The sequence below is a fragment of the Bradyrhizobium paxllaeri genome (genome assembly GCF_001693515.2).
Lineage (GTDB): Bacteria > Pseudomonadota > Alphaproteobacteria > Rhizobiales > Xanthobacteraceae > Bradyrhizobium > Bradyrhizobium paxllaeri.
In genome coordinates this window covers 7,500,788-7,724,725 of sequence record NZ_CP042968.1, presented here as the reverse complement: position 1 = coordinate 7,724,725, position 223,938 = coordinate 7,500,788, and the positions used below count along the sequence as shown (strand labels likewise).

Genomic DNA, 223,938 nt, shown 5'->3' with positions numbered 1-223,938 from the left:
CGCGGCTGCTGTTTATCCTCGCCGGTGGCTGGTGGTTGCTGTCGCACGGCGCCACTGCGCAGAATTTCTTCGTGCTGGCGTCGTCGTCGATGGTGCTGCTCGGCGTGCTCTCATGCGTCAGCGTGATGCTGACCCGCTGGGGGCCGAAGCAGCGTGTGCCCGAGGCGAGGCCGGTGTTGTCGTGACCACTTGTCATTCCGGGTCTGGTCCTTCGGACCATCCCGGAATGACGGAATAATTACCGCCGTCGATGCCGCCGTCCGTGACGGCCGCCGCCGACATTGGTCATGCGCATCAACTGCGGAACCATGCTCATCAGCTCGCTGCCGCCGGCGCCGCCGAGCATGCCCATGAAATCGCCGCCGCCCATGCCGCCGAAATTCATGCCGCCGGTGCCGATGCCGTAACTGTCGGGCATGTAGCCGCCGGCCGGAATGCCGCCGCCCATCATGCCACCCAGGCCTCCGCCGCCGCCTTCCATCATGCGGCTCATCATCGGGCCCATGGTCTGCATCATCGCGGCGAAGCGGCGCTTGCCCATCTTTGCCTTCATCATTTCCAGCATCGGCGCCATCTGCGTCATCATGTCCTGGCCGCCGCCTCCACCGGCGAATTGCGCCTTCGCCGGCGTCGACGTCAGGACAAACAGCAACAGCAGCGTGGCCGCCTGGCAGACTACCTTGTCAGCTCCCGTCATGTTTTGACTCCTCATGCGCCGGCCACCGCGGACGCGGCGCCGTTCGGACGCATGGAGCAAAAGCTAGGAGCGGGCGGTGGGCCGATCTGTGCGGGAGATCACGCTTGCACGAACCTTCAGGCCGCGCTGCGCCCCAGCGCCTTCTGCATGGCGAGCAGGCCCAGATCCATCTGCTCGCCCATATAGGGCGCGAACTCGTTCGGCAGTACGTCGGCGATCCACACGAAGCGGGTGCGGCCGCCGCTTGCGGCAAAGACCTGTGCGGAGGCGCTGTGCTGCCTGATGCGCTCGCTGACGATGGCATAGACCAGCCGCCGCCGCGTCTCGTCGCAGTCGACCAGAATTTCGCGCGCCACCGTGCCGTTCGCGAAGGTGACAATGCGTGCGTCGCCATCGAGTTTGGTGTCGGTCACGAAGCCGGGCACCAGCCGCGTATGCAGCGCACCGAAATCGCGCAGTGCATCCCAGACGTCGTCAGGGTTGGCGTCGATGAGGATCTCTTTGTGGATGGAGGCCATGATGATGAGTCCGTCGTTTGTTAGGGAATCGTAGGGTGGGCAAAGGCGCACTTGCGCCGTGCCCACCATCTCTCCAAGAGCTCAAGTTGTTGTGGTGGGCACGCTTCGCTTTGCCCACCCTACGCACTAGTGGTGGGGCTACGTACAGACAGCCTCGACATTGTTGCCGTCGGGATCGATCAGGAACGCGGCGTAATAGGTCGGGCTGTAATCCGCGCGCGGCCCGGCACTGCCATTGTCGCGGCCGCCGGCCTTCAGCCCTTCGGCATGGAATTTCTCGATCGCGGCATGATCCTTGGCGCGGAACGCGACATGCGCGCCGGTTGCGGCCTTGCCCTTGTGCAGATGCAGCCAGAGCGCGGGTGCGTCCTTCGGGCCAAAGCCCGCGCCGGAATCGTCGCGCGAGCACAGCACGAAGCCGAGCGGCGCCAGCGCTGCGGTATAGAAGCGCACGCTGGCGTCGAGATCGCCGACGCGTAATCCGATGTGGTCGTACATGATATTCTCCAGTCGAAAGTGCCGCGAAAAGCGCGGCCTGGAGAAAGCCTAGCTAGTTGAGGGCCAGCCGTTCTTGGAAAATCTTGCGCTGGCCCCGCGAGGCCTGGCGGAACTTCAGCGGCGAAGCGCCGGCGGCGCGATGGAAGGTGCGCACGAAATTGGAGAGATCGGCAAAGCCGACGTCATAGGCGATGTCGGTGACCGCGCTGTCGTCGTCGGCGAGGCGCCGCGCGGCGTGGCGCAATCGCGAGCGAACCAGATATTGGTGCGGGGTGACGCCGAGCACTTCCGAGAACAGCCGCAGGAAATGAAACGGGCTGATCCCGGCCTGCGCGGCCGCGTCCTCCAGATTGATCTGACGGTGCGAATTGGCGTCGATCCACAGCGCGGTTTCCACTGCGCGGCGACGATCGCGCGCCGCATCGGGACCGGATTTGCGCGGCTTGCCGGACACCACCTCGACAAAGCGGCTCGCCAGCACCTGGCCGATTTCGTCGAGGCCGATGTCGCTGCTGCCATCTGCTGCCGATTGCGCCAGCTCGCCCAGCACCACGAGCTCCGGCAGCGGCGGCGCGGCGCCGATCTGCCACGGCGTCTGGCTGTCGCCGAGCGCGTCCACCAGTTCAGGGCTCAGGAAGAACGAAAGGCATTCGTCGCCGCAGACGTGCTCATGGGTGCAGGTATATTCGTCGCCGGGATGGCCGATCAGTACGGAGCCCGCCACCAGCTCATTGAACTTGCCGCGGCAGTGCAGGCCAAAGCTGCCCTTGCGCACATAGGAAATCGAGTGGCAGCGGTGCTGCTCCGCAAACGGCGTATCGCCGGGCCCCGCAGTGCAGCGAAAGTCCGACACCGAGATGGATTTGCGCTCGATGAGCGTGGTCGCGATCATCCCGCAGATTTAGGGATGCGTGCGGGGCGGCGCAACCGGCAGCAGTACGTCGAAGAGCGTCTTGCTGGCGGTCGGGCTGGCGCCCTCGATCGAAAGCAGCCGCCGCTTGGAAATCGCCCCGCCATGGGCCGAGATCTTGTCGGCGTAATTGCCCGCTTCGAGCACGCGATGGCAGGGCACGATGATCATGAAGGGGTTGCGGCCGATCGCCTGCAACACCGAATGGACCGCGCCGGAGGCGCGAAGGCTGCTAGCTACTTCCGCATAAGTCCGGGTCTCGCCGCGCGGGATCTGGCGTGCATAGGCGTAGACGCGCTGGCTGAAGGCAGGAATGCCGGTCATATCCAGTGTGATGTCGGCAAGATCGCACACCGCCCCGCGCAGCAGCGCGCCGATGCCCTCGATCGCGATCTGCACGTTCGCGGGCGGGGGGAGCTCGCGGGCATCGGGATAAAGCTGGTAGAGCCGCCGCCGCGTATCGATCTCGCGGACTTCGGGGAGCTGCACGCCGATAATGCCCGCCGGGCTCCACGAAATCCCGCAGCGGCCGATCGCCGTGTCAAATATGGTGTACCCACGCCCCGTCATACGCCACCCAGCCCTGACTTGGAATCATAGCATCGGCGCGATGAATCGCATCCGGAATTTTGGCGAAGTTAACAGTAAGGCCGGGCGAACAACGGAACAGCTTGGCGAATGCCGCGCGGTCGGCTAATCATGGGGTACGAGCCGCGGGCGTAGTTCAATGGTAGAACGGCAGCTTCCCAAGCTGCATACGAGGGTTCGATTCCCTTCGCCCGCTCCAATCTCCCGGCTCTCTCATCACGCCGGGTTCAGAAATCATAGATCATCTCGAATTTCGAACCGTTGTCAGCGATCAGGCGTAGCGTATCCTTCAACGCGTCGACGCGCGCCTCGAGGGTAATCCGGTGTCTGTACCCCTCCGGATGGTAAAACAGTTCTCGCCGGTCGATCACCCTGGCCGACGCCGAGATCGGCTCCTCGGCGTTCTTCGATAAATACGCGAGCGCGATCGTTTCGTGTCCCATGATCTCGATGAATGAGACGTTTCTTTCGATCAGCTTCACAAGCGCGGCTTTGAAACCTGCGTATCGTTCGGTCTCGATGAGAAAGCGATTGCCGCTCAATTCCTTCAGGACCTTGATGCCGTCATCGTTCAGAAGCGCGCGATTGGCTGATTGGACGACGCTGAACGTCTGATTGTCTTTTTGCTCCGCGCCGAGGAGCCACAGCTGTGCGTATGAGCCCTTGAGCAGGTACGAGACCGAGAACGCGATTTTCCGCTCGGCATTCCTGACGAACGCTCCGTTGAAGAGCGCAGTTTCGCGCCAGATGCCCGGGAGATCGGCGAAGTAGGGGTAGTGGTACCACGTCGTCTGGTACAGCGTCTTGGCGTAGCTGTTCCAGGATTTTGCAATGAAACCATCGGCCTCGGTGTCGCTCCCGGCGATCGCCTGGGTGATGCGGCCGACCGTGTTCTCGTAGGCGAATTTGACGCCGTACTCGACCGTCAGATTGATGCCGATGACCCAGGAAACAAAATTGTACTGCCAGTTGAATTCCTGACCCTTGCTTTTCTCGAGCGACAGGAAGTAGCAGCTCCAGAAATTCCCGATGGCCGTCGCAAACGGAAAGTCGGTCTGTCGTCCTCCGCTCGCAAGGAAATTGCCAAATTCATTGTAGCTGTAGACCTGGTACCACTCGGCCAGCGTCAGATATGTCTGCTCCTTGCCTCGGCTGAAATAGGCCGGATGCTCTGCCGCGATGCTTTTGCGTTCAGCGGCCGCAAGCCTCGGATGCGCATCGGAGCTTGTTGCAAGCGGGCTCGCGGACAGGGCCGGGTCGCGGTCGCTGTAGAACTTGATGGTCGCGACGATTGCCAGCGAGAGAAGCGCCAGGGCAAGCGCGGCCATGGCCGTGGCGAGGCCGAGAAACAGGCGACGGACTACTCTCATTTGCTGGTCAAACGCGATAAGGTGGGAGGGACGACATTCTGCAGGGGATGAGCAGGATAGCACCAGCAACCCATGGCTGTGGACGGTGCGGTGTCAACCCTTCAAAGGGGAGCCGGAATGGTGCCAGGTTTAGCGATAGGGCGGAGCTGAGCGTTGACCGAAGCGATCACTCCTGCTGACACCTCTCGCAACAATCTGCTGATGGTCGCCGCCGGCGGCATCGTGACCGGCATCCTCACGCCGCTGTCGCCGCTGCTGATCGACAGGATCACCGGACCCAACGGCCAGTTTCGCATTTCATTGGTCGCGGTGCCGTTCGCCGTGCTCGTGTTCGTCCTCGTGCGGCGTTTCAGCGCCAATCGATGGTGGGCGGCGCTGATCGCCGCCGTCGTCACCATCATCGCTTTCGTCTGTGCGGTGGATGCTGCGATCCTCGTCGAGGGGAATACCGGCGATGCCCCGCGGGCCATGCGCTATCTTCTCGCCGGCCTGACCGGTGGTCTGGTCGGCACGGCCATCATGGCGCTCGGCATGGCGCTGTTGCCGGCGGGGCCGCGGCAGCCCGCGGCGTGGTGGCCGATGTTGATCACAGGCGCGCTGGCCGGCACACTGCTCGCGCTCGATGACGCGCTCGGGCTCGGCGACAATGTCTCGCTCCTCTATCCGCTCTGGCAGGCGGCGGTGGCGGTGCGGCTGGCGATGATCTTGCGACGGTACTGACATGCCGGAGCGGCGTGCAGCCCCGTAGTTCTACCGTCCCGCATTAAAGCCTGCATTAAGGCTGCCTTAGCCGGGTTCCGCCTACGTTGACCGCTCCTTCACTCAGCGGAAACACAACATGCGGATCGGTCGGCTCTTTGCACTATCGATGCTTTCGGTGACGATCCTGGCGGTCGTTCTTGGCGCCGGCGTTCTCGTTCCGCAGTATCGTACCTTTGCCAGCAAGAGCGAGGCGATCAAGACTGTAGAGGCCTATGGTGCGGTGCTGGCGGTTGGCCAGCAGGTCGCCGGCTTCCGGGCGCCTTATGTCGGCCCGCTGTTCCAGGAAACCGCCGCGACGCCGGCGCAGATGGAGACGGCTGCGAAAGCAGTGCAGGCCGCGGATGCCGCGTTTGCCAAAGCGAAAACGGTGGTCGGCACGCTCAACGATGGCGCTGCGATCGTTCAGGGCCTGAACCAGGCGGCCGCCAAGCTCGCCGAGGTTCGCGCAGCAAGCGATCGCGCGCTGGCCTTGCCGATGAGCGGGCGCGATCCGGCGGCAATCAAGGGCTTTCTGCCGGGCATTGCCGCCGTTGTCGGGATTCTTGAACCGCTGCTGAACCGGCTGGAAAACCAGGTGGCGACGGCGGATGCATCGCTGACGGCGCTGCTCAATGTCGCCCGCACCGCGCAGGATCTGCGGATCTCGGCCGGCGGCCGCGCCGCCACCATGTCGCTTGCAATCAGCACGCGCCGGCCGCTGACGGCGGCTGAAATTTCCATCACCGACCGTGCCCAGGGCCGCGTCGATCTCGATCGCGAGCGGATCGAGGCCGGCGTCGATCAGATCGGCAGTCCGCCGCGGCTGACGAAGGCGATGAACGATGCCGTCGAAGGTTATTTCGGCAAGGCCGCGCCATGGCTCGAAAAGGAAATGGCGACCGGGCGCGCCGAGGGCAAATACGCGATCAACGCCGAGCAACTCGCCGGCGCGATCGTTCCAGCGGTGCAGGCCTTTTTCGCGGTGCGCGATGCGGCGCTAACGGAAGCCGCCGAACGCGCAGGCGCCGCGCGCGACGCTGCCTTGACGATGCTGGCGCTGGCGGGCGTTGCCGTCGTGGCGCTGCTCGCCGTGCTTGCCGGCGTCACCGTGATGCTGCGGCGGCGCGTGATTATGCCGCTGGCGAACCTGACCGGCGTGGTCGGCGATCTCGCCGCCGGCCGGCATGATGTCGCGATCCCGGCCATCGCGCGTGCCGACGAAATCGGCGCCATGGCCGGCTCGCTGCAGGTGTTCAAGGACGCGCTCATCGCCAAGAAGGCCGCCGACGAAGCGGCTGCCGTGGAAGCCGATGCAAAGATCCAGCGTGGCCAGCGCGTCGACCGGATCACCAGCGATTTCGAGGCGATGATCGGCGAGATCGTCGAGGTCGTGGCGTCGGCCTCGACTGAACTGGAAGCCTCCGCCGGTACGCTGACGGCAACCGCCGAGCGTTCCGAAGAACTGACCACCATGGTTGCTGCGGCGTCGGAGGAGGCCTCCACCAATGTGCAGTCGGTCGCTTCCGCTACCGAAGAGATGGCATCGTCCGTCAACGAGATCAGCCGGCAGGTCCAGGGCTCGGCGCGCATCGCCAACGAGGCGGTGGAGCAGGCACAGAAGACCAATGACCGCGTCGCCGAACTCGCCAAGGCCGCCGCCCGCATCGGCGATGTAGTGGAGCTGATCAACACCATTGCCGGCCAGACCAACCTGCTGGCGCTGAACGCCACCATCGAGGCGGCGCGCGCGGGCGAGGCCGGGCGCGGTTTTGCGGTGGTCGCCTCCGAAGTGAAGGCGCTGGCCGAACAGACGGCAAAGGCGACCGGCGAGATCAGCCAGCAGATTTCGGGCATCCAGGCCGCGACCCAGGAATCGGTCGGCGCCATCAAGGAGATCAGCGATATCATCGGACGGATGTCGGAAATTGCGTCCACCATCGCCGCCGCTGTCGAAGAGCAGGGCGCGGCGACGCAGGAAATTTCTCGCAACGTGCAGCAGGCCGCGCATGGCACGCAGCAGGTTTCCGCCAACATCACCGACGTGCAGCGCGGCGCCAGCGAGACCGGCTCCGCCTCCGCGCAGGTGCTCACCGCCGCCAAATCGCTGTCGGGCGAAAGCGACCGGCTGAAGCGCGAGGTCGGAAAATTTCTTTCCTCGGTGCGCGCGGCCTGAGCGTTACGGCGCAATCGTCAGCACCGCCTTCATGTTCGGATGATACCGGCAGTAGTACTCCACGCTGCCGGCCTTCGTCAGAACCGATGTCACCGTCTTCTTCGGCGGCGTGGCCACATCGAAATCGCCGTTGCGCGCGGTCGCGGTGTGCGCGAACACGTCCTTGTTGATCCACTCGATGGTGTCGCCGACCTTGGCCGAGACCTCGGCCGGCGCGAACACCAGATCGTCGATCGTGATCTGTATCGTCGCCGCATGCGCCGGGACGACCGTCGCGCCAAGGAGCAGGGCGGCGAAGAAAGGCAGACAGCGTCCCGAACGCATGGCTGACACGTTACTTCAGCTTGGCGGCGATTTGTTCGGCGTGCTGCTGGTGGCCCTGAAAGATCTTCAGGCCGGTCTGCAGCAGGCTCTTCAGCTCGGCATTGCTGGCTGACGGAATCAACTGCGTCTCCAGTGCGCCGTTGACGGCCTTGTGGTAGGCAACCTCGTTGGCGACGTAGGCCTTGTCGTATTCGGCACCTTTCAGTTTATCGAGCTCGGCCAGCTTCTCAGTCGCCTGCTTCGACAGCGCCTTGCTGGTGTCGTTGTCCTCCGGTGTCAGCTTCAGCTTCTTGACGAGGTCGAGCGCCTGCTTGTTCACGGCCTCATGGTCGCGCACCATATCTTGTGCGAACGCCTTGACGTCCTTGTTGCTGGCTTTCGTGATCGCCTGCTTGGCGGCGTTGATGTCGAGGACGCCGGCGGTGTAGGCGATATGCGCGATCTGCGGGTCGGTGGGCTTTGCGCCTTGCGCCAGCGCGGCGCCGGTCAGCAGGCCTAGTGCGGCGATTGCCGCGCTCAATCGAATGAACATGGTTTGACACTCCTGTGGCGCGGCGAGCCGCGCGTTGTTGCACAGGAGTTGGATGACGGAAGCGTGCGGACGTTCCCGAAATTTTCAGGCCAAACCGAGCCGCTTCAGTACGGCGTCCGTCAGGCGCTCGCAGCGCCGGCCGGCAAAGGGAAACGCTTCCATCACCACGGGCCCGATCTTCCGCTCCACATTGTCGCGCAGCAGGGTGCGGGCACGGTGCAGACGGGTCTTCACCGTCTCCGGTTTCAGTCCAAGAATTTCAGCAGTCTCCTCCACATTCATCCCCTCGATGACGCGGGTGATGAAGACGAGGCGGAACGCTTCCGGCAATTCATCGATGGCATGCTCGACGACATGCTGGATTTCACGCTGGGCCATGGATTTTTCCGGATCGTCGGGGGCGGCGAGGGGAAATTGAATGATCTGGGCTTCGAGCGTGCCCTGCGGCAATGAATCCATTTCGACGGCGGGCCGCTGGCGGCGCAGCCGGCCGAGCGCCTCGTTCATGGTGATCCGCGACAGCCAGGTCGACAGGCTGGAATCGCCGCGAAAGCTTTCCAGATGCGTGAAGGCGCGGACGTAAGCCTCCTGCACGACGTCTTCGGCCTCGCCGTCGTTGCGCAAGATACCGCGGGCGAGTCGGTAGAGCCGGCGGTTGTTCGCCTGCATGATCGCGCGCACCGCCGCCTCGTCGCGGGCCAGCGCCCGCCGCACCAGCTCGGTGTCGCCGGTGTCGAGGGGCGCGATCTTCGGTATCTGGACCTGACGCATGATGATCACCAATAACAGGCTATTGGGGTTGGATGCGGGGAGGACCAAAAGGTTCCTGGAATATTTCGGTCCGTAGGGTGGGCAGAGGCGCGTTTGCGCCGTGCCCACCATCTCTCCCATTTGCGGCGTCAATGGTGGGCACGCTTCGCTTTGCCCACCCTCATATGAGGCGTTTTGAGTCAAGCATCCCGGCGGGGCTTGGATGTGATTTTTACGTTCGGTGGAGCGGCGGCGCGCGGAGCCATGCGTAGCGCAGCGTGCCGCCGCGGTCGGTGCGCTCTGGGACTGGCTTCCGGCGATTTATGCAGTTGCTCACTGCATCACCTCATATCCGGTCGGACCGCTGTGATCCGCACCCACATTCCGCATGCATGCGGCGAGGAAGCCACGAGGATGAGACCCATCTACGAAACAGCCTGTTTGCTGGCCCAAGGGTGGCACGGTCACCATCCATCCCGCGCTGACCGCGGCAGATGCCGCGACGCTGACGCGTTCGTTGAAGTGGTTAGATCTTTACGGCCTTGAGCACCGCGCCTTCCGGCACGAGACCGGTCGTGAGGTAGCGCCACAGCGCCACCATCAGCTTGCGCGCCAGGGCGACGATGGCGACGCGCTTGATGCGCTTGCCGGCATCGAGCGTGCGCTTGCGGTACTCCAGGGTCAGCTTGCTGTCCGGCTGATGCCGCAGCCACAGCCAGGCCAGTTCGATCGCGGCACAGCGGGCGCGCGGATTGCCCGCCTTGCTGATGCCCTGGTCGCGGTCGATGCCGCCGCTCCGCCATGGACTGGGCGTCAGTCCGAAATAACTCCCGACCTCGCGGCGATTGCGGAAGTCCTTGTAGAACACCTCGCTGGTCAGCGTCGTCGCGAACGCCGGGCCGAGACATTTGAGCCGGCGCAGCAGTTCGCTGCGCCGGGTCATCTCGGCTTCCGCAGGCATTGGCTCCGCTGCGGCCGCCTCCTGCGCGAGCGCATCGAGCCGATCGCGCACCAGCATCAGCCGCGCGTGCTCGTGTCGGATCTCGCTCAGCATCCGCGGCGGCACCGCCTGGCCTTGCCAATCCCGCTGCGTTGCCAGCCAGCTCAGCCAGTCGCGCCGCCGCGGGTTCCCGACCGCCATGCCCCGCAGCCGCAGCAGTGCCTTGATCCGGTTGGTGTGAGCGGTTTGCTCCTTGATCAGCCGGTCGCGTTCGCGGCTGCCGCGGCGCGCGTCCTCCTGTTCGGCGGCAGGCACCCGGACGATCCGCACCACCCGCGGCTCGCCGCGCAGATACGCCATCAGCGTGCGCAGCATCCGCTCGCCATCGATCCGGTCGGTCTTCACCCGCCGCGCCCGCTGGTCCACCGCAATGCTGGCGGGATCAAACACGTAGTTCGTGATGCCGGCCGCCAGCAGCAGCCGGTGCAGCCAGAACCCGTCGTAGCCCGCCTCGTAGCAGCTCGCCACCGCCGGAACGCCTCCCAGCGCTCGAGCCGCCCGCTCCCGAACCCGACCCACCAACGCCAACAGCTCGGCATGATCGCCACCCTCCAGCTTGTGGTGCGATATCTTGTCCTTGTCCGGGCTGTGCAGCGCGACCCGCCAGCTCCGCTGGCTCAGTTCGATTGCAACGAAAATTGTGCCAATATGCCCGGCGGTGGGCGCGGCTACGGTGGATGCTTGCATCTGACTCTCCGAGGGGTTCGAGTGTGGAAACCCAAACCTTATCGGAAAGGCCACGCTCACCGCCTCATGGAATCTACGCATCCCTCAAGCCGCCGGCACCTGATCGAGGAACCCGGTGATGCTGCGGATGCGGCCGTCGCTGAGGACGGCGAAGTCGGTTCCCTTGATCGGGCTGTCGCCGCCATCGGGACCGAGCCCCCAGGAGAAGCGGACGTGGTCGCCGAAACCATTGGGCTCGCCGATCAGCCTGAACCTGAAATCCGGAAACCGCTGCTGCACGCCCGATATCAGCGCGTCCACGCCGTCATGGCCGTCGCCCGACATCAAGGGGTCGACATATTGGGCGTCGCTGGTCCAGTTCGCGGCCAGCATTTCGCGACGGCGGCCGGGCGTCCGCTCGTTCCACAGGTCGATGTAGTTGCGGGCGATCGTGTTGACGTCGGTCATGATGTTCTCCTTCATTGGTGCCGAGCGGATCGGTAAACCATAGAAAACCGGTGCGGGACGATCGATTACCTCGGAGGTCATGGATCGGACCCGGAGGTTTGTGATTTTGAATTCGCGGTGTGACGCAAGGCGGGAAGCGAGCGCGTATATGTCGGTAATTATTGCAGGAACGAAGATTTCCGGTCTTGGGCTCGCCACCACCACCGTCGCCAAGCAATACGAGCATCTCGTCAGGGAATTTCCTGATATCAGGGACGTGCACAGGTGGGGCACCCTGAATCTCCAGCTCGAATATCCGCTGCGCATCCTCAATCCCGATCATACGACCCTGCCGATCGAATGGGATCCGGGGTTCAAGGAGCAGTTCAGCCTGACGCGAATAGATATCGAGCTGTGCGATCGAGCCGCGAAGCCGCAACCGGCATGGATCTATGTCGCGCATCGCTCGCCTCATCGCGCCAACACGCTCTTTATCGAACTCCTTACGGCGACGCTTCAGGTCAAGAATGGAGACCGGTTGCTCGTTCGTCTTCCGAGCTACAGATATTCATCCTGCATATTGTTGTGAGGCGAAACCGCTTCTCGCCTGGTCGATTGGGCTGGGTTCCGCGCCGGATCTGGCGTAGGATCATGACCTCAACCTCGTCGGTTCCTGATCAAAGGCCAAAGCCCAGCCGTGACGGAAAAGACAACGCCGCAGCCGCATGTGGGCGCCGACTGGGCGCAGCAGGTATGGCTGTGGCCGCTGCAAGCCACCAAGCTGGCGCTCGACAGCTACGCACAATGGTTCGCCGATCCAAAGCCCGCGCCTCCCAATGTGCCCGAGCAGGCACCGCTCGCCTGGACCACGCCAAACACGGTGGCGCTGCAACTCCCATCGATGCGGCTGCGGCAATTCTTGCAAGGGAAAGCGGAGCAACAGCCGGTCCTCGTCTGCGCGCCCTATGCGCTGCATGGTGCTGAGATCGCGGACTTCGCGCCGGGCCATAGCCTGGTCGGAGCGCTGCACAAGGGCGGCATCAACCGCGTCTATGTCTCCGACTGGCGCTCGGCCACGCCGGAGATGCGCCACCTGTCGATCGACAGCTATCTTGCCGAACTCAATGTGGCGATCGACGAGATCGGCGCGCCGGTCAACCTTGTCGGCCTGTGTCAGGGCGGATGGCTGTCGCTGGTCTATGCCGCCCGTTTTCCCGACAAGGTACGGCGGCTGGTGCTCGCCGGCGCCCCGGTCGATGTTTCTACGCCGTCGGAGCTTTCGAAGATGGTGGCCGCGCTTCCGCAGCCGGCGTTCGAGCAGATGGTGCAGCAGGGCGACGGCGTCGTCAGCGGCGAGCACATGCTGCAGTTCTGGAATATTCCGTTCAGCCAGCACGACGTGGAAGCCGCGCTACAACAGGATCTCGGTGACGGATCGGACGAAGCGCGGATGCTGCTGGATCGTTTCGCGCGCTGGGATGGCGCGGCACTGGATCTGCCGGGGACGTATTATCTCGAGGTGACGGAGCGGGTGTTTCGCCAGAACCAGATCGCGCGCGGGCGCTTCGTTGCGCTCGGCCGCAGGATCGACCTCGCCGAGGTGCGCCTGCCGGTCTTCCTGCTGGCGGGAGAGAGCGACATCGTCGTTCCGCGCAATCAGGCGTTTGCCACCGCACGGCTGCTCGGCACGCAACCGGCATGGCTGGAACGCGCCTGCGAGCCGTGCGGCCACCTCGGCCTGTTCATGGGAAGCAAGGCGTTGAGCCATTCCTGGCGCCGGATCGCCCGCTGGCTTCAGGCCGACATCGGCGATGTCGCAGGAGCAAAGATCAGCGCGTGAGGCGCAAAATGAAAATGCTCCGGATCGCATCTGCAATCCGGGGCATTTGAAATAATCGTGGAGCGATGAGGCCTTACTTCGCCGCGATCACCATGATCTCCACATTGTACTGCGGCGCCGCCAGCTTGGCTTCGACGGTGGCGCGCGCCGGCGTGTTGCCGGCCGAGACCCAGCCGTCCCACACCGCGTTCATTTCACCGAACGTCTTCATGTCGGTGATGTAGATCGTGGCTGACAACAGCTTCGACTTGTCGGTGCCGGCCTTGGCAAGGTGGCCGTCGATGATCGACAGAATGTCCTGCGTCTGCTCGGTCACGCTCTTGCCGGCCGCCGTGCCGGCGACGACGCCGGCGAGATAGACGGTGTTGCCGTGGACGACGACCTGGCTCATGCGAGGTCCGGTTTCGAAGCGCTGGATGGTCATTTTGTTCTCCTGATAGGGGCGGCGGTTTCTTAGCGTGCTGAGGCCTCAAGGGCTACTGCGTTATTTGCATCGATACGTCGCCTAACCAGCAGCCTTGGCCGCCGCGCGTCCGGCATTCCTGCCCGAGAACAGGCAGCCGCCGAGGAAGGTGCCCTCCAGCGAGCGGTAGCCGTGCACGCCGCCGCCGCCGAAGCCGGCGGCTTCGCCCGCGGCATATAGTCCGGGGATGATCTGGCGGTCCGTGCCGAACACGCGCGAGTCGAGATCGGTCTCGAAGCCACCCAGCGTCTTGCGCGTCAGGATGTTCAGCTTCACCGCGATCAGCGGGCCGTGCTCGGGGTCGAGAATTTTGTGCGGCTTTGCGGTGCGGATCAATTTGTCGCCGATGTAGCGGCGTGCATTGTGCAGGTTCATCACCTGCGCATCCTTGACGTAAGGATTGGTGATTTCGCGGTCGCGCGCCTCGATCTGCGCCTTGATCTGATCGTGCTTGAGCAGGTCGTTGCCGGCGAGCGCGTTCATCGCGCTGACGAGGTCGGCGAGATTGTCGCGCACGATGAAGTCGGCGCCGTTCTGCTTGAACGCTTCGACCGGCGCCGGCGCGCCCTTGTTGGTGGCGCGCTTGATGGTCATGCGCCAGCTTTTCCCCGTGAGGTCGGGATTCTGTTCGGAGCCGGAGAGCGCGAACTCCTTCTTGATGATGCTCTGGGTCAGGATGAACCAGGAATAATCATGGCCGGTCGACATGATGTATTGCAACTGGCCGAGCGTGTCGGAGCCGGGGAAGAGCGGCGCGGGCAGGCGCTTGCCCGTGGCGTCGAACCACATCGAGGACGGGCCGGGCAGGATGCGGATGCCGTGGCGCGGCCAGATCGGGTTCCAGTTTCGGATGCCTTCAACGTAATGCCACATCCGGTCGCGATTGATCAGGCGGGCTCCGGCGGCCTCGGTAATCCCGATCATTCGTCCGTCGACATGTTCGGGGACCCCGGAGATCATGAATTTCGGCGGCTCGCCCAGGCGCTTCGGCCAGTTCTGCCGGACCAGTTCGTGATTGCCGCCGATGCCACCGGAGGCAACGACCACCGCCTGTGCGCGCAGCGTGAAATCACCGATCACTTTTCTCGACGAACTCTTGCCGCGTTCGACGCTGTCGGGTTCGAGCACCGAGCCGCTCACACCCTCGACCACGCCGTTCGTCATCATGAGTGTGTCGACGCGGTGGCGAAACTTGAACGTTAACCGGCCTTTTTGTTGCGCTTCGCGCGCACGGCGTTCGAACGGCTCGACGATGCCCGGACCGGTGCCCCAGGTGACGTGAAAGCGCGGCACCGAATTGCCGTGGCCCATCGCGTCATAGCCGCCGCGTTCGGCCCAGCCGACTACCGGAAAAATACGGTGACCCATCGCGCGCAGCCAAGCGCGCTTGTCGCCGGCGGCAAAGGCGACATAGGCTTCCGCCCATCGCTTCGGCCAGTGATCGTCGTCGCGGTCGAAGCCCGCGGTGCCCATCCAGTCTTGCAGTGCGAGATCATAGGAGTCCTTGATGCCGAGCCGTCGCTGTTCGGGACTATCGACCAGAAACAATCCGCCGAACGACCAAAAGGCTTGTCCGCCAAGGCTTTGTTCGCCTTCCTGGTCGACGACGATGACGCGCTTGCCGGCGTCTGCGATCTCGGTTGCCGCGACCAGACCCGCCAGTCCGGCGCCAACCACGATTACGTCTGTGACCTCAGTCATCGTTTCCTCCCCCGTGCCATTTATGATTCAAGCCCGCGTCGTCGCGTGTGGTCAACGGCAAACGCCTTCTTGCCTGTGACCGCGTCGTCACCCTCGCGCGAGTCGTTTGTTCCAGTTTGGGACCTTTTCGCGCGGAGGGTGCAGCGGCCCGGCAACACTTAATTTGAATTTGTTTTGAGAGACCTTCGTTGCCTAGACAAAATCACGATCTCCAACGACGCTGCATCATGTCTTGCATCACTAAGACGATCAGATTCGGTTTCGACATTTCTTCGACTGGGGCTGGGATATGAAGCTGGTGACGGGGTTGCTTGCCGCGGTGCTGCTGCTGGCGGGAGTTGGGGCGAGCCAGGCGGTGGTGCGGATCGCGGACGACCGCGGCGGCCGGATCGGTACCTATGTCGACAAGTACCAGGGTCTGCGTACCTCGGGCGAAACCGTCATCATCGATGGCCTGTGCGCCTCGGCCTGCACTATCGTGCTCGGCGCGGTTCCCCATGACCGGATCTGCGTCACCTCGCACGCCAATCTCGGCTTCCACGCCGCTTGGGATTTCGGGCCCCAAGGCCGCGCCGTCACCAACGCCGAAGCAACCCAGATGCTGTATTCGATGTATCCGGTACCGGTCCGGAAGTGGATTGCAGCGCGCGGCGGCCTGACCCAGCGCATGATCTTCCTGCGCGGCAAGCAACTGCAGGCGATGTACAAGCCCTGCTATCTCGACGCCCAGGCCTCCAGCAACAAGCCGGCGACGCGCTAAACGGCACGCGTTAGTCCGTCCCATTCAACGACTCTCGCCGTCATGGCCGGGCTTGTCCCGGCCATCCACGTCTTCGTTGCCGCATGACTGCCAAGACGTGGATGCCCGGGACAAGCCCGGGCATGACGAACTGAGGAGCGGCTCCCTCCGCATGACGTGATTTCCCCTGCGGCCATTCCGCTTGCCTGCCCGGGGAACTGGCCCTATCTCAAGTCAATGGTTCAGCCGATTTCCACCCAGCAGGGCATGATGGCGGCCCGGCCGCAGGGGCGGGTGGCATCCATGATCGTCTGGAGCGCTGCCGGCCTCGGCACGCTGGCCGTGCTCAGCGCGGTTGCATTGTGGTTCCATTACGGCACCGCGGTGTTTTTCGAAATGATCGCCGCCGGCATCTCGGCCTGCTTCTGACCGGGCAACAAGGAATTCCCCCATGGACCGGACCATCCGCCCGCTGGTGATCATCGCTGCCTTCGCGGCCAGCCTCGCGCTTGGTCTCATGATCATGCTGTGGGCGCTCGGCGGCCTGCGCACCGTCACGGCGCCGGCGGCGATCGGTGGGCCGTTTCAACTGACCGACCAGACCGGCCAGACCGTCACCGAGCAGAATTTGAAGGGCAAGCCGACGCTGATCTTCTTCGGCTTCACCCATTGCCCGGATGTCTGCCCGACCTCGCTGTTCGAGATTTCGGAAGTGCTGAAGGCGATGGGCAAGGACGCCGACAAGGTGAACGCCTGGTTCGTCTCCGTCGATCCCGAGCGCGACACGGCCGCCGCCATGAAGGACTATCTCTCCAGCTTCGATCCGCACCTGAAGGGACTGACCGGCGCGCCCGAGGCGGTGGCCAAGGTGATCTCGTCCTACCGGGTCTATGCAAGGAAAGTCCCGCTCAAGGATGGCGATTACACCATGGACCACACCGCGCTGATCTATCTGATGGACCGCGACGGCAAATTCGTAGCGCCCTTCAATCTGAAACGGACGCCGGAGGAGGCCGCCAAGGACCTGAAGCGCTATCTCTGAGCGGCATGCCTGGCCGAAAGGGCCAAAACGGCCCTCGCATCGACGGCCGGATGGTCTATAAGGCCGGAAATTCCGCGAAGCCATTGCCGAAGATGCTAAATCTTACTGTCCTGTTAACCAATGCAAGTCTGCATCGAACCGTCAGCGCCTGGCTGGTCGGGCTGTCGATGGCGGCTGCGCTGACGGCTGTCGGCGGCGGCGCGGCTCAGGCCCAAACCCAGCCCCGTCCGGCGGTAGAGGCGGCCCCGCAGGCGGTGCCCGGTTTCTGGGACCCGCGGCGGCGCCCGGACCGGCCGGACATGTCGCGCCTGACCGTGATCCGCTTCCTGACCGAGACCGATTACCCGCCGTTCAACTTCACCGGCCCGGACGGCAATCCTGCCGGCTTCAATGTCGATCTCGCCCGCGCGCTCTGCGACGAGATCAAGATCAGCTGCACCATCCAGATGCGGCGGTTCGAAACGCTGGTCGATGCCATCACCAGCAACCGTGGCGACGCCATTATCGCCTCGATGGCGGTGACGCCGGCCCTGCGCGCCCGGCTCGATTTCACCGATCCTTACTACCGCGCGCCGGCGCGCTTCGTGTCGCGGCGCGACGCCGTGATGCCGGAGATCCGCCCGGAATACCTCGAAGGCAAGAAGGTCGGCGTCATCGGCGGCACCTCGCACGAGGCCTATCTGAAGGCGATGTTCACCGATGCCGAGATCAAATCCTACCCCAACGACGATGCGCTGCGGCTGGCGCTTCGGCGCAGCGAGGTCGACTTCATCTTCGGCGACGCGATCTCGCTGGCGTTCTGGATCAACGGCACCGACTCGGCCGAATGCTGCGCGTTCTCGGGCGGGCCCTTTGTCGAGAGCCGCTATTTCGGCGAGGGTATCGGCATCGCCGTCCGCAAGGGCAACGATCTCCTACGGACGTCGCTGAACTGGGCGCTGTTCCGGATCTGGGAAAAAGGCCGCTTCACCGACCTGTGGCTGCGGTACTTTTCGATCAGTCCGTTCTGACGTAGCTGCGTAGGGTGGGCAAAGCGAAGCGTGCCCACCATCGGAGACGCAGGGCGGTGAGAGATGGTGGGCACGGCGCAAGTGCGCCTTTGCCCACCCTACGGCGTTTCGGCCGTCATTTTGCATTTTGCAGCGGAAGCGCTAGTTTCCGCGGCTTCCGGAGAGAGCTCATTTAAAATGTCCACCATCGACCTTGCCTTTAGCCCGAGCGATTTGCGCGCGCTCGCCGAACAATCCAACGCCTGGCCGTTCGAGCAGGCCAGGGCCATTGTCGCGCGGCTGAAGAAAAGTCCGAAGGACGAGGTGCTGTTCGAGACCGGCTATGGTCCGTCGGGCCTGCCGCATATCGGCACCTTCGGCGAGGTCGCGCGCACCACCATGGTCCGCCACGCCTTCCGCGTGCTGACCGAGGACAAGATCAAGACGCGGCTGCTCGCCTTCTCCGACGACATGGACGGCCTGCGCAAGGTGCCGGACAACGTGCCCAATCGCGACATGATGACGGCACATCTCGGCAAGCCGCTGACCCGCGTGCCGGACCCGTTCTCGAACGAGCATCCGTCGTTCGGTGCGGCCAACAACGCACGCCTGCGGGCGTTCCTCGATCACTTCGGCTTCGACTACGAGTTTGCGAGCGCGACCGAGTGCTACACGTCGGGCCGCTTCGATGCGACCTTGCTCAAGATGCTGGCCGCCTATGATCAGGTGATGGCGATCATCCTTCCGACCTTGGGGCCGGACCGGCGCGCGACCTATTCGCCGTTCCTGCCGATCAGCAAGACCACCGGCGTCGTGCTGCAGGTGCCGATGATCCGCCGCGACGTTGCTGCGGGTACGGTAACCTACGTCGACCCTGACACGGGCGACGAGGTGGAAACGCCGGTCACGGGCGGCAATGTGAAGTGTCAGTGGAAGGCCGACTGGGCCATGCGCTGGGTGGCGCTTGGCGTCGACTACGAAATGGCCGGCAAGGACCTGATCGACTCGGTGAAGCTCTCGGGCCCGATCGCCAAGGCGCTCGGCGGCACGCCGCCGGAAGGCTTCAACTACGAACTGTTCCTCGACGAGAAGGGCCAGAAGATCTCGAAGTCCAAGGGTAACGGTCTCACCATCGACGAATGGCTGCGCTACGCCTCGCCGGAATCGCTGTCGCTGTTCATGTACCGCGAGCCGAAGGCGGCGAAGCGGCTGTATTTCGACGTGATCCCGCGCAATGTCGACGATTACCAGCAATTCCTCGACGGGTTCACGCGGCAGGATGCCAAGCAGCAGCTCGCCAATCCGGTCTGGCACATCCATTCCGGCAAGCCGCCGAAGGCCGACATGCCGGTCACGTTCCAGCTTCTGTTGACGCTGGTGTCGTCGTCGAATGCGGAAAACGCCGAAACGCTGTGGGGCTTCATCGGCCGCTATCGTCCGGGCGTGACACCGCAGTCGCATCCGAAGCTCGACGCGATGGTCGGCTACGCCATCAACTACTACCGCGACTTCGTGGCGCCGACGAAGCAGTTCCGCGAGCCGACCGACAGCGAGCGCGCCGCGCTGCAGGATCTGCGCGATGCGCTGTCGCAATTGCCGGCGGGGTCGAGCGCCGAAGACATCCAGAACGTGGTCTACGAGATCGGTCGCCGCGAGCCGTTTTTGGATCAGGTGAAGAAGGGCAAGGATGGCCGGCCCGGCGTCTCGCTCGACTGGTTCAACATGCTCTACCAGGTGCTGCTCGGCCAGGAGAAGGGCCCGCGCTTCGGCTCGTTCGTCGCGGTGTATGGCGTGACGAACGCGGTCAACATGATCGACGGCGCGCTGGCGCGGAGCGCGTAGGCTTCTCTGTCGTCCCTGCGAAAGCAGGGACCCATAGCCACAGGTGGCGTTGTTGGCCTCGCTGTGGCTCCAACCTGATGCAAGCAACGAACGCCTGTGGTTATGGGTCCCGGCTCAAGGCCGGGACGACACCGGAGGGGTGCGCCCCGGTGCCGCAAACCGGGATGGCAGGCCCGCCGCAATTTCAGCCACGGCCTGCGCCGGATTGCGCTACAATGCCACCCATAACTGCCATCAAAGCCTCCGGTGAGAGGCGGGCATCACAAGCGGATCAGGGAGAAAGCTCATGCAGTTCAGGGTTTCGCCGAAGTCGCTCAGCGAATACAGCGCCGAGGAATGGCAGGCGCGGGTCGATCTCGCGGCCGCGCACCGGCTGGCCTTCATCCAGGGATTTTCCGAAGGCATCTTCAACCATCTGACCTTCGTGGTGCCTGATAAGAGCGACCGCTACTACCAGATCCCGTTCGGCACGCATTGGTCGGAGGTCACGGCGTCTTGCTTCATGGAAGTCGGCATCGACGACGGCGAGGTCAAGAGCGGCGAGGGCGAGGTCGAGCGCTCCTGCTATTGCATCCATGCGCCGATCCACAAGGCGCTGCCGCAGGCAAAGGCGGTGTTTCACACCCACATGCCGCATGCCAGCGCGCTGACGCGGCTGGAAGATCCCCGCATCAAGGAGATCGGCCAGACCGAGGTCGGGCTATCAGGCGCGATTGCCTATGACGACGAGTATACCGGCCCGGCCCTCGATCCTGCCGAAGGCGCGCGGCTGGCAAAGGTGATCGGCGACAAGACCGTGCTGTTCATGGCCAATCACGGCATCTCCACCGTCGGCGCCACCGTCGCGGAAGCCTATGACATGCTCTACTACGTCGAGCGCGCTGCCCAGGTGCAGATCTATGCGATGTGGACGGGACAGAGGCTGAAACAGCTTCCCGCGCCCGTGGTGGAGAAAACCAAGCGCGATTACAAGGACGAGCATCTCTACAAGGGCCCGACCCCGGCCCAGCGGCATTTCGATGCGTTGAAGCGGATGCTGGACAGGAAAGAGCCCGATTACGCGACGTAGTCTTGCTGCAGCCGTAGGGTGGGCAAAGGCGCGTAGCGCCGTGCCCACCATCTTCCATCCAGATTTGCGCTGCGGATGGTGGGCACGCTTCGATTTGCCCACCTACGGTTTCCTTCTTGTGGAAAGGCCTTCAACCCGCCGCCCTGACTTCATTCGCAAACCGATGCCAGATTTCCGGCTGCCAACTCCCGTTGGCCGCGCCCGAGGTCGACGGCAGGATCCACACCCGGGTGTCGCCGATCAGTTCGCGCTGCTCGCCATAGTCGCGCTTGCCGTCGAAGAATTTCTGTCCGGCCGTCTTGCTGGTGAATGCTAGAAATCGCGGGCGAAATGTCGTGATCGCATCGCTCAGCCGGCTGCGATCCGCCACCGTCAGCTTCGGCAGCGTGGCGCGGTCCATGCCCGCGCCCGCTTTCACGAGATCAGTCAGGCCGATCCCATGTTGCAGCAGGTCACGATATTGCTGCGGCTGCAGCCGCTCCGGCGTCAGCTTCGTCTCGTGCAGGATCGCCCAGAACTTGTTCTGCCGGTGCGCGTAGTAGGCCCGCTCGGCCGCGGAGGTCGTGCCGGCGGCGGTTCCGCACAGCACGATGCGAAGGGAGTGTTGCAGCAGGTCGCTCAGCACGTCCGTCACGGCAACGGCGACCCTACTGGCTCGCCCACACGATGCGCGCAATCCAGGCGACGTCATCGGCTTCTAGCGTGCGGTCAGCCTGTGCCGGGTTCAGCGACTGCAGCTCCAGCGTCTTTGTCGTCCGCCGCTTCAATTCCTTGACCATCACTTCGCCGTCCGAGGTCTTGAGCACCACGCGATCGCCGCGCCGGATCGGTGTACCCGGCGACACCACGATGATGTCGCCGTCGCGATAGGTCGGCCTCATCGAATCGCCGGAGATCTCCAGCGCGTAGGCGTGCTCGTCGCTGGCCGATGGCAGCGCCGCCTCGTCCCAGCCCTTTCCGGCGGGAAAGCCGCTGTCGTCGAAATGGCCGCCGCTGCCGGCTTGCGCGAGCGCGAGCAGCGGCACCGATTGCAGGCTGCGCGCACCGTCTCCGATCAGTTGCACGAAAGTGTCGATCGACGCATTGGTCGCGGCCAGCGCCTTGGAGACCGATTCGGTCGAAGGCCAGCGCTCGCGCCCGTCGGGGGTGATGCGCTTGGATTTGTTGAACGTGGTGGGGTCGAGGCCGGCGCGCCTGGCCAGCCCCGAGGGCGACATGCCGGCACGTTCCGCCAGCCGGTCGAGCGCGGTCCAGACCTGGCTATGGGTCAGAAGCCGTTGCGCCTTGGCGTGCCTCGCCATCGAAAATTCCTGGGAGCGGTCTAGGAATTATTACCTGATCCGGCCCCGTTGCGCAATCTTCGCGCCACGCCTGCGGCGGCAGCGCTTGAGTTGGCGGCCTGCCGCCTTTACGGTCGGCCGCCAGCCCGGCCATGTCCGGGAAATCCCAAGAGACTCAACGACAAGCAGGGGAAGCCCGGAAAGCCGTGCCCACGATCTATAAAATCACTCCCGCCTCGGCCTGGCGCGAGGCCGAACGGCAGGGCGTCTACCGGGGCAGCGCGGACGATCTGCGCGACGGATACATTCATTTCTCGACCGCCGCCCAGGTCGCCGAGACGGCGCGAAAGCATTATTTCGGCCAGACCGGCCTGTTCCTGGTCGCGGTCGATGCCGACGCGTTGGGCGATGCGTTGCGCTGGGAGCCTTCGCGCAACGACGAGCTGTTCCCGCATCTCTACGGCGAGCTCGATCTCGGCGCGGTGACCGCCATCCTCGATATGCGCGCGCGGTCCGACGGCAGTCACGACATTCCGGAGCTTACGCCGTGATCCGCGCCTTCGACGCCTTTTCGCTGCCGCTCCTGCGCTGGTTCGATCCGGAGGACGCCCATCGCATGGCGATCCATGGCCTGCGGCTGCTGCCGCCGGTCAAGCCGCGCGCGGACGATTCGAAACTGGCGGTGCGGGCCTTCGGCCTGAATTTTCCCAACCCGATCGGCATGGCGGCGGGCTTCGACAAGAGCGCGGAGGTGCCCGACGGGCTGTTGCGGCTCGGCTTCGGCTTTGTCGAGATCGGCACCGTGACGCCGAAGCCGCAGGGCGGCAACCCGCGGCCGCGGCTGTTCCGGCTGGAGCGGGATGAAGCCGTGATCAACCGCATGGGCTTCAACAATGACGGCGCTGAGGTTGCGCTGCGGCGCCTCGCGGCGCGCGCCCATCATGGCGGCATCGTCGGCGTCAATGTCGGGGCCAACAAGGATTCGCCCGACCGCGTCGCCGATTACGTCAAGCTGATCGAGACCTTTGCGCCGGTCGCGAGCTATTTCACCGTCAATGTTTCCTCGCCGAATACGCCGGGCCTGCGCAATCTGCAGCAATCGACCGCGCTCGACGAACTGCTGGCCAAGGTGATCGACGCGCGCGAGCGGGTGCGGAAGAACGCCGGCGATTCCCCGGTGCTGCTCAAGATCGCGCCGGATCTCAGCCTGACCGAACTCGACGACGTCGTGCACATCGCGCGCTCGCGCGGTATCGATGGCATGATCGTCGGCAACACCACGCTGGCGCGGCCCTCGACCTTGCGCGAACAGGCGAAGGCGAAAGAGCAGGGCGGCCTATCCGGCCGGCCGCTGTTCCGATTGTCGACCCGCATGGTGGCCGAGACGTATGTGCGCACCGAAGGCGCGTTTCCGCTGATCGGCGTCGGCGGCATCGATAGCGGCGGCGCTGCGCTGACGAAAATTCGCGCCGGCGCGAGCCTGATCCAGCTCTATTCGTCGCTGGTCTACAAGGGGCTGGGGCTGGTCGACGACATCAAGAACGACCTCGCGTCCACCTTGCTGCGCACGGGGCGCGACTCGCTGTCGGAAATCGTCGGCGCCGATGCCGCGACGATCACGGCAGAGGAATGGCCGGTGAGGTAGGCGCGGCTACGAGCCGAACGATTTCCTCAACAACGCCGGATAGCGCAGCGCCTCCAGCCCGCCACGCGCGGCGTAGTGCACCAGCAGCGCGCCCCAGAGCCCGGCATTGCCGAATGACCGCAGCGCGAACCAGGCGGTGAGGAAGATCACGAGCGAGGCCACCATCAAATTGCGCATGTCGCGCGCCCAGGTGGCGCCGATATAGACGCCGTCAAAGGCAAAGGCGAACACGCCAAGCAGCGGCGCGAAGATCACGAACGGCAAATAATCGCGCGCGATGCGCCGCACGTCCACGCTCGCCGTCATCATGTCGATAAACGCAGCTCCAAACAGCAGGAAACAGGTAGCCACCGCGAGCGCGAAGCCAAAGCCCCACATCACGACGAGCTTCACCGCCCCGGCAAAGGCCGCCTTGTCGCGGGCACCATAGGCGCGGCCGCAGAGCTGCTCGGCGGCGTTGGCGAGGCCGTCGAGGAAGAACGCGCCGAACAGCAGAAAATTGTTGAGCACCGCGTTGGCGGCGAGCGTCGTGTCGCCGGCACGCGCGCCCTGCGCAGTGAAGAACAAGAACGCTGCGATCAGCGATGCGGTGCGGATCATGATGTCGCGATTGACCGAAAGCATCCGCATCAGCTTGTTCCGATCGAACAGCAGCGCGCGGGAAGCCGAGAATTGCTCTTTCGAAAGGTGGCGCGCGATCAGCACGCCGAGCATCAGACCCGCGGCTTCCGCGATCAGCGCGGCGATTGCGGCGCCGGCAATTCCGAAGTCGAGCGCCAGCACCAGCACGACGGTCGCCGCCACGTTGACGAGATTGATGGTGATCTGCGTGCCGAGCGCCAGCTTTGCCCGCGCCTGCCCGACCAGCCACCCCAGCACGACATAATTGCCTAGCGCCAGCGGCGCCGACCAGATCCGGATGATGAAGTAGGTCTTGGCAGCGCCGGTGACGCCCTCGCTGCCACCCATCGCGTTGAGGAGAAGGTTGGCGAGCGGCATCTGCAGGGCAATGAGCACCGCGCCGACCAGCGCGGCAACGATCAGTCCGCGCAGCAGGATCGCGCGCAATTCCGACGTCTCGCCCGCGCCCAGCGATTGCGCCGTGAACGCTACCGTGCCCATGCGCAGGAAGCCGAACAGCCAGAACATGCAGTCGAACAGCACGGAGGCCATCGCCACGCCGCCGAGCAACGTGGCATCGCCGAGCCTGCCGATCGCGGTCGTCGAGACGATGCCGATCAGCGGCGTCGTCAGGTTCGCGACCATCGCGGGACCCGCGATGGCGAACACCTGTCTGGTCGTGACCCTGGAAGCAGGATTGAGCGAATGCATCCTAGAGCTCGATCACCATGCCATCTTCGGCAGCGGTGTAGGGCAATTCGCCAATGCGGGCGAGCATGTCATCGCTCATATGCGTCAGCACCAGCCGCTTGGTGTTGATCTCGCCAAGATGCGCTTCCAGCGTCTTCAGGCTGAGGTGGTTCTTGACGATCTTGTCGTAATAGTAGGCTTCCGCAATGAACAGGTCGGCGCCGCGCGCCGCCGGGACCAACGTTTCGGTCCATTCGGTGTCGGCGCTGTAGGTGATGACGCGGCCCTCGGCCTCGACGCGATAGGCCAGGAACGGTCCGCCGGATTCGCCGTGGACGACGGGATAGGGCGTCACCTTGACCTCGCCGAACGTGCGGCTCTGCTCCGGCTTGAGCGCGACAACCGAGAGATCGAAGCGCTGCTTTGTCTTGGATGAATGCTCGAACAACGCTTCCATCAGGTTGGACAGCTTGGTCTCGATCCCTCGCGGCCCGGCGATGACGAGCGGGCGGGTACGCCGCGTGAACTGCGCATCCAGCAGCAGGAACGGCAGGCCGCCAAAATGGTCGCCGTGGAAATGCGTGATCAGGATCAGGTCGATGGCGTCGCTGATGATGCCGAGGCGCTTGAGCGCCGGCAGCGAGGAGGCGCCGCAATCGATCAGGAAATTGACGCTGTTGCCCGTGACGTGGAAGCAGGTGTTGAATCTGCCTCCCGAGCCGAGCGCATCGCCGCAGCCGACAAATCGTAATTGCATCGGCCGCTCACCGCCTGTTGAAGGATTATCGCCCGCGCGAGCTGCCAAACAGCCGCGACAGCAGCCAGATCGGGATCACGAGCACGGCGCCGAGCAGGAAGTAGCGCCACAGCCAGTTGACGGCGTCGAAGCCGAGATCCCACAGCCGCCGGAACAGCGTCTGGATGCTGTGCAGGATATTCCAGGGATCGAAGCCGATGGCGGCGAGCACGACACCGACCAGGATCGACAGCAGGATCAACCGGAACGCCACCGACAGCGGCGAGCCGCCGAGGAAGCGGTACAGGCCGTCATTGCCGGCCGGCAGGTCTCTGATGTCGTTGGGCATTGGTCTCTCCTCGCGGGTCGCGCGCATTATAGGGCACGGCGGGGCACATGGGGAACCCGCTTGTGCCGGTCAATGGCCGCCATGCGCCTTTGAAATGTTAATTTGCCGTCACGTCCTTCAGCATCCGCTCCAGCGTCTCTAGCCGGTCGGCCTCGCGCGGCGGCTTGTCCCAGCGCAGGCGGCTGATGCGCGGAAACCGCATCGCGACACCGGATTTGTGTCGCGGCGAGCGGGCCAGCCCCTCGAAGGCGACTTCCAGCACCAGGCCCTGATCGGGCTCATGCACGACATGACGGACGGGGCCGAATTTTTCTGTCGTGTTGCGGCGGACGAAGCGGTCGATCTGCAGCAGCTCTTCGTCGGTGAAGCCGAAATAGGCTTTGCCGACCGGCACCAGTTGCTCGCCGTGGTCGCCGTTGGTCCAGACGCCGAACGTGTAATCCGAATAATAGGACGAGCGCTTGCCGTGCCCGCGCTGCGCATACATCAGCACGGCGTCGATGATGTGCGGGTCGCGCTTCCACTTCCACCATTGGCCTTTGGGGCGGCCCGGCAGATAGGGCGCGTCGCGCCGCTTCAGCATGACGCCCTCGACTGCCTCGGCGTCCTCCCCCGCGCCGGCGCTTGACGGATCGGCGCGCGCTGCCATCAGCGCCTCCCAACTATCGAAGGCAACCTTCGGCGACAGATCGATGCGCGGGTCGTCGAGCTTTCTGATGAAGGTCTCGAGATGCGCGCGGCGCTCGGCAAACGGCAATTCGCGCAAATCGTTTTCGTCGTCGCCGAGAAGGTCATAGGCGCGCAGGTGAATCGGAAAGTCCTTGATCAGTTTTGGCGAGACGACTTTTCGGTTCAGCCGTTGCTGCAACACATTAAAAGTCTGCACGCGGCCCTCGCGCAGTACCAACAGTTCGCCGTCGATCGCGCCGGGCAGGCGCAGCGACGGCACCAGGTCGGGAAAGCTTTTCGTGATGTCCTCGCCGGTGCGCGAATAGAGCCTCGCCTGCATCTGTCCGCGCTCGTCGCGACCGACGACCGCCTGCACGCGGATGCCGTCCCATTTCCATTCCGCGATGAAATCGGTGGGATCGAGACTGGCAAAATCCGCATCCTCGATCGCATGCGCCAGCATCACGGGCCGGAACGGTGCGGGATCGCGATTGACCGGCTTGTCGCCGCGGCCTTCCAGCCAGGCGAACAGGTCGAGATAGGGCGGGGCGAGGCCCGGCCAGATCAGTTCGATCTCATGCGGGTCCTTGTCGCCAAGTGCAGCCGCAGCGGTCTTGGCCAGCCGCGCCGAAATCCCGATCCGCATCGCGCCGGTGACGAGTTTTAAGAGCGCCCAGCGGCCGGTCTCGTCGAGTTCATCGAGCCAGCGCGCGAGCTGTTTTGGGAGATCGGTCTTGCCGAGCGTGCGGAGGGTGACGACGACCTCGGAAAGGGTGGGGGGAGGCGGGTTGTTGTGGCCGGCGAGTGCGGCCTTGGGCCACATCAGCGCAATCGTCTCGGATAGATCCCCGACATAATCATACGATAACCCAAACAGCACCGGATCGGCGCGATCCATGATCAGGTCGCGGATCAGTCCCGGCTTGGCGTGCTTGAACGATAGCGCGCCGGTCAATGCCGCCAGCGCGTAGCCGCGGTCGGGATCGGGCGTGTCGCGAAAGTAAGCCGTGATCAGCCGCAGCTTGTTGTTGCGGCCCGGCTCATAGGCGAGGCGGTCCAGGAGTTCGGCGAAGCGGTTCATACCTCGGCCTCGTCGGCCACGACCGTCTCGCTCTCCTCTTCATCGCCGTATCCAACGAGATCGAGCGGCCGCGCGGCAAGGCCACGCGACTTGCACCAATGCACCAGCGCATCTTCCTGGCCATGCGTGACCCAGACCTCGCCGGCGCCGGTGGCGGCGATGGTCGCGGTCAGGCCGTCCCAGTCGGCATGGTCTGAAATCACCAGCGGCAGTTCGACGCCGCGCTGGCGGGCGCGCGCCCGCACCCGCATCCAGCCCGAGGCAAACGCCGTAACCGGGTCGGGGAAACGTCTGGTCCAGATGTCGGAGGTAGCCTGTGGCGGCGCCAGCGCGATGGTGCCGGCGAGATCGGCCTTCTTCACGCCCTTCACAGGACGCAGTTCGCCGAGCGCAACGCCGCGGCTTTGATAGTAGTGTGTGATCTCCTCCATCGCGCCATGCAGATAGATCGGCGCATCGTAACCTTGCTCGCGCAATAGCGCGATCACGCGCTGCGCCTTGCCGAGCGAATAGGCGCCGACCAGATGCGCGCGCTCTGGAAACAGCGCCACCGACGCCAGCAATTTCTTCACCTCGTCCGCCGCATCGCCGTGGCGAAACACCGGCAGACCGAACGTCGCCTCGGTGATGAAGACGTCGCAAGGCACCACTTCGAAGGGCGTACAGGTCGGGTCGGTGGCGTCCTTGTAGTCGCCGGAGGCGACGATGCAGAGGCCGTTGCAACTCACCGCAATCTGCGCCGAGCCCAGCACATGGCCTGCGGGATGGAATTTGACCTTGACGTCGCCGAGCCGGATCTCCTCGCCGTAGCGAATGGCTTGCGTCGAACGCGCAAAATTGTCGCCGTAACGCAGCCGCATCATGTCGAGCGTTTCCTGCGTGGCGAGCACGGCGCCGTGGCCGGGCCGGGCGTGATCGGAGTGGCCGTGGGTAATCACGGCGCGTTCGACCGGCCGCACCGGATCGATGTGGAAGCCGCCCGGCTTGCAGCACAGGCCGGCAGCAACTGGCAGCAGGATGTCGTGCGGACGCATGCCGGACATATAGGTGCTTTGGCCGCGATGTTTAGCCGTCATGCGCGGGCTTGACCCGCGCATCCATCTTCTCAAGAATCCTTCTTTTGATGGATTGCCGGGTCATCCCCGATCAGGTCGAGGACAAGCGCCCGGCAATCACAGATTTCGGAACCCATGCCCGCCCGCCTTTTTCTCTCTTCCGGCGATCTGATGGCCGACCGCCGGTTCGAATTCGCGCGCGACCTGCAATTGAAGGGCGATCTGCCGGCCGCGGCTGATCTGCTGTTGCAGGCGATCGAGCTGGCGCCGCACTTCACCTCCGCCTGGTTCACGCTCGGCGGCATCCGCGAAGAACTCGGCGAGCATAAGGCGGCCGTCTCGGCGTTTCAAAAGGCGCGGGCCAGCGATCCCGGTGATCGCCACGGCGCCGCGCTTCGGTTGATGCGGCTCGGCGCAGCGCCATTGGCCGGGATGTCGCAGGCCTATGTGCAAACCCTGTTCGACCAATACGCGCCGCGCTTCGAATCCTCGCTGGTCGGCGACCTCGGCTATCGCGGTCCGGAACTGCTGTTTCGTGCGGTGCTGTCGGCGCGATCGGCCGCTGGAAAGCCGGCGTTCTTCAAGCGCGCAATCGATCTCGGATGCGGCACCGGGCTTGCAGCGTCGGCCTTCGCCAGTAACGCCGATCATTTCATCGGCGTCGATCTGTCGCCGCGCATGATCGAGCGGGCGCGCGGCACCGGCCACTACGCCGAGCTTGAAGTCGCCGACATGCTGCAGGGTTTGCGTTCGAGGCTGGATGCCAGCGCCGATCTCATTCTCGCCGCGGATGCCGTGGTATACGTCGCCGATCTCGCGCCGGTGCTGATAGAAGCCGCGCGCGTGCTTACGCCGGGTGGCCTGCTCGCCTTCACCGCCGAAACCCATGACGGCGAAGGCGTCATCATCGGCCGGGGCCTGCGCTACGCCCATGCTGCCGCTTACACGCGTGCCGCGGTGGAGAGCTCCGGTCTGAAATTATCGCTGCTGGAAGATCGCTCCGCCCGCAACGAGGACAACACTCCCGTACCGGGCCTGGTCGCCGTCGCCGCCAAAACTTGAGTCTAGACGCTACGCACACAGCGTATGGCGGCATTGCGTGCGACATGTCAGCTATTGCCACTGGCGCCGGAATGCCGGATCAAGCTCCCATAAGGGAGAAACAACAATGAAGAACAAACAAACCCGGCGCGAATTCGGCGCCACCGTGCTTGCCTCCGCCCTCGCTTCCGCCATGCCGGCGCCCTTCGTCTGGGCCGCGGAAAAGAAATACGATCCGGGCGCCAGCGACACCGAAATCAAGATCGGGCAGACCGTGCCGCATTCCGGTCCCGGCTCGCTCTATGGCGTGCTGGGACGCGTCGGCGAGGCTTATTTCCAGATGCTGAACGAGAAGGGCGGCATCAACGGACGCAAGGTGAAATTCTTTTCCATGGACGACGCCTACAGCGCGCCGAAATGCGTCGAGGCGACGCGGCGGCTGGTCGAGCAGGAGGAAGTGCTGGCGCTGTATGGCTCGCTCGGCACCGCGCCGCAGACCGCCGTGCACAAATATCTCAACTCGAAGGGCGTGCCGCAGCTCCTGCTCAATACCGGCGCGTCGAAATGGAACGACCCGAAGAACTTCAAATGGACCATGGCGGGCCTGCCGCTTTATCCGACGGAAGCGCGCATCCTTGCCAAGCATGTCGTGGGGGTGAAGCCGAACGCAAAGATCGGCATCCTCTATCAGAACGACGATTTCGGGCGCGACTTCCTCGCGCCCTTCAAGAAGGTGCTGGCGGATGCCGGCGGCGCCGCCAAGGTGATCATAGAGCAGAGCTACGATCTGACCGAGCCGACGATCGATTCGCAGATCATCAGTCTCTCGAAATCCGGCGCCGATGTTTTCTACAATATCTCGACCGGCAAGGCGTCGTCGCAGTCGATCCGCAGAGTCGCGGAACTCGGCTGGAAGCCGCTGCATCTGCTATCGGCGGGATCGACCGGCCGCTCGATTCTCAGCGCCGCCGGTTTCGAGAACGCCGCCGGCATCGTCGCGATCAGATACGCCAAGGAAGTCGGCGTGCCGCGCTTCGAGAAGGACGCGGACGTGATGGCATTCGAGGAGCTACGCAAAAAGTATCTGCCCAATGTCGACCCTGACAACACCATCGCCTTTGCCGGCTATGGCCAGGTCGCGTCGATGGCGGAAATCCTGCGCCGCTGCGGCGACGAACTCACCCGCGCCAACGTGCTGAAACATGCCACGACGCTGGCGGGTTTTCATTCGCCCTATTTCCTCGACGGCGTGAACTACAGCTATACGCCCGAGGACTACACGCCGATGAAGACGCTCTACATCTCGATCTTCAACGGCAAGGACTGGGATATCTCGGACAAGCCAGTGACGGAGTAGCCGGTCATTCCGGGGCGATGCGCAGCATCGAACCCGGAATCTCGAGGTTCCGGGTTCGCTGCGCGCCCCGGAACGACGGGTCTGCGGCTCCAGCCCTCGACGAGGCCGCCTGAACCGCTTACCTCTTGGGCGTGTCGACGCTCGATCTCTTCTCCGTCACGCCGTCGGAAACGGCCGACCTGCTGCCGCGCCAGTTTCGCGACTGGTTCGCCGCGCGCGGCTGGTCGCCCCGGGAGCACCAATTGGCGCTGCTTGCGAAAGCACGGGAGGACCGCTCGGCGCTGCTGATCGCGCCGACCGGCGCCGGCAAGACGCTGGCTGGCTTTCTCCCGACGCTGGTGGAGCTTTCCCATCCAGCCGTCCAACGGGGCGAAGGCACCAAGAACCTCATCTCGACCGGCCGCAGCGTGAAGCGCACCGGCGGTCTTCACACCCTCTACATCTCGCCGCTGAAAGCGCTCGCGGTCGATATCGCGCGCAACCTGGAGACGCCGATCGCGGAGATGGGGCTGCCGATCAAGGTCGAGACCCGCACCGGCGACACGCCGGTGTCGCGGCGGCAGCGGCAACGGCGCTATCCGCCGGATATTTTGCTCACCACGCCGGAACAACTGGCGCTGCTGTTGTCCTCCGACGACGCGCCGTTTCTGTTCTCCTCGCTCCGGCGCATCGTGCTCGACGAGTTGCATGCGCTCGTCACCTCCAAGCGCGGCGATTTGCTGTCGCTGGGGTTGGCGCGGCTGTGGCGGCTGGCGCCGGAGATGCGCGCGATCGGCCTGTCGGCGACGGTAGCCGAGCCGGAATCGCTGGCGCGGTTTCTGATGCCGCAGCGCGATGGCAGGGAAGTGTCCGCCGATATCGTTGTGGCCGGCGGCGCCGCGGTGCCCGTCGTCGAGATGCTCGACACAAAGGAGCGCCTGCCCTGGGCCGGCCACACCGCGCGCCATGCGCTTGGCGAAATGTACGAGCTGATCAAGCGCAACAAGACCACGCTGATCTTCGTCAACACTCGCAGCCAGGCCGAAATGCTGTTCCAGGATTTCTGGCGCATGAACGACGACGGCCTCGCCATCGCCCTGCATCACGGCTCGCTCGACGTCGCCCAGCGCCGCAAGGTCGAGGATGCGATGGCGGCGGGAAAACTGCGTGGCGTGGTCTGCACCTCCTCGCTCGACCTCGGCATCGACTGGGGCGACATCGATCTCGTCGTCAATGTCGGCGCGCCCAAGGGCGCCTCGCGCCTGATGCAGCGGATCGGCCGCGCCAACCACCGACTCGACGAGCCCTCGCGCGCGGTGCTGATCCCGGCCAACCGTTTCGAGGTGCTGGAATGCCGCGTCGCGATCGATGCCATCGCGGAGAATGCGCAGGACACGCCGCCATTGCGGACCGGCGCGCTCGACGTGCTGGCGCAGCACGTGCTCGGCTGCGCCTGCGGCGAGCCGTTTCTTTCCGATGAGCTCTATGAGGAAGTGCTGACCTCGGCACCCTATGCGTCGCTGACGCGCAACGATTTCGACGACGTGGTCGATTTCGTCGCCACCGGCGGCTATGCACTGAAAACTTATGAGCGTTTCGCCCGCATCAAGCAGGACAAGCAGGGCCGCTGGCGCGTCGCCAACCCAAAGGTGCGGCAGAGCTATCGTCTCAACGTCGGCACCATCGTCGAAGAGGCCATGCTCAAGGTGAGGCTGGTGCGCGGCCGCGGTAGCGGGGCCGGCTCCACCGGCATGATCGGCCGCGGCGGCAGGATGCTGGGCGAGATCGAGGAATATTTCATCGAAGGACTGGTCGCCGGCGACACCTTCGTTTTCGGCGGCGAGATCGTGCGTTACGAAGCGCTGGTCGAGGACCAGGTCTACGTCTCTCGCGCCAACGACAAGGACGCCAAAGTGCCGTCCTACATGGGCGGCAAGTTTCCATTATCCACCTATCTGGCCGAACGCGTCCGGAAACTGCTTGATGACCGGCGGCAGTGGAACGCGCTGCCGGAGCAGGTGCGCGACTGGCTGTCGCTGCAACGGCACTTTTCCCGCGTGCCCGCCGTGCGCGAGCTCTTGATCGAAACTTTCCCGCGCGGCGGCAAGCATTACATGGTGTGCTATCCCTTCGAGGGTCGGCTCGCGCATCAGACGCTCGGCATGCTGCTGACGCGCCGGCTGGAGCGCGCCCGCGCCCGGCCGCTCGGCTTCGTCGCCAATGAATATGCGCTCGCGATCTGGGGCCTTGGCGACATCTCCTTCATGGTACGTCACGGCAAGCTCGATTTCGCCGCGCTGTTCGCGCCCGACATGCTCGGCGACGACCTCGAGGCGTGGCTCGCCGAGTCCGCACTGATGAAACGCACCTTCCGCAATTGCGCGCTGATCTCGGGCCTGATTCCGCGGCGCTTCACCGGCGAAGAAAAGAGCCGCCGCCAGGTGCTGTTCTCGACCGACCTCGTCTACGACGTGCTGCGCAAGCACCAGGCCGACCACGTGCTGCTGCGTGCCGCGCGCGCTGATGCTGCCGCCGGCCTGCTCGATCTCAAGCGTCTGGGTGATATGCTCTCCCGCATCCAGGGACGAATCACCCATCGGGAACTCGAACATGTTTCGCCGCTGGCGGTGCCGGTGATGCTGGAAATCGGCCGCGAGTCAGTTTATGGCGAAGCGGGCGACGAGTTGCTGGCGGAAGCCGCCGACGAACTCGTCAAAGAGGCGATGGGATAGACGGGAAGGCACGTGACGGCGGGGGCGCAATCTTCGGGAGACGATCAAGAGATGCGCGCCTCGAAGGTCATGGTAGCCGACGTCAGGTTCGTTGCCGACCTCTCCGGCACGCTGTTCTGGCAGGAGCAGCGCCTCCTCGTCGTATCCGACCTGCATCTGGAAAAAGGCTCGAGCTTCGCCAGGCGCGGCGTGCTGCTGCCGCCTTACGACACCGTCGCGACACTGAGCCGGCTCGCCGCCGTGATCGCGCGGCACGACCCGCGCATGGTGATTGCGCTCGGCGACAGCTTTCACGATCGCGAGGCGCATGAACGGTTGTCTGAGTCTGACCGCGACGCGCTCTCGGCAATGCAGGCGCGGCGCGACTGGATCTGGATCTCGGGCAATCACGATCCGGCGCTGCCGTCCGATCTCGGCGGCACGGTGGCGAACGAGGTCGCGATCGGGCCGATTGCCTTCCGCCATGAGCCCACGGGAGCCGCCGGCGAAATCGCCGGCCATCTGCATCCCAAGGCCCGCGTCGCCACCCGCGGCCGCTCGATGGAGCGGCGTTGTTTTGCCAGCGACGGCGAGCGCGCGGTGATGCCGGCGTTCGGCGCCTATACCGGCGGCCTCAGCATCCGCGATCCGGCGTTCGCAAAAATTTTCGGGACGCCGGGTTTTATGGCGCATGTGCTCGGCGACAACCGGCTGCACGCGATCGCGGCGTCGCGGTGTTATTGAGAATCTAGATCGGTCTTGGACCGTAGGGTGGGCAAAGCGCAGCGTGCCCACCATTCAGGAGCGACGTTGTTGATGGATGGTGGGCACTGCGCTTCGCGCCTTTGCCCACCCTACGATTCCTCGTATCGCTACGCTGCCTTCGCCTGCACCGTCTCGCAAAACTCCGCCAGCCGGTCCGCCAGCCGCAGCGTCGCCGGGCTGGCGTTGGGCGCGGCCACCAGCGCGACTTCCGTCTTGTCGATCGGCGCAAAGCCGTCTCGCGCGGTCAGCACGCGATGGTCGGCCTGGATCGCGATCTCGGACAAAATGCTCAAGCCCATGCCGGCCGCGATCGCGGCCTGGATGCCGGAGAGGTTGGAAGAAGTATAGGTCATGTGCCAGGTCCGCCCTGCGCTCTCCAGCGCATGGATGGCGCCTGCGCGATAGAGGCAGCCCGTTGGAAACCCGATCAGCGGCACGGAGCCCTCGCGTGTATCGCGCGGGTGGCTCTTGCTGGTGACCCAATGCACGCGCTCCGGCCATGCCGCGATGCCGCCTTTCTCGCCGGCCGGACGCTTGAACAGCGCAAGGTCGAGTTCGCCGCGTTCAAGCTCGCGCTTCAGGTTGGCGCTCTGGTCGGCGCGCACGTCGAGCCGCAGCATGGGATGCGAGCGGGAGAAAGCCGCAAGCAGCTTGGTCAGGCGATAGGCGGCAAAATCCTCGGGAACCCCGAGCCGCACTGCGCCTTCATTGCCCGGACGCGCCACCACGTCGCGCGCTTCTTCCGCGAGCGACAACAGCCGCCGCGCATAGGACAGCAGGCGTTCACCGGCTTCGGTCGGCGTCACATCCTTGCCGTTGCGGTTGAGCAGCGGCTGGCCGACGTCGTCTTCCAGCCGCTTGATCTGCTGGCTCACGGTCGATTGCGTGCGGTGAACGCGCTCGCCGGCGCGGGTAAAGCCGCCGGCATCGACGACGGAAACGAAGCTGCGCAGGAGCTCCAGATCGAGCATGGCCATGCTCCATTTATAAATCCACTGGATGTCAGTTTATCATTTAATTTCCAAATATCAAGGTGCGGGCCTAGATCATGGGGACAAGGAGACTTCCCATGTCGCTCGCGCCCTCGGTCGCGGTTCCCCGCACGACCTTCAACACGCTCCCACTTTATATCGCGTTGTTCTGCCTGCTCTGGAGCTTCGCTTTCGTCGCCGGCAAGATCGGCGTCACGGACTGCCCGCCGCTGATCCTGCTTGCCGCGCGGTTCTCGCTGGCCGGCATCCTGATCCTCGGCATATCCGCCCTGCGCCGCGAGGAATGGAATCTGTCGTGGCGCGACGCCGCCGTATTCGCGGTGCTCGGCGTCGCCAACAACGCGCTCTATCTCGGCCTCGGCTATACCGGACTCAAGACGGTGTCGGCCGGTCTCGGCGGCCTGATCGTATCGGCCAATCCCGTCTTCATCGCGATGCTGGCTGCGCTGTTCCTCGGCGAAGCCCTGACCTGGCGCAAGGTGACGGGTCTCATGCTCGGCATGGCCGGCGTCGCCTTCATCGTCTGGCACCGCATGACCGTCGGCACGGATGACTGGCACGGCATCCTGTTCACGCTGGCCTCGCTCGCCTCGATCGTCGCCGGCACCATCCTGTTCAAGGTGCTGGCGCCGAAGGGCTCGTTGTGGATCGGCAACGGCATCCAGAACATCGCCGGCGGCCTTGCCGTGATGCCGTTCGCCTTCACGCTCTCCAGCGTCAGCGACATCGTGCCCAGCACACGCCTGCTCGGTGCGTTCGCCTTCCTGGTGCTCGGCGGCTCGATCCTCGCCTATCTGCTCTGGTTTCATCTCCTGAAAGTGTGTGGCGCGACGGCCGCGAGCGCCTACCATTTCCTGATGCCGCCGCTCGGCATGCTGTTCGCGTTCCTCGTGCTCGGCGAGCATGTCGAGTTTCGCGACCTGCTCGGCATCGTTCCCGTCGCGCTCGGCATTTATCTGGTGACGCGGCCTGCGGTCACCACATCGGACAACAAGAGGAGTGCGGCATGAGCCTATCCATCACCCTGATCGGCGGTCCCACCGCGCTGATCGAGATCGACGGCTTCCGTCTCCTCACCGATCCGACGTTCGACCAACCCGGCGAGGACTATCAACTGCCGCATGTGAGGCTGGAGAAACTCGTCGGACCCGCGATGAGCGCACGCGATGTCGGCGCGATCGACGCGGTGCTGCTGAGCCACGACCAGCACTCGGACAATCTCGATCATTCCGGCCGCGAGTTTCTCGATCAGGCGAAGCGTGTGCTGACGACGGAGGCGGGCGCCAAGCGGCTCGGCGGCAAGACGGAAGGTTTTGCGCCCTGGGCATCGACCGAGTTGAAGAAAGGTGGTCAATCCTTGACCATCACCGCGACGCCGGCCCGTCACGGGCCGGCCGGTATCGAGCCTCTGTCCGGCGACGTCATCGGCTTCGTGGTGGAATCGAGCAGGCCGGGCAGCCGCCCGATCTACATCAGCGGCGACACCACCTGGTTTGACGGCGTTGCGGAAGTGGCGAGGCGTTTCAAGGCGGGCGTGGTGTTGCCGTTCGCCGGCGCGGCGCAAACCCGCGGTCCGTTCCATCTCACCATGGACACCAACGACACCATCGAAACTGCACGCGCATTCCCGGATGCAGTGATCGTGCCCGTGCATACCGACGGTTGGAAACACTTCCGCCAGAATGCCGTCGATCTGCGCGCCACCTTCGACACGCTGGGCTTTGGATCGCGCTTGCGGATTCTGCAGCCGGGCGTTGCGACGATCATTGAGCCGTTACGCGCCGCCTGACTTCGCCGCATATCCGCCGAGCAGGGGACAAGTTTCTTCTCAGGAACTTGTCCCCGCCAGCTTTGTTGTCGCCGCGGTGGAAACGCGCGGCATGGCACATCGTACCGGATCGAATCTAGAGCATCGCAAACGTACGAACTCCGGCCATGTCGCGCCGGTTGCGAGCGCCACGCAAGCCCGTCCGTTTCATTTCCGCGACGCGCTGAAGGCGCTTGGCCCCGGCCTGATTACCGGCGCATCCGACGACGATCCGTCGGGGATCGGCACTTACAGCCAGGCCGGCGCCCAGCTCGGCTACGGCATCGGCTGGACCATGCTGCTGACCTTTCCGCTGATGGCGGCGATCCAGGAAATTTCCGCGCGGGTCGGCCGCGTCACCGGCCACGGCATTTCAGGCAATGCGTGCCGGCATTATTCGGCATGGCTGCTTCATGTGGTGGTGACGTTGCTGTTCATCGCCAACACCATCAACATCGCCGCCGATCTCGGTGCCATGGCGGATGCCACCAAGCTGCTGATCGGCGGCCACAGCATCTTCTACGTGCTGCTGTTCGGTGTGACCTCGGTCGCGGCGCAGATCTTCCTCGACTACAAACGCTACGTCGCGGTGCTGAAATGGCTGACGCTCAGCCTGTTTGCCTACGTCGCAGCGCTCGCCTTTGCCAAGGTTGAGTGGGGCGAGGCGCTCGCCGGCATCCTGATCCCGCGAATAAGCTGGAGTTTTGATTATTTCACCACCATCGTCGCGATCCTCGGCACCACGATCTCGCCCTATCTGTTCTTCTGGCAGGCCTCGCAGGAAGCCGAAGACCAGCGCGTCGACAAGACCAAGCGGCCCCTGATCGAAAAGCATTACGGCGCGCGGCGCGAATTCAGCCGCATCCGCGCCGACACCATCGTCGGCATGGCCTTCTCCAATCTGATCGCGCTGTCGATCATCGTCACTGCCGCGGCGACGCTGCATGCGGCCGGCAAGACCGACATCCAGAGCTCGGCGGAGGCGGCCGAAGCGCTGCGTCCGATCGCCGGTGCGTTTGCGGAAGCGATCTTTGCGCTCGGTATCATCGGCACCGGCTTGCTGGCAATCCCGGTGCTCGCAGGCGCCACCGCCTACGCCGTCGGCGAGGGGCGGCGGTGGCCGGTCGGGCTCGCGCGCAAGCCGAAGGAAGCCGCGGCTTTCTATGCCGTGCTGGCGTTGTCGGCCGGGATCGGCATTGTGCTGAACTTCACGCCGATCAATCCGATCTCGGCGTTGTACTGGAGCGCCGTCATCAACGGCGTGCTCGCCGTGCCCGTGATGGTGCTCTTGATGTTCATGGCGCGCCGCAGGGACGTGATGGGCAGGTTCGTCGTCGAGGGGCCGCTTTATTGGCTGGGCTGGTTGTCGACGGTGGCGATGCTGCTGAGTGTGGTGGCGATGGGCGTGGGGTTTTTTGTCGGCGGAAATTCGTAGGGTGGGCAAAGGTGCGACAGCGCCGTGCCCACCATCTCTCCAGGATCTCGCAAGGATGGTGGGCACGCTTCGCTTTGCCCACCCTACGCTCTGCGCACCTCAATCCTTCCGGAACACGATCGACGCCATCCATCCCGTCATCAGCGCCATGAACGCAGTGACGAGGCCGTAAGCAAACCCGTTCTGCCGCGCGGTGGTGGCGACGAATTGTTCGAAACCGACTTTCACGATTTCGAACGCGGTATCGGTCTTGGCCACCAGCGCACCGTCGGCGAACAGCTTGATCTCGACGTTATAGAGACCGATCGGCACTTCGGCCGGCAGGGGAATCCCGGTGCGGAACAGCGTCGGCGTCAGGAACGTCACCGCCGAGGTTTCCTCGCGATAGAGGCCGTGCTGCTTGCGCAGCCGCACGAAGGCGCTGCGGAACACATCATCGGGCACGACGTCGGCGTAGTCGCCGCCGACCCGCTGGGTCAGGAGCACGTTGTTGAGCCCGAGCTGCTGCCGCCGCTGCACTTCGGGCGAGGCGATGGCGTCGAACGGCCGGTTGGAGAACAGCGCCAGGTAGGTCGGCACGCGCAGGAATTGCCGGGAGTCGGTGTTGATCCAGATCCCGAAGCGGCGCTCCTTGCGGCGCGTCACCATGTCGGCGCGCGGGCCGGCCACCGTCACCACCAGATCGTAACTGCGATTGGCCGGCGTGTTGGCGTCCTTCTCCACCGAGCCGAACAGCACCAGTTCCTCGCCGGAATAGTTCGGCGTCACGGTAACGCGGTGGTTCGACACCGACACGATCAGCCGCTCGGCCTGCGCGGGGGAGGCTGCGAGCACGGCGCCCAGCGCAAGCCATCCGAGCATGAGGATGAGGCGCCTGGTCATCCCGTCACCCCCGTCTCGCGGATGGTGAAGAGCTCCTCGGGCCGGATCACCAGTTCGACGGCAAAACGGACGCCGACGGCCAGCACCAGCAGACCGAGCAGGAGCCGCAAATGCTCGCCGCGGATCTTCTGTCCCGCGCGGGCGCCGAACTGCGCGCCGGTGACGCCGCCGATCATCAGGATCAGCGCCAGCACCGCATCGACCAGATGGTTGGTGACCGCGTGCAGCATGGTGGCGAACACCATGGTGACGAGGGTGAGCACCATTGAGGTGCCGATCACGGTCGAGGTCGGCACCCGCAGCACGTAGATCAACAGCGGCACCAGAATGAAGCCGCCGCCGATGCCCATCACTGCGCCGATGAAGCCGATGAGCAGGCCGATCACGACGACGGGAATGACGGACAGATAGATCTTCGAGCGCTTGAAGCGCATCTTCAGCGGCAGGCCATGGATCCAGACATGGCTGCCCGGCCGGCGCGTGGTCACCGGGCCGCCGCGGCGGGCACGCAAGAGCGCCCGCAGGCCTTCCCAGAACATCAGGCCGCCGACGGTGGTCAGCAGGATCACGTAGGACATCGCGATCATCAGATCGAGCTGACCCAGCGAGCGCAGCAGCGTGAAGGTCCCGACGCCGAGCGCCGTGCCGATACTGCCGCCGGTCAATAGCACCGCCGCCAGCACTGGATCGATGGCGCGCCGTCGCCAATAGGAGAGCGCGCCGGAGAACGAGGAAGCCGCGATGTGGCTGGCGACGGAGGCGACCGCGACCGCGGGCGCGATGCCGACGAAGATCAGAAGCGGCGTCATCAGGAAACCGCCGCCGATCCCGAACATGCCGGAGACGAACCCGACCGCGGCGCCCATCGCCAGGATAAGGAAGACATTGACGGGAATATCGGCGATCGGGAGGTAGAGCTGCACGCGCGCCTGCTTTTAGTAGCTTTGCCGCAAAGGACGGCCGGGAGGCCGCTTCACGACATGGTTTGTCTTGTGTTTGCCGGCAGTGGGAGCCGGTTCGCGCATGCACCTTAGCGTGCGCAGGGCCGGTTCCCGCATCTTTGCATAACTGAATTCGGTTGCGTGAGGGATGAAAAATGCCCGGGAAGGCAAATTTTTGCCTGATGTGCCCGTGCGGGAACGCACGAGCTTATTCCGAGGCGGGTGACCGGCTCAGGGAATTGAGCGGCTCAGGGCTTTGCGAGCTGCTCGGTGACGAGGTTCATCGCCAGGGCCTGCTTGGGGCTGAGCCAGCGAATATCCCGTGTCTCGGACATCGCTTCCACGATGGAGGACGAGACCCCCATTTTGGTCATGTAGCCCAGAACGGCGCCCGATATCCGCTGGGCCTCCGCGACGGGGTCGTCCACGGGCCTGGTTGTGACAAAGCGATGAACACCCAATGCCGAGCCCAACACGCCGTAGCGGGTCTTGCCCCCGGCATAGGCGAGCACGCAGGCGCTGGCGCAATAACCGGGCTTGATGCGGCCGGAAGCATCCGTGCTGCCGACCGCGGTCGCCAGCGACCGCGACCGGATGATCTCGCCCATGATCACGGCCTGGCTCAGATCGCCTCCGGGAGAGGCCAGCAGCACGATGTCGCCAGGTGCGAGATTGGCCTGGTCCAGCCTGGTGCGAAACCAGCTCGCGGCAGCGGGGCCGATCGTGCCGCTGACGAACAGCGCGCGGCGTCCCCGGCTCGAGCCGTTGAGATAGAGCGTGTCGATCACCTGGGATGTCAGGCTTGGCGAGACGTACTGGTCCTTCCAGTAATGCCAGGCATCCGGTTGCGACAGGTCCCGGTAGGCGCGAATGCAGACGCCGGAAACCAGCAGGAGGAAGAGGGCGATCGACCAGAGGTGCCAATTGCGGCGCGGCGCCTGAACGGGTGGCGGCGGGAGCTGACGAGGCGGGATGCGCGGTGGCACGACCGCAGGGCCTGTCGGCGACCTGCGGAAACGGTTTTCTCCGTCCTGGCTATCCTCGGTTGACAATCGATCCTCTCTGCAAGCCGTCCCGTTTGGGATCGGGCCGGCCGCGGTCCATTGTACGAATTTATGGTCGAGGATGTGGCAGCGACAGCAGCGCGGCGTCGCGACCAGGAATTAAATTTAATTAACGGCGGCGGTGCGCTTGGCCGGCGCCGGCTTGGCGGCGGGCTTGCCCGTGCTGGCCGGTGCCGAATCCCAGCCGCCGGCGGGGGAGGCCACGTTGACGGCGTCTTCGGGCTGCGGCTCCACAGTGAAGGTCTGGATCGCGAGTTTGGCCGCTGCCAGCGACTGGGCATCGAGTCGCTTGGCGACATCGTCGCGCTTGCGGCCGGCATCCGCATCGCCCTGGGCGGCCGCGAGGCTGAACCATTTGAAGGATTCGGCGAGGTTCTGTTCGACGCCGATGCCGCGGGCATAGAGGATGCCGAGGTTGAACTGGCTGTCGGCGACGCCGCGATCGGCGGCCTTTCGGAACCAGATCGACGCGCTCTTGTAATTGGCGCCCTTGCCGCCGCCGTCGGCGTCGAGCACGGCCAGGTTATGCATCGCCTTGGCGCTGCCGCGTTCGGCCGCCTGCAGGTAATAACGCCGCGCGATATCGACGTCCTTTTTCACGCTCAGGCCCTTCTCGTAGAAGGTGCCGAGCCGGAAGAGGGCGGGTACCACGCCGGCCTGCGCCGCGCGGTCGTACCATTTGGCGGCCTCGTCGAGATTTGGAGCGACGCCCTTGCCCTCGGCAAAGCGCACGCCGATCTCGTAGGCCGCGGCCGGGTCGCCCTTCAGCGCGGCAGCGCGCAGCGCCGGGCCGCCGATCGCCTCGGGCAGCCGCTCGGTCGGCGGCACCACGGCCATCGCAAGCTTGCCGCCGGTTGCCGGCATCGCCTGGATCGCGCCGGTAACGTCGCTGGATGCCAACGGAGGCGTGATCGCCTGAGGCGGGGCCGAGATCCGTGCCGCATCCAGCGTGTTGGGTGCGGAAGAATTGTTCGACTGCTTCTCGACCGGCGTCGGCGAAATCATTGAGGGCGCGGGTGCCGCGGGCATGACGGGTGCGGGCCGGACGCTGGTTTCCGAAGGTGCCGGGGCCTGGGCTGGCGGCGCCGGCTCGCTGGACTGCTCCATCATCGGCAGTTGCAGCACACTGCCGGTATCGAGCAGCGTCATCGCCATCTTGAAGGTGCCGAGCACGATCACGACCACGCTCGCGCCGACCAGCAGCGAGCGGATCCTGGAGGAAATGTTCGAGGCGTTCTTGTCGTCGGCCTTGGCCTTCTCGCCGGTCTTGTCCTTCGCTGCGGCCTTCGCAGCCGCGCGTCCGGGTTTCTCCGGCGGGGGCGCGGCGGCGGCGGCCTGCGCGGCGCGGCGCGCGGCGGCAATGAAGCTCGACGAACTGACCGGCTCCTTCGGCCCGGATTGGATCTCGCTGATCGCATTTTCGGACGCGGCGATCCGTTCCGACGGCGAAGCCGCGCGCGGCGGCGGCCGCGTGCCGGGCTCGAGCGGATGATCCGGCGGCAATTCCGGTGCGATCGCCGTGCGCGGGGCGGCGGCGTGCGGCTCGAGGATTTCGCTGATCGCGCGCGGCGGCACCGGCGGAGCGGCCGGCGCGACGGGCTGCGCGGCGTGGAAGTCCCGCGGCGCGGCGTCAAAATGCTCTTGAGGATGTGCTTGCAGCGCAGCCGGATTCGGCAATTCCGGCTTTGTTTGCTGCGCATAGGTCATCAGCGGCGTGGTCGGGCGAGGCAGCGCCTCCTCGCGGATTTCGGCCGCTGCGGGCGGAGGGGCGGACGCAGCCGGTGTCGCGCGAGCCCCGCGAAGATCGCCTTCGATCATCGACAGGCGGTCGACCACATGGCCGAGCGTGTTGTGAACGGTCTCCAGCGAGTCCTGCGTGCGGCGGTCGGTTTCGGACTGGCTGAAACGAATGTCGGACAGTTCGCGCTTGACCAGATCGACGATGCCGGTGTCCGTCGGCTGCGATGCACCGCCGGAATTGCGGTTGGAGTCGGCAAGCGCGACCAGGCTGGCGTGCTGGCGTTCGAGCGAGCGCAGAATGTCGTGCAGCCCTTCCTCGACCCGTCCGAGATCGATGGCGGGCGCGGCGGAACGATCGTTGGAGGCTTCCAGACGCTCCAGGAGATACGAGACGCGCTGTTCGAGATGGGCGAATGCCGAGGCATTGTCGTTGCCGACGGGAATGCGGTCGAGGCGTTCGGACAGCGAACGCACGGCGTTTTCGAGAAATTCGGAATGCTCGCTCGCGGCCGGCGGCTGCCTGCCTTCCAGCGTCGAGGTCAGCGCAGTCAGGCGCTGCTCGAGAGCACCCCACGCATCGCTGTTGCTGTCAAAGCGGGAGAGCTGATCGACCTTGGCCGACAGCGTGTGCACGTCGTCCGCGAGGCGCGCCAGCGCGTCGTTGGAGGCGACGTTGGAGACGATGCCGCGCAGGGCCGCGATGGCGCTTTCGAGCTGCTGCACCGTCGACGGATCGTCGTTCGAGCGCAGGATCAGATCGAGCTTGGCGCCGAGATTATGGATCGCCTCGTCGTAGCCGGTGAGCTGCTCGGCCGGCGTCAGCGAGCGCAGCACTTCGCGGATTTCGCCGAGCGCGCGCTCGATGCCGGCCAGCGTTTGGCCGTCGGTGCCGTTCTGCCGGTTGTCGTCGATGCGGCGGGACAGCGAGCGGATTTCGTTCTCGAGCGATTCGATCTCCCGGCGCGGCACCGCCTCGGTGATGGCCTGGCGGATTTCGGCGAGTTCGCTGCGGAACGCCGCAATCGACTGTTCTATATGATCGGGACGCTGCAGCGCCTCGATCTGGCTGGTGATCTTCAGCAGGTGCCGTTCGAGCGAAGAAAAGTCCGGTCCCGCAGGCGCGGCCTGCATCGCCGGCTGCGCAACATGGGGCTGCGCGGAAGCGGCTGGGCCGTTACGCGGCGGCGCCGGGCGCTGGGGCGGGCCGTCGAGCTCGTTCTGGCGCGCGGCGATTTCGGCGATCGCAAAATCCATCGAGGCCGGGCTGAGCGGCGGCGCAGGGCGATAGACCTGGGCTGCCGCACGCTCGACCAGATCGGTCTGGCGCTGCTTTTCCTGCATCTGGACCTGGCGGGCGGGTGCGGGATTCGAAATCTGCGACAGCCGCGCGTCGAGGCGCGAAATGGCGTCGTTGAGCTGGCGGGCAACCGTCGGCTCGCCACGGGTGGCTTCGCCGCGTGGCGCGGGCCGCGAAATCTGCTCGATCTGCTTGGTGATGGAATCCAGCCGCTGGTGAATGTCGGCAACATCGGGGAGCGGCCGGCCGGGCATCGCCTGCCGCTGATCGGAAGCCGCGCCGAAACTGGGCGGAGCCAGATCGCCGACGGTCGAATTAAGCCAGTCGTTCAGTGTCATGCCGGCGCGGCGCGCTGCCGCTTCGGCCCTTTCGCGGACGGAAGGATCGATGCCGTCAACACTCCACGATACGCGCGAATTCATGCTTTGGTCCGGTTCCGCTACGACGCCCCCACCAGCGCCATCAGCCTCCCCGCGCGTCCCAATCGCATTTTCGCGCAGGTTGACTGTGTCGGAACTGACTTTTTCCCGTCACGGTAAATAACGGGTTAAGGAATGGGACGGACGGCCTCAAAAGTTACCGGCCGGCCGATCGGCCGGCCCTAGTCTTACTGCGTCATAGGGGTCCGCGACTTATCGATGCTGCGTGGCCGCCACAGCACGGACATCTCAGCAAGTTTTTTATAAGTGCGCGGGTCAATCGCACGCGCATAGTTGCGATCGAGTTCGGGACATGGCGTTCAGGCCGCGCGGGCGGAGCCTCTGGGTCGATAATTGTCGGGTAACGGAGGGACTTCGACTGGCGCGGTGGAACGAGGTCCTGAGGGGGGAATCATCGCCTGCTCGGCGAGAAGGAAGCCGTAGGCTGCGATGCACAGCGTTGCGTGATGGTGGAAGCCACGCCAGCCGCGCCCTTCGTAGTGGCCGAGCCCGACCTCCTGCTTGAGTTCCTGGTAGTCGCGCTCGATGCGCGCAGCTTGGCCAGATCGACGAGTTGCGTGAAGCTGACGTCCTCCGGCAGCGTGGAGAGCCAGTATTTGGTCGGCTCTGCCTCGCCCTCCGGCCATTCGATCAACAGCCACTCAGGTGATAGCGTCTCGGGGATCAGCTTGTTGTAGCTGACGCGGACAGGTACACGCGCGAAGCGCGAGGACAATTGCTCGGCCGAGCCTTCGCGCCACGTCACCGTGCGCCACGCCCGCTTCGGTAGACCGAGCGCCACTTTTTGGGCCGAGATCAGTGCGGGCTCGTCACGACGGCCGGTGTTGTTCATCGGCTTGTCCATCCGCCGTGGGGCGCTGCCAGGGGCCCACATCAGGATGGTCGGCACGATGCCGACCACGTAAGGCACGCCAAGTTCCGTCATGCCTGCGCGCAGCCGCGCGTCCCTGCCGTATGCTGCATCCATCAACGCAACGCCGCGTGGCAGGCCGCTTTCGCAGGCCCAGCCGATTTGCTCCAACGCGATCTGTAGCTTGGTCCTGAACTTGAGTTGCTTGGGAACGCCTGCCTTCTTCCGCCGTGCACGATCCTTTGACCAGGCTTCCGGCAAGTACAAGCGATAGGCCACCGGCAGGCTGGCGGCATGATTGGCGATCGACAGCGACACCGCCACCTGGCAGTTGGCCTGCTTGCCGAGCTGACCGCAATATTGGTGGTGCACGCCGACCGAATGCTTGCCCTGCTTAGGGAACGAGGTGTCGTCGATGATCCACGCCTCGATCGGTCCACTCTTCTCGATCGCCGGCAGCACCATCTCGCGTACCTTGGCCAGCACGGTCTCGTCCGACCAATCGGCGTTGGCGACAAAGTGCAGCAGCGACTGGTGCTGTGCCGCTGTCCTCGCCGGAGCCGTCCGCGCTGCCATCGGCTCAACGCTCTTGCGGTCACCGGGCAACATCAGTCCCGTACAATAGTCGCGCAGCGGCCGCGTCCGCTCCGCGTGACCGATCACGCTTCCAAGTCCCGCAATGTAAGACGCGAACCGTGCTTCGCTTTGATCAAGATCCATCCGGGCCCTCCCGCGTGCCAAAGATCGAATCCCATCAAATACTTGATTCACGGCCTCAAGGACTGCGACCGCTTGACTCAGTAGTGCTAGCCGCCTTTTTCGCGCTGGTTTTCCTCGATGGGCACGACGTTGGCCCGCTCCGCGCCGGAGGCGAGCGCCGACAGCGCGTCGATCGCCTCTTCGCACCATTCCGCCACGGCGCGCTCATGGGCGAGGCCGATGCGAAGGCCGAGCAATTTGCCCACATCGGCCGGCGGCGACGTGCCATCAGGGAATCGTTTGTTGAGCAGGCGTTCGTAGCGGGCGAACCGGTCGCGGTGATGCTCCAGCCGCGCCATCAGGTCGGTCCGCAACGGTTCGACGTCGACGCTGTCGAGCGCATAGAGCCGAACCAGCAGGTCGTCCTTGATCGAGGCCGGAACGCTTGGCCGCGCGGCCCAGTGCCGCAGTGCGGCCCGACCCTCCGCCGTCAGCGTATAGACCAGCTTGTTGGGCTTGCCTGATTGCACCACCTCGCGGCCTTGGATATGGCCGCGGTCGCGAAGCTTGGTGAGCTCCCGATAAATTTGCTGGTGATCGGCCTTCCAGAAGAATCCAATGGAGTTGTCGAATGTCTTGGCGAGCTCATAGCCCGTCATTGGACGTTCGGTTAGGCAGGCAAGGATCGCGTCACCCAGCGCCAAGACGCTAGCCTCCGGCTTTCAATCGTGATTTGACATTATGCATAAAGTTGCATATGCGTCAACGCGCATAAGCTCCGGAGAGGTTCATTCCCCGGTGCCAGCCCGTCATCGCCCGCAGCAGGAGACATGATGACCATGAGCGGCCTCGACAAGTGGTACGGCTACATGAAGTCCCACGACACGGCGGCGTTGTGGGATCTCTTGCATCCGGATGCTGTCTTCGAAAGCCCCGTCGTCCACACGCCGCAGCGCGGGCGCGACATCACCTTCAAATATCTGGCGAGCGCCGAAAAGGTGCTGGGCGGCCCCGGCTTCAAATACACAGGCGAATGGTGCAGCGCGAACGGCGCGGTGCTCGAATTCGAAAACGAGATCGAGGGCATCAAGATCAACGGCGTCGACATCATCACCTTCAGCGATGACGGTAAGATCACGCACTTCAAGGTGATGGTACGTCCGCTGAAGGGAATCAATCTGCTGCACCGCTTGATGGGGGAGCAACTCGCCAGGCAGTGACAAGAGGCGAGGGAGCAAGGCCGCGACCATGTGCGGCGCCGTTTATGTCGCAACGGTTGCCCGGAGAATTGCCGGCCTGCTCACTCCCTGGGACTACCGGAACGCGATAAGGTCGGGTTCCGGACCGCCACCGACGAATTTCATTTTCAAACGCCTTCGCCACTCTTTGCCGCTGCCGGGAGAACACCATGCCGAGCTACAAAGCCCCCGTGGAAGACGTCACCTTCCTGCTCAACGACGTGTTCCAGATCGATCGTTACGACAATCTGCCCGGATTCACCGACGCCTCCGCCGATGTGCGTGAGGCCATCATCGGCGAGGCCGCAAAACTTTCCGAAGAGGTGCTGCAGCCGCTCAACCGTGTCGGCGATCTCGAGGGCTGCAAGCGGCATGACGATGCCTCGGTGACGACGCCGAAGGGCTTCAAGGAAGCCTTCAAGCAGGTCGCCGAAGGCGGCTGGCTCGGCCTGTCGGCGCCGGCGGAATATGGCGGGCAGGGACTGCCGGTGACGCTGAGCCAGGTGGTCACCGAATTCCAGAGCGCCGCCAACATGGCGTTCTCGATGTATGGCGGTCTCACCATGGGCGCGACCGCGGCGCTCTTGGTGCACGGCGACGCCGAACAGAAGAAGACCTATGTGCCAAAGATGGTGGCGGGTCAGTGGACCGGCACCATGAACCTCACCGAGCCGCAATGCGGCACCGATCTCGGCCTGTTGCGCACCCGCGCGGTGAAGCAGCCCGACGGCAGCTACAAGATCACAGGTACCAAGATCTTCATCTCGGCCGGCGAGCACGACCTTGCCGAAAACATCATCCATCTGGTGCTGGCGCGTATCGAAGGCGCGCCCGCCGGCATCAAGGGCGTCTCGTTGTTCGTGGTGCCGAAGGTCCTCGTCAATGCCGACGGTTCGCTCGGCGCACGCAACGGCGTGTCCTGCGGCTCGATCGAGCACAAGATGGGCATTCACGGCAATTCCACCTGCGTGATGAACTACGACAATGCCACCGGCTGGCTGATCGGCGAAGAGAACAAGGGCATGCAGGGCATGTTCGTGATGATGAACGAGGCCCGCCTCGGCGTCGCCGTGCAGGGGCTGGCGCAGTCCGAAGTCGCCTATCAGAACGCCGTCAACTACGCCCGCGAGCGCCTGCAGGGCCGCGCGCTGACCGGCGCAAAGGAGGCGGACAAGCCGGCCGACCCGATCATCGTGCATCCGGACGTGCGCCGCGTGCTGCTCACCATCCGCGCCTTCAACGAGGCGGCGCGCGCCATGGTGGTGTGGACCGCGCTGAAGAGCGACGTTGCGCACCGCTCTTCCGATCCGAAGGACCGCGATGCCGCCGACGACCATATGGGCCTGATGACGCCGGTCATGAAGGGCATGATGACCGACGTCGGATTCGCCAACACCGTGCTGGCGCAGCAGATGTATGGCGGCCATGGCTATATCGCCGAGCACGGCATGGAGCAGTTCGTGCGCGATGCGCGCATCGCCATGCTCTATGAAGGCGCCAATGGCATCCAGGCGCTCGACCTCGTCGGTCGCAAATTGCCGCGCAATGGCGGTCGCGCCGCGATGGCGTTCTTTGCCGAAGTCGCAGGCTTCGCCAAGGAGCACGGCGCCGACGAGGCGATGAAGCCGTTCGTCACGCCGCTCTCGACCGCGCTCGGTCATTTGCAGCAGGCCACCGGCTGGCTGATGCAGAACGCGATGGCCAAGCCCGACAATGCGGGCGCCGCCGCCACCGACTACATGCAATTGTTCGGCCTCGTCGCCTTCGGCTACATGTGGGCACGGATGGCGAAGGTGGCGCAGGACAAGATTGCCGCCAGCGGCGCCACGCCCTATCTGAGCACCAAGCTGGTGACCGGCCGCTTCTTCATGGAGCGGATGTTGCCGGAAACCCATGTCCATCTCGCGCGCATCCAGACCGGCTGCGCCACCACCATGGAATTGGCGGCGGAAGCCTTCTGAGATTTTCCGCCGTTTCTCTGCTCCTTCGCCTATAATATTATGATCCTCATACCAGGAGGGCGTCATGCCTGAGGCATATATCTACGATCACGTTCGTACCCCGCGCGGCCGCGGCAAGGCCGATGGCGCGCTCCATGAAGTCACCGCGCTGGCGCTTGCCACCGTGCCGCTGCAGGCGCTGAAGGAGCGCAACAATCTCGGTGAGGACGTCGTCGACGACGTCGTGCTCGGCGTGGTCGATCCGGTCGGCGAAGCCGGATCCGACATGGCGCGCTTCGCCGCGCTCAAGGCGGGTCTCGGCGAGGCTGTTCCCGGCGTGCAGATCAGCCGATTCTGTGCCTCCGGCCTCGATGCCGTGAATTTTGCCGCCGCCCAGATCATGGCCGGCCAGCATGAACTCGTGATCGGCGGCGGCGCGGAATCGATGAGCCGCGTCGGCATCGGCGCCTCCGGTGGCGCCTGGCCGATGGACCCCTCGATGGCGGTGCCGGCCTATTTCATGCCGCAGGGCGTGTCGGCTGATCTGATCGCGACCAAGTATGGCTTCTCGCGCGATGACGTCGATGCCTATGCCGTGCAGAGCCAGCAGCGCGCGGCAAAGGCCTGGGACGAGGGCCGCTTCAACAAGTCGGTGGTGCCGGTCAAGGACGTCAACGGCCTCACCATCCTCGCCAAGGATGAGCACATGCGGCCCACAACGACGATGCAGTCGTTGGCGCAGCTGCAGCCGTCGTTCACCGTGGTCGGCCAGATGGGTGGTTTCGATGCGGTCGCGATCCAGTCGCACCCCGAAGTCGAGAAGATCAATTACGTGCACCATGCCGGCAATTCCTCCGGCATCGTCGATGGCGCCGGCGCGGTGCTGCTCGGCAGCAAGGAAGCGGGCGCCAAGCATGGCCTGAAGCCGCGCGCCAAAATCCGGGCCTTTGCCAATATCGGCTCGGAGCCCGCGATGATGCTGACCGGCCCGGTCGACGTCACCGAAAAGCTGTTCGAGCGTTCCGGCATGAAGAAATCGGACATCGACCTGTTCGAGCTCAACGAGGCCTTTGCTTCGGTCGTGCTGCGCTACATCCAGGCGTTCGACATCGACAATGCGAAGATCAACGTCAATGGCGGCGCGATCGCGCTCGGCCATCCGTTGGGGGCCACCGGCGCCATGATCCTCGGCACCGTGCTCGACGAGCTCGAGCGCACCAACAAGGCGACCGCGCTGGTGACGCTGTGCATCGGCGGCGGCATGGGCACCGCGACGATCATCGAACGGGTGTAACGCGACGCCATTCGTAGGGTGGGCAAAGCGAAGCGTGCCCACCATGGAATTCTCCGCAAGTGATGGTGGGCACGGCACTTCGCGCCTTTGCCCACCCTACGAGATCCAGTTCAACCGCCGCGCCTGACATCGGCTGCGGCATCGAGGGAGCACCACATGGCCTTCAAGAATTTCAAAGTTGAAACCGACGCTGACGGCATTGCGCTCGTCACCTGGGACATCCCCGGACGTTCGATGAACGTGCTGGACGAGACCTCGACCACCGAGCTCGAGGAGATCCTGAAGCAGACCACGGCCGATGCCGCGGTGAAGGGCGTCGTCATCACGTCAGCCAAGGAAGCGTTCTGCGCCGGCGCCGACCTCTCGATGCTCGAAGGCATGAACAAGGAATACGCCAAGGTCTTTAAAGAGAAGGGCGAGGTCGCGGCCAACCAGATGCTGTTCGACCAGAGCCGGCGCTTCTCGCTGGTGCTGCGCGGCATCGAAACCTGCGGCAAGCCGTGGGCCGCCGCGATCAACGGGCTGGCGCTCGGCGGCGGCTTTGAGGTGACGCTGTCCTGCCACTATCGCGTCGCCGCGGAGAATCCGAAGACGCGTCTCGGCCTGCCCGAAGTGAAGGTCGGCCTGTTCCCCGGCGCCGGCGGCACCCAGCGCGTGCCGCGCCTCGTGCCGCCGCAGGATGCGATGACCATCCTGCTCAAGGGCGACCCGGTCACCGTCGAGAAGGCCAAGGCACTCAACCTGATCCACGCCATCGTGCCGGCGGCCGACCTGATCAAGGCGGCCAAGGACTGGATCAAGGGCGGCGGCAAGGCCGTCGCGCCCTGGGACGAAAAGGGCTTCAAGCTGCCGGGCGGCCCGGTGTTCTCCAAGGCCGGCATGATGATGTTCCCGGCCGGCAACGCCATCTACCGTCGCGAGACCTACGACAATTATCCGGCGGCGCGCGCCATCATGAGCTGCGTCTATGAGGGGCTGCAGCTGCCGATCGACGCCGCGCTGCGCGTGGAGTCCCGCTATTTCACGCAGGTGCTGCGTTCGAAGGAAGCGGCGGCGATGATCCGCAGCCTGTTCCTGTCGATGCAGGAGCTGAACAAGGGCGCACGGCGTCCGCAGAATGTGCCGGCGAGCAAGATCAAGAAGATCGCCGTGATCGGCGCCGGCTTCATGGGCGCCAGCGTCGGCTACGTCTCGGCCCGCGCCGGCCTCGACGTCGTCCTGATCGACCGCGACCAGGAAAGCGCCGACAAGGGCAAGGCGCATGCGCAAAAGGTGATCGACGAGCAGATCGCCAAGGGCCGCGCCAAGGCCACCGATCGCGACGCGCTGCTGGCGCGCATCACGCCAACCGCTGATTACGCCACGTTGAAGGACTGCGATCTCGTCATCGAGGCCGTGTTCGAGGACCGCAAGGTCAAGGCTGAGACCTTCGCCAAGGCGCAGCAATATCTCAAGGCGGATGCGATCTTCGCCTCCAACACCTCGACGCTGCCGATCACCTCGCTCGCCGAAAACTTCAAGGAGCAGGGCAAGTTCGTCGGCATCCATTTCTTCTCGCCGGTCGAGAAGATGATGCTGGTCGAGATCATCCTCGGCAAGAACACCGGCGACGTCGCTCTGGCCGCCGCGCTCGACTATGTGCGCATCATCGGCAAGACGCCGATCGTTGTGAATGATTCCCGCGGCTTCTACGCCAACCGCTGCGTCGGCCGTTACATCGCCGAAGGCAACGAGATGTTCCTCGAAGGCGTGCCGCCGGCGATGATCGAGAACTGCGCCAAGATGGCCGGCATGCCGGTCGGCCCGCTGTCGCTGTCGGATGAAGTCGCCCTCGACCTCGGGCTGAAGGTCATCAAGGCGACGGAAGCCGATCTCGGTCCCAACTCGATCAACCCGGATCAGAAGAAGCTGATGGTGGAGCTGGTCGAAAAGCAGGGCCGCCTCGGCCGCAAGAACAGCAAGGGCTTTTACGACTATCCCGAGAAGGGCAAGGGCCAGAAGAGCCTGTGGCCCGGTCTCTCCGCGTTGCAGCCGAAACAGCTCGACCCTGACACCATCGACATCGAGGAGCTGAAGCAACGCTTCCTGGTGGTGCAGGCGGTGGAAGCCGCGCGCACCGTGGAGGATCACGTGATCACCGATCCCCGCGAGGCCGATGTCGGCTCGATCCTTGGCTTCGGCTTTGCGCCGTTCACCGGCGGCACGCTGTCCTATATCGACTTCATGGGCACGCGGAAGTTCGTCGAGCTCTGCCACAAGCTCGAGGCCAAATACGGCTCGCGCTTCACCCCGCCGAAACTGCTGGAAGACATGGCGGCGAGCGGAGAGACCTTCTACGGCCGCTTCCCGCCGAAGAAGCAGGCAGCGTAAGGCTCTCCTTCGTCATTCCGGGATGGTCCGAAGGACCAGACCCGGAATCTCGAGATTCTCAGGTGCGCAATTGCGCACCATAGTTCGATGCTTCGCATCGCCCCGGAATGACGGGCACAAACAATAAGGGCCGGATCGTCGATCCGGCCCTTTCGCATTTCCGTTGGTAAAACCTCACGCCGCCTTCAGCAGCCCTTCCTTGGTCAGCGCTTCCTGCACCTTCGGCCGCGCGGCGACGCGGGCCTTGTAGGCCATCAGGTTCGGCATGGCCGAAAGATCGAACTTCAAGCGGTCGGTCGCCCACATCAGCATGGTGAAGAGGTAGCCGTCGGCGACGGTGAACTGCTTGCCCATCAGGTAGTCGCGCCCCGTTAGCGCGGTTTCCAGGTACTTGAACTTGCTCATGGTGCGGTCCTTGAAGAAGGGCTTGGCCTCCTCGGCGAGCAGCGGCGAGAACATCGGTCCGAGGTTCTTGTGCAGCTCGGTGGTGATGTAGTTCAGCCATTCGAGCAGCTTGTAGCGCTCGTCAGAATCGCGAGGCGGCGCCAGGCCCTTGCCGGCCTTGTCGGCGATCATCTGGACGATGATCGGGCCCTCGGTGACCAGTTCGCCCGAATCGAGCGCCAGCGCCGGCACCTGGCCCTTCGGGTTGACCGTCAAAAAGTCGTCACCGTTCTCCAGCTTTTTGGCGCGCAGGTCGACCTTGACCAGATCATAGGGCAGACCGGCCTCCAGAAGCGCGATATGGGGGGATAGCGAGCAGGCGCCCGGGGAATAATACAATTTCATGGGGTTTTCCTTCCCTCGACATTATTGGCGGGCTGACTAAATGCATCTGCATGAAATAGTCAAGATTGATGCAGCTGCATTTAGTGCGGTACACTGATCTGTGACAGATACGGACCGGACCATGAAACGCAAACCATCGACCGAGGCGACCGCCGCCTGGATCCGCCTGATGCGGGTGCAGAGCCGGGTGCTGGATGCCGTGGAGCAGGATTTGAAGAAAGCCGGCTTTCCGCCGCTGGCCTGGTATGACGCGCTATTGGAACTGTCGCGGGCCCCGTCCGGCGAGATGCGCCCCGTGGAACTGGAAAAGCAGATGCTGATCCCGCAATATTCCACCTCGCGGCTGATCGACCGGCTGGTCGACGAGGGCCTGGCGGCGCGGCGCGAATGCAAGATCGACAAGCGCGGCCAGTTCGTGGAGATCACCGAAGCCGGGCGCGAACTGCAGAAGAAAATGTGGAGCGCCTATTCGACGGCGATCGAAAAGCACGTCGGCTCCAAATTGTCCGATGCCGACGCCCTGAAGCTGTGTGGCCTGCTCGACCGGCTGGGCTGCTCCTGCTCTGACGTCAAGGCAGCGGCCACCACCCGCGACGGCGTGCCGGCGCGATGACATCTTTGCTACGTTTCGTTGGTGCGGACGATGTCGTCCGCATCCCCTTGGTTACACGGCGCGTTCGGTCGAATCGCCAGATATCCGGATTTTTTCATGGCGCGTGACCAGATCGATATGACGCCGCTGCAATCCCGTGACGAACTCGTCACGTGGTTCGAGGCCGGCATCAAGCCGCCGTCCGAGTTCCGCATCGGCACCGAGCACGAGAAGACCCCGTTCACGCTGGAGGGTCGCCAGCCCGTGCCCTACGAAGGCGCGCGCGGCATCGGCGCGCTGCTCGAAGGCATGCAGCTCCTGCTCGGCTGGGAGCCGATCATGGAGCGCGGCAACATCATCGGCCTCTATGACGTCACCGGCGGCGGCGCGATTTCGCTGGAACCGGGCGGACAGTTCGAATTGTCGGGCGCGCCGGTCGAGACCGTGCACCAGACCCAGTCCGAGCTGATGGCGCATCTGGCGCAGGTGCGCGAGATCGCAACGCCGCTGGGGATCGGCTTTCTCGGGCTCGGCATGACGCCGTCCTGGTCGCGGTCGCAGATCCCGGTGATGCCCAAGGGCCGCTACAAGATCATGACCAATTACATGCCGAAGGTTGGTCAGTACGGCATCGACATGATGTACCGGACCTGCACGGTGCAGACCAATCTCGACTTCTCCTCCGAAGCCGACATGGTCAAGAAGCTGCGCGTCTCGCTCGCGCTGCAGCCGGTAGCGACCGCTCTGTTCGCCAATTCGCCGTTCACCGAAGGCAAGCCCAACGGGTACCTGTCGTTCCGCTCCGAAATCTGGCGCGACACGGATAACGCGCGCTCGGGCATGTTGCCGTGGGTGTTCGAGGACGGTATGGGGTTCGAGCGCTGGGTCGACTACGCCCTCGACGTGCCCATGTATTTCGTCAAGCGCGGCGATACCTATATTGACGTTGCCGGCTCGTCGTTCCGTGCCTTCTTCGAGGGCCGCAACAACTCGCTGCCCGGGGAGCGCCCGACGCTGTCGGATTGGGCCAACCATCTGTCGACGATTTTCCCGGAAGTCCGCCTCAAGCGTTATCTGGAAATGCGCGGCGCCGACGGCGTGCCGTGGGACCGGCTGCCGGCCTTGCCGGCGTTCTGGGTCGGCCTGCTGTACGACAATCAGAGCCTGGATGCGGCCTGGGACCTCGTCAGCCACTGGACCGCGCAGGAGCGTCAGGCGCTGCGCGACGACGTGCCGCGCTTCGGCTTCAAGGCCCGGATCAAGGATCGTTATCTGTTCGAGATCGCCCGCGAATGCCTGAAGCTGTCGCATGCGGGCCTGCGGCGGCGCAACCACGTCGATCATTCCGGCCGCGACGAGAGCCGTTACCTCGAACCCCTGGAGCGTATTCTCGATTCGGGCCGCACGCCGGCGGAAGAGATGCTGGATAAATTCAACGGCCCCTGGGGCGGTTCCGTCGAGCCGGTCTATCAGGAATACGCGTTCTGATTGAACGGGTTGCCTCGGTTTTGGGCCGTTCATCCACCGTACAGGTTGATGGCGCTCAAATGGCGCCCGGATCAAACAGACAGGGCGTGATGACGGTTTGAGACAAGTCATCCCGCTCCGAAAACGCGTATTCGAAAGCTACCGCAGATGGGGACTATTCGCTGGCTCAGGGCGTGTGTGGTGACGCTCGCCTTTTTGGCAGCGGCCCTGTCCGTGCGCCCGGCGCTGGCGCAGGCCAATTTCGACCGTCCCGGCGGCGACTACCTCAGCGCGCCCGTACTGTCCGGCGATCCAGCCGAATGCGCGCTGGTCTGCGAGCGCGATCGGCGCTGCCGCGCCTGGAGCTTCAACTATCCGACCGACCTCGCCAACCGCGCGGTGTGCTGGCTCAAGAGCAACGTGCCGGCGCGGGTGCAGAGCGAGTGCTGCGTCTCCGGCGTGCGCGGCGCCGGCGTGCTCGAGCGGCGCAACGAGGCCATGGAAACCTCGATTGACCGCTTCGGCGGCGACTACAAGAGCTTCGACCTCAAGAGCAGCGACGGCGGCGACGACGCCTGTAAGGCCGCCTGCACCGCCGACAACAAATGCCGCGCCTGGACCTATGCGCGGCCAGGCTATGCCGGCAAGGAAGCGCACTGCTTCCTGAAGAAGGACATCAAGCCGCCGCGACGGAAGGCGGGGTTTACCTCGGGCGTGGTGCGGTAGCTCTGTCCGCCGTCATTGCGAGGAGCTCGCGACAAAATTGCAAAGCAATTTTGCGCTGAAGCGACGAAGCAATCCATCTATCCGCTATGCCGCGCTATGGATTGCTTCGCTTCGCTCGCAATGACGGCTTCATTCGGCATCCGCCGGCAACACCGTGATCTCCGGCCACGCTGCCTTCCAGCGCGCCGCCTTGGCTACATAACTCGCTGCGGAAAAATTCGGCCCCGGATTCGGTCGTACGATCAGGGCGGCGACATCGTCAAATCCATTCGGTGCATAGACGTCGTAGCCATCTTGCACGCGCCGGACTCCGATCTGCGTGTTCTTGGTCAGAAATCGGTCGATGCCCTCAGTCGAAGAGCGCAATTCCGGATAGGGCAGGCCGTGTTTCCCGGAATACCAGAGGTGAACCCGGGCCTGGTTGCGCGCCTCGACGGCGATGCCGCGTCCCGCAAAACACTCCACCAGCGTGCGGATGACCTTGTCTTCCGCTTCCCACGACGTGTCGGAATCGAAATAGAACACGTCGTAATCGCTGATGCCGTAATCAACCGCGCGCTTGGTCAGCACGTTCCACGCGGTCTGTACCAGGCAGCCGGACACCAGCCACGCGTCGGGGAGCGCCAGCCGGAACAGTTTGGCGGTGATGATTTCGTTGATGGGATTTTGTAGGGCGGCTGAGAGGAATTGGTCTCGGTCCATGCGGGGCCGCCGTAGGGTGGGCAAAGCGAAGCGTGCCCACCATGTTCTGAGTTGCAGGCGAGATGGTGGCACGGCGCAAGTGCGCCTTTGCCACCCCTACGCTTGGGAGTCGAATTCCTTCACCACCTTCTTCGACGCCAGCGTGCGCCAGTGCCGGCGCAGGAACGGCTCGACGGTGGCGCGGCTGGCCTTCGACAGGCGGATCAGCACCATCGAATAATCGCGGTAGTGATCGGTGAAGTAAAATGCCTTGGGCTGGCTTTCCACCAGCATCTCGCGTTCGTCCCTGGGCACGCCCGGCATCACCAGGCTGTCGCCGTCCTCCTTCAGCCGCACCAGCATCTTCTTGCGTACTTTGAGGGCCGGCGTGCCGTAGGACGTGCCGTCCTCGACCTCGGGCCAGCGAAGCGCGATTTTTCTGACGTCGTCGAAGGTCATGGGCGGGCTTTCCTTTCGTCGTCATGCCCGGGCTTGTCCCGGGCATCCACGTCTAAGGCGCCAAAGTAAGACGTGGATGGCCGGGACAAGCCCGGCCATGACGGAGAGAGAGTGCGTCTCACTGCACGGAGGTAAAAAACCGCGCCAGCCGGAAACCCGACAGCCAGGTCCACACCGGCTGGCTGCGCATGCCGAGGTCCCAGGAACCGACCACCGCGTCGGCGCGGCCGATCAGATTGTCGATCGGCAACAATCCCACGCCGCCGTCGCGCACCGCGACGCGGCTGTCGGCGGAATTGTCCCTGTTATCGCCGAGCACGAACAGTTGGCCCGGCGGCACCGTCACCTCCGGCGTGTTGTCGAGCCTTCCATTGTCCCGCACCTTGAAGATCGCGTGGCTGACGCCGTTCGGCAGCGTCTCAATGTAGCGGTAGGCGCGTTCGCTGTTGCCGTTTTCGTCTTCGGCAGCGCCCACGCCATCAGCCTTCAGCGTTGCCGCGTGGTCGTTGATGAAGAGCTGGCCTTGGCGCATTTGGATGCGGTCGCCCGGCAATCCCACCACGCGCTTGACCCAGGCCTGCGAACGGTCGCCCGGCCAGCGGAATACGACGACGTCGCCGCGCTTGGGCGTCTCGCCGAACACGCGTCCGGTCTCAGGCAGCGTGACCTGGATCGGCAGCGACGCCGCGCCGTAGCCATAAGGAAATTTCGAGGCGAGCAGCGCGTCACCGATCAGAAGCGTCGGCTCCATCGAGCCTGACGGCACGTAGAACGGCTCGGCGATCGCGCCCTTGGCGACGAACACGATCCCGACAATCGCGGCGATCTGCACGGCCTGCGCGCGCCAGCTCACGGGTTTGGCTGTCGATGCCACTTTCTCCTCGCTCATTAACCCGTTCCTCCGACCGTGATCCGTTCCATCCGCAGCGTCGGCTGGCCGACGCCGACAGGCACGCCCTGGCCGTTCTTGCCGCAGGTGCCGATGCCGGTATCGAGCGCCAGATCGTTGCCGACCATGGTGATTCTGTGCAGGTCGGTCGGCCCGTTGCCGATCAGCATCGCACCCTTGAGCGGCGCGCCGAGCTTGCCGTTCTCGATCTTGTAGGCCTCGGTGCACTGGAACACGTATTTGCCGGAGGTGATGTCGACCTGGCCGCCGCCGAAATTCGCGGCATAGACGCCGTTCTTCACCGACGCCAGAATTTCCGCCGGATCGCGGCTGCCCGCCAGCATATAGGTGTTGGTCATGCGCGGCATCGGCACGTGCGCATAGCTCTGGCGGCGGCCGTTGCCGGTCGGCTTCATGTTCATGAGCCGCGCGTTCTGGCGGTCCTGCATGTAGCCGACCAGGATGCCGTCCTCGATCAGCACGGTGCGGTTGGTCGGCGTGCCCTCGTCGTCAATGGAGAGCGAGCCACGCCGTGACGCCATGGTGCCGTCGTCGACCACGGTGACGCCCTTGGCCGCGACCTGCTTGCCCATCAGCCCTGCAAAGGCCGAGGTCTGCTTGCGGTTGAAGTCGCCTTCCAGTCCATGACCGACAGCTTCATGCAGCATCACGCCGGGCCAGCCGGCGCCCAGCACCACGTCCATTTCACCGGCGGGGGCGGGGACCGATTCCAGATTGACCAGCGCCTCGCGGATCGCGCCGTCGGCGGCTTCGCGCCACGCCTTGGTTTCGATGAAGCGGGCATAGCCCTCGCGGCCGCCATAGCCCTTGCTGCCGCTTTCCTGCCGGTCGCCCTGGCCCGCGACCACGGAAATATTGACCCGCACCAGCGGGCGGATGTCGCGATAGCTCTCGCCGTCGGGCCGCAGGATTTCCACCACCTGCCAGGTGGCGCCCAGGCTGATGGAGGCTTGCCGCACCCGCGGATCCTTATCGCGCACGTAAGCGTCGATCTCGGCCAGCAGCTTTACCTTGGCCTCGAACCCCGGCGCATCCAGCGGATTCTCGTCGCCATAAAGGCGCACGTTGGTGTGCGCGGGGGCCGCGGCAAAATTGCCGCTGTAGCCGCCGCGCACGGCCGCCACAGCGTCCGCTGCGCGGATCAGCGCCGGCAGCGAGACGTCGGAGGAATGCGCGTAACCGACCGCGTCGTCCTTCACCGCGCGCAGGCCGAATCCCTGGCTGGTGTCATAGGTCGCCTGCTTCAAGCGCCCGTTGTCGAAACCGAGTGCTTCGGTCTGGCCGTATTCCAGAAACAGCTCGCCGTCGTCGGCTCCCTGGAGGCCCCGCGTGATCTCGCGCCTGACGGCATCGCGGTCGAGATTGGCGCGGTCGAGGAGGGAGGTTGTAGCGGGATTGGTCATCAAATCAGTCCGTTGTCGGAGGTGCACATCCAAGATAGTTGTTTCCCCGCCATTCCGCGAGGGGCGGGATCAACACGTTGCCGAGACGATGGCTGCAGTCGAAATTGTTCCGATAACGCAAGACCATATCGAAAGTTTTCACGGCGCCCTCGACTTCGTCGCGCGGGAGCGGCGCTATCTGGCGTTTCTGGAAGCCCCGCCGTTCGAGGCGACGCGGGCCTTCGTTCTTGACAATATCCAGCATGGTTACCCGCAACTGGTCGCGGTTTCGTCCGGCCGAGTCATCGGCTGGTGCGATATCGTGCCCAGCCCAAGGCCGATCTATGCCCATGTTGGCGTTCTCGGCGTCGCGCTGCTGCCGGAATTCCGGCGGCAGGGAATAGGCGGGCGCTTGATCCGGCAGACGCTCGGCGCGGCGCGGGAGTTTGGACTGCGGGTCGAGCTCACGGTTCGGGAGAGCAATACGGGCGCGATCGAGCTCTACAAGAAATTCGGTTTTGCAATCGAAGGGCTGCAGCGCAACCGCATTCTGGTCGATGGCGGTTACGAAAACCTGGTTCTGATGGGGCTGCTGTTTTAGCGGCCGACGTCCTCACGGCAGCCTGTCGTGCTCTTATTGCGTGGGGCGCTCGGATGAACCGACGCGCCGGCCGTCGGCATTGTCATCCGCGTCGGGCGAAGCGGGCTCCAGTCTGCCATGCGCATTGGCCCAGCGGGACAGTTCGTCGAACACCGGTTTCAGATCCCTCGCCGCTGGCGTCATCTCATATTCGACGCGCGGCGGCACTTCGGGAAACACCGTGCGCTTCACCAGGCCCTCGTTTTCGAGATCGCGCAACTGGGTGGTCAGCATGTGCTGCGTCACGTCGGGAATGGCGCGCCGCAATTCGCCGAACCGTCGCTTGCCGCCGACAAGCTGCCACAGGATTTCGCCCTTCCACTTGCCGGAGAGCACCCGAAGCGCGCGCTGAAGCTGCGGCGCGGCGGTGCATTCGGAAGGCCTGGGCCCATTAGTCTGCTTTTTCATACTACACCAGAAAATCCATCCTACTTGTCAATTTCATCTTAGTACCGAATTTTGGTTTTGAAAGGCGCCTTCAAAAGCCTTGGGCACCTTCAAATGCCGGGGCGCATTCGCGGCTGGGGGCCGTGTCTCAACTTCGGGAGTTTTCTATGTCGGACGTTGCTATGCCTGCCGGACGCCGTTGGACCCATGTTGCCGTGTGGATTGTCAGGGGATTGCTGGCGCTGGCCTTTCTGGGGGCCGGGAGTGCCAAGCTCTATGGCGTGCCGATGATGGTGGAAGAGTTTCATCACATCGGGCTCGGGCAAGGGTTTCGCTATTTGACCGGCGGCCTCGAGGTTTTCGGCGCGATCCTGCTGGTGCTTCCGCGAAAGGCGGCTTTCGGATCGCTGCTGCTCATCTGCATCATGATCGGCGCTGTCATCACCCACCTGTTCGTCATCGGCGGATCGCCTGTCCCGGCAATTGTCCTGTTGGCGCTGAACGCGCTCGTTGCCTATTCGCAGCGTGAGGAGATTGCCTCCTTCGCCAAGGCCTTTTGAGGCCGCGGCCATGCGCCCGTCTTTCCGCCAAATAGCAAAATGGGTCGGGCTGGCGCTGACCTTCATCGTGCCGCTGGTCGTGACCCTGCTGCTGACGGAGCCGGGCTCGGCCGTCTCGAAGCCGGTGGCGAAGCCCGCTCCGCCACCGGTGCATCGGCTGGTGCTGCCGATCAACACCGACGATCCCACGACCATGCGGGCCTTGATCTCTACCTCGCTGAACCTTCCGAAATACTATCAGGAAAGGAACGAAGCGTTCACGATCGAGGTCGTCGCCTATAATGCCGGCGTTCACATGTTGCGCGCCGATACCTCGCCGGTGAAAGACATGCTGCGCGTGTTGAGGACAGTCAATGCGAACATCAGATTCGTGGTCTGCGAGGCAACCAAGCTCGGCATGGAGCGCCAGGAGGGCCGTCCGATCACGCTGATCGACAATGTCGATATCGTGCCGAGCGGACCCGGGCGTATCATCGAATTGCAGGAAGCCGGCTGGTCCTACATCCGGTCATGACAAGCGGACATCAGCCATGACGCCACATCGTAGGCTAACGCGCCGTACCGTCGTTGCAGGGCTTCTTGGGGCCGGCGCCTCGGCCGTATCCAATCGCGCCCGGGCCGGCGGCCCGCCGCCATTCGCAACCGTCCGGCATCAGTTCATCCAGCTTCGCGGCGCAAGGCCGGTCCCATCCGTGCCAATTCCCCGTCTCGCCGGCAGCCCGATCGATTTGACGTCCCTGCGAGGAAAGGTGGTGCTCGTCAATTTCTGGGCGACCTGGTGCGCCGCCTGCCGGACCGAACTGCCGATGCTGGACCGGCTGGCGGCGAGCGACCGCAGGGACTTTGAAGTGATCGCCGTAGCGACGGATCGCGACCGATCGGTCGTCGCACCGTTTGTGAAAGGGCTGAAGCTTCGCCGCCTCGCTATCGGGCTCGATCCCGATGGCCTCGTGGCACGAGCCGGCGCAAGCGGGCAGGCCGACACGCCGTTCGCGTTGTACGCCATGCCGATCACCTTCCTGATCGGCGTCACCGGGCAAGTCGAAGGCTATATCAGCGGCGAAGCGGATTGGCTCTCCGCGGAGGCCCGCCGGCTGCTCGATTATTACGCCAGCGCCGGTTGAACAGAGCTGGCGGCTTGCCCCTACGGCAGCTTGTCATACCCCTCGCCGAGCCCGTTCAGGCTGAGCGGGAAGCCGATGCCCTCTTCGGGCGTCTCGAAAATAATAAAGGTCGCGGTCTTGGCGGTCCGGAACTGGCCGAGCAGCTTTTCGTCCATCACCACCTCGGCGACGCAGCCGTTGGGCAGGCATCGAACAAAACCGGCGCGGCCGACGTCCTGGTTGTCGAGCTTCAGCCCGAGGCCGGAGGGGAGCAGCACGCCGAGGGGGGCGACCACCCGCATCAGCTTGCTCTTCTGGTCGGCGGTCTTCAGCACGATCACGGTGAGGCCCGCGTTGGAGCGGTCCTCGGCGACCACGCTCTGGATCAGCGCGCATTGCTCGCCTTGGGCGCCCGGCGGGGTGTCGCAGCGGATCTGCCAGTCGCCATGGACCGACCGCACGGCGCCTTGCGCGCTCGCCGCCTGGGTCAGGCCGAACAGGAAGGCCACGGCGAGCAGGCCGCCAAGCCAGCGGGTCGGTTCCAGGCCAGATCCTGCCTGATGTTTCGAACGCCCCATCCGGGTCGATCCTCTTGGTTTCCGGCAGCGGCCGGTGACGTTTCCGGCCCTAGCTGGCAGCACACATTGTAACTGGGTTCATCCGGACTGATACGCAATGACGGCGCCTTGAAGGCAGCCGAGAGCCGATCCACGCCGTCGAGGACCTACCGTGCCGTCAAGGACTGGGCTGGGCCCAAGCGAATCAGGTCGTCCGGGATCGCCGTGACTGTGCCTACATCCGGCAATCCGGCTGTCAAGCGGCGCGGGGTTGCGAAACGGCGGGTTTTTGCTGATTTGGCTGGAAAATCCGGCATCCGGCGAATAGCAGGTGACGCATGGCTTTGCGCCCCACTACTGCATTGCGAGAGCCTTAGAATTATGGTTTGAGAGGCTGGATTTCGACGCGTTCTAACGATCTGGCCCGGGATACTGTATCTCCGGAAGGCCGTTTGTGAGGGCGGATCGTGCGGCATTCCCGGCCATCCGGCGGGAATGCTTTGGGGATTTTTTCTAAGGGAGCGCGAGCGGCATGAAGATGTCGAGTGGCCAGATGGGCCGGCGGTTGCTGGGGTTTGCGGTGGCGGGCATGACGCTCGCAGCCGGCGGGATGGCTTTGGCGGCGCAGCCACAGCCTTGGGAAATCACGCTGCAGCCAGCTGCCTCTCCGGTGATGGAAAACATCATCAGCTTCCATAATTTGCTGCTGGTGCTGATCACGCTGATCACCCTGTTCGTGCTGGCGCTGTTGGTCATCGTGGTGATCAAGTTCAACGCCAAGGCCAATCCGGTTCCCTCCAAGACCACCCACAACACGCTGATCGAGGTGGCCTGGACGCTGATCCCGGTGCTGATCCTGGTCGGTATCGCGGTGCCGTCGTTCCGTCTGCTGTTCCAGCAGCTCGACATTCCCAAGGCCGACCTCACGGTGAAGGTCACCGGCAAGCAGTGGTACTGGAGCTACGCCTACCCGGATAACGGCAAGTTCGAGTTCGATTCGCTGATGGCACAGGACAAGCAGCCGCGCCTGCTCGGCGTCGACAACGAGATGGTGGTGCCGGTCAACAAGGTGATCCGCGTCCAGACCACCGGCGCCGACGTGATCCACGCGTTCGCCGTGCCGTCGTTCGGCATCAAGATCGACTCGATCCCCGGCCGGCTCAACGAGACCTGGTTCAAGGCGACCAAGGTCGGCATGTATTACGGCCAGTGCTCCGAACTGTGCGGCAAGGATCACGCCTTCATGCCGATCGCGGTGAGGGTGGTGACCGACCAGGAATTCGCTTCCTGGGTTGAGGCGGCGAAGAAGAAATATGCGACCAACCCGGCGAACACATTCGCTTCGGCTGGTGGCCAGGCCGCGCAGTAAGGCGCGGCCAAGGGCCAAGCAAGGGACAAGGGCGACGGGACCTGAAAGAGGTCCGAAAAGGGACTGCAAGGCAGGATTTCAAAATGGCAACGACCGCTGCGACACATCACGATCACGCCCAAGGACACGGACACGACGACCATGCGCATGCCAATCCGACCGGATGGCGACGCTGGGTCTATTCGACGAACCATAAGGACATCGGCACGATGTACCTTATCTTCGCGATCTTCGCGGGCGTCATCGGGGCTGCGATGTCGATCGCGATCCGCATCGAGCTGATGTATCCCGGCGTCCAGCTCTTCCACGAATCCCACACCTACAATGTGTTCGTGACCTCGCACGGTCTGATCATGATCTTCTTCATGGTGATGCCGGCGATGATCGGCGGCTTCGGCAACTGGTTCGTGCCGCTGATGATCGGCGCGCCGGACATGGCGTTCCCGCGCATGAACAACATCTCGTTCTGGCTGCTGCCGGCTTCCTTCGCGCTGCTGCTGATGTCCACCTTCGTCGAGGGTGAGCCGGGCGCCAACGGCGTCGGCGCGGGCTGGACCATCTACGCGCCGCTGTCGACCTCGGGCCACCCGGGACCGGCGGTGGACTTCGCGATCCTGTCGCTGCATCTGGCCGGCGCCTCGTCGATTCTCGGCGCCATCAACTTCATCACCACGATCTTCAACATGCGCGCACCGGGCATGACCCTGCACAAGATGCCGCTGTTCGTATGGTCGATCCTGGTGACGGTGTTCCTGCTCTTGCTGTCGCTGCCGGTGCTCGCCGGCGCCATCACCATGCTGCTCACCGACCGTAATTTCGGCACCACCTTCTTCTCCGCCGACGGCGGCGGCGACCCGCTGCTGTTCCAGCATCTGTTCTGGTTCTTTGGTCATCCCGAAGTGTACATCCTGATCCTGCCCGGCTTCGGCATGATCAGCCAGATCGTCTCGACCTTCTCGCGCAAGCCCGTGTTCGGGTATCTCGGCATGGCCTACGCCATGGTCGCGATCGGCGGCATCGGCTTCGTGGTGTGGGCGCACCACATGTACACCGTCGGCATGTCGTCGGCGACGCAGGCCTATTTCGTCGCCGCCACCATGGTGATCGCGGTGCCGACCGGCGTGAAGATCTTCTCCTGGATCGCCACGATGTGGGGCGGCTCGATCGAGTTCAAGACGCCGATGCTGTGGGCGATCGGCTTCATCTTCCTGTTCACGCTCGGTGGCGTCACCGGCGTCGTGCTGGCCAATGCCGGCGTCGATCGCGTGCTGCAGGAAACCTATTACGTCGTCGCGCACTTCCACTACGTGCTGTCGCTCGGCGCCGTGTTCGCGATCTTCGCCGGCTGGTACTACTGGTTCCCGAAGATGTCGGGCTACATGTATTCGGAAGCTATCGGCAAGGCGCACTTCTGGGTCACCTTCATCGGCGTCAACCTGGTGTTCTTCCCGCAGCACTTCCTCGGCCTGTCGGGCATGCCGCGCCGCTACGTCGACTATCCGGACGCGTTCGCGGGCTGGAACCTGGTGTCGTCGGTCGGCTCCTACATTTCGGGCTTCGGCGTGCTGATCTTCATCTACGGCGTGGTCGATGCCTTCGCGAAGAAGCGGGTGGCCGAGGCCAACCCGTGGGGCGCAGGCGCCACCACGCTGGAATGGACGCTGACGTCGCCGCCGCCCTTCCACCAGTTCGAAGTGCTGCCGCGCGTCCAGTAAAACGGTTATTCGCGGCGCGCCACGCTTGCGCGCCGCGGCTTTGATGAAGCGAGATAGATCTTGTCGGTAGTCGACCATAACGCCATCGATGTTCGGCCTCGGATTTCCGAGGCCGAAGTCGGCGACTACATCGCGCTGTTGAAGCCGCGGGTGATGTCACTCGTGATCTTCACCGCGCTGGTCGGTCTCGTCATTGCACCGGGCCATGTCCATCCGATCATCGCGTTCACCTCGATCCTGTGCATCGCGGTCGGGGCCGGCGCCTCGGGCGCGCTGAACATGGCACTTGAGGGCGACATCGATGCGAAGATGTCGCGTACCGCCAACCGGCCGATCCCACGCGGCCGCATCACGGCGGGCGAAGCGATGGCGTTCGGCCTGACGCTTTCGTTCTTCTCGGTGATGACGCTCGGCGTCCTGGTCAACTGGCTGGCGGGCGGCCTATTGGCGTTCACGATCTTCTTCTATGTGGTGATCTACACCATGTGGCTGAAGCGCTGGACCGCGCAGAACATCGTGATCGGCGGCGCCGCTGGCGCGCTGCCGCCTGTGGTGGCGTGGGCCGCGGCCACCGGCTCGCTGTCGATGGAGCCGGTGCTCCTGTTCCTCATTATTTTCTTCTGGACCCCGCCGCATTTCTGGGCGCTGGCGCTGTTCCGTTCCGACGACTACGCCCGTGCCGGCGTGCCGATGCTGCCGGTCGTCGCTGGTCCCGACGCGACGCGCCTGCAGATCCTGCTTTACACCGTCGTGCTGGTTGCGACCGCTTTCGCGCCCTGGCCGCTCGGCTATTTCGATGCGGTCTACGGCGTCACCTCGCTGGTGCTCGGCGCCGGCATGATGTGGCTTGCCATTGAGGTCTATCGCCACCGCGAGGGCAAGCAAGCGGCGCGTGCGACGCGCCGGCTCTTTGCCTTCTCGATCCTTTATCTGTTCGCGCTGTTTGCGACCCTCCTGCTCGAGGTCGTCGTCCGCGCTGTCATGCCTTTCTTCGGGTAGGGGGCGCATGGCGAGCGCATGGACGACAAGCAGCAGCCAGATGGAATCGTGCTCACCGAGGCGCAGAAACGAAGCCGCCGTCATCGATCGATCGCCATTGCGCTCGCGCTCGGCGTCCTCGTCGTGCTGTTCTTCGCAGTCACCATGGTCAAGGGGCCGGCTGTTCTCGTCCGGCCGATGTGATTGAGATGCAGAACGAGCCGCAGATCAGCGAGGGCAGGGCGAAAGGCGAAAAGATCGCCTCGCGCCGGACGCTGACGCGCGACGCGATGGTGGCGTCGATCTGCGGATTTGTCGTGGTGTTCATGGTCGGCGCCTCCTACGCCGCCGTACCCTTCTACGACTGGTTCTGCCGCGCCACCGGCTTCAACGGCACCACCCAGGTTGCGACCTCGGCGCCGTCAGACGGGCCGCTTGCCCGCAAGATCTCTGTGCGGTTCGACGCCAATGTCGGTCCCGGCCTGCCCTGGAAGTTCGAGCCCGAGCAGAACGAGATCGAGGTCCGGATCGGCGAGGTTGTCACCGTATTCTACACCGTGACCAACCAGGCCGCGCGCGCGACCACCGGCGTTGCGGCCTACAACGTCGCGCCGCTGACGGTCGGCGCCTATTTCCAGAAGATCAACTGCTTCTGCTTCACCGAACAGACCATGGGTCCGGGCGAGAAGCGCGAAATGCCCGTGGTGTTCTATGTCGATCCGGCGCTGGCCAAGGACAGCGAGAACGACGGGCTGAATACCATCACGCTATCCTATACCTTCTATCCCGTGCGCGATCCGGCGCCGAAGCCGGTGGCGGCCGGCGAAGGCGACAAGCGCAAGGGAAGTTTGTGATGGGAAGTTTGTGACGAGAAACCTGTGATCGCCGGCTTCCGTATCTTGGGGATGTCGGCTTTGAAATTTGAGACGAATATGTGCCGAAGGGAACGGCGCATCTAACGGAGAGACCGCAATGGCTACGGCGCACGCGAAGCACCACGACTACCACCTCGTCGATCCGAGCCCGTGGCCGGTCGTCGGCTCGATCTCGGCCTTCATCATGGCGGTCGGTGCGATCACCTGGATGCATCACATGTTCGCCGGTGCTCCGATCATCTTCGGTGTCGGCACCATCGGCGTGCTCTACACCATGGCGAGCTGGTGGGGCGACGTGATCCGCGAAGCCCAGTACAAGGGCGACCACACCCGCGTCGTGCAGATCAGCCACCGCTACGGCATGATCCTGTTCATCGCCTCCGAGGTGATGTTCTTCGTCGCCTGGTTCTGGGCCTTCTTCAATTCCGCGCTGTTCCCCGCCGACGCGGTCCACGCCACCCGCGACGCCATTTTCGGCTGCGGTCCGGGCACCGCGATGGGCGCCTGCAGCGTGCCGGGCACCTGGCCGCCCAAGGGCATCGAGACCTTCGACCCCTGGCATCTGCCGCTCCTCAACACGCTGATTCTGCTGACCTCGGGCACGACCGTCACCTGGGCGCACCATGCGCTGCTCGAGAACGACCGTCAGGGCCTGAAGTACGGCCTGATCCTCACCGTGCTGCTCGGGGCCGCCTTTACCTGTGTGCAGGCCTATGAATATGCCCACGCCGCGTTCGGCTTCTCCGGCAACATCTACGGCGCGACCTTCTTCATGGCGACCGGCTTCCACGGCTTCCACGTGCTGGTCGGCACCGTGTTCCTGCTGGTCTGCCTGTTCCGCGCCTATGCCGGCCACTTCACGCCGAAGCAGCATCTCGGCTTCGAGTTCGCCGCCTGGTACTGGCACTTCGTCGACGTGGTGTGGCTGTTCCTGTTCATCTGCATCTACGTCTGGTTCCGCGGCGCAGGGCCCGTAGCCGGCCACTGATACGGATGTGACGTGCTACAAGGGGCGGTCGGAAGGCCGCCCCTTTCGCTTTTTCTTCTCCGACAAGGGAGAGGGGAGGAGATAGATGGATCAGACGCAACCCACGCTCACCCAGAGCGCACTCCGCGGTATCGCCTGCCGCTGCCCGCGCTGCGGCAAGGGTAAGCTCTATGCGGGCTTCCTCGACCTGCGCCCGAATTGCGAAGCGTGCGGGCTCGACTATGCCTTCATCGATGCCGGCGACGGACCCGCGATCTTCATCATCATGCTGGCGGGCGCCATCGTCGTCACCGCCGCCCTGATCGTGGAGGTCAAGTATCAACCGCCGTTCTGGCTGCATGCAGCGCTCTGGCTGCCGCTGATCGCGGCGACCACGCTGCTGCCGTTGCGCTCGATGAAGTCGCTTCTGATCGCGCTGCAATTCCATCACAAGGCCGCGCCCGGCCGGCTGATCGACCGCGAGCCGAAATGAGCGCGTTGTCGTCACGGCGGCCGGCGGTGGTCGGCTTTGCCACTTTCACGCTGCTGATGGTGACGGCCTTCAGCGGGCTTGGTATCTGGCAATTGCAGCGCCGCGTCGAGAAGCACGCGCTGATCGCACGGCTCAACGAGCGCCTGGCGGCCGCGCCCGAAGCCCTGCCGGCGGCGGCGCAATGGCCTTCGCTGACCCCGGCCAAGGACGAATTCCGCCGCGTCAGCTTCACCGCGACCTACGTGCCCGTGCCGGATGCGATGGTCTACAGCGCCGGCTCCGCGGTTCGCGACGACGTCTCGGGCCCCGGCACCTGGGCTTTCCTGCCGGTGCAACTGGCTGACGGCAACAGCATCGTGGTTAATGCCGGCTTCGTCCAAAACACGATGCAGGATCGCAATCAGCAGGATCGCGCTGTGCGCCGGTTGATCACCGGTGATCCTGCGCAGCTCACCGGCTACATCCGCTTTCCCGAAAACGCGGGCGCGCTGACGCCGGCGGAGAGCGTTGCAAAACGACTTTGGTTCACCCGCGATCATCTGGCGATGGCGCGCGCGCTGGGTTGGGGCGAGAGCGGCAAGGCCGTCGCGCCGTTTTACATCGATCTGGAATCGCCCGTGCCGGAAAACGGCATTCCCAAGCCTGGCGCGCTCTCCGTGCATCTCAAGGACGATCACCTGCAATACGCCATCACCTGGTTCACGCTGGCGTTGGCAGTCGTCATTGCCTTCAGCGTGTGGTGGCGTGGCCAGCGCCACGCCTGATAGCCATCCCCCGTATTGTCCCGGTCTAGCCTGTAGGAAGGTTTGATCCGCACAATCGTTGCGGTTCCACAGTGAGAGTACCGAACAATGGGCCGTTCAATGTCTATCCATGACGATCGTCATGGCAGCAGTCATAGCGATGTGGATGGGATTGCAAATTTGGCTGAGGGTTTCGATGAAATAGCCTTGGTGGTCGACTGGCTGGATGCATGCCGGAATCGCGATCTGGCGACATTGCTCGACCTCTATGCCGACGACGCAAAGCTCAAATGCCAGTGCGGTGAGGCCAAGGTCAGCGAAGGCCGCGCCGAGCTCGAATCCTATTGGCGTCCGCGCCTCGGTGCGCTCGCACCCACCGCATTCGGGCTTGAGGAAATCATGCCGACCGCCGACGGCGTCATCCTCGATTATCTCAGTCACGAAGGAGAGCCGGTGCGCATCGCCTTCAGTTTCACGCGCGATGGAAAAATTCAGGCGACTCATTGCCTGCCGGCGGTGGTGTTGGAGCAGCCCGCCCCTGGCATGCAGGACTACGCCGGCTAGTTCCCGTTCCTCTGTTTGCAGCACATCAACCGAAGCAAGCCTGACCGGAAAACTTCCGTCAGGCCTGCTTTGCATCGCGCGCATTGGAAGCGGCGTCGCCCGCCGGAAGCCGACAACGAACACAGGTGCGCCCCGCCTCGCGCAAGAGTTCGAGCGTCCCGCTCAGCGCCCGAACACGCTCCAGCATTCCGGTCAATCCGCGGCCGAACATCCGATCCGCCGGGAAGCCTACGCCGTCGTCGGAGATTTCCACGATCACTTCGCGATCGGCGATTCTCGCTGCGACGTGCATCGCGCTCGCCTTGGCGTGGCGAAGCACGTTCGTCACCGCTTCCTGGATCACGCGATAGACCGTCTGCAACAGCGGGCCGTCGACTTCGTTCAGTGTCGCATCGATCTCCGAGGTCACCTTGAGATCGGGCGCCTGCGCTTTCGCGTTCTGCAACAGCGTGTGGATGCTCCTCTCCAGCCCAAGCTCCTGAATGTAGAGCGGCCGCAGCCGATCGAGGATACGGCGGTTCGCCTGCTGCAATGTTTCGACGGACTGCAGGATTCCTTCGGCCGCGCTCCTCAACCCGGCCTCTCCGGAGGGAATCGATTCCAGCAGCACCACGGTGTTGGCGCGGATACCGAACAACAGAGGGCCGAGTTCGTCGTGAAGCTCGCGTGCCATGTCCTGTCGCTCGTCATCCTGCAGCGACACGATTCGGCGCAGCAGGCTGCGATTATCCTGGCTGAGGCGATGCAGGGTGCGGGCGAGTTCGTTGGCTTCCTGCGCGCTCCTGCGGATTTCGGGCGGGCCAGCCGGAGGAATGAGCTGATCGTAATCGCCCATTCGCATGCGGGTCAGGCCGTCACCGAGATTTTGCAGCGGCCTCTGGGCGGAGCGCGCGGTGAAGTGGGCAATGACCCCCGTCAGCAGCATCAGGCCAATTCCGGAGCAGGCGATCGCCAGAAATCCGATCCATTTTTCATGGATGTCGGCGGACATGTCGGGCACAAACACGATGTTGCCGACCTGCTTGCCCTCGATCGTCACCGGGAAGGTGGCTCTGAATTCGGGTATGACGAGGAGGCGGATGAACCAGCCGGGCACCCTTCCCTGGGGGTCCTGCACCTCCGGAGGAGGAGCATCGGGGCCGGTTCCGAGGCCGCGAAAGCGGATGGTTTCGGAGGTGCCCAGCGATTGCACGAAGGCATCGAGCGTTTCCTGCGGATTGGCCGAGGTGCGAAGTGCCCCGTTGAGTGCGGCCGCGACGGCTCTGGCCGAGCGAGCCGCTGGCTCGGTTTCCTCCATAAGTTGCGCTGTGGTGAAGATCTGGAGCGTAACCGCTCCGGCCAGCAGCGCGGCTACGAACGTCAAGCCGAGCGGCAGCAGCAACCGCGTTCGTAGAGAAAGTCTTTCCCACATTTTCGCTATTCTAAGTTCCCGCAACCCAAGATTTCTCTTTTCAAATACCGCCAACCGCCTATTTATTCCTCAAGGGGATGGATGATGCAAAATTCCACCAGATCGGCAACAAAGGTCCTGATCGTCGACGACCACCCGGTGGTCCTGTCGGGCTGCCGGTCGCTGTTTGCGTCGGACAATTCCGTGAAGATCGAGGAGGCCACCGACGCCAAATCCGGCCACCGTGCCTACGTTACCAGGAAGCCTGATGTCACGGTGATCGATATCAAGCTTCCCGATGTGTCCGGTTTCGAACTGATGCGGCGCATCCGCAAGGACGATCCGAATGCCCGGATCATCATGTTCAGCATGAATGACGATCCGGCGTTCGTGGTTCGCGCCATCGAGATGGGCGCGCAGGGCTATGTCGCGAAGGGCGACGATCCGAGGATGCTGGTGAAGGCGGTCCGCAAGGTGGCCGCGGGAGACAATTTCATCTCGCCGCAACTGGCCGAAGCGGTGACCTTTTCGGGCGCGTCGATCAAGGCCAATCCGGCGTCGCAAATGACGGCGCGCGAACTGGAAATCCTGCGATTATTGGGCCGCGGCGACAAGATCGTCGAAGTCGCCGATGCGCTGGAGATTTCCTACAAGACGGTGGCCAACACCACCTCGCTGCTCAAGCAGAAGCTCGGCGCCAAGAACCACTCGGACCTGATCCGGATCGCCGTCGAAATGGGATTGGGCTGAGCGCCGTCTGCACCGTTCGATGACCGCTGAACCGGCCGCGCCACGCGGGCGCGACCCGTTCGTGCCGCTCGAATTCGCTTTTCGTCAGGGCAATGGGATGACGATAGGCGAATTCAGCGAAGACCTACCAATGATGATGGCGACGATGATGGCGCCACTTGTGATGACCGCGACCTCTGTACCATCCGTAGTGATGACCGCGACCGCGGTGCTTGTGGCCGTGGTGGCCGCGCCCGTGCTTGACCTGGATCACGGCGCCGTCTTCGGCGGTCAAGGGCGCGATGCCCATTCTGGCGGACGCGGACAGGGTCATTGCCAGCGAAGCAATCAATGCCGCGCCAATCAGAACGATACGTCTCATGCAGGAGTCCTCCTAATCGCTTGATCGCGATGTCAGACACAAGTTCCTGAGGATCGACTTTGTTCCATGGCACGATCACGCGGCCTGCGATCGGCGGAAAGCCGGCGGCATGATGAGGATCGCCAAAATCGGCTTGGTCACCGACGGGAAAAATTGGCAATGTGGTCCCTGACGAATGCCAAGGAGAGCTGGATGGACAGCCCGGACATAGCAGCAACCGCCTTTGAGCGGGCATGGAGCGTCTACCGGCTGATCCACAGCGGTATCGACGACAACGACGCCCGTCGTGCGGGTCTCCAGCACTTCATACGGCAGCGATGCGAGGCGGGCGAAACCGACACCGAGCTGCTGGCGGTCGAGGGGCTCAAATATCTCAAGGGACTGGAAGGGGTCCCGGAGGACTAATCCGCCGCTGCCTCACCCTGGTCTCGTCCGAGCATCCGGGAAAAATAGGAACAAGCGGTTTCCTGGCGCGTTGCCGGTTGCATCACTGGAGGATCCCGAGGAAGACGCCCTGAAGAAATTTCTGATGATCGGAACGATAGCCCTTGCCGCATCGGCGGTCGCCGGAGGCGCGGTTGCCGTCGAGTTCTACGTGGTGCGCGACGCCGCCACCAGGAAATGCACGGTGGTCGATACCAAGCCGACCACCACCATCGTCGACAACGGCACGTTCAAGACCAGGACGGAGGCCGAAACCGGCATGAAAACGATGAAGGTCTGCACAAGCAACTAAGACAGACCCTTCCAGGAGAGAGGGCCGCAGGTTCGCCTGCGGCCCTCTTCGTTTGACGCGATCGGCTTCGGTCACGCGACGTCCGGACGTGTGCGTCCTGTCGTTCGCTTGCCCTGCAGCGCCGGTTGCGCTCGCTGCCGCTCCCGAAATGGCGGGAATATGGCGGTGGTCGAAGATCAATCTTTGAGGCGAGCGCTCGAATCGTCCTGAAAACGCGCTATGAATGGACCATGGAAAAGGTCCCGCGTCCCCTGCCGTTCTCGGCATTCGAATGGCTCGTGTCCGGGCGCTACCTGCGGGCGCGGCGCAAGGAAGGCTTCATTTCCGTCATCGCCGGTTTTTCCTTCCTCGGCATCATGCTCGGCGTTGCAACACTGATCATCGTGATGGCTGTCATGAACGGCTTTCGCAAGGAGCTGGTGGACAAGATCGTCGGCCTGAACGGCCATCTTCTGGTGCAACCGCTGGAGTCGCCGCTGACGGACTGGGAGGACGTCACCGAACGCATCAGTCGGGTTCCAGACATCAAGCTCGCCGCTCCCGTCGTGGACGGGCCGGCCCTGGCATCGTCGGCGCACAATGCTTCCGGAGTCCTCATTCGCGGCATTCGCTCCGAAGACCTCAACAAGCTGGCCGCAATCGCCGGCAACATCCAGCAGGGCTCGCTGGATGCATTCAATCAGGGGCAGGGGGTCGCCATCGGCCGCCGGCTTGCCGATCAATTGTCGCTGCGTGCCGGCGATAACATCACGCTGGTTGCGCCCGATGGAGCCATCAAGTCGAAGGGCACGGCGGCCCGTATCAAGCCGTACAAGGTTGCGGCGGTGTTCAGCATCGACATGTCGGAATACGATTCCGTCATGGTGTTTCTGCCGCTCGCCGAGGCGCAGGCCTATTTCAACCGTGGCAATGACGTGAGCGCCATCGAAGTTTTCATCGAAGGCAGCCCGGACAAGGTCGACAGCTTCCGCAGGCCGGTGACAGACGCTGCGGGACGACCGGTGTTCCTGGTCGACTGGCGGCGACGGACCTCGGCCTTCTTCGCCGCGCTTCAGGTCGAACGCAATGTCATGTTCCTGATCCTGACCTTGATCGTGCTGGTCGCCGCGCTGAATATCGTGTCGGGCCTGATCATGCTGGTGAAGGACAAGGGCAGCGACATCGCCATTCTGCGCACCGTTGGTGCATCGCGTGGCTCGATCATGCGGGTGTTCCTGATCGCAGGTGCCGCGATCGGCGTGCTCGGCACGATGACCGGATTGTTGGTCGGCATGCTGGTTTGCCTGAATATCGAAGCGATCCGGCAATTCCTGTCCTGGGTCACCAATACCGAGCTGTTTCCGCCAAAACTCTACTTCCTGTCGAAGCTGCCGGCGGAGATCGATTTTGGCGAGACCGCCGCCGTCGTGGCCATGGCGTTGATCCTGTCATTCCTCGCCACGCTCTATCCTTCCTGGCGCGCCGCGCGGCTCGATCCGGTCGAAGCGCTGAGGTATGGGTGACGGTGGCGCACACCCAGATGTCGTCACCCGCGAATGCGAAGGCGGGTGACCCAGTAGTCCAGAGACAGCCGTAATTGAGCCGATGGGCCGCAGCGTACTGCATCCCCCGCATTCGCGGGGGATGACGGAGTGTGTCTCACGGTGAGGAGCGCGGCCACGCCGCGCGTCTCAAACCATGAAGCCGCTGGTCCCAAAGCACCGCGGTCTTTTCGCCCAATGCCATTTCCCCTCGGCACAAAAACGCTTTATGGTGACTCCTCGCTTCGCTAGGCGAAATCTAATTCACGATCAATATCAAAGGCTTGGCATAGGGCTGGCGCCTTTGGAGGGTGGTTTGACGCGCTATATTTCGACGCGGGGGGAGGCCCCCGTTCTGGGTTTCTGCGATGTGATGCTGACCGGGCTCGCCCGCGACGGCGGCCTCTATGTGCCCGAGGTCTGGCCGCAACTGTCGCGCGAGACGATCGCCTCCTTCTTCGGCCGTCCCTATTGGGAAGTCGCCGTCGACGTGATCAAGCCGTTCGCCGCGGGCGAAATCTCCGACGCCGATCTCGGCCGCATGGCGAATGAGGCCTACGCCACGTTCCGCCATCCCGCGGTGGTGCCGCTGAACCAGGTCAGCCCCAATCAATTCGTGCTGGAGCTGTTCCACGGCCCGACGCTGGCGTTCAAGGACGTCGCGATGCAGTTGATCTCGCGGCTGATGGATCATGTGCTGGCCAAGCGCAACCAGCGCACCACCATCGTGGTGGCGACCTCGGGCGATACTGGCGGCGCCGCGGTCGATGCCTTTGCCGGCCTCGACAATGTCGATCTGGTGGTGCTGTTTCCGAACAGGCGCATCTCCGACGTGCAGCGGCGGATGATGACGACGACCGGCGCCGCCAACGTGCACGCGGTCGCGATCGAAGGGACGTTCGACGATTGCCAGGCGATTGTGAAGGCGATGTTCAATCATCACGGCTTTCGCGACGCGGTCTCGCTGTCCGGCGTCAACTCGATCAACTGGGCGCGGATCGTCGCCCAGGTGGTGTACTACTTCACTTCCGCCGTGGCGCTCGGCGCGCCCGCGCGCACGGTGGATTTCACCGTGCCGACCGGCAATTTCGGCGACATCTTTGCAGGCTACGTCGCCAAGAAAATGGGCCTGCCGGTGCGCTGGTTGCGCATCGCCTCCAACATCAACGACATCCTGCCGCGCACGCTCAAGACCGGCATCTACGAGGTCCGCGAGGTTCACGCCTCCGCTTCGCCCTCGATGGATATCCAGGTCTCCTCGAATTTCGAGCGGCTGCTGTTCGAGGCGAGCCGCCGCGATGCCGACAGCGTCCGCCGCCTGATGGGCTCGCTAAAACAGTCCGGCCGCTTCGTGCTGCCGGATGCCATGCTGGCCGCGATCCGCGAGGAGTTCGACGCCGGCCGTGCCGACGAGACCGAGACCTCGGCCGCGATCCGCACCGCCTGGCGCGAGGCCGGCGAGCTCGTCGATCCCCATACTGCGGTGGCGCTGGCGGTGGCCGATCGCGACACCTCGGATTCGAAGATCCCCAACATCGTGCTGTCGACCGCGCATCCGGCCAAGTTTCCCGATGCGGTGGAAGCCGCCTGCGGCGTGCGGCCGCAACTGCCGGCCTGGCTCGACGGCCTGATGACCAAATCCGAACACATCACGGTGATGAAGAACGATTCAGCCGAAGTGGAGCGATTCGTGCGCTCGGTGAGCCGTGCCGCGAAGCAGGGAGTAGCCGGATGAGTGTCGACGTGACCAAGTTGCCGTCCGGCCTGACCGTCGTCACCGACACCATGCCGCATCTGGAAACCGCAGCGCTCGGCGTCTGGGCCGGTGTCGGCGGCCGCGACGAAAAGCCGAACGAGCACGGCATATCGCATCTTCTCGAACATATGGCCTTCAAGGGCACGACCAAGCGCTCCTCACGTGAGATCGTCGAGGAGATCGAGGCGGTCGGCGGCGATCTCAACGCCGGCACCTCGACCGAGACCACCGCCTATTATGCGCGGGTGATGAAGGCCGACGTGCCGCTGGCGCTGGATGTGCTGTCCGACATTCTCACCAATCCCTCCTTCGTGCCGGACGAACTCGAGCGCGAGAAGAGCGTCATCGTGCAGGAAATCGGCGCGGCGCAGGATACGCCCGATGATGTCGTGTTCGAGCACCTCAACGAACTCTGCTTTCCGGACCAGCCGATGGGCCGCTCGCTGCTCGGCACCGCCAAGACGCTGAAGAAGTTCGATCGCGACATGCTGCGCGGCTATCTCTCCACGCATTACCGCGGGCCCGACATGGTGGTGGCCGCCGCCGGCGCGGTCGATCACACGCGCGTGGTGGAGGAAGCGGCGCAAAAGTTTGCCAGCTTCGACGCCACGCCCGCGCCGAAGCCGCAACCGGCGATGTTCGGCAAGGGCGGCTCGCGCGTGGTGCACCGCGACCTCGAACAGGCGCATCTGACGCTGGCGCTGGAAGGCGTGCCGCAGACCGACCTCTCGCTGTTCTCGCTGCAGGTCTTCACCAACACGCTCGGCGGCGGAATGTCGTCGCGGCTGTTCCAGGAAGTGCGCGAGAAGCGCGGCCTGTGCTACTCGATCTACACCTTCCATGCGCCCTATACCGACACCGGCTTTTTCGGCCTCTATACCGGCACCGATCCCGGCGACGCGCCGGAAATGATGGAAGTGATCGTCGACGTCATCAATGACGCGGTGGAAACCCTCACCGAAGCCGAAATCGCCCGCGCCAAGGCGCAGATGAAGGCGGGACTGCTGATGGCGCTGGAGAGCTGCTCGTCGCGGGCCGAACAATTGGCGCGGCATATATTGGCCTATGGCCGTCCCCTGACGGTGGAGGAGCTGGTGGCGCGGATCGACGCCGTCAGCGTCGAATCCACCCAAAGCGCCGCCCACGCACTTTTGTCGCGTAGCCGGCCGGCGGTTGTGGCACTCGGCAGTGGCAGGGGTCTGGACACGGCGGTATCTTTTGCGGAAGGATTGACGCGGTCGAAGGCGAAGACGCTGCTACATTGAGGTAGAGCGGGAGAGAGTGGGCATGGCCCTGTTTCGGTTGCCAACCAGCGGACCTGCCGCGCTTGTGCCGCGCGGCCGCGGCCTCCTGCTGCGCGCGCCGCAGATGTCGGACTTCCCGCAATGGGCGCAATTGCGCGAATCGAGCCGCGCCTATCTGACGCCGTGGGAACCGATCTGGCCGTCGGACGATCTGACCCGCGCCGGCTTTCGCCGCAGGCTCCGCCGCTACGCCGAGGATATCGCCGCCGACCGGTCCTATCCGTTCATCATCTTCCGCGAGGCCGATGGCGCCATGATCGGCGGCATCACGCTCGCCAATGTCCGCCGCGGCATCGTGCAGGCCGGCACCATCGGCTATTGGGTCGGCGAGCCCCATGCCCATCGCGGCTACATGACCACCGCGCTGCGGGTGCTGCTGCCGACGCTGTTTGGCGAGCTCAATTTGCACCGCATCGAGGCCGCCTGCATCCCCTCCAACTCGCCGTCGATCCGGGTGCTGGAGAAATGCGGCTTCACCCGCGAGGGGCTGGCGCGGCGCTATCTCTGCATCAACGGCGTCTGGCAGGACCATCTGCTGTTCGGCCTGCTGCACGAGGATTTCCGCGGCTGAACCGCTGATTCGCCGTTGGTTCCTAGGCCTTTTGGGTGCCTTGGGTTCGCCGCCATTGGGCTGCTATAAGGCCGCCGGGAATAATAACAATGGGATGTCAGGGACGTCGCATGGGTGACAATCGTTTGGCTGGGATCGCGGTGGTGGCCGCGGTCGCGGGTGGGTTGGCGTGCCTGACGGCCGTGCCGGCATCGGCGCAATCGCTGGGCGATCGCTTCAAGAGCCTGTTCGGCGGCAAGTCGGACGAGGAGCCGGCCGCCGCTGCGCCGGCGGCGGTTCCGCAGGATACGGGCGATCTGACCTGTCCGCCGGTTACGGTCAGGGCGGGGGCATCCACTTACGCGGTCGGAGCGCCTGGCAAGCAGCCGGTCGGCAACGACCTGCGCTTCCAGGCGACGATCAGCAAGATGGCCCGCGAATGCAGCCTCAATGGCGGCGTGATCACGGCGCGGATCGGCATTCAGGGCCGCGTCATCGCCGGTCCCGCCGGCGCCCCGGCCTCGGTCCAGGTCCCGATCCGCGTGGCGGTGGTGCACGGCGGCGTGGCCGAGAAGACCATCGCCACCAAGGCCTACCAGACCACGGTCAACATGACCGAAAGCGGCAGCGAGCCGTTCACGCTGGTCGCCGAAGACCTTACCTATCCGGTGCCTCCCGGCGCCGCCGGCGACAGCTACATCTTCTATATCGGCTTCGACCCGCAGGCCCTGAAGCCCGAACGCCCGGCACCGAAAAAGAAGAGACAATAAAAAAGCCGGCGCGATTGCCTCGCGCCGGCTTTTGATTGGTGGTGGGAAGCGTTCAGTTCAGCTTGGCGCGAACTTCCGCAATGCCCTTGGTGAGCAGGTCGTCGGCGACCGAGCCCTTGACCGACTGCGACAGGATGGTCGAGGCGGCTTCGACCGCGGCGTTGGCGGCAGCGGCCCGGACGTCAGCCAAAGCCTGGGCTTCGGCAAGTGCGATCTTGCCTTCGGCGGTCTTGGTGCGGCGGGCGACGAAGTCTTCCATCTTGGCCTTGGCTTCGGTCGCGATGCGCTCGGCTTCGGCCTTGGCGTTGGCGACGATCTCCTCGGCCTCGCGCTCGGCGCTGGCGCGGCGGGTCTGATACTCGCCGAGCAGCTTGGCGGCCTCCTCCTTGAGACGCTTGGCGTCGTCAAGTTCGGCCTTGATGCGCTCGCTGCGATGATCGAGCGCCGTCAGCACCGTCTTGTGGATGCCGAGATAGGCAAACAGCACCAGCAGGATCACGAAGGCGATTGCGACCCAGGTTTCCGGTTGGGTGAACATCGGTCTATCCCTTCAACGAAGCGTCGACGGCGCTGCTCACCGCCTTGCTGTCGGGCAGCACGCCGGTGAGACGCTGGACGATCGCGCCGGCCGCATCTGCGGCGATGCCGCGGACATTGCTCATCGCGGTTTCCCGCGTCGCCGCGATCTGCTTCTCGGCGGCGGCAAGCTTGGCGGTGAGCTGGTCTTCCAGCGTCTTGCGCTCGGCTTCTGCAGCCGCATTCAGCTTCTCGCGGGTCTCGTTGCCGATCGCCTGCGCGCGGGTGCGGGCGGAGGCGAGTTCGGTCTCGTACGCTTTCAGCGCCGCGTCCGACTCGTCCTTGAACTTCTGCGCCGCTGAAAGATCGCCCTCGATCGCGTTCTGACGCGCGTCGATCACGCTTTCGACGCGCGGCAGCGCGATGCGAGAGACGATGACGTAGAGTGCGACGAATGCGATCGCGAGCGACACCAGTTGCGAAGCAAACGTGCTCGACTCGAACGGAGGAAATCCTCCGCCGTGTCCGCCGTCGGCTTCGGTGTGGGCGCCAGTGCCCTTGGCCGGGGTACCATGACTTTTTTCAGCCACGGGGTTCTCCTGTTGCAGTCAGCCGCGCCGCCCGGAGGCGGCGCGATAGGGTGCAGCTCAGAGCGGAACGAACAGCAGCAGCAGCGCGATCAGCAGCGAGAAGATGCCGAGCGCTTCGGTCACGGCGAAGCCGAAGATCAGGTTGCCGAACTGGCCCTGGGCTGCGGAAGGATTGCGCACGGCAGCGGCAAGGTAGTTACCGAAGATGATGCCCACGCCGACGCCTGCGCCGCCCATGCCGATGCACGCGATGCCCGCGCCGATAAGTTTTGCTGCTGCCGGTTCCATTTTCTAGAGCTCCTTGAGGATAAGACAAAGTGTGGGTGGAAATTCCCCGGACCGCTTAGTGTCCCGGATGAATGGCGTCGTTGAGGTAGATGCAGGTGAGGATCGCGAACACGTAGGCCTGCAGGAATGCGACCAGCAGTTCGAGCGCGGTCAGTGCCACCGTGAGCGCCAGCGGCAGCACGCCGCCGATCCAGCCGATTGCGCCGAGCGAGACGCCGAGCATGGCGACAAAGCCCGCGAACACCTTCAGTGCGATATGGCCGGCCAGCATGTTGGCGAACAGACGAACGCTGTGCGAGACCGGCCGCAGGAAGAACGACAGGATTTCGATGAACATGACCAGCGGCAGGATGTAGATCGGCACGCCGTGGGGGACGAAAAGCTTGAAGAACTTCAGGCCGTTCTTGTAGAGGCCGTAGATCAGCACCGTGAAGAAAACCAGCAACGCCAGCGCCGCGGTGACGATGATGTGGCTCGAAACGGTGAAGGTGTAGGGGATGATGCCGATCAGGTTCGAGATGCAGATGAACATGAACAGCGAGAAGATCAGCGGGAAGAACTTCATGCCTTCCGCGCCGGCGGTAGAGCGGATCGTCGAGGCGACGAACTCGTAGGAGATTTCCGCGATCGACTGCAGCCGCCCGGGAACCAGTTGCCGTCCCGCCATGCCGCCGATCATCAGGATCGAGATCACCGCCACTGCCAGGAACATGTACAGCGACGAGTTGGTGAAGGCGATCGTGTGGTTGCCGATTTGGCCGATCGTGAAGATGGGTTCGATATTGAACTGGTGGATCGGGTCGATTTTCATCCGCGCGGCTCTTTATCCACCGGCCTGGCCGGCGATCGAATTTCAAATGTCGTGACTTCCCGTCGGTGCTCAGCGTCTGCGGGAAGCTACGCCTGCAGATCTCACCACGTTGACCACCCCGGCGACAAAGCCGAGCAGAAGAAACACGATGAAACCGAACGGCGATGTCGACAACAAACGGTCGAACCCCCAACCCAACGCCGCCCCGACGACAACGCCCGCGACCAACTCTGAGGAAAGCCGGAAACCCAGCGCCATCGCAGATGCTCTGGCAGCCGTATCTCCGCTTTCGGTACCGGGTTGATCAGTCCTTACTTTCCGGCTGTCACGAATTTCGGACAACCGTTGATCCAGACTTCCGAGCCTTGCGGAAAGCGCAGCTTCGTCGGAAGACGGCTGATCGCGATTCCCACTTGCGTTGTCGTTCTTGTCTTCGGCCATGCCCAAGACCCTAAACGATGCCAACGGTTGATGGAAATTACGCCCGTCACCCTTGAAAGCCGCGCGGACCATACTTACCGCGTCTAATCAAGTCAAGATTAGGCCGTAGCCAGTTAGTGCTTTGATTTGACTGGAATTATTCGAGATTTGCCTGCGACACTGTGGACTGTCATCGCAGTGCAGCAGCTATTCCTGCAAGGATCGATCTTGCGCCCGTCTAGGCGGTCTGTTGGGATGCCTCGCGCGAGACGAAAATCCTCGTTCCCGGAGGGCGCATGCCGCGTCAGGTCGACTACTATTTCTCGATCCAATCGCCCTGGGCCTATATCGGGCATCAAGCCTTTCGTGACCTTGTAAGTACTTACGATCTCAGGGTTAATCACAAGCCGGTGGTGCTGGTCGATCTGTTCTCGGAGACCGGCGGCCTGCCCCTGATGAAGCGCCACCCGGTGCGGCAGCGATACCGGATGGTCGAACTGCAGCGCTGGCGCGACAAGCGCGGGCTGAAATTCAATCTGCAGCCGGCCCACTGGCCCTTCAACGCGCGGCTCGCCGACGGCGTCGTGATCGCGGCGCTGGAAGCCGGCCTCGACCCCGACCGATATTTGCGGCGGGCCTTCGCCGGCGTCTGGCAAGATCAGCTCAATCTCGCCGATCCCGCAACGATTGCGAAACTGGCCGACGAATCGGGACTGCCCGGCGCGCAATTGGTGGAGCGCTCCGGCGCAGACGACATCACGGCGGCGTATGAGCAGAACCGGCAGGAGGCGCTTGCGGCCGACGTGTTCGGCTCGCCGGTCTATGTGCTGGATGGCGAAGTGTTCTGGGGCCAGGACCGCATCGAATTGCTGGAAGATGCGTTGAAGTCGGGACGGGCGGCCTATAGCTCAAAGGTGTAAGGTGTGAGGAGCGCCTTGAAAGCGCCCCGCCGGTCGAGGAAACCGGCAACTCCTGAGGCGGGAGCAAGCCCATGCGCACAGCAAAATCGTCCTCGAAATTTTTAAGCCCCGTCGCGCTCGCGCTCTGTCTCGCAGCCGGCGGCCACGCGTTCGCCGGGCCGCTGCCGGAGACCGAGAACGGGCGCTATTCGCTGTCGCCGGCCGGCGATGGCGTATTGCGGCTCGACACCAGAACCGGCGCGGTCTCGACCTGTACCAATTCGGGCGCCGGTTGGGCCTGCTACGCGGTGCCCGACGAGCGCACGGCGATGGATTCGGAAATCGGCCGCCTGCAGGTCGACATTGGCCGGCTGCAGGCCGAGAATGAAAAGCTGAAGTCGGAGCTCGCCTCGCGCGAACCGACTGTATCCGGCAAGATCGAGGAGCCGCTGCCGAAAGCGGACTCGCTCAAGCCGCCGAAGGTTACCGAGGGCGAGCGCAAGATCGAAATCCCGCTGCCGAGCGACCGCGACATGGATCGCATGATGTCGTTCCTGGAAAATGCCTGGCGGCGCCTGATCGAGATGGCCAACCGGGTGCAGCGGGACGTCAACGGCAAGATTTGACGGGGCTCCCGTCGTCCCTGCGAACGCAGAGACCCATACGCCGCGGCCTCTCGATTTTGCGCGATGAGAGTTGATACCATCCGCAACAATGAACGCCTGTGGTTATGGGTCCCTGCGTTCGCAGGGACGACGTGTGGAGAGAATCTTTATGAGCTCACCCAGATCCGTTTCCCGCACGGCCCCCTCCGTCGTCAGTGCCAACACCATCGTGTCCTCGCTGCTGACGGTGCAGACCTCGGGCAGGGGCTTCACCGATCTCACCGCCGAAGTCGCAAAATTCCTGCGTGAGGCGCGGGCACGCGAGGGCGCGCTGACGCTGTTCATCCGTCACACTTCGGCGTCGCTGACCATCCAGGAGAATGCCGATCCGACCGTGCTCGTCGATCTGACGACGGCGCTGAACCGGCTCGCGCCGGAAAACGCCGGCTGGCGTCATGACACCGAGGGACCGGACGACATGCCCGCGCACATCAAGACCATGCTGACCGCGACCTCGCTACACGTGCCGGTGCTGCAGGGCGCGCTCGCGCTGGGCACCTGGCAGGCGATCTATCTGGTTGAGCACCGCGCGCGGCCGCACCGCCGCGAGATCGTGCTGCAGTTCGCCGGCATGACCGATTGAGAACCGTGAAAAAAGCAAACCGGCCGCGGATCGCTCCGCGGCCGGTTCGTGATTGATGAGTGTGAACCCGGTTACTTCGTGATGTCGACGTCCTTGGTCTCCGGCAGGAAGAAGAAGCCGATGACCACGGTGATCGAGGCGAAGATGATCGGATACCAGAGACCGGCATAGATATCGCCGGTAGCGGCCACGATCGCGAACGAGGTCGCCGGCAGCAATCCGCCGAACCAGCCGTTGCCGATATGGTAGGGCAGCGACATCGAGGTGTAGCGGATCTTGGTCGGGAACAGCTCGACCAGCATCGCCGCGATCGGCCCGTACACCATGGTGACGTAGATCACCAGGATGAACAGCAGTCCGATGATGGCGGCGACCTGCGGTTTGAAGATGTCAAACGGGTGGTTCATCTTCACGAGCGTCGGGTTGGCGCCGCGCTTCGGATATCCGGCTTCCTGCAGGGCGGCCGTCGCGCCGGCGTTGGAGTCAGCCGGTTTGGTGTAGGGCACGTCCTTGCCGTTGATGCGGATCAGCACGGGTGAGCCGGCGGCACCAGCGACGGTGTCGTACTTCACCGAGGACTTCGCGAGGAAGTCGCGGGCCAGATCGCAAGGCGCGGTGAACACGCGGGTGCCGACCGGGTTGAACAGGTCGCCGCAGCCCTTCGGGTCGGCCACGACCTGCACCTTCACCGATTCGATGGCCTTTTCCAGCGTCGGGTTGGCGTTGGTCGAGATCATCTTGAAGATCGGGAAGAAGGTCAGCGCCGCAATCAGGCAGCCTCCCAGAATGATCGGCTTGCGGCCGATCTTGTCAGACAGCGCGCCGAACACGATGAAGAAGCCGGTGCCGAGCAGGAGCGACCAGGCGATCAGGAGGTTGGCGGTGTAGCCGTCGACCTGAAGGATCGATTGCAGGAAGAACAGCGCGTAGAACTGGCCCGTGTACCAGACCACGCCCTGGCCCATCACGCCGCCGAGCAGTGCGATCAGCACGAGCTTGCCGTTGCTCCAGTTGCCGAAGGCTTCGGTCAGCGGAGCCTTCGAGCCCTTGCCTTCCTCCTTCATCTTCTGGAAGACCGGCGACTCGTTCAGCCGCAGCCGGATCCAGACCGAGATGCCGAGCAGCACGACCGAGAGCAGGAACGGGATGCGCCAGCCCCATGCCGCGAACTCAGGCTCTCCTAGGATTGTTCTGGTGAACAGGATGATCAGCAGCGACAGGAACAGGCCGAGCGTCGCGGTAGTCTGAATGAACGAGGTGTAGTAACCGCGCTTGCCCATCGGCGCATGCTCGGCAACATACGTTGCCGCACCGCCGTACTCACCGCCGAGCGCGAGGCCCTGCAGCAGGCGCAATGCGATCAGGATGATCGGGGCTGCGATGCCGATGGTCGCAGCATTGGGCAGTAGGCCGACGATGAAGGTCGACAGGCCCATGATCAGAATGGTGACGAGGAAGGTGTATTTGCGGCCGACGATGTCGCCGACACGTCCGAACACGATGGCGCCGAACGGGCGGACCAGGAAGCCGGCGGCGAAGGCGAGCAGCGCGAAGATGTCGCGGGTTGCCGGCGGATAGGCCGAGAAGAACTGCGCGCCGATGATGCTGGCGAGCGATCCGTAGAGGTAGAAATCATACCATTCGAAGACAGTGCCCAGCGAGGAGGCGACAATGACGAAACGTTCGTCCTTTGTCATTCCCGCAGCCTTGCCGGATGTGGCAGTAATTGTCGACATTTCCGATTCGCTCCCCTTTTTTATGATCGCGCAGATAAGCGTTGCGTCAGATCGACGCGCAATTGTGAGCTTCACTACATGTTCGCGAAGCTTGGCCCAATAGTACTTTCGGTGGGATCGGCAGCGTTTTCTCGCCGTTTTTGGCTGCTGCAATAGTTTGATTCGCCGTTTGTCGGCGCAGCTTCGGACTAAAGTCCAATGACTGAAAAGATGAGCGCGATACTCCACATCACGATGGAAATCACTGCGGTCCAGCTCGCGAACAGCAAATAAGTCTCGCGCATGACCATCGAAACCGTCCGTTGCGCGGAGGCCTGGGGCGGACGGTTTTCCTTGGGAAGATAGAGCCACATCTCGGTGCGGCGGTGGTCCTTGGTCCGGGCTTCCCAGGCTTTCAACACCAGAATCAGTGTCATCAGGATGCTGAGAAAGCCGCCGGCCTGGAAGGCAGAGCGCGGCAGGAATGACAGTCCGATCATGACGCAGAAGATGGCGAGCGAGGCGAAGCCGCAGGCACGAAGCACTGTTTCGTAGGCGATACGGCGCATCTCTTCCATGATCCGCCACCCCGTCAATCAAGGATAGATGCCGGTTCAAAAGCCGGCCGCAGGGTAGCGGTAGCGCGACCCGTGCTCAACTCCGCTCATGGGCCGTTACAGGCCGATCTTGAGAAAGTTACCGGTGGCCGGTAGCGCCAGAAGGGCGGTTCCCGCAAGCCATATCCAGAGCGATGCGTCGGTTGATTCCGAGGCTCCGGTGACCCGCTCGTAGATCGCCGCCGGAATCCCGCCAAGGATGACGGTTGCGGTCGAAACCATCAGGGATGCGAACATCAGCGTCAGGGACAGGCTGCCAAACAGCAGCGGGCCGGCGAGTAACTGGACGTACAGCAGCGTGAAAATCAGCGCGAGCTGGTTGAAGATGCCGTTGATCATGCCGAAGAATGCGATTCCGATGAAATAGAAATTGCGGCTCATGATGCGGCTCCACCAATCCGGGGCGCCAGATTGAACAGCAGCAATGTGTAGTGAAGCGCGACGCGCAGCCAGAACAGCCAGACGAAGCTGAACAGCCAAATCAGGACGGGCGGGGTGACCTTGGGCGTCACGATTGCGACGGCGGCGACGACGGGATCGGTGATCCGGCAGAAGAACCGCCAGATGTAGTTCGGCGAGTCCGCATCCACCATCAGGCCGAGCAGGACGCGGCCAAGCAACGTGTACATCAACACCGCAAGAATAAAATTAGGCAGATGAAAGTACCAATATGCCGCGAGCGAGCTTGCGATATCCAAGGACGTTTCTCCTCGCAGCCTGATAGTGAGACAACCGGCCGAGCATCGCCGCCAGCCGCTCTCCGTCAACAATGGCAAGAGCGCGATATCAGGGCAAGACGGAGAAGGTGCCACCAACAAAAGACGGGGCCCATGAAGGGCCCCGTCCATCGATCTCCAGTCAAATAACCTAGGTAGTCTTCTCCTCCAGCACCGTCCTGCCGCGCGGCTTCCGGATTTCGTCGATGTAGGCCTGCATTTCGGCCGATGGCTCCCTGCCGAGCTTGCTGACGATGTAGATGACCGCGAAGCCCAATGGCGCTCCCAACAATCCGCACGAGATATTGTTGAGGTTGAACCACCCGACCTTGTTCGCCAGCGGGTGAGCCAATGTCGGGAAGCTTTCCATGGCATTGGGCAATGCCATGGCCTTCGCGACATCGACCACCGGAGCCCCTGTGACGGGGTTCAGCAGCGACGTCATGCCGAAATACTTTACACCTGCGCCTGGGAAGTACCGGCTTGTCACGAGATAGAACAGGCACAACCCGAAGCCTGCAATGATGCCGCAGATGGCGCCCGTTGCCGTCGTCCGCTTCCACCAGACGCCCATCACCAGCGCCGGGAAGTTGCCGGCCATCGCGAGCGAGAACGCCCAGCCGACCATGGCCAGGATGTCGCCTGGCTTGGTTGCGGCCGTCGCGGCTGCGATCACGGCGACGCCCACCAGGAGGGCGCGTGCCACCGTGAGGCGGCGAATGGTCGGAGCGTTCGGATCGATCATCTTGTAATAGATGTCGTGCGACAGCGCGTTGGCGATGGCGAGCAGCAGGCCGTCGGCGGTGGAGAGCGCGGCGGCGAGGCCGCCCGCTGCCACCAGACCCGAGATCACATAGGGAAGTCCCGCGATCTCCGGCGTGGAGAGCACGATCACGTCCGTATTGATCACGAAGTCCTGCAGCCGCACGACCCCGGGATGATCGGCGATCGCTTTACAGGCGGCAATCACCGCATCGATGCCGCTGGCATTCTTGCCGCAGATCTGGATCAGCCCGAGTTCACCCCAACTGAACAACCAGGGGCGAATGGCGGACAGGTCGCGCCCGATGATGTTGGTGTAGACCTCCAGCTTGGAGAACGCCGCATAGGCCGGCGCCGAGAAGTACAGCAGGAAGATGAACAGCAACGACCAGGCGACCGACTGGCGTGCCTCACGCACCGACGGGGTGGTGAAGTAACGCATCAGGATGTGCGGCAACGACGCCGTGCCGACCATCATGCACATGATGATCGCAAAGAAGTTGAGTGGGCTATAGTTGATGAAGGGTTGGATGTGCGGCTTTAGCGTTGCGGCGGTCGTCAGACCGTTCGCCAGCATTTGTTGCTCGCGCGCGGCAATATCCGCGATTGCCTGCCCGTAGGTGAGTTGAGGGATCGGAATCCCGTATTTCATCGTGGACAGGATAACGATCGGCGTCAGATAGGCGATGATCAGCACGATGTATTGTGCGATCTGCGTCCAGGTCACCGCCCGCATGCCACCCAGCATCGCACAGAGCAGAATGCCGACAAGGCCCGCAAAGACCGCAAGCTCGAACTGCATTCCGAGGAAGCGCGAGGCGATGATTCCGGTGCCGTAGATTTGCGCCGTTACATAGGTAAAGGAGCAGGCGACCAGCACGATCACGCCGAGGAAGCGGGCGAAGTTGCCGCCGTACCGGAACGACAGGAAGTCGGGTACGGTATAGGCGCCGAACTTGCGCAGGTACGGTCCGATCAGGATCGACACCAGCACAAATCCGCCGGTCCAACCCAGCACCCATGCGAGGCCGTCATAACCGAGCAGGAACAAGGTGCCGGCCATGCCGACAAAGGAAGCCGCTGACATCCAGTCGGCGCCCGTCGCCATGCCGTTATAGAAAGCCGGGACACGCCGTCCGGCGACATAATACTCGGAGACCTCAGCGGTTCGCGTCATCACCCCGATGATGGCGTACACCGCGAGCGTGAAGAACACGAACAGATATCCGAGTATCTTGTTCGGAACGCCTACCTGTTCGAGAATCGCGAGCAGGATGATGAACGACAGGAACCCTCCGGTATAGGTGCCGTACATTCTGCCCAGATTCTTGATGAAATCCGAGGTGCTGGTGGTGGCTTGTGTGGCCATGATCTCATCCCCTCAATCTTCCTCGGCAAAGCCGAATTCGCGATCGATCTTGTCCTGCTGTTTCGCGAACATGAACAGCATGACCACGAAGGCGATGAGCGACCCTTGCGCCGCCATGTAGAAGCCGAGCGGGAAGCCGAGAATCGGAATGACGATATTGTTGAGCGGCTTCACGAACATGTGGATGATGAAGCCGAAGAAGAACCAGATGGCGAGATGGGTAAACATCAGGCGCGACGTCTTGCGCCAGTGAGCTTCTTCTTTCTGTTTGATGCTTGTAGAGTCAGGCATAGCTTGCATTTCTCCTTCAAAGCATGGGCCGGCAAAAAAGCCGCCGGTATGAATGATCGAGGGGAATGCAAATCCCTTCAGTGCGGCGCCCCCCCTTTGCCGCTGCTCTATCGGTCTTGCGCCGATTTTGGAGACAACGCAGGGTAACACTACGAATCGTCGGGCCTTCATTAGACTTTCGGGGGTATTATTTGTTGCGTTTGCGAAGAGGGTGAAGCAATTCGGATAGGGAATTGCCGCAACTGCTAACGACGCGGTGCTGAGAACCTTGAACCTTGCGGGATCGGATAGGGTAAGCTGCTGACCAAGTTGCCTCGCGCCGATCAGGCAGGAGACCGCAATGAAGCTGTTCGGAAAACTGTTTCGACCGCGCCCGCCCATTCGGGACTGCGAGGCGCTTGCGGACTTCATCGATGCCCAATCCGCCTTCATTGTGCAGAAGGGAATCTTCGAATATTCGCGGGCGCGCGCGGGGCACTACGCGAAGGTGCTGTTTGCCGAGGAGGGGTTTGCCCGGTCGGTCGAACATGCGCGCTGGCAGGCGTTTCCGCTGGGTCTCGCGATGGTCGGCGAGACGGTAGACGTGGTCCTGCGTCCGCATGCCGGCGCCGATCGCCGGGCGGTGCTCGACCGGATCATCACGGTCGTCCTTTCGGTCTTCGATCGCTATCCGGTGCCGCCATCGATCGGTGAGGCGGGCTGGCAGGAGGCGCGGCGGGAGCTGGAGCACCGGCTCGATCTGGTCGGGGGGCACGCGCCGAAGCGGGTGATGGACATCCCTGATCCCCTGGCGGAGAGCTACTTTGCCATGATGCCGATCCACGAAAAGCTGCGCGGGCGAGACTTCGATACGACGCGCAATTACTTGCGCGTCAGCCTGTGCAACATCCATGACGAGTTGATCGACCGGATCGACGCGGCCGCCGTCACCGGAGCGTTATTGAAATAGGGCGGCGTCCGGACGCGGCCATCGCCGACCCGACACCGCGACCCGGCGACGCGAGGGAGCGATGATCAGGACGAACGGCGGCGCTTCGCTTTTGTCACTCGACGCCGTGGTCATCGATACCGAAACCACCGGTCTCGATCCACGCAAGGCGCGGATGGTCGAGCTTGCCGGGGTCCGCCTTTCGGCAGGGAAGCTGGCGGCCGACGTGTCGTTTCGTCAGTTGCTGCGGCCGGCAGGCGAGACGATCCCGGCCGAGGCGACACGCATCCATGGCATCGACGATGCAGCGGTAGCGGCGGCGCCCGTGTTTGCGGACGTTTGGCCGAGTTTTGACGCGTTTGTCGATGGATCCCTCGTGATCGGGCACACGGTGGGTTTCGACCTGGCGATGCTCAAGCGCGAATGCGATCTGGCCGATCTGCCGTGGTCGCGGCCGCGAACGCTCGATACCCGGTTGCTCGCCGAGATCGTCGCTCCCGAATTGGCCGGCTACACGCTGGAAAAGCTCACCGGCTGGCTCGGAATCGAAGCTTCCGAACGTCACACCGCGCTGGGTGACGCGATCACGACGGCGCGGCTATTTCTGGCGCTGGTGCCAAAGCTGCGTGAGCGCGGCATCCGCACCGTTGCCGAGGCCGAACGCGCCTGCCGCGCGCTTACTGCCGTGCTCGACGATCAGGTGCGGAGCGGGTGGATCGAGGCGGTCGAGGCCACGGCCTGCGTCGATACCGAGCAAACGCTGAAGCGCTTCGACAGCTATCCGTTTCGCCACCGCATCCGCGGCATCATGCGGACACCCGTGATCTTCGTCTCACCGGATACCAGGGTCGGCGAGGCGCTGGTGCGAATGACGGACGAGAAGATATCGGCGGTCTACGTCCACGGGCCGCAGGCGGAACCGGAGATCAAGGCGGCTGACGCGGGGATCGTCACGGAGCGCGACGTGCTGCGCGCCCTGGCCCGGGACGGCGCCCCGGCACTGCGACAGCCGGTCGCCGAGATCATGAGCCGGCCGCTTGCGGCGGTCCCGGCAGACGCGTTTGTCTACCGCGCGATCGGCCGGATGTATCGTCTCAAGACCCGCCATCTCGGCGTCGTCGACGAGGAGGGCTGCGTGATCGGCGCATTGTCGGCGCGCGATCTGCTGCGTCTGCGCGCAGGCGATGCCATATCGCTCGGCGACGAGATCGACGAGGCCACCGACGCGCATGCGCTGTCGGCGGCCTGGGCGCAGTTGCCTCGTGTCGCGCAAATGCTTCTGGCGGAGGGATTGTCCGGACGCGATATCGCCGAGGTGATTTCCCGGGAGCTGGGCGCTCTTTCCCGCCAGGCCGCGGTGATCGCCGAACGAATCATGCGGGAGAACGGCCGGGGCGAGCCGCCGTGCGACTATGCGCTGCTGGTGCTCGGCTCGGCCGGACGCGGCGAGAGCCTGTTGGCGATGGATCAGGACAACGCGTTGATCTTCGCGCAGGGCGAGCCCGATGGCGAGGAGGATCGCTGGTTTGCAGCGTTGGGGGCGCATGTCGCTGATATCCTGCACGAGGTCGGCGTGCCTTATTGCCGCGGAGGCGTCATGGCGAAGAATCCATCCTGGCGCGGCTCGGTGGCCACATGGCGCGACCGGATCGACAAGTGGATCACGCGTTCCCGTCCCGCCGATCTGTTGTCCGTCGATATCTTCTTCGACCTGCGGGCGGTTCATGGCAACGGCGGCCTTGCCGTCTCGGTGCGCCAGGCGGCCTTCGCGGCGGCCGAAGGCCAGGTCGCGTTCGCCAAGCTGTTAGTCGAGAACGTCAGCGCTCCTCCGAGCCTGAAGTTTTTCGGCGGAATCCGCACGGTCGCCGGCCGCATCGACCTCAAGGCGGCTGGACTGTTTGGGCTCATTTCATGGGTGCGCGCGATGGCGATCCGCTATCACGTCATGGAACGGTCGACGTCGGCGCGACTGGCAGGCGTGAAGGCCAAGGTTCGGGCCAGCGAGAGCGATCTCGACGCGCTCGGCGAAGCGCAGGGGGTCTTTCTCGATCTCATTCTGTCGCAGCAGCTCGAGGACATCGCCCACGGTATCCAGCCCTCCAACGCCGTCGCCGTGAAGCGATTGTCAGCCCGTGACCTCGATCGGCTGCGCGCGGCGCTCGCTGCGGTTTCCACCATCGACGAGCTGGGCCGCGACCTGCTGTTCAAGAATTGACGCGAGGTGTTCCGCGAAAGCGAAGGCATTTTTCCCGGAGTTCCTCGTTGGTGGGATGATGGCGCGACGCTCCCGAAGTTAGTAGTTTTTTGCGCTGCACCATTTGCAGGAAATCGGCGCGGATTAACTGCTTTTGCGCAACGCGGGCAAGGTTGCCTTGCAAGTCGCCCCCCGACGGTGGACAATCAAATTGCTGTCGATCAGCAACGAGTTGCACGTTTTCCGACCTCTTGTCGGGCGCCTGGATCAGATGACTGCTGCTACTGCCAATACCCATCTCGTCATCGCCGACGACCACCCGCTGTTCCGCGACGCGTTGCGGCAGGCGGTCGCGAGCGTCGTGGCATCGGCCGCCATCAGCGAGGCCGGGTCGTTCGACGATCTCACCGCGCTGCTGGAGCGGGACTCCGAGGTCGACCTGATCCTGCTCGACCTCACTATGCCGGGGATATCGGGGTTCTCCGGTTTGATCTATCTGCGCGCGCAATATCCGGCGATCCCGGTGGTGATCGTATCCGCCAGCGACGACGCCGGTACCATCCGCAGGTCGCTGGATTTCGGCGCCTCGGGCTTCATCCCAAAGCGCTTCGGCGTCGAGACGCTGCGCGTCGCCATCATGAAGGTGATGGAGGGCGACGTTTGGGTTCCGCCGGACACCGATCTGTCGTCGGCCGACGATCCCGACATGGCGCGGCTGCGCGACCGCCTGGTCACGCTGACCCCGCAGCAGGTGCGGGTGCTGATGATGCTGTCGGAGGGCCTGCTCAACAAGCAGATCGCCTACGAACTCGGCGTCTCCGAAGCGACCATCAAGGCGCATGTCTCGGCGATCCTGCAGAAACTCGGCGTCGAAAGCCGGACGCAGGCGGTGATCGCGGCGGCAAAGATCTCCGGCGGCCAGTGGCGCCAGGGCACGCCGCCGGGATAATCAAGGCGCCGCGGAACGACGGCGTGCACTACTCCGCCGCCGCCGCCACCATCTGCTGCGCACGCCACTGGCCGAGCAGGGCGCGGAGCGAGGCCGGCTTCACCGGCTTGTTGAGGATCGCGATATTCTCCTCGCGTGCGGCGGCGCGGACGTTCGGGCTGCGGTCGGCGGTGATCAGGATCGCCGGAATGTTCTCGCCGAAGCGGCGGCGGATCTCGCGGATCGCGGCGACGCCGTTGCCGCGGTCGAGATGATAATCGACCAGAAGGCCGGTCACGCTGTTGCCGGAAGCTTCGATCGCTGCGATCGCGGCCTCGGGATCGGCCACCGCGATCACCTCGGCGTCCCACGCGGTCAGCAACGTCTTCATGCCGTCGAGGATCGCCGGATCGTTCTCGATGCAGACGATCAGGGCGCCGCTCATCGGCGTCTTCGACAGCGGCGTCGCGCTGGTGACGGCGGCGGTATGGTTGATTCCCTTGGCGACCGGGACCGTCACCGAGAACACCGAGCCGCCGCTGGCGTTGGCGTCGATCGCGATGCCGTGCTTGAGCACCCGCGCCAGCCGCTCGACGATGGAAAGGCCGAGGCCGAGGCCGCGCGCGATCCGCGCGCCCTGTTCGAGGCGGTGAAACTCCTTGAAGATCTCGCCGCGTTTCGCGACCGGGATGCCGACACCGGTATCGTAGACGCCGATCTTCAGGGATTGTCCTTGGCGGCGGCAGCCGACCAGCACGCGACCGCGCGGGGTATATTTGATGGCGTTGGAAATGAAATTCTGCAGCAGCCGGCGTAGCAGCAGCCGGTCGGATTCCGCCGGCAGCGAGCAGGGCACGAAGGTCAACTCCAGCCCCTTGGCGCGCGCGATCGGTGCGAACTCGATCTCGAGCGAGCGCATCAGGTCGGCCATCTTGAAGCTGGTGATGGCTGTGGTCATCGCGCCGGCATCGAGCCGCGAGATGTCGAGCAGCGCGCCGAGGATTTCCTCGATCGCCTCCAGCGAGTCGTCGATGTTCTCGACCAGGCGCGAATCCTCGCCGCCGTTCTGCCGTTCGACGAGGCTCGTCACATACAGCCGCGCCGCATTGAGCGGCTGCAGGATGTCGTGGCTGGCCGCGGCCAGGAACCGGGTCTTCGAGATGTTGGCGTCCTCAGCGGTGCTCTTGGCCTGCGCCAGTTCGGAGTTCAGCCGCGTCAGTTCCTCGGTGCGGTCGCGCACGCGCTTTTCCAGCGTCGCATTGGCGCGCTCCAGCGCTTCAGCCGCCTCGAAGCTCGGGGTGACGTCGGAGAAGGTGATCACGACGCCGCCGCCCGGCATCCGGTTGGATCGCACCTCGATCACCATGTGACGGTCGGTCAGGCGTTCCAGATAGGACTCGCCCTCGGTGGTGTAGGCCTTTAGACGCCGATGCAGCAACACGCCGGGATCGCCGGCGCCGGATGCGCTGATCGCGCCTATGAATTCGAGAATTTCCTGCAAGGGAATGCCGAGTTGCATGAGGTGCGGCGGCAGCGCGAGGATCTCGCCGAACTGCGCGTTCGAGCAGATCAATTGCAGGTCGGCGTCGAATACCGCGATGCCCTGGCGCACATGGTTGAGCGCGGTCTGCAGGATCTCGCGGTTGAAATGCAGCGCAGCGTGGGAATCGTCGAGCAGCTTCAGCGCGGCCTTGGCGGAGACGGTGCGCTTGCGCAACAGCAGCGACATTACGAGGCGCGAGGAGGCTGCGCCGATCGAGGAGGCGATCAGGCGTTCGGCATATTGCAGCAATTCGAAATCGGCCGGTGCGGCCGGATCGAGACGGCCGGGATGATCGGCGGCAAAGGTCTGGAAGGCCTGGGCGGCGCGCTCGGGGCCGAGATACTGCGTCACCGTGCTCTGGATGTCCTGCACGGTAACGGTCGTCCGCCAGCGCCGGAACGTCGGCGTGATCGGCGTCAGCGTGTTCGGCACGAACAGGTCCGCCTGCAGCCGTTCGATCGACGACGGCCGTTGCGCGATCGACATCACGATGTAGGTCAGGATGTTGAGGGAGAGCGACCAGAGCACGCCATGCATCAGCGGCGGCAGATCGGCGCCCAACAGCGCCCGCGGACGCAGCGCCTCGATGCCGAATGGTCCGTGTTGCAGCAGAAGGAGACCGGTGGGATTGCCCTCCAGGAAGCTCGGCAGAAACAGCGTATAGGCCCACACGGCAAAGCCGACCAGCATGCCGGTCATGGCGCCGCGTGCGGTGCCGTGGCGCCAGAACAGCCCGCCGAAGAAGGCCGGCGCCAGCTGGGCGAGCGCTGCGAATGACAGCAGGCCGATCGCCGCCAGTTGCGCATTGCCGAGCGCGCGATAGTAGAAATACGCCATCACCATGATGGCGAAGATCGCGAAGCGCCGGATCCTGAGCAGGAAGTCGCCGAAATCCTTGCTGCCGTCGCGCGTTGCGGGTCCGCGCTGCAGCACCAGCGGCAGGATGATGTCGTTCGAGACCATGATGGAGAGCGCGACGCATTCCACGATCACCATCGCGGTCGCGGCCGACAGGCCGCCGACGAAGACGGCAATGCTGAGCAGCGGGACATTCTCCTCGATCGGCAGCGCCAATACGTACATGTCGCTGTCCACGGCGCCGAACGGGAAGGTAACGAGGCCGGCGATCGCGATCGGAATCACGAACAGGTTGATGGCGACCAGATAGAGCGGGAACAGCCAGCGGGCGCGGTTGACCTCCTCGGGGCTGGAGTTCTCCACCACGCTGACGTGAAACTGCCGCGGCAGCAGCATGATCGCGCAGAACGACAGCAGCGTCATGGTGAGGAAATTACCGAGCGAGGGCACGTAGTCGATCGCGCGCACCGCCTCGGGGGTCTTCATCGCGCGTTCGATCAGCTCGACCGGCGTGAACATCCAGAAGGTGACGAAGGCGCCGACAGCGAGAAAGGCCACCAGCTTGACGATGGATTCGGTGGCGATCGCCAGCATTAGGCCGTGCTGGTGCTCGGTGGCGTCGGTCTGGCGGGTGCCGAACAGCACGGCGAATGCCGCCATCGCCAGCGTCACCACCAGCGCAATGTCGCCGATGATCGGGATCGAGGAGAGCAGCTTGTCCTCGCTGAGGATCGTCTCCAGCGACGACGCCACTGCCTTGAGCTGCAGCGCGATGTAGGGCACGGAACCTACGATCGCGATCATCGCGACCGTGCCGGCAACCGCCTGGCTCTTGCCGTAGCGCGCGGCGATGAAGTCGGCGATCGAGGTGATGTTCTGCGACTTGGCGAGCTGGATCACGCGCCGCAGAAGCGGCGTGCAAAGCCCGATCATCAGGATCGGTCCGACATAGATCGCGAGGAAGTCGACGCTGGTGCGGGTGGCGAAGCCGACGGAACCGAAGAAGGTCCAGGAGGTGCAGTAGATCGCCAGCGAGAGCGGATAGATCAGCATGCCGGCGCGGCCGCGCTGGGCCGGCGACAGGCGGTCGCCATAGCTGGCGACGACGAACAGCAATCCGATATAGGCGAACGCGGCGGCGATTACGCCCCAGTCGTGCAGCATCGCTGCATATCTCCCTTCACGGCCAGCAGCCGTAGGGAGACTATAAACGCTTTGGGCCGGCAGCGCACCGCGCTACCAGCCCAATTCGCTGGGATTAGCAGGGGTAGGGTTACTCGGCCGCGAGCGATTTCTGCTTCAAGGGCAGGCCGAGGCGGTCCCAGACCTGCAGCAGCGCTTCGGCCAGCCCGTCGATCAGGCCGTCATCATGGTAGGGCGAGGGCGTGATCCTTAAGCGCTCGGTGCCCTTGGCGACCGTCGGATAGTTGATCGGCTGGATGTAGATGCCGTGCTCCTCCAGAAGGAGGTCGGATGCCTGCTTGCACTTCTCGGGATCGCCGACGAACAGCGGCACGATGTGGGTGTCGCTCGACATCACAGGGAGCCCTGCGGCATTGAGGATCGCCTTGACCCGGGCAGCGCGGTCCTGGTGGCGCTCGCGTTCCCAGTTCGAGGTTTTCAGGTGGCGGATCGCAGCCGTTGCGGCCGAGCAGATCGCCGGCGGCAGCGCGGTGGTGAAGATGAAGCCCGGCGCATAGGAGCGGACCGCGTCGATGATCTCGGCCTTGCCGGCGATATAGCCGCCGAGGCAGCCGAAGGCCTTGGCGAGCGTGCCTTCCAGCACGTCGATGCGATGCATGACGCCGTCGCGCTCGGCGATGCCGCCGCCGCGCGGGCCGTACATGCCGACCGCATGGACTTCGTCGACATAGGTCATGGCGCCATACTTCTCGGCGAGATCGCAGATTTTTGCGAGCGGCGCGACATCGCCGTCCATCGAATAAAGGCTCTCGCAGGCGATCAGCTTGGGCCTGTCGGGACCCGCCGCGATCAAAAGTTCTTCGAGATGGGCGAGGTCGTTGTGGCGGAAGATCTGCCGCTCGCAGCCGGCCTGGCGAACGCCCTCGATCATCGAATTGTGGTTGAGCGCGTCAGAGAGGATCAGGCAGTTAGGGATGAGCTTTGCGATGGTCGAGATGCCGGTCTGGTTCGAGACGTAGCCCGACGTGAACAGCAGCGAGGCTTCCTTGCCGTGCAGGTCGGCGAGTTCCTGTTCGAGCTGCACCAGTGGATGATGGGTGCCGGCGATGTTGCGGGTGCCGCCGGCGCCGGTGCCGACGCGCGTCGCGGTCTCGACCATGGCGCCGACCACCTTCGGATGCTGGCCCATGCCGAGATAGTCGTTGGAGCACCAGATCACGACGTCGCGCTTGCCCTTCGGCGAGTGCCAGACCGCATGCGGGAAACGGCCTGCGATCCGCTCGAGATCGGCGAAAACGCGGTAGCGCCGCTCGTCATGCAGACGGTTGAGAGCGGTTTGGAAAAATTTGCTGTAATCCATCACAAGACCTGGAACGGAACCGGCCGGATTGGCTTGGCGCCTTTTTAGAGCCTTTCCAGCTTTGATGTCTATGTGATTTCCCACATTTTGGCGTGGCTCCGGGATGCTACCTAGCCGGCGCAAATGTTGATCGGGATCAAGGCGCTAGGCAGGATTCGCACGCACGGTATTTCGTTTCCGGAAACGCAATGGGCCGTTGCGTTGTCAGGTGGTGCGGAACCGCAGCACGCCGTCCGTGACCTCGCAGGTCAACCTTCCCTCGACCAGCATGTAATTGACGTGCGCGACCAGTTCGCCGGCGGCAAAGCCCATCTGGTGCTCGTCCAGCACATGCTTGTGGAACACGACCGGCACCAGCTCCTTCGAGGTCTGCGGCACTTCCCGGCAGGCTTCCGCGATCAGGCGGCAGCGATCCTCGTGGTGGTCGGCGAGCTGCTTGATGCGGGTCTTCAGCCCGTAGAACGGCACGCCGTGGCCGGGCAGCACCATGACGTCGTAGGGCAGCGTGGTGGTGAGGCTGGCGAGCGACGCCAGATATTCGCCGAGCGAGTTCTGGTCGGGCTCGACCGCCCAGACGCTGACATTGGGCGAGATCTTGCTCAGCACCTGGTCGGCGGAGAGGAACAATTTATCGGCGGCGCAGTACAGCATCACCTGGTCGAGCGCGTGGCCGCCGCCGGTGATGACCTTGAAGCGCCGTGTGCCGATCACGACCTCGTCGCCATGCGAGATGCGGCGGTAGGACGGCGGCAGCACCGAAACCCGCTTCAAATAATCCTGGCCGCGGCTCATCAATTTGTCGGTCAGGCTCTCGTCCATGCCGTGACGGCGGAAGAACAGCCGTTGCGCGCCGACCCGCTCTGCGGTGCCGCGGTTCTGGTGATAGACCGATTGCAGGTATTCGACCTGCGACATCTGCAAGGGGCAGTCGAAGCGCTCGGTGATCCACCCGGCAAGGCCGACGTGGTCGGGATGCGAATGGGTGACGATCAGCCGCGTGATCTTCACATGCCGCAGCGGCCCCTCGAACAGGGTCGTCCAGGCCGTGATGGTTTCCTCATTGCCGAAGCCGGAATCGATCATCGCCCAGCCGTCGCCGTCGGCGAGCAGGTAGATGTTCACATGATTGAGCCGGAACGGCAGCTTGAGGCGGACCCAGAGCACGCCGGGCACCACCTCGACGACCTGATCGTGGCCGGGGTGGCTTTCGAAGGGGTATCGCAGTGCCTCGGCCGAGGACTGCACCGTATCGGATTTCGAATGCATGCTACCGGCTTAGCGGTAGAGGCGGCGCGGCGCTAGCTGAAAAGCGGATAGCTATCGAGCAAAACGGGGGGGAGGGGGTTGAGCCGTCATTCCGGGGCGCATCGAAGATGCGAACCCGGAATCTCGAGATTCCGGGTTCTATGCTTCGCACAGCCCCGGAATGACGATGTTCTAGCTACGCCGCCCGGATATTCGACAGGAACGCGTCGATTTCCTCGCGCAGCACGTCGGCCTCGCGGCGCAGCGCGTCGGAGGCGGTCAGAACCTCGTCGGCGGCGGTCTCGGCCTGCGCCGAGGCGCTGGAGACGCCGACGATGTTGTTGGAGACCTCGCTGGTGCCGCCGGCGGCGTGTTGGATGTTGCGCGCGATCTCGCGTGTTGCCGCACCCTGTTCCTCGACCGCAGCCGCGATCGCTGTCGTCACCTCGTTGATCTCGGCGATCGTGCTGCTGATGTTGCGGATCGCGGACACCGCGCTCTCCGTCACCGTCTGCATGCTGACGATCTGCTGGCGGATCTCGTCGGTCGCCTTCGCGGTCTGGTTGGCGAGGCTCTTCACTTCGGATGCGACCACCGCAAAGCCGCGGCCGGCATCGCCGGCGCGCGCCGCCTCGATGGTGGCGTTCAGCGCCAGAAGGTTGGTCTGCGAGGCAATGGTCTGGATCAGATCGACCACGACGCTGATCCGCGCTGCATTGTCCGCAAGTCCCTGCATCGTGGCGTCGGTGGCGCCGGCGTCTTGCACCGCCTTGCGGGCGATCTCCGACGAAGTGATGACCTGACGGCCGATCTCCTCGATCGAGGAGGACAGTTCCTCGGTGCCCGACGACACGGTCTGCACATTGGCCGAGGTCTGCTCGGCGGCGGTGGCCACCGCGGTCACCAGCGCGCTGGATTGATCGGCGGTCGCCGACATGCTTTGCGCGGTCGACTGCATCGAGCCCGCCGCGGTCTGCAGGCTGTCGAGCGCCGTGCGAACGGTGGTTTCGAACTCGACGATGCGGGCTTCCATGCGGTTGGCGCGCTCGGTCTTGGCGATGCGGTCCTTGTCCTGTTCGGCAGACAGCGCGCGGCTCTGGATCATGCTCTCGCGGAACACCTGCAGCGAGTCGGCCATGACGCCGATCTCGTCCTGATGGTGGGTCTGATAGACCTGCGTTTCGAGATCGCCGCTGGACAGCAATTGCATCGAGCGCTGCAGGTTGCTGATCCGCCGCAGGATGTTGCGGCCGACATAGAGCCAGACGAACAGCACCGAGCCGACCAGCGTTCCAATGCCGAGGGCGAGCATGACCATGGTCCCGAACGAGATCTCCTGGCGCGCCTGCCACGCGGCGGCGTCGGTTTCCTTCTGTACGGCGTCGACCAGCTGCTGCACGCTGATGCCGAGTCCGACATTGAGCTTGCGGGTTTCCTCCAGAATGGTCTGACCGTAATCGTCGGCATCCAGCTCCTGTTGGCGGACCTTGAAGACGCCGGTCTTGCCCTCGGCAAGCGCAATCAGCTCCAGGGTTGCCCGCCGGACCACATTCATCGCGGTGGTCTTCGGCAACCGCTCCGCATTCGCCTTCACACGCGCCTGCGCGGTGCGGAAATCCTTGCCGATGGTCTCCAGCGTATCGCCGTTGGTCGCCGACAGCGCGGCGATCATGTCGAACGCCATCATATTGCCGCTGGCGGCGATGTCGGCGAGCTGGTCGGCCGTCTTGTGGGCGTTGATGGCGTCGGCCTGGGAGAAGCGGGGCGCGGCGTAGATGCTGTAGAGTTCGGTCTGGGCATCGATCGCGGCGGGGCCGGCGGCAGAAATGAAGCGACGTTGCGCCTTGCGCACGGCCTCATACAATCTTTCATGCTGGGCGGCCAGTTCGAGCCGCTCCTTCGCGGCCGAGCCGAGGCTTTTGATCACCTCGTCGATGTTCTTCATGTTCTCGGTGAGTGCGGCAACCACCGCCTTGTCGGCGCCGAGTTCGACGATCTCGCCGAGCTTCTGCAGCGCGACCGTCTGGGTCTCCTTCATTTTCCGGGTGCGATCGTTCAGCGCCTCTTCGCTGCGCGCGGCGAGCACCGCCGGCCCCTGGCTGGCAAGGCTCGCGCTCTGCGCCGAAAGTTGCAGGCTGGCGGCGAGGCGGGGAATGTCGCGTCCGCTCAAGTCCACCATGGTCCCGCCGAGCCGCCCGAGCATCAGGCCGGCGCCGGCCGAGATGACGATCGCCATGCCGGCGATGACGGCGAATGCGGCAAACAGACTGCCCCTGACGCCGAAGCGAAAACCCTTGTCTCGCGATTTCGATTGTACCGCCATCTGCCCGCTGCCCCGTCTACGCTACCTTGGGATGTTTCCTCGCGCGGCAGTATCGCGATACCCGGTTAACAAGTTTGGAAAACCGGAACGTTTTTCGCCATAATTTTGGCTTGCACGGCATTTGCCGGGTTTTTCCGCGGACCGGAAAACGAACAAAACAAAAAGGCCGGCGTGAAAGCCGGCCTTCTGCAATTCGCGGTTGAAAGCGCTCAGTAGCGTGCGACCACCGGGCTTGCGAAGTTGAAGCGATAATTAACGCCAAGCTTCAGGGTGTGGTCCTCATTGTGGAAGCTTCCGAACGGCGCCAGCGCGACCGGGTTCACGAAGCGGCTGCTGCCGAAATCGTAATACATGTACTCGCCTTTGACCGACCAGTTCGGGGCGACCATGTATTCGAGGCCGGTGCCGACGGTCCAGCCGTTGCTGTGGTTGCCATCGAGCAGGAAGGGGATCGGCACGCCGGCCAGCGTCACCCGCTCGCTGTTGTCGGAATAGGCCCAACCGCCTTTGACGTAGATAAGGCCCGGACCCCAGGTGTAGCCGATGCGGGCCGTGATCGAGCCAAGGCCGCGCTGATCGTTGGTGTAGACGTAGCCGCCCGGGAAGGTGGCGGTGAGGTTGTTCTTGCCGAGCCAGGAATACTGGCCTTCGGTGCCGAGCACCCAGTTCGGCGCGAATTGCCAGTCGAGGCCGGCCTGAATGCCGCCGAGCAGGCGGGCGCGGGAATCGCTCAGCACCGTGCCGTTGAAATCGTTGCTGCCGCTGAAGGCGCCGCCGATATGGCCGCCGAGATAGAAGCCGGTCCAGTTATAGAGCGGTGCCGCATAGGCGGGCGGCGTCTTGTAGTAGGAGCGCGCACCGAGATCGGCGCCGAGGGCCGGTGCGGCGGCGGTGAGAGCGGCAAAGGCCACGAGGGCTGCGAGGATCTTCTTCATGGTGTTGGTCTCCGAAAACCGTTCGGCGACACCCTCGTGCGGGGCATCACATGGCCACGCACTTAGACTGCATTTATCTAAAATGCTGTCACTCCGAGGTGACAGCGGGCCTGAACCCAACCCATTGGCCGATAAACGTTTTTTGTACTTAATGAAGACCTAATCAAAGGTAAGCAAAGGCTTAATTTCGGTAAGTCTCTACCGCCTCGAAGAAAGCTTTGCTTAACCAATGCGGCGGCGCACGTCGCCGCGCATCTGCTCGCGGAAGGCCTGCCGGCGCGCCGGGCGCTCTTTCACCGGCACGTCGTGGCGGTCGAACACGTTGAACATTTCGAGGATCGGATAGTGGTCGCTGGCCATCGCCAGGATGCGCAGCAGTTCCGCGACCGGCCCGGTCGGACCGGTGACCTCCCATTTGCGGATGGTATCGGCGCCATCAGCGGCCGGCAGCCCGCACAGCTTGGCCATGTCGGCCACCGACAGCGGCCGGCCGATGGCCTCACCGAGATGCTGGCGAAGTTTCTTCAGTTCGGCTCCGGTCACGGGTTCTCCGCTTCAAATTGACATCTGTGAAGTACGTCACACCCCCCTTGTAACTTGAGGCGTATACGCAGCGCACTGGTTCTGCGAGGAGGCAAACCATGCGTCGAGTACTCGAAAGCCTGACACCTGACCACCGCCGGCTTTACTGGCAGTGGGTCGGCGGCATGTTCGTACTTTATGTCGTGCTGATGATCACGGCCGCCGGTGCATTTCTAGGTCACGAATCGTCGCGCAAGGTTGCGCAGCAACCCGTCACGACTGTGGCAACCGACCTCGAGCAGCGCTCCGCGTCTGAAATCCTCACACCGGTGCGGCAGGCCGCGCGATATGGACAGGACTGACGCCGCTCAGACGCCGATCGCATTCCGCGCCACCACGTCGCGATAGAAGGCGACGCTGAGTTTCGGCGTCCGCCGCTGCGTCTTGAAGTCGACGTGGTAGAGCCCGAAGCGCTTTTCGTAACCGTAGATCCATTCGAAATTGTCCATCAGGCTCCAGAGGAAATAGCCGCGCACCGGCACGCCCTCCGACGTGGCGCGCTGCAATTGCCGCAAATAGTTGCGCAAGTACATGATGCGATCCAGGTCGTAGACCTGGCCGTCGTCGCGAAGCTTGTCTTCCGACGAGGTGCCGTTCTCGCTGATGTATATCGTCTCGATGTTCCAGACCTTCGCGGCCAGCCGCGGCGCCCAGTAGATCGTTTCCGGGCCGACGCGAAGCCACTCCGAATTCATGTGCGGGAATGAGGCAGGGAAGGGCAGCACGCTCCAGCCTGGCGCCTTGTCGGAAGCGGCGATATAGAATTGCGGCGCGTAGATGTTGAGGCCGACGAAATCGTTCGGCTGCGAGATGATCCTCAATTCGGCGTCGGTGAATTTCGGCGCGTTCTTGCCGGCGAACTGCAGGAATCCGTCAGTGTATTTGCCTTCCAGGATGACGCCGAGGAAGCCCGAGTTCAGTTCGCGCGTCGCGATCTCGGCGGCGCGGACGTTCTCCGGCGTGTCGAAGGCCGGCACGCAGGCGGCGATGTTTTCCGCCGGCCCCACCTTGGTGCCCTTGCGTCCATGGGCGCGGATCGCCTGCACGGCGAGGCCATGCGCCAGCGCCACATGGTGGCGGACCTGATTGACGTCGGCGTCCGGCAGTTTGAGGCCGGGCGCGTCGACACCCCAGCCATAGCCGAAATTCACGAACCTTCCGGCTTCGTTGATCGTGAAGATCGAGTTGACGCGGTCGGACAGGCGCGCGGCCACATGGCCGGCGTAGTCGCCGAATGCCTTTGACGTTTCGCTGGACCGCCAGCCGCCGACCTTGTCCTCGAGCGCCTGCGGCAGATCCCAATGATAGAGTGTGGCGTAGGGATCGATGCCCTGCCGGAGCAGTTCATCGACGAGACGATCGTAGAAGTCGAGGCCCTTCGGATTAGGCTTTCCGGTTCCTTCCGGAAATATCCGCGGCCATGCGATCGAAAACCGGTAGGCTTTTGCGCCCACTTCCCGGATCAGGCCGATGTCTTCCTTGTAGCGGTAGTAGTGTTCGTTGGCGCGGTCGCCGGTGGTGCCGTCCTCGATCTTGCCGGGCGTGTGGGAAAACGTGTCCCAGATCGAGCGGCCGCGGCCGTCTTCATTGACGGCGCCCTCGATCTGATAGGACGAGGTGGCGGTGCCCCATACGAAGTCTTTCGGAAAACTCGCCAGGCCCGGCCGGTTGGCTGCTGCTTGGGCGGCGGCTTCAGTCGGACGCGCCGCCATGCCGAGGGCGGAGAGGCCCGCCAGCTTTGCAAAATGCCGGCGCGAGAATTTTCCGAACATCTTGGTCTCCGGTCAGCGTTCGTCGATTTGATAGGCGGATACCCGGTCGATCTCGAAGGCGACGGTCACAGGCGATTCGCCGTCGACGAAGCCCACGCCCTCGAGAGTCTTCGAGCCCATCGCAAGGTTCACGATCATGTACATGGGTTCGTGGAAGCCGACCGGGACCTTGATCTCGGAGACCGGCTGTCGGTCGATGAAATAGGTGATGCGATCCGGCTGCCAGAGCACGCCGTAGTCGTGGAACGCGGTCGCGGCGTCCGGCACGATGAAGTCGAACCCGCAGCGCTCCACGCGCTGCGTCTCCGGTATCCGCCAATGCGTCGTCATCACGATGTCGCCCGGCCGCTGCCCGCGGCCCTCCATGATGTCGACTTCGGGCGGCCAGCCGCCGTCATCGGCGAGCATCCAGAACGCCGGCCACACGCCGGTGCCGACCGGCACCTTGGCGCGGATTTCGAAGTATCCATACTTTTGCGAAAACCTGCTCTGCGTCGTGAGAATGCCTGACACATATTCATTGTTGAACAGCACGGCCTTCAGCGCCGGCGGGGTGCGGCTGGCCGTGATCGAGAGAATGCCGTCGCTGACCTTGAACGGATCGAGGCCGAGCGGCGTTGTTTCGCGCCCGCCATAACGCGGATCGACATAGATCTGCTGTTCGCCATTATAACTGGTCTTGCGCCTGAAATCGGAGCCCTCGCCACCCCAGTAACGCGCTTCCGGCCAGGCAGCGCCGCCCGCGTAGTAAGACGCCCATCTGCTGTCCAGCAACGGATGCGCGTCGAAATCGTCGTGAAAGGTCCGGTGCAGCGCTACCGCTGCGAAGGATACGGGGTTCGGCGCCTCGACGCGGCGGCATTTTTCGCCGAGGATGGCGGTTGCGACCTGCAGCGTCAGTTTGGTGGTCGCGCCGGCGAGATTGGCCTGGGCGGATGCCGGGCCGGCGGCGATCAGGCAGCCGACCGAGACACAGCCGACCGAGAGCAGGGCGTACAGCGTCGATCTTTCGGTTCCCGAATTTTTTCGAGACGACAGATCACTCACCGACGATGTCCTCGATCTGTCTTTTGAGGTCGAACCCCGCGCGTCCCTCATTTGAGGTACGTAATTATACGAGGTAGCCGCTTAACGGCAAGGTAGCCTCGATGTCCAACAATGAGGTACGTTGAAGGTACCCGATGCCGATGGGACCGAGTGTGTGGGCCCGGTGTTCCGCAACGCGGGCAGGATTGTTCAATTTTTCTTTTCTGTTCTTCAGCGTCGAGGGACGATTTCTTTAATATTCGTGCGTACGGACTTTCCCCGAAATGCTCGTCTATTTTGTCACAGACGAACCGACGAAGTTGCCTGCGATTCGGGCGATGCTCGAGCCGCAACATGCCGTGGTCCCCTGGCTGCTGGGCGGTGACGGCACTCGGATCAGGTCGCATGGCGTGCTGATGGTCGACGTCGACCTGCGGCAGATGCCGCGCGTCGATCAGCTCAGGTTCGTTCTGCAGGACCTCGCCAGCATTCCTGAGAAGCTGTTCGTCGTTCACAATCTTTCCCGCTCGATGGTGGCGCAGGCTCATGCGCTCGGCGCGACCTCGATCATTTCGCGCCCCAAGGAAGCCATTCTCAAGGTTGCGCAGATCGAAGCGGCGGAATCCGCCGCGGCGGACAACGCCGAATCTCCGGGATTGGACATGGACGAAGGCGTGGCAGCCTTCGCTTCGATGTTTTCGAATGTGCGCCTTGGCAAGCCGGTGAAGGTCGCCGATGCGAAGCGTGCGACGTCCAAGATCATTAACCGCGTCGGGCGGGACGGACTGTCGGCATGGCTCGACGAGGTGCGCCGCTATCACGAGGGCACGTTTCAGCATTGCCTGCTCGTCACCGGCATTGCGGTCGGCTTCGCCCTCGATATCGGCTTCTCCGGCGCCGACGTATCGCGACTCGGCTTGGCGGCGACCCTGCATGACATCGGCAAGGCCCGCATTCCGCTGGCGATCCTCGACAAGCCGGGCCGCCTCGATCCCGAGGAGGAGGAGATCATCCGGCGCCATCCCGTGATCGGATACGACCTCTTGAGGGGCGTAGCCGGCATCACTCCAGAGATTCTGGACGGCGTGCGGCACCATCACGAATATCTTGACGGTTCAGGTTATCCGGATGGGCTGAAAGCCTCCGAGATTTCCGATCTCGTCCGGCTGCTGACGATCTCCGATATCTTTGCAGCCCTCATCGAGTCGCGGCCCTACCGGCCGCCGATGCCGCGGCCCGACGCCTACCAGATCCTCTGCGGCATGGAAGGCAAGCTCGAGGGATCGCTGGTCAAGGCGTTCCGCAACGTCGCGCTCGGGCCGGAATAAGGCAGCGGGAGCACAAGCCGCGCCGATTTTCCTGATTGCGGCTGAACCACTGTCGACACCGGCCCGACCAACTCTTCGCCACCGATAAGCGCATGGCGCCTCCGCGCCGGACCGTCGAGTCCGTGTGGGGCAGGTTAGCGATGCTCGCGATCTTTCCCGAGGTGGAGAGCCGAAGCCATGAATGTCAGCGGCCAGGATATCCATCAAACACTGGAATACAGGTCGACAACGGCCATCGTCAGGCTGCTGCCGACCGGTCTCCTGCTGATCTTTCTGGGCCTCCTTATCTATGCGCTGGTCGATCTCGATCGCGAGCCATGGACGATCATCGGAATCGTGCTCTGCTGGGTGTTCGGCGCTGGCCTGGTCGCCCTTACGCTTTGGCGGCGCTCGAATCCAGGCAAGCCATTATTCACGCTTTCGCCCGCGGGCATTCATTACCGGATCCCCCTGATCAAGGAAGTGCTGATCCCCTGGCGCGAAATTCAGGGTATCGGCACGATCGATGTTGAAGCGACGTACTGGTCGTTCTTCCAGTTCGGTCAGTTCGCAACACGCAATCTGTTGCTCCTGCGCGACGTCACCGTGGTTCTGCTTTCGAAGTCATTTTACGACCAGCGGCTCTTCGTCGACTCAGCCCTGCTGCGCGGCCCCGGATGGAGCGCCAACTTCATTCCCAAGGGTTCGCAGGTCCAGATGGCGTTGCACCACGAGTTCGTATCGGTCGAGCCGCGCGCACTCCGCGCAGCGGTCGAAGCGCGCTGGCTTGCCTTTCGCGACACGCCGGCCGTCGAGCCGGCGAGGACGAGCGTGCCAACTGTTGGGCTGAACGTCGGATCAAGTGCGACGGCATCGCCGAGCAATGTTCCGAAGGCCGCTGCGGCTCCCGCGCCGAAGCCTGACGTCGTGGCAATGGGGGAAAATCCGAAGGTCATCTCGCGCTGGGACACCGTCAAGATCGTTGCCCTCTCGATCGGCATCGCCGTCATGCTGACCAATCTCATCGGGTTGTGGCAGATGCCGGGGCAGGCACAGGAGCGCCAGGAACGCGCAGAAAAAAGCGCAAAAGCGCGCGCGCAACAGAAACATTGGGAGGAGACGTCCAGACGGCTGAAGGAAGAAAGCAAGAAGCGGGAAGTCGAGGAAAGGGAGCGGCAGGAAAAATTCGAGCAGGATATGCGGCGAACTTTTGGTGGCCGATAGCGGCTTGCGGCTGCTGCGGAGAGAGCTGGGTGTCGGCCATTTCCGGAAAGAATGGTGCTGCCAGACAGGATTGAACTGATACTGCAATCCGTCTTGGTATTGATTTTATTGTTCTTTTCAGTCCAGCGATCTGTTTTTGTGTGGCACTCTTGCGGGGTGCCTCTTCTCTAAAGGCTATCACATCCGTACATGCGAATGCCACTGCGGTCAGCGCAGCTTCCTCTACATGGCCGGATGCTGATTTGCGGAAGCCCGGCCCTCGCCTTCGCCCATCAACGTGCCATCCCCGCGCGCTGTGGAACGCCATCTGAAAGCACGCAACCGGCGGTTGACCAAAGAGGCCTGTGTTTCTACGTTGCAGGAAAAGACAATATCGGGGGGAGGGAAATTGCCGATCGAGCACATTCATACTTTTTTGGTCCACCCGGGAAAGGGGGAGAATAGCCCGGCGCCCATCGGTGGAACCACCATAACGCCGAAAGGCAAACTGTCCGATCTCTTGAACGATATTTATGCCAACTCGGACGTCGAATGCGACATCGAGATTTCGTTCGACCATGCCCCAGACGGGTCGCAACAAAACGACTGCCGCGACCTGCTGATTGCGTATCTTCAGAATCCTACGTTGGCGAGAGCCAGACATATCGCAGAGCGGCTACAGAGTAGTTCCGATAGGCGTCCGGGACTCGGTCTGTTGTTTGTGTTGTCCGGCCGTGAGGGGCGCGACCACAAAGCCGTTATTTCGCGGTTCCCTACTGATAGCGCGATCCTGGCTGAAGAACAGGCGAAAAGCCTCACAATCGAGTTTCTTGAGCGTGTGTTTATGAAGAGTGCAACAGCGTACAAAGCAGCAGCGTATCAGCACTCATCATTTCAAACGGGCTTCTGGACGGGGCGGACTATCGACAGGCAGTCCAACACACGGTTTGCCCCCGCATCCGACTATTGGATTTTTGATTTCCTTGCTTCCAATTTCCTCCTTACACCGGCGGCAGGAACGCGCCGGCTAGGAAAAGCTCTGCGAGACGCGGCGAAGTATGCGGCGGACGTCAACACCAAATCGGAGATTGCAGCCGCAGTGACGCTAGCCAAGTCACTGAGAGGGCGACAGACGAGCATCAATGACTTCATGAATCAATTTGGCCTATCTCCCGAAGCGCAAAACGTCGTAATGGGGGTGCTACCTGACCCCGCTATAGCCGAAGAGAGATTTCGGTTTGATCCAGAGGAGTTCCGCAATCAAGTCGCTTTCCGTTCAGTCCAGTTGGACAACGGCGGTCTTCTAACGGCGGAATCTGCGGAGTTTGATGAGGTGTTCACGCGCGAAGTGATCAACGCCCGCACCAACGAGGTGCGCTATTCGACGTCAGGTCACATCGTTAGCGAGCGACTGAGGAAGTCGCAGTGACGAATCTAAGGGCAACATATCAGGAGCGATTTGGAGTTCTGGAGGAACTAGCAAAGCGCCTTGAGAAGCAACTCAATGAATATCTTCAGGGCGAGAAGCGAGTCGATCGCATCGCGGCGCGACCGAAATCGATAGATCGCTTCCTGCAAAAAGCTGAGGCGATGGTCGATGGACATCCGAAGTACGATGACCCGCTCAATCAGATTCAGGACCAACTCGGCGCGCGGGTCATTACATTCTACCTTTCGGACATAGATCGAATTGTTGAGGTCATTAAGAAATACTATCGGCCCATCGAAACTAAGGTTCTTGTTCCGGACCATGAGTGGAAGTTCGGTTACTTTGGTCGACACTTCATTTTGTTGCTTCCGTCAGACGTCATCGACAGAAGTTGGCCGCGGGAGCACGTTCCGGATTTCTTCGAGTTGCAAATCCGCACGCTCTTTCAACACGCTTGGTCAGAAGCAAACCACGACCTGGGTTACAAGCCGGGCGCAACGCCGCTGAAGCCCGAGTCGGAGCGGAAACTTGCCTACACGGCGGCCCAAGCGTGGGGCGCCGATCAGATGTTTGAGGAGCTTTTCCTATCTCAAGAGGCGCCGGCCGCCATAGACGGAGTAGGCTCCGACGTCGGCTTGGGTAACGGGGCTTAGGAAGTAGCCTGCGGATCATCGTCAAAGAGATCAGCCTGCCTAACGTCGCGTTGGCGAGTTTGCCCATCCGATGGTTTGGTCTTCGCCGTAGAGGACAATTCCGCGACCGCCATGCGATAGCCTTCAGCGAAGATTGTCAGCATTTCCAATTTTGTCTCGTCGCTGACTCGAGGAATATCACGAGCATCGACGATGCGAAGTTGCCGCGGTGGCTTTTGCTTGCCGGGCTTCGTCTTCACCTTTGGCACACTGAAGTCCAATATCTGGAAATCAGCCGCCGCGAGATCAGGGTCATCCGCGAGAAGTTCATCCACCAAGCTTGTGAACAGCGATAGCCGCACGTCCGCCAATGGATTGGATCGCCAGAAGCTGAACCACGGAAAGATCAGCTTGCCACCAACTCCGTACAACAGAGGTGGATCGAAGGGCACCCTCAAACCGCGCCCGATAGAGTAGTAGCGACGGTCAATAGTTTGCACAAAGTCAGGGGATACGCTGGCGAAGTGATCCCTGATCAGTGGAAGAACGCCTAACAAATTCTCCCGGACGTCCGATCGCTTAATGTGGCGGCGGATGCCTTCCACGATCTCATCATACGGCTGCTTGAAAACCAGCATGTCCCGTACGGCGCCAAACAACGGGTTGTAGTTAAAGCTTGGAGGACTTTCCGCCAGTGAAACAAGCTTCCGACAAATCCGCTCGGGCGTATTCCGCCAATTCCGAGCAAGGTGCTGTACCGATGGCACTTTAAGCTTTGACACGCCGTCCTCTTTTCATTGCAAAATGAATTTTGGCACGCGCTTGGAGTAGAAACCTACGATTTGTTCGTCGCTGATCTTCATGCCGGGGTTAATTGCCCCTGAGTGATTCCACACAGTGTACCACGGCCCGCCTACCGCATGTGTAAGCTCAACTAGGTCACTCGGCCGGAGTCGCGAATAGAACTCAACAACTTTTTTGAGTACATCTGTCGTGGCATTATCAAATTCATATTGCACAACTTCGCTTCGACCGGTCAGCGGATTGATTCGCCTTGCACGCTCGCGAATCGGCGATCGATCAAAGCTCTTAAATTCGCGGTACAGATAAGGAAGGACGGGGCCGTATTCCCAAGCTTCGAATCGGTGCGCAACTAGCGGGGATTTCAACTCAATCAGCGACCAGACGTGGCAGAAGTAGACGATTTTTTGCAAGGATAGGTTCGAAACTTCCGCTCCGCGTTCGGCGCATTTGTCGAGCACAAAGTTTGCGACTGCTCGTCCATCGTACGGCATTGCTACGCCCATTGTTCCCATTTCGTTCTATTTGATTTCTGTAAGCTCGACAAGGCGCGCGTAGGCGAAGCGGAGCTTATGAACAGCCGAATCACCCTGGATATGGCTATTCGCGGCCAGCGGAGGAGAAGTGACGTTGGACCGGGCCAGAGTTGGAGTTGCCTGCGCTTCACGGGCGAGCAGATCATCGCTATACGCATCGATGAACAGAAGTATTGGTGCAACTTCTACGACACTCCTGGGGGGTTAATTGACGCCCGATGAATTTATCCGAAAGTGGAAGAACGTCGAACTGAACGAGCGGGCGGCGGCTCAATCCCATTTTCTCAATCTCTGCCAGATGCTGGACGAGCCGGCGCCGACCGATGTCGATCCGAAAGGCGAGCGGTACGCCTTTGAGCGCGGCGCGACCAAGACGACTGGCGGCGAAGGTTGGGCTGATGTCTGGAAGCGGGACCACTTTGGCTGGGAGTACAAGGGCAAGCGGAAGGACCTTAGAGCGGCTTTCGCCCAACTGCAGCAATATGCCCTGGCTCTCGAAAATCCGCCGCTGCTGGTTGTCTGCGACATGGACCGGTTTGAAATTCATACCAACTGGACCAACAGCGTCTCTATCGTTCACGCCTTCACGCTTGACGATTTGCGTGATCCCGATATTCGTCAGAAGTTGAAATGGGTCTTTTCCGATCCGGAACGACTCAAGCCGGGTAAGACAAGACAGACACTGACCGAAGAAGCGGCCGCGGAATTTGCTGCGCTCGCCCAGAGGCTGCGTGACCGCGGCCACGATCCCACGGTCGTGGCGCACTTCGTGAACCGGCTCGTGTTCTGCATGTTCGCAGAGGACGCAGAACTGCTGCCGAACAAGATGTTCTTGCGGATGTTGCAGGCCGCCAGGAGCGAGCCCTCGAGATTCCGCCGCCATGCTTCCACGCTGTTCACCGCGATGAAGGACGGCGGATTGGTCGGATTTGAACAGATTGAATGGTTCAATGGCGGTCTGTTCGATGATGGCGAGAGCCTCGATCTGGAAGCCGACGACATTGCGATTTGCCTGCGTGCCGCCGAACTCGATTGGAGTGAGATTGATCCTTCGATTTTCGGGACATTGTTTGTGCGCGGGCTAGACCCGAACAAGCGCTCCGAAACTGGATCAGAATACACTGATCGCGAAAAGATAATCATGATCATCGAGCCGGTGATCACAAAGCCGCTCTTGAATGAATGGGAAAGAGTCCGATCAGGAATTAACAGCTATCTCGATCCCGCTCAGCGCAAGGTTGAGAGCGAACTTGAGAATGCCTCCTCCTTTCCAGAACTGGAGGAAGAAATTCGCGCCGTTAGATCGCATCTTTCCGCACGGCCGCAACTCGAACTGTTTGAAGCCCTCCCGAAGCAGCGCAGGGTTCGGAACCTCGATGCTGTTCGGGCAGGTTTGCGATCGGCGGACAAGGCACTGCTCGACGCTCAGGTTCAAGCGGAAGGCGAGTTGAAGGCTTTTCAGGCCAGACTGCGGACATTGCGCGTGCTGGACCCTGCGTGTGGATCGGGAAATTTTCTTTATCTCGCGCTTGTCGAACTCAAAAATATAGAGCGACGGGTCGCAGTCGAGGCGGAATTGCTGGGCTTTCCCCGTAGTTTTCCCTCGATCGGCCCCGAAGCCCTGCTTGGCATAGAGATCAATCCATATGCGGCCGAACTCGCGCGGGTTTCTGTCTGGATCGGGGAAATTCAGTGGATGCGGCGCAACGGCTTCAACGTCGGCCGCCAACCTATCTTGCGTCCGCTTACCAACATCGAATGCCGCGATGCGATCATCACAGACGAGAGACAGCACGCGCCCTGGCCCGATGCGGACGTTATCATTGGCAACCCTCCATACTTGGGCGCCAAACTCATGAAGCGCCGCTTGGGCGTAGCGCAAACGGAGGCAATCCGCGCGTTGTACGAGGGGCGGCTGCCGGGCTTTACCGACCTTGTTTGCTATTGGTTTGAACGGGCTCGCGAGCTTATCGAGAGAGGCGTGGTCCAGCGCGCGGGTCTCGTTGCTACCAACTCGATCAGAAAGAATACCAATCTGCCAGTGATGCAGCGCATCGCTGCGACCACCCGGATTTATGAGGCATGGAATGAAGAGCAATGGACGGTCGACGGCGCGGCGGTTGACGTTTCGCTGATCTGCTTTGGTAGCGCGGACGGCCTTGAGACCCAACTGAATGGCGTTCAAGTTAATTCGATTAATCCGGACCTGACCTCGGGGCTCAATCTAACGCTGGCAAGGCCGCTACGTGAAAACAAGAATGGGGCCTATCTTGGCATACAGAAGAGTGGTCCATTCGACGTGTCTGGGGAGATCGCGCGCGCTTGGATGCGAGAACCGACCAACCCAAACGGCCGAACAAATGCTGAGGTGCTGAAGCCATATTGGAATGGCGATGACCTAACTGGCCGGCCTCGTGACGTTTGGTTCATCGATTTTCCGTTGGGCCTCTCAAGGGCTGAAGTCTCTCTGTTCACCAAGCCGTTTCGTCATGTCGAAACTACTCTGGATGAAGACGGAAAGACCGTACAACAATTGAGAGAGGATCTTGGCGAGAGAGCCGGGCCGCGCTGGTGGGAGCCGCATTGGCCCCGTCCCGGGATGCGCAAAAAGATCGAAGCGCTGCCGCGATACATCGTCACGCCAGAAACGGCGCAATACCGACTCTTTGTGTGGCTATCCTATCCGGTGCTGCCCGACAAGAATCTCATCGTCATCCCGCGAGAAGACGACCTCATGTTCGGTCTCTTGCACAGTCGCTTTCACGAACTCTGGGCGCTCCGAAAGGGTTCCGATCTCGAAGATCGGCCGCGGTACACGCATACGACCACGTTTGCCACTTTTCCTTTTCCGGCCGGAATGACGCCTACCGTGCCCGTCGAGGAGGCAAGAGCGCACCTCGCTGCCGAGCCCATTGAGACCGCCGCACGTCGATTGAATGAACTTCGCAGTGCTTGGCTCTACCCTGAAAATCGCATCAATCGAACTCCCGAGGTCGTGCCCGGCTTTCCAGACCGGCTATTGCCCAACGGCCCAGAGGCGGAGCGCGAATTGTCCGCACGAACGTTGACCGCTCTCTACAATGAACGGCCGACATGGTTGGTAGAAGCGCATCTAGCGCTTGATGCTGCGGTGGCTGCCGCATACACATGGCCGGCCGACATCTCAGATGACGAAGCCCTTGCGCGGCTGTTCGTGTTGAATCAAGAGAGAGCCGCCGGTGTGGGCCCACTCGTGATGGCAGACGAAATGCAGGATTGAAATGGCGCCATTCTGATTGCTTCGCGCCGTCCTCCTCCATAGTCGCTGGTCGGTGTGCGGCAACCTCTAACGAGGGTTGGCGGCGCCTATGAGCGCTAGCACCAAGCATGCTAGACCTCCAGAGTGCTTGAATGCGACGTGACGGCGAATCGCAGTACCAAGACCGAAGTTCGATTGAGCCGCCGCGTAAGAGCTTACCCGTCTATGGTCCGAAACGGTCCGTGCAAGCCGCATATGGTGGACCAGCCTCGGAGACTCTGAATGTTAGATGCATATTTGAGGAAAGGGGCTCGGCTACCTACCGAGGCTAGTGAAGGGCGCAGGGTTATCGAAGACGTCATTACGTCTACTCTATTCGGCCCATTGAAATTCATGTCCCCTGGTCATTCTGGCCAGATCCTTTCTTGGCTTACCCGCCAACAATGTAATGTGGAAGCCGAGGTTTGGAGCATTCAGTTATGGCCCCGCCTCTCAGTAGATGAGGCCTCGGCGAATGAATACACGATTGAGCCAGACCTGATCATAGATGGTTGCCTTGGCAAAAAGCCGTTTCGCTGGATTATTGAAGTGAAGTGGGACGCGGTATTGCATCGCCAGCAGGTTCAGGACCAAGTCCGGATTTGCACGAAATATCAAGCAAATTGGATTCATGTCTCACTAGTGAAATCGGCCGATCTTGCCGCGTTTGAATTTCCGGGGACGACAATAATCCAATGGAACCAGGCGCTGAGGGTTCTTCAAGATGTTCTTCGCTCCGGTGCGGCGGAAGGCGCCAGCCTGATATGGTGCAAAGATGTGATCGCATTTCTCGAAAAGCTTGGAGTGGGTACGTTTGAAGGCTTTGGACAGTTGAATTTGGAGCCAGTGACAGTTGAAGCATTTGATCTATCGATTTGGCGCGGAATTTCTTTGCGTGATCTGATTGAGGTTGTGACTCCAGTCAGCTTCTCACTGCGGTCCGATGGAGCTTTTGATGTCTAATATCTACAATTCGTTTTTGAACGTCGTGAAGGTCACAAGCGAACTCTCGGCTCTTCAACAATCAGCACGAGACTTATTTCAACCGCCGGAGGGATTTGGTCTCTCGTCTTTTTCGTGGACGCCGCATGAGAAGTCGGCGGAGCACGAATGGGTGTGCGTCTGGGCGGCAATCGGCGCGACGGTTTTCGTTGAGGGGCCAAGGAAGAACAGACCCATCGGTCGCTTGCTTCTCTGTATGGACCTTTTCAGGCAAACGGCCCCAACTACCGTGAGAACTGTATTGCCCCATTCCACAGAAAGTTTTTTGACGTGCGTCTTTATCGCTGGGAGCAACGTCACCGACAAAACGTATGATCCTGTGTCTCTCCAATTCACGACCGACGGATGGCCAATGCTTGCAGAAATGTTCGTGGCCCATGAAAGCGGAAGGCTGCTTCAATATCTGGAGCCGGAGGAACAGGACTTGGCAGACTGGACACAGCGCGCTTGGCTGTTTGCGGTGCCTCTCTCGGCAATTTCCAACAGGGAGCAGTTCCGAACGGAACTCGTCGCCCCATACTGGAACGCTATCACGAACAAGAATCCAGGAACTATTTTCCCGGAGGGCAGCGCTGCTTGCCGATTTCCGCTAGCTCGCTCTTCCGTTGGCTGATCAAGCTTGATGGCGCAAGATGGTCCTGCCCAAACAACAATATCAGATTGCGGCGAACCACGGGGGCTGGCGTTTACCCTCGGCGTGGACTCGTGAAATTTAAGGCATCACTATTGTCAACTATGGGGCCGCCAATTCCCCGCTCGGGGAATTTCCGGACGCCGCTGTCAAACATTTGCCGGGTCACGGCCCCCTTCAGTTGAGGCCTTGGTTGCAGGTCCACCACTTGCGCCTCGGCAATCCCGCCAGGGCTTTTACCCTTGAGGAAGGAAATATGAGCCGTCTCTTCTACGACCCCAACACCAAACGTCCTTACGTCGGCCTCCGGCTGCCAGTCGAACAACTGGCCGCACTGGACGAGGCGCGGATCAAATTGCGTCAGAGCAGGTCGGAGTTCACGCGGCGGGCCATCGCCGAGCATCTGCAACGGATTCAGACCGTCGCGAACTAACCACCCCCACAAAGAGAAAGCCCCAAGGCGCGACCAACGCCTCGGGGCTCGATGACAATCACCTGAAGATAGAAACACATGGCACAAATCGCCCGAAAGAACAAGCACAGCAACGACAATAGCCGACCGGCCAAGGTCATCACGTCGCCGGAAGGCGTGAAGATTCAGATCACCGCGGGCCGAAAATTTCAAACGATCCGAGCCTTTGCCGGCGATCCTGAAATTACCGATGCTCAATTCAGGGCGCTGGTTTGCATCGTTGACCGGTTAGATGAAGGCTATTCTCTCGATGAAAGTCGGTGGGGAAGCGCCTATCCAGATTTCGAAACGCTGGCGAAAGATATCGCGAAGGATGAGCGCGCGGCAAAGCGAATTGTCAAAGAACTGGAGACCGGCCAGCGTGAGACCCGCTCCGGTGGGGTGACGAAGCTTGTCCCATCCAAGGCCGTTCTAAACGTGCAACGCTCCAAGGCCAAGAAGAAGCATAACGTCAATCTGTATCGGTTGAAGGACTGGGGAGCGTTCGCGGTCGATGCATCCGAGAAGGATGCGGTGGCTGCACCGTCACAGTTCGGAGAGGGGGCCGTCACCTGTAAGGAAGGGTGCGGTGACCTGTCAGATGGGGTGCAGTCACCTGTAACAGAGGGGGCGGTGACCGCACCCGACTCTACTCACTTGCCCACCTCATCAACCCATCTCATCAACTCACCTCATACCGCGCCCGCCCGTGGCGAGCGTATGCCGGCTGATTTGGCTGAGCCTCGATTCCATAGTGCTACCCGTGCCGCGCGCTGGCCGCACGACTGGATGGATCGGTTCTGGGAATCGTGTCTGAAGCAAGAGGGGAAGACCGCGACCCACAAACTGCTCGATGAGATCAGAAGGAAGGGCCAGGTCTCCTTTGACGACATCCTCCACGGAATGAAGGCATACGCTCTCTCGGTCAAAGGAGAGGATGAAAAATACATCAAGAAACCGGCAAACTTCATCAAGGAAGAAATGTGGAAGGACGCGGCGTCGTTCAAACCCAGGCCGGCGAACTCAAACCGCCCTGCCTACCGGCAGGTGGTTGCCATCTAGTGAAAATTGCGTCCGCCGGTCCAACCGTGATGTTGCCGGCTGGGTACTGGATTTGGATAGCGCGCCAGCCCGCCATATCGAGCCGCAAGGCGTTAGCTGGAGTGAGCCGCTACGTTTCAGCTCTCAATCACCTTGCGGCCTGAGCGGCCACGCCAGCGCGTTCTAGGCGCGTTGCTGTTTTCAACTCACCGGGAACCGCTGATCGTATGATAAGCGGCACGATGATCGTCATCGCTTCCCTAAGGGCACATCGATCACCGTTGAAGTCCGTCAACTCGGCGTTTACCTGCCAAGCATTCCCAAGCAGGAAACAGCACGTAATCTTGCAGCGTGTTAATTGCTGCCTCGATGGAGTCCGAGGTGCAGGGGAAAGCGGTCTAAAAGGAGCGGCGCGGATGTGCTGTTCGCTCGTCCGATGCGTTCTCCTTAAAAGGGAGCACTGGCATTTCGACTTGCATTTGCATTTACCGGCAGCTTCCGTTGACAAAAGCCGGGTACTCTGGTATGTATTCAGGCACAATCGGACAAGATATGAGATAGCAATAAGGCCACCCTCGGGTGGCCTTTGTTGTTTCTGCATTTGAACCCTAAGCCCGCTGCGCTCTTACCCAGCGCAGGCGGGCTTTTCTTTTGGAGAAAGAAGAATGACACCGAAGTTTGATGCCGCTGCGCTCGTCGCATCACCAATGCGGAACATCAGCGTTCTGTTGCCGGAGGCGCTTCTAAATGAGATCGACAAGGCCGCTGTCCGCGACGACCCGTCCGCACCCAACAGATCGTCCTGGATGCGCCGTGCGTTGATCGGCCAACTCAAGCGTGAGGCCGCGTAATGGAGGATCACCTTGAAGACCTGATACTGACCGAGGCGCGCAGGCAGGGCATTCAGCCGAACGCGGATGCCATGCGGAAAGCGGCCATCGATCTCGCCGGCAGCGTCATGACCAGCGATGGACTGATCGCACTGCCCGGTCGTGGCAGCATCACCACGGCAGATTTCGTCCGCTCGTTGCAAAAGCAGATGCCCGAGGCGTTCGGAACGCTCAATGAAGGCAAGCCGGCCATCAAACCGAGCGGCAATCTGACGGCCGACATGAAGGCGGAACTCGAATCCAGCCGCCGCAAGCAATCAATGCCAGCCGACTGGGGATCAGTTAGAGCCAGGTATTCCCCCGACAGCCTCACGGCTCGCTACATGGAAGAACTCGCGGCAAGCCGCCCCGGAAAGCAAGGAACAAGAAAATGAAAACAGGATATCGAGCACGCATGGCCGGGGCTTTTGAGCGGGCCGAGCGGTACAACGTTGGCGAAGATGTTCGGGCTGCTCGTGGCGTCACACTGGCGCTCTACGATCTGCGGAGGCGGCAATCCAACGCCGATCAGCGGGTCAATGAGGCCCGGACAAAGCTTGAGGCCGTTGACGTGAAAGCGCTGGAAGCCGAACTAAACGCCGCACTAGCGGAGCAAACCGCGATTGCGGAAGAGTTGAAAGCGGTGGAGCAGGCAACGTTGGCAGCGTGACCGGCAACCGGTTAGAGTTTGGACGGCGGTTTAGCGGCTTCACTCACAGAGGGGCCGCCGTCCTTTGGAGATGCAACAACGGTGGTTTTGAGACGATCCGGACTGCTTACAACGCTCGCGCTGGCTCTCACCGTTGCGCCTCCCGCTCTTATCCTTCCTACGCCGGCAATGGCCGAGACCCAGTATCCCACGCCGACTCGCGATGGCCGGGAACGCTTTCAGCGCACAGGCACATGTCCTACCGGGTTCGTCGGTAAAGGGCACAAATGCGAGGCTCTGCGCGCTGACACGCCGCACGCCTACCCGGTGATCCCGGGCAAGCCCTGTCCATCCGGCACGTTCCGGAGCGGCGACGCTTGCAAGGCGTTCCGGTGAGCTAGTGGGTTAAGCCGCTGGCTGGGCACTCTTCGTCCGTTTGGCGATCTTGGCGATTGTTGCCCGGCTACAATCGGTAGCGTTCGCGATTGAAGTCCACGACATGCCGGCCCTGAGCATGTTGGCGATCTCGCCATTGCGCTTGGTATCTTCCGGCCTTCCCTTGTATTTGCCTTCCACCTTTGCCTTGGCTTGCCCCTGGGCCTGCCTGCGTCGGCGATCGTCGTAATCCTTGCGGGCGACAGCGGCAAGCACGTCCAACAGCATGCCGTTGATGGCTTCGAACATGCGCCCGGTGAACTCATCGGCGGAGCTGGTGGCCATCATCCACGAGGTGGGAAGGTCCAAGGCCACGACGCGCACACGGCGGGCGGTTAGTTCAGCTTTCAGCCGTTCCCAATCGGAGGCAGTCAAGCGCGACAAGCGATCGACCTGCTCAACCAGGAGGATGTCACCAGGACACGCATCAGCGAGCAGCCGGAACAGTTCGGGTCGAGAGAGCTTCGCGCCGCTCTCGTTTTCGACGTACCAAGCCGCGATCGTCAGACCACGTTCTGCGGCGAACGTCCGCAACTGCTCCCGGGCGCGGGTTGCGTCCTGTTCGGATGTGGAAGCCCTGAGATAAGCACGAACGAACATCTATAAGTCCTCAGTTCAGTTTGGATGGTTCACTTATAAATGGTTCATTTTGAATGGTCAAGACGATTTATTGAACCACCCTTGCGATGGTCCGCGAGAGGCATACCCAAACTGAACCACCATTCGACGGGCTCGTCGGGCGCGCTCTCTGGGCCGGCGAGCGAACACTGCCGGGCTCAAGTCAGTCTGCGGAGCTTCCTGATGATCTCCCGCAGGTCATTCGCATAGTCCTCGATGGTCCGCAGAAGCTCCTCTATGCGCGAAGGCATAGGCTTTGGCTGCGCCTCTTTCCGTGCTGGCTCAGCAGGATGGTTCATCGTCTGACGATTGGGAAATCGCCGCAGGCATGCTTGAGCTAAATCAACGGTCGAAAGTGATGGCGCGTGGAGCACCTGCGCCCCTGCATCGGCACCGGCCCGGCGAAAGGTTTCGGGGCACTCAATTGAGGGCACCGGAGTAGTCGATTTCTTTTATGCGGCATGGGGTCCCGTGTTGCTGAGGCGTTCAGACTTCGAACCGCTAAAAGGCCCCTTTTCAAAAGACCCCCCGTTTTCGGGGCCCCATTTCCGCGTGCCGCGCTCGCTGAAGCGCCTCGCGATTCCACGCCATGCGGCGAGCGCCGCACCATCATCGCCAACACGCGGTAGCCGCGTGCGTGCCAATAACAGGAACACCATGTCTGAACACTTGAACGTCCGCACCACACTATCGGCCAGGGATCACGCATCGCCGGTCATTGCGAAGCTTCTCTCCAGCGTCAAGGAACTAGAAAAGGTTACCAAGCGCCTCAATGCTTCCTTCGGCGATGCCGGTCGCACCGGTATGGAAGCGATGGCCGGTTTCGACCGCACCGTCCGCGCTGCCAGCGCGCAACTGAAGGGTATGGAGAACATTACCCGGTCCGCTGCCCGCAACTACTCGACCGATTGGACCCGAGCCAATGCCAAGCGCTTGAGCGACGCGCGCCATATGTATCAGACCCTTGAACGATTGGAGGCTGGTTATCATCGCCAGATTGAGCGCCGTATGGCCGCAGAACGTCTGTCATCCGGTGCCGGCAGATCATCCGGAAGTATGGGCCGGCTGCCCGCGCCGCGTATCCGATCGATGGTTATTGGCGGTTCTATTGCGGGTGCCGGTATCGGGAGCGCCCTCAAAAAGAGGGCTGAGACTCAGGCCGCTGAAGTCCGCGCGTCCATGTTCGGTGATCTGACCAAGGGAGAGGTTGAATCACTTCGCAAAAACTTCGCTGACCGCGCTGGGATCAAGTATGGCGTCGGCACAACCAAGGTCATTGACACGGCGGTGGAAGGATTGAAGGCAGGTATCAGCAAACAATTCGCTGGCGAGTTCTCTGACCTTGCACTGAAGGCGCAGGCCGGTCTCGACGTTAACCCGCAAGAAGTCGGCAAATTGTTGGGCCGTCTTTCGACTCAGATGCCGTGGAGCAAAGACCGCTTCAGCAAAATCCTAAACTCGGTCGCCGTAGCAAACAACTCCACCGCAGCGGACGGAAATGAAATCATTGAAGCGATGCGGCGCAGTCTGTCGGCGCTCGTAACAACCAAGATGACGCCGGAGCAACTGGCGGCTCTCGATGCAATACAGATCAGTCTAGGAACGCAGCCCTTCAAATCGGGCACATTTATTTCGTTCCTGACCTCGCAGGTTGCCGGTGCAGATTCCGCCCATGGTCAGCAAGGTAGCGACCTCGCATCTGCCGCGAATGCCCTTGGCTTTGGTGGCCGTGGCGCCATGGCGAAAGCCATGAGAGATCGGCCGATGGAAGCCATTCAACAGATCCTCGATATGCTCGCCAAAATGCCGGAGAAGCTTCGGACGAAAGTCGCGAAACAGATCGGCGGACGCGAATGGATGGACGAATTGTTGACCATGGTTCTCGGCCGCGACAAATTGAAAGATGTTCTGAAGGACATCGAAAAGAAGCCGGGCTTTCTGGACAGCACCGCCCTGCAGAAAATTCGTTCGATGCAAGGCCGATGGGCCTCTATCGTCGCCGCATTAGGTCTCGTTTGGGAAAAGGTTGGTGCCGGTTTCGAAAACTGGTTCAATCAGATTTCCGATAGCATCATTCGCCTTGCGGACTCCTTCAACTTCGACACGATAAGACAGCACGTTGATGCGCTTGTCGATGGACTGCGTGAAGGATTTGGGCTCAAGGATTGGGGCGATACGGTCAAGTCCCTTGCCGACACCTTCGATGTAGGCACCGTCGCGAAGTGGCGGGATTTCGGGAAGGGATTCGCGGAAGGCATCCGGGAGTTCGCAAGTGGACTGAAAACAGCGTTTTCGGTGTTCGGCTTCCTTACGGGGAAAAATCCAGCGAACGCGCAGGAGATGGGTAACCTCGTTGCGCAGTTGAGCGGCCTTGCCGTCGCTCTCGCTGTATTGGCGCCAACCATCTCCGTTCTCGCGGCCCTCAGCCTGGGCCTGACCGGTCTCGGCACCGCGCTTGGCTTTATCGGGAGCATCCCCGCCGCTGTTGCGCTTCTCAGCATGTTCGCTGCCAGGAATCAGACTATCGGTGTTGCGGATGATAAAATCCGCGGGACGGACCCCAATACAGGCAGGCGCGAGTCATACAAGGATTGGCAAGATCGCATCGAAACAAGGAAGCGCCTCCGGAACTACAAGCCGTCCGGTGATCCACTGTTCCAGCCAACGAACTATACCGGATCAACTGATTTCTCCGGCCGTCGCCGCAACTCTGACCTTTCCGAGAACTTCAACAAGTTCGCCGGCAAAATTGAGCGCGTGGCGTTCATGTCAAGCGGTGGTGGCATCCAGCACGCTGCAATTGGTGGCGGATCGGGCCGGGACCTAGACGGCTCCGGTGGTGGTCTCGGTGCTCGCAGATTCATCGGCGACGTTCCGGGCCTCTTGAAGAGTGTGCCGGGTCAAAAGCTTCCGTCCTTTGGCATCGGATCGAATGGCATCATCCGCCGAGAGAACATTCCGTCCTTTTCGGGCGGCGGTGGAAGCGTCGCTTCTGGTGGTTCTGGTGTTGGCGGAGGTATCGTCCATCCTAAGAACATCCCGTCGTTCAACGGTGGTGGCGGTTCAGCGGCTGACAATGCCGGCGCGGGGCTGTCTGGAAACACCTTTCTTGCGGCCCGACGCGCTCGATTCAAAGAGGAACTGGATGCCAATCCGGAGCTAAAGAAACAGCTTGCTGCTGTTATCGACCTCGAAAATCCGGGTGCAGGTACGGCCGTGGCCGAAAGCTTGATGAACCGCATGGACATGAATGGGGGTTCGGTTCAGAGCGCTCTCCGTTTGCACAACCGGAGAAAGAGTTTCTACGGACCGGTCCGCAAAGGTCTCGATATCGCGAGGCTGCGTGAGCTGGAGCGCAATCCGGCGCGAATGGCGGCCCGTATGCAAAACATCGATGAGGCTCTCGCAGGGAGCAACCTGATCAAGGGTCACACCGATCAGGGTAGCGCGGGCGACCCGAACTACGTCGCTGGTGGAACGGGCGTCAACATCAACCGTGAACGGTTTAACGACTGGGGCGCGGGCAAGTGGGGAAAACTCCGGGGCCACGCCGCCTCCCGGGCTTACCGGGAATGGTCGCAAAGGAATGTGGAGTCGGCGGGCGGTGCGCCCGTTGTCAGCAACGTTCCGTCACCTGCGGACACCATTAAGAACGTGCCGCCGGCAGTCGCGCCGGGAATCGGTGCTGGCGATGCCCGTCTGACCCCAGGGGGCAACGTTGCCATCCACATCAATGGCAGCAGTCACGATCCGGAAGCACTGGCAACGCTGGTGCAGCGTCGGATCGATGAGTCGATGAACTGGCGCACCCACGATACCGCGTCCGAGTACACCTAACCAATGACGGAGTCACTCCACCTAAGGCCCTGCCATTCCTGGCGGGGCCTTTTTCTTTCTCTGACGAATGACTCGGATGCAAATGGCAAAGCAAACCAAGACCGGCAACAATAAGAAATCTACAAGGAAGGAACCCCTGAGAATGATCCGTCATCACCGTGAGTACAGCGTCGAACACCGCAACGGCAAATACGTCGCCAAGCCGCTGGATGGAGACAAGTTGAAGATTTGCTCCAACTATCTGCCTCGCGTCCTGGCCGCAATCGATACTCTCTGGGATGGCCTCTCACAGGTCCCGGCCGTCGCTCCCGATGAGATCATTGGACCGCGCTGGCTTAGAGAATGGTTGGCAAACCCCGCCAGCGTCATTGACGTTGACGATGCCTACCGGCGCGGCGCGTGCTGATGACATCAACATGATCCGGACTTGGCGATGTCTGAAATGTTTTCGGAAGCCGACATCCCGGACAGGCCTTCGGTACGGCCGTTTTGGGCCAACAGCGGATGTGAAGTAGTATAGTCAGCATCGCTGCCCAAAAGTTCACACCATAAAGGCGATAGTACCGGGAATATTGAGTAGTATTCTCCGTGGTGTGGACCTGATCGCGATCTAGACTGCTGTGACCTCATAGCGGAGATCAGCCGGAGCGGGAGCGACCTCCATGGCGAACGCTCTTGTAATCCACAAGGATCGTTTTCCCCAGTCACAGAGGAACCTTCGCGCGGCACAATACGTACGTATGTCCACAGAGTTTCAGCAATACTCAATCGAAAATCAGGCGGTGGTGATCGGTGCTTACGCGCAATTGCACAATCTCTCAATCGTCCGCACGTATCGAGACGAAGGCGAGAGCGGCCTCACAATCAAAAACAGAATGGGTCTCGCCCAACTGGTAAATGACGTCCAAGCTGGCAATGCCGAGTTTGGTACCATTCTCGTTTATGACGTCAGCCGCTGGGGGCGGTTTCAGGATGTTGATGAGAGCGCCTACTATGAGTTCATCTGCAAACAAGCCGGCACCAAAGTTGCGTATTGCGCGGAACAGTTCCAAAACGACGGTAGCCTAATTTCGCAGATCCTCAAAAACATAAAAAGAGTGATGGCTGCGGAATACAGTCGAGAACTTTCCGCGAAGGTTTATGCCGGACAGTCTCGCTTTGCGAAGCTTGGGTTCAAAATGGGCGGCAAGGTTGCCTATGGCTTAGAGCGAGTTGTAGTAGACGAGCATTCTCAGCCGAAAGGCATTCTGAAGGCCGGAGAGCGTAAGTATCTAAGCACGGAGCATGTGAGGCTCCGTCCTGGATCGCCCGCTGAAGTCGCTACTGTGAATTGGATTTTTCAGGAGTTTCTTCGGGGTACCACAGAGAAGAGAATTGCGCGGGAACTCAATCTCAGGCGTGTGCCGACAAATCATGGACGGCCGTGGAAACGAACCTTTGTCACCGACCTTCTGAGAAACGAGGTTTATATCGGAAATCTCATCTACAACCGGGTAGGTCAGAAGCTTGGAAGCAAAAAATACGCAAACCCAGAAAAGCTCTGGATCAGAACAGAGGGCTGCGTCGAACCTATCATCGACCGAGATGTTTTTCTGCGTGTGAGAACAATCATGCAGGAGCGTCGCGTCGACATCTCCGAGGACGAGATGTTGGCCCGTCTGCGTCGGGTTTTGATGAAGAGAGGGAAACTCTCCATGCCCATCATCGACAAGACAGTTGGTCTGCCTTGTTCGCGTACATACTTGAAGCACTTTGGCAGTCTTAAGAATGTTTACCGCTTGCTCGGATACACCGGTAGCCGTTGGTGGGATGCCATGGAAATTCACAGGCGTTGGACCGCCTTGAACGCCGGAAATGCTGAGCTTCTCCGCGAGAAATTTGAAAAGTTGGGATACACGGCAACTTTTGGCTATGGAATGCCTGCGAGTGAAAGGGGTTGGCAATATCTGCTTTAGGTTAGCCCGATGGCAGGCCTATTACGAAAATCATGCGTGGCGCTGGGCGGTTCGGCGTAGAATGAAGTCCCCCGTAGGATGGGTAGTCGTCACCCGCCTAGGCGAACACAACAAGGAAGTTCTGGACTACCTACTACTGCCTTCAACATCATTTAAAAGAGTATGGCTGACTTTTTCCGAGAGAACTCGCGAGGCTCACAAGATAGAAAGCTTCGCGAGTTTCGCAGACCTGTCTCGATCGATCGTTCGGCGCATGAGCAAACATAGATCGGCCGCTTGAGGTCCGCTATGGGTCTTGGCTGTGTGAAAACGCGTCTCAGCCAATGACGCTCAGAATTGTTTTCTCAATCGCCTTCTGCCGGAAGCACCTATCAGTGCGATTGGTTTCCGCAACGACGAAATCGAGATGAAAATTTCACGCGCAAGTTCAGCGTTTGAGTTTTCACACAGCCTGGGTCAAAAGGCGCCGTTCGGAAGATCGTTCGGCGGCTTCCGGTTTGCCCCGACAAGCCGACAATCGCAGAGCCGGACCGGACTTCGCTTTCGGGCCAACAGTCGACATCGCGCCGCTTTTATTCTCCGAGCGTGAGACAAACTGGTGGTGCCGCTCAAGCATGGCCGGATTTTTTGCAAGCCGATGACCTGCACACACAGTTCACCAGCTTCAAGTGCAGCCCTTAACGTCAGGATTTTCAACGAACTTATCGCGAGATCGGTGTGCACGAGGGATCGGTCGTGGGACCAAGATGTCCAGCTTGGCCTGCCGGCTCAAAACGCTTCCATTTGTATCCTTCAACGAAAACTTTAGATGATAGTGGGCTGATTTCTCGGCGAGGTAGATTATCTTCAACTTACCAGCCGAATTAGGCGCGATGCATTCCGATAAACTCAAGGTCAAAGGAAACTTTCCGGGATCATCAGGAAGATTCACATTGAAGTATCCGCTCCAAGGAATGTTACCTCCGCCCCCAAAGCACTGGTAAATTGTACTTCTAAATGTCTCATGCTGTCTGGTCCCGACGTCGTCAATGTAATCGAGCCTTCCGATTGCAGTAAGATAGCCATTGGCGGCGCATCCCATACCTTGCCCCGAGAATTGATCCCACTTTGCTTCGGCGGGCACTAAGTCAGCGATGTCCACAACAGCGACTTCATCAAGCTTGTCGATAGAATACGTCTTTGAAGCGATAATGGAGTAACCTCCCGTTGGATCTTTACTGCCAACCAACAATTTTAGCTTGGCGTCCTTTGCTGCTCCCCATCCTCTATTATGTATCACCATATTTTGCTTCTTTCCCGAAACGTATCCATCAATCTCGTCGATGTCTAAAATTACGCTTTTGATCGCATGCATCTCAACAACGTCTATTTGCAGCAAGCTATAAACAATGGGAGCTTTCGTAGGGTTCACTAAGTTAAAGGACATCCAAGGGTGGCCCCAATTAACTCCCTCGTGAAAATCGCCATCGGGGTATTGGTCCGATCTCGATCTCTGACTATAAGAAAAGGCGCTTGTCAGAGTCGCTATGCCGTCTCGTTCGGAGAAAGTGTATTGGACATCATCGGCATGTGTGATTTTCGGGAGGGAGATTGTTTTCCCGATTTCATCGCCAATATCTGAAACTTTTGAAAAGACGCCTGCCTTGTCAGCATCATCCGAGGAATCAGCTCTAGCTTGGTTGATAAAGAAACTGGGGCTTGGCCGGACGTGAATTACAAAAAGCGCAACAAGCGCGATGATGAATAACAGGAACGAGAGAAACGAGACTAGGAAAACTGTTGGACGCGAATCATCCTTGAACGACTTCAAGAAATGGAACAGTTGGCCAAAGACGATGAACCCGACGCCTACGCCGCCGACCAATATCAGTCCTAAATAATCACCCGGTCGGGCGAACGAAACTAATGCACCGACTACTACAATTATGATTAGACCAGAGAGTTGAATACGGCCTCGAAGCCTTGGCAGCACTTCACTCAGGGTTTTTCCAATAGCCACGAAATCCATCACGGCCCTCCAAAAAACCAATCTGTCTCCCAATCAGCCCAAGCTTACGATTTCGATTTTGTCATAGAAGTCGCCAAAGCTGCTCACGGTGCGCACCCCGAGCTAAGCGGCCTGCTCTGAGTAACTATCAGAGATTGCGTCTGGGTGCAAAGCCGAGAGGACTGGCCGAAGGCCGCCTTGGGTCCAAAAGGCGAAATTCCGGCGTGACCGGCGCACATCTCAATCAGGCCTGAAAGCGGACATGTGTCGTTTTATGAGCCCACCCGCTAACCAGCCCCGGTCCGAATCGCAATGTGGGGAATAGCGGCAACCACGCGGGCCATGGCCATAACCGACACGTCTCCATAATCCTCCCCGGATGTTCGCGCCGCATGGCCTTGGATGCAGTCAACGGTTCGGTGATCCATCCCGAGGTTGCGGCTGATCGTCTTGAAGCGGTGCCGCCATGCATGGTTGGGCTGGACACGTTCGTCTGTCACAACCGTTCGAACAAATTCAACCACGCGCTTGTAAGCGCCCTTCGCGAACAGCGGGCCGTCTTCGGAGGTCTCGACGAAACGCAACAGGCCCAAAGCGATCAGGTGTTGATGTACTGGCACCAGTCGGTACATCCCTGATTTGATACTGCCGGCCAGTGGATTGAGATCGAAAATGTGGTGCCTGGCCTCTTTGCGGACATCTTCCTTGCGAAGTTGCAACACCTCTGCAATCCGGCAGCCGGTGTACGCCGCTATGAGCGGAGCCCATCGCTTGGCTGCGGCGGTCTTGGCATCCTCTTTCGGTTTCCGAGCGTAGCTAAGGCACGCGGCGAATATTGCTGTGGCCTCCGCATCCGTGAAGCCTTTCGACCGAGTCTGCTTTTTCTTTTCCGCCTTGATCTTGATAGCGTCAGCCGGATTTTTGGTCAGCTTCCGATTGTCAACCGCCCAACCGAACACTGATCGTATCCCAGGCAAGTCACCATCCTTCAAGCTCTTGGCAGTCACCACCTTGAGCCGGGCGTCCTTGAACGCCAGCATGTCCTGCTCAGTCACGCGGCCGGCATCGTCATGCCCCAGATGCTTGACAAGCCGGTCTATAGCCCCGGTGTAGGTGTCATAAGTTTTTTGTGAGCGGCCGGTGGCCTTGGCTTCCTGCCACCAGAGATCAAGCAGACCAGTGATCGTATGCTTTGGTTTGACCGCTGCCACGGTTTCGATAGACGGGAAGCGAAGCGCCTTGATATCGGGGGTATAGTCCCCCTCCGCATTGCGGCGTAGCTGCCACCCAGCATCTAAGCTGGCCGTCCCAACGAGGCGCAGGAAGCGCCGCCGATCATTCGGGTTCAGGTGAATGCGCTGGCGGATCAGAATCCAATCCGCGAGAAGCCCGAATCGATCTTCCAGCGCGTCATGCTGATCGGCCGGCAAAGCGTTCACGGCCGCCGTGAGATCACCTTCGCCAAGCAATTCCCTCGCAGCATTCGCTTCGTTCGGCATCAGCGCGGCCGACGGTGGATTTTTGATGCGACCTTCGAGCGCCGCCCTATGCAAGGCCTTGTGATATGACCACGCGGACGGTTCGCCGGGATTGTCGCCGTGGATTTCCTGATAGAGCAGGTACGTCCCTCCGCTCAGGGCAACCATATCTTTGTGCGATAGGTTGATTGGATCAGCCCCGCTCAATTCGAACAGCCTTCTCAGGTGATCGAGCGCGTTTGCTTGTCTCGCCTCTGCGATGGTCCGGTCGTCAGTTTCGAGGCTGAATGCCACGTCGCTCCCGATCGTCACCGTCTTGATGCAGGGGCCATCATTCGGGTTGCCAAGGCTGAGCAGGACGCGTTTGCCGCGTAGCTGAGCTGCGACCTTGGCCGGAACGCGAACGCGGAATTGCGGGATGTTGGATCGGGCGCGTTTGGACATTGAGAAGTTCAAGGAAACCATGGTTCTGTGTGGCACTTTTGTGTGGCACTCAGGACCGAATTTCCAATAAAATCAATGCAGCCAACGGGATAAATGGTGCTGCCAGACAGGATTGAACTGTCGACCTCTCCATTACCAATGGAGTGCTCTACCACTGAGCTACGGCAGCATGCCCGGTATCTCTGGGAATCGGCCCCAACGGGCTCCCACTAGGCGGCCGGTTCTTGCCACAAGGGCCCCTCTGGCGCAAGCACGCGGGCGGGCCGGGAAGGGCCCAAAATCGTGAAAAATCGGCGTGGTCGGCGGCGAAGTCCCTCAAAATGGTCAACTTCCGGCCAATCCGGTTCCCCAAGGCGTCGAATCGTCACCGCGCCTTCAATTGGCTCGCCGTCGGTTCGACGGGGGCGTTGCGGCGAGGGACCGCGAAACGCACTATGGTTCGGCGGCAGCGGGCGGGGGTGTCCCGTTTCGAGCAAGGATATTCGGCGGACTGGCGATGACGGGCGATCAAGGCAAGGGCGCGGGCAAGACGGCCGTGGATGCGAAGGATTCACGGCGCGACCGGCTGAAGTTGGCGTTGCGCGAAAATCTCAAGCGGCGGAAATCGCAGGCGCGTGGGCGCAGCGACGCCGCATCTTCCGAAAACGCCGACGCCTCCCTAGATGACGCCAGCGGAGAAAAGCCACACCGGTAGCGTAGAGGGAGAATACCTTGATCGCTCGCCGGGCGGCGTGGCGGCTGTTCGCTCGGTTCTTGTTTCTTTGGGTGACGACAATGAGTGCAGACACCACGGCCGGTCCGGCGACCGGACCCAACGCCTATACGTTTCCCCGTCACGCGCAGACATTCCCGGCGCTCACGCCTCCCGAAATCGAGCGCATGCGCCGGTTCGCCGAGCCGCGCAGCTATGAGCATGGCGAAGCCCTGTTCGAGACGGGCAAGCAGGGTCCCGGCATGTTCGTGGTGCTGTCGGGCCATGTCGCGATCACCCAGCGCGATGGCCTCGGTCATGTCACCCCGATCATCGATCAGGGTCCGGGGCAATTCCTGGCCGAGATCGGCCAGCTCTCCGGCCGCCCCGCGCTGGTCGACGGCCACGCCGAGGGCGATGTCGAGACGCTATTGATTCCGCCGGATCAGTTGCGGGCCTTATTGGTCGCGGAAGCCGAACTCGGCGAGCGCATCATGCGGGCGCTGATCCTGCGCCGGGTCAGCCTGATCCAGGGCGGCGCCGGCGGTCCGGTGCTGATCGGCCCGCCTTCGCTCGGCGACATGACGCGGCTGCAGAATTTTCTCGGGCGTAACGGCCAGCCCTACCATTTGCTCGATCCCGCGACCGACAAGGACGCCGCCGACCTCGTCGCGCGCTATGCCGCCTCGCGCGCCGAGCTGCCACTGGTCGTGATTGCCGACGGCCGGGTGCTGCGCAATCCGTCGGAGCCGGCGATTGCGTACGCCATCGGCATGATCGGCCAGCACAACCACGAAAAGCTCTACGACGTCGCGGTGATCGGCAGCGGGCCGGCGGGCCTCGCCACCGCCGTCTATGCGGCTTCCGAAGGATTGTCGGTCGCGGTGTTCGACCAGCGGGCGTTCGGCGGCCAGGCCGGCGCCAGCGCCCGAATCGAAAACTATCTCGGCTTCCCGACCGGCATCACGGGACAGGCGCTGACCGGGCGCGCCTTCACCCAGGCGCAGAAATTCGGCGCCGACATGCTGATTCCGGTCTCGATCAACTCGCTCGATTGCAGCCGCCCCGACGGCTTCTTCGCGCTGGCGACCGATTGCGGGAAAACGATGCGCGCCAAATCCGTGGTGGTGGCGAGCGGCGCGCGCTACCGCCGGCCGGAGATCGAGAACCTCGCGAAGTTCGAAGGCCGTGGTGTCTGGTATTGGGCCTCGCCGATCGAGGCCAAGCTGTGCATGGACCAGGACGTCGTGCTGGTCGGCGGCGGCAATTCCGCAGGGCAAGCCGCGGTGTTCCTGTCCGGCCATGCGCGCAAGGTCTACATGATCATCCGCGGCGGCGGGCTCGGCGCCAGCATGTCGCGCTACCTGATCGAACGCATCGAGGCGACGCCCAATATCGAATTGATGTTCAACACCGAGGTGGTCGGCCTCGAAGGCGATGCCGAGGCGGCGCTGACGCGTCTGCGTTGGCGCAGCCGCCTCGCCCCGGAAGAGCACACGCTCGATATCCGTAACCTGTTTCTGTTCGTCGGTGCCGATCCGGCAACGACCTGGCTCGAGGGCTGCGGCGTCATGGTCGATCGCGGCGGCTTCGTGGTGACGGGCACGCAATGCACCCAGAAGGACGGGCGGTCCGCCTCGCCGCTGGAAACCTCGGTGCCCGGCGTGTTCGCGGTCGGCGACGTGCGCTCCGGCTCGGTCAAGCGCGTTGGCGGCGCGATCGGCGAGGGCGCGCAGGTGGTCGCGGCGCTGCACGGCTTTCTCGCCGACAGCATGAAGCCGGCACTCTAGGTTCTTCGAGACGCGAGAGGAGTGAATTCAATTCGCGCTATCATTCCGCGGCTAGTTGCCGATGGTTCGATCGGAGTCCCGAGCCTGGACGTCGTCGCCGCCTTCCGACGTCCTTGAGGCAGGCGGCGCGTCGGTTCGTTCCTCGTCCGCAGGTGGCGAAGGTGGTTGGGGTTGATCTTCGCCGCGATTGCCCAGGAATCGCCGGTGCAGTTTTTCGCCCTGGTCGAAAATAATGTTGAGCAGCCAGCCTGCGACGGGTCGCGCGATCGCACGAAACGGTTTGGCGATGATGAAGCCGCCTTTGACATTCTCGACTGGGAAGGCCAATGCGTTGATCAGCGTATCGGCGGAAACGTGCCGGTAATTTTTCGCCAAATGCTCGGTGTTCATCAGCATCTGGATGGCAGGTTTGTCGCTTTCGCCGTCGACCAGGATTTTCGAGGAGAACTTGTTGTCCGAGCCGGTTAGTGCATTGGCCTCTGCCGTTGCGATGGGATGCAAGCGCACCACGCTGGCTTCGGTTTGCTGGCGGTAATGCACGGTCAGCGTCAGCTCGCCCATCTGCACCGCAGCCAGCAACGTATTGAGATAATCGGCATCGGGCTCGGGTTTGTCGAAACTTACGCCCGGAACCATTTCTATGATATCGAGAATGCGGCCGAGATCAGCGGCCGCCGCGGCGCGGTTAGCAAGACTGGCGGCCAAGTCGGCAATTGCCCCGGAGGCGTTCGCGAACTGTCCGCTGACGCTTTTCATGGCGTCCGCGGCCAGATTTTTGAGTTTTGAAAGCACGCCTGCCCCCTTCCTGAATTTCCCGTACAGTTTAGAAATGGCGGATGAATGCGTCAATTTGCGCATAGAGCGGCGCCCGGGGTACACGCCCTGAACTCAAATTCTTCAACACTGGCGCTGCCCCGGTTTGTGACACCGGTGCAAAGATTTCGTGCATCATACTACTTTCGTTGATGCGTCTTCATTCGCGCACATGCCTGCCCTGACGACGTCGCACGCGATGCGTGTGGAAAATTTTGAAGATGCGTCGTATCATTTGGAACATTTCCAATGGCGGGGGCGCACATGATTTTAGGGATGAGCTTGGCGACATTCGTTCTCGTGCATGTGATCATCAGCCTGATCGCCATCGTCGCGGGCCTTGTCGTGATGTTCGGAATGCTCGGCTCGAAGCGGATGCCGGGCCTGACCGCGATCTTCCTGTTGTTCACGATCCTCACCAGTGTTTCGGGGTTTCTGATTCCGCCGTTCCCGTCCGAGAAACTGTTGCCGTCGCATATGTTCGGCTTTCTCTCGCTGGTGCTGCTGACGATCGCCTGCTTTGCGCTCTACATCATGAAGCTTAACGGCGCCTGGCGCTGGATCTACGCGCTGACTGCGCTGGTCTCGCTCTATCTCAACGTCTTCGTGCTGGTGGTACAATCGTTCCTGAAAGTGCCGGCGCTGCATGCGCTGGCGCCGAGCGTGCCGCCGGCCGAGCCGCCGTTCGCCGTCGCGCAGGGCATCGTGCTGGTGTTCTTCGTCGTCGTGATCATCGGCGTGCTCAGGCGATTCCGGCCGGCACCAGCGCAGCCTGCCTAACCCGATTTCGTCATTCCGGGGTGCGCGTCAGCGTGAACCCGGAATCTCCATCTCATCCGGATTTCGCATTCGCGAAAATGCATGTCCCGGAATGATGCTCAACAAGAGGAGAATTCGAAAATGCCTGCCATCACTACCAAGGACGGCGTCGAGATCTTCTACAAGGACTGGGGCAAGGGCCAGCCGATCGTGTTCAGCCATGGCTGGCCGCTGTCGGCGGACGACTGGGACGCGCAGATGCTGTTCTTCCTGAACAACGGCTTTCGCGTCATCGCCCACGACCGCCGCGGCCACGGCCGCTCCAGCCAGGTCGCCGACGGCCACGACATGGATCATTATGCCGACGACCTCGCGGCGCTGACGGCGCATCTCGATCTCAAGGGTGCCGTTCACGTCGGCCATTCCACCGGCGGCGGCGAGGTGGTGCATTACATCGCCCGCCATGGCGAGAGCCGGGTGGCGAAGGCTGTGATCATCGCCGCGGTGCCGCCCTTGATGGTGCAGACGCCGGCCAATCCCGGCGGCCTGCCCAAGGCGGTGTTTGACGATTTCCAGGCGCAGGTCGCGGCCAATCGTTCGCAATTCTATCGCGACGTCGCCGCCGGTCCCTTCTACGGCTACAACCGGCCGGGCGCCAAGCCGTCGGAGGCCGTGATCGAGAACTGGTGGCGTCAGGGCATGATGGGCGGTGCGAAAGCGCATTACGACGGTATCGTTGCCTTCTCGCAGACCGATTTCACGGAAGACCTCAAGAAGATCACCGTACCTGTTCTGGTGATGCATGGCGACGACGACCAGATCGTTCCTTACGCGGACTCCGCGCCATTGTCGGCAAAACTCCTGAAGAACGGCACGCTGAAGACCTACAAGGGGTTTGCGCATGGCATGCCGACCACCGAAGCGCCCACCATCAACGCCGACCTGCTGGCGTTCATCAGATCATGAAGGCGATCCTGTTCGGCGCCACCGGCATGGTCGGGCAGGGCGTCCTGCGCGAATGCCTTGTCGATTCCAGTGTTGAAAGCGTGCTGGCGGTCTCCCGCAGCCCGGCCGGGGTGCAGCACGCCAAGCTGCGCGAAGTCCTCCACGACGATTTCACGGATTTCTCGAAGATCGAATCTGAGCTTGCCGGATACGACGCCTGCTTCTTCTGCCTCGGCGTCTCCTCGATCGGCATGGATGCGGAGCGCTACCGGCATCTGACCTACGACGTCACCATGGCAGCGGCGACCACGCTGGCGCGGCTCAACCCCGGCATGGTGTTCACCTATGTCACCGGCAAGGGCAGTGATTCAACCGAGCAGGGCCCGCTCCGATGGGCGCGGGTCAAGGGCAAGACCGAGAACGATCTGCTCAAGCTGCCGTTCAAGGCGGCCTACATGTTTCGGCCATCAGGCATCCAGCCGCTGCACGGTGTCAGGTCCAAGACCGCGTGGGTGAACGCGGTCTACGCTGTCTCAGGGCCGCTGCTGTCCTGGATGGTGCGCGCCACGCCGAACCACATGACGACAAGCGAACAACTCGGCCGCGCCATGATCAAGGTGGCGCGCGATGGCTATCCAAAGCCGATCCTCGAGAGCGTGGATATCAACGCGATCTAGTCGTGTACTCGTAAAGCCGGTGGCGTGACGCAGCAAAGTTGCGTGATGAAAACACTTTCCTTAACGATTTTTTAGTCGGAATTTTCCGGCGCCGACACCACCTCAATAGTCAGAGCCGAAATCGGCCTGCTCTCCGACGCGTGATCGCGCCGGAGCCGCAGTGCGCATCCAGCGCGCGCCCAGGCTCCGCAATCGGGCGAACAGATCAGGAGCAATGTCATGAGAAGCATTTGCGTTCTTTGCGTCCTTAGTGCTGTTAGCCTCACGGGAACGGCGGCGTTCGCCCGCGGCGGCATGAGTTCTATGCACGGGTCCATAACTGGCGGCGCCTTCGGTACGAGCGCCGCCACGCCCGGTACCAATTCGCTGGGTACCGCGCTTTCTTCGACCGGCACCGGTCATGTGATGAAAGGACCGCCGCTTGGCACCAGCCCCGCCATCGACCGCGAGGAAGCGAAGGTCGGCAGGATGATCAGTTCGATCTGCCGGGGCTGCTGAAGGTAAGGCATGCCGACGTACGTCGGCTCGCCACGCTCATCGGCGAGGGTTGCACTCTCATCCTGGAATGAACGCCGTCCCCGTTGCATCGGTAATCATCTGCACCGGCGCGCCGTAAAGCGATTCCAGCCGTTCGCGCGTCAAGATCTGCTGCACCGGACCCTCGGCGAGGCGCTCACCGCCGCGCAAGAGATAGGCGCGGTCGGCGGCGCGCAGCGCATGATTGGGATCGTGGGTGGTGAAGAGGACGCCAAGACCGGAAACGGCCAGCGCGCGGATCTCGCGCATCACCTTGCCCTGATTGCCGAAGTCGAGATTGGCGGTCGGCTCGTCCAGAACGACGAACTGCGGCTCCTGCGCCAGCGCGCGCGCCAGCAGCACGAGCTGGCGCTCGCCGCCGGAAATCATGGTGTAGGGGCGCTCTGCCAATGGCGCGATCCCGAGCCGATCGAGCATGCTGACGACGATGGCGCGGTCCTTCGCGGTCGGCCGGCTGAATAAATCGCTGTGGGCGGTGCGGCCCATCAGGACAACCGCTTCCACGGTGAATGCAAATGTCGCGACGTGGGTCTGCGGCACATAGGCGATCAAGCGCGCGCGCTCGCGGATGGAGCGGGCCGACAGGACCGCGCCGTCAAGCCGCACTTCGCCGGCTTTCGGCATCAGAAGCCCAAGCAGTGTTTTGAGCAGCGTGGTCTTGCCGCCGCCGTTCGGTCCGAGCAGCGCCAGCACCTCGCCCTTTCCCAGTCTGACGTCGAGGCCGGTGCCGACCACGCGGTCCGGATAGCCGATCGTGAGCTGATGCCCTTCGAGGATCATGACCAGGTCTTTTGCACGCTGGTGAGCAGCCAGATGAAAAATGGCGTACCGATCACGGCGGTGAGAATGCCAAGCGGAATTTCGACCTGCGCCAGCGTCCGCGCCAGCGTATCGATCAGCAACAGATAGCCGCCGCCGAGGATGGCCGCCGCCGGCAATAGCCGCGCGAAATCCGGGCCGACCAGCGATCGCGCCAGATGCGGCACGACGAGGCCGACCCAGCCAATGATCCCGGCCGCGGCAACGCTGGCCGAAGTCACGAGCGTGGCAGCGGCAACGATGGCAATGCGCAGCGGCCCGGTCGCGACACCGAGCGTGCGCGCCTCTTCCTCGGGGAGCGACATCACGCTCATGCGCCAGCGCAGCGCAATCAACACGACGGTGCCGGCGGCGACCGGGCCGACCAGCGGCAACAGGTCATGAACCCCGGTCGCAGACAGGCTGCCGAGCAGCCAGAACGTCATCGCCGGCAGCTGGTTGTAGGGGTCGGCCAGATATTTCACCAGGCCAACGCCGGCGCCGAACAGCGATCCCACCACGACGCCCGTCAGCACCAGCACCAGGATCGGATCGCGCGAACGCACCGAGGCGCCGATCATGTAGACGATGCCGACGGCGATCAGCCCCCCGATAAAGGCCGTTGCCTGGATCGCGAACACGCCGAGAGAAAGATAGATGCCGAGGACGGCGCCAAGCGCTGCGCCCGACGATGCACCAAGAATGTCCGGAGAGACCAGCGGGTTGCGAAACAATCCCTGAAACGCCGTGCCGGCCACCGCGAGCGCCGCGCCGACCAGCATCGCCGCCATCACGCGCGGCCCACGCACTTGCCAGATGACGCTTTCAACCGCCGGCGACACATCGCCGCGAGGGCCGCCCAGTTTCGCGACGAGCGCTCCGATGAGATCACCAAGCGACACCGGATAACGGCCGACCGTCAGCGCAAGCACAAGGCCTGCGATCAGGACCGCAATCGCGATCGCAAATCCCGGCAGCGCGCTTCGGGCAGGTATCATCTGATACGGCTCATGCCGCGCAGGCTATCAATCCCGGCCGGCAAGTACATGGTCGATTTGCGCCGGCGACGGCGTCACGTGGTAGAAGCGCGCGTAAAAGTCCGTTGTCAGCGCCCGCAGATCTTCCGGAAAGCGCTCCGGATAGAGAATCTTGGCGAGCCATCAGAGCCCGATCAGGCGGTTCACGGACGGCGGAAAATCCACCCAGCCGAACGGCATCTTGGGCGACAGATGGATCCGGTTGTCGCGCACCGCCTTGACCGCTGCCCAGGACGGATCCTTTCGCACGGTTGCGGCAAACTCCTGATCGATGGTGACGATGACATCGGGATTCCACACCAGGACCTGTTCGATCGAAACATTGGCGAGGCCGCCCTGGGTTTCGCCGGCGACATTGCGGCCCAGCATTTCGATGGTCTCGACATTGATCGAGCCGCCAAGCCCGGTCGAAAGCCCGCGCGGCCCCCGGGCATAGTAGACCTTTGGCCGCTCGGCTCTCGCGATCGGCTCGATGCGGCCGAGGATCGTCTTGAGCGTATCCTCGGCGTAGCGCGCCAGCTTTTCCCCATCCTCACGCCGGCCAAGCAGCGCGCCCAAGGTGCGATAGGTCTCGGCAATCGCCGCAAAGCGGCCGTCCAGCAGCGCGTAGGGGATGCTGGTCTTCTCCTGCACGCGATCCGCCAGCGAGACAAAGGTGGCGCTGGTCGAGCCGACGTCGAGAATCAGATCGGGCTTCAGCGCCAGCACCGTTTCCAGATTGGCCGTGTTGCCGCGCCCGGTGATGCGCCCGACCTCCGGCCGTGTGCAAATGTCCGGCAGCATATAGGCGCATTCTTCAGCCCGGTTGGCGCGGGGCCAGCCGATCAGCAATTCAGGCGCCAGCGTATAGAGCAGGATTGCCGCCGGCGGTCCGGCGGGAAACACGCGCGATACTTTTGCAGGCACCGGCACATTGCGCCGCGCGGCATCCCTGATGGTTTGCGCGAACGCGCTGCGCGGCGCGATCAGCGCCGCCGACAGGCCCGCAATCAGAGCGCGGCGGTCGATCACTCCGTGCCCACCATCACGTCGCTGGCCTTGATCACGGCGATGGCCGCCTTGCCCTCGGCAAGCTTCAGCTCGTCGACCGCCTCATTGGTGATCGAGGAAGTAACGATGATCCCGCCGCCGATATCGATCCGGATATGGGACGTGGTTGCGCCCTTCACGACATCGACGATGGTTCCCTTGAGCTGATTGCGTGCGCTGATTTTCATTGAGAACTCCATCTCCTGTCCGGATCTGACAAGCGTCGGTTGAAAGTTCCACCACGGCTGTCAAACCACAATCGGCGCTGACAGCCAAGACGTTCGGCCGGCGCATGATGTCGGGCAAATACCGGCCGGTTGTCCAAACCGGGCGGGGCCCTCATCAAATAGCCGCAAACTTCCAAGCTCTTGAGGGTGAATCAATCTGTCCTAGCAAGGGGGGATGGCATGGATCGCATTCGCATCGTTGGCGGCAGCAAGCTCAATGGCACCATCGCGATTTCGGGCGCCAAGAACGCCGCCCTGCCGCTGATGATCGCCGCCTTGCTCACCGAGGAAACCCTGATCCTCGACAACGTGCCGCGGCTGGCAGACGTCGCGCAGTTGCAGCGCATCCTCGGGAACCACGGCGTCGACATCATGTCGGCCGGCAAGCGGCCGGGCGACCGGCAATATCAGGGCCAGACCCTGCACATCTCGGCGGCTGACATCATCGACACCACGGCGCCCTATGAGCTGGTGTCGCGGATGCGCGCCAGCTTCTGGGTAATCGCGCCGCTCGTGGCGCGGATGCATGAAGCGAAAGTTTCGCTGCCGGGCGGCTGCGCCATCGGCACGCGCCCCGTCGACCTCCTGATCATGGCGCTGGAGAAGCTCGGCGCCGAGCTTGCGATCGACGGCGGCTATGTGGTGGCAAGGGCGCCGGGCGGCCTGCGCGGTGCGGAGATCGACTTTCCCAAGGTGACGGTGAGCGGAACGCATGTGGCGCTGATGGCGGCGACGCTGGCCAAGGGCACGACCGTCATCACCAACGCCGCCTGCGAGCCTGAGATAACCGATGTCGCCGATTGCCTGAACAAGATGGGCGCGCGCATCATTGGCGCCGGCACGCCGCGGATCGTGGTCGAGGGCGCCGAAAAGCTGCATGGCGCGCGGCATACCGTGCTGCCCGATCGGATCGAGGCCGGCACCTATGCGATGGCGGTCGCCATGACCGGCGGCGACGTGCAGCTTTCCGGCGCGCGTCCCGAACTCCTGCAGTCGGCGCTCGATGTGCTGACGCAGGCCGGCGCCCTCATCACCGTCAACAATGACGGTATCCGGGTCGCGCGCAATGGCGCCGGCATCCGCCCGGTGACGGTCTCGACCGCGCCATTCCCGGGCTTTCCGACCGATCTGCAGGCGCAATTGATGGCGCTGATGGCCTGCGCCGGCGGTTCCTCGCAGATCACCGAGACCATCTTCGAGAATCGTTTCATGCATGTGCAGGAACTGGCGCGGTTCGGTGCGCGTATATCGCTTGATGGCGAGACTGCGACCATCGACGGCACCGCCAAACTGCGCGGCGCGCCGGTGATGGCGACCGATCTGCGGGCGTCGGTCTCGCTGGTCATCGCAGGCCTTGCCGCCGAAGGTGAAACCATGGTCAACCGGATCTATCATCTGGACCGCGGTTTCGAGCGGCTGGAGGAAAAACTCTCGTCCTGCGGCGCGTCGATCGAGCGCATCAGCGACTAGAGGACTATCGAAGGAATCTTTGGGAATGCCGGCGGACCTGCTCAAACTGATCGCGCTCGACGCCGACGATCTCGCGGTGATCTCCGCCCATGTGCAGGACGCCCGCGTGCTGGCCTCCGACATCGTCTGGCGGCAGGACGAAAAGCGGCTGGTGGTCGGCATGAACCGGCTGGACTGGGAGCAGACGCTGTCGGGCGGAACCGAGCCGCGCCGCTCGATCGCGGCGCTGCGCTTCGACCGCGTCCTGGCATGCAAGTCCCGCAATATTGACCTGGAGCAGCCCGAGGCTGTGCTGGAACTGGTCGGCATCGAATTCCACCCGGCCGAGCCGCCGGGCGGCAGCGCGCTTCTCTTGTTCAGCCATGGCGGGGCGCTGCGGCTGGACGTCGAATGCCTGGAGTGCGAGCTGACCGACCTCGGCACCGACGATATCGGCACCAGCGACCTCGCCATCGCGCCGCTCGGGCCGGAGGGGTAGGGGTAGGACGTCATTCCGGGGCGGGCGAAGCCCGAACTATGGGGCGCCCTTGCGCCCCTGAGAATCTCGAGATTCCGGGTCTGGTCCTTCGGACCATCCCGGAATGACGGTGTATCCAAATCGCCATCATTGCCTGATCTCGCGTCCCCATAGGGTTGACGGCCCTTGGCCGCCGCGCCATTGAGCAGGGGCCTCTCGACGTCTCTCAGAAAGCCGCCATGCCCGTTCGCCTGGATACCAGCCGCGCCGATTTCGAGCCCAAATTCAAGGAATTCCTCGCCGCCAAGCGCGAGGTTTCGGCCGATGTCGAGCGCGCCACAAGGGCCATCGTCGACGACGTGGCCGCCCGCGGCGACGCCGCCCTGATCGAGGCGACCAAAAAATTCGACCGGCTTGAGGTCGACGCCGCCGGCCTGCGCGTGACCGCCGCCGAGATCGACGCCGCGGTAAAGGCCTGCGATCCCGCGACCGTTGATGCGCTGAAATTCGCCCGCGACCGTATCGAGGCTTTCCACCAAAGGCAGTTGCCGAAGGACGAGCGTTTTACCGACGCGGCAGGCGTCGAGCTCGGCTGGCGCTGGAGCGCGGTCGATGCGGTCGGCCTCTACGTGCCCGGCGGCACCGCGGCCTATCCGTCCTCGGTGCTGATGAACGCGGTGCCGGCAAGCGTCGCCGGCGTGCCGCGGGTGGTGATGGTGGTGCCCTCGCCGGACGGCAAGCTCAATCCGCTGGTGCTGGCGGCCGCCCATCTTGGCAGCGTCTCCGAGATCTACCGCGTCGGCGGCGCGCAGGCGGTGGCCGCGCTGGCCTATGGCACGGCGACGATCGCGCCGGTCGCCAAAATCGTCGGGCCGGGCAATGCCTATGTCGCCGCCGCCAAGCGGCTGGTGTTCGGCAAGGTCGGCATCGACATGATCGCCGGCCCCTCGGAGGTGCTTGTTATCGCCGACGACACCGGCAATGCGTCCTGGATCGCCGCCGATCTCCTGGCGCAGGCGGAGCATGATGCCAGCGCGCAGTCGATCCTGATCACGGACAGTGCAGGCCTCGCTGCCGAGGTCGAACGCGCGGTGGAATCCCAGCTTGCCACGCTGCCGCGTGCGGATATCGCACGGGCCTCGTGGAACGATTTCGGCGCTATCATCATGGTGAAAAAGCTCGACGAGGCGGTCGAGCTCGCGAACGCGATCGCGGCCGAACACCTCGAAATCATGACGGCGGATGCGGAAGCGCTGTCGGCAAAGGTCCGTAACGCCGGCGCGATCTTCCTCGGGCCCCATACGCCGGAAGCGATCGGCGATTATGTCGGCGGCTCCAACCACGTCCTGCCCACCGCGCGGTCGGCGCGGTTTTCGTCCGGACTCGGCGTGCTAGACTTCATGAAGCGCACCTCGATTCTCAAATGCGGGCCGGACCAGTTGCGCGCGCTGGGGCCTGCCGCGATGGCCTTGGGCAAGGCCGAGGGTTTAGACGCCCATTCACGCTCTGTCGGATTGCGCCTCAATTTGCCATGAACAAGCCGCCACCAGACGATGACCAGCACAACCGCATCGTCGCGGTGACGCTCGACGAGGAATCGATCGGCCGTTCCGGTCCCGATATCGAGCACGAGCGCGCGATCGCGATCTACGATCTGATCGAGCAGAATTTGTTCGCGCCTGATGGCGCGGGGCCGGGGCCGTTCACGCTGCACATCGCGATTACCGGCAACCGGCTGATGTTCGACATCCGCCACGAGAACGGCACGCCCGTGGTGGCGCATTTATTGTCGCTGACGCCGTTCCGCAGAATCGTGAAGGACTATTTCATGATCTGCGACAGCTACTACCAGGCGATCCGGACAGCTACCCCCGACAAGATCGAGGCGATCGACATGGGCCGCCGCGGCATCCATGACGAAGGCTCCCGCACGCTGCAGGAGCGGCTGAAGGGCAAGGTAAGAATCGATTTCGAAACTTCCCGGCGCCTGTTCACGCTGATCTGCGTTTTGCACTGGAAGGGGCAGGACGCATGACGCCGAAAAGTGCGAAGCGGTTTTCGGATCACGTCATGCGTAAGAGAGAAAAACGCATGATGTCACTCAGCCGGATTTCGTAACGCATGGATGCGCCCGGCGCGCGCAACCCGCAGGCCGTGCTGTTCGCATGCGGGCTGAACAGCGTGCGTTCTCCGATGGCGGAAAGCCTGCTCAAGCAGATGTTCCCGCAGGCGCTCTATGTGAAATCCGCCGGCGCCAGGAAGGGCGAGCTGGATCCGTTCGCGGTCGCCGTGATGGCCGAGCTCGGCCAGGATATTTCCGGCCACAAGCCGATGACGTTCGAGGAGCTCGAGGATTGGGAGGGGCTCAATTTCGACCTCATCATCACGCTGTCGCCGGAAGCCCACCACAAGGCGCTGGAGCTGACGCGCACCATGGCCGCCGACGTCGAATACTGGCCGACGCCGGATCCCACCGGCACCGAAGGCAGCCGCGAGCAAAAGCTCGCCGCCTACCGCGAGGTCTGCGACGGCCTGTTGATGCGCATCCGCCGCCGGTTTGCGAAGGTCGGCGCGGCGAGCGGGTAATCGGGTGGCCGCCGGCGTTCCCCGGACGCAGCGCAGTATCTTCACCCTCCCCTGGAGGGGGCCCTCCAGGGGAGGGTGCAGGCCGCTTCCCCGGACACAACACCTTCATCTTCGTCAGCCAGAAACGAAAGTACCCTCAACCACTTGCCTCCCGGTTGTGGAATGGAGTGCCTTCCGATAGTTTCCGCGCGCGTTCCCACCCGAATCCCTTTTCCGACAAAACCCAGCATGCTTGGCCGTCCCAAACTCGTTCTTGCTTCCGGTTCGCCGCGGCGGCTCAGCCTGCTCAACCAGGCCGGCATCGAGCCCGACGCGCTGCGCCCGGCCGATGTCGACGAAACGCCGAAGCGGGGCGAGCTGCCGCGCGCCTGCGCCAACCGCCTGGCGCGAGCAAAAGCCGATGCGGCGCTGAAATCCGTCCAGCTCGACGACGAGCTGCGCGGCGCCTTCATCCTGGCCGCCGATACGGTGGTCGCGGTCGGCCGCCGCATCCTCCCCAAGGCCAATCTGGTGGATGAAGCCGCGCAGTGCCTGCGGCTGCTGTCGGGCCGCAATCACCGTGTCTACACCGCGATCTGCCTGGTGACGCCGAAGGAGGCGTTCCGCCAGCGCCTGATCGAGACCCGGGTGCGCTTCAAGCGCCTCAGCGAGGACGACATCCAGGCCTATATCGGCTCCGGCGAATGGCGCGGCAAAGCCGGCGGCTATGCCGTGCAGGGCATCGCCGGCTCGTTCGTGGTCAAGATGGTCGGTTCCTACACCAATGTGGTCGGCCTGCCGCTCTACGAATCGGTCACGCTGATGGGCGGCGAGGGCTTTCCGATCAGGTTCGGCTGGCTCAATGCCAGCTAAGCCGCCACAAGCCGCCGGCAGGCCTAAAGAGGCCGGCGGGGACAAGCCGCCGCCAAAACCCTGCCCGGTCTGCGGCAAGCCGGCCGACCCTGCCACGCTCCCCTTCTGTTCCAAACGCTGCCGCGACGTCGATTTGAACCGCTGGCTCTCCGGCACCTACATCATCCCCGGCCACCCCACCGACCCCGAAGACGCGGAATAGCTCTGATTCGCCAAATATTTGGGGATGGGGCACGAAGCGGGCCGCGCCCAGCGAAGCCAGCGGCGAAGCTGGGTGGACAGGCGCTTCCGACCTCTCTATAAACCGCCCGCTCGGTTCGGCCTTCTGTGGCCTTCGGGTATGCCCAGGTAGCTCAGTTGGTAGAGCATGCGACTGAAAATCGCAGTGTCGGTGGTTCGATCCCGCCCCTGGGCACCATTTGCCCCAACCTAGCCCGCATCCTGAAAGTGTCTGCCGAGCGAAGGCTCGTCCCGGCGTAGCTCGAAGGGCGAAGCCGCGAATGCGACATCGCGATCGTGGAACAAAGTTGCAGTTGGAACCGAACACAAGCACAGCGTCGGCAACCGGACATTGCATCGATCACAATGCGTCGATCGCAATAAACAAAACACAATAACGCCCGGTCGATGGCCTACAGCGGCGACCACAGGTTGGCGCGATCCAGCGATCCCTTGTTCTCGGCCGAATACCGCGAGACAGACAACGCGCCGATTCCGCGATAGTCGAAGCGGAGCGACGCGCCGCCTAATGCCGGCCCGAGCCGGGTACAACATTTGCCACACCTGCACGCCGGCATCGCTGGCCGCCAAGACCTGCTGAGCAAAGAGCAGAGGAGGCTCGCATGTCCACAGCGTTCCGCGTGGTTCTCGAAGGCACTCAGGAAGTCCCCCCGAACAACTCAACTGCAAGCGGTCTCGGCACTGTCATCTTCGACAGCACGGAAGTTGCCGCGAGTTATACGTTCAACATCGAAGGCGTAGACTACGGTCTGATTACGGGTGGTGCGGCCCAGACGCCGTCGACCGACGACGACGTCACCTCCACGCATTTTCACAATGGCGTGCGAGGCACAAACGGGCCCGTTGTCTTCGGGCAGATCAACCCGGCACAGGACGCTGATGACCTCAGTATAGCCCTGAATACGGATGGCTCCTGGACGGTGAGTGGTCGATGGGAGACCACGGACCCCGCCAACGTTTCAATCACCAACTTCGCTGGCGCACTCGGCTCAGCTCAGGTCGGATCGGAGGTCCCGATCTATTTCAACATCCATACGAACGAATTTATGGGGGGCGAGATCCGGGGTCAGTTGATCGCAATCGCAGACGACAACGACAACGTTGTCGTCGGAACGCCGGGCGACGATTTCCTTCCCGGGCTCGGCGGCAATGACATTATCCGTGGCCTTGCCGGAAACGACAGACTTGAAGGCGGCGACGGCGACGACATCATCAGGGGCGGCCGGGGAGATGACGATATCAATACGGGCGCCGGCAACGACCTGGTTTTCGGTGGCCGCGGCAACGACACCGTTGGCGGCATGGCCGGAAGGGATACCGTCTTCGGCGGTGCTGGCGATGACTTCATCGCCTGGAATGACCCTACGGGCGATGTCGTGTTTGGGGATGCCGGGAACGACACGCTGCGAGGCGGCGACGTTGCCGCCGACACGATCTTCGGTGGTGGGGGTGACGACCTCATCCGGGCTGTCGCCAACCAGCAATTGGCGAATCATGCGCCCGACCGCCTGTTCGGAGACCGCGGCAATGACACCATCTTCGGCGGCAATGCTGGTGATACGATCGAAGGCGGCGCCGGCGACGACAACGTTGCCGGTTTCGGCGGGGCCGATCAGTTTGTCTTTCGCGAGTCAGAACCAGGCAATGATCTGATCACCGACTTCGACGTAACGCAGGACCTCGTGGTGCTGGAAGGCTTTGGAGCCGACTTCGACCCGCTGGACAATCTGAGTGCGGGAGCTTCAGGTACCACCCTTGATCTCGGCGGGGGCAACGACGTGTTGTTCCTGGGTCTCCTTCCGACCGAGCTTAACGCCGCGAACTTCCTCGTAACCGCTTGAAGGTGGCGCGGGCGGGCCGGATCTTCGGCCCGCCCCCCAACAAGCGGCCTAATTGAACCGCAGCGCCCGTTCGACATCTCTACGAAAACTGGCGCGGTCGGTCCCATGGCGGTCGAGCGTATCAGAAAGTCCGATCAGGCCGCTGCCAGCCGCTGAAGGATCAAAGCCAAACGGCTTGATTGCAATACAAGCTGCCCTTTCACTCTCGGCGAACGCCAGCATTTGAGAGGCCAAAACACGTAAAGTGCGTTGCGCCTCGCGCGCATTCTTTAAGTCTGTATCGTACTGCCGTATCTGCTCGGACGTGACGCAGGTCTCGCGAGGCTGTGGCGCCGCGACATCAGCTAGAAAAAGCGTTTGATGGCGCACAGACCGTCGCAGATCGAAGAAATTTCGAATAGGCCGGCCAACGAGTTCGAGCGCAAACCACCCAAATGCGCCGGTCGTGGCGACCGAAACCAAGATCACGTACCACTGCATTCGCTGACCGCATCTGCTCCGTTGGCGACGATCTAAGCATACCGAAGATGGTTCCCGCCAAATAAAGCATGCTCATCGCTGGATTTTTCCTGCTCCAATTTGTCCTTGACCAGACGTCTCAACAGTTTGTTTTCCCGCGACGTTGGGATCAACATGGGCAAGTGTAGCCCGGATGAGCGAAGCGATATCCGGGTTTGTATAGTGCTGATCCCGCATTATCGCTTCGCTCATGCGGGCTACTTGTTAGCACGCCATCGCGTTCAGTAATAACGGTGCCGCCGCAGGTTCGCGTTGATCACGCATTTGATGAGCTGCCGGTCGCAGCGCAAACATCTGCTCGGACGGCCGTTCCAGTCGTCGCCCACAGCTCCTATCTTGTCGGGACAACTGCCGAAGCAATTCGCGGCCCTGTCCTCGCATCGCCATTCCTGCGCGGATGCCGGCGAGTTGAGGAGCACGCCTAGGCTTAAGAGGATGATCGCGAAAAGAAGCTGCCGTGTCATGTTCGAACCTCCCGGGAAGGGTGCATTTTTCGAAATGAAGCGGATACCAGCATGCGCCCGCCGCGCCATGGGCGCAAGGAACGCTATTGCAACTAATCCTATTTGATCGTGGCGTTCACGGTAATGACCGACGAGCCGGAGGCCGTCGGCCCCTGTCCCGTCGCCTTGATGGCAAACGTATCGCTTCCCTTGTACCTTTTCTTCGCCCTGTACTCGTAAGTCGTCGGGTTGAGCTTCTTCAGCTTGCCGTATTTCGGCTTCTGCAGAATGTCAGAACTGCTTACCATGCCGCGCATCGGGATCGGAAACTGGCAACTCTCCCCCGGTGCGACGGTGATGTCGCCGGTTGAATCCTCGCCCCAATCCACCAGTCCTATCAACTTCGGACAGTCAGGGGCGGCAAGCGCTGGAGATAGCGACATCGAGCTTGCTGCTCCAGCGATCAGCGCGAAAGCAGCGACTTTGGGCAACCGCATAACAGGCTTCCTTGTTCTCGTGCAAATTGTCAAAACCTTATCGTCGCCGACGCGGTCTGGGTTTTGGCGGGTCCATTCCCGTAATGGCCCGATACCACGCGTCGTCTGATTGCTGCAGCGCCTTGGCGGCGGCGAGATCCGATTGGGCCCGATAGTACTGAGCCAGGCCAAGGTAGCAATCGGTGCGCGCCGGTCCGCGCTGTATCGCCTCGCAGTTCACCTGCGCACTCGCGAGCCCAGGAAAGCTCGCCAGAAATAGTGCGACGACACTCGCGCTCCAACGCGTCATGCCCGACTCCAGGTGTCAAACAGTGGGACCTTAAAGCGAAGTGTTTAGATGCTCTGCGCGTGTTGATCGGCGGTATACAACTCCTAAAGCGCGGGTCTAGCAAGCAAGCGAATGCGAGATCCGGGTTGGTGCGTGCCCCGCATATCGCGTTGCTCATGCGGGCTATTTGCTGTCTCCGCTGCCGCTGATTTGCCCTTCAGCGCAAGCGCAGAGTGTCCCGCGCGAGGTGCGACCAATTGGCACGACGGGCAAATCAGTAAAATCTGTCCAGCCCCGCACTCAAAAATATTCCGCTTCACGTGCGACCCAAATCAGACGCATAACTCCGCGCGTCTCACCCACCCAAGGGGCGTTGGCCACGTCACGAACGCGCGGTGAGATGCGGTGGACGCAAACGGCGCTGGCTGACGTAGGTGCCTGAAGCGGACGGCGAAGTCGTGTGGTTCTGGCGCCGCGGTGCTGGCGTTAAATTCCTGAGAAGCGAAGCTTCTCAGGAATGACGGAGGCAATAAAGCCGTTCTCCGGGGAGCAACTGTGTTGATGTAGCCCTGTGATCGGCTGGCCTCAAGGCTGGCGCTACGCGCCACCGCCTCCGGCGGCTGACGGCCTTGACCCCATCCGCTCACCGGTCTTTAGGCTGGGCATGCGCTCGGCGGAAGCCGAGCGGGGTCGCTCACTTTGTAGCGGTTGGCGTCCCATTTTTGGCGTCGCGCGATCATGGTGTTGAGGATGACGATGAGCTTGCGCATACAGGCGGTGAGCGCAACCTTCGGCTCCTTTCCCTTGGCGATCAGGCGGTCATAGAACGCCTTGAGCACGGGGTTGTGCTGGGTCGCAGCTCCCATGCAAGGCATGTAGAAGAGGTTGCGGGCCTTTCGGCGTCCGCCCTTGATGTGGCGGTTGCCCCGCCGTTGGCCACTATCGTCATCGTAAGGTGCTACCCCCAACAAGGCCGCGACGATATTGTCGTTCACCTGGCCCAGTTCCGGCATCGTCGCGATCAGTCCGGCGGAAGTGATCTTGCCAAGTCCCGGCACGCTCTCGATGATCTCGGCGAGCTCGGCAAAATGCGGTGTCGCTTTGACCTGGGCTGCGATCGCAGTATCGAGCTTGGCGACTTCGACGGCAATCTTCTTCAAGAGCCGCGCCTGCATTTTCTGCACGACGTCCGGCACGGAATGCTCGCCACTGTTTTTCAAGCTAGTCTGTAGATCGAGCAGTCCTTGGCGTGCATTGACGATCTTGACCAACCTCTCGCGTGCCGCGTCGTAGGCTTGGCCCGGTGCTTCGGTGAAGGTCTCGGCGAACCAGGCGATCATCTCCGCATCGATCGGATCGTTCTTGGCGAGGCGTCCGGCCGAGCGGGCGAAGCTGCGCACCCGCTTCGGGTCGACGATCCGGACTTCGATGCGGGCCTCGCGCAGCGCCTTGGCCCAGTCCTGCTCATAACCGCCGGAAGCCTCCATGGCTGCCTTGCCGCCCCTGTGTTTGCGAAGCCAGCGGATCAGGGCGCGCTGCCCCTCCGCGGTACTTGGGAACGTCTGCCATTGAGACAGCGAGCGAATGCACGCATCCACCTTGTCCTTGGCCACATCAATACCGACGACAACGACCTCATCTTGTGCCATCATCCACTCCCTTCCTTGCTCGGTTCGGGCTCGAAGCCCGTGCAACTGTTCGGGTTGAGGAAGACCACCGGATCTGTCCCTCGCTCCCCGACAGGCTCTCGGCCTTTGAGCACGAACGGGATCAGATCCAGCGACGGGCGGTTGGTCAGAACCGCCCGTTCGCACATTCTGGCAGATTTTGCGGACACAAGAGCACGAAGTAAGCCGTAAACCATCGCGCAGGGAAAGCCGGGATGCCTCCGCTGCCCTGTATGCTCGTGTGCGTTTTCCTTATGCGCAAACAGCACGCGAGACCTCGGGTGCAGCGTGCACCCGGCTTTCCCTGCGCCCTTGGCTTCTTTGAGGGCGGAAGTTTCAAGCAAAGCTCGGGCGCTTACGCCGCGAGAATGCGGACGCATATCCGCTCGCTGTTTGACAGACCGAACCAGGAGACGGGCTCGCAGCCATCACCGTGAACTTACGGGGTTTTGACGAGAATATTGCCCCTTCGTGAAACCGGAATTTAAGCCTGCTTTGCCTAGGTTTGGGGATTGCAAGTTCCCGGCTGTTGTTCGCCGCCGCTGTTCGGGCCGTTCTGGCGGAGGTGTTAGTTTAATATTTGAAGGCATTGCCATGCTCGGCGAGCGTCATTCCGTGGTTCAGGCTCGCGGCCCGTCGCGGGCCGTGAGCCGTGCCCGCAGATGGGTCCGCAAGGCGGCGACAGCGATCTCGCGCAATGCTCCGCTGCAGATCGCGCTGTTCTTCCTGCCGCTGGTGTGGATCGGCTACTTCGCGATCACGTCCTCGGAACGGACGGAAGCGCTGCAGCAGGCGCGGGCGCATGGCAACAGCGTCGCCGAATTGTTCGAGGAAAATACCGAGCGGATCTTCGAAAGGGTGGATCAGTCAATGCGGGTCGCGCGCGCGCTCTACGCGCAGGATCCGGACACCTTCAGCCTGAAGTTCTGGGCCGAGAAAGCGCAGATGGCGACCGGCGACGTGGTGCAGTTCGCGCTGATCGGGCTGAATGGCTATTTGCTCGATACGACGACCGGTTACTCCGGCCCGCCGCTCTATCTCGGGGACCGCGAGCACTTCATCAAGACGATGGAGCAGGCTGAAGACCGGCTCTATGTTGCAAAGCCGGTGCTGGGGCGGGCGTCGAACAAATGGACCATCCAGCTCGCACGAAAGCTGTTCGATGGCAGGAAAAATCCGGCGGGCGTCGTCGTCGGCTCGATCAGTGTCGACGTGATCGGCAGGTTCTACGACACCGCTAAGCTCGGCATCGGCGGAACCCTTGTTCTCAGAAATGCCGACTACATCGTGCTTGCCGCGCGGGGAATAGACCAGGGCTCAGTGCTGGGACAGCGCAGTCCCGGCCACGTTGAAAGGGAGCTGCGGGACGGCTCCTATAGCCAATACTGGAATTGGAGCGGCAGCGAAGGTCGCGCGAACCGGAGCAACCGCCTGGTCACCGCGCGCAGATCGAACGCCTTTCCGCTGATCTTCACCGCCGGCATTTCGGAGCAGGAAATCTATTCGCGCGCCCAATCGAGGCAGAAAATCTATCTCGGTGGCGCGCTTCTGCTCACCTTCATCATCCTGATGGCGACCGCGCTCTACTGGCGTAGACAGCGCGAATTGCGCGACTCCGTGAGCAAGTTCGAGGACGCGCTGCGCAACCTGCCGCAAGGGTTGAGCATGTTCGATGGCCAGGATCGCCTGATCGCGTTCAATCGACAATGGCTCGACGCCTATGAGCTTTCGCCGGAGGATGTCCGGATCGGCATGGATTTCCGCGAGGTGTTTTCAAGGCAGAAAGCCGTGCCCGACCTCGACGCCTATCTGGCTGACCTGAAGGGCCGGCTTGCCAAATCGGAGCAGACCTCGAACACGGTGCAGTTTCCGGACGGGCGCGTCATCTATATTTCCTATGGCCGGCGCGAGAGCGGCGGCTGGGTTGCGACGCACGAAGACATCACCGAACGCAAGGCTTCCGAGGACCGGATCGAGCGGCTGGCTCACTATGACGGCCTGACCGGCCTTGCCAATCGTAACCTGTTCAAGGGGCGCCTGGACGACGCGCTGGACAAGTATCTTCTGCTCAGTACGCCGTTTGCCGTGCTGCTGCTGGATCTCGACAAGTTCAAGTCCGTCAACGACGCGCTCGGCCACCAATGCGGCGATGCGCTGCTCAAGCTGGTCGCTGGTCGGATCAAGGCGCAGGCGCAGGACCTTGGTGCGACGGCGGCCCGGATCGGCGGCGACGAGTTTGCGCTGGTCGTGGCGCCGGGGCCGGCCTCGCTGCAGGACAGCGCCACAACGCTCGCCGCGTGGCTGGTCCAGGCCATTGCCGAACCCTATGAAATAGACGGCCACCTCGTGGTGATCGGGTGCAGCATCGGCATCGCCATGGTGCCCGAGCATGGCACGCGCATCGATGAGCTTCTTCGCAATGCCGATCTTGCGCTCTACAAGTCGAAGAACGCCGGCCGGAACTGCTTCCATGTCTACTCGCCGGAGCTCAAGGCCGAAGCCGACCAGCGCAACATCCTCGAAATCGAACTGCGCGAGGCGATCTGGCGCGAGGAGATCGAGGTGTTCTATCAGCCCGTGGTCGAACTCGGCACCGGCCGCACGAAATCGGTCGAGGCGCTGGCGCGCTGGCGCCACAAGACCCGAGGCCTGATCCCTCCCGCTGAATTCATTCCGGTTGCGGAAGAATGCGGGCTGATCGCTGAGCTCGGCAATCTGGTGCTCGCCAAGGCGTGCCGCCATGCCATGATGATGCCTGACGATGTCAAGGTTGCGGTCAACCTGTCCGCCCTGCAATTCGCCAGCGGCAACCTGGTCGATGCCGTGATGTACGCGCTGGCGGACAGCGGATTGGCCGAGACGCGGCTCGAGCTCGAGATCACCGAGAGCGTATTTCTGGTCGACAGCCAGGAAAATCTCAAGACGCTCGACCGGTTGAGGCGGCTTGGCGTTTCGATTGCGCTCGACGATTTCGGCGTCGGTTATTCGTCGCTGTCCTATCTGACCGCGTTCCCGTTCAACAAGGTCAAGATCGACAAGTCTTTCATCGACCGCATCGGCCGCTCCGAGACCGTCGCCGTGCTCGGGTCGATCGTCCAGCTTGCCAAGACATTGAACCTCTCGATCGTCGCCGAAGGCGTTGAGACATACGAACAGGTCGAAAAGGTCCGCTTGCTCGGAATTGCCCTGGGGCAGGGCTATTTCTTCAGCAAGCCCATGCCGCTCGGCGAACTATTGCTGCAAGGCCTCGCCGAAAGCGAACGGCAGGCCGTGGCGTAGCGTAGCCCGCTGCCACGTAATCCCGATCGCGTGAATGGCGGCAAGCATGTGAGGCAGTTCATATCGGGGTGCGATCGGAAAGCGCCTAAATAGCGAATTCAGGAGATTGCCACAGGAGGTTGTCATGTATCTCCGCAGTCTGATATTCGCATCCGCTTTCATTATTACGTTTTCTGGAATCGCCGGCACCGCTCTGGCGCAAGGAGATGTTTCGCGCTCGAACACCGATCGGCCCGGCAATGATTTCCGCAATATCGCCCTCAGGGGCAATGCGGCCGATTGCCGGAATCTCTGCCTGCGGGCACCCGCATGCCGTGCATGGACGTTCGTCAAGCCCGGCTTCCAGGGGCCGTCTGCCCGTTGTTATCTGAAGAACCCGACACCTCCCGCGTTCGCCAATGCATGCTGCACGTCTGGCATAGCGCGAGTAGCGTTCGACTGACTTAGGCGAGCTTGCGAACTCTTAGCGGCTCTTGCCGAGCACGAGATCGACCGTGTGTTTCGCAATCTTGCGAAGCTGTGCCTCGTCGCCGAAGGCGCGTTCGAGCACGGCTAGTCCGCGCGTCACGGTGACGATGTGTAGCGCGGCGGCCGCGGGGTCGCCGTTGAACTCGCCCCGCTTGACGCCATCTGCCAACGCGCTCTGAACCAGACCGGTGATGCGCGCCACCAGATCCGCAAATGCCTGGCGCGCGTTCTCGTCCAGCCCTTCGCCTTCGGCCGACCCCAGCTCCATCAGCCCCCGCGTGGTCGGGCATCCGCGGGGCGGCGAGCCGGAGCGGAAGTTCTTGATGGCCGCATCGAAATACGCCGTGAGGCGCACGCGCAACGTCCCCGAGCCGAGCACCTTTTGCAGCGAACTCAGATATTCGCCCGCATAACGCTCGTAGGCGGCCAGAAACAGCGCTTCCTTGCTGCCAAACGCATTGTACAGACTGCCCCGCTGGACACCTGCGTCACGCGCGATGTCCGAGAGCGACGTTCCTCGCACTCCTTTGCGCCAGAACTGATCGAACGCGATGCGCAAGACGTCGTCGTGGTCAAACTCGCGCGGTCTCACATCGTCCTCCTCTGCCACTCCATCGGCCAACCACCAAAAAGTATTTGACGTGGTGTCAAGAATGTGGTTTTGAACAGTGTGTCAAAAACCAATTGGGGTTGATAGCTCATTTCGTCGATGAGTTGAACCACCCCACGCGTGGCGCGCGTGCGCTGCCCCAGGGAGGCCCGCGATGAGCTACCGTTTCGAGGCTGGCCGCATCTACCGGATGCCGACGCATTTCGGCCCGGCGCCGGGACCCCGCCAAATGCCGGATGGCATTACGCGCGACCCGAAGCGCAGTCCACGGCGTCTCTCCGTCGCGGCGAGTTTCCTGACCGATCCCGTGGTGCTGGAACAGCATCTGCCTGACGGGTTTACGTTAGCCGGCGAGCCGGTGGTGACGGTCGAATTTCATCACATGACCGACATCGACTGGCTTGCCGGGCGCGGCTACACGATGATCTGGGTCAGCTGGCCGGCGACATTCACCGGTCAGCGGGACCGGGCCACCGGCAAGTTTCTCGCCGTCGTATGGGAAAATCTCGCCGACCCGATCATCACCGGGCGTGACGAGATCGGGCATCCCAAGCTGTATGCCGAGATCGCGGAACCGCGCCGGTGGAACGGGGCCCAGATCTGCACGGCGGGCTGGATGGGATTCCGCTTCCTCGAACTCGAGGTCTCGCAATTGCAGGACACAGATCCGCACCGGCAAGCCGCTGCTTCGGACGGAACATTGATGCTGAAATACACGCCACGCACAGGCGCCTGGGGAGAGACGGATGTGTCCCAGGTCACGCTCACGCCGGCCGCCGACCCGGACAACCATATCGAGCAACGGCAAACGGGCGTGGGCACCGTGCGCTTTCACAAGGCAGACTGGTCGGACCTGCCGACCCTGCATCACGTGGTGAACGCGCTGGCCGCGTTGCCGGTCGTCGAAGCGCGCGGCGGCGCGGTCACGCTCTCGCGCGGCGGGAAAACCTATCGCGACCAGCGCGTGCTGCTGTAGCGCCGCGGCGCTGACCGATAACGCGGGATGGCCCGCGCCGGTCGCTGGTGCTGCGCACCTTTCGTCCGGCTACATCTGAATATCCGGCCTGGAGAGCGCCCGAACCGTCCATTTCATCTGCGGCTGGCTTTGCCGGATGCAAAACCGGCCGTCGACGACGGGCACCCTGATGATCGAGCTACGCTTGTTGCCGCAGCAGTGCTGGATGCTCTCAGGAAATCCCGGCTGATAGATGTAGAAGCGGGCATAGAAGGGCTCGATGGTGACCATCAGGTCGAGCGAGTTCACCCCGCGCGGAATTTTGTCGCGCAGGTCGACCAGGCGGTCGCCGGGATTGCAGGACAAGGCGGCCGTTACCAGGAGCCAGTTCATCGCGACAGAGTAGACGATTTCGCGCCGGCCAAAAGGCCGCGGCCGCTTATCCAGAAAGGATGGACGCGAGTGGCCAGCCTAAAACCCGAACATGCTGAAAATCGCGCCGACGATCGTCGCGATCACGGCCACGACGCCGAAGACGACCGAGGCCACCGCATCGAGGATCATTTCGACCACGTCCGACGCTGAGCCTGCCGCGACGATCACGACGCAGCAGCCGGCGCCGATCAGCAGCGAGATGACCACGTTGAACGCCATGATCCACAGCACGGTAAAGACCAGCCCGCTCAGGATCAGCGCCGCGGCGATGCGGCGGGCAGGGCTGTTCGATGCGGGCTGGGCGGCTGGCGCTGGCGAATTCATGATCGGCAATCCTCTCGGCAATCACCCGGATTGTCGCCGCCGGGCCGGAAAAGGTTCAAGCCCCGGATCGACCACGGCCGGCCGGCCTGTTTCGCGTGCGAGGTCTGCGATATCATTGCACCGACGCCACAATCTGGTTGCGGTCCAAAACCTGATCGAAGACCCCTGAGGTGCTGCGATGACGCAATGGTATTTTGTCTGGGTCGAAGGCCTGCGCGGGCCGGCGCCGCAGAAATGGTCGTCGGAGGGGCTGTGGGGGCAGGTCGGCCGTCAGGATGTCATCGTCCGTTTCGCGCTGAGCGACGAGGAGGCGCATCTCACGCTCGATGAGCTGGCAAGGCGGCATCCCATTCCCGACGGAAGATAGACTGGCGCGGTTGCAGCGTTCCACCTAGTTCCCTCGCGTTCCATCGGATGTGAAGAACTTCAAACCCGTCTTTCTGCGGAACATTACGAATTTAATTCCGTTGCCGGGTTGAACCGGCGCAAAGAGACACCACTGTCCCGAACTCAATTCGGCTTGCTTGCGGAATTGAAAGCGAACCTGCGGGACGGCGTGCGGCGCCGGTGGGGACGAGCGATCAGGTCCGCCTGACGTCATTCCTCCGCAGGACAGCCGCGTGTGGCCAATGCCATGACGCGGTGCTCACCAACCCAGAAGCCAGGTAAGGAGTCGTGCATGAAATTGAACTCGGCACAGGTGGAACGCGCGTTGTCGCAATTCGAAGCCCAGGCGCTTCCCGACGATCATCCGGTGGTCCCGCAACTGGCCAGCATGTTTGGCGATCACACGTTCTTCATCGACAGCGGCGGGCTCAACGTGCTGGAGCCGACCGAGGCTTCCGAGCCGGAATCGCCGGTCGGCATGATCGTGAACCTGGCCTATTGGAGCGATGAGACGCTGACGAAGCTATCGCCCCACGAGCCGGAGCCGACAGGCGTGATCGTCAGCCTCGAATCCAGGCATTGACCTTTGGTTGCCACGCGATTTGTCGTGCGCGGCTGCGTGCCGCGCGCGACGGCGGCTGTCCGGATCAGACTTCGAAATGAACCCCGATCCGCGTCTCCTTGCGCCAGACAACGCGGCACGGCATATGGATGTGATCGGGTTCGATCACCAGCGTGAAGCGTTCGGGAATGCCGACGGGGGAACTCACCTCGAGGGCGGCGCCGGTTTCGGAGAGATTGCGGACGGTGCAGTCGATGGTGGCGCCGCCGCCAAACGAGATCCTGCCCGCCTTCAGCAGGCGCCGCGGCGGTGCTGTTCTGTGCTCGTCCACCACAATGGACCTCCACCTGAACAGCGAAGTTTCCACGGCGAGGTTACTATCCCGTTACCGTGCATTTGAACTGTACTACAACGAAGGGTGGTAGGTGCCACCAAGCCGGTTTTCAGCTCACTGGGAATGGCCATCCGTCCGCGCCCGCCGCCCTTCGATCGGATAGGCCGGATCATTGAACCCCGGCGTCGACGGGTGGCCGCTGACGACCAGGCGGTCGATCAGCGCCTCGTCTTCCGCCGTGAAGCGATAGTCGAGCGCCTTCACGTAGTCGTCCCACTGCTGCTCCGTGCGGGGCCCCGCGATTACCCCGCTGACGAAGGCTGAATTCAGTACCCATGAAACCGCGAACTGTCCGGCGGTGATGCCGCGCGCCTCGGCGTGGCGCTTGATCTCCTGGGCCAGCTGCAGCGATTCCGGCCGCCATTCGGTCTGCATCATGCGCTTGTCGGCGCGGCCGGCGCGCGTCTCCCTGTCGGGCGCAGCATCCGGCCTGTACTTGCCGGTCAGCACGCCGCGCGCCAGCGGGCTATAGGGCACGATGCCGAGGCCGTAATAGCCGCAGGCCGGAAAGTGCTCGACCTCGGGCATGCGGTTCATGGCGTTGTAATAGGGCTGGCTGACGATCGGGCGGTCGATGCCGTTGTTGTCGCAGATGTTGCAGATTTCGGCGACGCGCCAGGCGCGGTAGTTCGAGACGCCGAAATAGCGGATCTTGCCCTGGCGCATCAAATCGCCGATGGCGCGCACCGTCTCCTCCAGCGGCGTCGCGTGATCCTCCTTGTGCAGATAGTAGATGTCGATGAAATCGGTGCCGAGCCGCTTCAGGCTCTCTTCCGCCGCCTGCATCACCCAGCGCCGCGACAGCCCGCCGCGATTGGGATCGTCGCCGATCTGGTTGGCGAGCTTGGTCGCCAGAATCCAGTTCGCGCGATTGTTTGAAATGGCGCGGCCGACCACCTGCTCGGACTGGCCGCCATTATAGGCGTCCGCGCTGTCGATGAAATTGATGCCGGCCTCGCGCGCTTTCGCGATGATGCGCGACGACGTGGCCTCGTCGGTCGGGCCGCCGAACATCATGGTGCCGAGGCAGATCGGAGAAATCTTCAGGCCGCTGCGGCCGAGTTGGCGGTATTGCATGGGATAGGTCCTCTGTCCTAGGTCGTCATTCCGGGTTCGATGCTGCGCATCGCCCCGGAATGACGGCAATTCTCAACTCTCGCTCTTCAATATCTTGAACACACCGCTCGCCATCGCGATACAGCGTTTGTCGACGGTGACTTCCGTGGTGATGAAAATCAGGCTGCGGGTCGAGCGCACCACATGCGGCCTCGACACCAGGATTTCGCCGATCTTGCCGGCCTCGACAAAGTGCGTATCGAGCTGCACGGTCGCCAGCGTCGGCTTGCCGGAAACGAAGCGGGCGGTCATGCCGCAGGTGCGGTCGGCAAAGGTCATGATGACGCCGCCCTGCACCAGGCCACGGCGGTTGTGGTGCTTGTCCTCGGTAGCAAGCGCGTATTCGTGGTTGCCGTCGACGACGCGCTGCCACAACGGGCCGATCAGGTGCAGGAAGCCGGTGGTTTCGACGATCTTCCAGCCGTCGGATTTGAGTTTGTCCGCGGCCTTGGTCGTCATGTCGTGCGTTCCGTTTCCTGCAGGTGGTCATGCGGTTTGGATCATTTCATCGGCTGCACTTGTGTTGTAGTCAAGCCGGATGGGCCGGTCATTTGACGATACCACACGGCGGAATATCGCAGAACTCTGCGCGGCCTTCACGCGGGCGCCCTCGGATGGCGCAGGGCCCGAGCTGAAGCGCGCGGCGGTGGCCATTGCGCTCACGGAAGGCGAGGGCGGCGGGGAAACGACGTTTCTCCTCACCCGCCGCGCCGCCACCTTGCGTTCGCATGCCGACCAATGGGCGCTGCCGGGCGGGCGCTGCGATCCCGGCGAGACGCAGGCGCAGGCCGCGCTGCGCGAACTGCACGAAGAACTCGGCGTTGGCCTCGGGGAGGGCGATGTGCTCGGCCTGCTCGACGACTACCCGACGCGGTCGGGCTATCTGATCACGCCTGTCGTGGTGTGGGTGAGCACCAGTGCCGATATCGTTCCCAATCCTGCGGAGGTCGCCTCGGTGCATCGCGTCGCGCTCGACGACATCGAGCGCGAGGACGTCTTCAGCTTCACCACGATCCCCGAAAGCACGCGGCGCGTGATCCGCTTCCGTCATGCCGGCCAGCACATCCACGCGCCGACGGCGGCACTGATCTACCAGTTTGCCGAAGTGCTGGCGGGAAGAAGCACTCGCGTCGCCGAACTGGAACAGCCGGTGTTTGCCTGGCGATAGGGAGGGCCAAGCCGTCATTGCGAGGAGCGAAGCGACGAAGCAATCCATCTATCCGTTATGCCGCGCGATGGATTGCTTCGCTGCGCTCGCAATGACGGAGCAAGCGTCGCATGCGCGTTCCGCTTGCGAACATGCAACGTTTCAGCGACGATACCGGACCAACAAGAAAAACAGTCCTGGGAGCACGCTCAACATGCCCACTTGGAAAATATTGGCTTGCGCGGTCACCGCGATCATCGCGCTGACGGCGGCATTCACCGGCGCGCATGCCCAAACCTATCCCGCGCGCGCCATCACGCTCGTCATTCCATTCGCGCCGGGCGGCAGCACCTCGATCGTTGGGCGCGCGATTGCCGACAAGATGAGTGAGCTGCTCGGCGAGAAGGTCGTGGTCGACAACCGCCCCGGCGCCGGCGGCACGGTCGGCACCAAGGCGGTCGCCAAAAGCGATCCGGACGGCTACACCCTGCTGCTCGGCTATACCGGCACGCTGGCGATCGGTCCCTCGCTCTACAAAGCTCCCGGCTACGATCCGCGCAAGGATTTCGCGCCGATCGGCATGATCGGCAACGCGCCGAACTCGCTGGTCGTGCATCCGTCATTCCCCGCGAAAAGCGTCGCCGAACTGATCGCTTATGCAAGGGCCAATCCCGACAAGGTCAATTTCGGCTCGGCCGGCGCCGGCACCGCCAGCCACATCACCGGCGAATATTTTGCCCGCGCGGCAGGGATCAAGCTGGTGCACATCCCCTACAAGGGCACCGGCCCGGCGTTGACGGACCTGTTGGGTGGCCACATCCCGATGGCGTTCGCGCCGATCCCGGCCTCGCATGCCAACGTTGCCGCCGGCAAACTGCGTGCGCTGGCGGTAACCAGCACGACGCGATCGAACCTGTTGCCCGATGTGCCGACCATGATGGAAGCGGGGCTCGCTGCTTTCGACGCCTCGCTCTATTACGGCCTCGTGGCTCCCGCCGGCACGCCGCGGCCGATCGTCGACAGGCTCAACAAGGCGCTACGCGACGCGCTGACCTCTGAAGAGGTGAAGAAGCAGCTCGGAAATGACGGAACCGAGATCACACCCGGCACGCCGGAAGATTACGCCGGGTTCATCGACAAGGACGAGAAGAAGTGGTCGCAGCTCGTCAAGGCCAGCGGCGTCGAGCAGGAGTGACTTTCTCCCTTCTCGCACAAGGGAGAAGGAAGGTACGGCAGCGCCACCTATTGTCGCGGCCTTTCGGGGCTGACTTCGCAGGGATGCTTGCTACAAGGGGGCCATGCGCCTGCCTTTGATTCGCCTGGGTTCCGGATGTGTCGCGCTCGCGCTGCTTGCGGGTGCGCCGCCTGCCGTGGCCATCGAGCCGCTCCCTGCCTCGACCGCCGATGCGATGGCGCAAGCCGCCTCGCCGCAGGCGATGGCCGAATACCGCCGCAAGCTGAAAGAGTATCAGGATGCGCGCGCCGCGTTCGACGAGGAGGCGGGCGCCTATTGGGCTTCGATCTCGGAGAAGCGGAAGGGCCGCAACGCCAAGCGCCGGGAACGCCAGACCATCACGCTCGACGACTACGTGCTGGCGCAGCCGCCGGTCTACAGCGGTCCGAAGCGGCCGGTCAGCCCGGAGCCGGAGGAAGAGAAACCGCCGCGCGAGCGCAAGCCGCTGCCGGTGGTCGCCGATTTCCTGAAAGCCGCCGCCGAGCAGTTTCATTTCACGCCGCAACGGCCGTCATCCGAGATCGAGTTCAAGCGTGCCTATGCCCGTTACGCACTGGCGGCAGGCCTGACGCGCGAACAGGCCATACGGGTCTACTCGTTCGAGACCGGCGGCAACGGTAATTATGACATGCAGTCGGGGCTGAATCCGTCGAAGCCGGGCTCGCGCGCGATCTCGACCGCGATCGGCTACAACCAGTTGCTCACGACCAACACCGTCGAACTGCTGGCCGAGCAGGGGCACGAACTCATCAAGGAATTGACGGCAAGGGCCGCGACGCTGTCAGGCGCGCCGCGCAAGGCGATGGACCACAAGCTTGCCGTGCTGAAGAGGATGGTGGCGTTCACGCGCACGGTGCCGGACACCTGGTCCGAGCATGAGAAGCTCGCCAATACGCCGCAAGGCTGGGCAGTGCACGCCATGGTGCTCGATGTCGACATCGGACCGATGCTGCAGACCCACAAGCTCCTGACCTCGGTCCATTTCGCCCGCGCCAAGGGCTATAATCGGCCGCTGACGGCCGCCGAACTCGAAATGATGAACCTGACCGGCGATGGCACCGGCCTCGACATGGTGACCATGCCGCAGGCGATGCGCGAGCGGGTGCCGACCTCGAATTTCTTCCAGCGCGGCGGCTACGAACGCAACCCGGTCGCGATCCGCCACAACACAGTGGCGAAGCTATTGGCGGTCACCGACGAGCGGATGGATTTCAACTCTGGCAAGCCCGGCGCGAAGGAACTGGCGGCGGCGTTTTAGGTGGTCTCTTCCCTTCTCCCACAAGGGGAGAAGGAAGAAAACTCAATCCGATCCGAACATGAACTTGCCGTCACTCTCGAGATAAGGGCCGCTGCGCATATAGAGCTGGCCGTTCTGGCCGATGAAGAACAGCGTGCCCTTTGGCACCTTCTTGGCGCCCTTGAGCAGAAGGCCGGCATTGTTGGTGCCCATCTTGTAGGACAGCGTCTTGCCGTCCTTGCCGTAGGCATAGCCCATGTCCGACTTCAGCTCCCAGGGCGCGGGCGCCGCCGCTTGCGCGAATGCCGATGTCGCCAGCCCCGTCACTACGGCCGCCACCAAAACTGTTTTTGTCGAAACGCTTGTCATCACATCCTCCCCGCAAGCCATTCGGCTTCCTGTCCCACGTTTTTGAACAAATCACGAACGATGTGATGCCGTCAATCTGCACCTTCGACGCATCACACCGCCCTTGAGACTTTGTGATTTCCCGGCTTCGACTTCGCGACTATGTTCGCGTTTCCGGCTACAAGCATGCATTGCGAAAAACGTCATAGGGATGGTCAGGATGAACGTCGTCATGAAGATCGGTCTTGGTGTTGCGCTGTCGTTCATGACGCTGGCCCAAGCGGCAGAGGCCAACGACTTCAAGCTTTCCAACAACCAGCGGATCGCCTGCAGTCGGGGATTGAGCGCAGGCAAGCTCAACACGTCGACCTGCAAATCCTATGCTTACGTGTTCAACACCAAGACGTCGGAATATTTCCGTTGCCAGGTCTCGCTGGCGCTGACGCGGGACAACAAGGAGGTCATCAACGTGCAGGCCGACGGCAGCTGCGCCAAGAGGCCCCGCATCTTCGATACCGATTCGAGTTATTCGTTCGATGCCACCGAAACCGAAGGGCCGAACACCAATTCGTTCTTCGGTCCCGGCGGCTATGCGATTTGGGCCAGCGACAACAATGCGCTGAAGGTGCGCGGCTGCATCATCATCTCGTCCGGCCTCGGCTCCGACATCTCGAAATGCATCGACATGAAGTTCGAGTGAGCCTGGTTCAGAGAACCTTCTCGGCACCGGCTGCAAGCTGAGAGCGCGAGCGCGCGAATTTCCGCACGCCCACCGGCTTGCCGAACAGATGGCCCTGGACCAGATCGAAGCCCATGTCATGCGCGGCGAGGTAATCGCCGCGGCTCTCGATGCCTTGCGCGGTGGCGCGGGCGCCGTTGTCGCGGGCCAGTTCGACGATCCGCCGGCATACCGTCTGCTTCAGCCGGTTGTCCGCGCAGCCATTGATATATTGCCGGTCGACCTTCAGTTCGGCGAACGGGAAGCTCCGAAGCTCCAGGAGCGAAGGCCATTCCGTGCCGACATTGTCGATGGCGATGGCGATATTGTGCAGGCGCAGGCGTCTGGCGGCGTCTACCGCGAGATCCGGCTGCTCGACCACCTCGCTGCTGTTGATTTCGATGAGGAGCCCGCCGAACGCGGGGTGGGCGGGCATGGCGCTGCAGAGATCGCGCACCGCCGCCGCGTTGCCGAAGAACGATACCGGCAGGTTAACCGAGAGGTCGACCGGACCCTGGCTCTCCAGCAAATAGCGCCAGTCCTCGATGGCGCGGCCGATCACGAATTCGGAGAGACTGCGAAAATGCGGATCATTGTCGTCAGGAATGAAGTAGGCAGGCGGGACCACGCCCCAAGCCGGATGCCGCATCCGGACCAACGCTTCCGCGCCGCTCGGCATCAGCGTGCGGGTGTTGATCTTCTGCTGATACCACAATTCTAGCCAGCCGGCCTTCAACGCCTCGGCGACGTCGACCGCGGGACTTGGCGCCGGCTCGGCCGGCAAAAGCTCCGAGACGGTGGCGCGTAGGCTCGCCGCGCCGAACGGCGTCGGCAGGGAAGGGAGCATGGCAATGCCGTATTCTTCGCCAATTTGCCGGACGGCCTTAACCATAATCGAGTCGGGTTGACCGATCACGAGAACCTTGCCGCCGAAATTTCTCCGAACGATGGCCTCGAGAATTTCGCCGACATTGATCCCGTCGACGCACACGCTGAGCACGATCAGATCCGGCTGCTCCGTCTGTAGTACGCCGGCCAGGTCCGCGGCCTGACCGCATTCGCAGGTCACGAACCCGAGATCCTCGAGAGCGTCGGAAAGGAACAGCCGGAGGTGTTTTTTGCTGTCGATGACGCAGGCTCTCGGCGTCAGCTTCCGGTGCCCGAAGTGAACTGCGCGCGAATGCTCGCTGAAGTTGATCTGCTCCATGCCGCCCTCCCGACAAAATACCCCGGCGCCATTGGTACATCCGCGTTGAGGTCGCAATAATGGAATTTTGCGGAAGGTCACATGATTACTTCAGTAGGGTTAAAGCCGCCGACAAGAATAAAATTTTAGAGGAATTGCCAGCCTCGACGGCGCCAACAGGCGCACGGGCGGTGCATTCCGCCGAATTCGCAGACTTCAATGCGTTGATGCCCCGCTTAAGCGGTATCCGATCTGCCTCGCGTGTTAACGCCTGTGGTCGCGCGCTGGCGCCGCGATGGTCGTCGGCTTGCGAACACCGCGAAAACGCTTTCCGCGGGGGCAGCCATGCCGCGACGCACACAAGCCTCTGCTTGGCAAAAAAATGACCGCGGTCTCTGGCAGACCGCGGTCACTGTATCTTCCGGCCGGAGATCGCTTCGGCTCCGTCGCCGGACGGCGAGTATCGAGGCCTAGCCGCCGACGCCCTTCTCCTTGAAGTATTTCAGCGCGCCGGGGTGGAACGGGATCGGCGAGCGGTCCTGCACCTGGTTGTCGAGCGTAAAACTCTCGGCTTCCTTGTGCACGGCGACGATGTCGGCCTTCTTCTCCACCAGCGTTTTGACGATGGTGTAGGCATCCTCGTTGCTCATCTTGTCGCCGGTGACGATCAGGTTCCAGACTTCGGTGATGGAATTGTCCTTGTCGTAGCCGGGATACGAGCCCGCCTTGATCTTGCTGGCCGAATAGAGCTTGCCGTATTTGGCGTTCATTTTCTCGGCCAGGTCGCCATGGTCGACCAGCTTCATCTTGATGCCGGGCGTCGCCGCGAGATCGGTGACCGCGGCGGTCGGAATGCCGCCGACCCAGAAGAACGCGTCGATCTTGCGGTCCTTCACCGCATTGACGGATTCGGCGACACCGAGCCGCTCGCGCTTCATGTCCTTGTCCTTGTCGAGGCCGGCGGCCTCGATGACGCGGAACGCCATCACTTCGGTGGCGCTGCCGGGCGATCCCGTCGAGACGCGCTTGCCCTTGAGGTCAGCCATGGTGTTGATGCCGGTGCCTTCCACCGTCACCACATGCATGCGGTTCGGATACACCACGAGCAGCGCCTGCAACGGCACCTTGCCGCTCTTGAACTTGTCCTCGCCCTTCAGCGCATCGAGCGCGGCATCGGCCATGGTGAACGCAAGCTCGCTCTTGCCGGCGCCGATCAGCTTGAGATTGTCGACCGAGCCGCCGGTGACTTCGGCGGTGGCCTGCACGTTGGGCAGATTCTTCGAGAGCACGTTGGCGACCGCGCCGCCGAGCGGATAGTAGACGCCGCCGGTGCCGCCGGTGCCGATTGACATGGTTTTCTGCTGCGCGTGAGCCGCGCCGGCAAAGGCGAGCCCCAGCGTCATTGCCAATATTGCTGTAGTCTTTTTCATTTTTGTCTCCTCAATCGCTTCTTCGCTATGTTGTGAGCGCAGGTCGCTCTGGCGACCGCGTTCTGGCCTGCCACAGCAATACGCCGAGACCGATGATCAGGCCCGGCACATAGGTGTAGCTGATATCGCGTCCGATGATCCATTCGACGATTGCCTCAATCAGGCTCGGGAACACCAGCAGCAATCCGGATAGCAGAAGCAGGCCGCGCTCGACCGCTGTATTTTGTCGCAGTGCCCAGTTCTGGGCAAACGCAGCCAGCGCCAGCAGCCCCAGGCTTGTCTTGATCGTGATTTCGATGATGTCGACCCACGATCCGCCCTTGGGGATCGACATCAGCAGGCCGCCGCCCTGCGGGTCGAGCACGAACACGAAGGGCACCAGAAACGCCGGCAGTGTGTATTTCCAGGATTGCAGCGTGGTCCTGTAGGGATCGCCACCGGTGATGGCGGCCGCCGCGAACGGAGAGAGTGCTGTCGGCGGCGAAACCTCGGATAGAACGGCATAGTAGAAGATGAACATATGCGCAGCGTAATCGGGTACGCCGAGCTTGATCAGCGCGGGCGCCGCGATGACCGCGCAGATGATGTAGGACGCGGTTACCGGCACCGCGAGGCCGATGATCCAGACGATCAGGGAGGTGTAGATCGCGGTCAGCAGCAGGCTGCCGCCGGCATAGGCGATGACGATCGACGAGAATTTGAGGCCGAGACCGGTCAGCGTCACGATGCCGACGACAATGCCGGCGCAGGCGCAGGTGGTCGCGGCGTTGAGCGCGCCGATCGAGCCGTCGGCCAGTGCCTTCACCAGCTTGCTCGGCACCAGCGCGGTCTCCCGGCGCAGGAAGCTCAGCGCAAAGGTGACGACAATGGCGTAGAACACCGATAGCGACGGCGAGTAGCCGATGACCATGAAGAAGACGACGGCCAGCAGCGAGATGAAGTGGAAGCCGTACCGCCTGGTCATCTGGCCGAGCGACATCTCCGGCGTGAACGTCACGTTCTTGGCGTGGAATTTCTTGGCGTCCAGTTCCACCATGAACAGCAACGACATATAGTAGAGACAGGTCGGGATGGTCGCCATCCAGATCACGTCGAGATAGCTGATCTTGAGAAATTCGGCGATCAGGAACGCGGCGGCGCCGAGCACCGGCGGCGACAGAATCGCGCCGAGACCGCCGGCTGCGAGCAATCCGCCGGCGGCGTTCTTCTCGAAGCCGGCCTTCGCCATCATCGGATAGGCCACGGTGCCGATCATGACGGTAGTGGCGACGCCCGATCCGGAGGGGCCGCCGAGCAGGAACGACGACAGCACCACAGTGCGGCCGGCGCTGTTCGGCTTGCCACCCATCAGCGCCAGCGAGAAGTCGATGAAGAACTTGCCGGCGCCGGAATGCTGCAGGAATGCGCCGTAGATGGTGAACAGGATGATCAGCGTCGCCGACACGTCGACCGCGACGCCGAAGATGCCCTCCAGCGTAATGAAGAGGTGACCGACCAGGCGGGCCAGATCATAGCCGCGATGGGTCCAGGGCGCCGGCAGATACGGACCCAACATCGCATAGGCGATGAAACACAGCGACACCACGGGCATGATCGCGCCGGTGGTGCGCCGCGTCGCCTCCAGCAGCAGCACGATGAAGACGATACCGACGATCACGTCCCAGCGGTCGGGCGTGGTGGCGCGGTCGGTAAAATCCTCGCCACCCCACAGCGCATAGACGATGGTGGCGACCGCGACGATCCCGGGGACGACGTCCCACCAGCGCACGCGGTTGCGGAAGCGCGTCGCCAGCGGAAACAGCAGGAAACTCAGCACCAGCGTGAAGGCGACGTGGGTGTAACGAAGTTCCTGGGTCGGAACGATGGCGTAGGCGGCGTAGAGGTGAAACAGGCTCATGACCACGGCAATCGTGGTCGAAATCCTTCCCGCCCACCCCATCAGGCGGTTGGCCGCGCCTTCCTCCGCCTCGATGTAGGCTTCTGCCTTGTGCAGCGCTTCGTCGGATACCGCGACGATCTCATCATTGGGCGGCGTTGTCTTGTCTGCTGCCATACTTTCCCCGGGGCCCGTTAACTCTGGAGACCCGGTGTCCTGCGGGCCTTTCGCGGGCGCATTCAGTCCAATTTGGGTAACCGTGGCAAGGGCCTTGTAGGCGTATTTCGGGGGCATCTGTTAGCTTATCGGACGACTTGACCCGGGGGGCGTCGTCATCCGTAGCCCGGATGCAGCGAAGCGAAATCCGGGGAAAGTGCCAAACAAGAATCCCGGGTTGCGCTTCGCTTCACCCGGGCTACAAGAAAATAGTTTGAAAGGGAGAAGAAAGTCGATGGAACGGCTCAAGGGCAAGACGGCGATGGTGGTGGGCGCGGGCTCGATCGGGCCCGGCTGGGGCAATGGCAAGGCGACCGCCGTGACCTTTGCGCGCGAGGGTGCGCAGGTATTTTGCGTCGACCGCAACGCGGCTGCGGCCGAGGAAACGGTGAAGATCATCACCGGCGAGGGCGGCAAGGCGATGGCGCATACGGCCGATGTCTCGAGGGCCGCCGAGGTCGAGGCGATGGTCACGGCCTGCCTGAAGGCCTATGGCCGCATCGACGTGCTCGACAACAATGTCGGCATCGCCGAAGTCGGCAGCGTGGTCGAGGTGGCGGAAGCCGAATGGGATCGCGTCTTCGCCGTCAACCTCAAGAGCGCCTATCTCTCCATGAAGCACGTCATTCCTGTGATGGTCAGGCAGGGCGGCGGCTCGATCATCAACATCTCCTCGATCGCCTCGATCCGCCACGTCGGCATTTCCTATGTCAGCTACAACGCCAGCAAGGCCGCGATGAACCAGATGACGCGCACCACGGCGGTCGAATTCGCTTCAAAGCATGTGCGCGTGAATACGATCCTGCCCGGGTTGATGAAGACGCCGATGGTCGAACATTCGGCCGGCCTTGCGCAAAGCTACGCCAAGGGGGACGTCGAGGCGATGTGGCGGGCACGCGACGCGCAGGTGCCGATGGCACATATGGGCGATGCCTGGGACGTCGCCAACGCGGCGCTGTTTCTCGCCTCGGATGAATCGAAATATGTTACCGGCATCGAGCTCGTGGTCGATGGCGGCATCACCTGCAAGTCGGGCGCCTGACGCGTCCCGTTACGCCTGTGCGCTCAATTCGGCGCGGTCGAGTTCTTCTTCCACCTGGTGGAAGGCGTCGTCGCTGATCTCCTCGAGATCGCGCATCCTCAACAGCGCCGCTCGTGCCGCACCGATGGCGCGGCGACGCAGCGGATCGGCCGGCAGCTCGCTGGTCGCGATGCCGGTTTCGGGTTCGGTTTCGGCACGCAGCAGCACGGCGCGGTATTCGAGCCGCAGGATCTCGGCCTCCTCGGACGGATCGGCTTCGATCGCCTCAAGCGCGGCGCGATAGGCGGCGCAGCGGGCTTGAGCCGCCTCGCGCGCGACCGGATCGTCCTCCTCGAATTTCAGCGCGAGGATCAACGGCCGCAGCGTCAGGCCCTGGAGCACGAGGGTCCCCAGCACCACGGCAAAGGCCGTCAGCAGGATGAGATCGCGATACGGGAAGTTCTCGGGCAACGCGAAGGCGGCCGCCAGCGTGACGATGCCGCGCATCCCGCACCAGGACACGATGATGCCGCGTTCCACACTCGGTACCGCGGGAGACACGTGCGCAGGAAGCAGGCCGTACGCGTTCAAGGCGCGCAGCAAGGCGCCATATGGCATCACCCAGGCGACGCGGGCGAGGATCACGACGGCGAGGATCACTGCGGCAAAGCTGCAATATTTCAACCGCACCTCGTCGTTGAGCCCGGACCAGATCGGATTGAGCTGCATGCCGATCAGGATGAACGCCAGCACGTTGAGCACGAACACGACGGTTTCCCACACCGCATAGGAGGCCACGCGCAGCCGCGCCGGGGTACGCTCGGGCGCGGTGCGCGCGATCGTGATCGCATAGGCGACGATGGTGAGGATGCCGGACAGCCCGATATGCTCGGCGACGATCCATACCATGAAGGTGCCGGCGAATTGCGTGATGATCGCGCTCGGCGCCTCGGTGATGCGGCGCGTGATCTGCGTCCAGACCCGCGCGAACAGGAAGCCGGCAATGAGGCTTCCGAACAGCGCCAGCGCAACTGAGGGCACGAACTCGTGCACCTTCATGTGCTCGGCGGCAACCAGGCCGACCGCGACGCGGTAGATCAGGAGCGCGCTGGCATCGTTGAGCAGGCTTTCGCCCTCGAGGATCTTCTGGATGCGGTACGGCAGGTTGACCTGGCGCAGGATTGCGGTGGCCGCCGCGGCATCGGGCGGCGCCACGATGGCGCCGAGCGCGATCGCGACCGCCCATGGCATATCCGGGCGAAGCCAGTGCGCGACCACAGCGACGGTGGCGGTCGTGACCCCGACCGCGACCAGCACCAGCGTCGAGACCGGCAGCCAGTTGTTCCTGAGGTCGCGCAGCGAGGTGTCGAAAGCGGCGTCCAGCAGCACCGGCGCCACGAACAGCGCCAGCGCCAGCTCAGGCTGCAGCGTCCACGACGGACTTGAGGGTACGAAGGCGAGCAGCATGCCGCCGATCGCAAGAAAGGTCGGATAGGGCACCTTGAGCCGCCGCGCCAGCGCGGACAGCAGGACCGCGCCAAGCAGCAGTCCAATAATCCATTCGAATGCTAGCAAATTTGGGATTCCCTGCCGGTCGAGATCGATGTCACCATCAATCTAGCACTAACCGGCAGGAAGGTATTCTTTCCGTTCGCTACTGCGCCATCGCCAGGATGCCGCCGGCGAAGGAATGCCAGAGCGGTGTGACGCTGATCGGCCAGTTCAGGAATTTCACGGCGATCAGGGCAAGGCTGCCATAGACATAGACCGGATGCGGCCGGCCGCGCGTGCGCCAGTCGAACACCATGGCGGCCACCAGCAACAGATAGGCGACGATGGCGGGCGGGATGGTCACCGGCACCGGGGGCGGACCTAGAGGGCCGGGAGGAGCCAGGAAAGTGAGAAACCAGCGGGCGACCGCGGCGTCGAGCAACGAAATGCTGGCCAGCAGCATCAGCCGCTTGTGCGTTTCAGGCTTGCGGATGGCGGCAATGGCGAGCGCAAAGACCACCGCAAAGAACAGAATTCCGCTGAGCGGGACAATCGCGAATGCGATTCCGTCATCGGTCATTCCGGCCGCCGCCGAGCGCTTCATCGCGTTGACCGCAACCAGGAAGCCGAAGATCGTCATCGCGGTCGCCAGCGAGACGCCGATCATGCCGACGCTGCGATGCCGAGCAACGTTGCCGGAAGCCGCAAGCCAGCTTTGGAATGCGAAGTAAAGCGACCAGGCGAAGAACAGCAGGCCGTGAAAATGCACGACCGGCGAGGCCGAAAACGACCGCTTCGCCAGCGGCAGCCAATAGGTCGGCGCAAAGCCGAGAAAGGCAACCGCCATGCAGGCCAGCGCCATGTAGAAGTAGAAATAACCGGACTGGGACTGCGCGATGGCGCGCGGCGGACTGAAGTCGGTAAATGTGGTCATGGTTGTTGAGTCCGTGACATCAGCTAAAGGTTCACGACAAATATTATGACGAAGAGCATCCATTCGCGTGTGAAGGAGGTCACTCCTCTCGCGCGCCATCGTTCGGCCAAAATCTGTCCAGAGGCGAACAGGGAAAAATCGACGCGGACCGTTGTCGGAAAAGCGCGGGCCTTGCTAGGATCGGATGCAATCGACAGCGTATTTCCGGGTCAATTCGATGCGAGGCCATTCCGATATCCGCAACATCGCAGCCGCATGCCTGCTGTGGATCGGGTTGGCGCATGGTGCATCGGCCACGGGCGTCGAGCCGGCCAAGGACCTGCGCGCCGATCCCGCGCCCTGTCTCGCCGCCGCCCGCGCGCAGGATGACGACAAGACCGTGAATGTCTGCGGCGCGCTGATCGACAACGACAGGACCGACAAGGCTGACCGGATCAAGGCTCTGATCGCGCGCGCCGAGGCGCATGAGCGGAAGGGCATGAGTTATCGCGCCATTCGCGACTATGACGACGTGCTGCGGCTCGATCCGACCAATGCCGACATTCACAACGCACGCGGCGAACTCTGGCGCAAGAAGGGCGATCTGCCGAAGGCGGTCGCCGATTTTGCCGCGGCGATGAAGCTGAACCCGGAGCACGCCGCCGCCAGGGCGAACCATCGGGCGATGGCGCAGGAGCTGGAGCGGCTCGGCGCGCTGAAGGCGATCGCCGGCAAGCCGAGCTTCAATTGCGCCACCGCGCGCCGCAAGGTGGAAAAGGCCATCTGCGCCAATCCCGAGCTCGCCGACCTCGAGCGGGACGTCCATGTGTCGTATGTCCGGGCGACCCGTGAAGACATGACCCCGGCCCAGGCCCGCAAGCTGCGCCGCGAGCAGGAAGAGTTCATCGCCCGCCGCAACGCCTCGTTCGGCCGGCCCGGCTACGACTTGCAGAAGGCGATGAAGCAGCGCCTGCAACAGCTCAACGGGGTCGACGGCTATTGACCAAAGCAGATGTTTCATCCCGAAACACCATCTTTCTGGTGCCGGCCGTGGCCGCCTTTCGAACCTCGGAAAGCGCTGTTGCGACAGACTGGCGGGAGCGGCGTTAGCCGCGATTTAGGCCAGCATTTCAAGAGCCGATCATGCGATCATTCATTTCGTCATTTGCCGCGAGCGCGGCGTTAATCCTTGCCATCCTGGCTGCCACGGGCGCCGGCGCGCAGACGACCGCCGAGCGGCCGATCGTCTGCGAGGCGCTTTCGGCTGCCGAACCCGCGACGCTGATCGACGTCTGCACCGCGCTGATCGACAATCCGGCGACGCCGGAGAGCGAGCGGCTCGACGCCATGATCACGCGTGCCGCCGCGCTGCATAATAGTGGCCAGAGCGACAAGGCATTGGCCGAAATCGCTTCCGTGATCGCCAAGGATCCCAACCGCGCACGTGCGTTCCGCGCCCGCGGTGAAATCCTGCGCCAGACCGGCAAGGTCGAGGCCGCGTTCGAGGCGCTGAACCAGGCGATCCGGCTGGAGCCGGACAATGCTACCGGCTATGCAAACCGCGCCAATGCTTTCAACAATGCGAGGAAGTACGACCGCGCCATCGAGGACTATAACGAGGCGCTGCGGCTGAAGCCGGATTTCGCGCAAGCTTTCTCGGACCGCGGCGCCGCCTGGTATTTCAAGGGCGAGTATCAGAAGGCGATCGCCGATTACGATGAAGCGCTTCGCCTCGAGCCGCACCGCGCCCGCACCTACAGCAACCGCTCCGCGGCCTACCGCAAGCTCGGCCGTACCGAGAAAGCGATCGAGGACGTCACCACGGCGATCCGGATCGATCCGACGCAGCCGGAATTCTTCGATAATCGCGGCCTCGACCTCGCCGGCAACAGTGACTATGCGCGCGCGATCGCCGACTATGACGAGGCGATCAAGCTGCGCCCCGAGGCAAAATTCCTGACCAACCGCGGTGATGCCTATCAGGCGCGGAAGGATTACGACCGTGCGATTGCAGACTATGACGCAGCGTTGAAACTGGATCCGAAATTCCAGCGCGCCTACAACAATCGCGGCGCGGCCTGGGTCAAGAAGGGCGATCGCAGCCGGGCGCTGAAGGATTATGCGGAAGCCGTCCGCCTCAATCCTTCCGACAGCACCGCCGCCGCCAATCACAAGGAGATTACGCAGGAAATCGAACGGCTGGGTTCGCTGAGCTACCAGAAGAACCTGCCGAGCTTCAACTGCGCCACCGCCAAACGCCAGGTGGAAAAGGCGATCTGCGCCGACGCGAGCCTCGCCCAGCTCGACCGCAACATCAGCGATGTGTTCCTGCGGGTGATTGCGAGCGCGGAAGCCGACAGCCATCGTGCCGCGCTGGCGCTAACCCGACAGCAGCGCGATTTCATCGACAAGCGCAACGCCTCGTTCGGCAAGCGCGGTTATGACCTCCGTCAGGCGATGGAGGATCGGCTGGAGAAGCTGAATACGATAGCTCGGCAGTAAGGTTTTGCCGAACGGCCAATGTATTACGGCTTGATCTGGCGCAACTTCGCGTGACAATGCCCCTGAAATAATGTCGCTCAGCCGTCATGGCCCGGCACAAGGCCGGGCATGACGACGATGGGCGAACACGCGGGGAGTGCGCCATGAATGTTAAGAACAACAGCAGGTATCACGAGGTCCACGCCCGCTCGCTGGCCGACCCCGAAGGGTTCTGGGCCGAGGCGGCGCGCGAGATCGACTGGATCGAGCCGGCCAAAAGGATCTTCGATCCCTCGATGGGCGTCTATGGCCAGTGGTTCGCCGGCGCCGTGGTCAACACCTGCTACAATGCGCTCGACCGCCATGTCGTGGGCGGACGCGCCGACCAGGTGGCGCTGATCCACGATTCGCCGCTCACCAACTCCATCTCGAAATTCACCTATGCCGAGATGCTGAAGGAGGTGCAGACGCTCGCCGCCATCATGGCCGACTTCGGCGTCGCCAAGGGCGACCGCGTCATCCTCTATATGCCGCTGGTGCCGGAGGCGGTGTTTGCGATGCTGGCCTGCGCGCGGATCGGCGCGGTGCATTCGGTGGTGTTCGGCGGCTTTGCCGCAAAGGAACTCGCAAGCCGGATCGACGACGCCAAACCGAAACTGATCTTCTCGGCGAGCTGCGGCATCGAGCCCGGCCGTATCGTGCAGTACAAGCCGCTGCTCGACCAGGCGATCAGGCTTTCAAGCGCAAAGCCGCAGGCCTGCGTGATCCTGCAGCGGCCGCAGCACCCTTGTGAACTCATGGCCGGCCGCGATCATGATTGGGCAACGCTGCGCCGCGCCGCGCTCGATGCCGGCAAGGCCGCGCCTTGCGTGCCGGTGCTGGCAACCGATCCGCTCTATATTCTCTACACGTCAGGCACCACGGGAATTCCCAAAGGCGTCGTGCGCGACAATGGCGGGCATCTGGTTGCGCTGAAATGGTCGATGTTCAATCTCTACGGCGTCAAGCCCGGCGAGGTCTGGTGGTGTGGCTCCGACATCGGCTGGGTGGTCGGCCACAGCTACATCGTCTATGGCCCGCTGATCCATGGCGCGACCTCGATCATGTATGAGGGCAAGCCGGTCGGCACGCCGGATGCCGGCGCGTTCTGGCGCGTGATTTCCGAGCACAAGGCGGTCGCGCTGTTTACCGCGCCGACCGCCTTCCGCGCCATCCGAAAGGAAGACCCGGAAGGCAACTTCATCCGCAAATACGACCTGTCGAAATTCCGCACGCTGTTTCTGGCCGGCGAGCGTGCCGATCCGCCGACGGTGGAATGGGCGGAAGCGCAGTTGAAGGTACCGGTCATCGATCACTGGTGGCAGACCGAGACCGGCTGGTGCATCGCCGGCAATCCGGTGGGGCTGGGCATGCTGCCGGTCAAGCACGGCTCGCCGACGGTGCCGATGCCGGGCTATCAGGTCGACGTGGTCGACGAGGCATCCAAGCCCGTGCCCGCCGGCACCATGGGCTCGATCGTGATCAAGCTGCCGATGCCGCCGGCCTGCCTGCCGACGCTGTGGGAGCAAGACGCGCGCTTCAAGGCAGCCTACCTCACGGAGTTCCCCGGCTACTACAAGACCTCGGACGCCGGCTACAAGGATGAGGACGGCTATGTCTGGGTGATGGGGCGCACCGACGATATCATCAACGTCGCCGGCCACAGGCTCTCCACCGGCGGCATGGAGGAAATCCTGGCTTCCCATCCCGACGTCGCCGAATGCGCGGTGCTGGGGATCAAGGATGCGATCAAGGGCGAAGTGCCGTGCGGCTTTCTGGTGCTGAAGGCCGGTGTCGCGCGCGCGCCTGTGGAAATCGAAAAGGAGATTGTGGCGCTGGTGCGCGACAAGCTCGGCCCCGTAGCGGCGTTCAAGCTCGCGATCACGGTCGGGCGGCTGCCGAAGACGCGCTCCGGAAAGATCCTGCGCGGCACCATCAAGAAGATCGCCGACGGCGAGAGCTGGACCATGCCGGCGACGATCGAGGACCCGAAGGTGCTGGATGAGATCGGCGATGCGCTGAAGGGCAGGGTGTAGGGATCACCGTCATTCCGGGGCGATGCGAAGCATCGAGCTATGGGGCGCCCTTGCGCCCCTGAGAATCTCGAGATTCCCCGATGCGCAATTGCGCATCTGAGGTCTGGTCCTTCGGACCATCCCGGAATGACGAGTTCCTTGTCATGCCCGGGCTTGACCCGGGCATCCATCATCGTCAAAGCAGGCTGCCATTATTTCGATGGATTGCCGGGTCAAGCCCGGCAATGACGAGATGGAAGAACGGGAGCCCCGCATGCAGTTTGGACTCGCAAGACACGTCATCGCACTCCTGCTCATCGCCCCCGTGCTCGCCGGCTGCCTGGAACGTGGCCAGCCGACCATGGTCGATACCAGCGCGGACGACGACGCATTCTGCCGCGCCAACAATGTCGCGGTCGGCTCGAACGAGTACGTCAACTGCCGCAAGAACCGCGACGTGCAGCGTGGCAATGCCAACGCCCGCGCCGACCGCGCCCAGCGCAATATGGCCGAGCAGATGCTGAACAACCCGGTCCGGCCGTAACAGGAGGTCCTCATGAACGAAGACGTCTTCAACGCCAGCCTGCGCAAGTTTCTGAAGCAAGTCGGCGTCACCTCGCAACGCGAGATCGAAAAGGCCGTGCGCGATGCGCTCGAGGCCGGCAAGCTCAAGGGCCACGAGAAGCTGCCGGCGAAGATGGTTCTGACGATCGGCAGCATCAGCCTCTCGCATGAGATCGACGACGAGATCGAGCTGGGCTAGGAGCGATTTCGCCTTTTGGATTGCGTGCGCGCAAGGTGCCGGCTCCGCGCGAAGCGTGACTGCCGGACCTGACGGGCGCCGTCTGCAGTGACGCGTTGACCCGGCGAGAACGCCCGATTCCGCTTGTCAGGCCGCCTCCGGCCTCAAATACTGATGGCACGCCTGGCCCGTTGCAAGAACTGACCGACAAAGGAGCGGACGACAGGGCCGATGCGCTGAAACCTAATGCTTCGCGGGCAAGGCAATGGCATTGGACGTCGCTACGACTGATGTATCCCGGGCACAGATGCGCCAAGCCTGGCAGCCGTGGGCCGTGTCGGTCGCAGTCGCAATCGTCTTCTTCCTCGCCGCGCGCCTCAGCCTCGCTCTGCTCGACAAGTCCGACGGCGTCGCCGTGTTCTGGCCGGCTGCGGGCGTGGCCACCGGAGTTTTGGTGGCGTTCGGTCCGGCGCTACGGTGGCCGGTCGTGGTCGGGGTGGCCGCTGCCACTGTCGCAGCCAATCTGCTCGGCGACCGCAATCTAGCCAGCACTGCTTTCTTCGCTGTAGCGAATGCCAGCGGTCCCCTCATCGTCTCAGGGCTCATCCAGCGATTTTGCGGCACCCCATTCGAACTCGATAAGTTGCGTTGCGTCCTTGGATTATTCGCCGCCACGATCGTTGCTGCCATGATCGATGGTTTGGTCGGCATGCTCGGGTTTGTGTTCTTCCATGCCCCGGCCGCATCGCCTGCGGCGGTATGGAGTCATTGGCTCGTTTCCGACACGGTGGGTACCATCACCGTTGCACCACTTGTGATCGGCCTCGCATCGTTCCTGCGTAATGCGCTGCCGAAGCGCGAAATTGCGGAGGGAGCTTTCGCGCTTGCGATCGTGGTCACCCTGTGTGTCCTCCTCGTCATTCTGCCCAACAGGCCGTGGATCTTCGAACTGGCGATAGCCTCGCTTGCTCCGCTGTTCGTGTGGATCGCTGCCCGCGTTCGCCCGGCCTTTACGGCGATCGCAACGTTCCTATGCGCAATCACGATCGTGTGGACGACCATATTCGCCGTCGGTCTTTTCGGCGACCCGCGGTCGCCGATCGAGGAACGTATTTTGTCCGCCCAAGCCACCATTCTGGCCACGTCGTTCGGCGCGCTGGTTCTCGCGGCGCTCTTTAGTGAGCGACGGCAACACGAGACTGCGATTCTCGAACGGGAGCGTCGGCTGGAGGAAGCGCTTCGGGCCGGCGGTGTGATCACCTTCGACTGGGATCTCCAGACTGATCTGATCGAGGTAAGCCGGAATGCGGCTGAAGTTCTCGGCCTAGCTCCACAGCAATTTATCAAGGGTGCGAACTGGATAAAACAGGTCCATCCCGATGACCGCCCGTCGATCACGGCTCGCCTGGGCGCGGTCCGTCCGGACGACCCCTCGCATTCGATGACGTTCCGGTTCATGCGACCGGACGGGCGCGGCGAAGTGTGGCTGGAGCAGGTTGCCATCACGCGCGTTGACTCGGCCGGGAAGCCGATACGCATCGGTGGCCTGATGACCGACATCACCGAGCGGAAGCGGTTCGAGGGAGAGATTTCCCGCGCCTGGAAATCGGCCGCATTGGCGGACCGGGCAAAATCCAGCTTCCTGTCGGCTGCCAGCCATGATTTGCGACAGCCGCTGCAAACGCTGAGATTTCTGCAAGGAGCGCTCGGGCTGCACCTCACGGGCGGCGAGGGCCGCGAGCTTGTCGACGGGATGGCCCGATCCCTCGACACCATGTCCAGCATTCTGTCGAGCCTGCTTGATGTGAATCGTCTCGAGGCGGGAAGTCTTCGTCCGTCGAAGAGCGACTTCGCGATTACTGAGATATTTGATTCGCTAGCGGCCGACTTCTCCGGTGCCATCACGGACAGAGGCTTGCGGTGGCGCATGGTGCGTTCGGGACTCCTGGTCCGCAGCGACAAGCGCATGCTGGAGACGATGATACGAAACTTGCTTTCGAACGCACTGCGATACACCGATCGGGGCAGGATACTGCTGGGTTGCCGGCGGGTGGGCGACAAGGTCCGGATCGAAGTCTGGGACAGCGGCATCGGCATTACGCAGGATCAGCTCCCGCATATCTTTCAGGAATACTATCAGGGCTCGCCCGAAGCGGAACGCGGCGGCCTCGGATTAGGCCTGGCGATCGTCAGGCGTCTGGGGAAGATGCTGGATCATCCGATCGGTGCGCATTCCACGCCCGGTAAGGGCACCGTCATTACGATTGAGGTCCCGCGCGGCGACGGGAACGGCGGCAGGCGCGAACGGGTGCAGAAGCCGCGATATGAGCAGGGTGACTTCCGCGGCACCATTCTTGTCGTCGAGGACGAGGCGAGCGTGCGCGCATCGATCAGCCGCCTGCTGAAAGCGCGCGGCATAGAGGGGATCGTGGTCGCAACGGCAAGCGACGCGCTGGCGCGCGTTCACCGTCAGGAAATCCGACCCGACTTGCTGCTATGTGACTACAATCTTCAGGGTTCGACAAACGGCGTGACGACAATCGGTGACTTGCGGTCGGCTCTCGGCCGAAACGTCCCGGCCATCATCATGACCGGAGACATCCGGTCGGAAGTGGTGGAGCCGATTGCCGCGCAGGGCATTTCGGTCCTGCTCAAGCCGTTCCTGGCAGACGAACTTCTGCAGCACATTGCGCGGCTCTCGCGTGAACAGGCTACCCCCAGTTAAGCCATCCCGATCGCGCGGTGATCGCGCCCTCAAAACAAAAAAACGCGGCAGGTTGCCCCGCCGCGTTCGAAATCAGCCGTAGCCGGCAACCTTTACTCCTCGTCGTCGTCCTGCTTCTTGCCGCCGATCGTCTTCAGCTTGGCGAACACGGCGTCGAGGTTGAGGTCGTCTTCCTTCTTTTCGCTCGGCTCGAATTCCGGCTCCTTCTTCGTGGTCTCGGAGGCCGGGAGCAGGGTGGCGCCGCCATAGGCCGCGGGCACCGGCTTTTCCTTGGCCGCGCGCTGCACCTCGAAATCGAGCTCGATCTGCGAGCACAGGCCGAGCGTTACCGGGTCCATCGGGGTCAGCGTCGAGGCATTCCAGTGGGTGCGGTCGCGGACCGAGGCAATGGTGGTCTTGGTGGTGCCGACCAGGCGCATGATCTGCGCGTCCTTCAGCTCAGGGTGGTTGCGGACCAGCCACAGGATCGCACTCGGGCGCTCGTGGCGGCGCGATACCGGGGTGTAGCGCGGGCCCTTCTTCTTGGCGGCCGGCGGCAGCACCACCTTGCTCTCGCCGAGCTTGAGGCGGTAATTCGGGTCTTTTTCGCCCCTTTCGATCTCGTCGCGGGTCAATTGGCCCGTCGAAATCGGATCCATGCCCTTGATGCCCTGGGCGGCGTCGCCGTCGGCGATGGCGCGGACCTCGAGCGGGTGCATCTTGGTGAAATCGGCCACCTGGTCGAAGGTCAGCGCCGTATTATCGACCAGCCACACGGCCGTCGCCTTGGGCATCAGCGGTGCATTGCTCATGGCAAATCTCCTTTGTGCCTCGCCCACCTCTTTTGGAGGCGAAGCCTATGGTCATCGGGGATGACGGGAATTAAGGCGCTATATACGCCTTCCAGCCCCTTTGGCGCAATGGTCTGCTAAAGTGCCTTGACAGAGGGCGAAAGCAGTCCCAAGTCCTTATACGAATTGGCCGTTCCCAGCCCGCCGGCTAGGGGTGATTCGGTCCCCGAGATAGCCCCAATGCCTTCTGTGTCAACGCCAGCGAAACCAGACCTCAGAATCGTGCTTTGTTCCCCCCGTGGCTTCTGCGCCGGGGTGGTGCGGGCCATCGACACCGTGGAGCGGGCCCTCGCCATCTACGGCGCTCCCGTCTATGTCCGTCACGAAATCGTGCATAACCGCTACGTGGTCGACAGCCTGAAGACCAAGGGTGCGATCTTCGTCGAGGAACTGGCCGAAATCCCCGACAATACCAACGCACCGGTGGTGTTCTCGGCCCACGGGGTTCCGAAATCGGTTCCGGCCGACGCCCGGGCCCGCAATTTCTTCTCGCTGGACGCGACCTGCCCGCTGGTCACCAAGGTGCACCGCGAGGCGGCGATCCATTTCAAGCGTGGCCGTGAAATCCTCTTGATCGGGCATTCGCACCACCCCGAGGTGGTCGGCACGCTCGGCCAGTTGCCGCCGGGCGCGGTGACGCTGATCGAGACCGCCGAAGACGCCAAGACCTTCACGCCGAAGGATCCGGACAACCTCGCCTTTGTGACGCAGACGACGCTGTCGATCGACGACACCGCCGAGATCGTAGCCCTGCTCAAGGAGCGTTTTCCGAACATCAACGGGCCGCACAAGGAAGACATCTGCTACGCCACCACCAACCGCCAGCTTGCGGTGAAGAAGGTGGCGCCGGTGGTCGATGCGCTGATCGTGGTCGGCGCGCCGAACTCCTCGAACTCGCAGCGCCTGCGCGAAGTCGCCGAGCGCGAGGGCTGCCCTGTCTCGGTGCTGGCGCAGCGCGCCTCGGATCTCGACTGGTCGCGCTTTGAGGGCATCAAGAGCCTCGGCATCACCGCAGGCGCCTCCGCGCCGGAAGTGATCGTCGAGGAGATCATGGGCGCTTTCGCCGAGCGTTATGAATTGCATGTGGAGACGGTTTCGGCCGCGGAAGAAAACGAGTTCTTCCCGCTGCCGCGCTCGCTGCGACCCGACGCCGCCTGAGGCTTCTCATGGCGGTTTACACCGACGTCGCCGCCGAAGACCTCGCGGAGTTCCTGAAGGGCTATGACATCGGCGAATTGCTCTCCTACAAGGGCATCGCCGAGGGCGTCGAGAATTCCAACTTCCTGATGCATACGAGCCAGGGCGCCTTCATCCTTACGCTCTATGAAAAGCGCGTGGCGGTGGACGACCTGCCGTATTTCCTGTCGCTGATGGCGCATCTGGCGGAGCGCGGCGTGCGTTGTCCGCAGCCGGCCCGAAACCGCAAGGGCGAGGTCTACAGCGAACTGGCCGGCCGTCCGGCGGCGATCATCAATTTCCTCGAAGGCATGTGGCCGCGACGGCCGACCGCCGCGCATTGTACCGGTGTCGGCGAGGCGCTGGCGAAAATGCATCTGGCCGGTCACGACTTTCCGATGTGTCGGAAGAACCCGTTGTCGGTCGAGGGCTGGCGGCCGCTGTTCGATCTCGCGGCACCGCGCGCCGACAGCGTCGCACCAGGCTTGCAGGACTTCATCGCGCGCGAGCTCGATCATCTCGAGGCGTGCTGGCCGAAAGACCTGCCGCTCGGCGTCATTCATGCCGACCTGTTTCCCGACAACGTTTTCTTCCTCGGCGACAGACTGTCGGGGCTGATCGACTTCCCGTTTTCCTGCAACGACATCCTGGCCTACGACGTCGCGATCTGCCTGAACGCGTGGTGCTTCGAGCCGGATCATTCCTTCAACGTCACCAAGGCCAGGGCGCTGCTCAATTCTTACGGCCGCGAGCGGCAATTGTCCGAGGCCGAACAGGAAGCGCTGCCGCTGCTGGCGCGCGGCGCGGCGCTGCGCTTTTTGCTGACGCGGCTTGTCGACTTCCTCAACGTGCCGCCGGGCGCATTGGTGAAGCCGAAGGACCCGCTCGAATATGTCCGCAAGCTGCGCTTCCACCAGAATGTCGCAAGCGTGCGCGACTACGGCCTGACCCAGCCGGGATACGTCGCTTGAGCGAATTGCCTCACGTCACCGTTTTTACCGACGGCGCCTGTTCGGGCAATCCCGGTCCGGGCGGCTGGGGCGCCATCCTGCGGTTCGGCGACAAGGAGAAAGAGCTGAAGGGCGGCGAGGCGCACACCACCAACAACCGCATGGAGCTGATGGCGGCGATCTCGGCGCTGGAAGCGCTGAAGAAGCCCTGCGTGGTCGATCTCACCACCGACAGCCAATATGTGCGCCAGGGCATCACCGGCTGGATCCATGGCTGGAAGAAGAACGGCTGGCGCACCGCGGACAAGAAGCCGGTCAAGAATGTCGAACTATGGCAGCGCCTCGACGCCGCGCTGAAGCCGCACCAGGTCCGCTGGCACTGGATCAAGGGTCACGCCGGCCACGCCGAAAACGAGCGCGCCGATCAGCTGGCGCGCGAGGGTGTCGCGATGGCGAGGTTGCAGGAGAGGGTGGGGAAGTAGGCGGCGGATGTTGCTGCGACAACCAACGACCGTCGTCACCCGCGAAGGCGGGTGACCCAGTATTCCAGAGGCGTTGAGAAATACGGAGGGCTGCGGCGTACTGGATCGCCCGGTCAAGCCGGGCGACGACAGCCTTTGTTGTGGCGACTTCGTTACGCGACGACGCGCCTCAGCCTTACAGCTGTCCCAGCAGCGTATCGCCGCCGGAGACTTCCACCTTGCCAGGCGCCGGCTCGAGGTTGAGCTTCTTCACCACGCCGTCATCCACCAGCATCGAATAGCGCTTGGAGCGGATGCCCAGCCCGTTGCCGGAGGCGTCGAGCTCCATGCCGATCGCCTTGGTGAAGTCGGCATTGCCGTCGGCGAGGAACACGGCTTCGTCGCGCTGGTCGGTATCGCGCTTCCAGGCGTTCATGACGAAAGCGTCGTTGACGGAGACGATGGCGATGGTGTTCACACCCTTGTCCTTGATGGCATAGGCGTTGAGGAAGATGCTCGGCAGGTGCATCTTGTGGCAGGTGCCGGTGTAGGCGCCGGGCACCGCGAACAGCGCCACCTTCTTGCCCTTGAAAATATCGTCGGTGGTTTTGACCTGCGGGCCTTCCGCCGTCATCACGCGAAACTTGGCTTCCGGCAGCTTGTCGCCAACTTGGATCGTCATCGTCAATTCTCCCTCAATGAGCGGATAGTTTCTTAGACCGGGCAGGCGGCCGGTACAATATTCGTCGGGCTCGAAACGGCAACGGGCGAGCCCATTCACGCTTGCGTCATCAGGGCGAAAAGCCGCCTTCGTCCAAAAAGGCCTGCTCCTCGGGCGTACTCGCGCGGCCCAAAATGTGGTTGCGATGGGGAAAGCGGCCGAAGCGGCGGATGATATCGGCGTGGTGTTCGGCCCATTTCAGGTTCTCGGCATGCCCGGCCGTGCGTGACAGCTCGATGCAGCGCAACTGGTCGGGCAGGTGCTCCGAATGCATCAGGGGCAGATAGAGGAATTCGCGCAAAGCGGAATCGATCCGCGCGTCGACACCGCGCGCGATGGCGCGATGTGCCACTTCGCGCGCCTGGGCGTCGCTGGCATAGGTTTTGACATCGCCGCGGAACATGTTGCGCGGAAACTGGTCGAGCACGATGACGAGCGCCAGCGCGCCGTCATCGCTCGCTTCCCATGACGATAATTCGCCGGCCGCCGCTCTCTGCCACAGGCCCAGATAACGCCGGCGCACATCGGCGTCGAACGCATCGTCGCCCGTGTACCAGCGGCTGGGGCCGGCGTCGCGCCAGAAGGCCAGAATGTCGGCCGGCGCGACGCTGATCTCGGTCATGTCGGAGGTCCGCGGGCCTCTTCAGGCCGCGGCCTTCTTCTCGTCGCGCAGTTCGCGGCGCAGGATCTTGCCGACATTGGTCTTCGGCAGGTCGGTCCTGAACTCGATCTGCTTGGGTACCTTGTAGGCGGTGAGCTGCGTGGTGCAGAACTTGATGACGTCGTCGGCCGAGAGGTTCTGGTCCTTCTTGACGATGAAGGCCTTCACCGCCTCGCCGGACTTCGCATCCGCAACACCGATCACGGCGCATTCCAGCACGCCCGGATGGCTCGCGATCACTTCCTCGATCTCGTTCGGATAGACGTTGAAGCCCGAGACCAGGATCATGTCCTTCTTGCGGTCGACGATCTTGGTGTAGCCGCGCTCGTCCATCACGCCGATGTCGCCGGTGCGGAAGAAGCCGTCCGCGGTCATCACATTCGCGGTTTCTTCCGGTCGGTTCCAGTAGCCGGCCATCACCTGCGGACCCTTGGCGCAGATCTCGCCGGCTTCGCCGAGCGGCACTTCCTTGCCGTCGTCGTCGCGGATCGAGAGATAGGTCGAGGGCACCGGGATGCCGATCGAGCCGGAGAACTGGTCGGTGTCGGCGGGATTGCAGGTCAGCGTCGGCGAGGTCTCGGACAGGCCATAGCCTTCCGACAGCGCGCAGCCGGTGACTTTCAGCCACTTCTCGGCGACCGGCTTCTGCGTCGCCATGCCGCCGCCGAACGAGGTCTTCAGCTTGGAGAAGTCGAGCTTGTCGAAGCCGGGCGTGTTCAACAGGCCGTTGTAGAGCGTGTTGACCGCCGGGAAGCTGTTGACCTGGTATTTCTGCAGCTCCTTGATGAAGCCCGGCATGTCGCGCGGGTTCGGGATCAGGAGGTTGACGCCGCCGGCGCGCATCGCCAGCAGGAAGCAGGCCGTCAGCGCGAAGATGTGATAGAGCGGCAGCGCGCAGACGATGAAGAGCTGCTCGACATGCGGCGGCTTCTTCAGCGCCGGCTGCAGCCAGGCGTCGTTCTGCAGCACGTTGGCGAGGATGTTCCTGTGCAGCAGCGTCGCGCCCTTGGAAACGCCGGTGGTGCCGCCGGTATATTGCAGGAAGGCGACGTCATCGCGCGTGAGCTGCGGCTTGCTGAGCTTCAGGCTGCGGCCGGCGCCGAGCGCCTCGTTGAACGAGACCGCGCCCGGGATCGACCAGGCCGGCACCATCTTCTTCACCTTGCGCACCACGAGGTTGACGATCACGCCCTTGAAGCCGAGCAGGTCGCCCATGCTGCCGACGATCACGTGCTTGACGGACGTCCTCGCGATCACCTGCTGCACCGTGGTGGCAAAGTTCTCCAGCACGATGATCGCCTCGGCGCCGGAATCCTTGAGCTGATGCTCGAGCTCACGCGGGGTGTAGAGCGGGTTGACGTTCACGACAGCATAGCCGGCGCGCAGCACGGCGGCGGTCGACACCGGGTATTGCAGCACGTTCGGCATCATCAGCGCGACGCGGGCGCCCTTCTGCAGGCCCTTGCTCTGCAGGTAGGCGCCAAGCGCGGCCGACATATCGTCGAGGTCGCGGTAGCTGATCGACTTGTCCATGCAGATGAACGCCTTGCGGTCGGCGAACTTCTTGAAGCTCTCTTCCAACAGCTCAACGAGCGACGAGTACTGGTTGACGTCGATATCGGCTGGTACGCCGGCCGGATATTGCTTGAGCCAGATCCGCTCCATGGTAGTTCCCCTCTGGTTCCGAGCCCGCTCTGATTGCATCAGATCCGCGCTCCAATTTTTGTTATGACGCGTTTTATTGATGCGAACTGATATTCAGCTTCGCTCGAAAACGCCATGGCTCCCTGTTTCTCGGCCGGGCGCGCCTTGTTTTGGGCAGTATTGTGAATGCAGCCGCCGATAGCAAGCGGCTGCGTGCTATCGGCGCATTGCGGCGAACTGGAATAGTTCAGCCGAACGGCAGCAAAACTGCCTAATTACGTGGCTCTGCGGCCCCGTTAACCAGCCGGCTTGTTTTCGCCCTTGGGTTTAGCGGCGGCATTGGGCTTGGCCGGCTTCGGCGCCGGCTTGTCCCCGACGGCCGCAGGCTTGGCGGCTACGGGCTTGGCGGCTACGGGCTTTGCGGCCGCGGGTTTGGCGGCCGGCTTTTTTTCGGCCGATGTGGCGGCAGGGGCCGGCTTGGCGGCGGCCTCCGGCTTGGCGTTTGCGTGCCTGACCGTAGCAGGCTTGGTGCCCGGCTTCGCGCTGGCTTCAGCCTTTGGCGCCGCGCCATCAGGCTTCTTTGCGATCTTCGATTTCTTGCCGCGCTTGGCCGACGACGCCTGCTTCTCGGCCTCCGCCGCAACGGCCGCGATCAGGGCGGCGCCGGTCTTGGTCGGGCCAGTGTATACCGGAACGGGTTCGGAGGGCTCCGCCGCGGCCGCCAGCAGATCCGCCGGCTTGATCGGGTGCTGTAGCCCCGCCGTGAAGAATGAGACCGCGGTCTCACCGGTCGAAGCGTTGCCGTTGCTGGCCACGACATCCGGGTCTTCGTCTGTCGCCGGACGCTTGCGCTTGCCGCCGCACATCTCCTCGCGCAGGTTCGGCGGCGTCGCATCGACAGGAACCAGACTGTCGACGGTGCCGAGCGCAGGCTTCAGCCAGCCCAGCCCGCCGCCAAAGCCGCGCTCCAGCAATTGCGCCGCGCGCACCGCGCGCGCATGACCCGACGATGAGCCGAGCACGACGGCGATCAGCCGCTTGCCGTTACGCGTCGCGGAGGCGACCAGATTGTAGCCGGAAGCGCAGATGAAGCCGGTCTTGAAACCGTCGGCGCCGGGATAGCGCCCGATCAGCTTGTTGAAGTTCTGCGTCACCCTGCGGCCGTAACGGATCGAGGGGATATGCATGAAGTATTCGTATTCCGGCAGGTCGCGGATGTAGGCGCGCGCCAGCATCGCGAGATCGCGCGCCGAGGTGACCTGTCCGTCCGCCGGCAGGCCGTTCGGATTGACGTAGCTCGTCTGCGTCATGCCGAGCTTCCGCGCGGTCTGGTTCATCATGCCGGAGAAACCGTCGACCGATCCGCCGACGCCTTCGGCGAGCACCACGGCCATGTCGTTGGCCGACTTCACCATCATCATCTTGAGCGCGTTATCGACGGTGACCTGGGTGCCCGGAGGAAAACCCATCTTGGACGGCGACTCCGCGGCGGCGACCGGCGACACCGTAAGCAGCGTGTCGAGCGAGAGGCGTCCTTCCTTCACCGCCTTCAGCGTGACATAGGCGGTCATGATCTTGGTCACGGAAGCCGGATACCAGGGCATCGTCGCGTTGTCGGCCTGCAGGACCTTGCCGGTGTCGGCTTCGACGACCAGCAGCGCTTCGGCGTGCGCGGCGCGCGGCGTCACGACGGCAAGCGCTGCCGCAACGAGAATCCAGGTGAGCGACGGGCTGCGAAGCAGCGGGCGAAGAAGATGCACTTTTCCGTTCCGGTCCTTTGAGACCCGCCTTCGAAAAGGAGGTCCTTGAGATCTAACGTTCGGGTTTCAAGCGTGTCCGGCGCCGTTGCTTTGCGGCGATGCAAACCTATACCGGCTTGGCTATTCAGAACAGGGGCCGGGTAATTAAATCGTGGACGAAATCGTGGCAAATGCGGCGGTATCTGACGGTGACGGCGCTCACCCAGGCTCTCGGTTCACCCAAATCCTGCCCTGCGCAAAAATCCTATTTCACCTCGATTCAGGCGCGTGCGCTCTCCTGCACCATGAACTGGGCCTTGGCGAGTTCCGCAAAACGTCCGCCCTTGGCTACCAGTTCGTCGAAAGTTCCGCTTTCGATCACCCGGCCATTGTCGAACATCAGGATCCTGGTGGCGTTGCGGATGGTCGAAAGCCGGTGCGCGATCACGAAGGTGGTGCGGCCCTTCATGACCTCGTCGAGGGCCGCGTTGACCTTGGCCTCGGTGACGGCATCGAGCGCGCTGGTGGCCTCATCCAGGATCAGGATCGGCGGGTCCTTCAACAGCGCGCGGGCGATCGACAGGCGCTGGCGCTCGCCGCCGGACAGCATGCGGCCGCGCTCGCCGGCATGGGTGTCGAACTTCTTTTCGCTGCGCTCGATGAAGTCGAGGGCCTGCGCGCGGGTTGCGGCGAGGCGCATTTCCTCCTCGGTCGCATCGGGTTTGCCGACGAGCAGATTGTCTGAAATCGAGCGATTGAACAGCAGCGCCTCCTGGAACACCACGCCGATGTTCCGCCGCAGTGCGGTCAGCTTCAGCGCGCGGATATCCATGCCGTCGATCTTGATGATGCCGGATTGCGGGTCGAAGGCGCGATGCAGGAGCGCGATTGCGGTTGACTTGCCGGCGCCGGTCGAGCCGACCAGCGCGATGGTCTGGCCAGGCAGGGCGGTGAACGAAACGTCTTCGACCGCGGGCCGCTTGCCGTCATAGGAAAACGAGACGTCGTGAAACTCGATGAGGCCGGAGAGCCGCCCGGTATCGACCGCGCCGGGCCGGTCGCGCACCGCCGGCACCGCGTCCAGCACGTCGAAGAATTCCTGCAGGCGCGGCGCCTCCATGAACACGCTGTTGATGAAGCTCACCACCTGTTCGAGCTTCTGGATCAGCATGGTCGCAAAACTCACGAACATCACGATCTCGCCGACCGTCGTCTGTCCCTGCGCGTGCAGGTAGATGCCGACGGTAAAGATCGCGAGCACGGTGATGGTGGTGGAAGCGCGGGTGATGACGGTGACCAGCGCCCACCAGCCCAGCACCGGCATCTGCGCGGCGAGCAGCTTGTCGGCGACGAAGCGCAGGCCCTGCACTTCCGCATCGATCCGCACGAAGCTCTGCACCAGTGCGACGTTGCCGAGCGCATCGGACGCGCGCGCGGAGAGATCGCTGTACTGCGCCTCGACCTCGCTCTGCATGCCGTAAGTCTTGCGCACCACCATCGTGGTCAGCACCGTGAAGACCACGCAGAGCGCGAACAGCAGGATCGCCAGCCGCCAGTTGATGTAGAGCGCGAGCGGCAGCAGCACCACCAGCGACAGGATCGCCGCAAAATGCTCGCGGAAGAATCCGAGCCAGAGCCGCCACAGCGCGTCGGTGCCGTTCAGCATCACCTTCATCAGCCGCCCGGAATGGGTGCCGGTGTGGAAGGTCAGCGGCAGTTGCATGATATGCTCGAAATAATCGGTCAGCACCGCCTGGCGCTGCCGGTGCGCCAGCTTGTCGGCATGGAGCGCGACCAGCGCGCTGCACGCGATGGTGAAGAGGCCGAAGCCTACCCACGCCGCCAGCAGCGGCCAGGCCGAATTCGTTGCCAGCGGCCCGGTCTGCGGCTTGCCCGACAGCACGTCGACGATCTTGCCGAACAGCACCGGCTCGGCGAATTGCGCGCCGGCCAGCAGAAGATTGGCGACCGCGAGAATCCAGCCCAGCCGCGCCTCCTTGCCGAGCAGCTCGAGGACACGGGTGTAAAGGCGCAGCATGGACATCAGGGAAACTCGCGAAGCAGATCAATCGCCTATTGTACACAGGGATCGCTCGGCACGACTAGTGAGGCAGGTGCATATGCCGGGCGGTTGAGCAAGCGGCATGAGCCCCGAACACCGGCGGACGATGGGAGCTCAGTTAACCTGCCGCCCGTTGGATGGGGGCAGGAACTGGTCGTCGAAAATGTCCGACGCCTGCGGTCGCTTCTGAAACTTGAAATCTTCCGCGACCTGATCGATCGAGCGCTCGAAGCGCGCCTGATCGATCGCGCCGATGCCGTTGCGTTTCACTTCGCTGGTCAGGATGTTGTCGCGCAGGATGGTTTGCAGGCGCTCGAGCTCGAGGTCCTTTGCGCCGCCGTCCATGCGGTTGGCGACCTCGGTCGCGGCGGCTGCGGGGTCCTTGACCGTAAGATTCAGGCCGCCGATCACGGCTCGTACGAAGCCCTTCACCGCCTCGGGCTTGGCGGCCGCCAGGGCCGGATTGACGATAATGGCGAAGCCATAGGCCTCGCAGCCATAGTCTGCGAATTTCAGCACCGCCAGATCGTCGGCCGGCACGCCGCGGTCCCGCAGATTGATCGCCGAGAGATAGGAGAAGCCGGTCACGGCATCGATCTGGCCCGCCGACAGCATCGGCTCGCGCACGGCGGCGCTGATGCTGCTCTGTTTCACGTGCTTGAGCTTGATGCCGTTCTGTTGCGCCACCGCCGGCCACAACCGGACCGACAGGTCGCCCTCGGCGACGCCGAGAGTCTTGCCCTCGATGTCCGACAGCATGCGGACGCCGCGGCTCTTGCGGGCGATGATCGCGTAGGGCGCCTTGTTGAACAGCACGAACACCGCCTTGATCCTGGGGCCGCCCTGCTTGTCCTTGTCGCGAAACCGCATCAAGGCGTTGATGTCGACCATCGCAAAATCGCTGGTGCCTGCCGCGACACGCGCGATCGCGTCCGACGATCCGCTGGCAATGTTGGTGGTGACCGCAAGTGCCTCGGCACTGAACAGGCCGCCATGGGCCGCCATCACGAACGGCGCCGCCGCGGCGTCGATCGGCCGGTCGAGCGAGAAGTGGATCTGGAGCGGAGGCCGGGGTTCGTCCGCGGCGCGGGCGCCGTTTGTCGTAAACCCCGCAACGGCGCAGAAGCCGGCAAGGTAAGCCAGGAGAACGCTCAGGAGAGAGCGGATGGCGTTGGTCCTGATCGCACGCATCGAGATTACATCAGCACGAGGTGGGACAAGTTGCCGCGTCGGCGATGTCTGTTTGATGACGTCGCTCACGGCATGAATCGCCCTTGGGCGAGCCATTGTGCAGCTTCTAACCTGAACGGTCGATGACTGCCATGATTTTGCCCGAGATCGTTCAGCTGCCGTTGGGATTGGGGAACCTAATGTGCACCCCAGTGGTTAGCTATCGAGGCCCTGTCAGGCCACAGCTCCCACGGAGGATGTTGAGATGTTTGCGCGAAAAGGTGTGTTTTCATCGATCGGCCGCGCCGGCGCGGTGGCGACGGTTGTAGCGGTGGCGTTGACGGCAGTTGCGCCGACCACGACGTTCGCAGGCTCGGCGCCATCGAGCAAGGGCGTCACGGCCTCGACCGGCACCAGCGACGCGACCGACATCAGCGCGCGCCGCAGGTATTATCGCGGTGGCGGTGGTGGCGCTGCAGCAGCGGCGGCCTTCGCCGGCATCGTCGGCACGGGCCTTGCGATCGCGGCCGCCCAGAACCGCCGCGACTACTACTATGACAACGGCTACGGCTACTATGGCGGTGGCCCGGTCTATTACGGGCGCCCCTATTATGCGCCTCGCCCGTACTATGGCAGCCCCTATTACGGCGGTTGGTAAACCGCGACTGCCGCCGACCGTTAAAGATGAATCCACCGGCCGGGCGGCCGGTGGATTTTTTTATGGTTGCAGGCCAAGCCGTTAACACGCCGGCCACGGTATTGCATTAGGTTCGAGGGATGAGTGATTCGCTGGAGCGGCTTTATCAGGCTGTCATCGCGGCCCGGGATCTCGATCCGGCAACGTCGCGCACGGCCCGGCTGTTTCAGCGCGGCCCCTCCAAGATGGCCAAGAAGCTCGCCGAGGAAGCCATCGAAGTCGTGATCGACGCCGTCAACGGCAAGACCGACGCGGTGATCCGGGAGAGCGCCGACCTGCTCTACAACCTCACCGTCCTCTGGGCATCGGCCGGCGTGAAGCCCGCCGACGTCTGGCGCGAGATGGAGCGACGCGAGGACCTGCTCGGTATTGCCGAAAAGCTGCCGAAGGCGGTCAAGGCGCCGAAATCGGCTCCAGCCAAGTCGCTGCCCAAGGCGACGGCAGTCCCGGCCAGGCGGCGAATTGTCGCGCTGGAAGGCCGTTCTTTGCGCAAGCGGCACTAAATCCTCTCAAATTCCGCGCGTTTCCGGCATGGACAAATCCGCTCCATGGTGGTTCATGCGCGCATGCTCAAACGGACCTACGACTGGTGCATCGACGCCGCCGACAAGCCCTATGCGCTCTGGATCATGGCGGCGGTCGCTTTCGCGGAAAGCTCGTTCTTTCCGATCCCGCCCGACATCATGCTGCTGCCGATGTCGCTGGCGCAGCCGAAGAAGGCGTGGTGGTTTGCGACCGTCTGCACGATCGCATCCGTTACTGGCGGCGTGCTAGGATACGCCATCGGCGCGCTGCTTTATGACTCCGTCGGGCACTGGCTGATCACCGTCTACGGCCTCAGCGACAAGGTCGAAACCTTCCGCGCGTCCTATGCCGAATGGGGCGCAGTGATCATCCTGCTGAAGGGGTTGACGCCGATCCCCTACAAGCTCGTGACCATCACCTCGGGATTCGCCGGCTACAACATCTGGCTGTTCATCCTGTGCTCGATCGTGGCGCGGGGCGGGCGGTTCTTCGTGGTCGCAGTCCTGCTCAACCGCTACGGCGACGTGATCCGGGCCGAGCTGGAAAAGCGCCTCGGCACGTGGGTGGCCATCGGCGCCGTCGTCCTGGTGTTCGGCTTCTACATCGCGTTCAAGCTGGTCTAGCGCTTTGCCGGCATCCCGGCTTCAGGCTAGGTTCGGTCCCATGCCCGGTTCAATCGGCCGTTTGATCAAGCTGCTCCGGACGCAATTTGCGACCGCGGGCCTCGTTGCACCGATGCTGGCGATCGCTCCCGAAGCCGGCTGGCCGCAGGGCACCCCGCAGCCCTCGCTCGGCTTGCAGTCGCCCGCCCAGCAATCGGTGCCGGCTCGGCCCGAGCCGCAGCAGATCGAGCCGCCTCCGTCCCCACGCGACGAAAACCCTGGCCTGATCAACGAAATCGGAAAACTGTTCGAGAAATCCAAATTGCTGCTGCCGCCGCTGAAGAGCCCAGGCGAAACCACGGACGACGCGGCTAACAAAGGTGGCGGCGACGCTCTGTCGAACCTCGCCAGGCCCTCGATCATGGTGAGCGGGCGGGCGGCGTGTCTGGTGGCAGCCAACGGCGCGCCGGACTGCAAGGCCGGCGCCGACCGGCTGTGCCAGAGCAAGGGCTACAAGGAAGGCAAGAGCCTCGACACCGATGCCGCCGAGAAATGCTCGCCGAAAGTGTACGTGCCGGGCTACAAGCGCCAGCCCGGCGACTGCAAGACCGAAAATTATGTGACGCGGGCGCTCTGCCAGTAGCGTATGATCACGAAAGTCCCGCCTGGCTCATGAAGCGGGGGAGAGAAGACCGTGAGCAAACAAGACGTTAGCGCAGGAAAACCGGGTTGCGGAAAACTCAACGCGCCAGCGCGAAAACGCAATACTTGACACTGGAAAGATTGCCTTGTTGGTATGATGCCCGGCATCTCTACGGCGATGCCTCACCCGCTCGAATGAACCTGAAGGATCGCTTCGTATGTCCATGCCCGCGCTGTTCAAGGGCCGCCTGTCGATACCCGTGATCGGGTCGCCGCTGTTCATCATCTCCGTGCCCGATCTCGTGATCGCCCAGTGCAAGGCCGGCGTGGTCGGATCGTTTCCGGCGCTGAATGCGCGCCCCGCCTCGCTGCTCGACGAGTGGCTGGCGCGGATCACCGAAGAACTCGCAGCCTATGACAAGGCACATCCGGAGCGGCCGTCGGCGCCGTTCGCGGTGAACCAGATCGTTCACAAGTCCAACAACCGCCTCGATCACGACCTTGCGATGTGCGAGAAGTACAAGGTGCCGATGCTGATCACCTCGCTCGGCGCGCGCGAGGATCTCAACCAGGCGGCGCACAATTGGGGCGGCATCGTCTTCCATGACGTGATCAACCAGAAATTCGCGCACAAGGCGGTCGAGAAGGGCGCCGACGGCCTGATCCTGGTGGCGGCCGGCGCCGGCGGCCATGCCGGCACGATCTCGCCGCTCGCCTTCGTCGAGGAGACGCGTTCCTGGTTCGACGGACCGATCGCGCTGTCGGGCGCGATCGCCAATGGCCGCGCCATCCGCGCGGCGCGCATTCTCGGGGCCGACTTTGCCTATATCGGCTCCGCCTTCATCGCGACCCAGGAAGCCAACGCGGTCGAGGCCTACAAGGAGATGATCACCTCCTCGTCGGCGGAAGACATCGTCTATTCGAACCTGTTCACCGGCGTGCACGGCAACTACCTCAAGCCGTCGATCGTCAAGGCCGGTCTCAATCCCGACGATCTGCCGACCTCCGATCCCTCCAAGATGAGCTTTGGTACCGACGCCTCCGGCGAGCGCACCAAGCCGAAGGCATGGAAGGAAATCTGGGGCTCGGGCCAGGGCATCGGCGGCATCGGCAAGGTGGTGCCGGCGGCCGAATTGATCGCGCGCTTCAAGAAGGAATATGACGAGGCGGTCGACCCCGCGCTCTGAAATAGTTTAGCGCCCTCTCCCTTGCGGGGAGAGGGCGGCCAAGGCCGGCCTTGGAGTTACAGGCTTTGGCGACAGCGTGTGGCGCTCACACGTTCAGATTCATCCATACCGCTTTCGGCTCGGTGAAGTTCTCCAGCGCCGCCGTGCCGTGTTCGCGGCCGAGGCCGGAATCGCGCACGCCGCCCCATGGCAAACGCACATCGGTATAGCCATAGGTGTTGATCCAGACTGTGCCGGCATTCGCTTTCTTCGCGAAGCGCTGCACGCGTCCGATGTCGCGGCTCCAGACGCCGGCCGCAAGGCTGTAGGCCGTGCCATTGGCGATGCGCAGCGCGTCCGCTTCATCCCTGAACTTGATCACGCTCACCACAGGCCCGAAAATTTCTTCCTGCGAGATGCGCATCTCGTGTTTGACGTTGGCGAACACGGCGGGGCTGATGAAATAGCCGCGGTCGCCGACGCGCTCGCCGCCGGTGGTCAGGAAAGCGCCTTCGTTACGGCCGATGTCGACGTAGTCGAGAATGCTCTTCATCTGTTTCTCGGAGATGACCGGTCCCATTGCCGTGGCGCGGTCGGCGGGATCGCCGATGCGGATCGCCCTGGCGCGCTGCGTCAGCCGCTCGACCACCTCGTCGTAGACCTTCTCATGGGCCAGCACGCGCGATCCCGCCGAGCACACCTGTCCGGCATTGAAGAAGATCCCTGATGCCGCCGCCTTGCTGGCCGCCTCGATATCCGCGTCGTCGAAGATCACGTTGGCGGACTTGCCGCCGAGCTCGAGCGACACGCGTTTGAAGTTGCCGGCCGCGCCGCGCAGGATGCCGCGGCCGACGCCCGGCGATCCCGTGAACGTGACCTTGTCCACATCAGGGTGATTGACCAGCGCGTCGCCGACCACCCGGCCGGGACCGGTGACGATGTTGAGCACACCCGGCGGCAGGCCGGCTTCGAGCGCCAACTCGCCGCCGCGCAGCGCGGAAAGTGAGGTCAGTTCGGCGGGCTTCATCACGATCGTGCAGCCGCAGGCGAGCGCAGGCGCCAGTTTCCACATCCCGATCATCAATGGGAAATTCCAGGGAACGATCGCCGCGACTACGCCGACCGGCTCGCGCACCGTGTAGGTTAGCGCATCATCCCGCGTCGAGACCACTTCGCCAGAGATCTTGTCGGCCCAGCCGGCATAGTAGGTCAGCGTATCGATAGCGGCGGGGAGGTCCTGCCGCAGCACGCCCGCGATCGGCTTGCCGGCGTCGAGACTTTCGAGCGCCGCGATTTCGTCCGCGTGCTGCTTCATCAGGTCGACGAGCCGGAGCAGGATCTGGCCGCGCTCGGAGGCGCGCATGCTGCGCCACGGCCCCTCGAAGGCACGGCGGGCGGCCGCGACTGCACGATCGACATCGACCTCGTTGCCTTCCGCGACCGTGGCGATGACCTGTTCGGTGGCGGGATTGAGCGTCTTGAACGTGCGTCCGGAAACGGACGGGACGTGCTGGCCGTCGATTAGCAGCAGCCGCGGCTTGGCCGAGGGAACGGCAGGGATCGGCTCACGGGAATAGTCATATGCAATCGACATCATATTCCCTCCGTTTGTTGTGCCCAACCTTAGGAGGTTAATTCCTGCAGTAAATATGATATGGTCTGCCTATGAGCCGCTGAGATATGCAGCCAATTTCATAGGTTGTCGCCGATGCACCACATTGAGATCGAGACCGTCTGGCGCTTTCACAAGGAAGGCAGTCCGCAGACCGCGGTGGTGATGCTCGGCGTTCTCAACGAGATCCGGAAGACCGGAAAACTCACCAATGCGGCGAAGCACGCCCAGCTTTCCTATCGGCATGTCTGGAATCTGGTCGAGCAGTGGTCCGATTTCTTTGGCGTGCCATTGGTCGAGACCCATCGCGGCAAGGGCACGGTGCTGACCGCCTTCGGCGAAAAACTGGTCTGGGCTGGCGAACGCATGCAGGCACGCCTTGGTCCGCAGCTTGAAAATCTCGCGCAGGAACTCGCAACCGAGATCAAACCGTTCCTGCATCAACGTCCGTCCGTGATCCGGGTCCACGCCAGCCACGGTTTCGCGGTTTCCAAATTGCGCGAACTGCTGGATCGCGAACCCGGCATCGGTGTCGATCTGCGCTATGTCAGCAATCAGAATTCGCTGGTGTCGCTGGCGCAGGGCGCCTGCGATCTTTCCGGCGTGCATCTACCGCGCGGCGAATTGCGCGCGCAGGGCATCCGCGCCTGCCGGGAATGGCTCGATCCGCGCGAGGACCGTGTGATCAGTTTCGTGACGCGCGAGATGGGGTTGATGGTCAAGCGCGGCAATCCGCTTGACATCAACACGCTCGAGGATGTCGTCGCGCGCAAGGCGCGCTTCGTCAACCGCGATCATGATTCCGGCACGCGCCTGCTGTTCGACCAGTTGCTGGCGCTGCACGGGATCGACGAGGCCAAAATCAACGGCGCGCAGCAGATGGAGTTCACCCACGCCGCCGTCGCCGCCTATGTGGCCAGCGGCATGGCGGATGTCAGCTTTGGCGTCGAGGCGGCGGCCCGACAGTTCGGGCTCGATTTCATCCGGCTGCTGACGGAGGATTACTTCTTCGTCTGCAAGCGCGCATTTCTGGAGACCGAGCCGATGCGGCGCGTTCTCGACATCATGAAGGGCCGCGACTTTCAGGAGGGGGTCGCGAGCCTGCCCGGCTATGTCGCAACCCGCACCGGAACGGTCGATACCGTAAAGGCGTTTCTGGAGAGCGTGGGGTCGAACGCCACCTGATTTTCTACCGGGCGCCATTCACGTGGTCGCGCTTCGACTCCGGCTCTTCCGCAATGGTATGGTTGTATCCGCTTTGATGTCAGAAGAGGCTCGCGATGACGAACGGACAGGATCTGAGCGCGCATGTCGCGCTGGTGACAGGCGCGTCCCGCGGCATTGGTGCGGCGGTCGCGCTCGCGCTGGCCGAGGCCGGCGCTGCCGTCGCGGTCAATTATCGCGAACGGGCAGGGGATGCCGAGGCCGTCGTCGCCAGGATCAAGGCGAACGGTGGCCGCGCCGTCGCGGTGGCGGCTGACGTGTCGCAGGCTGCGGCCGTGACACACATGGTCGAGCAGGTCGCCTCCGCGCTCGGTCCGATCGACATTCTCGTCAACAATGCGGGCTTGGCGATCGTGCGCGGCGTCGATGATCTTACTGAAGATGATTTCGATCACACCATCACGGTGAATCTGAAATCGGCTTTCCTGTGCACGCAGGCCGTGCTGCCGGCGATGCGGGCGCGCAAATGGGGCCGTATCGTCAACATCTCCTCGGGTGCGGCGCGCGGCGCCGGCGCCATCGGCGTGCACTACAACGCCTCCAAGGCCGGCATGGAGGGGCTGACGCGCGGCTATGCGGCTCGCCTCGTCAAGGAGGGCATCACCGTCAACGCGGTGGCGCCGTCGCTGATCGAGACCGACATGATGGGCGGCCGCACCGACCTCGCGCGCAACATCCCGCTCGGCCGCATGGGGCAGGCCGAGGAAGTCGCGCAAGCCGTCGCGATGGTGCTCGGCAACGGCTACATGACCGGGCAGACCATCGTCCTCAATGGCGGCATGGCGTTCATTTGACGCGCTGCCCTGCTCGTGGCTTCCTGCGAATGACGCACGGCGCTCTGCCTGCAACGGTCTCGACTCGTTGCACCGGAGCAGGCAAGAAGCTGTTCCCTTGATCGACAGGACTTCTCACGCAATGGATGCCATCTTTCGCGTCGACGGCTACGATGTCGTCACCAGCCCGTTCGCGGCGGGACCATGGGACCCGAGCATGCAGCACGGCTCGCCGCCGGCAGCGCTGGTGGTTTGGGCGGCGGAGCGGATAGCGACACAGGTGCCGATGCGTATCGCGCGCGTGACCGTCGATCTGATGCGCCCCGTGCCGGTGGCGGCGCTGACCATCGAGACCGAAGTGCTGCGCGAGGGACGCAAGATTCAGCTCTGCGCCGTCAGGCTGTTGGCTAACGGCGTCGTCGTGGTCAGCGCGACTGTGCTGAAGATCAAGGTGCAGGCCCACGCATTGCCGCCCGAGGCCGCGATCGAGCCAATCGAACCGCCGGGGCCGGACCAATCGCGCATCGAGCACGTTGATTTCTCCTCGAGCCCTTTCGTCACCGGCATGTCGCTGCGCGCCGCCCGCGGCCGCTTCGGCGTGCCGGGACCCGGCGCGATCTGGTATCGCGTCGACCGGCCGATCGTGGAAGGCGCAGCCGTTTCGCAGGCGATGCGGGCGATGGCGGCGGCGGATTTCTGCAACGGCACCTCGGCGGTGCTGGATTTCCACGAATGGACGTTTCTCAACGCCGACCTGACGGTGAATTTTTCGCGGGAGCCGGAGGGAGACTGGATTCTGCTCGATGCCGAGTCGTGGGTCGGCCCCGACGGCGCAGGCCTCGCGATGGCGAGGCTTGGCGATCAGCGCGGCTATTTTGGCCGTGCCATCCAGAGCCTCGTCATCGAAAAGCGCTGACTGCGCACCGTTATGAAAAAGCGCTAAGTAAAAACGCAATCCGACGCAGGCTTACTAAAATACTCACGACACAACTATCGCGGTCTAAATTTTCGCGATCGAAGCTTCCTGGAATTCCGGCGCGCCGCATCGAGGGCGCAGTAATTGCCCTGACGATGCGGCTGCACCGGTAGCGCTTTGATCATTCGAGCTCGAGCGGCTGGTAGCGTCCGCTCTCATCGAGCGCCGTGCCCCACACCTTGTTCGAGGCCTGGTGCTCGGAGCGGCCGAAGCTCAGCTGCGTCCCGAGACCGAGGTCGAGATTGCGCATCGTCTCCAACGTGTCGATCAGCTTCTCCGTATCGATCTGCGGGCCGGTCCGCTTGATGCCCGCGATCAGGACATTGGCGGCGACATAACCCTCGAACGAAACGTAGTCGGCCGCTTCGCCTGGGAAATATTTGGCGAGCGCGTTTTTGTATTCGAGCACGGCGGATGAATAGCCCGACACCGCCGGCACCACCTGGGTCACGATCACGCCGTTGGTGTAGCGGGGTCCCAACAGCTTCAGTTCTTCGGCAAGTGCGGTGGAGCCGACGAACGAGACGTTGGAGTAGATCAAGCCGGGATAGACGTCGCGCGTCTTTTCGATGAACCGCGCCGCGGCCCGATAGGTGGCGACCATGACGACCGCCTTGATCGGCGGCTTCGCAAGCTTCAACTGGTTGATCGCCTCGTCGACGTCGACGGTGTTTCGGGCATAGTTGAGCCGCAGGATGGCGCCGTCGTTTGCGCCCATGGCGCGGAACGCCTTCGCGACCCCTTGAAATCCGGAGTCGCCGTAGGAGTCCTGCTGCGCAAACACTGCGATCTGCCGGGGCTGCAGCCGGCGTATCTTGACGAGGTAACGAACGACCGCGTCGGTTTCCTGAACATAGCTGGCGCGATAGTTGAAGACATAGCGATCCGGCGGATCGTTGCGCAGGATGTTGGAGCCGGTGAAGGCCCCAAAGAACAGCATCCGGCGTTCAAGTGCGTAGGGAATCGCCACTGCCGCGGTCGGCGTGCCGACATTACCGACGATGCCGAACACCTGGTCCTTTTCATAGAGCTGCTTCATGGCTTCGGGGGTGCGCGAGGGCTCATAGCCGTCGTCGGCGGCGAACAATTTCAGCATCCGCCCGTCGACGCCGCCGGCATCGTTGACCCGGTTGAAGGCGGTTTCGATGCCGAGCTTCATCTGGCGTCCCAACTCGCGGGCCGAGCCGGAGAAGGGGGCTGCGATGCCGAAGCGGATTTCCTTTTCGCCGATGCCGCGCGGCAGCGGCCCGATCGGGACCGGAGCGGTCGGCGCGGTCGCCGCATTCGCGGCGGTTGCCGCCGCGGCAGGCGAGGGACCGATCACGCTGGAGAGGCTCGGTCCCGAGATCGAGCGTTCGAGATCGGCCAGCTGACGGTCGGCCCGGATGCAATCGATCTTGCCCGAGCTGACGGCAGTGCGGCCGTCGGCGACGCTGCGATCGAACACCTGGGTGAGATCGGAACGCTCGGCCTCGTTTGACGAGGCCTCCCGGATTACCTGTGAAAATTTGTCGACGATGGTCTGGATGCGGGGACGCGCGATGTCGCGGCAGGCCTGGGCCGACCCGATCACGGGGCCGACGCGGCCTGCAAGGTCACGCACGATCGCGATGTCACCGGCTGCCTGGGCGCTGCCCGCGATGCCGAGGAGCACGGCACCGACCAGTAAAGTGATCCGATGCGAGGTCATGGCAAACTCCTTGAGAACAAGATCACAGAAATCCGGGCATTATCGGCCCGTCGTCTGGATCATGGGGTGGTGCGTTGTGGTGTGGCCTGATCCGGCTTCTCGTGCCACTGCATGAACTGCTTGAGCAATTGCGACTGATCCGAAGATGCCGGAGCGCTTGGAGGCGTGGAGGCAAGAAGCGACTGGAATTCGTTGATCGCGGGCTTTGGCGAGGTCTCGCCGGATTGGAACAGGGCAGCCTTGATCGACTGCACGATGCCGGTGGACGTCGACGGCTCACCGTCGCTTTGCCGCGATCCCGGCACGGCGACGACGAAGAACAGCGCCACGAGCGCTGCGACGCCGATGGCGCCAGCGAAGCGCGCCGCGACGCTCCACAATGCCTTCTGCGACTCGGGTTCGTGCATGACCTGCGGATCGAGGGGGTGACGCAGCGCATCGGATACGGCGCTCTCGAGCTGGGTATCGAACGACGCCGGAGAGAACGGTGTATCGGGGCTTGCGCCGAGCGCTGCCGACCGCTCACGTAGCGAGCGCGGTGCGTAGTACAGGGGATCGCGGGGATTGATGTGGTCCTGCTCACTCACACTACTCATACGCTCACTCCTCATGACGCTTGGCGGGTGACCCGGCGGATTGTCTGGCGGCGAAACGGCGGTGGACGTGTCGGACAGGAGTTCCAGGTCATGGAAGAGGCGCGCGGGATCTTCCACGCCCGCTTCCTGTCCGCTCCCGAGCTCGGTTGGAAGATCGGAATCACGGTGCGAGACATCGTCCTTCTGTTCGACGCCGCTTGTCTGCGAGATCACTTCCCGCGGCCACACCTTCCCCACGGCTTCCACTGCCTCGTCCCCTGTCGGCAAATGTCCGTCTTGCCCGACGGATTGGACTGCCGGATCGTAAGGAATCCGCCAGCCATACATAAGTTTGTTGGAACCGCGCGAGGACTAATTTAGGTCGGAAACGTGACGAAAGTAAGTTGAGCTCTCGTTAACTACAACCCATAAGACGCCTTGTTTTCAAGGGCTTTGGCGCGCGCCCCACGCGGCCGGCAGCAAGAATCGGCCACAAATACGCCGGATTCGCCACTCGTTTCGCCGCTTTCTGCGCGCAGCGCGGGTTTTCGCATTAATTACTCGTTAACCAAGTTCGTCGATTCTTAACCATTCACTAAGAAAGGCGAGTCGAACATCATGGACGTCCGAGCGGATACCACGCGTCAACTGGTCCGGCTGCGCGGCCGTTCGTATGTCGCTTTCGTATTCAGCCCCGTCGTGCCGATCGTGGACTGGCTCGGCGAGATCGACGCCACGCTGGCGCGCTCGCCCGGCTACTTCGTCGGCAAGCCGATCGTGCTCGATCTCTCCGCCGTCGATCTCAGCAGCGCCGCCATCGCTCATCTGCTCGGCAGCCTCGGCGAGCGCAACATCCGTGTTCTCGGCATCGAGGGCGTCGAGGAGGAGCGCCTGGCGGCGAACATGCCGCCCTTGCTGACTGGCGGCCGCGCCTGCGTTATCACACGAAACGAGCCGGCGCAGAAGTCGGAGCCCGAGAAGCCGAAACCGACCTCGCTCCTGCTCGAAACCCCGGTGCGCTCGGGCCAGTCCATCGTCTTCATGGAAGGCGATGTGACGGTGTTGGGTTCGGTCGGGTCGGGCGCGGAGATCGTCGCCGGCGGATCGATCCACGTTTACGGAACGCTCCGCGGTCGCGCGATGGCGGGCGTCAACGGCAATTCCAACGCGCGAATCTACTGCCAGAGGATCGAGGCCGAGCTGCTGGCGATCGACGGCTACTACCAGACTGCAGAAGAAATCGACGACTCGCTTCGCAACCGTCCGGCGCAGGCCTGGCTGGAAGGCGACACCATGAAAATTACCCCGCTGAATTAACCGGCTCTAAGGAGATCAAGTATGGCCAAGGTCCTGGTCGTTACCTCAGGCAAGGGAGGCGTTGGAAAAACCACCTCGACCGCCGCACTCGGCGCGGCGCTTGCGCAAGGCGGACAAAGCGTCGTGGTGGTCGATTTCGACGTCGGCCTGCGCAACCTCGATCTGGTGATGGGCGCCGAACGCCGCGTGGTGTTCGACCTCATCAACGTGGTGCAGGGCGTCGCCAAGCTGCCGCAGGCCCTAATCCGCGACAAGCGGCTGGAAAATCTCTGGCTGCTGCCGGCTTCCCAGACCCGCGACAAGGACGCGCTGACCGACGAGGGCGTGGGTCGCGTCATCGGCGAGCTAAGGAGCCGGTTCGACTGGATCCTGTGCGACAGCCCGGCCGGCATCGAGCGCGGCGCGACTCTCGCCATGCGCTATGCCGACGAAGCCGTCATCGTCACCAATCCCGAGGTTTCCTCGGTGCGCGATTCCGATCGTATCATCGGCATGCTCGATTCGAAGACGGTGCGGGCGGAGCGCGGCGAGCGGGTGGAGAAGCACGTACTGATCACCCGCTACGACCCGGCGCGCGCCGCGCGCGGCGAGATGCTCAATATCGACGACATCCTGGAAATCCTTGCGACTCCGCTGCTCGGCATCATCCCAGAGAGCCAGGACGTGCTTAAAGCGTCCAACGTCGGCACGCCGGTGACCCTGAACGATGCCGACAGCGCGCCGGCCCGCGCCTATATCGACGCCTCGCGTCGCCTGATGGGCGAGCAAGTCGCCATGGTCGTGCCGGCCGAGCGCAGGGGCTTCATGAACCGGCTGCTGGGACGGAGGGCTGCATGAGCATGAGGCTGCTGCGGCTGTTTGGCGGCCGTAATGCGTCCGCCCCCGTTGCGCGGGAGCGGCTGCAGATTCTGCTGGCGCATGAGCGCGGGCTGCTCGGCCAGTCCGATCTGCTGGTTACGCTGCGGGAGGAGATTCTCGCCGTGATATCGAAACACGTGGCGCTCGATCCGGACAAGGTGATCGTCAAGCTGGATCGGGGCAAGACCGTCTCGACGCTGGAAGTCGACATCGAAGTGCCGAACAATTTCGACAAGTCGAAAGCGATCACCGAAAGGCGCATGGCCGGCTGAACACCAACGCGACGTGACGCCAGCGCGAACGATCCTTAACCTCTCCCCGAACGAGCGGGGAGGGAGCAGCCGCTACCCCACCATCCGCTCCCGGCCGGTCCAGAAGCCGGCCTTCAGCACCTTCTTGTCGACCTTGCCGACGCCGGTCATCGGCAGCTCGTTAACGAACTTGATGTGCTTGGGCGCATGCGCCGAACCTTTCTTTGCCTTGACGAGGTTGATCAGCTCGTCCGCGTTCGGCCGCGCGCCTTCGCGGGCGACGATCACGGCGGTGACGGCCTCGCCCCATTTGTCGTCGGGCACGCCGACAACGGCGACCATCGCGACGTCGGCGTGCTGCGACAGCACATCCTCGACCTCGCGCGGAAAGATGTTGAAGCCGCCGGAGACGATCATGTCCTTCTTGCGGTCGAGGATGAACATGTAGCCGCGCTCGTCGACGCGCGCGATGTCGCCGGTGTGCAGCCAGCCGTTCTTCAGCGTCTCGGCCGTGGTGTCCGGCCGTTTCCAGTATTCGGCCATCACATGCGTGCCGCGCACGCAGATCTCGCCGGCTTCGCCGGTGACGACTTCCTGGTCGTCATGGTCGAGGATCTTCACCTGGCAGGCCGCGATCGGGAATCCGCACGATAGAAACAGCTCCGGCGTCCTCGGATCGTGGTCTTTCTTGCGCAGCACCGACACCGGATAGCATTCGGTCTGGCCGTAGAGCTGCGAGAACACCGGCCCGATCCGCTCGATGCCCTCGACCAGTCGGCTCGGCGACATTGCGGAGGCGCCATACAGCAGCAGTTCGAGCGAGGAGAGGTCGGTCTTGTCGAGTGCGGGATGATCCAGCATCACGTAGATCATCGTCGGCACGAACAGGGTGAAGTTGATCTTCTCGCGCTCGATGGTCTTGAACACCGCCTCGGGATCAAAACCTTTCAGCATGTGCACGGTGCCACCGCGCATCAGCGTCGGCAGCACCTTGGTGCCCGCGACATGGCTGATCGGGGCGACGGTGAGATAATGCGGCGTCTCCGGGATTTCGAAGTCCGCAAGTATCGCATTGGCCCAACTGCCATACTCGCGATGATGGCGCAGCGCGCCCTTGGATTTACCGGTCGTACCGCCGGTGTAATTGAGGGTCGCGATATCGTCGGTCTGGGCGAAGCTCCGCGCCGTGGCGCTGCCGGCGGCCTCGATCGCCTGCAAGAGGTCGGCGCCGTAGCTGGCAGGGCCGAGCGTGAACACGGTCTTCAGGCCCGACGCCCTGGCGGCGAGTTCGCCACCGCGGTCGCGGAACGTCACGCCGTCCACCACCAGCATCTGCGCCTCGGAGTCTTCCAGTTGAAATAGCTGGTCATCCAGCGAGCCCAGCGGATGCAGCCAGGTGATCGCGAGCCGCGACAATTGCGCGGCGCAGCCGGCGCACCAGGTGTCGGCGCGGTTAGCGGTGAGAAAGGCGACGCGGGTGCCAGGCGCAAAGCCAAGCTGCATGAACACGGCCTGCATGCGCCCGATCATGTCGGTCGCGCCGCGATAGGTGATCGATCCACCCGGCCAACTGAACGCGGTGCGTTCGGGATAGCGCGCCAGCGCCCGCAAGGTCTGCTCGCATGCCGCCGGAAACGCATAGAGCGGATTGCCCATCTTCTTCCTCCCGCTGTTTTGTAATTGGCCTTCGGTCGTGCCAATGTTGGCACAACGCTAGCACAACGATCACGCTGCTCAAGCCGGGAAGAACGCCTTGCCATCCGCCGATCCGCTCTCGCGCTTTTGCGACCGCCTCAGCCTGCCGCTGATCGCGGCGCCGATGTTTCTCGTCTCCGGTGTCGAGCTGGTGGTAGCCGCCTGCCGCAACGGCGTGATCGGCGCGTTTCCGACGGTGAACTGCCGCAGTCCCGAACAGCTCGATGAATGGCTGACGGGCATCGACAGCCGGCTGAAGGCGTATTCGGATGCCAGCGGCAAACCTGCCGCGCCGGTCTGTGCGAATTTGATCGTGCACCGCTCCAATGCGCGGCTGGAGCAGGATCTGCAAGTGCTGCTGCGGCACCGGCCCGAAATGGCGATCACCTCGGTCGGCTCGCCGGCGCCGGTGATCGGGCAGCTGCATGAGGCCGGTGCGCTGGTGTTTGCCGATGTCGCCTCCATCCGCCATGCTGAGCGCGCGGTCGCCGCCGGCGCGGACGGGCTGGTGCTGCTGACGGCCGGCGCCGGCGGGCAGACCGGGTGGCTCAATCCCTTCGTGTTCGTGCGCGCGGTGCGCGCCTTCTTCGATGGGCCGCTGGTGCTGGCGGGTGGCATCGCCGACGGCCACGCCTTGCGCGCCGCTGAGGCGCTCGGTTGCGATCTCGCCTATATGGGCACAAAGTTCATCGCCACCCGCGAGAGCATGGCGGATGAGAGATACAAGCACATGCTCGTCACCAGCAGCGCCGACGACGTGCTGCTGACCACGGCGTTCACGGGACTGCAGACCAACATGCTGCGCCCGTCGATCGAGGCCGCCGGTCTCGATCCCGATAATCTGCCGCAGCGTGGCGCGATCGATATTGCTGAGGATATCGACATCGGCGCGCGCGAAAATCGCCCGAAGCGCTGGAAGGACATCTGGAGCGCGGGGCATGCCGTGTCCGGCGTCGGCGAATTGCTCGATGCCGACGAGATGATTGCGCGCACGGTCGCTGAGTATCGCGAAGCCTCGGCCCACATACGACTTGGCTAGGGCGAAGGCATCGCGCCTTCAATCAATTCGCAGCAGTTGCGGAACTCTGGCAAGTGCGCCGCCAGGGCGAAATGCCAAGAGAAAACCGCCGCAGTGGCAAACTTCCGACACAAGGTCGCGGCGAAAACGAGCGATCCGACATGACGCGCGCGCGAAGGCGAGGCCGGTTCCGGTTTCGCCGCCGGGCGCATTTTTTCCAAAGAGGTCTTCGTGTCGCACAAGCTCCTGCCGTCGATCCTCCTCGCCTGCGCGCTGTTTTCTCTCCCGGCCTTCGCCCAGACCGCCGCTCCGCCGGCTTCCGCCGCCGCCGACAAAGCCGGCGCCCTGACGCCCGATCAGGCGAAGCGCGCGCTCGAAACGCTTTCCGACGACAAGAAGCGCGCCGAGATGATCGAGACACTGCGTGCCGTCGCCAATGCTCCGCAGCAACCGCAAGGCGCGCCCGAAAACAAATCCGCCGTTCCGCTGGAAGCGGACAGTCTGGGCGCGCAGCTCCTGCTGATGGTGTCCGAACAGGTTCGCGCGATCTCGCGCGAGGTCGTCGACATCGCGCACATGCTGACGCACTATCGGGCTTTCTACTGGTGGTTCCTTCGCACCGCACAGGATCCGTCAGCCTATCATCAGTTGTTCGATATCGCGTGGAAGCTGGCGCTGGTGTTCCTCTGCGCTTTTGCCGCCGAATGGCTGGCTTTCCGCCTGATTAAGCGGCCGGTGGCGCTTCTGGAAGCGCGGCTGCCGCAAGCGGCGCGCGCGCCGGCGCAGACGCTGGCGATCGCTGATCCGCCTTCGTCGGTGGCCGATGTCACGCCTGCGCCCGAGTTGCAGCGGCGGCGCCTCGGCCTGGCGCGCGCCTGGCAGTCCGTGGTCAGGCTACCCTTCGTGCTGGGGCGTCTCATGCTCGAACTGCTGCCGGTGCTCGTCTTTCTCGGCATCGCCACGATGCTCCTGGGCACGGAGATCGGCGATCTCCCGACCCCTCGCCTGGTGATCCTTGCGGTGGTTAATGCCTATGCGCTGTCGCGTGTGCTGATTTGTGTGGTGCGGGCGTTGGCCGGACCGTTCGCCCTGTTTCGCGTTCGCGCCGAGACCGCCGCTTATGTCGAGATCTGGGCACGGCGCATCGTCGCCATCGGCGTCTCCGGCATTGCGTTCGCCAATGTAGCGCTGCTGCTGGGCCTGCACCGCGCCGGCTACGCCGCCCTGCTGCGCCTGGTGATGCTGGTGGTGCACCTCTTTATCGTCGTCATCATCCTGCAATGCCGGAAGCCGGTCGCCGACGCCATTCGCGCGCCGGCCGGTCGCGAGGGCGTTGCGGCGAGGGCGCGCAACCGCGTCGCCGGCCTGTGGCACTATCTTGCGATCGCCCTCGACCTCGCGCTGTGGGCGGTGTGGGCGCTTAACATCCGCAACGGCTATGCGCTGTTGTTGCAGTATTTCGTCGGTACCGTCGCGGTTGCGTTGATCGTGCGTCTCGCCACCATGCTGGTGCTGAGTCTGATCGATCGCGGCTTCCGCATCAGCCCGGATCTGTTGCAGCGCTTCCCGGGCCTGGAGGCCCGCGCCAACCGCTATCTGCCGCTGTTGCGTAACATCATCTCGGCGGCGATCGCCTTCATTGGCCTTGTCGCGCTGCTGGAAGTCTGGGGCGTCGACGCCATCGTCTGGTTCTACGGCGGGCAGATCGGCAGCCGGCTGTTGTCGGCGGTGGTGACGATCGGCATCGCCGCACTGGCTGCAGCCGCGATCTGGGAGATCAGCAACGCGCTGATGGATCACCAGATCAGTGCGCTCTCGCGCGACGGCCATTACGTGCGCGCTGCACGCTTACGCACCTTCCAGCCGATGCTGCGAACGGCGCTGCTCGGCCTGATCGTCACCGTCGTAGGCCTGACCGCGCTCAGCGAAATCGGCGTCAATGTCGCGCCGCTGCTTGCCGGCGCCGGCATCGTCGGTATCGCCATCGGCTTCGGCTCGCAGAAACTGGTGCAGGACCTCATCACCGGGCTGTTCCTGCTGCTCGAGAACACCGTGCAGGTCGGCGATAACGTCACGCTCTCGGGCCTGTCGGGCGTGGTGGAGAACGTATCGATCCGCACCTTGCGCCTGCGCGCCGGCGACGGCTCGGTGCATATCGTGCCGTTCAGTGCGGTGACGACGATCACCAATTCAAGCCGCGGCGCCGGCAATGCGGCCGTCAGCGTCAACGTTTCCTACAAGGAGGACACCGACCGCGCCGGCGAGATTCTCAAGGAAATCGTCGCCGAGATGCGCAGCGAGCCCGAATACCGGCATTTGATCCGCGGCGATCTCGAATTGTGGGGCGTCGACAAGGTCGACGGTTCGATGGCGTCGATCGTCGGCCAGATTCGCTGCACCGACGCCGGCCGCTGGCCGGTGCAGCGCGAATTCAACCGCCGCATGAAGCGACGCTTCCAGGAACGCGGCATTGAAATCGCGCCAGGCGGCCAGACGATTCTGATGCAGGTGCCTGCGCCGGCCGAAATCGCCTCGGATGCGATGCCCCGGCGGGCGGCGGGCTAGAGCGTGCGCGACTAGAGCGATCACCATATCCAGCGGGTAGATAACAGGAGAAATAGTGCCCGGTTACCCCTGTAGTTGGCCGCAGGTCGCGTGGTTTCAACCCCGCGCATAATCGTCGCCCCGTCGCGGTCACAAACCCGCCATTCCCACCTTGTCAGACTTCGTTTGGTAATCAACACTTCAAACACGGTTCTGCATCCCCAGTTGCGTACCATCAAGATAGCTATGGGCCTTAAGGTGTCGGTTCGCTTTTAGACTCTCAGACATCTTTGGATGACAGTGGCTGTGTTTGAAACTGTGTTTTAAACACAGCGTTCAGTAAGGCCTCGGTGGGAGGTTGTCAGCCATTACCGGTTGACCACAAATCTCAGCGCACGATCCGTCCCAGGATACGAGCGGCCTGATCGATCTCTTTCTCGTTCCAGGCCGCGAAGCCGAGAAACAGGCCCTGCTCGCCGGTCCGATGATACAGCATGCTCGACAGCGGCCGACTGACAACGCCTGCTTCGAGCAGCCGTCCCGATAATTGCCGGTCGCTGGTTTGCGGACGGCATCGTGCCAGCAATTGCATGCCGCCCGCCGGGGCCTCAACGGCGAGACGGTCGCCGGCTTCGGCGGCAAGCGCCTGCAGGATGCGGTCGCGGCGGCCCCTGTAGAGGCGCGTCATCCTTCTGATGTGGCCGAGATAGGCGCCCGCTGCGATGAATTCGGCCAGCGCATCCTGCATCGTGATCGATGTCAGCATGCCCATGTGGCGCTGCGCGCGCTCGAACGTTTCGATGTGCGTCTCGGTCACGATGACATAGCCAAAGCGGATGTCCGCATAGGTCGCTTTCGAGAAGGTGCCGAGATAGAACACGCGCGGCGATGGCGCGAGCCCCTGCAGCGCAGCCACCGGGCGCGCCTCGTAGTGAAACTCGCCGTCATAGTCGTCCTCGATGATGCAGGCGTCGGCAGTGTCGGCGTAGCGAAGCAGTTCGAGGCGGCGGCCGATCGGCATCAGCCGTCCGGTCGGGTACTGGTGCGACGGCGTGACGAAAATCAGCCGCGGCGCATCCTTGAGCGCTTCCTTGGGCGCGGCGATGGCCATGCCCTGCGCGTCGAGCGGTATCGCCGAGACGGTGGCGCCGGCTGCGGATAATGCGACGTGTGCGCCGCCATAGCCGGGGCTTTCGATCCAGGCATGATCGCCCGGTTCGAGCAGCGCGTTGGCCACCAGCGTCAGGCCGGCCTGCGCCGTCGGCACGATCAGGATCTGCGCGGGCTTTGCCTTGATCCCGCGATGAACCACGAGGTGCCCGAGCAGCGCCTCCTGCAGCGGCGGATGATTAATCGGGCGGTCGCGGCGCAACGGCGCATTTCGTGCCGCGCGCCGCAGGCAGCGGCTCCACTCATCGTGTGGAAACTCGCGCTCGTCAGCCAGTCCCGGCTGAAACGGCCGCGGCCGTCCGTCATGGACAGGCGGCCAGTTCGCCCTTTGCAGGCTGCGCGCCCAGGACGACAGCGCGATCCGCACGCCGCGCGCGCGATTGCTCCGCGGCAAAGCCTTGCGGCGATCGAGCGACAGGCCTTCGGCGACGATCGGACGGCGTCCGGCGGAGAGCGAGAGATAGCCTTCCGCGGCCAATTGCTCGATCGCGAACGAGACGGTGTTGCGCGAAAGCGCGAGCGATTGCGCCAGCTGCCGGCTCGACGGCAGGCGCTGGCCGGGCGCCAGCCGCCCGTCAGCGATGAGGCGTCGCAACTGGTCGGTGAGCTGGCGTGTCAGCGTCTCGCCGCCGTCGCGCGCCAGATGCAGCATTCCAGGCAGCAGGTCATCCATGACTGGATCTAGTAAATTGCCAAGACTGGCTCTTTTATTAGAGCCAGTTGAAAGGCTAAGCAAATGGAGATCGGCTGATGACGGGGCATGTGCGAGATGGCCAGTGGACTTTCAACCCGCAATGCGGCGGTGCTGCTCGGTGGCGTCGTGCTGGCGTGGGGGACCAACTGGCCGGTGACGAAGCTGATCGTGCACGACGTACCGCCGCTATGGGCGACGGCGGTCCGCTGCCTGATTGCGGCGGCCACGCTGGCGCCGATGTTGTGGGCGCAAGGGATGTTCATCGTGCCGAAGCGCGGCGACCTGCCGGTGGTGTTCTGCACCTCGATCCTGCATCTGGTGGCGTTTTCGGCGCTGGTCGCGGCCGGGCTGCAATTCGTGCCGGCGGGCAGGGCGATCGTGCTCGGCTATACGACGCCGATCTGGGTCGCGATCGGCGCTGCCATGCTTCTGTCCGAACCTATCACGCGTCAGCGCGCGCTCGGGATCGTCTTCGGCCTAGCGGGGCTTGCCGTCATCTTCAATCCGCAGACGCTGAACTGGAGCGACCGTCAGGCGCTGTTCGGCAGCGGTCTCATTCTGCTCGCGGCGTTCTGCTGGGCCGGTAACATCGTTTACGTCCGGGCGCACCAGTGGATCTCGACACCCTTTCAGCTCGTGTTCTGGCAGGTGCTGGTGGCAGCGGTGCTGCTCTCGCTCATCGCCTGGTTCGCGGAAGGACCGCCGCGTATCGCATGGACGGGGCGGCTTGCGGCGCTGATGCTTTATAGCGGAATCGTCTGCACGGCATTCGCCAACTGGGCGATGACCATGGTGAACCGCAGCCTGCCGGCCGTCACCACCTCGCTGTGCCTGTTGGCGACGCCGTTGCTCGGCATCGTCAGCACTGTCGCGATCCTGAACGAGCCGCTGGAGCCTTCGCTGTTTCTGGCGATGGCGCTGATCATCGGCGGCATCGCGCTCGGCACCGGCACCGTCGCCGGCGCAAGGCCGCAACTAGCAGCGCAAACGAATCAATAGTTCAGGCCGTGCCTTTCCGGACTGGAAGGTGCGAGTTGGAATTGCCTTGCTTTGACGTACCATAAATGGTACGTGGAATTTGGCCAATGAAGCGATTGCCTGCCTTTTTCTACGCCGCGCCTTCCGGCCGTGAGCCGGTTCGCGAATGGCTCAGGAGCTTGTCCGCCGATGATCGCAAGATTGTCGGCGAGGACATCAAGGATGTCGAGTTCGCATGGCTGTGAACATGAAGGCAGAATGATATTGCTGCATGCCTTCATCAAGAAAACACAGAAGACGCCTGCCGGTGATCTCGAATTGGCGGTCAAACGAAAGAAGGAGATCGCATGAAGAAAGCGCATCGTAAGAAGGGCAAGATTGGATCGTCTTTCGATGATTTCCTGAAGCAAGATGGAATTTACGAAGGCGTTACCGCGCGGGCAATCAAGCGTGTGCTGGTGCGGCAACTTGACGAACTGATGCGGCGAGAGGAAATCACCAAGACCCAGCTTGCCAGTCGGATGAAGACAAGCCGTGCTCAACTCGATCGGTTGCTGGATCCCGAAAACGAGTCCGTGACCCTCGGTACCCTGGCGCGGGCGGCGCAGGCCGTTGGACGGCATCTGCACATGGAACTGGTTTGAGTGCCACCTAATTCGCCACGAAATACCAGCGCTCGCCGTAGCGGACGAGCTGGGTCGGCGGCTTGTGCTTGAACTCGAAGAAGTTCTTGGGATCGCCGCCCGGCCGCACATGCAAGAAGCCGGTGAAATAGTGCTTCAGGCCGCGCGAGGTCAGAAACAGCACATAGGTGCCCTGATCCGTCTCGTCGACGACGATGTCGTTGCCGACGGACACATTGGGTCCGCGGTCGCCAAGCGCGATCAGGCTCTTGTTGTAGGAGACGTTGGGCTTCAGCTCGCCGGCTTCGACCCGTGCCACGATCCGCTCGCGGTTTTCGCGGTGCCAGTAGAAGTTCTGTTGCAGCGCGATCTGGTGCAGCGGTGCGTAGGCGAGAATGGCGAGCGTCAGCGCGCAGATCAGGAAGGGGAGGGCGAACTTCGTGCCGCCAACTCGGATCTTCACGAGCAGCGTCGCCGACCACACGATGCAGCCGAAGAATAATAGCGCCACCAGCGGCACGACCACGAGCAGGACGAAGCCGGACGGCCAGTCCGCCATCGACAGTTCGAAGATCGCGACCGCCAGCGTGAAGGCCGAAATCGCGATCGCCGCCACCAGCGCGGCGCGAACCGACGGTCCGGTCGCGGCCGCCGTCGTCTGGGATATCGCTTCAGCCATGCCGGGCTGTTCCGCTCCGCCGTCTGCTCAAGGGGTTCAGTCCCGCGCCATTACGAGGCTTAACGCGCCGTTAACCATATCGGCCGCAACAATAGCCCCAGAGGACGGTCGGCCGCCATGGCCGGCCGGTCGGCAAATCGAAGGGGCACGGAATGGATTTCGATCGTTATCTGGCTGCCAAGACCTTGGCCACCCTCGATGAGCTTCGGCTGCGGGTCACCTTTGCGCTCGACCGCCATCCGCTGTGCCGCGGCATCGAATTCGACATCGTCCGCATGCCCCGCAACCGCAAGGGCAACTGGACCGTCACCCTGCAGACGATCGCTCCCGACGCCCTGTGGGAAGCGTCCGATATCGTTGCCGACATCCAGGAAGCCTACGAATTGGCCGCCGCGGCCTGATTCGGGGCCGTTTCGGGACGATCTCCCCAGCTTTTCGATCACTTCGGCGTGCCCGCTGGCATCGTAAAGCCTCATTTGTCATCCAGTTTTCGGCAAAAGGGCCAAACGTCGGCGGGAATGGAGACCTTTTTGACAAAAACCATGACGATCGTCGCGCTGCTCTGTTTTCTCGTGGTCGGCGCCGCCGTCACTGCCATCGTTGGCCGCGACAGCGTACCTGCCCCCCGGTTCGAACTGGCATCGGCTTCCACCGTCCAGGCGCCGGTCTCGAACAAGGAAAGCAAGAAGGATCGCCTCGCGGTCGTCAGCTACGCCACCGCTGCGCTTGAACCTCAGCCGATGGATGCCGCGCTGAACGAATCGCTGCGCCGGGCCTATGCCTCGACGTCGCCCGCCGATCTCGGCATGCCCAAGGAGATCGCGGCTCCCTCCGCTCCGTCCACGACACAGGCTATCGCGCCGATCACCGTGCCTGCGCCCGCCGCCAAGCCCAAGACTCCCGAGCCCAAGGCGGCGGCCAAGCCGCAGCCGCAGAAAAGCTACGCGCTCCTGAGCGACGTCCAGATCGCCGGCATCAAGGACCGCCTGAAACTATCAGCGTCGCAGGAGTCCTATTGGCCGCCAGTGGAGACCGCGCTGCGCGCCGTCGCCCGCAAGATTCATGCGGGCCGGCAGGCCAATCCGAACGCGACGGGCGTGCCGATCGATCCCGACTCCGCGGAAGTCCAGCAATTGAAATCGGCGGCGATGCCGTTGCTGTTCCAGTTGCGTGAAGATCAGAAGAGCGAAGTCCGCTCGCTCGCCCGCATCATCGGCCTGGATAAAGTCGCCGCGATGATCTGAGCGGCGAGCACAAGCCGCCGCTGGTTCCAGACGCCTTACACGCCCAGACACCTTACACACGACGTCGCACAGGAACATCGTCTCTTCCCACGCGTTGCCCGCGGGGACGAGGGAGACTGACGATGCGTACAGCAACCGCCTATTTTGCCGGGGTAGGAACCGTTGTCGTGGCGGTCGCCGCCGGCCTCGGCGGTGGGTATTTCGCCGCGAATGTCGTGAGCCCGCCGACGCAGACGGTTTCCAAGCTGGAACGCAGGATGTCGGCGGAGCCGATTTCTGTCGCCAGCGCGCCGGCGGAGCCGGTGCCGAATTCCGCGGCGACGACGGCCGCCGCGAGTCCGGCTCCTGCTCCTTCGCCAGTACAGGAGCAAGCGCGACCGCAGACGCAGCAACCACAGCCGCAAACCACCGCGGCAGCACCACCTGTCAACGCATCACCGCCTGTCAACAATGCTCCTGCGGAAGAGAAGCCGGCCAACAACAATGTAGACAATGTAGCAAGCAACAACGCCGCGCCGGTGCAGCCGGTAGAATCCGCGCCGCGAGCTTCGAAGCCTGCCGAGCAAACGAGCGAGAGAAACGCTGCGCCGCAGACGCAGGAAAGCTTTGCCAAGGCGCGTGACGCCGACGTCAAGCGCGCTGCCGCCGAACAGCGGCGCGCCGAGCGTCGCCAGCGCTGGGCCGAGAAGCGCCGGCTGCGCCAGCAGGAATTGGATATGGTTGAGGAAAGGGTTCGGGAAGAGACTGAGCCACGACGGACAGAAACCGAACCGCGACGGATCAGGATCCGCGAAGAAGGCGAGCCAAGGGGCTTCTTTGGCGAGCCTGGCAGAAGGGACATGTTCGCCGAGCCGGCGCGCATCGAAGGCCCCCGGATCAGGCTATTCGATCAGGATTGATCCAGCCAGAGCAATCGCAACGGCATAGCTTTCGGTGTCTCGGACGCGATGCAGCGTGAGACGCTGCATCGCAGAGCCGGGACCCAATCATCGCGCGATATAGACCCCGCATCAGCGCATCAAATCAAACCAATAGTTACGTCCTAACCGCCGCGCGATTCCACCACCTTGCGGCAGGCTTCGGAGAGATTCGCCTTGTTCGCCTTCAGGCAGGCGTTCATCTGCGGCGGCTTGCCGATATGCTCGGCGCAGAATTTTCCGGCATCCGAACGGCAGGCCATCTGCTCCTGCGCGGTGGGTCCGGATTGTGCCTGCGCCAGCGAGCCGGCGGTGAGCGACAGGACCAGCGCCGCGGCTGCGACATGGATTGATTTCATCATGGATCACCTTTTGACGAGAATGGAGGGATTGGAAAGCGTGCGAAAACTCGTCGAGGTCGCGCCGCCGGTCCATGCCATGTTCATGGGCGTCGAAAATCGCGTGCAAGCCGCCCGCTCTAGCCCCACACCCTTTTCATGGGATGTTGCCGCGCGCTGCGATGGACCATGTACATCCCGCGTCGGCTGCGGTGAGCGATCGGCACACCGCGAAAGAGCTGCACGCCCTATTCGGGAGAGATGACACATGGTGAAGAAGACAGGTTGGCTGAGCGCTGGTCTGACGCTTGCGGCGTTCTCGGCGGTCGCTTCGTTCGCGCTGGGCGGCGTAACTTCGGCCCAGGCCGCGGTGGTCTATTGCAAGACGGTCGGCGTGCCGAAGGGCTGCGTGGCGCGGCCGACCCCGGTCGCGAGAGCGGTGGTTGCGACACCGGTCGTCGGCGTCGGCGCTGTCGGCGTCGGTGCTCCCGGCGTCGGCGTCCGCCCCGGTACGCCGATGAACCGCGGCGGTCCGGTCAACCGGGTCGGCCGCCGCTGAGGCAAAACATTTGAGCTAACCGGCAGCGCCGTCGCTGTCGGGAAAGCGGTGGGGCAGTGTCAATCGCACGCGCGTACCTCGATCAGCCCCTTGATCAGTCCCTTGGGCGCAGGAGCTCAGTTCCAGCTCCGCGCCACAGCGCGCCGCGCGGCTTCGCATGTTGCGCAGGCCGCGCGCCGCCTTTATCGCGCCTGCCGCTGCGCCATCCGACGTGATCTCAAAACCCTTGCCGTCATCCTCGACGGTGATGCAGCCGCGCTCGAGGCCGTCAGCGCCTGCCAGCGTCTCGATCCTCACCGTGATACGCTTCGCATTGGCATGCTTCACCGCATTGGTCAGGGCCTCATCGAGCAGCCGCACGATCTGGATCACATGCCACGGCCGCAATTCGGGGTGAACCGGCAGGCCCTGCGGGGCGACTGCGCGCCAGTCGAGCGCGATGTCGTGCGGACGCAGTTGCGCCATGGCGCGCTCGCGCCACGAGCCCAGCGCCAGCATCAGATCGCCGCCGATGTCGTCCATGGAGTCGATGACGAGGCGGAGATCCTTCAGCGCCGCGCGCGCCGCATCGCCTATACCCGCGCTGCCGTTGCCGCGTTCGCTCAAGGCCACGATGCTGACGAGCTGGCCGCCGAGGCCGTCATGCAGGTCGCGCATCAGCCGCGTACGCTCGTGCGCCAGGGCTGCTGCGCGGGCGCGCTCCTCCTCGCGGGCGAAACTCACCTTCAGCTTCTCCTCCGCCTCACGCACCTGGGTGACGAGGCGGCCGGCAAAGCCGTCGACCTGGTTCAGTGCCCGAGCAAATCGCCAGGTCAGGCCGGCGCCGATCGCGACCAGCATCGCCGAATAGGACAGCCGCGCCGTGAAGATTCGGTTCGGCGTCATCTGGAACACCGAGAGCAGGTCTGCGATCCAGCAGGTCAGCATGATCGTGACTGCGCAGCCGAGCAGGAGGCCCGCAACGTTCTGCCGTTTCAGCGCCGAACGCGCGGTGACGACGGCCATGATGACCAGCGAGATGCCGACCATCGGCACCGCGAGAATCAGGAACAACGCGCGCACCATCGCCGGATTGCCGAACAGGCCGGCCAGCGCCAGCAGCACGCCGGGAATGAAAAGGATCCAGCCATAGCGTTGCCATTTCCAACCCGAGAACAACAACGCGAAGGTCAGCACCAGCGCGCTTTCGATCGGCGCGGACGAGATCAGGATCACGTTGAGCCTGGAGAACGGCGTCTCGCCCATCGGCGTTTGCAGGAAGGCCTGCCCGACACCGACCGCCATCGCCGCCGCCAGCACGCCATAGGCCGGCTCATGGCGCCGCATCACCCACATGATGCCGAGGATGACCGCGAGGATCGCCTGCCAGGATGAGAACACCACCGGCAGGGTGACGAAGACCAAAGTTCGGAGATCATAGCTCGGACGCAGCAACTGGTCCGGGCCGACCCAGATGCGATCGAGGAAGCCCGTGATCGGGCCCCAGATGAACAGCCGGATCGAGATGACATTCTCGCCGTCGCGCAATACCGATGCCGGGATCACCGCAATCGCCGGCGTGTTGCGGTCGGGCCGGTTGGCGGCAGGATCGCGCCGGCTATCGAGGATCACGACATCGTTGACGGTGACCTCGACGCCGTTGGTGAAGCGCGGCAGAAACACCGACCAGGGCTGCGCGGCCTCGCCGGCCGGGCGGACGAATTGCCCGCTGAAGCGGGGCGGGTCGTTCATCGCATCCCGGCGCGGCGAGAAATAGGGCAGCGTCACCGCCCGCTCGATGCCGGCGTCGGTGAGCTGAAACGCCGTCATCCGATACTGCACGGGAGGTCCCGGCAGCGACTGCAGCAGCGCCACGACGCAAGCGCTGGCGATCACCGCCTGCAGCAGCAGATACTGAATGAGACGGGATGCTTGCAACCGCCGGCGTTCGCGGCCGGGCAGGTCCGGTTGCGCGTCGTCGGTGTGATCGTTCACAGCTTGATCAAGCCCTGCTGGACCGCCTCGAATACCGCCTCGCCGCGGGTGTGGACTTCGAGCTTGCGATAGATGTTCTTGATATGCCCGGGCACGGTCTGGCGCGACAGGCCGAGATGACTGGCGATCTCGGCGTAGCTGAAGCCCTTGGCGATGCCCCAGAGAATATCGATCTCGCGCGGCGTCAGCTTGGTGGTGTTGAGGGCGGGGCCGGGCGGCGGCTCGGGCGTGCTCTGGGTTCGGCGCACGATGAAGCGTGCGATCGAGGCCGAGATCGGCGAATGCCCGGCAACGAGGTCACGCACGGTGGCGGCGATATCAGTCGGGAACGCGTCCTTGAGCAGATAGCCTGTGGCGCCGACGGTGATCGCCGAGATCACGCTTTCCTCGTCGCCGAGGATCGAGATCACCATGATCTCGGTATCGGGAAAGCGCCGCCGGGTTTCCCGGATCAGGTCGACGCCATGGCCGTCGGGTAGTTGAAGGTCGGTCAGCAGCACCTTTGGCGCGCCTTGCGCGAGACAGGCGCGGGCTTCCGCCAGCGTGCCCGCGGCCTTCACCTGGTATCCGGCCTTGGTCAGGGCGTCCTGCAGCCGCCAAAGCGTCGGTGCGTCGTCCTCGAGCAGCACGACCGTGATGGCCTCGGCTTTCGGCGCCTCGCTCAATGAATTCATCTGAAAACTCCGGCCGCTGTCCCTGCAGCCCGGCCAAGTGTAACGCCGCCGCCGTTTTTTGCGACACCCATGTTCATGGGGCGGGGTTTTTACGAGATTCGGAGGGGGCGCATCAGGCGAAATAAGCTTATACGATTGCCTCGCAACGAGGTGACCAGATGTCGAATGCTCCCAATGACGCGCCGGCGAACCAGTCTGCTTCCAAGGCCGGCCGCCTTCCCGTCACATCAGATGATATCACGGCGGCGGCTGCTACCATTGCCGGTTCCGTTATCGTCACCGAATGCGACCAGAGCCGGACGCTGAGCGAGATCTGCGGCTGCAATGTCTGGCTCAAATTTGAGAATCTGCAGTTCACCTCCACTTTCAAGGAGCGCGGTGCGCTCAACCGGCTGCACGCGCTGTCGCCGGACGAGCGGCGGCGCGGCGTGATCGCGATGTCGGCCGGCAATCACGCGCAGGGCGTGGCCTATCATGCGAACCGGCTCGGCATTCCCGCAGCAATCGTGATGCCGGTCGGCACGCCGATGGTGAAGATCGAGAACACGCGGCGGCATGGCGCGAACACGATCATTTCCGGCAAGACGCTGGAGGAGGCCGGCGAGTTTGCGCGCAAGCATGGCGAGGCGAACAACCTCATCATGATCCACCCCTACGACGATCCGCTGATCATCGCAGGCCAGGGCACCATCGCGCTCGAAATGCTCAAGGCCGCGCCTGATCTCGATACGCTGGTGGTGCCGATCGGCGGCGGCGGGCTGATCTCCGGCATGGCGATCGCGGCAAAATCGTTGAAGCCGGACTTGCGCATCGTCGGTGTGCAGGCACAACTCTATCCGTCGATGTACAATGTCATCCGCGGCGAGCAACTGCCGATGCGCGGCGATACGCTCGCCGAAGGCATTGCGGTGAAGGTGCCGGGACGGATCACCACCGAAATCATCCGCAACCTCGTCGACGACATCGTTCTCGTCACCGAAGACCAGATCGAGCGCGCGGTGTCGATGCTGATCGCGATCGAAAAGACCGTGGTCGAGGGCGCCGGCGCAGCGGGCCTTGCCGCGATACTGGCGGCGCCGGAGCGTTTTGCCGGACGCAATGTCGGCCTGGTCCTCACCGGCGGCAACATCGATACCCGGCTGATCGCGTCGGTGCTGACGCGCGAACTGGCGCGCGAGGGAAGGCTGACGCAGATTGCCATCGACATCGTCGACCGGCCCGGCCAACTCGCCGCCGTCTCGGCGCTGCTGGCGGAGGCCGGCGCCAACATCATCGAGGTCTCGCATCAGCGCACGTTTTCCGATCTGCCTGCCAAGGGCACACTGCTCGAAGTCGTAATCGAGACGCGGGATCGCGCGCATCTGGACGAGGTGATGAAGCGGCTCGGCGAGGCCGGGTTTGTCGCGTGGCTGCCGGGGCGAAGGTGAGCGTCCACGGCGTTGCGGATGCGGCAAGACCGCCGCTTGAAAGCGAGGTGCCATCTTTTTACGATAGGGAATGGCGCTTGAGATTCCTATTCTAACTGGTGATCGTCTGATTCTTCGCAGGCCGTGCGCGGAAGACGTAGACGCTCGCTTTAGGCTAGGGACACACCGGGAACTCGTGGAGGCCATCGACGTTAAGGGCTTTATCGGCCACATCCGTTTTTTCGGGCTGGATCAGCACGACCAGCGGGCGTCGCTGGCGATTGGTATCGAAGATCCGGCATATCTCGGAAAAGGGTATGGGTCCGAAGCCATTCGTTTGGCTCTGAGCTATATCTTCTCAATTGGGCTTCATCGGATATCCGTGCGCGTGCTGGCGAGCAATGGTCGCGCGATCGCGAGCTATCGCAAGTGTGGTTTCGTGATCGAGGGTCGCGAACGAGAAGCGGCATTCATCGATGGACGATGGCAAGATGATATCCTCATGGGCGTGCTGGATCGAGAACTGCGCATTTGATGGCGCGCTGATGAGTCCGCGCCCTAATTCACCAGCCGCACCGTGCCTGCTTCGCTGACGTCATAACCGCCGAGTTCGGTGGCCCGATCGCGAAACGCCGCCTGTCGCATGAAGCCGAACAGCGCCTGCGGTCCCTTCATGAAATAGTCGCGCTGCCGCATCACGAGGTCGAAGCGTTCCCAGGCGAGCGGGAGGAAGTCGAGCCCCGCCGATTTCGCCACGCTTCGCGTCGCGATACCGCAATCGATCCGGCCGGCGCGCACGGCTTGCGCGATATCGGGGCCGGTCGGAAAGGCGGGCTTTGCCAGTTTCAGTTCGTCGAGCGTGATGCCGGCACGCGCGAGTAGCGCGAGCAGCAGCAGTTGCGCGCCAGCGCCCGCCGGACGTTGCGCCATCCGCGCGCGGGATGCGGCGATCGAGGCGATGTCGCTCAAATCAAGCGGATTGCCTGACG

General features: G+C 63.0%; 222 protein-coding genes, 3 tRNA genes and 1 pseudogene (2 of these 226 only partly in view). 129 read left to right on the top strand and 97 right to left on the bottom strand.

The features are described 5' to 3' along the window. Positions 1-185, top strand: partial view of an MATE family efflux transporter gene (locus LMTR21_RS37010; RefSeq protein ID WP_065756452.1) — the end only. It extends 1,255 nt beyond the left edge of the window; 185 of the gene's 1,440 nt are visible here — the last part of the coding sequence; the start codon falls outside the window, past its left edge; its stop codon occupies positions 183-185. Between the two features lie 53 nt (positions 186-238). Here the strand turns inward: LMTR21_RS37010 and LMTR21_RS37005 are convergent, their stop codons facing one another. From LMTR21_RS37005 to LMTR21_RS36985, 5 genes are all read right to left on the bottom strand, one after another. Further along, positions 239-697, bottom strand: a complete 459-nt coding sequence (locus LMTR21_RS37005; RefSeq protein WP_065756451.1) for a hypothetical protein — start codon at positions 695-697, stop codon at positions 239-241. A 116-nt stretch (positions 698-813) separates the two neighbouring features. Next, complete coding sequence (locus LMTR21_RS37000) at positions 814-1,215, bottom strand: SRPBCC family protein (protein ID WP_065756450.1); 402 nt, start codon at positions 1,213-1,215, stop codon at positions 814-816. A gap of 138 nt (positions 1,216-1,353) precedes the next feature. Beyond that, positions 1,354-1,713 carry a VOC family protein gene (locus tag LMTR21_RS36995; RefSeq protein WP_065756449.1) on the bottom strand — a complete coding sequence of 120 codons (360 nt, stop codon included), beginning with the start codon at positions 1,711-1,713 and terminating at the stop codon, positions 1,354-1,356. 52 nt (positions 1,714-1,765) lie between these two features. Further along, positions 1,766-2,605 (bottom strand): helix-turn-helix transcriptional regulator, encoded by an 840-nt coding sequence (locus LMTR21_RS36990; RefSeq protein ID WP_065756448.1) that lies wholly within the window; start codon positions 2,603-2,605, stop codon positions 1,766-1,768. Between the two features lie 9 nt (positions 2,606-2,614). Further along, positions 2,615-3,193 (bottom strand): methylated-DNA--[protein]-cysteine S-methyltransferase, encoded by a 579-nt coding sequence (locus LMTR21_RS36985; protein ID WP_065756447.1) that lies wholly within the window; start codon positions 3,191-3,193, stop codon positions 2,615-2,617. 143 nt (positions 3,194-3,336) lie between these two features. Here LMTR21_RS36985 and LMTR21_RS36980 point away from each other — a divergent pair. Then, positions 3,337-3,410 (top strand) — tRNA-Gly (locus tag LMTR21_RS36980). Positions 3,411-3,438: 28 nt separating this feature from the next. Here LMTR21_RS36980 and LMTR21_RS36975 read toward each other — a convergent pair. Further along, entirely contained in the window at positions 3,439-4,650 is a 1,212-nt protein-coding gene (locus tag LMTR21_RS36975) for a hypothetical protein (protein WP_148636044.1), read from the bottom strand. A gap of 84 nt (positions 4,651-4,734) precedes the next feature. On the opposite strand from LMTR21_RS36975, the gene LMTR21_RS36970 reads away from it, so the two are divergent. After that, positions 4,735-5,301 carry a hypothetical protein gene (locus tag LMTR21_RS36970; protein ID WP_065756445.1) on the top strand — a complete coding sequence of 189 codons (567 nt, stop codon included), beginning with the start codon at positions 4,735-4,737 and terminating at the stop codon, positions 5,299-5,301. 118 nt (positions 5,302-5,419) lie between these two features. Next, the gene (locus LMTR21_RS36965) at positions 5,420-7,495 is read left to right on the top strand and encodes a methyl-accepting chemotaxis protein (protein WP_065756444.1); all 2,076 of its coding nucleotides are present in this window, start codon (positions 5,420-5,422) and stop codon (positions 7,493-7,495) included. Between the two features lie 3 nt (positions 7,496-7,498). Here the strand turns inward: LMTR21_RS36965 and LMTR21_RS36960 are convergent, their stop codons facing one another. The 5 genes from LMTR21_RS36960 to LMTR21_RS36940 all read right to left on the bottom strand — a co-directional run bounded on the left by LMTR21_RS36960 (position 7,499) and on the right by LMTR21_RS36940 (position 11,235). Next, positions 7,499-7,819: a cupredoxin domain-containing protein gene (locus LMTR21_RS36960; protein ID WP_065756443.1), complete on the bottom strand. Its 321-nt coding sequence runs from the start codon at positions 7,817-7,819 to the stop codon at positions 7,499-7,501. Positions 7,820-7,829: 10 nt separating this feature from the next. Next, a complete protein-coding gene (locus tag LMTR21_RS36955; protein ID WP_065756442.1) occupies positions 7,830-8,351 on the bottom strand; it encodes a DUF4142 domain-containing protein in 522 nt (173 codons plus the stop codon). A gap of 84 nt (positions 8,352-8,435) precedes the next feature. Next, positions 8,436-9,122, bottom strand: a complete 687-nt coding sequence (locus tag LMTR21_RS36950; protein ID WP_065756459.1) for an RNA polymerase sigma factor — start codon at positions 9,120-9,122, stop codon at positions 8,436-8,438. 505 nt (positions 9,123-9,627) lie between these two features. Continuing rightward, positions 9,628-10,788, bottom strand: a complete 1,161-nt coding sequence (locus LMTR21_RS36945) for an IS110 family RNA-guided transposase (RefSeq protein ID WP_148636043.1) — start codon at positions 10,786-10,788, stop codon at positions 9,628-9,630. A gap of 84 nt (positions 10,789-10,872) precedes the next feature. After that, positions 10,873-11,235, bottom strand: a complete 363-nt coding sequence (locus LMTR21_RS36940) for a nuclear transport factor 2 family protein (protein WP_065755467.1) — start codon at positions 11,233-11,235, stop codon at positions 10,873-10,875. A gap of 148 nt (positions 11,236-11,383) precedes the next feature. Between LMTR21_RS36940 and LMTR21_RS36935 the strand changes: the two genes are divergently transcribed. Further along, a complete protein-coding gene (locus tag LMTR21_RS36935; RefSeq protein ID WP_065755460.1) occupies positions 11,384-11,803 on the top strand; it encodes a hypothetical protein in 420 nt (139 codons plus the stop codon). A 108-nt stretch (positions 11,804-11,911) separates the two neighbouring features. Then, the gene (locus LMTR21_RS36930; RefSeq protein WP_246174973.1) at positions 11,912-13,054 is read left to right on the top strand and encodes an alpha/beta fold hydrolase; all 1,143 of its coding nucleotides are present in this window, start codon (positions 11,912-11,914) and stop codon (positions 13,052-13,054) included. Positions 13,055-13,127: 73 nt separating this feature from the next. Here LMTR21_RS36930 and LMTR21_RS36925 read toward each other — a convergent pair whose 3' ends face one another. Both LMTR21_RS36925 and LMTR21_RS36920 read right to left on the bottom strand, forming a co-directional pair. Then, positions 13,128-13,478: a RidA family protein gene (locus LMTR21_RS36925; RefSeq protein ID WP_065755459.1), complete on the bottom strand. Its 351-nt coding sequence runs from the start codon at positions 13,476-13,478 to the stop codon at positions 13,128-13,130. A gap of 81 nt (positions 13,479-13,559) precedes the next feature. After that, on the bottom strand, positions 13,560-15,218 hold the full coding sequence (locus tag LMTR21_RS36920; protein ID WP_065755458.1) for an FAD-binding dehydrogenase: 1,659 nt from the start codon (positions 15,216-15,218) through the stop codon (positions 13,560-13,562). Positions 15,219-15,507: 289 nt separating this feature from the next. On the opposite strand from LMTR21_RS36920, the gene LMTR21_RS36915 reads away from it, so the two are divergent. The 6 genes from LMTR21_RS36915 (at position 15,508) to LMTR21_RS36890 (ending at position 20,899) form a co-directional block, all read left to right on the top strand. After that, positions 15,508-15,978 (top strand): hypothetical protein, encoded by a 471-nt coding sequence (locus LMTR21_RS36915; protein WP_065755457.1) that lies wholly within the window; start codon positions 15,508-15,510, stop codon positions 15,976-15,978. Positions 15,979-16,194: 216 nt separating this feature from the next. Then, positions 16,195-16,386, top strand: coding sequence for a hypothetical protein (locus tag LMTR21_RS36910; protein ID WP_065755456.1), 192 nt, complete (start codon positions 16,195-16,197; stop codon positions 16,384-16,386). 22 nt (positions 16,387-16,408) lie between these two features. Continuing rightward, a complete protein-coding gene (locus LMTR21_RS36905; RefSeq protein WP_065755455.1) occupies positions 16,409-16,999 on the top strand; it encodes an SCO family protein in 591 nt (196 codons plus the stop codon). A gap of 167 nt (positions 17,000-17,166) precedes the next feature. Further along, positions 17,167-18,009 (top strand): transporter substrate-binding domain-containing protein, encoded by an 843-nt coding sequence (locus tag LMTR21_RS36900; protein ID WP_246175976.1) that lies wholly within the window; start codon positions 17,167-17,169, stop codon positions 18,007-18,009. A gap of 177 nt (positions 18,010-18,186) precedes the next feature. Continuing rightward, on the top strand, positions 18,187-19,830 hold the full coding sequence (locus LMTR21_RS36895) for a lysine--tRNA ligase (protein WP_065755454.1): 1,644 nt from the start codon (positions 18,187-18,189) through the stop codon (positions 19,828-19,830). A 286-nt stretch (positions 19,831-20,116) separates the two neighbouring features. Beyond that, entirely contained in the window at positions 20,117-20,899 is a 783-nt protein-coding gene (locus LMTR21_RS36890; protein ID WP_065755453.1) for a class II aldolase/adducin family protein, read from the top strand. 130 nt (positions 20,900-21,029) lie between these two features. On the opposite strand, the gene LMTR21_RS36885 is transcribed toward LMTR21_RS36890, so the two are convergent. Both LMTR21_RS36885 and LMTR21_RS36880 read right to left on the bottom strand, forming a co-directional pair. Then, a complete protein-coding gene (locus LMTR21_RS36885) occupies positions 21,030-21,533 on the bottom strand; it encodes a mismatch-specific DNA-glycosylase (RefSeq protein WP_065755452.1) in 504 nt (167 codons plus the stop codon). 13 nt (positions 21,534-21,546) lie between these two features. Then, on the bottom strand, positions 21,547-22,200 hold the full coding sequence (locus LMTR21_RS36880) for a S24 family peptidase (RefSeq protein ID WP_065755451.1): 654 nt from the start codon (positions 22,198-22,200) through the stop codon (positions 21,547-21,549). Positions 22,201-22,385: 185 nt separating this feature from the next. Between LMTR21_RS36880 and LMTR21_RS36875 the strand changes: the two genes are divergently transcribed. Both LMTR21_RS36875 and LMTR21_RS36870 read left to right on the top strand, forming a co-directional pair. After that, complete coding sequence (locus LMTR21_RS36875) at positions 22,386-22,730, top strand: DUF952 domain-containing protein (protein ID WP_065755450.1); 345 nt, start codon at positions 22,386-22,388, stop codon at positions 22,728-22,730. Then, entirely contained in the window at positions 22,727-23,824 is a 1,098-nt protein-coding gene (locus LMTR21_RS36870; RefSeq protein WP_065755449.1) for a quinone-dependent dihydroorotate dehydrogenase, read from the top strand. Before LMTR21_RS36875 ends, LMTR21_RS36870 begins: the two co-directional genes overlap by 4 nt. Positions 23,825-23,830: 6 nt before the next feature. Here LMTR21_RS36870 and LMTR21_RS36865 read toward each other — a convergent pair whose 3' ends face one another. The 5 genes from LMTR21_RS36865 to LMTR21_RS36845 all read right to left on the bottom strand — a co-directional run bounded on the left by LMTR21_RS36865 (position 23,831) and on the right by LMTR21_RS36845 (position 29,004). After that, the gene (locus tag LMTR21_RS36865) at positions 23,831-25,156 is read right to left on the bottom strand and encodes an MATE family efflux transporter (protein ID WP_065755448.1); all 1,326 of its coding nucleotides are present in this window, start codon (positions 25,154-25,156) and stop codon (positions 23,831-23,833) included. 1 nt (position 25,157) lies between these two features. Beyond that, positions 25,158-25,892, bottom strand: coding sequence for an MBL fold metallo-hydrolase (locus LMTR21_RS36860; protein WP_065755447.1), 735 nt, complete (start codon positions 25,890-25,892; stop codon positions 25,158-25,160). A 25-nt stretch (positions 25,893-25,917) separates the two neighbouring features. Next, on the bottom strand, positions 25,918-26,220 hold the full coding sequence (locus LMTR21_RS36855; protein ID WP_065755464.1) for a DUF6460 domain-containing protein: 303 nt from the start codon (positions 26,218-26,220) through the stop codon (positions 25,918-25,920). Between the two features lie 97 nt (positions 26,221-26,317). After that, complete coding sequence (locus LMTR21_RS36850) at positions 26,318-27,970, bottom strand: cisplatin damage response ATP-dependent DNA ligase (protein WP_065755446.1); 1,653 nt, start codon at positions 27,968-27,970, stop codon at positions 26,318-26,320. After that, on the bottom strand, positions 27,967-29,004 hold the full coding sequence (locus LMTR21_RS36845; protein ID WP_065755463.1) for a ligase-associated DNA damage response exonuclease: 1,038 nt from the start codon (positions 29,002-29,004) through the stop codon (positions 27,967-27,969). Before LMTR21_RS36845 ends, LMTR21_RS36850 begins: the two co-directional genes overlap by 4 nt. Positions 29,005-29,160: 156 nt before the next feature. On the opposite strand from LMTR21_RS36845, the gene LMTR21_RS36840 reads away from it, so the two are divergent. The 4 genes from LMTR21_RS36840 (at position 29,161) to pdeM (ending at position 34,857) form a co-directional block, all read left to right on the top strand. After that, the gene (locus LMTR21_RS36840; protein WP_065755445.1) at positions 29,161-30,087 is read left to right on the top strand and encodes a class I SAM-dependent methyltransferase; all 927 of its coding nucleotides are present in this window, start codon (positions 29,161-29,163) and stop codon (positions 30,085-30,087) included. A 106-nt stretch (positions 30,088-30,193) separates the two neighbouring features. Continuing rightward, the gene (locus tag LMTR21_RS36835) at positions 30,194-31,423 is read left to right on the top strand and encodes an ABC transporter substrate-binding protein (RefSeq protein ID WP_065755444.1); all 1,230 of its coding nucleotides are present in this window, start codon (positions 30,194-30,196) and stop codon (positions 31,421-31,423) included. 131 nt (positions 31,424-31,554) lie between these two features. Beyond that, a complete protein-coding gene (locus LMTR21_RS36830) occupies positions 31,555-34,134 on the top strand; it encodes a ligase-associated DNA damage response DEXH box helicase (protein ID WP_065755462.1) in 2,580 nt (859 codons plus the stop codon). Between the two features lie 51 nt (positions 34,135-34,185). Further along, positions 34,186-34,857 (top strand): ligase-associated DNA damage response endonuclease PdeM, encoded by a 672-nt coding sequence (gene pdeM / locus LMTR21_RS36825; protein WP_065755443.1) that lies wholly within the window; start codon positions 34,186-34,188, stop codon positions 34,855-34,857. Positions 34,858-34,985: 128 nt separating this feature from the next. Here pdeM and LMTR21_RS36820 read toward each other — a convergent pair whose 3' ends face one another. Next, positions 34,986-35,849, bottom strand: a complete 864-nt coding sequence (locus LMTR21_RS36820) for a LysR family transcriptional regulator (RefSeq protein WP_065755461.1) — start codon at positions 35,847-35,849, stop codon at positions 34,986-34,988. A 98-nt stretch (positions 35,850-35,947) separates the two neighbouring features. Here LMTR21_RS36820 and LMTR21_RS36815 point away from each other — a divergent pair, with 98 nt between their 5' ends. The 3 genes from LMTR21_RS36815 (at position 35,948) to LMTR21_RS36805 (ending at position 39,112) form a co-directional block, all read left to right on the top strand. Then, positions 35,948-36,880 (top strand): DMT family transporter, encoded by a 933-nt coding sequence (locus LMTR21_RS36815; RefSeq protein ID WP_065755442.1) that lies wholly within the window; start codon positions 35,948-35,950, stop codon positions 36,878-36,880. Beyond that, positions 36,877-37,659: an MBL fold metallo-hydrolase gene (locus tag LMTR21_RS36810; RefSeq protein WP_065755441.1), complete on the top strand. Its 783-nt coding sequence runs from the start codon at positions 36,877-36,879 to the stop codon at positions 37,657-37,659. The genes LMTR21_RS36815 and LMTR21_RS36810 overlap by 4 nt, the downstream gene beginning before the upstream one ends. A gap of 91 nt (positions 37,660-37,750) precedes the next feature. Next, positions 37,751-39,112, top strand: coding sequence for an Nramp family divalent metal transporter (locus LMTR21_RS36805; RefSeq protein WP_065755440.1), 1,362 nt, complete (start codon positions 37,751-37,753; stop codon positions 39,110-39,112). A gap of 99 nt (positions 39,113-39,211) precedes the next feature. Here LMTR21_RS36805 and LMTR21_RS36795 read toward each other — a convergent pair whose 3' ends face one another. The 6 genes and pseudogenes from LMTR21_RS36795 to LMTR21_RS36770 form a co-directional block, all read right to left on the bottom strand. Then, positions 39,212-39,994 (bottom strand): TIGR02186 family protein, encoded by a 783-nt coding sequence (locus LMTR21_RS36795; protein WP_065755439.1) that lies wholly within the window; start codon positions 39,992-39,994, stop codon positions 39,212-39,214. Further along, the gene (locus LMTR21_RS36790) at positions 39,991-40,917 is read right to left on the bottom strand and encodes a sulfite exporter TauE/SafE family protein (RefSeq protein WP_065755438.1); all 927 of its coding nucleotides are present in this window, start codon (positions 40,915-40,917) and stop codon (positions 39,991-39,993) included. Before LMTR21_RS36790 ends, LMTR21_RS36795 begins: the two co-directional genes overlap by 4 nt. Before the next feature lie 266 nt (positions 40,918-41,183). Continuing rightward, a complete protein-coding gene (locus LMTR21_RS36785; protein WP_065755437.1) occupies positions 41,184-41,987 on the bottom strand; it encodes a COG3904 family protein in 804 nt (267 codons plus the stop codon). Between the two features lie 117 nt (positions 41,988-42,104). Continuing rightward, entirely contained in the window at positions 42,105-45,458 is a 3,354-nt protein-coding gene (locus tag LMTR21_RS36780) for a tetratricopeptide repeat protein (protein WP_148636042.1), read from the bottom strand. 317 nt (positions 45,459-45,775) lie between these two features. Continuing rightward, positions 45,776-47,046, bottom strand: a pseudogene (locus tag LMTR21_RS36775) (IS701 family transposase). Between the two features lie 86 nt (positions 47,047-47,132). Continuing rightward, the gene (locus LMTR21_RS36770) at positions 47,133-47,729 is read right to left on the bottom strand and encodes a PadR family transcriptional regulator (protein ID WP_065752936.1); all 597 of its coding nucleotides are present in this window, start codon (positions 47,727-47,729) and stop codon (positions 47,133-47,135) included. A gap of 129 nt (positions 47,730-47,858) precedes the next feature. Here LMTR21_RS36770 and LMTR21_RS36765 point away from each other — a divergent pair, with 129 nt between their 5' ends. The 4 genes from LMTR21_RS36765 to LMTR21_RS36750 all read left to right on the top strand — a co-directional run bounded on the left by LMTR21_RS36765 (position 47,859) and on the right by LMTR21_RS36750 (position 53,867). After that, positions 47,859-48,245 carry a nuclear transport factor 2 family protein gene (locus tag LMTR21_RS36765; protein ID WP_065752937.1) on the top strand — a complete coding sequence of 129 codons (387 nt, stop codon included), beginning with the start codon at positions 47,859-47,861 and terminating at the stop codon, positions 48,243-48,245. A gap of 188 nt (positions 48,246-48,433) precedes the next feature. Next, positions 48,434-50,224 (top strand): acyl-CoA dehydrogenase C-terminal domain-containing protein, encoded by a 1,791-nt coding sequence (locus LMTR21_RS36760; protein ID WP_065752938.1) that lies wholly within the window; start codon positions 48,434-48,436, stop codon positions 50,222-50,224. Positions 50,225-50,288: 64 nt separating this feature from the next. Then, the gene (locus tag LMTR21_RS36755; protein WP_065752939.1) at positions 50,289-51,497 is read left to right on the top strand and encodes an acetyl-CoA C-acetyltransferase; all 1,209 of its coding nucleotides are present in this window, start codon (positions 50,289-50,291) and stop codon (positions 51,495-51,497) included. A gap of 156 nt (positions 51,498-51,653) precedes the next feature. Continuing rightward, positions 51,654-53,867, top strand: a complete 2,214-nt coding sequence (locus LMTR21_RS36750; protein WP_065752940.1) for an FAD-dependent oxidoreductase — start codon at positions 51,654-51,656, stop codon at positions 53,865-53,867. Positions 53,868-54,041: 174 nt separating this feature from the next. On the opposite strand, the gene gstA is transcribed toward LMTR21_RS36750, so the two are convergent. Then, a complete protein-coding gene (gstA, locus tag LMTR21_RS36740) occupies positions 54,042-54,656 on the bottom strand; it encodes a glutathione transferase GstA (protein WP_065752941.1) in 615 nt (204 codons plus the stop codon). A gap of 121 nt (positions 54,657-54,777) precedes the next feature. On the opposite strand from gstA, the gene LMTR21_RS36735 reads away from it, so the two are divergent. The 3 genes from LMTR21_RS36735 (at position 54,778) to LMTR21_RS36725 (ending at position 57,441) form a co-directional block, all read left to right on the top strand. Continuing rightward, positions 54,778-55,269, top strand: coding sequence for a MarR family winged helix-turn-helix transcriptional regulator (locus LMTR21_RS36735; protein WP_065752942.1), 492 nt, complete (start codon positions 54,778-54,780; stop codon positions 55,267-55,269). 96 nt (positions 55,270-55,365) lie between these two features. Then, the gene (locus LMTR21_RS36730) at positions 55,366-56,736 is read left to right on the top strand and encodes a glutamate--cysteine ligase (protein WP_065752943.1); all 1,371 of its coding nucleotides are present in this window, start codon (positions 55,366-55,368) and stop codon (positions 56,734-56,736) included. Between the two features lie 147 nt (positions 56,737-56,883). Beyond that, on the top strand, positions 56,884-57,441 hold the full coding sequence (locus LMTR21_RS36725) for a PAN domain-containing protein (protein ID WP_084030604.1): 558 nt from the start codon (positions 56,884-56,886) through the stop codon (positions 57,439-57,441). Between the two features lie 129 nt (positions 57,442-57,570). On the opposite strand, the gene LMTR21_RS36720 is transcribed toward LMTR21_RS36725, so the two are convergent. From LMTR21_RS36720 to tldD, 4 genes are all read right to left on the bottom strand, one after another. After that, entirely contained in the window at positions 57,571-58,143 is a 573-nt protein-coding gene (locus LMTR21_RS36720; RefSeq protein ID WP_065752945.1) for a nucleotidyltransferase family protein, read from the bottom strand. Positions 58,144-58,239: 96 nt separating this feature from the next. Then, on the bottom strand, positions 58,240-58,581 hold the full coding sequence (locus LMTR21_RS36715; protein ID WP_065752946.1) for an MmcQ/YjbR family DNA-binding protein: 342 nt from the start codon (positions 58,579-58,581) through the stop codon (positions 58,240-58,242). 118 nt (positions 58,582-58,699) lie between these two features. Further along, positions 58,700-59,470 (bottom strand): signal peptidase I, encoded by a 771-nt coding sequence (lepB, locus tag LMTR21_RS36710; protein ID WP_065752947.1) that lies wholly within the window; start codon positions 59,468-59,470, stop codon positions 58,700-58,702. Further along, positions 59,470-60,894 (bottom strand): metalloprotease TldD, encoded by a 1,425-nt coding sequence (gene tldD / locus LMTR21_RS36705; RefSeq protein WP_057837187.1) that lies wholly within the window; start codon positions 60,892-60,894, stop codon positions 59,470-59,472. The genes lepB and tldD overlap by 1 nt, the downstream gene beginning before the upstream one ends. 88 nt (positions 60,895-60,982) lie before the next feature. On the opposite strand from tldD, the gene LMTR21_RS36700 reads away from it, so the two are divergent. Further along, positions 60,983-61,474 (top strand): GNAT family N-acetyltransferase, encoded by a 492-nt coding sequence (locus tag LMTR21_RS36700; protein WP_065752948.1) that lies wholly within the window; start codon positions 60,983-60,985, stop codon positions 61,472-61,474. Between the two features lie 33 nt (positions 61,475-61,507). Here the strand turns inward: LMTR21_RS36700 and LMTR21_RS36695 are convergent, their stop codons facing one another. After that, complete coding sequence (locus LMTR21_RS36695; protein WP_065752949.1) at positions 61,508-61,921, bottom strand: winged helix-turn-helix transcriptional regulator; 414 nt, start codon at positions 61,919-61,921, stop codon at positions 61,508-61,510. Positions 61,922-62,067: 146 nt separating this feature from the next. On the opposite strand from LMTR21_RS36695, the gene LMTR21_RS36690 reads away from it, so the two are divergent. From LMTR21_RS36690 to LMTR21_RS36680, 3 genes are read left to right on the top strand one after another with little or no spacing between them, the layout of a single operon-like run. After that, complete coding sequence (locus tag LMTR21_RS36690; RefSeq protein ID WP_065752950.1) at positions 62,068-62,460, top strand: DoxX family protein; 393 nt, start codon at positions 62,068-62,070, stop codon at positions 62,458-62,460. A 10-nt stretch (positions 62,461-62,470) separates the two neighbouring features. Then, a complete protein-coding gene (locus LMTR21_RS36685; protein ID WP_065752951.1) occupies positions 62,471-62,974 on the top strand; it encodes a DsrE family protein in 504 nt (167 codons plus the stop codon). After that, positions 62,898-63,584 (top strand): redoxin domain-containing protein, encoded by a 687-nt coding sequence (locus LMTR21_RS36680; protein WP_084030605.1) that lies wholly within the window; start codon positions 62,898-62,900, stop codon positions 63,582-63,584. Before LMTR21_RS36685 ends, LMTR21_RS36680 begins: the two co-directional genes overlap by 77 nt. Before the next feature lie 20 nt (positions 63,585-63,604). Here the strand turns inward: LMTR21_RS36680 and LMTR21_RS36675 are convergent, their stop codons facing one another. Further along, entirely contained in the window at positions 63,605-64,141 is a 537-nt protein-coding gene (locus LMTR21_RS36675) for an invasion associated locus B family protein (protein ID WP_065752953.1), read from the bottom strand. A 511-nt stretch (positions 64,142-64,652) separates the two neighbouring features. Between LMTR21_RS36675 and coxB the strand changes: the two genes are divergently transcribed. From coxB to LMTR21_RS36630, 9 genes are all read left to right on the top strand, one after another. Next, complete coding sequence (gene coxB, locus LMTR21_RS36670; protein WP_065752954.1) at positions 64,653-65,489, top strand: cytochrome c oxidase subunit II; 837 nt, start codon at positions 64,653-64,655, stop codon at positions 65,487-65,489. Positions 65,490-65,572: 83 nt separating this feature from the next. Beyond that, positions 65,573-67,204 (top strand): cytochrome c oxidase subunit I, encoded by a 1,632-nt coding sequence (gene ctaD, locus LMTR21_RS36665; protein WP_065752955.1) that lies wholly within the window; start codon positions 65,573-65,575, stop codon positions 67,202-67,204. 60 nt (positions 67,205-67,264) lie between these two features. Next, positions 67,265-68,203: a heme o synthase gene (locus tag LMTR21_RS36660; RefSeq protein WP_065752956.1), complete on the top strand. Its 939-nt coding sequence runs from the start codon at positions 67,265-67,267 to the stop codon at positions 68,201-68,203. A gap of 18 nt (positions 68,204-68,221) precedes the next feature. Then, entirely contained in the window at positions 68,222-68,386 is a 165-nt protein-coding gene (locus LMTR21_RS36655; protein WP_065752957.1) for a CoxF protein, read from the top strand. A gap of 5 nt (positions 68,387-68,391) precedes the next feature. Then, the gene (locus tag LMTR21_RS36650) at positions 68,392-69,036 is read left to right on the top strand and encodes a cytochrome c oxidase assembly protein (RefSeq protein ID WP_065753025.1); all 645 of its coding nucleotides are present in this window, start codon (positions 68,392-68,394) and stop codon (positions 69,034-69,036) included. Between the two features lie 118 nt (positions 69,037-69,154). Continuing rightward, positions 69,155-70,045 carry a cytochrome c oxidase subunit 3 gene (locus tag LMTR21_RS36645; protein WP_065752958.1) on the top strand — a complete coding sequence of 297 codons (891 nt, stop codon included), beginning with the start codon at positions 69,155-69,157 and terminating at the stop codon, positions 70,043-70,045. Between the two features lie 85 nt (positions 70,046-70,130). Continuing rightward, on the top strand, positions 70,131-70,517 hold the full coding sequence (locus tag LMTR21_RS36640) for a DUF983 domain-containing protein (protein WP_065752959.1): 387 nt from the start codon (positions 70,131-70,133) through the stop codon (positions 70,515-70,517). Continuing rightward, the gene (locus LMTR21_RS36635) at positions 70,514-71,281 is read left to right on the top strand and encodes an SURF1 family protein (RefSeq protein ID WP_065752960.1); all 768 of its coding nucleotides are present in this window, start codon (positions 70,514-70,516) and stop codon (positions 71,279-71,281) included. Before LMTR21_RS36640 ends, LMTR21_RS36635 begins: the two co-directional genes overlap by 4 nt. 99 nt (positions 71,282-71,380) lie before the next feature. Further along, on the top strand, positions 71,381-71,824 hold the full coding sequence (locus LMTR21_RS36630) for a nuclear transport factor 2 family protein (protein WP_141688293.1): 444 nt from the start codon (positions 71,381-71,383) through the stop codon (positions 71,822-71,824). A gap of 58 nt (positions 71,825-71,882) precedes the next feature. Here the strand turns inward: LMTR21_RS36630 and LMTR21_RS36625 are convergent, their stop codons facing one another. Continuing rightward, on the bottom strand, positions 71,883-73,235 hold the full coding sequence (locus tag LMTR21_RS36625; protein ID WP_065752961.1) for a histidine kinase: 1,353 nt from the start codon (positions 73,233-73,235) through the stop codon (positions 71,883-71,885). Between the two features lie 84 nt (positions 73,236-73,319). On the opposite strand from LMTR21_RS36625, the gene LMTR21_RS36620 reads away from it, so the two are divergent. From LMTR21_RS36620 to LMTR21_RS36580, 9 genes are all read left to right on the top strand, one after another. Continuing rightward, a complete protein-coding gene (locus LMTR21_RS36620; RefSeq protein WP_065753027.1) occupies positions 73,320-73,964 on the top strand; it encodes a response regulator transcription factor in 645 nt (214 codons plus the stop codon). Between the two features lie 19 nt (positions 73,965-73,983). Then, entirely contained in the window at positions 73,984-74,349 is a 366-nt protein-coding gene (locus LMTR21_RS40470) for a hypothetical protein (RefSeq protein ID WP_065752962.1), read from the top strand. Positions 74,350-74,517: 168 nt separating this feature from the next. Beyond that, positions 74,518-74,730 (top strand): hypothetical protein, encoded by a 213-nt coding sequence (locus LMTR21_RS36610; RefSeq protein ID WP_141688295.1) that lies wholly within the window; start codon positions 74,518-74,520, stop codon positions 74,728-74,730. A gap of 124 nt (positions 74,731-74,854) precedes the next feature. Beyond that, positions 74,855-75,061, top strand: a complete 207-nt coding sequence (locus LMTR21_RS36605) for a hypothetical protein (protein ID WP_065753028.1) — start codon at positions 74,855-74,857, stop codon at positions 75,059-75,061. A gap of 230 nt (positions 75,062-75,291) precedes the next feature. After that, entirely contained in the window at positions 75,292-76,563 is a 1,272-nt protein-coding gene (locus LMTR21_RS36600) for a lipoprotein-releasing ABC transporter permease subunit (RefSeq protein WP_065752964.1), read from the top strand. A gap of 334 nt (positions 76,564-76,897) precedes the next feature. Continuing rightward, positions 76,898-78,316: a threonine synthase gene (gene thrC / locus LMTR21_RS36595; RefSeq protein WP_065753029.1), complete on the top strand. Its 1,419-nt coding sequence runs from the start codon at positions 76,898-76,900 to the stop codon at positions 78,314-78,316. After that, positions 78,313-79,602 (top strand): M16 family metallopeptidase, encoded by a 1,290-nt coding sequence (locus LMTR21_RS36590; RefSeq protein ID WP_065752965.1) that lies wholly within the window; start codon positions 78,313-78,315, stop codon positions 79,600-79,602. Before thrC ends, LMTR21_RS36590 begins: the two co-directional genes overlap by 4 nt. Before the next feature lie 22 nt (positions 79,603-79,624). After that, positions 79,625-80,212 (top strand): GNAT family N-acetyltransferase, encoded by a 588-nt coding sequence (locus LMTR21_RS36585; RefSeq protein ID WP_065752966.1) that lies wholly within the window; start codon positions 79,625-79,627, stop codon positions 80,210-80,212. A 110-nt stretch (positions 80,213-80,322) separates the two neighbouring features. Beyond that, a complete protein-coding gene (locus LMTR21_RS36580; RefSeq protein WP_246174969.1) occupies positions 80,323-80,961 on the top strand; it encodes a hypothetical protein in 639 nt (212 codons plus the stop codon). 52 nt (positions 80,962-81,013) lie between these two features. Here the strand turns inward: LMTR21_RS36580 and LMTR21_RS36575 are convergent, their stop codons facing one another. The 5 genes from LMTR21_RS36575 to LMTR21_RS36555 form a co-directional block, all read right to left on the bottom strand. Beyond that, positions 81,014-81,499: a F0F1 ATP synthase subunit B family protein gene (locus LMTR21_RS36575; protein WP_065752967.1), complete on the bottom strand. Its 486-nt coding sequence runs from the start codon at positions 81,497-81,499 to the stop codon at positions 81,014-81,016. A 4-nt stretch (positions 81,500-81,503) separates the two neighbouring features. Next, positions 81,504-82,067, bottom strand: a complete 564-nt coding sequence (locus tag LMTR21_RS36570) for a F0F1 ATP synthase subunit B family protein (RefSeq protein ID WP_065752968.1) — start codon at positions 82,065-82,067, stop codon at positions 81,504-81,506. 57 nt (positions 82,068-82,124) lie between these two features. Further along, the gene (locus LMTR21_RS36565) at positions 82,125-82,355 is read right to left on the bottom strand and encodes a F0F1 ATP synthase subunit C (protein WP_016847054.1); all 231 of its coding nucleotides are present in this window, start codon (positions 82,353-82,355) and stop codon (positions 82,125-82,127) included. Positions 82,356-82,410: 55 nt separating this feature from the next. After that, positions 82,411-83,166, bottom strand: a complete 756-nt coding sequence (locus tag LMTR21_RS36560) for a F0F1 ATP synthase subunit A (RefSeq protein WP_065752969.1) — start codon at positions 83,164-83,166, stop codon at positions 82,411-82,413. A gap of 69 nt (positions 83,167-83,235) precedes the next feature. Then, complete coding sequence (locus LMTR21_RS36555) at positions 83,236-83,607, bottom strand: AtpZ/AtpI family protein (protein ID WP_065753031.1); 372 nt, start codon at positions 83,605-83,607, stop codon at positions 83,236-83,238. A 275-nt stretch (positions 83,608-83,882) separates the two neighbouring features. Here LMTR21_RS36555 and LMTR21_RS36550 point away from each other — a divergent pair, with 275 nt between their 5' ends. The 3 genes from LMTR21_RS36550 (at position 83,883) to LMTR21_RS36540 (ending at position 85,733) form a co-directional block, all read left to right on the top strand. Then, a complete protein-coding gene (locus LMTR21_RS36550) occupies positions 83,883-84,506 on the top strand; it encodes a 2-hydroxychromene-2-carboxylate isomerase (RefSeq protein ID WP_065752970.1) in 624 nt (207 codons plus the stop codon). A gap of 71 nt (positions 84,507-84,577) precedes the next feature. After that, the gene (locus tag LMTR21_RS36545) at positions 84,578-85,111 is read left to right on the top strand and encodes a hypothetical protein (RefSeq protein ID WP_065752971.1); all 534 of its coding nucleotides are present in this window, start codon (positions 84,578-84,580) and stop codon (positions 85,109-85,111) included. A 148-nt stretch (positions 85,112-85,259) separates the two neighbouring features. Then, a complete protein-coding gene (locus tag LMTR21_RS36540) occupies positions 85,260-85,733 on the top strand; it encodes a secondary thiamine-phosphate synthase enzyme YjbQ (protein ID WP_065752972.1) in 474 nt (157 codons plus the stop codon). A 71-nt stretch (positions 85,734-85,804) separates the two neighbouring features. On the opposite strand, the gene LMTR21_RS36535 is transcribed toward LMTR21_RS36540, so the two are convergent. The 6 genes from LMTR21_RS36535 to LMTR21_RS41385 all read right to left on the bottom strand — a co-directional run bounded on the left by LMTR21_RS36535 (position 85,805) and on the right by LMTR21_RS41385 (position 91,584). Continuing rightward, complete coding sequence (locus LMTR21_RS36535; RefSeq protein WP_065752973.1) at positions 85,805-87,469, bottom strand: MFS transporter; 1,665 nt, start codon at positions 87,467-87,469, stop codon at positions 85,805-85,807. Between the two features lie 188 nt (positions 87,470-87,657). Further along, positions 87,658-88,026, bottom strand: coding sequence for a hypothetical protein (locus LMTR21_RS36530; protein WP_065752974.1), 369 nt, complete (start codon positions 88,024-88,026; stop codon positions 87,658-87,660). Positions 88,027-88,122: 96 nt separating this feature from the next. Further along, positions 88,123-88,446 carry a hypothetical protein gene (locus tag LMTR21_RS36525; RefSeq protein WP_065752975.1) on the bottom strand — a complete coding sequence of 108 codons (324 nt, stop codon included), beginning with the start codon at positions 88,444-88,446 and terminating at the stop codon, positions 88,123-88,125. Further along, positions 88,443-88,763 carry a hypothetical protein gene (locus LMTR21_RS36520; RefSeq protein ID WP_065752976.1) on the bottom strand — a complete coding sequence of 107 codons (321 nt, stop codon included), beginning with the start codon at positions 88,761-88,763 and terminating at the stop codon, positions 88,443-88,445. Before LMTR21_RS36520 ends, LMTR21_RS36525 begins: the two co-directional genes overlap by 4 nt. Before the next feature lie 169 nt (positions 88,764-88,932). Next, positions 88,933-90,912: a sodium:solute symporter family protein gene (locus tag LMTR21_RS36515; protein ID WP_065752977.1), complete on the bottom strand. Its 1,980-nt coding sequence runs from the start codon at positions 90,910-90,912 to the stop codon at positions 88,933-88,935. 12 nt (positions 90,913-90,924) lie between these two features. After that, positions 90,925-91,584: a DUF4212 domain-containing protein gene (locus LMTR21_RS41385; RefSeq protein WP_246174968.1), complete on the bottom strand. Its 660-nt coding sequence runs from the start codon at positions 91,582-91,584 to the stop codon at positions 90,925-90,927. On the opposite strand from LMTR21_RS41385, the gene LMTR21_RS36505 reads away from it, so the two are divergent. From LMTR21_RS36505 to LMTR21_RS36490, 3 genes are all read left to right on the top strand, one after another. Next, positions 91,544-92,152, top strand: coding sequence for a hypothetical protein (locus tag LMTR21_RS36505; RefSeq protein ID WP_065752979.1), 609 nt, complete (start codon positions 91,544-91,546; stop codon positions 92,150-92,152). The genes LMTR21_RS41385 and LMTR21_RS36505 overlap by 41 nt on opposite strands. A gap of 61 nt (positions 92,153-92,213) precedes the next feature. Beyond that, positions 92,214-94,346: a DUF294 nucleotidyltransferase-like domain-containing protein gene (locus tag LMTR21_RS36500; protein WP_065752980.1), complete on the top strand. Its 2,133-nt coding sequence runs from the start codon at positions 92,214-92,216 to the stop codon at positions 94,344-94,346. 250 nt (positions 94,347-94,596) lie between these two features. Further along, complete coding sequence (locus tag LMTR21_RS36490) at positions 94,597-95,274, top strand: response regulator (protein ID WP_065753032.1); 678 nt, start codon at positions 94,597-94,599, stop codon at positions 95,272-95,274. Positions 95,275-95,302: 28 nt separating this feature from the next. Here the strand turns inward: LMTR21_RS36490 and LMTR21_RS36485 are convergent, their stop codons facing one another. The 6 genes from LMTR21_RS36485 to LMTR21_RS36460 all read right to left on the bottom strand — a co-directional run bounded on the left by LMTR21_RS36485 (position 95,303) and on the right by LMTR21_RS36460 (position 105,203). After that, positions 95,303-98,818, bottom strand: coding sequence for a PAS domain-containing hybrid sensor histidine kinase/response regulator (locus tag LMTR21_RS36485; protein WP_065752981.1), 3,516 nt, complete (start codon positions 98,816-98,818; stop codon positions 95,303-95,305). A gap of 109 nt (positions 98,819-98,927) precedes the next feature. Then, on the bottom strand, positions 98,928-100,157 hold the full coding sequence (gene hemA / locus LMTR21_RS36480; protein ID WP_065752982.1) for a 5-aminolevulinate synthase: 1,230 nt from the start codon (positions 100,155-100,157) through the stop codon (positions 98,928-98,930). 204 nt (positions 100,158-100,361) lie between these two features. After that, positions 100,362-101,423, bottom strand: coding sequence for an MBL fold metallo-hydrolase (locus tag LMTR21_RS36475; RefSeq protein WP_065752983.1), 1,062 nt, complete (start codon positions 101,421-101,423; stop codon positions 100,362-100,364). A gap of 175 nt (positions 101,424-101,598) precedes the next feature. Continuing rightward, entirely contained in the window at positions 101,599-103,725 is a 2,127-nt protein-coding gene (locus LMTR21_RS36470) for a methyl-accepting chemotaxis protein (RefSeq protein ID WP_065752984.1), read from the bottom strand. Positions 103,726-103,934: 209 nt separating this feature from the next. Continuing rightward, the gene (locus LMTR21_RS36465; RefSeq protein WP_065752985.1) at positions 103,935-104,660 is read right to left on the bottom strand and encodes an outer membrane protein; all 726 of its coding nucleotides are present in this window, start codon (positions 104,658-104,660) and stop codon (positions 103,935-103,937) included. Positions 104,661-104,882: 222 nt separating this feature from the next. Continuing rightward, entirely contained in the window at positions 104,883-105,203 is a 321-nt protein-coding gene (locus LMTR21_RS36460) for a helix-turn-helix domain-containing protein (protein WP_065752986.1), read from the bottom strand. A gap of 98 nt (positions 105,204-105,301) precedes the next feature. On the opposite strand from LMTR21_RS36460, the gene LMTR21_RS36455 reads away from it, so the two are divergent. Continuing rightward, a complete protein-coding gene (locus LMTR21_RS36455) occupies positions 105,302-105,544 on the top strand; it encodes a hypothetical protein (RefSeq protein ID WP_141688300.1) in 243 nt (80 codons plus the stop codon). Positions 105,545-105,550: 6 nt separating this feature from the next. On the opposite strand, the gene LMTR21_RS36450 is transcribed toward LMTR21_RS36455, so the two are convergent. Beyond that, positions 105,551-107,014: a GH1 family beta-glucosidase gene (locus tag LMTR21_RS36450; RefSeq protein ID WP_065752987.1), complete on the bottom strand. Its 1,464-nt coding sequence runs from the start codon at positions 107,012-107,014 to the stop codon at positions 105,551-105,553. A gap of 12 nt (positions 107,015-107,026) precedes the next feature. Beyond that, the gene (locus LMTR21_RS36445; RefSeq protein ID WP_430642609.1) at positions 107,027-108,013 is read right to left on the bottom strand and encodes a glycoside hydrolase family 16 protein; all 987 of its coding nucleotides are present in this window, start codon (positions 108,011-108,013) and stop codon (positions 107,027-107,029) included. A gap of 365 nt (positions 108,014-108,378) precedes the next feature. Between LMTR21_RS36445 and LMTR21_RS36440 the strand changes: the two genes are divergently transcribed. The 4 genes from LMTR21_RS36440 (at position 108,379) to LMTR21_RS36425 (ending at position 112,632) form a co-directional block, all read left to right on the top strand. Beyond that, complete coding sequence (locus LMTR21_RS36440) at positions 108,379-109,368, top strand: HD-GYP domain-containing protein (protein ID WP_187399273.1); 990 nt, start codon at positions 108,379-108,381, stop codon at positions 109,366-109,368. Between the two features lie 177 nt (positions 109,369-109,545). Then, positions 109,546-110,571, top strand: coding sequence for a hypothetical protein (locus tag LMTR21_RS36435; RefSeq protein ID WP_065752989.1), 1,026 nt, complete (start codon positions 109,546-109,548; stop codon positions 110,569-110,571). 328 nt (positions 110,572-110,899) lie between these two features. Continuing rightward, positions 110,900-111,979, top strand: coding sequence for a hypothetical protein (locus LMTR21_RS36430; RefSeq protein WP_065752990.1), 1,080 nt, complete (start codon positions 110,900-110,902; stop codon positions 111,977-111,979). Continuing rightward, positions 111,976-112,632, top strand: a complete 657-nt coding sequence (locus LMTR21_RS36425; RefSeq protein WP_141688301.1) for a GTP pyrophosphokinase — start codon at positions 111,976-111,978, stop codon at positions 112,630-112,632. The genes LMTR21_RS36430 and LMTR21_RS36425 overlap by 4 nt, the downstream gene beginning before the upstream one ends. Here LMTR21_RS36425 and LMTR21_RS36420 read toward each other — a convergent pair. Both LMTR21_RS36420 and LMTR21_RS36415 read right to left on the bottom strand, forming a co-directional pair. Then, a complete protein-coding gene (locus tag LMTR21_RS36420) occupies positions 112,629-113,393 on the bottom strand; it encodes a hypothetical protein (RefSeq protein ID WP_141688302.1) in 765 nt (254 codons plus the stop codon). The two genes, LMTR21_RS36425 and LMTR21_RS36420, sit on opposite strands and share 4 nt — an antisense overlap. 12 nt (positions 113,394-113,405) lie before the next feature. Then, positions 113,406-113,918: a Panacea domain-containing protein gene (locus tag LMTR21_RS36415; protein WP_187399272.1), complete on the bottom strand. Its 513-nt coding sequence runs from the start codon at positions 113,916-113,918 to the stop codon at positions 113,406-113,408. A 238-nt stretch (positions 113,919-114,156) separates the two neighbouring features. Between LMTR21_RS36415 and LMTR21_RS36410 the strand changes: the two genes are divergently transcribed. The 8 genes from LMTR21_RS36410 (at position 114,157) to LMTR21_RS36375 (ending at position 121,889) form a co-directional block, all read left to right on the top strand. Then, positions 114,157-117,207, top strand: coding sequence for a class I SAM-dependent DNA methyltransferase (locus LMTR21_RS36410; protein ID WP_065752995.1), 3,051 nt, complete (start codon positions 114,157-114,159; stop codon positions 117,205-117,207). 261 nt (positions 117,208-117,468) lie between these two features. Then, a complete protein-coding gene (locus LMTR21_RS36405; protein ID WP_141688303.1) occupies positions 117,469-118,188 on the top strand; it encodes a hypothetical protein in 720 nt (239 codons plus the stop codon). After that, positions 118,181-118,840, top strand: a complete 660-nt coding sequence (locus tag LMTR21_RS36400) for a hypothetical protein (RefSeq protein WP_141688304.1) — start codon at positions 118,181-118,183, stop codon at positions 118,838-118,840. The genes LMTR21_RS36405 and LMTR21_RS36400 overlap by 8 nt, the downstream gene beginning before the upstream one ends. Positions 118,841-119,114: 274 nt before the next feature. Further along, positions 119,115-119,291 carry a ribbon-helix-helix domain-containing protein gene (locus LMTR21_RS36395; protein WP_084030607.1) on the top strand — a complete coding sequence of 59 codons (177 nt, stop codon included), beginning with the start codon at positions 119,115-119,117 and terminating at the stop codon, positions 119,289-119,291. Between the two features lie 78 nt (positions 119,292-119,369). Next, entirely contained in the window at positions 119,370-120,371 is a 1,002-nt protein-coding gene (locus LMTR21_RS36390; RefSeq protein ID WP_065752998.1) for a helix-turn-helix domain-containing protein, read from the top strand. A gap of 644 nt (positions 120,372-121,015) precedes the next feature. Further along, on the top strand, positions 121,016-121,201 hold the full coding sequence (locus tag LMTR21_RS36385; RefSeq protein WP_065752999.1) for a hypothetical protein: 186 nt from the start codon (positions 121,016-121,018) through the stop codon (positions 121,199-121,201). Continuing rightward, positions 121,201-121,614 carry a hypothetical protein gene (locus LMTR21_RS36380; protein ID WP_065753000.1) on the top strand — a complete coding sequence of 138 codons (414 nt, stop codon included), beginning with the start codon at positions 121,201-121,203 and terminating at the stop codon, positions 121,612-121,614. Before LMTR21_RS36385 ends, LMTR21_RS36380 begins: the two co-directional genes overlap by 1 nt. After that, positions 121,611-121,889, top strand: coding sequence for a hypothetical protein (locus tag LMTR21_RS36375; protein ID WP_141688306.1), 279 nt, complete (start codon positions 121,611-121,613; stop codon positions 121,887-121,889). The genes LMTR21_RS36380 and LMTR21_RS36375 overlap by 4 nt, the downstream gene beginning before the upstream one ends. A 384-nt stretch (positions 121,890-122,273) precedes the next feature. On the opposite strand, the gene LMTR21_RS36370 is transcribed toward LMTR21_RS36375, so the two are convergent. Next, positions 122,274-122,903: a recombinase family protein gene (locus LMTR21_RS36370; protein ID WP_065753002.1), complete on the bottom strand. Its 630-nt coding sequence runs from the start codon at positions 122,901-122,903 to the stop codon at positions 122,274-122,276. 675 nt (positions 122,904-123,578) lie between these two features. Between LMTR21_RS36370 and LMTR21_RS36360 the strand changes: the two genes are divergently transcribed. The 3 genes from LMTR21_RS36360 (at position 123,579) to LMTR21_RS36350 (ending at position 128,713) form a co-directional block, all read left to right on the top strand. Then, a complete protein-coding gene (locus tag LMTR21_RS36360; protein ID WP_065753003.1) occupies positions 123,579-126,758 on the top strand; it encodes a phage tail tape measure protein in 3,180 nt (1,059 codons plus the stop codon). A gap of 82 nt (positions 126,759-126,840) precedes the next feature. Next, complete coding sequence (locus tag LMTR21_RS36355) at positions 126,841-127,164, top strand: hypothetical protein (protein WP_141688308.1); 324 nt, start codon at positions 126,841-126,843, stop codon at positions 127,162-127,164. A gap of 256 nt (positions 127,165-127,420) precedes the next feature. Continuing rightward, complete coding sequence (locus LMTR21_RS36350) at positions 127,421-128,713, top strand: recombinase family protein (protein ID WP_246174961.1); 1,293 nt, start codon at positions 127,421-127,423, stop codon at positions 128,711-128,713. A 664-nt stretch (positions 128,714-129,377) separates the two neighbouring features. Here LMTR21_RS36350 and LMTR21_RS36345 read toward each other — a convergent pair. From LMTR21_RS36345 to LMTR21_RS36335, 3 genes are all read right to left on the bottom strand, one after another. Then, positions 129,378-130,721, bottom strand: coding sequence for a hypothetical protein (locus LMTR21_RS36345; protein WP_141688309.1), 1,344 nt, complete (start codon positions 130,719-130,721; stop codon positions 129,378-129,380). 266 nt (positions 130,722-130,987) lie between these two features. Then, positions 130,988-132,622 carry a hypothetical protein gene (locus LMTR21_RS36340; RefSeq protein ID WP_187399270.1) on the bottom strand — a complete coding sequence of 545 codons (1,635 nt, stop codon included), beginning with the start codon at positions 132,620-132,622 and terminating at the stop codon, positions 130,988-130,990. A 94-nt stretch (positions 132,623-132,716) separates the two neighbouring features. Continuing rightward, positions 132,717-132,791, bottom strand: a tRNA-Thr gene (locus tag LMTR21_RS36335). A 126-nt stretch (positions 132,792-132,917) separates the two neighbouring features. Here LMTR21_RS36335 and LMTR21_RS41670 point away from each other — a divergent pair. Together LMTR21_RS41670 and LMTR21_RS36325 are read left to right on the top strand one after the other, a co-directional pair. Then, positions 132,918-133,316, top strand: coding sequence for a hypothetical protein (locus LMTR21_RS41670; protein WP_347339149.1), 399 nt, complete (start codon positions 132,918-132,920; stop codon positions 133,314-133,316). Positions 133,317-133,396: 80 nt separating this feature from the next. Continuing rightward, the gene (locus LMTR21_RS36325; RefSeq protein WP_065753008.1) at positions 133,397-135,103 is read left to right on the top strand and encodes an FAD-dependent oxidoreductase; all 1,707 of its coding nucleotides are present in this window, start codon (positions 133,397-133,399) and stop codon (positions 135,101-135,103) included. Positions 135,104-135,154: 51 nt separating this feature from the next. Here LMTR21_RS36325 and LMTR21_RS36320 read toward each other — a convergent pair whose 3' ends face one another. Continuing rightward, positions 135,155-135,961 carry a hypothetical protein gene (locus LMTR21_RS36320; protein ID WP_141688310.1) on the bottom strand — a complete coding sequence of 269 codons (807 nt, stop codon included), beginning with the start codon at positions 135,959-135,961 and terminating at the stop codon, positions 135,155-135,157. Positions 135,962-136,180: 219 nt separating this feature from the next. On the opposite strand from LMTR21_RS36320, the gene LMTR21_RS36315 reads away from it, so the two are divergent. The 4 genes from LMTR21_RS36315 (at position 136,181) to LMTR21_RS36300 (ending at position 138,795) form a co-directional block, all read left to right on the top strand. Then, positions 136,181-136,696, top strand: coding sequence for a hypothetical protein (locus LMTR21_RS36315; protein ID WP_065753034.1), 516 nt, complete (start codon positions 136,181-136,183; stop codon positions 136,694-136,696). Between the two features lie 120 nt (positions 136,697-136,816). Next, a complete protein-coding gene (locus LMTR21_RS36310; RefSeq protein WP_065753010.1) occupies positions 136,817-137,641 on the top strand; it encodes an alpha/beta fold hydrolase in 825 nt (274 codons plus the stop codon). Next, on the top strand, positions 137,638-138,297 hold the full coding sequence (locus tag LMTR21_RS36305) for an NAD(P)H-binding protein (RefSeq protein ID WP_065753011.1): 660 nt from the start codon (positions 137,638-137,640) through the stop codon (positions 138,295-138,297). The genes LMTR21_RS36310 and LMTR21_RS36305 overlap by 4 nt, the downstream gene beginning before the upstream one ends. Positions 138,298-138,600: 303 nt before the next feature. Next, entirely contained in the window at positions 138,601-138,795 is a 195-nt protein-coding gene (locus LMTR21_RS36300) for a hypothetical protein (protein WP_246174953.1), read from the top strand. 57 nt (positions 138,796-138,852) lie between these two features. Here LMTR21_RS36300 and LMTR21_RS36295 read toward each other — a convergent pair whose 3' ends face one another. From LMTR21_RS36295 to LMTR21_RS36280, 4 genes are all read right to left on the bottom strand, one after another. Then, the gene (locus LMTR21_RS36295; RefSeq protein WP_065753013.1) at positions 138,853-139,614 is read right to left on the bottom strand and encodes an ABC transporter ATP-binding protein; all 762 of its coding nucleotides are present in this window, start codon (positions 139,612-139,614) and stop codon (positions 138,853-138,855) included. Next, positions 139,611-140,630 (bottom strand): FecCD family ABC transporter permease, encoded by a 1,020-nt coding sequence (locus LMTR21_RS36290; RefSeq protein WP_065753014.1) that lies wholly within the window; start codon positions 140,628-140,630, stop codon positions 139,611-139,613. Before LMTR21_RS36290 ends, LMTR21_RS36295 begins: the two co-directional genes overlap by 4 nt. A 162-nt stretch (positions 140,631-140,792) precedes the next feature. Next, positions 140,793-141,680 (bottom strand): iron ABC transporter substrate-binding protein, encoded by an 888-nt coding sequence (locus LMTR21_RS36285; protein WP_246174946.1) that lies wholly within the window; start codon positions 141,678-141,680, stop codon positions 140,793-140,795. Further along, a complete protein-coding gene (locus LMTR21_RS36280; RefSeq protein ID WP_065753015.1) occupies positions 141,677-141,886 on the bottom strand; it encodes a TOBE domain-containing protein in 210 nt (69 codons plus the stop codon). Before LMTR21_RS36280 ends, LMTR21_RS36285 begins: the two co-directional genes overlap by 4 nt. 219 nt (positions 141,887-142,105) lie before the next feature. Between LMTR21_RS36280 and murA the strand changes: the two genes are divergently transcribed. The 9 genes from murA (at position 142,106) to LMTR21_RS36235 (ending at position 149,371) form a co-directional block, all read left to right on the top strand. Continuing rightward, positions 142,106-143,395: a UDP-N-acetylglucosamine 1-carboxyvinyltransferase gene (gene murA / locus LMTR21_RS36275; protein ID WP_065753016.1), complete on the top strand. Its 1,290-nt coding sequence runs from the start codon at positions 142,106-142,108 to the stop codon at positions 143,393-143,395. Positions 143,396-143,420: 25 nt separating this feature from the next. Continuing rightward, positions 143,421-143,873: a DUF2948 family protein gene (locus LMTR21_RS36270; protein WP_065753017.1), complete on the top strand. Its 453-nt coding sequence runs from the start codon at positions 143,421-143,423 to the stop codon at positions 143,871-143,873. 218 nt (positions 143,874-144,091) lie between these two features. Further along, complete coding sequence (gene hisD / locus LMTR21_RS36265; protein WP_065753018.1) at positions 144,092-145,387, top strand: histidinol dehydrogenase; 1,296 nt, start codon at positions 144,092-144,094, stop codon at positions 145,385-145,387. After that, entirely contained in the window at positions 145,384-145,887 is a 504-nt protein-coding gene (locus tag LMTR21_RS36260; protein WP_065753019.1) for a UPF0262 family protein, read from the top strand. Before hisD ends, LMTR21_RS36260 begins: the two co-directional genes overlap by 4 nt. Positions 145,888-145,973: 86 nt before the next feature. Continuing rightward, a complete protein-coding gene (locus LMTR21_RS36255) occupies positions 145,974-146,438 on the top strand; it encodes an arsenate-mycothiol transferase ArsC (protein WP_065753020.1) in 465 nt (154 codons plus the stop codon). 228 nt (positions 146,439-146,666) lie between these two features. Continuing rightward, the gene (locus LMTR21_RS36250) at positions 146,667-147,290 is read left to right on the top strand and encodes a Maf-like protein (RefSeq protein WP_025588490.1); all 624 of its coding nucleotides are present in this window, start codon (positions 146,667-146,669) and stop codon (positions 147,288-147,290) included. Further along, positions 147,280-147,492, top strand: coding sequence for a DNA gyrase inhibitor YacG (gene yacG, locus LMTR21_RS36245; RefSeq protein ID WP_084030608.1), 213 nt, complete (start codon positions 147,280-147,282; stop codon positions 147,490-147,492). Before LMTR21_RS36250 ends, yacG begins: the two co-directional genes overlap by 11 nt. A 140-nt stretch (positions 147,493-147,632) precedes the next feature. After that, positions 147,633-147,708 (top strand) — tRNA-Phe (locus LMTR21_RS36240). A gap of 424 nt (positions 147,709-148,132) precedes the next feature. Beyond that, a complete protein-coding gene (locus tag LMTR21_RS36235) occupies positions 148,133-149,371 on the top strand; it encodes a CHRD domain-containing protein (protein ID WP_065753021.1) in 1,239 nt (412 codons plus the stop codon). 48 nt (positions 149,372-149,419) lie between these two features. Here the strand turns inward: LMTR21_RS36235 and LMTR21_RS36230 are convergent, their stop codons facing one another. The 3 genes from LMTR21_RS36230 to LMTR21_RS36220 all read right to left on the bottom strand — a co-directional run bounded on the left by LMTR21_RS36230 (position 149,420) and on the right by LMTR21_RS36220 (position 152,750). Then, positions 149,420-149,851 (bottom strand): hypothetical protein, encoded by a 432-nt coding sequence (locus LMTR21_RS36230; RefSeq protein WP_065753022.1) that lies wholly within the window; start codon positions 149,849-149,851, stop codon positions 149,420-149,422. A gap of 601 nt (positions 149,852-150,452) precedes the next feature. Next, positions 150,453-150,830, bottom strand: coding sequence for a hypothetical protein (locus LMTR21_RS36225; protein ID WP_065753024.1), 378 nt, complete (start codon positions 150,828-150,830; stop codon positions 150,453-150,455). 921 nt (positions 150,831-151,751) lie between these two features. Continuing rightward, positions 151,752-152,750 carry an IS110 family RNA-guided transposase gene (locus LMTR21_RS36220; RefSeq protein ID WP_084030388.1) on the bottom strand — a complete coding sequence of 333 codons (999 nt, stop codon included), beginning with the start codon at positions 152,748-152,750 and terminating at the stop codon, positions 151,752-151,754. A 609-nt stretch (positions 152,751-153,359) separates the two neighbouring features. Between LMTR21_RS36220 and LMTR21_RS36215 the strand changes: the two genes are divergently transcribed. Beyond that, positions 153,360-156,044 (top strand): bifunctional diguanylate cyclase/phosphodiesterase, encoded by a 2,685-nt coding sequence (locus LMTR21_RS36215; RefSeq protein ID WP_065752229.1) that lies wholly within the window; start codon positions 153,360-153,362, stop codon positions 156,042-156,044. 124 nt (positions 156,045-156,168) lie between these two features. Beyond that, positions 156,169-156,486: a PAN domain-containing protein gene (locus LMTR21_RS36210; protein ID WP_084030537.1), complete on the top strand. Its 318-nt coding sequence runs from the start codon at positions 156,169-156,171 to the stop codon at positions 156,484-156,486. A gap of 21 nt (positions 156,487-156,507) precedes the next feature. Here the strand turns inward: LMTR21_RS36210 and LMTR21_RS36205 are convergent, their stop codons facing one another. Then, a complete protein-coding gene (locus tag LMTR21_RS36205; protein WP_246174945.1) occupies positions 156,508-157,071 on the bottom strand; it encodes a TetR/AcrR family transcriptional regulator in 564 nt (187 codons plus the stop codon). Positions 157,072-157,276: 205 nt separating this feature from the next. Here LMTR21_RS36205 and LMTR21_RS36200 point away from each other — a divergent pair, with 205 nt between their 5' ends. Continuing rightward, positions 157,277-158,098: an acetoacetate decarboxylase family protein gene (locus LMTR21_RS36200; protein ID WP_065752228.1), complete on the top strand. Its 822-nt coding sequence runs from the start codon at positions 157,277-157,279 to the stop codon at positions 158,096-158,098. A gap of 69 nt (positions 158,099-158,167) precedes the next feature. Here LMTR21_RS36200 and LMTR21_RS36195 read toward each other — a convergent pair whose 3' ends face one another. Together LMTR21_RS36195 and LMTR21_RS36190 are read right to left on the bottom strand one after the other, a co-directional pair. Further along, on the bottom strand, positions 158,168-158,470 hold the full coding sequence (locus LMTR21_RS36195) for a hypothetical protein (RefSeq protein WP_065752227.1): 303 nt from the start codon (positions 158,468-158,470) through the stop codon (positions 158,168-158,170). Between the two features lie 78 nt (positions 158,471-158,548). Continuing rightward, the gene (locus LMTR21_RS36190) at positions 158,549-158,836 is read right to left on the bottom strand and encodes a hypothetical protein (RefSeq protein ID WP_141688235.1); all 288 of its coding nucleotides are present in this window, start codon (positions 158,834-158,836) and stop codon (positions 158,549-158,551) included. A 178-nt stretch (positions 158,837-159,014) separates the two neighbouring features. Between LMTR21_RS36190 and LMTR21_RS36185 the strand changes: the two genes are divergently transcribed. Beyond that, the gene (locus tag LMTR21_RS36185) at positions 159,015-159,203 is read left to right on the top strand and encodes a hypothetical protein (RefSeq protein ID WP_065752225.1); all 189 of its coding nucleotides are present in this window, start codon (positions 159,015-159,017) and stop codon (positions 159,201-159,203) included. Between the two features lie 312 nt (positions 159,204-159,515). Next, complete coding sequence (locus LMTR21_RS36180; RefSeq protein ID WP_057836776.1) at positions 159,516-159,806, top strand: hypothetical protein; 291 nt, start codon at positions 159,516-159,518, stop codon at positions 159,804-159,806. A gap of 64 nt (positions 159,807-159,870) precedes the next feature. On the opposite strand, the gene LMTR21_RS36175 is transcribed toward LMTR21_RS36180, so the two are convergent. The 3 genes from LMTR21_RS36175 to LMTR21_RS36165 form a co-directional block, all read right to left on the bottom strand. Further along, a complete protein-coding gene (locus LMTR21_RS36175; protein ID WP_065752224.1) occupies positions 159,871-160,116 on the bottom strand; it encodes a PilZ domain-containing protein in 246 nt (81 codons plus the stop codon). 117 nt (positions 160,117-160,233) lie between these two features. Continuing rightward, the gene (locus LMTR21_RS36170) at positions 160,234-161,256 is read right to left on the bottom strand and encodes an aldo/keto reductase (RefSeq protein ID WP_065752223.1); all 1,023 of its coding nucleotides are present in this window, start codon (positions 161,254-161,256) and stop codon (positions 160,234-160,236) included. A gap of 72 nt (positions 161,257-161,328) precedes the next feature. After that, positions 161,329-161,754, bottom strand: coding sequence for a PaaI family thioesterase (locus tag LMTR21_RS36165; RefSeq protein WP_065752222.1), 426 nt, complete (start codon positions 161,752-161,754; stop codon positions 161,329-161,331). Positions 161,755-161,833: 79 nt separating this feature from the next. On the opposite strand from LMTR21_RS36165, the gene LMTR21_RS36160 reads away from it, so the two are divergent. The 3 genes from LMTR21_RS36160 to LMTR21_RS36150 all read left to right on the top strand — a co-directional run bounded on the left by LMTR21_RS36160 (position 161,834) and on the right by LMTR21_RS36150 (position 164,934). Continuing rightward, a complete protein-coding gene (locus LMTR21_RS36160; protein ID WP_065752221.1) occupies positions 161,834-162,463 on the top strand; it encodes an NUDIX hydrolase in 630 nt (209 codons plus the stop codon). A 193-nt stretch (positions 162,464-162,656) separates the two neighbouring features. Beyond that, entirely contained in the window at positions 162,657-163,637 is a 981-nt protein-coding gene (locus LMTR21_RS36155) for a Bug family tripartite tricarboxylate transporter substrate binding protein (protein ID WP_065752323.1), read from the top strand. 103 nt (positions 163,638-163,740) lie between these two features. Then, complete coding sequence (locus tag LMTR21_RS36150; protein ID WP_065752220.1) at positions 163,741-164,934, top strand: hypothetical protein; 1,194 nt, start codon at positions 163,741-163,743, stop codon at positions 164,932-164,934. 42 nt (positions 164,935-164,976) lie between these two features. Here the strand turns inward: LMTR21_RS36150 and LMTR21_RS36145 are convergent, their stop codons facing one another. Next, on the bottom strand, positions 164,977-165,282 hold the full coding sequence (locus tag LMTR21_RS36145) for a hypothetical protein (RefSeq protein WP_065752322.1): 306 nt from the start codon (positions 165,280-165,282) through the stop codon (positions 164,977-164,979). A 199-nt stretch (positions 165,283-165,481) separates the two neighbouring features. Here LMTR21_RS36145 and LMTR21_RS36140 point away from each other — a divergent pair, with 199 nt between their 5' ends. Then, positions 165,482-165,961, top strand: coding sequence for a hypothetical protein (locus LMTR21_RS36140; RefSeq protein WP_065752219.1), 480 nt, complete (start codon positions 165,482-165,484; stop codon positions 165,959-165,961). A gap of 7 nt (positions 165,962-165,968) precedes the next feature. On the opposite strand, the gene LMTR21_RS36135 is transcribed toward LMTR21_RS36140, so the two are convergent. The 3 genes from LMTR21_RS36135 to LMTR21_RS36125 all read right to left on the bottom strand — a co-directional run bounded on the left by LMTR21_RS36135 (position 165,969) and on the right by LMTR21_RS36125 (position 170,648). Beyond that, positions 165,969-167,186, bottom strand: coding sequence for an EAL domain-containing response regulator (locus tag LMTR21_RS36135; protein WP_065752218.1), 1,218 nt, complete (start codon positions 167,184-167,186; stop codon positions 165,969-165,971). 449 nt (positions 167,187-167,635) lie between these two features. Beyond that, a complete protein-coding gene (locus LMTR21_RS36130; protein ID WP_065752217.1) occupies positions 167,636-168,595 on the bottom strand; it encodes a TAXI family TRAP transporter solute-binding subunit in 960 nt (319 codons plus the stop codon). A 25-nt stretch (positions 168,596-168,620) separates the two neighbouring features. Continuing rightward, entirely contained in the window at positions 168,621-170,648 is a 2,028-nt protein-coding gene (locus LMTR21_RS36125; protein ID WP_065752216.1) for a TRAP transporter permease, read from the bottom strand. Positions 170,649-170,922: 274 nt separating this feature from the next. Here LMTR21_RS36125 and LMTR21_RS36120 point away from each other — a divergent pair, with 274 nt between their 5' ends. Further along, positions 170,923-171,729, top strand: coding sequence for an SDR family NAD(P)-dependent oxidoreductase (locus tag LMTR21_RS36120; protein ID WP_065752215.1), 807 nt, complete (start codon positions 170,923-170,925; stop codon positions 171,727-171,729). Between the two features lie 9 nt (positions 171,730-171,738). Here LMTR21_RS36120 and LMTR21_RS36115 read toward each other — a convergent pair whose 3' ends face one another. Both LMTR21_RS36115 and LMTR21_RS36110 read right to left on the bottom strand, forming a co-directional pair. Then, the gene (locus tag LMTR21_RS36115; protein WP_065752214.1) at positions 171,739-173,283 is read right to left on the bottom strand and encodes a cation:proton antiporter; all 1,545 of its coding nucleotides are present in this window, start codon (positions 173,281-173,283) and stop codon (positions 171,739-171,741) included. Positions 173,284-173,362: 79 nt separating this feature from the next. Beyond that, the gene (locus LMTR21_RS36110; protein WP_065752213.1) at positions 173,363-174,133 is read right to left on the bottom strand and encodes a hypothetical protein; all 771 of its coding nucleotides are present in this window, start codon (positions 174,131-174,133) and stop codon (positions 173,363-173,365) included. A gap of 217 nt (positions 174,134-174,350) precedes the next feature. On the opposite strand from LMTR21_RS36110, the gene LMTR21_RS36105 reads away from it, so the two are divergent. From LMTR21_RS36105 to LMTR21_RS36075, 6 genes are all read left to right on the top strand, one after another. After that, a complete protein-coding gene (locus LMTR21_RS36105) occupies positions 174,351-175,115 on the top strand; it encodes a tetratricopeptide repeat protein (protein WP_065752321.1) in 765 nt (254 codons plus the stop codon). 140 nt (positions 175,116-175,255) lie between these two features. Continuing rightward, entirely contained in the window at positions 175,256-176,614 is a 1,359-nt protein-coding gene (locus LMTR21_RS36100) for a tetratricopeptide repeat protein (protein WP_065752212.1), read from the top strand. A gap of 143 nt (positions 176,615-176,757) precedes the next feature. Next, positions 176,758-178,668, top strand: coding sequence for a propionyl-CoA synthetase (locus LMTR21_RS36095; RefSeq protein ID WP_065752211.1), 1,911 nt, complete (start codon positions 176,758-176,760; stop codon positions 178,666-178,668). Positions 178,669-178,921: 253 nt separating this feature from the next. Next, on the top strand, positions 178,922-179,191 hold the full coding sequence (locus LMTR21_RS36085; protein ID WP_065752320.1) for a hypothetical protein: 270 nt from the start codon (positions 178,922-178,924) through the stop codon (positions 179,189-179,191). A 12-nt stretch (positions 179,192-179,203) separates the two neighbouring features. Continuing rightward, complete coding sequence (locus LMTR21_RS36080; protein WP_057862481.1) at positions 179,204-179,410, top strand: DUF6494 family protein; 207 nt, start codon at positions 179,204-179,206, stop codon at positions 179,408-179,410. A 244-nt stretch (positions 179,411-179,654) separates the two neighbouring features. After that, a complete protein-coding gene (locus LMTR21_RS36075; RefSeq protein WP_084030535.1) occupies positions 179,655-182,114 on the top strand; it encodes an MASE1 domain-containing protein in 2,460 nt (819 codons plus the stop codon). A 92-nt stretch (positions 182,115-182,206) separates the two neighbouring features. Here LMTR21_RS36075 and LMTR21_RS36070 read toward each other — a convergent pair whose 3' ends face one another. After that, a complete protein-coding gene (locus LMTR21_RS36070) occupies positions 182,207-182,905 on the bottom strand; it encodes a DUF1013 domain-containing protein (RefSeq protein ID WP_065752209.1) in 699 nt (232 codons plus the stop codon). A gap of 219 nt (positions 182,906-183,124) precedes the next feature. Here LMTR21_RS36070 and ispH point away from each other — a divergent pair, with 219 nt between their 5' ends. Genes ispH through rnhA form a run of 3 tightly spaced genes read left to right on the top strand, consistent with a single transcriptional unit; the run spans position 183,125 to position 185,552 of the window. Then, complete coding sequence (gene ispH / locus LMTR21_RS36065; RefSeq protein WP_065752208.1) at positions 183,125-184,102, top strand: 4-hydroxy-3-methylbut-2-enyl diphosphate reductase; 978 nt, start codon at positions 183,125-183,127, stop codon at positions 184,100-184,102. Positions 184,103-184,110: 8 nt separating this feature from the next. Continuing rightward, a complete protein-coding gene (locus tag LMTR21_RS36060; protein ID WP_065752207.1) occupies positions 184,111-185,091 on the top strand; it encodes a homoserine kinase in 981 nt (326 codons plus the stop codon). Continuing rightward, positions 185,088-185,552, top strand: a complete 465-nt coding sequence (rnhA, locus tag LMTR21_RS36055; protein WP_065752206.1) for a ribonuclease HI — start codon at positions 185,088-185,090, stop codon at positions 185,550-185,552. The genes LMTR21_RS36060 and rnhA overlap by 4 nt, the downstream gene beginning before the upstream one ends. A gap of 175 nt (positions 185,553-185,727) precedes the next feature. On the opposite strand, the gene LMTR21_RS36050 is transcribed toward rnhA, so the two are convergent. The 6 genes from LMTR21_RS36050 to LMTR21_RS36025 all read right to left on the bottom strand — a co-directional run bounded on the left by LMTR21_RS36050 (position 185,728) and on the right by LMTR21_RS36025 (position 193,549). Further along, a complete protein-coding gene (locus LMTR21_RS36050; protein ID WP_057854710.1) occupies positions 185,728-186,213 on the bottom strand; it encodes a peroxiredoxin in 486 nt (161 codons plus the stop codon). Positions 186,214-186,322: 109 nt separating this feature from the next. Beyond that, positions 186,323-186,874: a DUF924 family protein gene (locus LMTR21_RS36045; protein WP_065752205.1), complete on the bottom strand. Its 552-nt coding sequence runs from the start codon at positions 186,872-186,874 to the stop codon at positions 186,323-186,325. 21 nt (positions 186,875-186,895) lie between these two features. Next, a complete protein-coding gene (locus LMTR21_RS36040; protein WP_065752204.1) occupies positions 186,896-188,578 on the bottom strand; it encodes a long-chain fatty acid--CoA ligase in 1,683 nt (560 codons plus the stop codon). A gap of 275 nt (positions 188,579-188,853) precedes the next feature. After that, positions 188,854-190,317, bottom strand: a complete 1,464-nt coding sequence (locus tag LMTR21_RS36035; protein WP_065752203.1) for a D-alanyl-D-alanine carboxypeptidase family protein — start codon at positions 190,315-190,317, stop codon at positions 188,854-188,856. Between the two features lie 259 nt (positions 190,318-190,576). After that, positions 190,577-192,340 (bottom strand): glucan ABC transporter ATP-binding protein/ permease, encoded by a 1,764-nt coding sequence (locus LMTR21_RS36030; RefSeq protein WP_065752202.1) that lies wholly within the window; start codon positions 192,338-192,340, stop codon positions 190,577-190,579. A 132-nt stretch (positions 192,341-192,472) separates the two neighbouring features. Beyond that, positions 192,473-193,549: an ABC transporter substrate-binding protein gene (locus LMTR21_RS36025; RefSeq protein WP_065752201.1), complete on the bottom strand. Its 1,077-nt coding sequence runs from the start codon at positions 193,547-193,549 to the stop codon at positions 192,473-192,475. Between the two features lie 244 nt (positions 193,550-193,793). On the opposite strand from LMTR21_RS36025, the gene LMTR21_RS36020 reads away from it, so the two are divergent. From LMTR21_RS36020 to LMTR21_RS36000, 5 genes are all read left to right on the top strand, one after another. Next, positions 193,794-194,186 carry a hypothetical protein gene (locus LMTR21_RS36020; protein ID WP_065752200.1) on the top strand — a complete coding sequence of 131 codons (393 nt, stop codon included), beginning with the start codon at positions 193,794-193,796 and terminating at the stop codon, positions 194,184-194,186. Positions 194,187-194,305: 119 nt separating this feature from the next. Further along, positions 194,306-194,728 carry a phosphoribosyl-ATP diphosphatase gene (gene hisE, locus LMTR21_RS36015; RefSeq protein ID WP_065752199.1) on the top strand — a complete coding sequence of 141 codons (423 nt, stop codon included), beginning with the start codon at positions 194,306-194,308 and terminating at the stop codon, positions 194,726-194,728. Positions 194,729-194,773: 45 nt separating this feature from the next. Continuing rightward, the gene (locus LMTR21_RS36010; RefSeq protein WP_187399269.1) at positions 194,774-195,373 is read left to right on the top strand and encodes a YqaA family protein; all 600 of its coding nucleotides are present in this window, start codon (positions 194,774-194,776) and stop codon (positions 195,371-195,373) included. A 112-nt stretch (positions 195,374-195,485) separates the two neighbouring features. Continuing rightward, complete coding sequence (locus LMTR21_RS36005) at positions 195,486-195,995, top strand: hypothetical protein (protein ID WP_246175970.1); 510 nt, start codon at positions 195,486-195,488, stop codon at positions 195,993-195,995. A 217-nt stretch (positions 195,996-196,212) separates the two neighbouring features. Continuing rightward, the gene (locus tag LMTR21_RS36000; RefSeq protein WP_065752197.1) at positions 196,213-197,181 is read left to right on the top strand and encodes an NAD(P)H-dependent flavin oxidoreductase; all 969 of its coding nucleotides are present in this window, start codon (positions 196,213-196,215) and stop codon (positions 197,179-197,181) included. Between the two features lie 85 nt (positions 197,182-197,266). On the opposite strand, the gene LMTR21_RS35995 is transcribed toward LMTR21_RS36000, so the two are convergent. Continuing rightward, positions 197,267-198,754 (bottom strand): aldehyde dehydrogenase family protein, encoded by a 1,488-nt coding sequence (locus LMTR21_RS35995; protein WP_065752318.1) that lies wholly within the window; start codon positions 198,752-198,754, stop codon positions 197,267-197,269. A gap of 114 nt (positions 198,755-198,868) precedes the next feature. Here LMTR21_RS35995 and LMTR21_RS35990 point away from each other — a divergent pair, with 114 nt between their 5' ends. From LMTR21_RS35990 to LMTR21_RS35980, 3 genes are all read left to right on the top strand, one after another. Beyond that, on the top strand, positions 198,869-199,957 hold the full coding sequence (locus LMTR21_RS35990) for a substrate-binding domain-containing protein (protein ID WP_065752196.1): 1,089 nt from the start codon (positions 198,869-198,871) through the stop codon (positions 199,955-199,957). Between the two features lie 95 nt (positions 199,958-200,052). Then, positions 200,053-200,790, top strand: coding sequence for an SDR family NAD(P)-dependent oxidoreductase (locus LMTR21_RS35985; RefSeq protein ID WP_065752195.1), 738 nt, complete (start codon positions 200,053-200,055; stop codon positions 200,788-200,790). A gap of 121 nt (positions 200,791-200,911) precedes the next feature. Further along, positions 200,912-201,685, top strand: coding sequence for a thioesterase family protein (locus LMTR21_RS35980; protein WP_065752194.1), 774 nt, complete (start codon positions 200,912-200,914; stop codon positions 201,683-201,685). A gap of 181 nt (positions 201,686-201,866) precedes the next feature. On the opposite strand, the gene LMTR21_RS35975 is transcribed toward LMTR21_RS35980, so the two are convergent. Together LMTR21_RS35975 and LMTR21_RS35970 are read right to left on the bottom strand one after the other, a co-directional pair. Next, positions 201,867-203,435 carry an ABC transporter substrate-binding protein gene (locus tag LMTR21_RS35975; RefSeq protein ID WP_246174944.1) on the bottom strand — a complete coding sequence of 523 codons (1,569 nt, stop codon included), beginning with the start codon at positions 203,433-203,435 and terminating at the stop codon, positions 201,867-201,869. 59 nt (positions 203,436-203,494) lie between these two features. Continuing rightward, positions 203,495-204,031, bottom strand: a complete 537-nt coding sequence (locus LMTR21_RS35970) for a hypothetical protein (protein ID WP_065752316.1) — start codon at positions 204,029-204,031, stop codon at positions 203,495-203,497. A gap of 597 nt (positions 204,032-204,628) precedes the next feature. Between LMTR21_RS35970 and minC the strand changes: the two genes are divergently transcribed. The 3 genes from minC to minE are packed head-to-tail and all read left to right on the top strand — an operon-like array spanning position 204,629 to position 206,457. After that, a complete protein-coding gene (gene minC / locus LMTR21_RS35965) occupies positions 204,629-205,327 on the top strand; it encodes a septum site-determining protein MinC (protein WP_057835039.1) in 699 nt (232 codons plus the stop codon). A gap of 21 nt (positions 205,328-205,348) precedes the next feature. Continuing rightward, positions 205,349-206,164 (top strand): septum site-determining protein MinD, encoded by an 816-nt coding sequence (gene minD, locus LMTR21_RS35960; RefSeq protein WP_065752193.1) that lies wholly within the window; start codon positions 205,349-205,351, stop codon positions 206,162-206,164. Beyond that, positions 206,161-206,457 carry a cell division topological specificity factor MinE gene (minE, locus tag LMTR21_RS35955; protein WP_187399268.1) on the top strand — a complete coding sequence of 99 codons (297 nt, stop codon included), beginning with the start codon at positions 206,161-206,163 and terminating at the stop codon, positions 206,455-206,457. Before minD ends, minE begins: the two co-directional genes overlap by 4 nt. Before the next feature lie 72 nt (positions 206,458-206,529). Here minE and LMTR21_RS35950 read toward each other — a convergent pair whose 3' ends face one another. Then, a complete protein-coding gene (locus LMTR21_RS35950) occupies positions 206,530-208,092 on the bottom strand; it encodes an AMP-binding protein (protein ID WP_065752192.1) in 1,563 nt (520 codons plus the stop codon). A gap of 97 nt (positions 208,093-208,189) precedes the next feature. Here LMTR21_RS35950 and LMTR21_RS35945 point away from each other — a divergent pair, with 97 nt between their 5' ends. Both LMTR21_RS35945 and LMTR21_RS35940 read left to right on the top strand, forming a co-directional pair. Continuing rightward, positions 208,190-209,170 (top strand): NAD(P)H-dependent flavin oxidoreductase, encoded by a 981-nt coding sequence (locus LMTR21_RS35945; protein ID WP_148636041.1) that lies wholly within the window; start codon positions 208,190-208,192, stop codon positions 209,168-209,170. Between the two features lie 210 nt (positions 209,171-209,380). Further along, positions 209,381-211,714 (top strand): mechanosensitive ion channel domain-containing protein, encoded by a 2,334-nt coding sequence (locus tag LMTR21_RS35940; protein ID WP_065752189.1) that lies wholly within the window; start codon positions 209,381-209,383, stop codon positions 211,712-211,714. A gap of 367 nt (positions 211,715-212,081) precedes the next feature. Here LMTR21_RS35940 and pdxR read toward each other — a convergent pair whose 3' ends face one another. Beyond that, positions 212,082-213,536 (bottom strand): MocR-like pyridoxine biosynthesis transcription factor PdxR, encoded by a 1,455-nt coding sequence (gene pdxR / locus LMTR21_RS35935; RefSeq protein ID WP_065752188.1) that lies wholly within the window; start codon positions 213,534-213,536, stop codon positions 212,082-212,084. Between the two features lie 87 nt (positions 213,537-213,623). On the opposite strand from pdxR, the gene LMTR21_RS35930 reads away from it, so the two are divergent. The 4 genes from LMTR21_RS35930 to LMTR21_RS35920 all read left to right on the top strand — a co-directional run bounded on the left by LMTR21_RS35930 (position 213,624) and on the right by LMTR21_RS35920 (position 215,179). Next, on the top strand, positions 213,624-214,556 hold the full coding sequence (locus LMTR21_RS35930; protein WP_141688233.1) for a DMT family transporter: 933 nt from the start codon (positions 213,624-213,626) through the stop codon (positions 214,554-214,556). Positions 214,557-214,642: 86 nt separating this feature from the next. Next, complete coding sequence (locus tag LMTR21_RS41665; protein ID WP_347339188.1) at positions 214,643-214,780, top strand: hypothetical protein; 138 nt, start codon at positions 214,643-214,645, stop codon at positions 214,778-214,780. Beyond that, on the top strand, positions 214,725-214,886 hold the full coding sequence (locus tag LMTR21_RS35925; protein WP_347339147.1) for a type II toxin-antitoxin system RelE/ParE family toxin: 162 nt from the start codon (positions 214,725-214,727) through the stop codon (positions 214,884-214,886). Before LMTR21_RS41665 ends, LMTR21_RS35925 begins: the two co-directional genes overlap by 56 nt. Beyond that, on the top strand, positions 214,883-215,179 hold the full coding sequence (locus LMTR21_RS35920; RefSeq protein WP_065752187.1) for a helix-turn-helix domain-containing protein: 297 nt from the start codon (positions 214,883-214,885) through the stop codon (positions 215,177-215,179). The genes LMTR21_RS35925 and LMTR21_RS35920 overlap by 4 nt, the downstream gene beginning before the upstream one ends. A gap of 7 nt (positions 215,180-215,186) precedes the next feature. Here LMTR21_RS35920 and LMTR21_RS35915 read toward each other — a convergent pair whose 3' ends face one another. Then, positions 215,187-215,837, bottom strand: a complete 651-nt coding sequence (locus LMTR21_RS35915; protein WP_065752186.1) for a hypothetical protein — start codon at positions 215,835-215,837, stop codon at positions 215,187-215,189. 152 nt (positions 215,838-215,989) lie between these two features. Here LMTR21_RS35915 and LMTR21_RS35910 point away from each other — a divergent pair, with 152 nt between their 5' ends. From LMTR21_RS35910 to LMTR21_RS35900, 3 genes are all read left to right on the top strand, one after another. Then, positions 215,990-216,238, top strand: coding sequence for a hypothetical protein (locus tag LMTR21_RS35910; protein WP_065752185.1), 249 nt, complete (start codon positions 215,990-215,992; stop codon positions 216,236-216,238). 129 nt (positions 216,239-216,367) lie between these two features. Continuing rightward, positions 216,368-217,081, top strand: coding sequence for a hypothetical protein (locus tag LMTR21_RS35905; protein ID WP_065752314.1), 714 nt, complete (start codon positions 216,368-216,370; stop codon positions 217,079-217,081). 122 nt (positions 217,082-217,203) lie between these two features. After that, entirely contained in the window at positions 217,204-217,980 is a 777-nt protein-coding gene (locus LMTR21_RS35900) for a hypothetical protein (protein WP_065752184.1), read from the top strand. 143 nt (positions 217,981-218,123) lie between these two features. Here LMTR21_RS35900 and LMTR21_RS35895 read toward each other — a convergent pair whose 3' ends face one another. Then, on the bottom strand, positions 218,124-218,360 hold the full coding sequence (locus tag LMTR21_RS35895) for a cysteine rich repeat-containing protein (protein WP_246174931.1): 237 nt from the start codon (positions 218,358-218,360) through the stop codon (positions 218,124-218,126). Positions 218,361-218,604: 244 nt separating this feature from the next. On the opposite strand from LMTR21_RS35895, the gene LMTR21_RS35890 reads away from it, so the two are divergent. After that, entirely contained in the window at positions 218,605-218,895 is a 291-nt protein-coding gene (locus LMTR21_RS35890) for a hypothetical protein (protein ID WP_065752183.1), read from the top strand. A 15-nt stretch (positions 218,896-218,910) separates the two neighbouring features. Here LMTR21_RS35890 and LMTR21_RS35885 read toward each other — a convergent pair whose 3' ends face one another. Beyond that, positions 218,911-220,869 carry a sensor histidine kinase gene (locus LMTR21_RS35885; RefSeq protein ID WP_246174929.1) on the bottom strand — a complete coding sequence of 653 codons (1,959 nt, stop codon included), beginning with the start codon at positions 220,867-220,869 and terminating at the stop codon, positions 218,911-218,913. Beyond that, on the bottom strand, positions 220,866-221,543 hold the full coding sequence (locus tag LMTR21_RS35880) for a response regulator (RefSeq protein ID WP_065752182.1): 678 nt from the start codon (positions 221,541-221,543) through the stop codon (positions 220,866-220,868). Before LMTR21_RS35880 ends, LMTR21_RS35885 begins: the two co-directional genes overlap by 4 nt. 158 nt (positions 221,544-221,701) lie before the next feature. On the opposite strand from LMTR21_RS35880, the gene LMTR21_RS35875 reads away from it, so the two are divergent. Continuing rightward, on the top strand, positions 221,702-222,970 hold the full coding sequence (locus tag LMTR21_RS35875; RefSeq protein WP_065752181.1) for a threonine ammonia-lyase: 1,269 nt from the start codon (positions 221,702-221,704) through the stop codon (positions 222,968-222,970). A 175-nt stretch (positions 222,971-223,145) separates the two neighbouring features. Further along, positions 223,146-223,484, top strand: coding sequence for a GNAT family N-acetyltransferase (locus LMTR21_RS35870; protein ID WP_347339145.1), 339 nt, complete (start codon positions 223,146-223,148; stop codon positions 223,482-223,484). 23 nt (positions 223,485-223,507) lie between these two features. Here the strand turns inward: LMTR21_RS35870 and LMTR21_RS35865 are convergent, their stop codons facing one another. Next, on the bottom strand, positions 223,508-223,938 hold the end of the coding sequence (locus LMTR21_RS35865) for a substrate-binding domain-containing protein (protein ID WP_246174921.1). It continues 463 nt past the right edge of the window; the window shows 431 of its 894 coding nt (coding positions 464-894); its start codon lies off the right edge, out of view; the stop codon is at positions 223,508-223,510.

What these genes read in the sequence shown, in the direction of transcription:
- LMTR21_RS37005 (WP_065756451.1), bottom strand. Translation starts at nt 697, where the DNA reads ATGACGGGAGCTGACAAGGTAGTCTGCCAGGCGGCCACGCTGCTGTTG.
- LMTR21_RS37000 (WP_065756450.1), bottom strand. Translation starts at nt 1,215, where the DNA reads ATGGCCTCCATCCACAAAGAGATCCTCATCGACGCCAACCCTGACGAC.
- LMTR21_RS36995 (WP_065756449.1), bottom strand. Translation starts at nt 1,713, where the DNA reads ATGTACGACCACATCGGATTACGCGTCGGCGATCTCGACGCCAGCGTG.
- LMTR21_RS36990 (WP_065756448.1), bottom strand. Translation starts at nt 2,605, where the DNA reads ATGATCGCGACCACGCTCATCGAGCGCAAATCCATCTCGGTGTCGGAC.
- LMTR21_RS36985 (WP_065756447.1), bottom strand. Translation starts at nt 3,193, where the DNA reads ATGACGGGGCGTGGGTACACCATATTTGACACGGCGATCGGCCGCTGC.
- LMTR21_RS36965 (WP_065756444.1), top strand. Translation starts at nt 5,420, where the DNA reads ATGCGGATCGGTCGGCTCTTTGCACTATCGATGCTTTCGGTGACGATC.
- LMTR21_RS36960 (WP_065756443.1), bottom strand. Translation starts at nt 7,819, where the DNA reads ATGCGTTCGGGACGCTGTCTGCCTTTCTTCGCCGCCCTGCTCCTTGGC.
- LMTR21_RS36955 (WP_065756442.1), bottom strand. Translation starts at nt 8,351, where the DNA reads ATGTTCATTCGATTGAGCGCGGCAATCGCCGCACTAGGCCTGCTGACC.
- LMTR21_RS36950 (WP_065756459.1), bottom strand. Translation starts at nt 9,122, where the DNA reads ATGCGTCAGGTCCAGATACCGAAGATCGCGCCCCTCGACACCGGCGAC.
- LMTR21_RS36945 (WP_148636043.1), bottom strand. Translation starts at nt 10,788, where the DNA reads ATGCAAGCATCCACCGTAGCCGCGCCCACCGCCGGGCATATTGGCACA.
- LMTR21_RS36940 (WP_065755467.1), bottom strand. Translation starts at nt 11,235, where the DNA reads ATGACCGACGTCAACACGATCGCCCGCAACTACATCGACCTGTGGAAC.
- LMTR21_RS36935 (WP_065755460.1), top strand. Translation starts at nt 11,384, where the DNA reads ATGTCGGTAATTATTGCAGGAACGAAGATTTCCGGTCTTGGGCTCGCC.
- LMTR21_RS36925 (WP_065755459.1), bottom strand. Translation starts at nt 13,478, where the DNA reads ATGACCATCCAGCGCTTCGAAACCGGACCTCGCATGAGCCAGGTCGTC.
- LMTR21_RS36920 (WP_065755458.1), bottom strand. Translation starts at nt 15,218, where the DNA reads ATGACTGAGGTCACAGACGTAATCGTGGTTGGCGCCGGACTGGCGGGT.
- LMTR21_RS36915 (WP_065755457.1), top strand. Translation starts at nt 15,508, where the DNA reads ATGAAGCTGGTGACGGGGTTGCTTGCCGCGGTGCTGCTGCTGGCGGGA.
- LMTR21_RS36910 (WP_065755456.1), top strand. Translation starts at nt 16,195, where the DNA reads ATGGTTCAGCCGATTTCCACCCAGCAGGGCATGATGGCGGCCCGGCCG.
- LMTR21_RS36905 (WP_065755455.1), top strand. Translation starts at nt 16,409, where the DNA reads ATGGACCGGACCATCCGCCCGCTGGTGATCATCGCTGCCTTCGCGGCC.
- LMTR21_RS36900 (WP_246175976.1), top strand. Translation starts at nt 17,167, where the DNA reads ATGGCGGCTGCGCTGACGGCTGTCGGCGGCGGCGCGGCTCAGGCCCAA.
- LMTR21_RS36895 (WP_065755454.1), top strand. Translation starts at nt 18,187, where the DNA reads ATGTCCACCATCGACCTTGCCTTTAGCCCGAGCGATTTGCGCGCGCTC.
- LMTR21_RS36890 (WP_065755453.1), top strand. Translation starts at nt 20,117, where the DNA reads ATGCAGTTCAGGGTTTCGCCGAAGTCGCTCAGCGAATACAGCGCCGAG.
- LMTR21_RS36880 (WP_065755451.1), bottom strand. Translation starts at nt 22,200, where the DNA reads ATGGCGAGGCACGCCAAGGCGCAACGGCTTCTGACCCATAGCCAGGTC.
- LMTR21_RS36865 (WP_065755448.1), bottom strand. Translation starts at nt 25,156, where the DNA reads ATGCATTCGCTCAATCCTGCTTCCAGGGTCACGACCAGACAGGTGTTC.
- LMTR21_RS36860 (WP_065755447.1), bottom strand. Translation starts at nt 25,892, where the DNA reads ATGCAATTACGATTTGTCGGCTGCGGCGATGCGCTCGGCTCGGGAGGC.
- LMTR21_RS36855 (WP_065755464.1), bottom strand. Translation starts at nt 26,220, where the DNA reads ATGCCCAACGACATCAGAGACCTGCCGGCCGGCAATGACGGCCTGTAC.
- LMTR21_RS36850 (WP_065755446.1), bottom strand. Translation starts at nt 27,970, where the DNA reads ATGAACCGCTTCGCCGAACTCCTGGACCGCCTCGCCTATGAGCCGGGC.
- LMTR21_RS36845 (WP_065755463.1), bottom strand. Translation starts at nt 29,004, where the DNA reads ATGCGTCCGCACGACATCCTGCTGCCAGTTGCTGCCGGCCTGTGCTGC.
- LMTR21_RS36840 (WP_065755445.1), top strand. Translation starts at nt 29,161, where the DNA reads ATGCCCGCCCGCCTTTTTCTCTCTTCCGGCGATCTGATGGCCGACCGC.
- LMTR21_RS36835 (WP_065755444.1), top strand. Translation starts at nt 30,194, where the DNA reads ATGAAGAACAAACAAACCCGGCGCGAATTCGGCGCCACCGTGCTTGCC.
- pdeM (WP_065755443.1), top strand. Translation starts at nt 34,186, where the DNA reads ATGCGCGCCTCGAAGGTCATGGTAGCCGACGTCAGGTTCGTTGCCGAC.
- LMTR21_RS36820 (WP_065755461.1), bottom strand. Translation starts at nt 35,849, where the DNA reads ATGCTCGATCTGGAGCTCCTGCGCAGCTTCGTTTCCGTCGTCGATGCC.
- LMTR21_RS36815 (WP_065755442.1), top strand. Translation starts at nt 35,948, where the DNA reads ATGTCGCTCGCGCCCTCGGTCGCGGTTCCCCGCACGACCTTCAACACG.
- LMTR21_RS36810 (WP_065755441.1), top strand. Translation starts at nt 36,877, where the DNA reads ATGAGCCTATCCATCACCCTGATCGGCGGTCCCACCGCGCTGATCGAG.
- LMTR21_RS36805 (WP_065755440.1), top strand. Translation starts at nt 37,751, where the DNA reads ATGGCACATCGTACCGGATCGAATCTAGAGCATCGCAAACGTACGAAC.
- LMTR21_RS36795 (WP_065755439.1), bottom strand. Translation starts at nt 39,994, where the DNA reads ATGACCAGGCGCCTCATCCTCATGCTCGGATGGCTTGCGCTGGGCGCC.
- LMTR21_RS36780 (WP_148636042.1), bottom strand. Translation starts at nt 45,458, where the DNA reads ATGAATTCGCGCGTATCGTGGAGTGTTGACGGCATCGATCCTTCCGTC.
- LMTR21_RS36765 (WP_065752937.1), top strand. Translation starts at nt 47,859, where the DNA reads ATGACCATGAGCGGCCTCGACAAGTGGTACGGCTACATGAAGTCCCAC.
- LMTR21_RS36760 (WP_065752938.1), top strand. Translation starts at nt 48,434, where the DNA reads ATGCCGAGCTACAAAGCCCCCGTGGAAGACGTCACCTTCCTGCTCAAC.
- LMTR21_RS36755 (WP_065752939.1), top strand. Translation starts at nt 50,289, where the DNA reads ATGCCTGAGGCATATATCTACGATCACGTTCGTACCCCGCGCGGCCGC.
- LMTR21_RS36750 (WP_065752940.1), top strand. Translation starts at nt 51,654, where the DNA reads ATGGCCTTCAAGAATTTCAAAGTTGAAACCGACGCTGACGGCATTGCG.
- gstA (WP_065752941.1), bottom strand. Translation starts at nt 54,656, where the DNA reads ATGAAATTGTATTATTCCCCGGGCGCCTGCTCGCTATCCCCCCATATC.
- LMTR21_RS36735 (WP_065752942.1), top strand. Translation starts at nt 54,778, where the DNA reads ATGAAACGCAAACCATCGACCGAGGCGACCGCCGCCTGGATCCGCCTG.
- LMTR21_RS36730 (WP_065752943.1), top strand. Translation starts at nt 55,366, where the DNA reads ATGGCGCGTGACCAGATCGATATGACGCCGCTGCAATCCCGTGACGAA.
- LMTR21_RS36725 (WP_084030604.1), top strand. Translation starts at nt 56,884, where the DNA reads ATGGGGACTATTCGCTGGCTCAGGGCGTGTGTGGTGACGCTCGCCTTT.
- LMTR21_RS36720 (WP_065752945.1), bottom strand. Translation starts at nt 58,143, where the DNA reads ATGGACCGAGACCAATTCCTCTCAGCCGCCCTACAAAATCCCATCAAC.
- LMTR21_RS36715 (WP_065752946.1), bottom strand. Translation starts at nt 58,581, where the DNA reads ATGACCTTCGACGACGTCAGAAAAATCGCGCTTCGCTGGCCCGAGGTC.
- lepB (WP_065752947.1), bottom strand. Translation starts at nt 59,470, where the DNA reads ATGAGCGAGGAGAAAGTGGCATCGACAGCCAAACCCGTGAGCTGGCGC.
- tldD (WP_057837187.1), bottom strand. Translation starts at nt 60,894, where the DNA reads ATGACCAATCCCGCTACAACCTCCCTCCTCGACCGCGCCAATCTCGAC.
- LMTR21_RS36700 (WP_065752948.1), top strand. Translation starts at nt 60,983, where the DNA reads ATGGCTGCAGTCGAAATTGTTCCGATAACGCAAGACCATATCGAAAGT.
- LMTR21_RS36695 (WP_065752949.1), bottom strand. Translation starts at nt 61,921, where the DNA reads ATGAAAAAGCAGACTAATGGGCCCAGGCCTTCCGAATGCACCGCCGCG.
- LMTR21_RS36690 (WP_065752950.1), top strand. Translation starts at nt 62,068, where the DNA reads ATGTCGGACGTTGCTATGCCTGCCGGACGCCGTTGGACCCATGTTGCC.
- LMTR21_RS36685 (WP_065752951.1), top strand. Translation starts at nt 62,471, where the DNA reads ATGCGCCCGTCTTTCCGCCAAATAGCAAAATGGGTCGGGCTGGCGCTG.
- LMTR21_RS36680 (WP_084030605.1), top strand. Translation starts at nt 62,898, where the DNA reads ATGTCGATATCGTGCCGAGCGGACCCGGGCGTATCATCGAATTGCAGG.
- LMTR21_RS36675 (WP_065752953.1), bottom strand. Translation starts at nt 64,141, where the DNA reads ATGGGGCGTTCGAAACATCAGGCAGGATCTGGCCTGGAACCGACCCGC.
- coxB (WP_065752954.1), top strand. Translation starts at nt 64,653, where the DNA reads ATGAAGATGTCGAGTGGCCAGATGGGCCGGCGGTTGCTGGGGTTTGCG.
- ctaD (WP_065752955.1), top strand. Translation starts at nt 65,573, where the DNA reads ATGGCAACGACCGCTGCGACACATCACGATCACGCCCAAGGACACGGA.
- LMTR21_RS36655 (WP_065752957.1), top strand. Translation starts at nt 68,222, where the DNA reads ATGGACGACAAGCAGCAGCCAGATGGAATCGTGCTCACCGAGGCGCAG.
- LMTR21_RS36650 (WP_065753025.1), top strand. Translation starts at nt 68,392, where the DNA reads ATGCAGAACGAGCCGCAGATCAGCGAGGGCAGGGCGAAAGGCGAAAAG.
- LMTR21_RS36645 (WP_065752958.1), top strand. Translation starts at nt 69,155, where the DNA reads ATGGCTACGGCGCACGCGAAGCACCACGACTACCACCTCGTCGATCCG.
- LMTR21_RS36640 (WP_065752959.1), top strand. Translation starts at nt 70,131, where the DNA reads ATGGATCAGACGCAACCCACGCTCACCCAGAGCGCACTCCGCGGTATC.
- LMTR21_RS36635 (WP_065752960.1), top strand. Translation starts at nt 70,514, where the DNA reads ATGAGCGCGTTGTCGTCACGGCGGCCGGCGGTGGTCGGCTTTGCCACT.
- LMTR21_RS36630 (WP_141688293.1), top strand. Translation starts at nt 71,381, where the DNA reads ATGTCTATCCATGACGATCGTCATGGCAGCAGTCATAGCGATGTGGAT.
- LMTR21_RS36625 (WP_065752961.1), bottom strand. Translation starts at nt 73,235, where the DNA reads ATGTGGGAAAGACTTTCTCTACGAACGCGGTTGCTGCTGCCGCTCGGC.
- LMTR21_RS36620 (WP_065753027.1), top strand. Translation starts at nt 73,320, where the DNA reads ATGCAAAATTCCACCAGATCGGCAACAAAGGTCCTGATCGTCGACGAC.
- LMTR21_RS40470 (WP_065752962.1), top strand. Translation starts at nt 73,984, where the DNA reads ATGACCGCTGAACCGGCCGCGCCACGCGGGCGCGACCCGTTCGTGCCG.
- LMTR21_RS36610 (WP_141688295.1), top strand. Translation starts at nt 74,518, where the DNA reads ATGGACAGCCCGGACATAGCAGCAACCGCCTTTGAGCGGGCATGGAGC.
- LMTR21_RS36605 (WP_065753028.1), top strand. Translation starts at nt 74,855, where the DNA reads ATGATCGGAACGATAGCCCTTGCCGCATCGGCGGTCGCCGGAGGCGCG.
- LMTR21_RS36600 (WP_065752964.1), top strand. Translation starts at nt 75,292, where the DNA reads ATGGAAAAGGTCCCGCGTCCCCTGCCGTTCTCGGCATTCGAATGGCTC.
- LMTR21_RS36590 (WP_065752965.1), top strand. Translation starts at nt 78,313, where the DNA reads ATGAGTGTCGACGTGACCAAGTTGCCGTCCGGCCTGACCGTCGTCACC.
- LMTR21_RS36585 (WP_065752966.1), top strand. Translation starts at nt 79,625, where the DNA reads ATGGCCCTGTTTCGGTTGCCAACCAGCGGACCTGCCGCGCTTGTGCCG.
- LMTR21_RS36580 (WP_246174969.1), top strand. Translation starts at nt 80,323, where the DNA reads ATGGGTGACAATCGTTTGGCTGGGATCGCGGTGGTGGCCGCGGTCGCG.
- LMTR21_RS36575 (WP_065752967.1), bottom strand. Translation starts at nt 81,499, where the DNA reads ATGTTCACCCAACCGGAAACCTGGGTCGCAATCGCCTTCGTGATCCTG.
- LMTR21_RS36565 (WP_016847054.1), bottom strand. Translation starts at nt 82,355, where the DNA reads ATGGAACCGGCAGCAGCAAAACTTATCGGCGCGGGCATCGCGTGCATC.
- LMTR21_RS36560 (WP_065752969.1), bottom strand. Translation starts at nt 83,166, where the DNA reads ATGAAAATCGACCCGATCCACCAGTTCAATATCGAACCCATCTTCACG.
- LMTR21_RS36555 (WP_065753031.1), bottom strand. Translation starts at nt 83,607, where the DNA reads ATGGCCGAAGACAAGAACGACAACGCAAGTGGGAATCGCGATCAGCCG.
- LMTR21_RS36550 (WP_065752970.1), top strand. Translation starts at nt 83,883, where the DNA reads ATGCCGCGTCAGGTCGACTACTATTTCTCGATCCAATCGCCCTGGGCC.
- LMTR21_RS36545 (WP_065752971.1), top strand. Translation starts at nt 84,578, where the DNA reads ATGCGCACAGCAAAATCGTCCTCGAAATTTTTAAGCCCCGTCGCGCTC.
- LMTR21_RS36540 (WP_065752972.1), top strand. Translation starts at nt 85,260, where the DNA reads ATGAGCTCACCCAGATCCGTTTCCCGCACGGCCCCCTCCGTCGTCAGT.
- LMTR21_RS36535 (WP_065752973.1), bottom strand. Translation starts at nt 87,469, where the DNA reads ATGTCGACAATTACTGCCACATCCGGCAAGGCTGCGGGAATGACAAAG.
- LMTR21_RS36530 (WP_065752974.1), bottom strand. Translation starts at nt 88,026, where the DNA reads ATGGAAGAGATGCGCCGTATCGCCTACGAAACAGTGCTTCGTGCCTGC.
- LMTR21_RS36525 (WP_065752975.1), bottom strand. Translation starts at nt 88,446, where the DNA reads ATGAGCCGCAATTTCTATTTCATCGGAATCGCATTCTTCGGCATGATC.
- LMTR21_RS36515 (WP_065752977.1), bottom strand. Translation starts at nt 90,912, where the DNA reads ATGGCCACACAAGCCACCACCAGCACCTCGGATTTCATCAAGAATCTG.
- LMTR21_RS36505 (WP_065752979.1), top strand. Translation starts at nt 91,544, where the DNA reads ATGAAGCTGTTCGGAAAACTGTTTCGACCGCGCCCGCCCATTCGGGAC.
- LMTR21_RS41385 (WP_246174968.1), bottom strand. Translation starts at nt 91,584, where the DNA reads ATGGGCGGGCGCGGTCGAAACAGTTTTCCGAACAGCTTCATTGCGGTC.
- LMTR21_RS36500 (WP_065752980.1), top strand. Translation starts at nt 92,214, where the DNA reads ATGATCAGGACGAACGGCGGCGCTTCGCTTTTGTCACTCGACGCCGTG.
- LMTR21_RS36490 (WP_065753032.1), top strand. Translation starts at nt 94,597, where the DNA reads ATGACTGCTGCTACTGCCAATACCCATCTCGTCATCGCCGACGACCAC.
- LMTR21_RS36485 (WP_065752981.1), bottom strand. Translation starts at nt 98,818, where the DNA reads ATGCTGCACGACTGGGGCGTAATCGCCGCCGCGTTCGCCTATATCGGA.
- hemA (WP_065752982.1), bottom strand. Translation starts at nt 100,157, where the DNA reads ATGGATTACAGCAAATTTTTCCAAACCGCTCTCAACCGTCTGCATGAC.
- LMTR21_RS36475 (WP_065752983.1), bottom strand. Translation starts at nt 101,423, where the DNA reads ATGCATTCGAAATCCGATACGGTGCAGTCCTCGGCCGAGGCACTGCGA.
- LMTR21_RS36470 (WP_065752984.1), bottom strand. Translation starts at nt 103,725, where the DNA reads ATGGCGGTACAATCGAAATCGCGAGACAAGGGTTTTCGCTTCGGCGTC.
- LMTR21_RS36465 (WP_065752985.1), bottom strand. Translation starts at nt 104,660, where the DNA reads ATGAAGAAGATCCTCGCAGCCCTCGTGGCCTTTGCCGCTCTCACCGCC.
- LMTR21_RS36455 (WP_141688300.1), top strand. Translation starts at nt 105,302, where the DNA reads ATGCGTCGAGTACTCGAAAGCCTGACACCTGACCACCGCCGGCTTTAC.
- LMTR21_RS36450 (WP_065752987.1), bottom strand. Translation starts at nt 107,014, where the DNA reads ATGTTCGGAAAATTCTCGCGCCGGCATTTTGCAAAGCTGGCGGGCCTC.
- LMTR21_RS36440 (WP_187399273.1), top strand. Translation starts at nt 108,379, where the DNA reads ATGCTCGAGCCGCAACATGCCGTGGTCCCCTGGCTGCTGGGCGGTGAC.
- LMTR21_RS36435 (WP_065752989.1), top strand. Translation starts at nt 109,546, where the DNA reads ATGAATGTCAGCGGCCAGGATATCCATCAAACACTGGAATACAGGTCG.
- LMTR21_RS36415 (WP_187399272.1), bottom strand. Translation starts at nt 113,918, where the DNA reads ATGGGCGTAGCAATGCCGTACGATGGACGAGCAGTCGCAAACTTTGTG.
- LMTR21_RS36405 (WP_141688303.1), top strand. Translation starts at nt 117,469, where the DNA reads ATGTTAGATGCATATTTGAGGAAAGGGGCTCGGCTACCTACCGAGGCT.
- LMTR21_RS36400 (WP_141688304.1), top strand. Translation starts at nt 118,181, where the DNA reads ATGTCTAATATCTACAATTCGTTTTTGAACGTCGTGAAGGTCACAAGC.
- LMTR21_RS36395 (WP_084030607.1), top strand. Translation starts at nt 119,115, where the DNA reads ATGAGCCGTCTCTTCTACGACCCCAACACCAAACGTCCTTACGTCGGC.
- LMTR21_RS36390 (WP_065752998.1), top strand. Translation starts at nt 119,370, where the DNA reads ATGGCACAAATCGCCCGAAAGAACAAGCACAGCAACGACAATAGCCGA.
- LMTR21_RS36385 (WP_065752999.1), top strand. Translation starts at nt 121,016, where the DNA reads ATGACACCGAAGTTTGATGCCGCTGCGCTCGTCGCATCACCAATGCGG.
- LMTR21_RS36380 (WP_065753000.1), top strand. Translation starts at nt 121,201, where the DNA reads ATGGAGGATCACCTTGAAGACCTGATACTGACCGAGGCGCGCAGGCAG.
- LMTR21_RS36375 (WP_141688306.1), top strand. Translation starts at nt 121,611, where the DNA reads ATGAAAACAGGATATCGAGCACGCATGGCCGGGGCTTTTGAGCGGGCC.
- LMTR21_RS36370 (WP_065753002.1), bottom strand. Translation starts at nt 122,903, where the DNA reads ATGTTCGTTCGTGCTTATCTCAGGGCTTCCACATCCGAACAGGACGCA.
- LMTR21_RS36360 (WP_065753003.1), top strand. Translation starts at nt 123,579, where the DNA reads ATGTCTGAACACTTGAACGTCCGCACCACACTATCGGCCAGGGATCAC.
- LMTR21_RS36355 (WP_141688308.1), top strand. Translation starts at nt 126,841, where the DNA reads ATGGCAAAGCAAACCAAGACCGGCAACAATAAGAAATCTACAAGGAAG.
- LMTR21_RS36350 (WP_246174961.1), top strand. Translation starts at nt 127,421, where the DNA reads ATGGCGAACGCTCTTGTAATCCACAAGGATCGTTTTCCCCAGTCACAG.
- LMTR21_RS36345 (WP_141688309.1), bottom strand. Translation starts at nt 130,721, where the DNA reads ATGGATTTCGTGGCTATTGGAAAAACCCTGAGTGAAGTGCTGCCAAGG.
- LMTR21_RS36340 (WP_187399270.1), bottom strand. Translation starts at nt 132,622, where the DNA reads ATGTCCAAACGCGCCCGATCCAACATCCCGCAATTCCGCGTTCGCGTT.
- LMTR21_RS36325 (WP_065753008.1), top strand. Translation starts at nt 133,397, where the DNA reads ATGAGTGCAGACACCACGGCCGGTCCGGCGACCGGACCCAACGCCTAT.
- LMTR21_RS36320 (WP_141688310.1), bottom strand. Translation starts at nt 135,961, where the DNA reads ATGCGCAAATTGACGCATTCATCCGCCATTTCTAAACTGTACGGGAAA.
- LMTR21_RS36315 (WP_065753034.1), top strand. Translation starts at nt 136,181, where the DNA reads ATGATTTTAGGGATGAGCTTGGCGACATTCGTTCTCGTGCATGTGATC.
- LMTR21_RS36310 (WP_065753010.1), top strand. Translation starts at nt 136,817, where the DNA reads ATGCCTGCCATCACTACCAAGGACGGCGTCGAGATCTTCTACAAGGAC.
- LMTR21_RS36305 (WP_065753011.1), top strand. Translation starts at nt 137,638, where the DNA reads ATGAAGGCGATCCTGTTCGGCGCCACCGGCATGGTCGGGCAGGGCGTC.
- LMTR21_RS36300 (WP_246174953.1), top strand. Translation starts at nt 138,601, where the DNA reads ATGCACGGGTCCATAACTGGCGGCGCCTTCGGTACGAGCGCCGCCACG.
- LMTR21_RS36295 (WP_065753013.1), bottom strand. Translation starts at nt 139,614, where the DNA reads ATGATCCTCGAAGGGCATCAGCTCACGATCGGCTATCCGGACCGCGTG.
- LMTR21_RS36290 (WP_065753014.1), bottom strand. Translation starts at nt 140,630, where the DNA reads ATGATACCTGCCCGAAGCGCGCTGCCGGGATTTGCGATCGCGATTGCG.
- LMTR21_RS36280 (WP_065753015.1), bottom strand. Translation starts at nt 141,886, where the DNA reads ATGAAAATCAGCGCACGCAATCAGCTCAAGGGAACCATCGTCGATGTC.
- murA (WP_065753016.1), top strand. Translation starts at nt 142,106, where the DNA reads ATGGATCGCATTCGCATCGTTGGCGGCAGCAAGCTCAATGGCACCATC.
- LMTR21_RS36270 (WP_065753017.1), top strand. Translation starts at nt 143,421, where the DNA reads ATGCCGGCGGACCTGCTCAAACTGATCGCGCTCGACGCCGACGATCTC.
- hisD (WP_065753018.1), top strand. Translation starts at nt 144,092, where the DNA reads ATGCCCGTTCGCCTGGATACCAGCCGCGCCGATTTCGAGCCCAAATTC.
- LMTR21_RS36260 (WP_065753019.1), top strand. Translation starts at nt 145,384, where the DNA reads ATGAACAAGCCGCCACCAGACGATGACCAGCACAACCGCATCGTCGCG.
- LMTR21_RS36255 (WP_065753020.1), top strand. Translation starts at nt 145,974, where the DNA reads ATGGATGCGCCCGGCGCGCGCAACCCGCAGGCCGTGCTGTTCGCATGC.
- LMTR21_RS36250 (WP_025588490.1), top strand. Translation starts at nt 146,667, where the DNA reads ATGCTTGGCCGTCCCAAACTCGTTCTTGCTTCCGGTTCGCCGCGGCGG.
- yacG (WP_084030608.1), top strand. Translation starts at nt 147,280, where the DNA reads ATGCCAGCTAAGCCGCCACAAGCCGCCGGCAGGCCTAAAGAGGCCGGC.
- LMTR21_RS36235 (WP_065753021.1), top strand. Translation starts at nt 148,133, where the DNA reads ATGTCCACAGCGTTCCGCGTGGTTCTCGAAGGCACTCAGGAAGTCCCC.
- LMTR21_RS36230 (WP_065753022.1), bottom strand. Translation starts at nt 149,851, where the DNA reads ATGCAGTGGTACGTGATCTTGGTTTCGGTCGCCACGACCGGCGCATTT.
- LMTR21_RS36225 (WP_065753024.1), bottom strand. Translation starts at nt 150,830, where the DNA reads ATGCGGTTGCCCAAAGTCGCTGCTTTCGCGCTGATCGCTGGAGCAGCA.
- LMTR21_RS36220 (WP_084030388.1), bottom strand. Translation starts at nt 152,750, where the DNA reads ATGATGGCACAAGATGAGGTCGTTGTCGTCGGTATTGATGTGGCCAAG.
- LMTR21_RS36215 (WP_065752229.1), top strand. Translation starts at nt 153,360, where the DNA reads ATGCTCGGCGAGCGTCATTCCGTGGTTCAGGCTCGCGGCCCGTCGCGG.
- LMTR21_RS36210 (WP_084030537.1), top strand. Translation starts at nt 156,169, where the DNA reads ATGTATCTCCGCAGTCTGATATTCGCATCCGCTTTCATTATTACGTTT.
- LMTR21_RS36200 (WP_065752228.1), top strand. Translation starts at nt 157,277, where the DNA reads ATGAGCTACCGTTTCGAGGCTGGCCGCATCTACCGGATGCCGACGCAT.
- LMTR21_RS36195 (WP_065752227.1), bottom strand. Translation starts at nt 158,470, where the DNA reads ATGAACTGGCTCCTGGTAACGGCCGCCTTGTCCTGCAATCCCGGCGAC.
- LMTR21_RS36190 (WP_141688235.1), bottom strand. Translation starts at nt 158,836, where the DNA reads ATGAATTCGCCAGCGCCAGCCGCCCAGCCCGCATCGAACAGCCCTGCC.
- LMTR21_RS36185 (WP_065752225.1), top strand. Translation starts at nt 159,015, where the DNA reads ATGACGCAATGGTATTTTGTCTGGGTCGAAGGCCTGCGCGGGCCGGCG.
- LMTR21_RS36180 (WP_057836776.1), top strand. Translation starts at nt 159,516, where the DNA reads ATGAAATTGAACTCGGCACAGGTGGAACGCGCGTTGTCGCAATTCGAA.
- LMTR21_RS36170 (WP_065752223.1), bottom strand. Translation starts at nt 161,256, where the DNA reads ATGCAATACCGCCAACTCGGCCGCAGCGGCCTGAAGATTTCTCCGATC.
- LMTR21_RS36165 (WP_065752222.1), bottom strand. Translation starts at nt 161,754, where the DNA reads ATGACGACCAAGGCCGCGGACAAACTCAAATCCGACGGCTGGAAGATC.
- LMTR21_RS36160 (WP_065752221.1), top strand. Translation starts at nt 161,834, where the DNA reads ATGGGCCGGTCATTTGACGATACCACACGGCGGAATATCGCAGAACTC.
- LMTR21_RS36155 (WP_065752323.1), top strand. Translation starts at nt 162,657, where the DNA reads ATGCCCACTTGGAAAATATTGGCTTGCGCGGTCACCGCGATCATCGCG.
- LMTR21_RS36150 (WP_065752220.1), top strand. Translation starts at nt 163,741, where the DNA reads ATGCGCCTGCCTTTGATTCGCCTGGGTTCCGGATGTGTCGCGCTCGCG.
- LMTR21_RS36145 (WP_065752322.1), bottom strand. Translation starts at nt 165,282, where the DNA reads ATGACAAGCGTTTCGACAAAAACAGTTTTGGTGGCGGCCGTAGTGACG.
- LMTR21_RS36140 (WP_065752219.1), top strand. Translation starts at nt 165,482, where the DNA reads ATGAACGTCGTCATGAAGATCGGTCTTGGTGTTGCGCTGTCGTTCATG.
- LMTR21_RS36135 (WP_065752218.1), bottom strand. Translation starts at nt 167,186, where the DNA reads ATGGAGCAGATCAACTTCAGCGAGCATTCGCGCGCAGTTCACTTCGGG.
- LMTR21_RS36130 (WP_065752217.1), bottom strand. Translation starts at nt 168,595, where the DNA reads ATGAAAAAGACTACAGCAATATTGGCAATGACGCTGGGGCTCGCCTTT.
- LMTR21_RS36125 (WP_065752216.1), bottom strand. Translation starts at nt 170,648, where the DNA reads ATGGCAGCAGACAAGACAACGCCGCCCAATGATGAGATCGTCGCGGTA.
- LMTR21_RS36120 (WP_065752215.1), top strand. Translation starts at nt 170,923, where the DNA reads ATGGAACGGCTCAAGGGCAAGACGGCGATGGTGGTGGGCGCGGGCTCG.
- LMTR21_RS36110 (WP_065752213.1), bottom strand. Translation starts at nt 174,133, where the DNA reads ATGACCACATTTACCGACTTCAGTCCGCCGCGCGCCATCGCGCAGTCC.
- LMTR21_RS36105 (WP_065752321.1), top strand. Translation starts at nt 174,351, where the DNA reads ATGCGAGGCCATTCCGATATCCGCAACATCGCAGCCGCATGCCTGCTG.
- LMTR21_RS36100 (WP_065752212.1), top strand. Translation starts at nt 175,256, where the DNA reads ATGCGATCATTCATTTCGTCATTTGCCGCGAGCGCGGCGTTAATCCTT.
- LMTR21_RS36095 (WP_065752211.1), top strand. Translation starts at nt 176,758, where the DNA reads ATGAATGTTAAGAACAACAGCAGGTATCACGAGGTCCACGCCCGCTCG.
- LMTR21_RS36085 (WP_065752320.1), top strand. Translation starts at nt 178,922, where the DNA reads ATGCAGTTTGGACTCGCAAGACACGTCATCGCACTCCTGCTCATCGCC.
- LMTR21_RS36080 (WP_057862481.1), top strand. Translation starts at nt 179,204, where the DNA reads ATGAACGAAGACGTCTTCAACGCCAGCCTGCGCAAGTTTCTGAAGCAA.
- LMTR21_RS36075 (WP_084030535.1), top strand. Translation starts at nt 179,655, where the DNA reads ATGGCATTGGACGTCGCTACGACTGATGTATCCCGGGCACAGATGCGC.
- LMTR21_RS36070 (WP_065752209.1), bottom strand. Translation starts at nt 182,905, where the DNA reads ATGAGCAATGCACCGCTGATGCCCAAGGCGACGGCCGTGTGGCTGGTC.
- ispH (WP_065752208.1), top strand. Translation starts at nt 183,125, where the DNA reads ATGCCTTCTGTGTCAACGCCAGCGAAACCAGACCTCAGAATCGTGCTT.
- LMTR21_RS36060 (WP_065752207.1), top strand. Translation starts at nt 184,111, where the DNA reads ATGGCGGTTTACACCGACGTCGCCGCCGAAGACCTCGCGGAGTTCCTG.
- LMTR21_RS36050 (WP_057854710.1), bottom strand. Translation starts at nt 186,213, where the DNA reads ATGACGATCCAAGTTGGCGACAAGCTGCCGGAAGCCAAGTTTCGCGTG.
- LMTR21_RS36045 (WP_065752205.1), bottom strand. Translation starts at nt 186,874, where the DNA reads ATGACCGAGATCAGCGTCGCGCCGGCCGACATTCTGGCCTTCTGGCGC.
- LMTR21_RS36040 (WP_065752204.1), bottom strand. Translation starts at nt 188,578, where the DNA reads ATGGAGCGGATCTGGCTCAAGCAATATCCGGCCGGCGTACCAGCCGAT.
- LMTR21_RS36030 (WP_065752202.1), bottom strand. Translation starts at nt 192,340, where the DNA reads ATGTCCATGCTGCGCCTTTACACCCGTGTCCTCGAGCTGCTCGGCAAG.
- LMTR21_RS36025 (WP_065752201.1), bottom strand. Translation starts at nt 193,549, where the DNA reads ATGCGTGCGATCAGGACCAACGCCATCCGCTCTCTCCTGAGCGTTCTC.
- LMTR21_RS36020 (WP_065752200.1), top strand. Translation starts at nt 193,794, where the DNA reads ATGTTTGCGCGAAAAGGTGTGTTTTCATCGATCGGCCGCGCCGGCGCG.
- hisE (WP_065752199.1), top strand. Translation starts at nt 194,306, where the DNA reads ATGAGTGATTCGCTGGAGCGGCTTTATCAGGCTGTCATCGCGGCCCGG.
- LMTR21_RS36010 (WP_187399269.1), top strand. Translation starts at nt 194,774, where the DNA reads ATGGTGGTTCATGCGCGCATGCTCAAACGGACCTACGACTGGTGCATC.
- LMTR21_RS36005 (WP_246175970.1), top strand. Translation starts at nt 195,486, where the DNA reads ATGCTGGCGATCGCTCCCGAAGCCGGCTGGCCGCAGGGCACCCCGCAG.
- LMTR21_RS36000 (WP_065752197.1), top strand. Translation starts at nt 196,213, where the DNA reads ATGTCCATGCCCGCGCTGTTCAAGGGCCGCCTGTCGATACCCGTGATC.
- LMTR21_RS35995 (WP_065752318.1), bottom strand. Translation starts at nt 198,754, where the DNA reads ATGTCGATTGCATATGACTATTCCCGTGAGCCGATCCCTGCCGTTCCC.
- LMTR21_RS35990 (WP_065752196.1), top strand. Translation starts at nt 198,869, where the DNA reads ATGCACCACATTGAGATCGAGACCGTCTGGCGCTTTCACAAGGAAGGC.
- LMTR21_RS35985 (WP_065752195.1), top strand. Translation starts at nt 200,053, where the DNA reads ATGACGAACGGACAGGATCTGAGCGCGCATGTCGCGCTGGTGACAGGC.
- LMTR21_RS35980 (WP_065752194.1), top strand. Translation starts at nt 200,912, where the DNA reads ATGGATGCCATCTTTCGCGTCGACGGCTACGATGTCGTCACCAGCCCG.
- LMTR21_RS35975 (WP_246174944.1), bottom strand. Translation starts at nt 203,435, where the DNA reads ATGACCTCGCATCGGATCACTTTACTGGTCGGTGCCGTGCTCCTCGGC.
- LMTR21_RS35970 (WP_065752316.1), bottom strand. Translation starts at nt 204,031, where the DNA reads ATGAGTAGTGTGAGTGAGCAGGACCACATCAATCCCCGCGATCCCCTG.
- minC (WP_057835039.1), top strand. Translation starts at nt 204,629, where the DNA reads ATGGACGTCCGAGCGGATACCACGCGTCAACTGGTCCGGCTGCGCGGC.
- minD (WP_065752193.1), top strand. Translation starts at nt 205,349, where the DNA reads ATGGCCAAGGTCCTGGTCGTTACCTCAGGCAAGGGAGGCGTTGGAAAA.
- minE (WP_187399268.1), top strand. Translation starts at nt 206,161, where the DNA reads ATGAGCATGAGGCTGCTGCGGCTGTTTGGCGGCCGTAATGCGTCCGCC.
- LMTR21_RS35950 (WP_065752192.1), bottom strand. Translation starts at nt 208,092, where the DNA reads ATGGGCAATCCGCTCTATGCGTTTCCGGCGGCATGCGAGCAGACCTTG.
- pdxR (WP_065752188.1), bottom strand. Translation starts at nt 213,536, where the DNA reads ATGGATGACCTGCTGCCTGGAATGCTGCATCTGGCGCGCGACGGCGGC.
- LMTR21_RS35930 (WP_141688233.1), top strand. Translation starts at nt 213,624, where the DNA reads ATGTGCGAGATGGCCAGTGGACTTTCAACCCGCAATGCGGCGGTGCTG.
- LMTR21_RS41665 (WP_347339188.1), top strand. Translation starts at nt 214,643, where the DNA reads ATGAAGCGATTGCCTGCCTTTTTCTACGCCGCGCCTTCCGGCCGTGAG.
- LMTR21_RS35925 (WP_347339147.1), top strand. Translation starts at nt 214,725, where the DNA reads ATGATCGCAAGATTGTCGGCGAGGACATCAAGGATGTCGAGTTCGCAT.
- LMTR21_RS35920 (WP_065752187.1), top strand. Translation starts at nt 214,883, where the DNA reads ATGAAGAAAGCGCATCGTAAGAAGGGCAAGATTGGATCGTCTTTCGAT.
- LMTR21_RS35915 (WP_065752186.1), bottom strand. Translation starts at nt 215,837, where the DNA reads ATGGCTGAAGCGATATCCCAGACGACGGCGGCCGCGACCGGACCGTCG.
- LMTR21_RS35910 (WP_065752185.1), top strand. Translation starts at nt 215,990, where the DNA reads ATGGATTTCGATCGTTATCTGGCTGCCAAGACCTTGGCCACCCTCGAT.
- LMTR21_RS35900 (WP_065752184.1), top strand. Translation starts at nt 217,204, where the DNA reads ATGCGTACAGCAACCGCCTATTTTGCCGGGGTAGGAACCGTTGTCGTG.
- LMTR21_RS35895 (WP_246174931.1), bottom strand. Translation starts at nt 218,360, where the DNA reads ATGATGAAATCAATCCATGTCGCAGCCGCGGCGCTGGTCCTGTCGCTC.
- LMTR21_RS35890 (WP_065752183.1), top strand. Translation starts at nt 218,605, where the DNA reads ATGGTGAAGAAGACAGGTTGGCTGAGCGCTGGTCTGACGCTTGCGGCG.
- LMTR21_RS35880 (WP_065752182.1), bottom strand. Translation starts at nt 221,543, where the DNA reads ATGAATTCATTGAGCGAGGCGCCGAAAGCCGAGGCCATCACGGTCGTG.
- LMTR21_RS35875 (WP_065752181.1), top strand. Translation starts at nt 221,702, where the DNA reads ATGTCGAATGCTCCCAATGACGCGCCGGCGAACCAGTCTGCTTCCAAG.